The following is a 178,608-nucleotide window of genomic DNA, read 5'->3' as shown; positions in this document are numbered from 1 at the left end:
CACTAGGAGGCTGACCGAGAATAGCGTCCGAGCATAAAATTCAGTAGAACGAGTCAGCTTTTTCACTGAATTTGTGCGAATAGTTGACCTATTTAAGCAAATTCAGTGGAAAAGATGGCCGCTCTTTCTGGATTTTAGGCCGGGCTGTCTATTCTCGGTCAGCCTCCTAGTATTTAATTGTCGGGTAAAGCTTCGCCAGCTTTATCCGAGCATCTTCTGTTGTAAACCTCCACTCCATCTTGCTGTTGATGCTGTTGCGCTGTGACGCCCAGGCCGAAACTTCTGTCCTCAAGGTACCCTGATCAGGTATCCGCCGACTCAAGCATTGACGACTGAGTATGCTTAACTCGATCTCTGCCATGTTTAGCCAACTGCCATGCTTGGGCGTGTAATGAATCTCCAGTTTATTGGCAATACGGTGCGCTTCTTCTGGTGGAAATGCTTGTACAAAGACGCTGGTGTGTGAGTATTCAGGTTATCCATTACCAGGTAGATGACGTATGCATTGGGGTAGAGGACATCAACCAACTGTTTGATTTGGTGAGCCCAGTCACAGGCTGTTCGGGTGTCAGTGACTTCAACGTGTCGCCAGCCATCCAGAGGGGCAAAAAACATAAATAGGGCGCTGACACCGTTACGTTCATATTCATTGTCAAATTTCTCGGGCTGCCCCGGCTTCATAGGGATTGGGGTTCTGACTTCCTTAACCTGCTGCTTGCTGCTCTCATCCATACAAACCAGAGGGCGAAGTGGATCGTAAGGCTGTTTGTAAACATCCAGCACTCGCTCCATAGCGTAAACAAACTCTGCATTCTCTTTCTTGGGAATACACCATTCCTTTTTCTGCCAGGGTTTCAATTCGTTTTTTTTAACTCTCGCCCGATTGTTTGGCTTGAAATGGTGTCGACGTAATTCAGTTCAATCATACGATCGGCAAGAAGCTTTAACGTCCAACGGGAGCAGCCTTCAGGAGGTTCAGAACAAGTCAGGGCTACAAGCTGTGCTTGCTGGACTCCCTGGAGCTTTCGAGGGCGGGCTATACCATTGCGTTTGCTGTTTACAGCAACTTCCAGCCCCTCAAGCACACAGCGCTTTCGAGTTCTTTGCACGGTTTTTGTTGTGACACCACTGGTTTGACTGACTTGCAGCTCTGTAAGTTTTGGTCCATTTTCGTCCAAAGCCAAAATGACTTGGGCGTGAATGCGTTTGTGTTTTGCAATGTTGTTTTGAAGAATGATGTCCTTGAGCTGTTGTTGCTCAGCGGGGGATAAGAATATGCGATAACGAGCTGGCATGGATAAAGTCCTGAACTGTGTCAGGAAAGAATGCCAGAATGGGAAATTCTGGCATTGTCATAAGACAAGTAATTTGTTTTTTTTGTACTAGGCGACAAGTGAGCAAAGCCCTGTGAGCCTACAACCTGTGAGCCTACAACCTGTGAGCCTACAAGTAGTAGGTGATCTAGTAGGTGATCAGGGTGAGCGAACGCTGGCAACAACGTAGCATCTTGAAAGGCGATGGGTATACAAGGCGCGGTTTGCCTGCCAGGGTACCATAGGACTTATTCGCACCTTCCCTTGGTTTTATTGTCTCAGGCACGTCACTTTCTGTCTTTGCCAGACTATGATCACTCTCGCAATACATAAAAAATAAGTAAATTTAAATCAATTATTTTTTATCCTTTTTTTTCAACAAGTTAAGAGACTTTACCATCGAAGTAATAGGAGTTGATGCCATTTTTTACAGCCGATAGATTATTAAACATCATCCAGATCGGATGATTGTTAACCCAACGTCAGACAAGAATAACAAGGTAGACGACTATGGCTAACGCATCGACATTGGAGCTTTCCTATCTGGAAAAGCCCACCAACAACGATCTCAAACACATCGATGGCGATCTTGGCCTGCCGGTCATTGGTAAAACCATTCCTCTGGTCAATGATTTTTATAACGTTGTGGATGAGCATTATAAAAAATATGGCCCCGTCTCAAAACTGGGGCAGATCGGCCAAAACGTTCTGCTTTGCGTCGGTGCCGATATCAATAAACAGATATTACTGGATACCGACAAGAATTTTTCCAATGCCAAAGGCTATGAAGACACCCTGGGGCAGTTCTACGACGGCGGACTACTTCTTCAGGATTTTGACCAGCATAAATCTCAGCGACGCATGTTTCAGACTGCATTCAAATTCGACACGATGCAGCATTATGCTGGCACTCTGAATCAAACTATCAGGGAAAGCATAGAAAAATGGGACACAATAGACGACTTCCGTTTCTTTCCTAATATCAAGGAAACCCTGTTAGATGTTGGTGCTCAATTGTTTCTTGGCATCACCGACTTCAAGGGGGATGAAGCCAAACGGATGTCTAATATCTTCATCGAGATTACCGACGGTCTGATTGGCGTGGTTCGAGTCGACTCTCCTCTGCTTCCTTTCACTAAGTGGCGAAAAGGCAAACAGGCCAAACGTTACATGCAGCGCTATCTGATTGGCAAAATAGAAGAACGCCGTAACGGAGATGGCAAGGATATGTTCAGCCTGATCTGCCGGGAAAAAGATGAAGACGGCCACTATTTCAGTGACGAAGTCATTGCCCGCCACATTAACTTTTTGCTGTTTGGCGCCCACGATACAACAACCTCAAACCTGAGCTATATCATGCAACACCTGGCTCAGAATAAAGACATTCTGGACAGGGCTCGTCAGCAGTCACTGGAAACAGGCAAAGAAGAGCTGGACTTCAAGGATCTGAAAGGCATGACTGAGCTGGACAATATCCAGAACGAAGCACTCAGATTACACCCTGCCGTAATGATGTATACCCGCAGGACCATCAGGGATTGTGAAATCGGCGGTGTACACGTACCTGCCAATACCGTTCTGAATATCCCCCCCCAGTACACTCACATGATGGCAGAACACTGGGACAACCCTGAGAAATTCGACCCCGACCGTTTCTCTCCTGAACGGGCAGAACACAAACGACACTCACATCAGTTTGTACCTTTTGGTGGCGGTGCTCACAAATGTATAGGCATGAACTTTGCCCAGATGCTGGTGAAGTGTTTCATGCATCAGATTCTGCTGAAATACGACTGGGATGTGCCTGCTGCCTATAACCCGGAACACCAGGCCTTTCCATTACCTAAACAGCAGGATGATCTGCCACTGACTCTAAAAAGAAGAAAATAAATCATCGATTACCACTGTCTTGTAAGTCAACGTTTTCAAACCTGGCTTATAAGGCAAACTGTGACACCTTTCCTACCCTATACTGCCCTCATAGTGTCAACTACTGCGTACTGGTTCTGTCTAGGAGGCTGACCGAGAATAGACAGTCCGGCCTAAAATCCAGAAAGAACGGCCATCTTTCCCACTGAATTTGCTTAAATAGGTCAACTATTCGCACAAATTCAGTGAAAAAGCTGACTCGTTCTACTGAATTTTATGCTCGGACGCTATTCTCGGTCAGCCTCCTAGGGCACGCTCACAATAAGTAGTTTCCCCCCTGAATATGCAGAAAGGCAGATATCATAATAGAAAACCACCTAGCAATAAGAATCAGGCCAATGTCATCAAAAAGAGAACCCGTATTTTACCTGGATCTATTACGCGTTCTGGCGGCAATCGCTGTGATCGTTATCCATGTAATGGGACCCTATCGTGACCTTTATGGGCAAATCCCCATGTCGGACTGGCTCACGGCGGTTACTTTTAACAGCTTTTCACGATGGTGTGTGCCCATTTTCATCATGATCACCGGGATGCTGTTTCTATCGGACAAACGCCCTTTTGATCTGGATTACTTTCTGAAACGCAGAGTGATGAAAGTTCTGGTGCCCTTTCTTTTCTGGGCCGTTTTTTATTCGTTTCTGACTGGGCTGACTCCCACTTTTGATTATGAATGGACAAAAGCCTTCGAAACCCTGAGAACACTGCCCTATGAAAGTACCTGGTATCACCTGGGCTTTTACTACTATTTTATTCCCTTGTACTTTGTCATTCCTTTTTTAAGACTTGCTGTCCACACGACATCAGATGATCTGATTAAATTTATGGCCGGGATCTGGTTGTGGCTGACATTCAGTTTCTTAATCAAGATTCAAACCTTCTGGCATATCAACACACTACTGTACGGCGGCTATTTGATCTGGGGCTATTGCCTTGCCAAATACGACACACGTCGATATCAATCATGGATTATATTGGGTGGTGTTATTGGATTGGCGCTCACTTTAGGAGGCACTCTCTGGCTCAGTACCGATAAAGGAATGTATTCTTCAGGCCGGTTCAACTCCTATAAAACGATTAATACCGTTCTTGTTGCCACTATGATCTTTTGCATGGCTAAACACTATGGCGACAAGATTCAGGGAAAAAGTAAACAGATTGTCTCAATATTAAGCCGTTACAGTCTGGGGATATACCTCGTCCACCCTCTTATTCTGTGGCCTGTAAGAGCCTATGACCTCTACCCGGCAAGCGCCATTATCATGATTCCATTCTGGACAATACTGGCCTTGCTGGGAAGTACCATACTGGTCTGGCTACTCAGTCGAAATCGACTGACACACTGGATGGTGCCTTAACTTACTGACAGGTGCCGTAAGGCACCTATTCCTCTTCCTATCCTTTTATTCTCAAACGCCAACAACTCACAACAAGACTTACGTACATGTACATATATCTAAAACAAAAAAAAGCGAACCCTATGATTTAATCACAAGCGATTAAGACGAGCTTTAAAACTTCTTTCACTTTGTCGCTGTAAATTAATAAGAATAAACCAGGAAATAACTGTAGTGTCCAAACTATAAAAAATAACAAAACCATTATTAAACAATAAAAAGAAACTGTTCTATCTACCCTGGGTGACAGATCCGGTCTGGAATACTACAAATACGAGGGTTCAAACAGGAAATAAAAGAGCACGCAACTTAATGTGATCGGGATAGGGCGTAGCCTCACGGCTACGCTCCTCCCACAACACCACAGCATACGGGTCCGTACTGGGCGTTTCGGCCAGTTAAGCGACCAACAACCTGATCAAACCTTCTTCAGGTTATTGGGATGAGCGATGCGTGCCATCAGGCTTGCATCGCTTGCCGGGCTTTCGTAATCCTGTGATGCCGACACAACCTCAGCCCTCATAACGTCGCAGCCTCCGGTTCCGCCGTGACCACTTGGCATGAGTTCCAGTGTTTGCTGGATTTGTCTGCGTCCGGTGTATCGAATAACAGAAACTATTCACCACTCTGTACCGTTCAGGCCTTCACTGACATTCGCCAGCTACTATGCCGTCTGCTGACTTCTGTATGGCGATCAGACCACCTTACGATAGCCTCAGTCCGAAATATCAGACACCACACAGACCTCCCGAGGTAAGTCACACCGCCTTCGCCGCACAACCGCCAGATCTACTGCCTGAGTGTCCGGATGAGTATGGACTTCGTCATCATACGCTGACTCGTCCTCACACAGACAGCCTCATATCTGGTTTCTGTTCGTCGGCTCGCGGTTTTGCTCCACACTGCCTTCAGCCTGCACCTCACGATACAAACCTTGTGCTTCGCTAGTCCTTCGCCCTCATCTGGCTGGACAGGGGACTTTCACCCCCAAGCTGTGTGACATGCTCGGCACACATTTAAACCGCCTGTTTTGATCAGGCGGTTTTTTTAATGAGAACAGATATTCACCACAACAGACTTATTAGATCCGGAGCAAACAGGGCAATCATCATGACGAAGCCTGAAACAAGGTTTGCAGGGCCCGAATTGGCTTCTTTCGTCTCCGGTGTGGGTGAAGGAACGGGTGTATCTGAAGGAACGGGTGTATCTGAAGGAACAGGTGTATCTGAAGGAACAGGTGTATCTGAAGGAACAGGTGTATCTGAAGGCAACACAGTCATACTGGACGAGGTCGTGAATGTCGTTGGCTCAATATAGGTGGCTTTGCTGCACTCGATACCATCATTGAATTCCAGCGGTGCACCACTTGATGAAGGATAACCGACACATCGCAAGCCTTCAGGATGAATACTTCCCCATACATTTTTATTACTGGATGATCTCAGGATAAAATCCGGATGAAAAGCAAACCCGCTTTTGAAACCACCAGTAAGAGAAACAGCCTGAATTTGAGGATAATGAATCGTTTTGCGTGTGCTTTTAACTTTATTAGCAAACGCCAACTTCATTCCAGTGAATGCTCCCTCATCAGGAACTGCTACCTTAATATTCTTGAATTGATAGCTAAAGGGTGAGCCTGCTTCCCCCAGATATCCACTGTTCCACTGAATAACCGTGCCCTGCCCACCCGTGTTCACTAAAGACTCATTTAACATGCAAACATAGCGGGTGGTATTAAACTCAAACTGTCGTGACCCTGCTTGCCCATGCTCAAACTCATACTGGTTATAAAAAGTCCGCATGCCAGAGAAATTCCCCGCAATTTTGACCAAATGATTAGCTTTTCCTGAGTGATCAATAATCCTGCTATAAGTTGAAAACAGGAACCCCCAACCGGGACTGCACATAGGCTCACTATCATCACACCCTATAGTTATAAGACCTTTCTGACTCTTATTCGATTCACCCCGTCGAACAGTCAGCCGTCTCAAGTACGAATTTCCTGAAATAACCAGCGAGTGTTGATTCGCCTCTCCCCCTTCAAGAATGATCTCTGTGGTCGTTCTTCCCTCTCCCAGATAAAAGCGCTCGCCAAAAGGTTGAGTCGACTCATTACCGTCAAGAATGTCAGCAGAGCCAGAGCCATATACTGGAATGAAAATGTCCGGGTCCTTGGAATAAACCTCTTCGAGCAAAGGTCTGATGCTGCATATTCTCGCATCTTTAAGTTTCAGTGATTTATTGATGACATACTCATCATCAAACAACATGATCTGACCGTGCCATTGACTGTTTTCATCCAAGTGTCTTATCAGATCATTAGTATCAGCGGGTATAAACAGTGGTGGCGAACTTCCCAGATTACAAGAACGCCAGATTTCAGACCGGTATTTTTCCAGAAACCCAATTATTTCCTGATAATAGGGGAGCGATGTATTCAACTTCCAGACCCAATGTTGCCGTTTTACCCGAGCGCCCTTTTGTAATCCAAGCTCCTGTTTTTTTCTTTCCAGCTGCTCGACCAGCTCAGGAGCATTATTGGTCTGCTGAACACCCAGCTGCAATGCCTCCAGGCTCAAAGCTACGTCATCTTCAGGAATCTCCACTGAATAACCATTGCGTAAGCAACACATACCCAGTAACAATATGAAAACACAGGGGATTACTGACCGACTCAAAACACCCCGAAAAGAACAAATGCCCCTTGCCTTTTGGCAGCCTCTCAACACACTAAAATTAATCATCATTAATACTTATTTTTTAATCGTGAGATTTACTATAGTGACCTCTATCCACTTTGCAGGAAAAATCAATCGATAAAAGTCGAGCCAGCCTGGGGAAGGTAAAAAGGAGAAGATATGAAAGGTTCTGTAAAAGCGCAGAAAAGTGAACAATATACCCATTGGATTTCAAGATGCTACTAGGCGACAAGTGAGCGAAGCCCTGTGAGCCTACAAGCAGCAGGTGATCTAGGAGGCTGACCGAGACTAGCGTCCGAGCATAAAATTCAGTAGAACGAGTCAGCTTTTTCACTGAATTTGTGCGAATAGTTGACCTATTTAAGCAAATTCAGTGGAAAAGATGGCCGTTCTTTCTGGATTTTAGGCCGGGCTGTCTATTCTCGGTCAGCCTCCTAAGTAGGTGATCAGGGTGAGCGAACGCTGGCAACAACGTAGCATCTTGAAAGGCGATGGGTATAGCCGCCTGAAAATCAGGCGGCCATACCCATCAGTTTACTGCTTGCAACTGTTTCTCCCGGGCCTGAGTCATCTGATCCAGATAAGCCAGAATTTCCTGGGTATTAGACCTTGGGTCTTTGATTCTTTCTCTATAAACGTCAATGACCAGTTTCTGAACTTTAGGATTTTCAGGATCAGCCATCCAGGCCCAGTCGGCAACATGACTGGCCAGGATTATATCGGTAGCAATCAGTGTATTCCCCCGATCCACCAGGGCATTTATCCCACCGGCAAGATTAGCTATCTCGGAACTCTGACTGGACAGAGAAGCCGGCGTCCAGTTGGAAGGAACATCATCCCACCAGCCGGTGTACTGTTTGAGCAGCATTTTTGAAACGTCTTTCGGACTGACGTATTTAACCGCTAATGTCGGATGGCTGGACAAGCCTTCAGGTAGCTCAATGCTATCGACAATCAGATCTTTGCGAATCCCTTTATTCAAACCATCCAGGGTCTGTTCGGTGATGCTTTCAAAAGCTTCAGCCAGCACCGTAAAGTTTTCCTGAATCTGAGCTTGGTTGACGATAGGAGCACCGTGCGCAGGCAAAAGGTATTCAGGGTTCAAATCTGCCATTTCTCTCATGGCAAAAGCCCATTCTTCTACATACCGCTGAGCCCGCTTACCGTTTCCGACGTTGGGTAAAAAGCCCTGATAGTAATCGGCACTGGCCAGTGCTTTACGGCCTGGAACCCAGACATAAAGCTGATCGTCTGTTTCTCCTTTACGATGCTGCAGCACAAACTTCTCTCCACCTACTTCAATTTCCAGACGATCCCTGAAAGTCTTGGTAGGCCAGACAATGTCTTCTTTCTTTTTGGGCAGTTCATCATAAGGCTGACTCATGTACTTAGAGAAGGAGCCGGGCAATTTCAGGTAGCGTTCAAAACGGGGAATGATATTTTCCTGAGCAATGATCTGGGCATTGGGACTGTCTTCCACCAGAGGACGGGTACCATAAGCATGATCAACATGTCCGTGGGTAAGAATAATGGTGTGAATCGGTTTATCACTGACACTGCGAATCACTTTCAGAATGGCAGGACCCGCAGGGGCCATGCCTGTATCCACGACCACCAGCCCTTCATCCGTTTCAAATAACGCAGCATTAACAATCGGCATGCGAATCAACCACATTTTACCCCCTGCCCTGTCCCCTACCGGCTCAATGGTTGTCATCTCGATAGCGTCATCAATGGCAGGCTGAAAATCTTCTCCAAACATGTGCTGGGCAACGTTTCTGGAGAAAGAACCGCCAAACCCGCCTCCTTCCATAACACGTTTGATCAGCTCCGGATTTTCTATCAACAGCTGGGTACGGACATCACCATCCGCTGCTTTTTCTGCCACGGTGGTAAGAACACTTTTCCTGGCGCTGTCCGCTGCCTGATTCACTGTGTTGGCAGCATCCGTTTCTGACAGCAGCATACCTGCTCCCGTGAACACAACTGCTGTAGCTGCATAGCCCAGCAGAGACTTGAACTTGGCCATATCACTTAACTCTCGGTTAATTCATGAATACGTTTTAACCAGTTCACAACAATGAGTGACTCACTGATGACAGCTGAACCTTCCGGGGTTTGATTAATTCTTTTCAGTTGAACATACACAGACAAATCAGCCATGGTGAGATGGTCTGCTACCAGAAATGGCTGCTTTCCCAGCATGGACTCCAGAGCATTGACGTGGGACTTCAGGTCTTTTTGCAGTTGCTCTGTGGACCTTCGGCTGGTTCCCTGACGATTGAGAATACCTTTCACCCCATTCACAACCAGCGGCCCCACCAGCCAGCGCAGCCAGACGGGATCATGAGCGAGCAGTAAAGGCAGCATCGCTTTGCTATTTGTTTTAATCGCAAAACGAAAATACATCTCCATGAAATAGAGACTTTCATCCGCCCAGTCTTCCAACACATGGATAAGTGCTGACTCATCGGCAGAGTCAGAGTAAACGGGCTTGTCAGGATATTGTTGCTCAATGAAACGGCAGATATCGGTCGAGTCCGTGACGGTTTGCTTTCCAGACACCAGGACAGGAACTTTACCGGCCGAATTAATTCGACGAATACGGGTTATGGTTGAAGCACCATAATTCACCGACTCATAGGGAACATTTTTATAGTGCAGCAAAAGACGAATTTTCTCGCAAAAAGGAGAATCTTCCATCTGGTGTAGGTGCATCATGGTTTATGGCTCAATGTATTTATCATTATGGTTACAGCCATTTTTCTCTCTCAGAGCAGAGAGAATCGGGCAGCTTCTGACAAGCTGCCCTTTACCGGATCAGCCCTGGAACATACTCAGGAAACCCAGTACAGATGGAATCGATAAACGACCACCGTCCAATTCAATATCAGCAGTGGCCAAAGCACCTGGCAGGCTGCGATCACCGGCCATGATTTCCAGCCAGACTTCAGAGGTTGTGGTCATGCTGTTATCAGGACTGGCAATCGCTTTATCCTTGATAATGGCCACGCCTTTTCTAACATGAATGGTGTAGGACTCATTGGTGTCAGTGAAATTAATCACCATGGTTTCATCGGTTTCCAGGCTCTTCTCAGGATTCAGATTCACCGCCAGAGATTCGATAAAGCCACGAACTGGCATAGCTTTGATCAGCTTGTTGGCAGACTTTTCCATCTGCTCAACAGGCATTTCTACACCCCGGAGTTCAGCCGCTTCAGTCAGGTAAATATCTCGTGCATTCGAGTTATGCATTGCGTAGCCCAGCTGGGTAGCGGACTCGGCACGCAACTCTTTCACCACTTTGTCGTCAGGCTTCAAACGCAGCAAATGGTCGGTCAGCTTCAGTACCCAGTTGTAGTTTTTCTGGTCAAATGCTTCCTGGGCTTTTGCCAGCAACGCATCTTCACCTCCAGCCAGGTCTGCCATCTGCTGTGCGGTTTTATCCGGTGAGGCTGGCAACAGGGTCGATACATTGGAGTCATACCAGCCAAGGTAGCCAGAAAAGATATTACGAACAGCCCATTCCACTTTTCCGTAGTACTCAAACAGATAAGGGTGGTTGGCAAGATGCTCAGGCAGCTTCACCTGTTCCACGAGTTCGTCAGGCGTCAGTCCCTTATTGATCAAACGGATGGTCTGATCATGAACGAACTGAATACCGTCACGGTAAGCCGTCAGAATTTCCTTAACATTTTCTTTGCCTTCTACCGGCAGGGTGTGGCTGGGTGCCAGGAACTCAGGCTCAAACTCCAGCATGGTGTCTACCGACTCGTACCATTTTTTGATATCACGGTAGCTGGTGCCACGCAGGGTATAAAGGTTAGGGAATGACTTGTAGACATTGTCACCGGGCATGATGACTTTCTGGTCCGGCAGCCAGACAATAATCTGGTCGTTGGTTTCACCAGCAACGTGCACCAGCTCCAGATTAACACCGGCAATGTTCAGTTCTGCCTTATCTGAGAAAGTATGGGTAGGCGGAATAACGTCGGCATGATTACCTGGCTCAATGGTTTCCATCTCGGTAGCCAGACCATAGTGAACAAAACCTTTGTCGCCTTTCTCCAGCAGCGCACCAATCATACGATTACTGCGAGAACCAATGGCAGGAGCCAGAACGTTAACTACACGGTTGATATAGTACTGCGTTGTATCATGAGCCCAGATCTGGATATCTTCCGGGTTTTCTTCCCCTTCAACAAAACCGGGACCACCAAAGACATGGTCACCGTGGTTGTGGGTATAAACAATTGCCTTGATCGGTTTATCGGTAATTTCACGAAAAGCCGCTTTAACCTTACGGGCAGACTCAACCGATGCCATAGCATCGACAATTATGATGCCATCCTCTCCTTCCACCATAATGGAATTGGCACCACCGAAACCAACAGCCTGATAAACGCCATCGGTTACTTTGTAAACTTTTTCCTGCATCTCAGGAAGAACGGCTTTCATAGCCGGGTGAACCGTTTCTGAAGAAGAAGTGTTCGCGGAAGCAGCTGAAGCACTACTGCTGGTCTCGGCTGAATCATTACAACCTGTCAGCAAACCTGTTGCTAAAAGCGCTGCGGCCAATGATGTAGGGATAAGAAAACGACGCATGTACAAACCCTGTAATACTTATTATTTTGAACACTTTTCATCCCGTTAGAGATGAAAATCGGTGTTTTGACCCTGATCAAAAAATAAACCAATCGGCTTAATTCTTGTCGCCAAGGATGACACGGCATCGTCCTTGCGACATAGTCCATTTGTTCCATTCTTCGGGCAGAGTTAATCACCCTTCTTAACTCTTTCCAACCCTTTACATTGTCTGTGGCTAAAAAGCCGGGCTTTTCAATACAACAGTCATAGGCTTGGACCATGTTTGCTGTACCAAAATCAAAAGGCAGTCCTTTCGATCGTTCAATACTGGCTTTAAAGTCCTCTGCATTGTTGCCAGCTAAACCTGCTGGCGACATCAGAATAAGAGCATCATGTTGAATATTGTGAAGGGGGTTCATCAGCAGCACAAAGCCACCACCAAGAGAGTGCCCCATGAGGTAGAGCGGTGGCTGGAAAACCTCTTTTTTGATGTCGAGATTCTAACCCTGAGTGCAGGTAGTTACGGTATACATAGAGCAAGGGCTCCTGCAGCCAGATGACTGCATTAGCCACCCAACCAGATTCCTTATCTCCAAAACGCCTCTCCAGCATACCGTGAGCAGAGGAGACAATAAAAAGCCCCAACGTCAGGGAACAAACAGCAACACCCAACCTTAACTGCGCCATTACTTCTTCTGTATTGTTGTGGGTACTTATTTATCTAGATTAGTTTGTTACTGGAAAGATTTGACTGTGACACTTGAAAACAGCCCGTCAACTGGCCATTCAAATTGCAGCGAAGCTAACTGGAATAGATGAGTTCACCCGTATGCAGGAAGCTTACGGGTGAATCAGCTTAGGGCTAAGTACCGTAAACCTTCTGAGCAGGTACCGCTTCTTCAATCAGAGAAGCAACCGCTTCACCCATCTCAGCAGCTTCCCAACGTGCACCCTTGTCCTTCTGTGGACCCTGGCGCCAGCCATCGGCTAAGGAAATCTTGCCACCTTCCACTTCGAACAGTTTGCCAGAAACATGCTTAGACTCTTCAGAACCCAACCACACCACCAGTGGTGCAACGTTTTCAGGGGCATAGAAGTCAAAACCGTCTTCCGGCTTTTTCATCATGTCGGCAAACACGTCTTCAGTCATACCCGTACGAGCCGCTGGAGCCAAACCATTAGCTGTGATGCCATAACGAGCCAGTTCAGCAGCCTGTACCAGAGTCAGAGACGCGATACCGCCTTTAGCAGCGGCATAGTTAGACTGGCCAATAGAGCCCTGCAGGCCTGCACCGGAGCTGGTATTAATAATACGAGCACTGACTTCTTTGCCACCTTTAGACTGTTCACGCCAATATTTAACGGCATTGCTGGCAATGCAGAAATGACCTTTCAGGTGAACAGACATCACCCTATCCCAGTCTGACTCAGACAGACTGGCAAACATTCTGTCACGACACACACCGGCATTGTTGACGACAACATGCAGATCACCAAAGCTGTCGATAGCCTGCTTAACAATCTGGGCAGACTCTTCATAGTCGGTAATGTCATTAGTGTTAGCCACGGCAGTACCACCAGCAGCGACAATAGCATTTACAACCTCATTGGCTGCTTTCTCATTGATGTCATTGACGATGACCTTGGCACCTTCAGCAGCAAAGGCTTCTGCATAGGCTTTACCCAGACCACCGCCTGCACCGGTGATTATCACTACGCGATCTTTTACAAGCCCTTCTTTAGAAAGTGCCATTTTATTCTCCCAGTCTTTCAATAATCGTTACGTTGGCCTGACCACCACCCTCACACATAGTCTGCAAACCATAGCGGCCACCGGTACGCTCCAGTTCATGCAACAATGTTGTCATTAACTTGGTTCCGGTTGCGCCAAGAGGATGACCCAGAGCAATGGCACCACCATTCACATTGGTCTTCTCATGGGGATAGCCGGTTTCTTTCAACCAGGCCATGACGACGGATGCAAAAGCTTCGTTAATTTCTACCAGATCAATCTCATCCAGCGTCATACCCGCCTTGTTCAGCGCGTATTCAGTAGCACTGATAGGAGCGGTCAACATCCAGATTGGGTCTTCCGCACGAACACTGATGTGATGAACACGAGCACGGGGCTTGAGGTTGTATTTTTTCAGAGCCGCTTCAGACACCACCAGAACAGCAGAAGCTGCATCACAGGTTTGGCTGGAAACCGCAGCAGTCACCTTGTCACAACCAAACAGGTAATCCAGCTCGGCCATTTTTTCCAGAGAAGATTCTCTGGGTGTCTCATCCACTTCAACACCGTTAAGAGGAATAATTTCTTTGTTAAAACGACCTTCTTTGATGGCTGAGATCGCACGACGATGAGATTCCAGTGAGTATTCTTCCAGCTCTTTACGCGACAGATCCCATTTATCAGCAATCATCTGGGCCGATTTGAACTGTGTAGGTGGCTCTTCACCGTAACGCTCTACCCAGCCTTTTGATCCGGTGAACGGATCTTTAAAGCCCAGAGGCTCTGCGGCCATCATAGCGGAAGAGATAGGAATCTGGGTCATGGTCTGGACACCGCCCGCCACCACAACATCCATAGTGCCACTCATAACGGCCTGGGCAGCAAAGTGCACAGCCTGCTGAGAGGAACCGCATTGACGATCTATCGTAGTACCAGGCACTTCCTGGGACAGGCCGGCGGCCAGCCAGCAGGTGCGGGCAATATCACCGGCCAGAGGGCCAATGGTATCAACACAGCCAAAGACTACATCATCATATTCGTTATCAGGAATACCATTACGCTCAACAATGGCCTTCAGTACATGAGCACCCAGATCGGCACCATGGACATCAGCCAGACCACCTTTACGACGGCCGGTGGGAGTACGAATGGCATCAACTATATAAGCTTCTGGCATTGTTATTATTCCTTGAACAGCCATGAGCAGAAAGTGCAGCTCAACCCAACGCGGAATATAGCTACAGAGCCCAAAAAAGCTGCATTTTCATAGTAAAAGCTGCCGGAAAAAATTCCGGCAGGCTTATCAATTTACAAAGCTGTTACCGGCTCCCAGCAGAGCACCTTCTGCCAGAAGGCTGTCCTTGACCCGTTTCTTGTGGAAACCCTGGCTGCCATAGCTGGCATCCAGTGCCCAGGCACGCTTCATGAAAATATGCAGATCCACTTCCCAGGTATAACCCATGGCACCGTGTACCTGAATACCATTTTTGGCACCCAGCAGTGCTGCTTCAGAAGTGGCCAGCTTGGCATGAGAAACACTTCTGCCTGCTGTTGAGAGACCTTCGGCAATATCATAAGCAGCACGATAAAGAGGCGCTTTGGCGAATTCGATCTTCACCGCTACGTTGGCCATATGATGCTTAACCGCCTGGAAAGAGCCTACTGGCTTACCGAACTGCTTTCTCTCGTAGGTATAATCTACAGACAGGTCCACAATTCTGCGTGCCAGTCCAAGCTGCTGAGCTGCAGCAGCAAGAGCGCCGCGATTCAGCGTTGCTTCCCAGAGCTTTTTACCCTCTTCTTCATTCGCCACCAGAGTTTCAGCAGACGGCGTCCAGGTCACTTTATAAAGCTTACGACTGGGGTCTACTGACTCATTAAGTAGCAGTTCTACCTGCTCAGATGGAACGGCATGCACTTCATTTCCATTAGGCAGTAGCAGCAAGTCTGCAATATGAGCGTCTGCCACCAGAGGGTTATTCTGATGACCTACAGCCACAGTGGCTTTGCCTTCAGCGATACGTGGCAACCAGCTCTCTTTGAAATGCTTTTGCTCATTACCCAACGAGTTGATCAGAGGTACTGCTACCAGAACCGTATCAACCAGAGGCTCGGCCAGAGCGACATAACCACACTCTTCTGCCAGAAGAATAAAGTCCAGCTCATTCATGCCCAGCCCCCCGAACGCCTCCGGGACTGTCATGGCGGTTAAGCCCAGTTCAGCCAGCTGATCCCAGAGATCACTGGAACGACCAGACTCTGTCGTCCATTGCTCACGAATGCGTTCTGGCGTTACTTCATTGGTAAGAAAGCTTTTGACACTGTCATGGAAGACCAGCTGGTCTTCATTAAAGGTAAAATCCATTGACTGAGCCTCCCTTATGCCCTGGGCATGCCCAGCATACGCTCGGCAATAATGTTACGTTGAATTTCGTTGGTTCCTGCATAAATAGGACCCGCCTGGGAGAACAGGAAGCCATCCAGCCACTTACCTACCTCACCCGCTTGAGGGGCATGAGGCCAGAGCTCGGCACGGGCATTAAGGATGCTCATGGCAGTTTCGTGCATTTTCTGGTCCAACTCAGACCAGAAGATCTTGTTAGTAGACGACTCAGGTCCAATCTTCCCACCTTTAACCAAACGGGAAGCCGTCATATAGGTCGTCTGGGTATAGGCTTCTGCATCCAGATAAGCTTTGATCACGGCATCACCAATGACCGGATCAATATCTGCCTCTTCCTGATTCGCTTTATAAAGTTCAACCAGACGACGGGCAGTTTCCTGAAAGCGTGCTGGCGAGCGAAGCATCAGGCCCCGCTCAAATCCAGCGGTCGACATAGCTACATGCCAACCCATGCCTTCTCCACCCAGAACGTTCTCGGCTGGCACCTTGACGTTATCAAAAAAGATTTCTGCAAAACCCGGCAGACCGTCCAATTGCTCAATAGGTCTGACCGTCACACCTTCAGCATCCAGCGGCACCAGAATAAAGGTCAGGCCTTTATGGCGGCTGGAATCAGGATCGGTACGGAAGATACCAAAGGTCCAGTCGGCCCAGACAGCACGTGTTGACCACGTTTTCTGACCATTAATCACGTAGTGATCACCGACTTTCTCAGCCTTGGATCGAATCGCAGCCATATCGGAACCGGCACCAGGCTCGGACCAGCCCTGTGCCCAGACTTCTTCACCGGTCGCCATCATAGGCAAAAAGCGAGCTTTCTGTTCTTCGGTACCGTACTCCATCAAGGTAGGCCCAAGCAGGAAGATTCCGTTCTGGTTTACCCTGGCCGGAGCATTGGCACGATAATATTCTTCTTCAAAGATCAGCCATTCGATCAGGTCACAACCACGACCACCGAGCTCTTCAGGCCAGGTCACCATACCCCATCGACCGTCGTTTAGCTTGGCTTCCCACTCGCGGTGTTGGCGAAAACCTTCGGAGGTATCAAACGATTTCAGAGGTTCAGAAGGCACATTGGCTTGCAGCCAACTGCGTACTTCTTCCCGAAAGGCTTTCTGGCTGTCCGTATAATTCAGGTCCATGTAATTCTCCTGCCTTAGCCCTGCTCTTTTTCGGTAGCAAAGGAAGCATCACGTTTTTCAACAAAGGAATCACGGGCTTCCTGGGAGTCCGGGGAGGTATAAGCCTCCAGGGTAAAGCCCTGCTCCGAGCGATACTTGTTTTCCAGATTACCGTCTTCAATACCCGTAAGGGCTTCTTTGGCAATCCTGATCATACGAGGGCTTTTGTCTGCGATCTTGGCCGCTATTTCCCTGGCGGTAATGCGAAGCTCATCCCTTGGCACCACTCTTTCAACGGCACCCAGGCGATGAGCTTCCTGAGCATCAATCATGTCACCGGTAAAGTACATGTAGCGAACTTTCTGAACCGGGAACATACGTTGCAGGTGAGCACCACCGCCCATGGCACCACGATCCACTTCAGGAACACCAAAACGGGCGCACTCAGAAGCCACAATAATGTCTGCAGCGCCAGAAATCCCGATACCCCCACCCAGCACGAAACCATGCACGGCCACAATAACCGGCTTGGGATTCAGGTGAATGGCTTTAAAAGTGTCGTAGTTGCCTTTGTTCACTTTTACAATAAGATTGTCGTCTTCTGCCAGTTCTTTGATGTCTACACCGGCACAGAAGCCACGACCTTCGGCAGCAACAATGATGACACGGACATCATCGTTCTCACCCAGGCCTTCAATTTCTGCCGCTATGTCTGCCCAGCCTTTACTGCTGAATGCATTAACAGGAGGGTGGTCAAATACCAGCTCAGCGATACCGCCTTCGATGGTCACTTTGTATGGTTTTGTCATTATTCTTTTTTTCCCCAGATGCTTCCTGATTCTTGGCTCTCTATGGGCTAAAGGCTTCTCAGGATACAAATTGACTCAATTTATTCAAACGTTCGTCGGCTTCCTGGACTATTTCCCGGATGAGCTCATCACAACTCACTAAACTGTTGATCACTCCAGCCACCTGTCCAGCAGGCAATACACCCTCAGCAGGCTTGCCGTCAACCATGGCTTTCTGAATAACCATGGGCGCATTGGCTGACATAATCGCCTGAGCAGCCGTTACATCGCCGGAGCCACGCATTTGGACAGCACTTTTCAAAAGCTGAAAAACACTCATGCCCGTATATTTTCGATAAGCCAGACCACTGGTCAGAGCCATAACAAGACGTTTGGCCCCTCCCGCACTTTCCAGCTTGCCCAGAAGTTCGTTGGTGATCATTCGCTGAGGCATGCCATCTATAGCTTTACTGATGATGACATTGGCAGGGTTGGTGGTGTTAACGTAACGATCCAGAGTTTTGGGCGGTACCGGACTGTCGCTGGTCATAAGAAAGCGAGTGCCCATGGCAATGCCTTCTGCACCCAGCGCCATGGCAGATACAAGACCACGACCATCTTTAAAACCACCGGCAGCCACAACTGGAACATCCAGAGCATCCACTACTTGAGGTAATAGAATGGATGTGGGTACAGAACCTGTGTGCCCTCCTCCTTCTCCACCCTGAACAGTAACGGCATCAGCCCCCATTTCGACGGCTTTGATCGCATGCTTGAGTGCCCCCACCGTCGGGATACAAACGACACCGGCTTCTTTAAGCCGGGCTATCATTTGTTTGCCCGGAGAGCGGCTGTAACTGACCGCTCTGACACCGTGGCGCACAACCATATCAACAATCTCACCCGCATTAGGCTGGTACATGTGAAAGTTGACACCAAAAGGCTTGTCAGTGAGCTTTTTGGTTTGGATGATGGCCTGTTCCATCTCCTGAGGTGGTATCGTAGCACCCGCCAGGAAGCCAAAGCCTCCGGCATTGCATGTTGCGGCCACCAGCTTTGGATCAGCTACCCAGCCCATAGCGGTCTGAATAATCGGGTATTCACACCCCAGTAATTCGGTCAGACGGGTCTTCAATTTCGACATCTCAGGCCTCCGTCTTCTCTTTATCTTTCTCCTGCTGCTTTTTATCAGCTGTGGGCCTCTGGGATTCCGCCATTGCTTTACCATCAAAGCCTGCCAGACGGTCACCAGAGACCATTTCATTATGTGTGTGAGCAAAATGGTGGAGACCGAATGCCATATCCATGGTAGTGCGTTTACCCATCAGGTCTTCTGCATTATTAATGACCTGCTTGGTCAACTGCAGCCCCAGGCGTGGCATTTTAGCGATACGATTGGCGACATCCAGCGTATCTTCTTCCAGAGTTTCACGGGTCACAACCTTGTTCAGCATACCCATCTGATAGGCACGATCGGCCGGCATCCGCTCTCCCAGAAACAGGAATTCCTTAGCAATACGTGGATTCAGTTCGTGTACGTGGGCAAAGTATTCCACACCGGGAATGCCCATGCGAACGACAGGGTCAGCATAAAAAGAATCGTCAGTGGCGATAATCATATCGCAGACCCAGGCCAGCATCAGACCACCGGCAACACAGGCTCCCTGCACCATGGCAATGGTCGGCTTGGGAATATCACGCCAGCGACGGCACATACCCAGATAAACTTCCTGTTCACGGGCATAAAGAAACTCGCCACCCGGTTTGTTTACATGGTCATACCAGAGATGCTTGCGATCGAAGGTTTGATCTACATCCCGCCCGGGCGTGCCAATATCATGACCGGCAGAAAAGTGCTTGCCCTTGCCAGCCAGAACAATGACCTTAACATTATCGTCATCCACCGCCTGCTTAAATGCAGCATCCAGTGCATAAGTCATGGCGGAGTTCTGGGCATTGTTGTACTCAGGACGGTTCATGGTAACGATAGCCACCTGATCACGTACTTCGTAGAGAACCACTGCTGGGCTATCGTTAGTCTTTTCTGTCATCGTCTGGATCTCCCGGAAATGACCTTTCATCTGCGAGGCTGGAACTGCTGGAGTCAGCCTGACTCCCCAGGTCATACCGCCTGATTGTTATTCTGATGGTTCAGTTCGGGCCTGAAATCATGATGTTTGCCTGAAATAACCCGAACAGAATGCAACAGGACTAAAAAATAACTGGAACAGTGACCGATTAAACCGGTTGAGGGAAGTGCCATCATCGTCCATCAAGACTAACGGACTCGGGGGGGTTGGGGAAGAAACAAACGAAAGTCAGATGACTTAAAAGCACTACTTTCAGGCCAGTGAACAGAGGTCACTGGCCCAAAAAGATACGGTCAGACCGTTGCAGGAGAGAGCGCTTCTGTCTTGTCCCACTCATCGGCCTGGTTGATCATTTTCTTGATCAACAGAGAAGCGGCCAGAGCCACTGCAACCATGATGACGGCCGCTACGGTTAGCATCATGAAGTAATTACCATAAACATTCTGAACAAAGGACTGAGTAATTTCCTGCCCTTTGTCCATCGCGATGGACCCCGAGATGACGGCACCTACGATTCCGCTGAGCGCAATAGCGACGGAATAGAGGGAAACAGAAAAACCTTCAATCTCTTTTGGCGTTACAGAAATTATAAAGGCCACCACCAGAGAACCGACAATCACCTCAGCAAAAGCCTGAAAGCCATGAATGACCAGAAATACATTCGGTGAAATGCTGACATCCGGACCGACGCTTCTGACTGCATGGGTCAGAATGCCGAAAGCCACAGCCGTCATCACAAAGGCAAAAGAGATTTTAGTAGCCGTAGTGAACTGAATACCACGCTTTTCAAGATTGGCAAACAACAGGGTAATCACAGGCCCCATGACAATACACCACAGTGGGTTCAGAGCCATAGCGGCTTCAGGTGCCAGTGGAATAAAGCCCAACAAATCACCCTTTAAGGTATTGATGGCCACAATGTTCATAGACGTCATCATCTGGCCATAGTATACAAAGAATGCCGTGGTCAGGACTGCCGTCATGACCAGAATAGCCACCATTCGCATCCCATCGGCCCTGCCTGTTTTGAAAATCAGGGAGACGTAGTACAACAATGCTGCACCGCCAATGGCATACACAATGTACTGCCCGGTATCCATATCGGAGAACATGAAGAACACCATACCCAGCATCGCCGCTGACAGAACCAGGAAGATTCCCATGTTTTTCGCACTGACAGGTTCCCTGTCAATGTCTTCACCCACACTCACCAGAGGTTTATGGAAGATCACCAGGGCACCTACAGCCAACGCAGCCATTACGGCTGAAAGTGTAAATCCACCGGCAAACCCGACCGTCAAAACAAAAATGGGGTACAGGTACTGCCCCAGCAAGGCACCTACATTATTGACGGAGTAATTAATCGGGTAGCAATTTTCAAAATCTTCCTGAGATTTGAAAGTCCGCTTATAAAGACTTGGATAAGAAGGAGACATCAGACCCCGGGCATAACTGGCAAGAGCAATACCCAACAAACTCAGCGGTACATTCAAAGAAGACGAACCCAACACCAGCAAAACATAACCTGCTGCAAAACAAATATAGGCAACAGTCAGGGCACGCTTCGACCCCAAAAACTTGTCGCAGATAATTCCGCCGGCAATGGCAAAAAGAGGGCCAATGGAAGAGAAGGCACCTACCACCATCATAGTATCGGCTTCGCTGTAACTCAGTTCTTCCAGAAAGAACCGGGTTAAAATGACCATCACGCCATAAAATGACAAGCCAAACATCATTTGGCAGAACATCATTGATTTGTTGAGTTTATTCCACATACCACTTCCAGAACTCTAAATAGCCAACCTATTGTTCATATATTCACCATCCAATACATTGACTCAGAGCACGGAATTCTGGATTCAGCTCATTCAAGGAAAAGATCCATACGCTTGTTGTGGATAATTGTGCGTACTTGCCTGTGGATAAATACATGCGACTAAGGAATAGTCCGTAAATAACTTCCTTATCTGACCAGCCCGGTGAGTTAGCACCTGCTGACAAACGTATTTACAGTATTCGGGATGTCACCGCTACGGTTGAATCCATAGACATGATTACGGTATTTATTCTCGCCAAGAAACTGGCAGAAGGACTGGACGCGCTGGTGATGGATATCAAGGTTGGCAGCGGTGCGTTCATGCCTACCTACGAAAAAAAGGCTCGAAGGTTTAAACCCAACTCAGTTTGAAACAACAGACTTTACTCCATTTCATACTTGCATGACATAACCGCAGGGATGCGGCCAGCAACAGTTATTTCTTTGGAATTAAACCGTGTCAGGCTCGGTTTCATATCTTCTTCTAGCCTTCTAGCCTTCTAACCTTCCCCCCCCTTATAATGCCATTCTCACAATCCAACCTGATCAGGTAGCAGTATGTCTAAAAGCGTGATTTGTGACATTGATGGCGTGATTCTGCATGACAATACCCTTATTCCGGGAGCTGATGAATTCATTCACAGTTTGCTGGACCGGGAAATTTCCCTGATCATGCTGACCAATTTCCCTTCCCAGACCGAAAAAGATCTGCAAAACCGCTTTGCTTCTGCTGGCATCAATATACCGGAAAGCTGCTTTTTTACTTCTGCCATGGCTACCGCTGAATTCCTGAAACGGCAGGAAGGCCAGAAGGCGTATGTTATTGGCGAAGGCGCTCTTGTTCACGAGCTCTATAAGGCAGGCTTTACCATTACCGATATCAACCCGGATTTTGTAGTAGTGGGCGAAACCAAAAACTACAACTGGAATATGATCCACACCGGTGCGAGGTTTGTCTCAGAAGGTGCGCGCTTTATTGCTACCAACCCCGATACTCATGGCCCCAATATGTCTCCCGCCTGTGGCGCACTGTGCGCGCCTATTGAACGCATTACGGGTAAGCAGCCATTTTATGTAGGTAAGCCCAGCGCCTGGATTATTCGTGCTGCTTTAAACAAAATGGGATCACATTCAGACAACACCATCATCGTGGGTGACAACCTGCGTACTGATATTCTTGCCGGTTTCCAGGCTGGACTCGAAACCGTTCTGGTTTTATCCGGAGTATCCAACCGGGCTGATATAGAACAAGTGCCTTTCAATCCCAACCATATTTTCGACTGTGTAGCGGATATTGATATTATCTGAGTTACTTTTCCTACACAGGAATAGTCCCGAAATAATTTCCTTATATGACCAACGCCCGTTCGGACTGAAGCTTGTCGAAGTTCAATGCCACCCCTTCGACAAGCTCAGGATGAACGGAGACCCAGTTTCAATAGGAAATTTATTTCGAAACCAATCCATAAAGCCCAGGCCACCGAATGTCCATATCTTATGAATCCATCATTATTCAGCTGATTCAACAGGACTCTGTGAGGATGAAGGCTCTGGACAGTATCCGCCTGCTGAACCTGCCCCAATGTTATCTGGCCGCCGGTTTTATTCGTAACCTGGTTTGTATATCGTTCAAATCAACTGGCCTCATGCACTCAACACACCAGAATCCAGATATCTCGGCAAAAGTGTTGTACTTTCTCCAGAAGGGAAAACTTTATTGAAACTCCCTGCCAACGAAGCAGGACTCGCTGCTTTTCAACTCGGCAGTTCAGAATATAAATGGTTTAGCTTAGGATAGGCAGCACTATAACAACGACAAATTGAGCCCTGACGATGAATTACCACGAAAAAATCAGCTATGTTGAGTTCCCCTCCAAAGATCTGAAAGTCACTGAACAGTTCTTCTCCACCGTCTTTGGCTGGTCTTTTGAGAGTTATGGGCCGGACTACATGGCTATTCACAACGCCGGGCTCGATGGAGGTTTTTTCAAGTCAAACCAGAGCTGTTCATCTGAGAATGGCAGTACTCTGGTGGTACTGTACAGTCATGCTCTGGAAGAAACTCAGTCAAAGATAGAAGCAGCGGGTGGCAAGATCATTCAGCCCACTTTCTCATTTCCGGGTGGGCGACGTTTTCACTTTTCTGACCCTAATGGTAATGAGTATGCTGTTTGGTCAAATGTCGATCTATAAAACTCAAAGATAACGGTCTATCTTCCTTTTCTTAGTCCTTTTGACATTATGTCTAACTCCGGAGCCTGTGATCGACATGGCTCTGGATATGGACTTTTCCAATGCGGTTCTCAGCTCAGGAAACGACGCCCATAGATCGAAGCCTTTCATGTAATCTCTGGCTGTATCCGCCATCTCTTCGAGCCGTCTGGATGGATTTTTGACTCCGATGTTTTTTCCAAATCTCACCAGCTTGTCTTGATCCGGGAATTCGCGGCTCTGTTCCATTTTCAGAGCCAGGTCGTGGGAATCGTTTTCGTACACTGTCGTATTGACGACATCATAAAGAGGAGAGAGCCTTAACCCTGTTAACGGATTAATACTGTCATAAAGTAATGAAAAGTTTTTTAAATGGGCGTCGCCATTACCCAATAAACAGCTGATGGCTACATAATCAAAAATATGATCACTCTGCTGCGTATCCCGGGTATAAAGCTGAACCACTTTAGCGACATGTTCATAGCTACCCAGATACTTGTCATCACCCGATCTTTTCATCAATACAGCAAAGTCTTCCATGCCTAATGTCTGCCCCTTTAAAAGATCAAAGCGCTTCATGATGAACAGCTCTTTATTCTGTGACAGCCAAAACTCAGGAACACTGATACCGCACTCACGGGCAATACTCATACAGACGAATTCATTCAGTGCCAGATTTTCATACTCATCCCCTCCGGTTTTAACGATCAATTCGGGTTCAACCAAAGTCCCTCTTTCTGTGGACTTCTGAGTATTGACCAGAAGCTTTGGCTGAACACCCGAGATCGCTGCCGTGTTCAAAAGGTATTTGTCCAGAAGGTATTCAAAGGCACTTTCACGACTATCCCAGCTGACAAGAGCATCAAGACTTTCATGCCCGACGGACTCCAGCACAAGATCACTTTCATAACTGAGCTGGCCAATTCCGCGATTCTGCTGCAGCGCCAGAAACAACATATCGTTGACCTTGATGTACCTCCTCAGTCGTTCTGTCAGCTTTTCCCTGACATAACCTTCAGGGATATTCATCTGGAAAACAGGATGAAGACCTCCACTGTTATAAGAAGCAACCCTTTGTGGCATCGTCAGAGAAACGTCTTCAGCCAATTCTCCGTAAGAGAAGGAATAGGAACCCTGATCAAAGCCTAATACTCCCGCTTTTCCTGCCGGAGTATGTACCCGGACCCGATTCATTTTTTCAGGCCAATCTTCAAAGCGACTCACTCGTGATCTCCAGTCATGACCAGACTTTTAATGGCTACTTAAATAACTCATCAAGATCATCCCAGGTCGGTCTCTCAGCATCTTTTACCGTTAACTCAAGACCCAGTAATCCAAGGTAATTATCAAGCGCCCACAGAGCACCCTGATATCGATCGTTTTCAATGGCCGAGATAACACTTCGGGTGGTTTTAGCCTGCCTGGCAGCCTCGGTCTGATTCCAGCCTCTGGCTTTTCTGCGAGCTCGACACTGTTGCCCAATGCTGTCCATTTCTTTTCACATATGACTATATATAGATTCAATATAGCAATTATTCCACATATGAACATATATACATTCATTTCCAGTCAAAAATAGCCACTTCCTTAATGGTATCTATGGGGTATAACATCTCGTTGATGAATCTTACTAAAAGACTGTCAGTGGAGTTCTAATGCCTCAAAAGAAAATTTCAGTAATCACCGGAGCCGGCCGAGGTATTGGCGCAGCTGCAGCAAGGCTTTTTGCTCAGCAGGGCTATGGCAGTCTGTATCAATTACAGAGCCAATACTGACGCAGCTGAAAGTCTTGCCCGTGAAATTCAAACGGCAGGCGGTCACTGTATTACTGTTCAGGCAGATATTTCTACTGAAGTCGGTGTCAGCAAACTGTTTACTGCTGTCGATCAAGAATTGGGAACGCTGGATGTTCTGGTCAACAACGCTGGCATTCTGCAACCACAATCCCGACTGGATGAGCTGACTGCGGAGCGGATTAACCAGCTACTGACAACTAATGTCACCAGTTACTTTCTCTGCAGCCGGGAAGCAGTGAAAAGAATGTCGACGCTATACGGTGGAAAAGGTGGCAGCATTGTCAATGTTTCATCGGCAGCAGCCAGAACCGGCTCTCCCAATGAGTACATTGATTATGCTGCTACCAAAGGGGCTATTGATACGTTGACCAAAGGTTTGTCTCTGGAAGTGGCAGCTGAAAACATTCGGGTTAACTGTGTACGACCCGGCTGCATATATACCGATATGCATGCTGATGGTGGAGAACCCGGCCGGGTCGATCGGCTGGCGGATGTGTTACCTATGAAACGTGGAGGTCACCCTGAAGAGGTAGCCGAAGCGATTTACTGGCTGGCTTCTGAGAAAGCCTCTTTCTCAACAGGTAACTTTTTGGATCTGGCGGGAGGGGTTTAAGAACCGCTCTTTTTGCTCAAAATAGCTGACAATTGAGTCAGCTTTACTGACTGATTGCTATTCCTGACTGAACAAATTCCCCCCTGAACACTCTAACCCCCTTCGAACACGAGACTATTAATACTTCAGGGCAGGAAGAGGAATGAACTCAGGAACCCCAATATCACCTCAATCAGACGAATATCAACTGCTACAGGAGATAGGTATTTGCCTGCAAGAACCTCCCTGCAACGAAAGTGCGCCAGTTTCTGCTGTAACTCCCCCCCCTGCCCTAAGCACTTTGTCAACTGATCAAACTGGCTCCCTGTCTCTATCAGAATTTCAAACCGTTACTGCAGTCAGTATGGCGTCAAGTCTCCAGACGTATTTAAATCCTGACAACCTTCTGAATACCCCTCATTCACCTCACCAATCTGCTACCCCCCTTAGAGTTCAGCGCAAACGCCCATTATCAGAACCTGACTCCTCTCCGAATCCTCTCGAAAAAGCCATGAGGTTAACTGAACCGGAATTACTATTGCCTGAGCCAATACAGCCTGAGCCAATACAGCCTGAGCCAATACAGCCTGAGCCAATACAGCCTGGCAATTCGGACCAATATTCGACACCCATGGAGAGCCCTTTTCACGGGATCAGCCAAAGCGACTGGAATAATCTCGAAAAAGAAGAAGCCATTAGATTGATTAAACAGGATTTACTATTGGCTCAGCCTGAGCCAATACCGTCTGGTAATTCGGGCCAATATTCGACACCCATGGAGAGCCCTTTTCACGGGATCAGCCAAAGCGACTGGAATAATCTCGAAAAAGAAGAAGCCATTAGATTGATTAAACAGGATTTACTATTGGCTCAGCCTGAGCCAATACCGTCTGGTAATTCGGGCCAATATTCGACACCCATGGAGAGCCCTTTTCACGGGATCAGCCAAAGCGACTGGAATAATCTCGAAAAAGAAGAAGCCATTAGATTGATTAAACAGGATTTACTATTGGCTCAGCCTGAGCCAATACCGTCTGGCTATTCGGACCAATATTCGACACCCATGGAGAACCCTTTTCACGGGATGAGCCAAAGCGACTGGAGTAATCTCGATGAAGAAGAAGCCATGAGGTTGACTGAAGACGAATTACTATCGGCTCTGGCTCAGCCTCAGCCAATACAGCCTGAGCCAATACAGCCTGAGCCAATACAGCCTGGCAATTCGGGCCAATATTCGACAACCATGAAGACCTCTTCCCACGGGATGAGCCAAATCGACCGGAGTAATCTCGAAAAAGAAGAAGCCATGAGGTTGACTGAAAAGGAATTACTATTGTCTCAGACTCTGGCTCAGGCTCAGGCTCAGGCTCAAGCTCAGGCTCAGGCTCAGGCTCAGGCTCAGGCTCAGGCTCAGGCTCAGGCTCAGGCTCAGGCTCTGGCTCAGGCTCAGGCTCAGGCTCTGGCTCTGGCTCAGGCAATACAGTCTGGCAGTTCGGGTCAATGCTCGACATCCATGGAGACCCCTTTTCAGGGGATAAACAAAATCTTCTGGAATAAGTGGCGTTTTATGGTGAGTGACCAAGAAGCTGCCAAGAGGATAAGCGAATTTTCTTCCAGCCCCCAAAAAAAAGACGTCACAAACAATCTCCCTTATTTCATAACAAACGCGAAAATAAAGTCTGAGAGAACAAACGCGAAAAAAACAGAGTCCAAGGTTCTGGAAAAAGAACTTCAACGTCTTGCGTTAACTGAGAACATTACGGTTGACCTGGAGTCACTGAAACCCAAGCTTGATATATTCACTGTTGAAAAAATCCGGGAACAGTTGGATCGGCATCCGAGTTGGGCTTCCGAGAAACTGGTAGAGCGCCTGGGAGACGATCTATCTAATTTCATTTATGACATCTATGAGTGGAAAGAAGTAGCCAATAGTCTGGAAGAACTGATTAATACCAAAATGCGAGAAAGAGGCCTTGAAGCTTCCCTGTCACCAAATATCAAATCGTTAAGAGTCAATATACGCGAAAGCCTATTAAAAAATCACAGGCAGGCATCAGAGGCTGCTTATACCAAGAATCTGAAGTATGAAATAGCCAAATTAAAGAAGAGTAAAGACAGTGATCAGAATGCAGTTATGGAGAATCCAGACTCACAAGCTGAAGGTTCTTCTACTGAACAGCAATGATAAGGCTGAGCATCAACTAGCTTGATGACTAGGAGGCTGTCCGAGAATAGACAGCCCGGCCTAAAATCCAGAAAGAACGGCCATCTTTTCCACTGAATTTGCTTAAATAGGTCAACTATTCGCACAAATTCAGTGAAAAAGCTGACTCGTTCTACTGAATTTTATGCTCGGACGCTATTCTCGGTCAGCCTCCCAGGAGGCTGAATTTTTAAAGCAAACAGTAAAAAGCCGGAAAAATCCGGCTTTTTTATATGCTCAAATCAGGAACGATCTCCGGGTGGGTTATCTTTCAACTGCTTCGAACGAAGATTATGAGGGTCCAGTGCCCGTATCACTTCCAGCTGTTCGGCAGTCGGTGCCACAGTTACACCCACACTGTCTGGTACATGGATGTCAAAACCCGTGTTCTCCAGAACCTGTTCCACAGTAATGCCAGGGTGCAGGCTGATCAGCTGAAGCTGGTGATCCGGACCGTTCCAGTCCATCACACACAGATCGGTAATCACCAGACGAATATCCACATCATCCAGGCTGTAACCTTTTGGCAAGCGAGCCGGGTTATAACCGATGGAGGCCACCATATCGCACTCGCCATCTACAAACACACGTTTGTTGTGGCTTGGGACAAAGAAGCTGTTGGCATGGCTAATGGAGTTTCCAGGAAAACCTCTGACCCCCAACATCTGAACCTTGGGCTGCTCGTAAGTGCCACCCAGTGCCGAGATATTAGCTTGTCCGTATTGATCAATCTGAGTGGGACCCACCATGGCGTGTCGCTTACCACTCCAAACGTTATCAAAGATTCGTGAAAAGCCCATCCAGGTTTCATTCTTCTGAACGTAGTCATCACCACGATTACCTACCGGATTGGGCTCAGACAACAGAAACGCTTCCGAATCGGTCATCATCAGATCGGTATTAGAGGTTTTCATCGCCAGACTGGCAGCCAGACGAGGAATCAGGCCAATGCCTGTGGCCAGTACTTCACCATCGTTTTTAAAAGCTTCGGAACCGGCACAGATCATCAATTCTGCGAGAGAATAATCATTACTCACTCTTTCTTGAGCTATAGACATCAATATCCCCTCTTAATAAACTGGCATTGGCAGTTGCTTGATAGCGTCCAGACCGCCAACCTTGGCCTGATACTCTTCTTCCGTAGAGCTCTGAATATACTTCTCGTAGTAAGCTTCAAAACCTCCTTCTTTAGCGGACGCGTTGTACTCCTTGAAGTGTTTAACATCAAAGCCGTACAAAGGACCACACGACGAAGGATGAGCACCACCCGGTACCAGGCTGACACCTGAAGTCATGGAGCGTTCCCAGTATACGTAGCGAGATTCTTCAGGGTTGTTGAAGTAATTGCTGTCCACCAGCTCATCACAGGTGACAAAGGTTTTGTCTGCAGCACGGGCAAACCAGTCATCCATGTAATGGTCATTACCCTTGATCTGACAGACTCCACGCTCATCCGCACGATCAACGTGCAACAAGGAAACATCCAGTTTCAGAGCAGGCATGGCCACCCACTCTTTCTCGTCGTAAGGACTGTCGATCACTTTCAGCTCAGGATTCACTTTGACGACATCGGTACCCAGACCGATCTGGGTAGGAATGTAAGGACAACCCCAGGCCGCAGCACGCAGACCCAATAACATCATGCCTTCATCGATCTCCAGAGTTTCGATTTCACCTTTCTGGCGAGCCTGACGGAAGTAAGGCTCCAGAGGAATAAAGTCGAGAGAGACGAAAGCAAAAATAACTTTTTTTACCTTTCCGGCTGCACAAAGCATACCGACATCCGCACCACCATAAGCAACGATGGTCAAATCTTTTACATCAGAGCGTAGAATTTCTCTGATCAAAGCCATGGGCTTGCGGCGCGGCCCCCAGCCACCAATACCGATGGTCATGCCATCGCGCAATTCGCCGACGATGTCCGCCGTGGTCATGCGTTTATCCATTGCTACACCTTTCTTATTGTATTCATTGCCCACCATGCTCAAAAACAGTCATATGTTTTAACTTTCTGCAGGCGGGAAAGAGACAGGTATTCCCACGCACTCACCATTGAGGCACATGGGAATAAACAGAAACAGCTATGAGCCAGCAAAGTTTTACTGACGGCCAACACTGAAGTCATGTCCCCACAGGCTGACGGAGCTGCTTTCAAAAACAGTATGACGATCCCAGTCAACTACCAGACCACCACAGCCGTATTCCATGTCGAAACCAGACGGTGTTTGCATGTAGAAAGACACCATTTCATCGTTGGTATGCTTACCCAATGTGGCAGACAATTTGACACCATGAGCTTCCATTCTATCCAGAGCTCGTCCTACGTCGTCCATCTCTTCTACTTCCAGCATCATGTGGACACAACCGCTCGGGATTGGGCACTCAAAAATGGCCAGAGAGTGATGACGACCATTATTACAATGCAGGAAATGCAAACGTTTCTTGGGCTCAGCAGGGTCATCTGTGAAGGTCACCTGCATAAGATCGGACAGACCGAAGCCTAGTACGTCGGTATAAAATTCACGACAGGTTTCGAAAGAGGGCGCAGGAATAACGACATGCCCCAGACCCAGATCGGTGGTGACAAACCTGGAAACACCAACCGGTGATACAAAATGCGTGAAGTCCTGAACGGGTCCCCAGAACAATTCATGGCGGTTGCCATCAGGGTCAGAGAATTTGATCAGCTGCTGAACCATTCGGGCAGCCGCTTCTTCTTCTGTACCCGAAGTCACTTGTACGTCAGCGGCTTCCAATTCTGTAATGGCCTGCTCGAAAGCCTCTTTATTGGCAACTTCCCAACCGGAAGCTCCGTAGCCATCCCGATCAGACTTTTCGACAGCAATTCGGTAATTACGCTCATCCATTTTCAGAAGCAGAGTATTTTCATCGGACGCTTCATGTTCCATTAAGCCCAGCACCTGGGTTCCGTACTCCTGCCATTTAGCCAGATCGGTTGACTCTACCGTTACGTAGCCTAATCCACGAATATCCATGCTGACTCTGCCTCACCTTATTTTTTATTGGAAATGTTCTTCAAAAAAACATTTCTCTCGCTCATGGCTGTTTTCTTTCCAATGGCTGCTTTTCTGCTGAGGTTCCTGTTCCACAGACACGCCTCACAGCCTTACAGGAGCCTGACCGAGAATGGCGCCCGAGCATAAAACTCAGTAGAACGGGGCAGCTTTTTCACTGAATTTGTGCGAATAGTTGACCTATTTAAGCAAGTTCAGTGGAAAAGATGGCCGTTCTTTCTGGGTTTTAGGCCGGACTGTCTATTGTCGGTCAGGCTCCTATGGACTGAGCATGATTAAATCCGTAGAGGCAAGAGTCATCATCGTCTAATGGGACTACTGAGCAGTGTGTGAGTTTGTCTTTCCCAACCTTGAACCGAGGAGCCAGGCGTTATTAACAGTAACGATAATGATGAGCCTGTCGAAGGGTGATGGCACTGGGCTCCGACAAGCTCAGCCCGAACGGGTGTTGGTCATATAAGGAAATTATTTCAAGACTATTCCTTGGCTTCTCAGATTTCCTTCTATTCTTGTCGTTTTAGCATCAGAATCGGGGCTACGATGAGACTTCAAAAAAACCTCTCTTTGATCTTTTTGCTACTGTTCACGGCCAACAGTCATCCCAATGAACTCAGTTGTCAGGCTGACCCCACCTTTCTGCCCGAATACACAATCACTGACTCCTGGTGGAATCTGAACCCAGTTTTGTCATCACTTCAATATGTTTCTGATACCGTTTCAGCCGCCAAAACAGCTATAGATATTTATTCTGATCTCTCCAGTTTCTCAGAGACACTGAAACAGGAGTCAGAACATTTCTGCCCAGAGCTTCCGGAGAATATGCCAAAACACGTAGCCATGATCATGGATGGCAACAGAAGGTATGCCAAAGGCAGATCTCTTGACCAGCCCAGCTACGGCCATTTTTTTGGTGCAGCCCGTCTTTTACAGGTGACCCGGATAGCAGAAAAAATGGGCATCAAACAGCTCACTGTTTATGCACTGTCGACCGAAAACCTTGCCCGCCCTGAAGAAGAAATAGCCGTATTGATGGCGATGGTAAGGAGTGTTCTGGAGCACTGGGAAAAAGAATTGGTTGACTCCACCATCAGGGTTCAACACTTGGGCTTCAGAACAAAACTAAGCCAAGAGGTTCTTCAGACTATTGACTCCATTGTGGAGAAAACCCGAGAACATACCGGCCTGACTCTTAATATTGCCTTTGTCTACGGCGGGCAGGCTGAATTAGTCCATGCAGTGACCGCTATTCTGAACCAGAGCCAACCCGAGACTAAATTGGACTTCCGATTAATTGAACAGAACCTGCTCACCGGAGGGCTTCCTGACTGGGTTGACCCTGACTTGGTGATCAGAACAGGAGGAAGAAAAAGACTGAGCAACTTTCTATCTTTGCAAACCCGATACAGTGAACTCCACTTTACCGATGCACTATGGCCAGATTTTACACCCCAGTTACTTCTTGAAGCACTTGAGGATTACTCTCAGCAACAGAGGAATTTTGGGCTATGAAGCGGCTGATTTTGTAGACCTCTTGGTATAATACCAATCGCACTTTCAAAATCCCCTATTGTGCAGCCATTTGAGTCCAATATTCTGCGCTGGGGATCGTCGCCTTGCCTATTGAACTCAAATGGCTTGCTCATAACGGGGTTTGAAAGTTTGATTGGTATAACAAGTGAACCATTGATTTAAATCGCCCTCTTAAACCGATAGGATTAACTCCCTTAATGATAAAAACGAAAAGGGGAAGGACGCTATGAGATCCGCAACAGCACTCTATCAGCTAAAAAACATGACGGAGTCCTTTCTTGGTAGCAATGTTCTCAGGCTGGCTGGAAAATCCACCTCGGGGGTCTACGATTTCAAGTTTGGCAAGTACAGCCCGGTACTGTTAAGTGTTCCCCATGGTACTCAACGCCCTAATGAGTATTTTTCTTTTGATCCCAATGGCTACACATTAACTGAAACTATGAATGTCCGGGTTCATAATGTACGCATGGTTCCTAAATCTGAAAAGGGATTCTCGGTAGAGACGCTGGAAAGCTACAGCCTTGGGGGAAACGGCGCTGACATCATGGTGACCGGGATGCTCAGCGACTGTGCTTTCTGTATCAAGGGTCAGGATACTTCGCCTGTCGTTGCACATGTACAACCCCGCCCTTCGGAACAGTTAGGTGCGGTAGATATGCATCGGGCCCTCATTCGTAATGGCCGCTTCAAATATCACGATGGCAGTATTGACCGCTCTTTGGGACGTGTACAGAACGGTCATAATCATATGCGCTATCAGAACTACTGTTATGTGGTAGGTGTTAAGAACGGCGGTCGCTGGCGCATCTATGCCCAGCACGTCATGGGCAGTGCCGGCCCTGTTCTGGGAGTTACTCGCCTGCTTTAAGTCAGATAATAGCTGCATTTCCAGTTACTGATTTCCCTTTCCATCGGCCATTTGGATGATAATAGTCCTGATGGCCTTCGCTATAGTCATACACTGGCACCTAATAGAAGAATAATTATATGCCCTCACAAACTCCTCTGACCGAAGCGCCTGACCTGGGTAAAATTCTGGTCACTGGCGGCTCAGGCTTTCTGGGTCAGAACCTGACACAAACCTTGCTGGACAAAGGCTACTCTGTAAGAGTTTTTGATCTGGCAGAATGCCCTCTGGAGCACCCCAACCTGGAAAAGCTGCAAGGCAATATTGCTGATCAGGCGGTAGTTACTCAAGCCTGTGAAGGGATCAGTACCGTCTTCCATACAGCTGCCATTATAGAAATTCGATCCAGCCGGGTTGTATCCACTGAAGTCAGAAACCTGTCGTACAATGTCAATTTGGAAGGCACTCGCAATATCATCAATGCCTGTCAGTCTGCTGGCACCAAGAGGCTGATTTATACCAGTTCAAACAGTGTGGTAGTGGGTGGCAAGCCCATCATCAATGGCAACGAAACCCTGCCCTATGTCTCAGAGTTCAGAGATCTTTATACCGAAACCAAGTGCAAAGCAGAACAACTGGTACTGGCCGCTAATGGCCAGAAAGGGCTGCTGACCTGTGCCATTCGCCCAAGCGGTATCTGGGGACCCGGCGACCAGACCGTCTTCAAACTATTAATAGAAGAATTAATTGCTGGCACCGTAAAAGCCATTGTGGGTGATGGCAAATCCAGACTCGACAACTCTTATGTCCACAACCTGATACATGGAAAGCTGCTGGCAGCCGCTCAGCTCAAAGAAGGCGGGAAAGCCCCCGGACAAGCTTATTTTATTAACGATGGCGAACCCGCCAACATGATGGAGTTCTCCCGAACTTTAATAGAAAGCCTGGGTTATCCCTACCCTGAAAAACATATTCCTTATGGGTTAGTGAAGCTTATTATCGGTACCTGGGAAAAACTGCATCAGTGGTTCAAAATTCCAGAGCCCCCTCAAACAACTCTGGCTCTGGAAAGAATTGGTATCGACAATTTCTTTAGCATTGAAAAAGCACAAAAAGATTTGGGATACGTCCCACTCTATACCACGGTGAGTGGTATGGAAGAAGCCATGCCTTACTACCGGGAGCTTCATCAGAGAATGGCAACCAGCCAATAAACATCCGACCTTTCTGTTCTGGCCTTTCTCCTGGAGAGGCCATATTACTTCCGATCATTCTATGATTGACAAAACCAGCCTGACGCGATGAACTGCCTGACAGTTATCCACACAGGTGACATCAAGATGAAAACTTATCAAGGCAGCTGCCATTGCGGTTCAATACGCTTTTCCTTCACCAGCCCCCTTATTGATCAGGGCCTACGCTGCAACTGCTCTCTCTGTAAACGCAAGGGAGCCATTATGAGCAGTTTTACACTTGCCCCTGAAGAATTGACTATTGAAGTCACTGGAGATGCCCTTTCTACCTACTCTTTTGGCAAAGACATTGCCGAACATAACTTCTGCAATCAGTGTGGCATTTATACCTTTCACAGTACCTTGAGAAAGCCAGGACACTATCGGGTAAATCTTGGCTGCGTGGACGATATTAACTCTGCACAACTGCCTTTTGAAGTGTTTGATGGCGCATCATTATAAGCTTTCAAGCCTGTCATGCATGACCCCTACAAACGTCTACTATGCTCCATTCGAACCTATCAGAAAGCCTACGACTGAACTGGACAAAAACAGTGATGAGTATCGCCAGAAGCGAGACAGAAACAACGTTGCGGTGGCCAAAAGCCGCCAGAAGAAAAAAGAGCGTGAGCAGGCTATTGAAGCCCGCCTAAATGAACTTGAGAAAGAAAACGGACAGCTGCAGGCAAAGATAACTGAGTTGAATGAAGAGATCAGTATGATGAAAAGACTCATGACAGAAATTCAAGTCCGATATCAGTCCTAATCCCTCCCCCGCTGTACCGGGTTAAAACCTGGTACAGCCCTCCCTTATATAAATTTCCATTCTGGCTATCAAGAAGCTTCAGCCAAAATCATATCCGCGCATTTTTCACCGATCATCATAGTGGGCGCATTGGTATTACCCCCGATCAGGGTAGGAATAATGGAGGCGTCACACACTCTAATCCCTTCCAGACCACGCACTTTTAATGTTTCGTCGACAACGGCCATTTCATCCTGCCCCATCTTGCAGCTGCCTACCGGGTGATAAACAGTCTCTGCTGTTCGACGAATCACATCTCTGAGTACGTCGTCATTAGTGCTTTCAAGATTAGGTGTAATTGGACGAGTAATGTATTTTGACCAGGCTTTGGAGGCGGCCATATCAAAGGTAGTATCCAGAGCCTTTCGCAAAATTTGCCAGTCGTACTCACTGTCCAGCAAATTGAAATCGATTTCCGGATAGTCCAGTGGATTGCTGGATTGCAACTTAACAAATCCACGACTTTCAGGCCGGAGATTACAACCCTGAATAGACAACCCTTTAGTTCTGGGCAATGGGTCCGTCAGACTGATCATATAAGTGGGCACAAAATGGAACTGGATATCAGGTCGGCTCAATTCGGGCGAACTTTTTACAAACGCACCTCCTTCAATCCCACTGTATGCGCCTATTCCATCTTTAGTCAGAAGCCATTCCAACCCAATCTTGGCGTTATGAGGGAAGAAGTCCAGACCGTTCAGACTGAGTTCAGGTTTACACTCATAATTGATATGAAGATCAAGATGCTCCTGCAGGTTGTAACCTACACCGGGTAACTCATGTAAGGTTCTAACCCCGGCTTCGGACAGATCCGCGTCACGCCCTATTCCTGATAACTGAAGAATATGTGGACTCTTGATGGCACCTGCACTGAGTATGACTTCTCTCGATGCATTAACGACTTCGGTCTTTTTACCATTGAGTATCTCAACACCTGTGACCCGCTTTCCTGACAAGATAACACGAGTCACTTCTACCCCTGTACGAACTGTGAGGTTTTTCCGCTTTTCTGCAGGGCGTAGAAATGCGCTTGCACTGCTGCTTCGCAAGCCTTTGCGAATGGTTGTCTGATAAAGGCCTATACCTTCCTGATCAGCACCATTAAAGTCTTCACACTCTTTGATACCAATTTCTCTTCCAGCCTCGACAAAGACATCAAAGGCAGGGAGTCCAGAGCCCGCATTACTGACCTGCAATTCACCCTGATCGCCATGAAAGTCGTTGGCTCCACGCTCGTTGTTCTCACTTTTCTTAAAGTAAGGCAGAACCTCTTTGTAACTCCAACCTTCATTGCCGGCTTCAGCCCAATCATCATAGTCTGATGCATGACCACGAACGTATACCATACCATTAACGGCACTGGAGCCACCCAACGTTTTACCTCTGGGTACAGCCAGCTTACGATTACCCATATTTTTTTGCCGGGTAGATTCCATTTTCCAGTTGAGCTTACTGCTCTTCATGGCTTCAGCTGCACCACCGGGCATATGAGTCACCGGGTTATTATCTCGGGGACCCGCCTCCAGCAGCAGTACTTTGTGTGAGGGGTTGGCTGAGAGGCGGTTGGCCAGTACGCAGCCAGCCGAACCGGCACCGACAATGATAAAGTCATACATAAAAGCATCATCCTGCGTTTTTTAATCGTTATTGGTGGCTTTCCGGTACAGGTAGCTCTGGAACAACCTTTTAAAACAGGTACATCCATTATTGGAAATCGTACATTAAATCGAACGACTTAATGTCGCACAAAAAGACTATGAAGGGTAGAGATAAACCGACGTGTAAAATAAAAAGCCACCTTCACAAGATAATGGTGAGGTGGCTTACATTAAACGATCAATTTTTTAAGTATCAGGTCAACTCTTGCTCAGCTCTGTCGCGAAGCTCAAATTTCATCACTTTGCCCGAAGCATTAAGTGGCAGGTTTTCAACAAAGCGAACATGGCGGGGTACTTTATAATTAGCCATCTCTTCACGACACCAGCTGATCAACTCTTTCTTTTCCAGTTCCTGGCCTGGTTTTTTCACAATCCAGGCCATAGCCACTTCACCCAAACGTTCGTCTGAAACCCCTACAATAGACACCTGAGCTATAGCATTGTGATGGCTCATGAGGTTTTCAATTTCAGCTGGATAAACATTAAAACCACCGGTAATAATCATATCTTTCATGCGATCGGTAATCTTAAGATAACCCAGCGAATCCATGACTCCGATGTCACCCGTATGCAACCAGCCATCGGCATCAATAGTTTCTTTAGTCGCTGCATCGTTATTGAAATAGCCCTGCATCACATTCGGCCCACGCACCACGACCTCACCAGGCGTTCCCCTGCGGACTTCTACACCAAATTCATCGACACAACGAACCTCAACACCAGGCATGGCTCGACCCGAGGTATTGGCAATTAACTCTGGCGAATCTCCCGGGCGACAGATGGTTGCAAAGCCACAAACTTCCGTTAAACCATAGGCTGTTACTATATTGTCAAAGCCCAGTACTTCATCCATGGCCTGAATCATACTAACGGGGATGGCAGCCGCACCTGTTACAGCAACACGCAGAGAACTGATGTCATATTGCTCTCTATCCGGATGCGACAGTATGGATTGATACAGTGTGGGAGGCCCTGGCAAAACTGTTATTTTTTCTTCATCCACTTTCTGCAAGATCGTGGGTACATCAAAAACCTGCAGAGGCAAAATCGTAGCCCCTCTCATAAGTGCCGCCAACCAGCCTGCCTTGTATCCAAAGGAGTGGAAGAAAGGGTTCACAATCAGGTAGCGGTCACCTTCGGTCAGGCCTACCACTTCACTCCAGTCTGCCACGACTTTTATATTCTGAGCGTGCTGGGTAATAACGCCTTTGGGTTTACCCGTCGTACCAGAAGTAAACAACAGGTCCGACATTGTGTCTGTCTTGACACGGCTCTGGCGGATATTCACTTCAGCTTCATTGGAAAAATCAGCCATTCCCAGGAACTCATCCCAGCTCACTCTTTGATAAGAAGCTGTCTGATCAGAGTCTGTTTGGGGTCTGAAAGTGATGATCGTATCCAATTCAGGCAGGTGTTCATCCTTCAGCATTGCCGGATAACTGGAACCCAGAAACTCGTCAATGGTAAACAGAATTTTGGCACCACTGGCTTTCAGCACATATCCAGCTTCGGAGCCTTTCATACGGGTGTTCAAAGGGACTAGCGCAGCACCTACCGCTTGCAACGCTGTAGCGGCCACAATCCACTCCCAGATATTAGGCGCCCAGACCGCAATACGATCCCCTTCTTTGACTCCCATTCCAACCAGTGCAGCGGCGGCCTGCTTTCTGAGCTGGTTCAACTCCTGATAAGTTAGTATCTTACCTTCATCTTCTACAGCATTGCGGTCAGCGTACTGCTCTGCCACATAGTCCATCAATGCTGGAATGGTTTGATACGTGGTCACGTCTGACATGCTCTGGATACCTTTTATTGTTCTTCTCTGTTCGTGATAGTTACAGGATATTGTTTCAGTCAGAATATCACCGACTTAATCCGGGAACTTCACTGTGATGTTGCCACTAATTGGACGACACTGACATGCCAGAGTCCAACCTTCTTCCAGTTCCTCGTCGGTCAGAACTTCATTAATGCCCAGTTGAGACTCACCACCTTCTATTTCACACATGCAGGCACCACACATCCCCTCTTCACAGGAGAATGGCGCATCAATACCCGCCTTCAGCATGGACTTAAGAACAGTGTCGCCTTTTTCATAATCAATCGTATGCTCTTCACCATCCAGCTCAACCTTGAAGGCTGTTACCGTTGAGTCTCCAGCAGCCGCTATGGCTTCAGCCTCAAGTGCAGCTGCTTCATCAGGGTCAGCCGGTGAGACAAAACGCTCGACATGAATACGGGACTTTTCTTCTCCCTCAGACAGCAGGGTATTTTCTACGGTATCCATGAAGGGGCCGGGACCACAGATATAAAACTCTGCCCCCACATGTCCGGTTGTCACTTCTTTAACCATGTCCGGATTGAGGAAACCATGAACAGTGTCGTAAATGTAAACAATATCCAGACGATCACTATGATTCTGCTCAATCTGCTTCAGCTCTTCCCGGAAGATGACTGATTCTTCATCCCGGTTGGCATAAACCAGCTTGACTTTTCGGTCAGTGGTTTTCAAGGCAGATTTCAGAATGGAGATAACAGGAGTAATACCTGAGCCACCGCCAAACAGAATGACATCATTGCTGGCTTCATTCAGATAAAAAAGACCGGCAGGTGGCATCACTTCGATGCTATCACCCACTTTGACTTCATCATTGATCCAGTTGGAAATACGACCACCATCAACACGTTTGATAGTGACCTTATGCACCACCTCTACATGAGGCGAGCTGGCCAGTGAGTAGCAACGCACCAGCTGCTTGCCATCGTAAGGGACTTTCAGCGTCAGAAACTGGCCTGGCAAATACTCAAAAGCGTCCTTCTGATCCTGTGGGATCTTAAAAACCACCGATTTACTGTCGTGGGTTTCTTCGATCACTTCAGCCACTTCCAGGTTGTGATAACGTGTTTTGCTCAGGCTGGTTTCTGCAGTCATGATTACATCTCTCTTTTTATTCTTTTTCGCTAAGGGCATTCAGGCCATGGCTGAACCCTACTCAGCCACCACTAATGCTTTGTGCATTATCTACTTTCAGCTCAGCTCCGTTAATAAAACGGGATTCATCAGAAGCCAGGAAAAGCACCAGATTGGCTATTTCTCTGGGATGACAGATTCGGTTATTGGGATCGTTCATGACCTCTTCCGACAGAGCACCACCGGTATACTTTTGAGTCATGGGCGTATCAACACCGTCAGGATGAACAGAATTACAGCGAATGCCGTAACCCTTTTCCTTACAATGCAGCGCTACGGAGCGGGTCATCGCTGCAACTGCCCCTTTTGAAGCGGAATAGGCACAGGTATAGCTCTGCCCGGCAATAGCGGCAATAGACGACATATTTATAATTGAGCCACCACCACTGGCTTTCATGGCCTCAATGGCATATTTACAACCCAGGAAAATACTGTCGCTGTTTACCCGACTCATCTTCTGAAAAAGCGCAAGATCAGTATCTTCAATAGATGCCAGTTCCAGAATACCCGCATTATTCACCAGTACATCCAAACGTCCGAAGGTGCTCAGGGTTTTATCAATGACGTTCTTCCAACCTTCTTCTGAGGCTACGTCGTGATGAATAAAAAGAGCCTGAGCTCCCATCTCATCTGCCAGTTTCTGACCGGCTTCTTCATTGATATCAGTAATGACTACTCTGGCACCCTGCTCTGCCAGCAGCAGAGCATCTTCACGCCCCATACCGTTGGCAGCGCCAGTCACAATGCAAACTTTATCTTTAACACGGTTCACTGACAGTTTCCTCCTTAACCTGGGACTCAACATTTTGGGTAGACGTCATATGCTGTCCGGCACGTCTTCCGGAGAACACACAATCTGCAATAGATAATCCGCTGACATACAAGTTTGAAGCAACACCAATGGCTGCCCGACCTGCAGCGTATAACCCTTTAATGCTCTTCCCTTGCTCATTGAGTACCAGACCTGTTTCTTCTGATATCTTCAAGCCACCCAGAGAAATCACAGGACAAGGCATCAGTTTACTGTCGATGGAAGCATCCAGCGCGTACCAGGGACCTTCGTCCACCGGTGCAAGAAAGCCTTTGGATTTACCCAGAAAATCTTCTTTCTCACCTCTGGCAGCTGCAGAATAATCGCTGATGGTTTCGGACAGTTTATCTGCAGGTACATTGATTTTGTCAGCCAGTTCTTCAATACTCTTGGCTTTTTTAGCGCCCATAAACATCGCCATCAGGGCTGGCATCATTTGGAAAGACCAGACCTTCCAGGGAGCAACATCCCTTATGGATTTTTTAAACAGGGCTTTGTTGATGATGACATGGGCTTTGCCATCCTGATTCTCACACATTTCATAACCCAGCTTGGCGCCATACACTTCTTCATTACAGAAGCGCTCGCCCTGCTTGTTCACCACAATGCCCTGAGACCAGCCTTTGGGTGGATTGATAAAGCGCCATGCACTCATCTTTTCCATTCGGTCTACAGCACCACCGACACTCTGCCCAAGTCGTATGCCACTGCCATTACAACCCGTAGCTCCTAACTGCAGCCCCTTGCTATAGACAGGTGCATACTGATCAACCATGGCCTTATTGAAAACAAAGCCCCCTGTGGACAGCACGACACCTTTTTTTGCTCTGATAAAACGGGTTTCACCAAACTCATGCTCCACCTTCTCTGCCTGGGCACGCAGAGAAAAGGCTTTTTTACGAGCATAGAGATGAATCTTCGTGGCCAGATTGGAGAGCTTTTTATGTTTCTTGGCTGCCTCAGAACCTTCTGGCAGACATCGAACTTCAACCCCCAGAACTTCTCCCGCCTCATTCACCACCAGCCCCACCGCTTCACTCTGCGACTGAACCTTTACACCCTTGTTCAGCGCAGTCTGCTGCAGAGCTGAATAAAAGTTGTTGCCTGACATTCCCACGCCTGCAGTTCTGTGACCACGAGGAGCTGGCCGGGCTTTTTCTGCATAGCTGCCTACCCCTTCATTCCCGGAATAATAGAGAAAGAATTTTTTACCCGGATATGACGTTTTTTCAGGAGGCACATTCCCTGCAAACTGAACATTGTTGTCCGCCAGCCATTGCAGGTTATCAATACTTTGGTCGCAGAAACGCTTCAGAGTCTCATCCTGAACGGCATCACCCACTTCCATTTTCAGGTACTTGAACATCTCTTCAGGGGTATCATCAAAACCTGCAGCTTTCTGATACTGACTGCCACCACCGGCATAGACAACACCACCACTCAAAGTGGTTGCACCACCGCCAAAGAATCGATCAAGCGCCAACACATCGGCACCATTATCAACAGCTTGAAGAGCGGCACTGACACCCGCCCCTCCAAAACCCACGATGACTACATCATGTTCCTGATGCCATTGAATATCGTCAGGGCTACTGACTTTAACCGGCTGAGGAATATCATTGCTCTGGTCAGAGCGGTGCTGTCGGTTCATGAATGCCCTCTGTCTTCTTGTTTTTATTGTTCTGTGAACATGCTGCAATTGGAGATGCAGTCGTCATTTAATGACTTGTCAGTGCTGGCAACTGTTTCTTACGCTTCTTCGGGTTCTGTCGTCGTGGTGTATCGGCCATCAACATAAATCAAAGGATCAATGGCTTCGCTATTCTGCACATCTTTGACTCGACCGATGAAAATAGTATGAGTACCGTATTCATAACGACCGTCCTGCTCCAGAAAGAGAACAGACTGGGCATCGGCAAGGTAAGGCAGGCCACTGGCAGATTCTTTCCAGTTACCGACCGTAAAGCGCTCCTCACCTCTGAGCTTGCCACCACACGCTGAGGAAACCTCGGCCTGACTCTGGCTGAGTACATTAATACAGAAATCCACCCCTTCATCCAACACTTCATGCATTGCCGTTGATTTGTTCACACAAACCAGTAATGAGGGTGGGTCCATGGAAAGAGAAGTCACAGACGTTGCTGCCATAGCATGTCGTTCACTGCCATTGGTTGAAGAAACCACTGAGACGGAACTGGCCAGTCTTCTCATGGATTGCTTCATCAGGTTTGTGATGGCTTCGGGCTGAAGGCTCTTCTCGGGCTGAGGGCTCTTCTCGGGCTGAGGGCTCTTCTCGGGCTGAAGGCTCTTCAGAGTGTCGAACTGACTCATCTACGGCTTCCTTGGTCTGTTTTTTTATTTTCCGAAGCCATTTTTCATCACCTCTCGCTTATAAAAGCTAACGAAGAATGGCTCCATTCAAGTAATAAGGTTCATCTCATGGCTATTTTTGCCAAACAATTGGATGGTTCAATGAATGGCATTGTCATCTTCACCCCTCAAACCAGCATCGTCCATCAAGACTAAAGCCACACCCAATCATAAATGCTGTAAAAGCCAGTACTGGCGACACCTGCAGGGTTGTTTTTCAACCCAAAAAACTTAAGTCATTCAGCTTACCCCTCTCCCCCTAAACCGATTACGCCACATGGTCCATTTAGAGGATGTGACTGGCCATAGGGCTTGTTTCAATTTATCTATCGGGGAACCCGGAGGTGGTTGAGAATACTCGCCACCCCAAAGCTAATCCGCCTTACAGCTCATCTATTTGTATGTAACCGGCTGTGGGCATGCACTGGAGACAATAATAATGATCGACAAAGAGCAGATCAGAAAGCAGCTGTTTGAGCGTGCCCAGGAGCTGGTGCCGGTTCTGAAAGAAAGAGCAACACAAGCAGAAGAGCTCGGTGTTCTACCTGAAGACACCATCAAGGACTTCCAGGAAGCCGGCTTCTTCAGAATCCTTCAACCTTCCAAATGGGGTGGTTATGAACTCACTCCTTTTGACTTCTTTGAAGTGCAAACGAAAGTGGCCGAAGGCTGCATGTCTTCAGCCTGGGTTCTGGGTGTAGTCGCGATTCACAACTGGCAGCTGGCCCTGTTTGACGACCGTGCAGCTCAGGATGTCTGGGGAGAAGACACCAGTGTTCTTATCTCTTCTTCTTATATGCCTGTCGGTAAAGTTGAGCATGTAGAAGGTGGCTACAAGCTGAGTGGTCGCTGGGGTTTCTCTTCAGGCTCCAAACACTGCGAATGGGCCTTCCTGGGCGCCATGGTTCCTCCCAAGAATCCTGGTGAAGCGCCTGACTACAGAACCTTCCTGGTACCACGCAGTGACTATGACATCATTGATAACTGGGATGTCATGGGCCTCAAAGGCACAGGATCCAACGACGTTGTTGTCAAAGACGCCTTTGTTCCCGAGTATCGTACTCACCGCTCACTGGATGGCTTCATGCAGAACAGCCCGGGTAATGAGGTCAACACGTCTCCCCTGTTCAAACTGCCATTTGGCCAGATCTTTGTTCGGTCAGTATCTTCAGCTGCTATCGGTGCACTGAAAGGTGCGGTGGATGATTACATTGCATTCAACCGTAACCGTATTGCCCTGCACGATGCCAAAAATGTTGCTGAAGACCCTGTTGCTCAACATGCAGCTGCTGATGCCCTGCGGATTTATCATGAACTCAAGGCTGTTATGTACAGAAACTTCGATATCATGACAGAACGTGCAGAAAACGGTGAAGAACTGACCATTGAAGAACGTGTTCAGTGGCGGTATGACTCAGCCATGGTAGCTTCACGTTGCGCCGATGCTGTTACCAAGCTTTATCTGAGCTGTGGTTCTGCTGCGATCCGTCAGGATCATCAGGTAAACCGTGCATTCCGCGACATCCAAACCGGTCGAACTCACGTTGCCAACCAGCCTGAAAAATACGCCAGAAACTATGGCGGTGTAACATTTGGTCGTGAAACAACCGACTTCTTCCTGTAAAGAAATCGAACCTTTATGATGACAATGCCCGACTCTTAAAGTCGGGCATTTTTTATGCTGCTCTCAACTCAAAACAGCCTCTGACAAAGCCTTTCTTAAAATGGTATAAAATATCCAAACAGATCACTAAAAACCAGCAGTGACCTAATCCTTGGTTTCTTTGAGTATCCTGAACTGATATACCTGATCAGCTGCGGTAACAATGACAGACTTTCCTTCCGGCCCACCAAAAGCAATGTTGGTCAGCTGTCTGGCATCAGGAAAATCCAAACGGTATAAAGGCACCCCGGCAGAATTGAAAACGCCTATTGCCCTGGGACCTGTCACCCAAAGATTCTCTTCATTATCAACAGCTATGCCATCCACCCTTGGGGCATGATTCGCCTGAGGCGGCACTTTTGCAAAAAAGCGTTTAGGTCCAGGATGACCCGCATCACCCATAGCAAACTGATAAACAACACCACTGGCACTGTCTGAAACAAACAACTGCTTCCAGTCTTTAGAAAAAGCGATACCGTTAGGATTGATTAAATCATCGATCATTCGCTCTAGACGACCAGTGTCATTATTAAAGCGATACACTCCACGCACAGGCTGCTCTTCTTCAGCTTTTTCCGGCCCGTTTCCGGTGATGCCATATACCGGGTCGGTAAACCAGATATTACCGTATTGATCAAAAGCCAGGTCATTAGGACTGTTTAACTTTCCCTTACCGTAATGAGTCGCCAGATTGATCAATTTCCCTTTCTCGGTAATGCCCATCGTCCGGTTATGGCGGGCACTGATAATCTGTCCGCCCGCATTGATAATATTGCCGTTGGCATAACCGCTGGGAGAAATACTGCCGATTTTCACACCATTATTTGTGTACTTGTAGATAGTGTTGGCAGGAATATCACTGAAAATCCAGTAGCCATCAGGATTCCAGGCTGGCCCTTCAGTGAATTGAAAACCATCGGCCAATACTTCGACTGCTGACACTTTAAAATCTGGAATACCCAATGTAGCTGCGTCAATTCGCAGAACCACCAGCATCAGAAAGAGTGAACATAGCCTCATTTAATCCACCTCAAATATTCGACCATTCTGAATGCCCATAATCGACTTTTTGTAAGCCTGAGCTACGGTACTGGCAGGCACAGGAATAAAGCCAGGAAAAAAATCCCCATAGGTTGCACTGGACTCTTTCAGTACCGTTGGACTGACACAATTGATACGAATCCCTCTGGGCATTTCCAGAGAAGCTGCTTTAACAAAATGATTAACTGCTCCGTTAACCGTGCAGGCACTGATTCCTTTAGGAATAGGCTCTCGGGCAATAATGCCACTGGTCAGAGTAATTGAGCCATTTTCATTCAACGCTTTAAGTGCATAGCGAACCAGATTAATCTGCCCCATCAGCTTACTGTCTACGCCTTTTTGCCACTCAGCCGAAGTCATCGCTTGCAGGCTATTAAAAGCAACATTACCCGCAGTGACAGCCAGAGAATCAAAGTGACCCAACGATCCCATCAGCTCCCTGATAGAGTCTTCCGAAGTCATATCAACCTGATAATCACCCCTGCTATTACCAACAGCAATCACCTCGTGATCATTCTGCAAGGCATAGACCAAGGCTGAACCAATGGTTCCAGTGGCTCCGACAACAACGATTTTCATGACGTACACTCCGGAAGAGATAAAAGTCATTCCAGAGTGTAATGCAGGATTGAAGAATGTGTAGGATTACCGTTTTCTGTTCAGCTTGCGGACTGATAGAAATAAACCCCATCCGCCAGATTACGAATCATTCTGCCCTGATTCATCATGTAATTAAGGTGAGCAATACATTCCCCCATGCCCATCATCATTTCCGCCCCTTTCAAAGGCCGTTTAAATAAAGGCTCAATCAATTCAAGAGCAGGAACAGGCTCTTTACAGAGCTCAGCAAGACGGTCAACATTCTCTTGATGGTGATCGATCATAGCCTGCAACCGGGTATGCAAGCCCAGAAAAGGATCATTATGCGCGGGGAGAGTCAACGTATCTTCGGGCAATTGTTTCAACTGCTCTAACGTTTCAAGAAAGACCTTCAATGCATCTGCTTCTGGCTCAGTACTGTTGACAGAAATATTGGGGGTGATTTTCGGTAATACCTGATCTCCTGAAATCAGTATATTGAGGGACTCACAATACAAGCAGGCATGCTCTGGCGAATGACCATAGCCGACAATGATACGCCACTCCTGCTCGCCGATGACCAGTGTCTGGCCATTTTCCAGACGACGAAAACTACCGGGAAGAGGCTCCACCATCTTACTGATACCACTGGTACCCTTTCTTAAATGCTCCATAGCCGACTCATCCAGTCCGGCCCGCTCAAAGAAAGAAAGATAAGCTTCAGAGTGCCCCGTAGAGCTCATGTATAGACGAGTAGCCAGATATTCTGTTCGGGTCATCCAGAGGTCTGTCTGCCACTTTTCTGTCAGCCAGCCTGCCTGTCCTACATGATCGGGATGAAGGTGAGTCACCAGAACGCCTTTTACCGGCAAACCTTCCAGTTCATGCTCAAAAATGGTTTCCCAATATTCTCGAGTCTTTTCTCCCCTGAGCCCTGTATCAACAATAAACCAGCCATCGTTGTCTTTGATCAGATATAGATTGATATGATCCAGCTTCATGAAGAGCGGCATTCTCAGCCATTTGACACCCGGGACAACTTCGATCGTTTTACCGGGTTCTGGCACCCCATTAATCGGGTAGAGTAATTCAGTCATAGGCTTTTCGCACTTTATTAGTATGAAAGCACAGCTCTGTCAGGTCCTGCAGTCATCTCAATACTTTGAAGTGAGCCGCACTTTTCGCTCATGGCTGTTTGCTTTTAGATTGGCACAGACTAAAGCCTGATGTCTGACCGCAGACAAAAAAGGCTGGTCAGTGTTTCATCTGCCAGCCTTCTTTATCAGACCCTCAAATTAAGCCAGTTTTTCCAGATACTGTCTACGAACTTCGTGCTTCAGCACTTTTTGCATAGCATTACGCGGCAATGGTTCACTGATTATTTTAACGTACGTGGGCACCTTAAACCGGGCCAGATGACGACTGACATGCTCTTTCAAAGTGTCTTCCGATAAATCAGAATCCTGCTTGAGTCGCAGCGTGACGGCCAGTTCTTCACCCCAGCGCTCATGAGGTACACCAAATACTGCACACTCATCCACACAGGTATGAGCATTGATAACTGACTCAACCTCTACGCAGTAGATATTCTCACCACCACGAATCACTACATCTTTTTTCCGGTCGCAGACATAAACCAGACCATTCTCACCGAGATAGCCTATGTCTCCACCATGCAGCCAGCCATCAATAATGGTTTCTGCTGTGGCTTCAGGTTTACCCCAATAGCCATCAACCAGTGTTGGCCCCTTGATGCAAATTTCTCCGACCTCACCTATGGGTAACTCTTTACCTTGTTCGTCTACAATCTTGATTTCTGTCACAGGATAAGGAAGGCCTACACTGTCTTTATTCTCAAGGTAAGTTGGCCCGGTATTGAGCGTGGCAAACATGTTGCACTCCGTCATACCGTAGCCCGTCCCTGTGAAATTATCAGGGAAAGCCGTCAGAATATCTTTCACCAGGGTTTCTGGCTGGGCAGCTCCAACGCCTGTCATATTAAAAATACTACTGGTGTCGTACTGATCAAAATCAGGATGCTCCAGCAAATCCCAGATCATCTTGGCCGCACCAGAAAGAGTACCGACACCTTCCCTTTCGATCAGCTTCAGAGCTTCTGTCGGGTCCCATTTAGGCTGCATAACCACCTTAGTGCCGTTTCTAAGCGCACTGAATATGACTGTCATCAGGCCACTGCCATGAAACAAGGGCAGTGAGAGCATAATAGCGGTAGGCTTGGCACGAGCCATGAGCTTTTCAATCGTTTTAGGATGCTGAGAGGCCACCACCATTCCCGCCATAGAACCGCACATAACGGCCTGACCTGCGGTCCAATGGGAGGTTAACGCCCCCTTGGGACGCCCGGTTGTCCCAGAGGTGTACATGATGAATGCAGAATCATCAGCACTGATATCAACGGTTTGCTCAGCAGCCGGAGAAGCCAGCAGTTGGCTCCAGGACAAAGTATTTGCCGGCAAGTCATTCTCAACTCTAACTGCCACAGCCTTAATACCCAGATCTGAGAGCTTGTCAGACAATAACTCCAGACGACGACCGTCGAGAAATGCCAGTGAAGCACCGGAATCAGTCAGACCATACGCCAGCTCATCCGCTTCACCCCAGCTGTTCAGTGCGACGGCAATGGCTCCGGCAGAAGTCACCGCCATAAAAGCAACTACCCACTCCGGGCAGTTCCGCATGGCAATCGCCACACGATCACCTTTTTTCACACCTTGTTGAACAAGGCGGGCTGACAGCTTCTGAGAAAGCTCAAACACTTCCTTGAAGCTATAGGTTTCATCCTCATAAACCAGAAAGGGAGCATCGCCAAAGGCTGTGCTCGCCTGGTAAATCTCTGTCAAAGTAGCAGGTGCATTCTTATAACTTTTGTACTGGATTCCATTGATCTGTGTGTCTCCCATTTCAAACTGACCCCCTGGTTGGGTCAGCCCACTTACAACTGCTTTCAACGCGGCAATGGATTGGGACATCGGTTGGTTATCCTTTGTTATTCTATTTTTTCGCCATGGGCATTCTTTTGTGCGCTATAGGCATATTTTTTTACTCCAGCTCATTGCCACCTATGATCACTTTCCTGTGGAAACAGGCAATGACAAAACCGGCCATTTTTTACCGTTCAGTTTTCTCTTTTATTTAAAAAGCCCGTACACAAAGGATTAAACAATCGATTTTTCTGAAAATAAGGCTTGTCACCGGACGACTTTCGTTTTTATAGTAGCGCTATAAAAACAACAGCACACAGGATGTCGACAATGATAAAAAAAGGTTTTTTCCTGGTAGGAGCCAGTTTTCTGATTTCAGGCTGCAGCCCCACCCAACAACCTGAATCCTTGCAAACAGCAGAACTGACTGCTCCGGCTTTCATCGGTAGTCCGGCCACCCCCAAACCTTTTGAGGGTAAGCCTGCAGATAATTTATTCATGGCTCCCCACAGCAAAAGTACAATGCACAGTGATGGCTATAACTCAGATGTCCACAGTGCCATGGGGCCTCTGGGTATCGACCCTCAAATGACAACCCGTAGCGGCTCAAAGCTGCCAGGAGGCATGTGCGCCACCATCACGTTTGACCAACAAGGACAACTGGTTGCTCTCTGCGCCTCCATGGTGGGGTTTGAACTTCAGTTATTGTCCCCTCAATCACTCGAACTGCTGGCACGCTACAAACTGCCATCCAGACCGAGCAGTTTTCAGGCTCTGGTTAAAAGAGACAGGGACGTCATCATGTCCGACACATCAGGAGGCGCATATTACTACCTGGACGACAAAGACCGTGTTGTTTTAGCAGACAGTACTCAGACTATTGTCAGAGTGGGTCATTCACAGGATGAGCAAGGTAACTGGTCATTTAATCTGGAGGACAGCTGGGACCTTAGCCAGGATGTGCCCAATGATTGCATGGATTGGGGGAACTGGTTCCCCAGTGGTGAATGCGACCCCATTACCGCGGTAATGCCCGATCACAACGGTTTGATCTGGTGGGTTACCCGATTCGGTCGGGTGGGTACTCTGAACCCGGATAACGGAGAGATCAAAGGCATTCATTTAGCGAATGAAGAAATACAGAATGGATTCTCAGTTGATCAGAATGCTGTTTATATTGTCTCTGACCACGCTACCTACAGCATGAAAGCAGACGCTGACGGGAGCCCTAAAACCATTTGGAGAGAAACTTACGACAGAGGCAGTTCTCGTAAAGTAGGTTCTATAAACCAGGGGTCGGGCACAACCCCCACACTCATCGGTGATAAATACATTACTGTCACCGATAACGCTGATGAAAAAATCAATCTTCTGGTCTATCGTCGTGAAGCTGACTTCAAAGGTGATCGTTTAATCTGCAGCGTACCTCTTTTCACCGCAGGCAAGTCCTCTACCGATAATTCAATGATTGGGTATGGCCGATCCATTATTATTGAGAACAATTTTGGCTATACCAACGCCATGGAACACAAAGATTGGAGTACGGTTACCGGCGGCATCAGCAAAATTGATGTCAGAGAAGACGAATCAGGTTGTGACGTAGCCTGGACTTCTTCAGAAAAAGCACCGTCCGTGGTACCGAAACTATCTTCCGCTAACGGCCTGGCATACTTCTATACATTTGAAGCTCAGGAAGGAACCAATGAAATGGCCTGGTATCTGATGGCTCTGGACGCTGAAACAGGTGAAACTGCATTCAAGATTCGAACAGGCGCCGGTCAGCAGTTTGATAATAACTGGGCCCCCATCTCTATTGGCCCTGATGGCACTGCTTATATAGGCACTCTCAATGGTATTTTAGCTATTTGGGACGGTAATAGACAAAGCCCTAAACTCTAAACCGGGCAATAAAAGTTCTGAATTTCAGGCATAATGAGTCATTCATTGTGCCTGATAAAGAACTCTAACAGTCAAAGGAGTGAGCATGCCCAGACCCAGGGTAAGAAATCAGATCATAGTTGCTGCACGTTCCTTACTGGATTCAGGAGGCATCAAAGCAATCACCACCAAAGCGGTCGCCCAGCATGCAGGTGTAACAGAAGCCAGTGTCTTCAACAACTTTGGTGATAAAAGTGGCCTGATACAAGCCATAGTTCGTGAGGCTATGCCTGAACAAAAAGCCTTGGTAGAGTGTATTGAGTCTGACTTTGATGATCTTGAACACTGGCTTGAAGAGGTCTTCAGACACTCAATTATTTACTTTCGTACCATTCTACCCATGACGGCCCCTTTCCTTTCTTCACCTCAGAAAAAACACGACAATCCTCAAGGGTTTTATCCGCCCCGTCTTGCACTCTTCCATCGTTTTAAGACGCTCAAGTCAGAAGGACAAACTTCTGATCGTTTTAATCCAAAACTGGCCGCCATGATGATGATGGGGGCAGCCATGCATACAGCCACTACCCAGTTGACTCTCGGCTCCAGTGACTTTGATGAATCCGTTGCCGGCAGTGAGTTTATTCATACTCTGGGGATGACTGTAGAAGAAGAGGAATACTGACTTGAACGACAGTGGTTTGAGTCAGTAAAACTGGACACTGCTTCTCTGCAAGAGCTCATTTCACAAGACAGTGAATCTATGGCCAGCCCTGCTTCACAGATGATATTAGAGCACCCACAGCAAAAAATAGTTAACGACTTGTAAAAAGTACCCATAGTCTACTTTTTGTCGTACACTAACCCCGCTATTAAGATATATGACTTAACGATTTACAGTGTCTCAGTGCAAAAACAAGAATAAAAAAAGCAACAGGAGTCTCTCTATGGCCATGCAGGGAAATGTAGTGCTGATTACGGGTGGCGGCAGTGGTATGGGAAGGCTGGCAGCTCAACGCTGGGCCAAGGCTGGTAAACAGGTTGCCATACTGGATATCAATGAAGCCGGTCTTCAGGAAACCGCTGAAGGATTCAATACCATTCACCCCTTTGTCGTCGACATTACCGACTTTCAGTCAGTGAAAAAGTCCGTTGAAGAAGCCGAAGCAAAGCTTGGCCCCATTGATCGTTTGTATAATTGCGCAGCTATCATGCCTCTGGGAAAACTGCTGGAATTCAGCCCTGAACGAACCCAGCAGATGATGAATATAAACTACAATGGATTGGTAAATGTCACACACGCGGTACTACCCGGCATGATTGCCAGAGGCAAAGGTGATTTTATCAGTTTTGCCTCCATGGCCGGATGGGTGCCTATGCTACTGACCGGTGCCTACTCAGCCAGTAAATTTGCAGTGGCCTGCTACACCGAAACACTCTTTCACGAGAATATCAATTCAGGCGTACGATTTGCCTGTGTCTGCCCTCCGGCGGTAGCAACCCCTCTGTTAAAACAGGGTAAAGAAACTGCCTGGCCAAAAATGCTTCAGGAAGGGGATGACCCAATTGCTCCGGAAGAAGTGATTGATGCCATCGAGAAAAGCATCGACAAGAATGAATTCTGGGTATTCCCTAACAGTGCTGCCCGATGGGGCAACCGCGTTCGCAGAATGTTCCCGGGCGCATTATGGAAACATGTTCATAAAGTTGAAGGCTGGTAAGTCTATTAAATAGACTTATGTATAAAACAAATAAGATATTGCCTAACTATTCAGGCAATATCTTATTTAAGTATCTGGTCAGTTACTTGCGCATATTCCGGCGAGTGGATTTTTTCATCCTTCAAAGCGCAACGCCGGGCGCGTAGCCTTAGCTACGTAACCAGAGTTGGAACGCAGAAGGATGAAAAAAGCCGCCGTCCAGATATTCGAAAACAACTGGTCAGGTACTTACTCTTCATAATCAAAAATAATCAGGCATTTTTAAAAGCAAATGCTCTCTGCTTTTAAAAGGCAAAACCATGCAGGTAGTATCGTCATAAGGTTGATTCGCAGTAATTGATTCAAAGCCCAGTTTTCTATAAAACTCTGGATTTATATCTGAGAATAAGAAAATCCCCCGAGCATCCAGTTCTTTGAATTTTTTAGATATTTCTTTCACAAGTTTTGAAGCATAACCCCTTCTATATTGATCTTCATGGGTAGCAACAGACCCTATACCAAAACAAGCTTCTGGCAAATTAAAGAGATTTTCGTAAATAATAAGCGATGAAACCGGCTTACTTTCTTTTTCAAGAACATACCAATGACCCTGTTGGTATTTTTCGCTTTCATGACATTCTTTCAGATAATCTTCTTTTGCCAGCCCATCACCCCAGGTGCTGAACCCCATCAGAAAGATTTCATCCCATTCTGATGGCTTTGCTTTTCGGATATTGATACTCAAAAGCCTTTTTTCAAAAAAGAGCTCACCCGATTTACTGGCAAGCTCATTTTTTATTTAAACGAACACAAACTCTTCTTCTGTCAGGCTCATGGTACTTTCTGCACCAGCCATGATCGCAGCCTTATGAGCCTGAGCTCTGGGCAATAAACGATCGAAATAGAATTGTGCCGTTGCTACCTTCGACTTGTACAGTGGGTCTGTTGAGCCTTCAGCAATCTCTCTCTGGGCAACATTGGCCATTTGCATCCAGAGATAACCCAGAATGACATAGCCAGAGTACATCAGGTAATCTACAGAGGCGGCTCCCAGTTCATCAGGATTCGACATGGTTTTTTCACCTACATGCATAGTGATCTCACCCCACTCCTTGTTCAGAGCTTGCATGGGTTCAATGAATGCCTGAAGACTTTCATTATCACTATTGGCTTTGCAGTATTTGTGAATCCGCTTGGTAACGCTTGCTAAAAGCGCTCCCTGGCTGCCCATTACTTTTCTACCCAGCAGATCGAGCGCCTGAATACCTGTTGTTCCTTCGTATATCGTTGATATACGCCCATCCCTGACTATTTGTTCCATGCCGTGTTCAGAAATGTAGCCATGACCACCCAATACCTGCATACCCAGATTAGTGACTTCCTGAGACACTTCTGTACAGAAGGCTTTGGCAATCGGCGTCAACATACCCAGCAGATCTTCAGCTTCTTTCTTTTGTTCTTCGTTGCCATAGTTTTCATGATCCACCAGCTGAGCCAACCAGTAGACAAAAGCTCGGGAGCCTTCTGTAAAGGCTTTTTGAGTCATCAGCATACGACGAACATCGGGGTGAACAATGATCGGATCTGCAGCACCATCAGGATTTTTTGGGCCTGTCAGCGAACGCATTTGCAAACGCTCTCTGGCATAAGTGATGGACCCCTGCAGAGAAGCTTCTGACATTGAAAGCCCCTGCAAAGCAGTCCCCAGACGAGCGGAGTTCATCAGCTTGAACATTATATCCAGGCCTCGACCTTCTTCTCCCAGGAGAACTGCACGTGCACCGTCGTAGTTCATGACACACGTAGCGGAACCCTTCAGGCCCATTTTTTTCTCAATTGAACCACAGGTGATATGGTTAAAGTCCCCTTTTGACCCATCTTCTTCGATCCAGTATTTAGGGGCAATAAACAGAGAAACACCTTTGGTTCCTTCAGGCGCACCCTCGACTCGGGCAAGAATGGCATGGACAATGTTATCCGTCAGATCCTGCTCACCACCGGATATGAAAATCTTGGTACCTGACAATGTATAGGTACCGTCGCCATTAGGCTTGGCCTTGGTACGTAACAAACCAACATCTGATCCACAGTGCGCTTCTGTCAGACACATGGCTCCGGCCGACTCGCCGGTCAGAATTTTTGGTAAATAGCGCTGTTTTTGTTCTTCAGTACCGCCATTTAACAAACAGGTCACCGGCGCCAGCGCCAGACCTGTATACATATTGAACGCCCAGTTAGCAGAGCCTGCCAACTCTGAAATACAGGCTCCCACTGAATTAGGGAGCCCCTGTCCACCGTCCTTCTCGGGTACGCCAAGCGCTTGCCAACCGCCCTCACCCCACAATTTAAAGGCTTCTTTAAATCCGGTGGGTGTAGTCACCTGACCGTCTTCAAACTGACAGCCTTCCTCATCGCCCACTTTTTGCAGGGGATGCAGGGTATTTTCTGCGAACCTTGCGCCCTCTTCGACGATAGCGTTCAACACATCAGGGGACACCTGTTCACACCCCTCAAGACCTGCGTAGTGCTGCTCGGAATTCAGCAGGTCATTCAAAACAAACTGGATGTCACGCAGTGGCGCTTTATACTCGGGCATGTATCAGTCCTCAGATACTGTCTTCCGTGAATTTCTTATCGCTCATGGCTGATAAGGCTCATGGCTGATAAGGCTCATGGCTGTTTATCTATTCAGAGGCTATTTGAAGTCAGGAATAAAAGTGGCCTGTCTCTGGAGACCTGGCACTGTGTCAGCCTCTGAAATGATGATTTAAGACGATTGTTCGAATCTTTATGAGGTGAACTCTAATAGAAAGGCCCTCCCCGGCAATACTCCATTTGCACTAGGGAAAAGTCCGGGGAAGAGGATGATTTAATCCTAAGAGGTAGAGAGAAACGCTATCCAGCACTTTTAGTAGCCATACCTGTTTCTTTCAGAGGTTATACAACACCTGGCAGGGCATCCTGATCCATACCACCGGCTATAAACTCGATCAAGAATTGAGACTGCTCACCAAGATGCTCCGGTGTCCAGGTCTGTGGATCCAACCTGCACTGCTGATCCCAGCGAGCGACCGTATGTATCACCATCGATCCCATGAATGTCAGTCTGGCATAGAGCTCTTTAATACTCAGTTCTGGCAAAACCGCCTCAAATGCTTCAGTCATACGAACCAGAGAACTACTCCTGGCGGTATCCATGGCAACAATCTGCTGATTGCCACGCTGGAAAAGTTGACTGATAAGACTGGTATAGGAGCTCTCCTCTCTGGACGCTTTCAGGTGTTCCATATAAGGGATCACCAGAACTTTCACCAGATCTCTAGTGGTTGGAGCCTCGTCTCCACTGAGAATTTCATCAAGCATCTCATGACGCTTCTGATTGAGGGGAATCATCCGGTAATCCAGAATGGCGTTTATCAATCCGGCCCGGTCACCAAAATGGTACTGAACGGCAGAATTATTTTTCTGTCCTGCGGCTCTGGCTATTTCACGATCTGAAACAGCATCTAGCCCTCTTTCGGCTATTAGCTTTTCCGCTGCCTTTACCAGTGCTTCCTTAGCGTCTGTCAGCTGTATAATTGCATTCATAATGGTGCCATAAATATTAAGTTAATTAACTTAATTAGATTACTCGCTTTAATTTCATTTAAATAAAAACTGGTCAGTTCAGTTATATAGGCTGCCAGTTGTCAAAAGCCTGTCTATATTATCTCAATTATTTGCATTGAAATGCTGGCCATTAAAACTCTTTGCCCATTCTGGTATTGGTATAATGCCGACATTTTCTGCTCAAAGCTGTTTGAAACAACTGCGAACAACCCCTCAAATAAAACGCCAGCTTAACATCTAAGGCCTTTTGGGACGAACTCCACTTGGAGCTGAAGTTTTAATTCTACTGCACCGGTTAAAAAATGGATTCCAAATTGATAAGTATAAAAAATGGGGCTAACCCTGCACTTTTTAGTGTTTGTCGGTCACTCATTTTATTGTTTGCCTTGCTTTCAGGCTGCACCGAAGCAGCAATTCCGGGTAAGATTCATCAAATCTGGATTGGCGATAAACTACCCGAATACCTGCATATCATCAGCCAGAGTTTTAAAAAGGTCAAAGGCTGGGAGTATAACCTGTGGCGAGCCACTCAGAACAACTTTTTTGAACAGAATGGAAAAATCATCCGACACACCTGGACCGAGTCAGGCTATTCTACGAAAGAATACTACATAGGTGAACTGTTTGATAATGAGTATTCGACCATTCTGGCTATTCTGGAACGACATAAAACATCCAAAGATAATCACCTTGCCAGCCTCGGCGACACACTGCGGTATCGTATTATCTATGACTTTGGTGGATTCTACTTTGACATGAAATTTGAGTTACTCAAACCAGAGGAACTGAGCGATCTGATTACACAGTCCATTTACAATCTGATCACGGCCAACGAGTTTGCATTTTCAAGCTCTCAGAAAGGCTATTTAAGCAACGGTTTTTTTGCTGCGGAGCCTGACCACCCGGCATTATCCAAGATGCTGTCTTCGATCCACAGCCTGGAAGCCAAGATTGCCTACTCAAAAGTTGACATTTTTGGCCCTGGCTTTTTCCTTAAAGAAATTGAGAGCTGGTTCAGATCTGCAGCACCTGATCAACAACTGGGCTGGCTTATGCTCCCTCATTCAAAAATTTACCCCTATATAGACTGGGCACCCAGGGAGGAGGATTTTTCGTCTGACACCACCCTGGCAGAAACCGCTTTGAAATTAAGAGAAGCGGGGTATGACTCTTGTGTTGCCGAAGCCGATCCTCAGTATAAATTCCCCCAGATGTATTTAAAAGAAATGCGATACCTGACAGTCAATGGTACATCAGGTCTCTTCTACCTCTTTCCATGCATTAAATACCCTGATGCCATTGCTATTGATCATTTTGATTATGGCAGCTCATGGAATAGCCATAACCGTTATGCTGGCAAGCACAGATAACGCGTCCCTCTGCTCTGGAAATTCTGCCTTTCGACAATGGGCATTTACGTTTACTCTGAGAAGTGAAACACTATCGCTTGACCGATCTCATATTGTGCAGTTGCTTACCCTGTAACTGCAGGTTCAGGCGTATTCCGGGACAACCTTCTGGATTGCAGCCAACGAATTCACAATGCCTATAGCTAAACACTGCCTATAGCCAAAAATAATATAAGCAAAGAGACGTTCGATGAGTTACCTGACATTCAACTTTAATCTGGGTGAAACCAATGACATGCTGAGAGAGCAGGTCAAACAGTTTTGCGACAATGAAATTGCCCCTCGTGCCCAGGAAGTCGACCGCAGCAACCAATTCCCCATGGATCTCTGGCAGAAGTTCGGAGAAATGGGATTACTGGGCATCACGGTAGAAGAGGAATACGGGGGATCTGGTATGGGGTACCTCGCTCATGCCATTGCCATGGAAGAGATCAGCCGGGCGTCTGCATCGGTAGCTCTCAGTTACGGCGCTCACTCCAATCTGTGTGTCAACCAGATCAAACGAAATGGCAACGAAGCTCAGAAGCAAAAGTACCTTCCCAAATTAATCTCTGGCGAGCATATCGGCGCACTGGCCATGAGTGAGCCCAATGCAGGCTCAGATGTTGTCAGCATGAAGTTGAAAGCCGAGAAGAAAAACGACAGATATATTCTTAATGGCAACAAAATGTGGATCACCAACGGTCCTGATGCCCATACCTATGTTATTTACGCAAAAACTGAACCCGAAAAAGGCTCACGAGGCATAACGGCCTTTATCGTAGAGCGGGACTTCAAAGGTTTCTCTCGTGCCCAAAAGCTCGACAAACTGGGCATGAGAGGTTCAAACACCTGCGAACTGGTTTTTGAGGATTGTGAAGTCCCCGAAGAAAATGTGCTGGGTACCGTTAATGAGGGCGTAGCTGTTCTCATGAGCGGTCTCGATTACGAACGGGTTGTTTTGTCTGGTGGCCCTACCGGTATCATGCAATCCTGCATGGATATCGTGATCCCCTACATTCATGACCGAAAGCAGTTCGGTCAATCTATTGGTGAATTTCAACTGATTCAGGGCAAAGTAGCCGACATGTACAGTCAGATGAACGCCAGTAAAGCCTATCTTTATGCAGTGGCTGCCGCCTGTGACCGTGGAGAAAGCACCCGTAAAGACGCAGCAGGTGTCATTCTTTATTGCGCTGAACGTGCTACCCAGATGGCTCTGGATGCGATTCAAATTCTGGGTGGCAATGGCTATATCAACGACTACCCGACAGGCCGCTTGCTCAGGGATGCCAAACTTTATGAGATTGGTGCCGGAACATCAGAAATCCGTCGTATGCTGATTGGCAGGGAACTGTTTCAGGAATCTCGCTAACAGCGCCTTGCAGCATTGCTGACCTCTTTGGGGGGGTAATGCTGCCAAAACAATAATAAGAAATCTGAAACAGCCATGACCTTGCTATGCGGTATGTGATCTAACCTCTAATCGCAACGCTGCAAGATCATGAGCAAAAGAAACTGTTTCATCACAGGCGATCGATATGCCCGTATTATCTTCAAAAGTGGCACCCGACAGTCCCGAATTTCACAAGAACCGCCGACATATGCAGGCTCTTGTTGATCAAATCAACTCACGCTTTGAGACCATTGCTCAGGGCGGCAGTCCAAGGTCCAGAGAAAACCATATTGCCAGAGGCAAACTGTTAGCCAGGGATCGTATTGCACAACTGCTTGACCCCAACTCCCCCTTTCTTGAAGTCGGTCGTTTTGCAGCCGCTGACATTTACAATAATGATGCACCTTGTGCCGGTGTTGTTGCAGGTATTGGCTTCGTAGCCGGTATCGAGTGCATGATCGTCGCCAACGATGCCACTGTGAAAGGCGGCAGTTACTTTCCACTCACTGTAAAAAAACACCTGCGTGCCCAGACGATTGCCGAACAAAATCATTTGCCCTGCATCTATCTGGTGGATTCCGGAGGCGCCAACCTCCCCTACCAGGATGAAGTCTTTCCAGACCGAGAGCATTTTGGCCGAATTTTCTTTAATCAGGCCAACATGTCTGCCAAAGGTATCCCCCAAATTGCAGCGGTTATGGGATCTTGTACCGCAGGCGGTGCTTATGTACCCGCCATGGCCGATGAAACCATCATTGTCAGAAGCCAGGGCACCATCTTTCTGGCTGGCCCACCGCTGGTAAAAGCAGCCACCGGGGAAGAAGTGACGGCTGAAGAACTGGGCGGCGCCAAGGTTCATTGCGAACAGTCTGGTGTGGCTGATCATATGGCGGAAAATGATGCCCATGCCCTTGAGCTCGTCAGACGCTCCATTGGCAGGTTAAACAAAAAGAAAAACAATTCCATTCCGGTAGAAAAGCCCGTTGCTCCTGTCTATGACCCCAGCGAGCTCTATGGCCTGATTCCTTCTGACCTGAAGCAAAACTACGACGTTCGTGAAGTCATTGCCCGGATCGTCGACGGCTCTGAATTCGATGAATTTAAAGCCAGCTATGGCAATACACTGGTCTGCGGCTTTGCCAGAATACATGGTCATCCGGTTGGCATTCTGGCCAACAACGGTGTTCTTTTCTCTGAGTCTGCCCAAAAAGGTGCTCACTTCATTGAACTGTGTTGTCAGAGACGTATACCTCTGGTTTTCTTGCAAAACATCACGGGCTTTATGGTGGGTTCAATGTATGAAGCAGGGGGTATTGCTAAAGACGGAGCCAAGATGGTTAATGCTGTAGCCTGCGCCGCTGTCCCAAAGTTCACTGTCATTATTGGCGGCAGTTTTGGTGCCGGAAACTATGGCATGTGTGGTCGGGCTTATGATCCAAGATTCCTGTGGACCTGGCCCAATGCAAGAATCTCGGTCATGGGCGGAGAACAAGCTGCTGAAGTATTAGCTCAAGTTAAAAAAGACAGTCTGGCAAGAAAGGGCGAAACACTTTCAGCGGAAGAAGAAGCCGCCATCAAAAACCCCGTTGTTGAGACTTATGACCTCAAGGGTAATCCTATCTACGCCAGTGCCAGACTCTGGGACGATGGCATTATTGACCCCGCCGATACCCGTGATGTTCTGGGCCAGAGTCTTTCTGCAACCCTGAACGCTCCCATTGAAGAGACTCGCTTCGGCATTTTCAGAATGTAAGGCAGGGAAGTAATACCATGAGTAACCCTCTAATTATCGAAACAGCCAGCAATGGCGTTGCCAGCATCACCATGAACCGTCCGGAAGTGGGCAATGCCTTTAATGCAGAGCTGATCAGCGAACTGATTGATGCACTGAAACAACTGTCTGGTGAAGAGACACGACTGCTGCAACTGAGAGGCTCCGGCAAACATTTTTCTGCCGGAGGTGACCTTAACTGGATGAAGAACTCCATTCATCTCAGTGAGCAGGAAAATTACGACGACGCTCGTACGCTATCGGAACTGCTTTACACCTTGAATCACTTCCCTGCGCCTACTATGGCGGTGGTACAGGGCGCCGCCTTTGGTGGTGCTATTGGGTTAATTTCCGCCTGCGATATTGCAGTCGGTGCGGAAAACACCCGGTTCAGCCTCAGCGAAGTCAAGATTGGTCTGATTCCTGCGGTCATCAGCGCCTATGTCGGGCAGGCCATTGGTACACGTCAGGCTCGTCGGTACTTTCTCACGGCGGAAGTATTTTCTGGCGAAAAAGCGCTTGAACTGGAGTTGCTTCATGAACTGGTTCCGCTATCAGAGCTCAATGCCAAAGCCGATGAACTGACACAACAGATTCTTGGTAATGGCCCGTCAGCAACCCGACTGGCAAAAAGCATGTTGCACAAAGTTCATAACAGACCTATTGATGATGAGTTCGTTGAAATGGCTTGCCGGGAAATAGCCCGGGTTCGGGTCTCGCCCGAAGGCCAGGAAGGTCTGGCCTCGTTTCTTGAAAAACGCCACCCATCCTGGAGGCAGCCATGAGTCAGAATACCGTCATGAGCTCGAATAACCGCCTCCAGAACGTGAAACATTTCGATAAGATTCTCATTGCCAACCGGGGTGAAATCGCCTGCCGGGTGATAGCAACCGCCAGAAAACTGGGAATCAAGACAGTAGCCGTTTATTCCGATGCGGATTACCAGGCACTTCATAAAACCCTGGCCGATGAGGCTTATTACATTGGCTCTTCTCCCGCTCAGGAAAGCTACCTTCGCACCGACAAGCTGATTGAAGTAGCCCAACAATCCGGCGCACAGGCAGTACATCCGGGCTATGGCTTTCTGTCTGAGAATGCAGAATTTGCACAGGCCTGCCATGAGGCCGGTATTCACTTCATTGGGCCCGGGCACGAAGCTATCCGAGCCATGGGGTCAAAAAGTGAAGCCAAAGCTTTGATGGAAAAAGCCAGTGTTCCTATTTGTCCCGGCTATCATGGTGACGACCAGTCTGATGAAACCCTGACCCTGGAGGCTGAACGCATTGGCTATCCCCTGATGGTCAAAGCCGCTCTTGGTGGTGGCGGCAAGGGCATGAGAATTATTGAACATGCAGAGCAATTGCAGGAAGGTCTGCAGGCTGCCCGAAGAGAAGCCCGGAAAAGTTTTGGCGATGACCACTTGCTGCTCGAGTCTTACATTTCCAGACCTCGCCATGTAGAAGTACAAATCTTTTTCGATCGACACAATGCCGGCGTTTATCTGTTTGACCGAGACTGCTCATTGCAGCGTCGTCACCAGAAGGTCATTGAGGAAGCCCCCGCCCCTAACCTCCCCGACTCTATGCGGAAAAGCATGGGAGAAGCGGCAGTCGCTGCCGGCAAAGCGATCCAGTATCGGGGAGCAGGAACAGTTGAGTTTCTGGTCGACGGTGAACGTTTTTACTTCATGGAAATGAACACACGACTGCAGGTCGAACACCCTGTGACTGAAGCCATTACCAGACAGGATCTGGTTGAATGGCAGCTGGCCATAGCAGCAGGTGCCCCTTTACCTTTATCTCAAGAGCAGCTCCAGTGTCATGGTCATGCTCTTGAAGCTCGAATTTATGCCGAAAGCCCCGATCACGATTTTTTACCTTCCTCTGGTAAAATTATGGATCTACAGTGGCCTCAGGCTAAGAATTATGTCCGTATCGACACCGGTGTTCAGCAAGGTGATCATATCTCCAGCAACTATGACCCTATGCTGGCAAAACTGGTGGTCTGGGCCGAAAGCCGTGAAGCAGCTATCGATAAAATGTCTCAGGCTTTGTCTGATTATCAACAGGCAGGTTTAAGTGATAATCGAGATTTCCTGCTGCATTTAGTCAATGAGCCTGCCTTCAGAAAGGCTGAGTTATCCACACACTTTATTGATCAATACCCACCAACTGAGCTGACTCCTGATCAGATACGGATTGCATTGGTAACAGCAGGCCTCCTTCAATACGACAGGCTTTCTTACTATGGCACTTTACCAGCCGCTCCATTTTTTTCACAAGTAACCCTGTTTTATGACGGCAAACAACATACGCTAAAAATTAACCAGAGCCGTTCTGGTTATGACATTCAGCTGCCAGATGGAGAATGTTTCGCACAAATCGAATCCATTGAGTGGGAAGCTGATCGTCTAACCGGTAATCTCATTATTGGCCAACAGACGTTTAGATATCGAGCTGTTTACTTACCTGACTCAAAGCTGAAGCTCTTCTTCCCGTCATTCAGCATTGAACTGGACCTCTCAGGACAATGCCTGGCCGCTCACGATGGTTCTGAAGCCATGTCTGCACCCATGAATGGTACCGTCTGCTCTGTCATGGTCTCTGAAGGTCAGCAGGTCAAAGCTGGAACCGCATTGTTGGTCATGGAAGCTATGAAAATGGAGCACACGATCAACGCTCCCTGCGACGGAATTATTGAATCCGTCTTTTACCAGGCCGGCGACAGAGTGGATGCGGGTTCATCCCTCATGGCTTACAAGGAGGAAAGCGACAATGCTGCCTGATTCAGTCCGTATTGTGGAAGTCGGTGCCCGTGATGGACTCCAGAACCTGCCTACACCTGTTTCTCCGGAAATCAGAGCGCAACTGGTCGATTTATTGTCTCAATCCGGTCTTCGACATATTGAAACTGGCAGTTTCGTCTCCCCTAAGTCTGTTCCCCAGATGGCAGAATCAGATCAGGTTTTTCAGACCATTTACAGACAGGACAACGTCGTTTATGCGGCATTAACCCCCAACCTGAGGGGCATGGAAGACGCTCTTAAAGCCGGCGCAAACGAAGCAGCCGTGTTTGCTTCGGCTTCCGAAGGTTTCAGCCAGAAAAACATTAACTGCTCCATTGCCGAAAGCCTCAAGCGTTTCGAACCGGTTATGGAGCTGGCCAAACAGCACAATATCCCTGTCAGAGGCTATGTTTCCTGCATTATCAGTTGCCCGTATGACGGCGAAACAACTCCTCAACAAGTGGCCGAAGTGACCAAAGCGTTGTATCAAATGGGATGCTACGAAGTGTCTCTTGGAGATACGGTAGGTACCGGAACCCCTCTACGAGTTAAAAAAGTACTGGAAGCCTGCAACCGAAATGTTCCCATGGAACACCTTGCTGCTCATTATCACAACACTTATGGGCAGGCCCTGGCCAATATTTATGCTTCTCTGGAGGAAGGTCTGGCTGTCGTAGACTCAGCAGTAGCAGGACTCGGTGGCTGCCCCTATGCACCAGGAGCGTCAGGTAATGTTGCCACTGAAGATGTGCTCTATCTGATGGAAGGCCTTAATATAAAAACCGGTATTCAGATGGACAAGCTTCTGAAAGCAGCTACATTCATCTGCAAACAACTAGGCATCCGTTCTCGCTCAAGCACAGGGCTGGCACTGAAACCACATAGTAGCGGCTAAGTAAAATAGTCTGGATATTAGGTTTTCCTTTCTGGTTACACGAAGTTCTTCTAGCTTAGGAAAGGAAAACCTCAAGCCAAAGACTCAGTTAGATGATACGAATAAATAATAACAAGACTACTATTAAAGCTTTAGTATTTAATCTGTTTCGGATACCTATGTTATTGATGAAAAGCCAGTCAATCCAAGTGTATAAATTGTGGTTTTTCTCATGATTGCTGTAAAATTCTCATACTTTTATGACTAATAATAATATGAGAGAGGAATACTCAGAGCTGATACAATGGATAAAATTCCATATCTGGGGTCTCTGATCATTTTTTATAGGCATTGTGGTGGAAAATAGAAGGAATCTAGAAAAAGTTTGGACGGCAGTTGACCTATATTGTGGGTCTGGGGCAGTCAGCCAAGGTCTTAAGCAAGTAGGATTTAAGGTCTTGGCGGCAGTAGATAATGACCCAGTTGCTTGCAAGACCTACCGTATGAATCACCCTGAAGTCAATCTTGCAGAGGGTGATATCAGAAGCCTCAAAGCAGCTGATGTTTGCCAAAATAAAAGTATCGATTTGCTTGTAGTTTGTGCTCCTTGCCAACCCTTCAGCAGCCAAAATCGTCTACGTGGATCTGATGACCCACGCTCAGATCTAGTATTAGAATGTATTAAGTTCGTTGAACAGCTCACTCCTAATGTGGTTTTTTTTGAGAATGTCCCTGGAATAGCTCTTAGTGGAGTCAGCAAAAAGCTGAGTACAAAACTGTCTGAGTATGGTTACTACCTCGGTGAGCCCAGAACTTTGAACGCTGCTCATTATAACGTGCCACAAAGAAGAGTGAGAAGCATCATGGTGGCGTCAAAAAGCCGAGAGCTGACTGAACAGTTCTATGCATCCTTGAAGCCTTCCTCAAAGGTTACTGTTCGAGATGCAATTTCAGGATTGCGCTCTCTTGCAGCAGGCCAGAAAGACCCCAAAGATAAATTGCACTTTGCCAGAAATCACTCGGAAATTGCTCTAAAAAGGCTTTCTTATATAGAAAAGGATGGTGGTTCAAGGTTTTCGATACCTTATGAGCTTCAGCTTAATTGTCATAAAGACACTAAAGCATATCCCGATGTATATGGCAGAATGAAATGGGATGATGTTGCGCCAACACTCACTACTGGCTGTACAGATATAACCAGAGGTCGCTTTGCTCACCCTGAAGATGATCGAGCTATCTCTCTCAGAGAAGCAGCCTTACTTCAGACGTTTCCTCGTGAATACTCCTTTTATGGTAATTCCGGTCAAATTGCACGCCAGATTGGCAATGCTGTCCCAGTTAATATGATATGCCGCATGGCATCGTCTATTATGGATTGCCTCTCATCATCAAAGTAAGCCACCTCTCTCACAGTGGAAGGATTAACAGCGGGTTTAAAAATGGAAACCTCTGATTCAGCCTCAATAAAAGTCCGTGCCAGAGCGGTCGATTTGCTTGGCAGGCAACAGATCGCAGGGATACCTAACGCACTCCATGAGCTTTTTAAAATTGCTTATGATGCTTTTGCTCGTAAAGTAGAAGTTGACCTCTTGGTAAAGGACCGAGCCTTGATTCTCAGGGATGATGGCTTTGGTATGACTGAAAAAGATTTCAAAGAACGTTGGCTGACGCTTGGCACAGAAAGCAAGGTTGGGCAGCTCAAGCACACTGCGGACTGGCTGGGAGATTATGGCAAAGAACCCCGCTGGACCTTGGGTGAGAAAGGTATTGGACGATTAGCCATAGCCACTATTGGCCCGGCTGTGCTGGTAATCACTCGAGCAAAACGTGAGGATGGTCTACACGATACAGTGGCATGTCTGATTCATTGGGGTATTTTTGAACTGCCTGGACTGAACCTTGAGCAAATTCGTATACCTGTAAAAACTTTCCCAGGCGGAATTCTTCCTAAGCAAGAGGATCTAGCTGTAATGGGTAAGAGCATAATGGAAGGGCTCAATGAATTGGGAGTCATGGTACCCGATGCAACAAAAAAACAAATTGCCAGTGACCTGGAACTGATGACGTTTGAGCCATCAAAGGTTATGGCTAGCTGCGGAGAAATTTCACTGGAGGGGGATTCCCACGGTACTGCTTTCATTGTCAGACCTTATGACGCAGTGCTTGATGAAGACCTTGAGACGGAAGATACAGAAGGCAAAACAGCGTCTCGACTTCAGAAGCTTCTAACTGGCTTCAGCAACACTATGCTACCTGGAAATGAAGCTCCTCCAATCAAAACCTATTTCAGAAAGCATAATCTTAATGGTGAGATTGAAGACTTTATCAGTGAGCGGGCTTTCTTTACTCCAGAAGAGTACCTGAGCGCTGATCAGATTATTGAAGGTAAATTCGATGAGTATGGTCAGTTCCAAGGGTTGGTTAAAGTCTATGATCATGAACCTGTGCCGTACACTCTGAACTGGAGTAGAGGCAAAGGCGAGAAAATCAAATGTGGTCCATTTAGCATCCGATTTGGCTACATGATGGGGTTAAAACATGAAAGCACTCTTCCTGCTGAAGAATGGACTTTGATGGACACAAAACTTTCTAGGATAGGTGGCCTCTATATATTTAGAAACGGGGTGCGTGTTTTACCTTATGGTGATTCAGACTATGACTTCCTTGGGATAGAGAGTCGTCGCACGAAATCTGCAAAAGATTATTTTTTCTCATACCGCCGCATTCTAGGAGCGATAGAGATTTCTTCTGATCAAAATAGCGCTCTCAAAGAGAAGGCGGGCAGGGAGGGATTCATTGAAACCATCCCATATAGACAGTTCAAAGAAATTCTCATTAATTTGTTTATTGCTGTGGCAAGGGATTTTTACAGAAAGAAAGGTATCCAGAGTGATGAGTTCTGGTTGCTGAAAGATGAGTTCAAAGCTCAGAACGAGCTTTTAAAAAAGAGAGAAAAACTTGTCAATACTCAGAAAAGCGCATTTATCAAGTCTTTAGATTCTTTTTTCAAAGCTATTGAGGATGAGCAATATACAAAAGAACTTGATGAGATCATTGCCAAGTTTGACTCTAAATTGGATGCTTTATATAAAGTTGAGAGTGATAGCCTGCCAGAACATTTACACAACCTCGAGCAAAACACTCAAAAAGCTTTAGAAAACTTAAAGAAACAATTTCAAGTCTCCAAACCACAGGGACTTGGTCTCAACAAAAGCTTACAAGATGACTGGCACGCTTATCAGAGAATAAGTTCTGAACTGAAACTAAACAGCCTTGATCCTGCCAATCGACATGTTGAAAGCAAGCTTACTGAGTTTATTGATAAACATCAAAAAGCTGTCGATAAGCGTCAACTTATACACTCAGCGATCAGCGAAAGGAAAGAACAGCTGACAAAGTCTGTTCAGAAAAGCCAGAAGATGGCAAACACTGAGTTGCTAAAAACACAGGATATCATTCGTAAAAGCATCAGAGAGAGTAAGAGTCGGTTAAGCAATGAAATGGCTACCATACTCTCTGACTTTGAGCGTGCAAACTTATCTCAAATGCCAAGTAGCGAGCTAGCCAGCTTTAGATCTTTGTTAGAAGAGCGATTGGAAAGCACAGCTGAAAAAGAGCGAGCCTATCTCGACAGCTTGCACAAGCAGCTCGACAATTGGAGCAGATATTTGTCAGAAGACGTATTACCTGACGATGTAACGTCTGCACTTGAACAAAATAATGAAGCTCTGAAAGAGGAATTGGAAAGCTCACTACAATGGGCCCAAGTTGGTATGGCCCTGGGGATAGTTCAGCATGAGTTCAACAGCACCGTCCGAAAAATAAAGCGAAATATCAGACAGCTCCAAGTCTGGGCAAAAGGCACTCCTCCTCTTCGCCAGTTATACAAGGAGCTCAGTTCCGGCTTTATGCACCTTGAAGAATATCTTCGCCTTTTTGCCCCTATGGACAGAAGGCTCAATAGAAATAAAACGACGCTGGTTGGTGATGAAATCAGGAAGTACCTTCTGGATCTTTTTGGAGAGCGTTTTGAACAGAAAGGCATAAAGTTTGAAGTTACAGATAAATTCCGTGGAACCGTTGTAAACACATACATTTCAAGCATATTGCCAGTATTTGTCAATCTCGTCGACAATGCCTGTCACTGGTTAGAAAATACTGAAAAAGAAAGTCGCATTATCAAACTTGACTATCATCCTGATGGCCTCCTAGTTGAGAACTATGGTCCAGGGATCGATGCCCGCCATGCTGATACTATTTTTGATTTTGGCTTTTCTACTAAGGAGAATGGTAGAGGCATGGGGTTGAGCATCTCTCGTAAAGCATTGCGTCATGAAGGTATGGATTTGGAGCTTTTGCAAGCTGGTAAAAATGTGCACCCAAAATTTTTAGTCCATGTCACCCACGAAATTAATGAATCAGACAACCCTTCACTTGAGCTGGAGTTTTGATCATCGCTATGGAAGCACTTAAAGAGTTCTATAAATCAAGAACTGAGCAGTTTTTGAAAACCGTCGTTTGCTTTGATGATCAGGCCTATGAAGACTCTCTTCTAGGGCCAAATATGGTAGCCAGTTTGCCTGGAAGTGGTTTCGATGATTCAGAAGACAGTTTTTCCGACATATCAGAAGTTGAAGATACCGCTGAGCTGACTGATATACAAAGTCACAGCTTGAATGCACAAGAATTGACAGGTTCATTTGCTGCTAAGGGTATCCAATGTTCTGTCATTAAAACATCAGATGAACCCCTTGATGCAAAACGCCAGATTGTGACTATGTCAATGGCCGCAGACATCATGCTTCTTGACTGGCAACTTGAAAACTTGAGTGATGAATACAAAACCACTCTCATAGGAGATGCAATCGTTGAGATCTTACGAAATGACCAGGAAGGTGGCGGCAGACTAAGGCTTATTGTCATTTTTAGTGGCGAAAAGGAAGAAGGAGTCTTATCAACTTTGACACAGAAGCTTTCTGATTTACACTTCTCTCGTACTCCTGGATCATATGAGTTAAAACATGGATCTACAAAAATAGTTTTCATTGGAAAACCTGAAGGAGTTTCCTGTAGTGAAGTCAAGCTGACAAGTTATGATCAGCTACCTGAAATTGTTATTGGCCATTTTACCAACCTCATTGAAGGTATTTTGCCAATAACAGCCGTCAGTGCGATCTCTACACTAAGGGAGAAGACTCATCATTTGCTTGCAAAGTTTGGCTCTGACCTAGATGGATCAGTTGTAGCCCACAAATGCCTTATTCCTGACCCAAATGACGCTGAAACATACATTACAAATCTGATCTCTGATGAAATATCAGTCCTACTTTCAAACCCTACTGTTTCTGAAGCATTATCGCCCAATAGAGTTGGTCAGTGGCTAGATGACAAGTTCTCATCAGAATCAGAAAGACAACATAAACTTTGGTCTAAAGCGGCTACAAGTCAATACCATTCTGACAAAACTGTTCTGATCAATCAGAATAGTGATCCTGTAATCAAGGTAAAACAGGCAAGAAGAACGGTTTTAGAGACGTTATGTGATGTAGAGAATCATGCAGAAATGAGTATGCTGACAAAGATTCAGTGCTCCAACTCATCAAAAATTCTTCAATCGATTCCGAAATTATCTCTAGGAACGATTATTGCTACGAATGATAATCGTTACTTGCTATGCATACAGCCTTTATGTGACTCAGTAAGAATTTCACCAACGGAAGGAAGAGCCTTTCCATTTATTCCACTTCGTCAAGTTGGGTTCAACATGAATAATATACCTGACTTTTGCTTACCTGATCAGGCTGAAAAAGTATGGTGCAAGGTAGGCAAGAACCCAATGGATATATTGATGTATCCCTTCAAGGGGTCATCACATGGAACAGTGGAAGGAAAAGAGAGCAAGCCGACGGGAGAAAGCAGTCGGGCAAACTACTTTTTTGAATCTGAAATTGAAGAGGGAAAAACTTTATTTTTTCGATGGGTCGCCAATTTGAAGCTACCGTTTGCCCAGAGGGTTTCCAGCAAGATTGCTGAGCGTTTGCATACCCCAGGCGTAGATGATTACGAGCTTCTTAGATAATAGATACAGCGACACTGGTCCTTGATTTCAGGGGCCAGCGCTTGATACTTAAACAATCTCAATTAACCTGAAATAGAACAAAAACAATCAGGATCGAATATGACGCAGCTCTGGACACCTGACGAGAGCCGGGTTCAATCATCAAATCTTCATGCATTCATTCAGTCAGTCAATGACAGCACCGCTCAAATGCCCATAGCGAAAGAAAAATTGACTGACTATCACTCCCTCTATGACTGGAGTGTCAGTGATCGTAATGCTTTCTGGGAAAGTCTCGCAAAGTTTGTCGATATCCAATTTCACAATCAACCTTCTGACACTTGCCGTAATGATGTAATGCCCGGAGCACAGTGGTTCCCGGACTCTACCCTGAACTATGCCGAACATATGCTACGGCATGGTGCAGATACAGTCTTGAGCCAAAAAACAGCTCAGAGTAAAAAGAAAGCACTGATATTTCGAAGAGAAGATGGTCACCGCACAACTTTGACTTACAGTGAGCTGCTGAAAGCGGTCGCTGCTGTACAAGCAGGTCTCAAAGCGGTTGGGGTTGTCAAAGGTGACAGAGTTGCCGCTTTTATGCCTAACTGCCCGGAAACCCTGATCATGATGTTGGCCACTACAGCACTTGGTGCCATCTGGTCGTCCTGCTCCCCTGACTTTGGTATCCAGGGTGTTCTGGACCGCTTTGGGCAGATTGCCCCCAAAGTGCTGTTAAGTATTGACGGCTACTTTTATGGTGGCAAAAAAATTCAGTGCCTTAAAAAGGTTCAGTCAATTCAGGAGCAAATCCCTTCTATTGAGCAAACAGTCATTGTGCCTTTTCTTGAAGGCAAAGCAGATATCAGTGCTTTGACAAAATCCAGCTTATACGACCATTTTATTATTCCGACTAAGAATACACCTGAGTTTGTTCCCGTGTCGTTCAATCATCCCCTGTTCATTATGTACTCTTCCGGCACGACCGGGGTTCCAAAGTGTATTGTACATGGTCATGGTGGAACACTTTTGCAACACTTGAAGGAACTGTCCTTACACACAGACTTAAAACCCGAAGACACTATCTTCTATTTTTCCACCTGTGGTTGGATGATGTGGAACTGGCTGGTTTCATCTTTAGCTCTGGGAGCCACGGTGGTTCTTTATGATGGTTCACCTTTCTACCCTGAACCACGTAGCCTGATAGATATGGCGGAAGAAGAAGCCATCAGTATTTTTGGTACCAGTGCAAAATATATTGCTGCTTTGGAAAAAGCAGGGGTAAAGCCGGCTGAGTCTCACGCTCTGCCAAAGCTGAAAGCCATTCTGTCTACCGGCTCCCCTCTGCTTCACGAAAGCTTTGATTACGTTTACAGGGATATCAAAAAAGATCTGTGCTTGTCTTCTATTTCCGGCGGCACTGACATTGTTTCCTGTTTTGCTTTGGGGTGCCCTATTTTGCCTGTCAACAAAGGGGAGCTGCAATGTCGAGGGTTAGGCATGGATGTTCAATTCGTCAATCCTGAAGGCAAGCCCTTGCATGGAGAAAAAGGAGAGCTGACCTGTCAGACCAGCTTCCCTTCCATGCCCATAGGATTCTGGAATGATCCTGAGGATAAAAAGTATCACAAAGCCTATTTCAGCCAGTTCCCAGGCGTCTGGGCTCATGGTGATTTCGGCGAGCTTACCGAAAATAAGGGCGTTATCATCCATGGTCGGGCTGATGCGGTCCTGAACCCGGGTGGAGTAAGAATCGGTACTGCAGAAATTTACCGACAGGTTGAGAAGGTCGAAGAGGTACTCGAAAGCATTGCCATTGGCCAGGAGTGGGATGGCGATGTCAGGGTTATTCTTTTTGTTAAGTTAAGAGAAGGTGTCTCATTGGCCGACGAACTCATCAACAAAATCAAACAGACCATTCGAGCCAATACGACGCCCCGGCATGTCCCTGCTGTTGTTCTGCAGACACCGGACATTCCGAGAACCATCAGTGGCAAGATTGTGGAGTTGGCCGTCAGGGATGTGGTCCATGACAAACCGGTTGCCAACACCGATGCTCTGGCAAATCCGGAAGCCCTGGATTACTTTCGAAAACGGCCTGAACTCATACATTAACAGCACGGTTTTCGAGTGCTGTGCTGCCGCCTTTTTTGCGGCAGCTTTTTAGTGTGCGTTGGTAGCCAACTGATCGACTGGAGCTCCCACTACAAACTGATACAAGTTTTCATAAGATTCCCAGACATGGGACCCAAACAGTGGGTCTGGTGTATCCTTCAGAGTCTCGTTCACCAGTTTGAAGTCTTCTTCCGTTAAAATGGTTTTCATAGCCGGAATCAACACCCTGTTTTCCTTCTGAATATGAGCCCTTTGCAATTCAACATACTTTTGATAATCCGCCAGCAGTTGATTGATAGGAATAATCTGATCCATGGTCAGTGCACTGAAGCGATCAATCAGACTGGTGGTCAGTTGATGTATTTCTTCATGCTCAGCTTCCACTTCTTCTATAGCTGCTCGCTGGTCAGCATCCGTCAGTCGTGGGCGTAATCGGGATAATAATCGAGATTCCAATGGATGGTGAAAACTGTCTGGATAATTATGCAAGTAGTCCAGCGCATCAAGGATCAGCCAGACTTTTGGCGTATGCTGACTGTCATCTCTGTAACCAGACACTTCGTGATCCAGACAATCGAGCAAGCGCAAAAGTTGCTCATGATCCTTCACAAGTCTATCGATCAACAACGACATGGCACTGTTCCTCTATTGTTCTTTTTATTATGAAATGCCGGCCCTGAAAGAAGTCTTAACAAAACTTCAAATGTCTCCGGCACTTCGGCCCAAGGCTCTTTAGCGTCACAGGAATGAAAACGCTCTCATACTGTAACAACTGAATCTATTCTATTTACAGAATATTTCCAAAAGGCTTCTCCGAGCCTCTAATTACCATTCTTTCTTGTCAGCTTACCTTCATACCGCCTGAATCCAAAAACCCTTGAGTGAGATATATTGATTCATATCAAGATTCTCGGTCATACTCTTATCGTGAGCTATCTTTCGCTCTGTAATGTGTCGAAAAATGACTTGAGTCGCTCATGGCTTTTTTTACTGGACGACTTTTCTGCTGACGAAACATGTCAGCAGATCATTGATCATGAGATTACAAATCTCTTCACTCAGAGAGCCGATACCCGTAATCTCAACAAGATCCTGGTATCACTCTGACAATAAAAATAATGTATTTAAGGAGCCCTGACATGAGTGCTCAAATAAACCATTTTATCGCAGGCCTGCCCTCGGCTCCCAGCGAGCGCCAGCTGCCTGTATTTAACCCTGCTACAGGACAGCAGGAAGCTTCTGTTTCATTGGCCAGTGCTATGGAAGTAGAGGTTGCTATAGCCACAGCCAAACAGACTTTTGAAAAGTGGCGAAATATCACACCTCTGAAGCGCGCCAGAGTCCTTTTCAAGTTCAAGGAATTAGTTGAAAGACACCGTGATGAACTGGCTGAGATGCTGACCAGAGAACACGGAAAAGTACTGGATGACGCCCAGGGTGATATTACCCGGGGGCTCGAAGTCGTTGAATTCGCCTGTGGAATCCCACACCTTTTAAAAGGTGAATTTACCGAAAACGTGGGCACGGATGTTGATGCCTGGTCTGTCAGTCAACCTTTAGGTGTAGTTGCTGGAATTACTCCTTTTAACTTCCCTGCCATGGTGCCCATGTGGATGTTCCCTCTGGCGATTGCCTGCGGTAACACTTTTATTCTGAAGCCTTCAGAAAAGGCACCCTCTGTTCCTTTCCGTCTGGCTGAGTTAATGAAAGAAGCCGGTCTTCCAGACGGAGTACTGAATGTTGTCAATGGTGACAAAGAAGCGGTTGATACCATTCTCAGTTCTCCAGACATTCAGGCCGTGAGCTTTGTGGGTTCAACCCCGGTGGCAGAGTACATTTATCAGAACGGTTGCCACCACGGAAAGCGGGTGCAGGCCCTGGGTGGAGCCAAAAACCATATGGTTATCATGCCTGACGCCGATCTCGATCAGGCCGTTGATGCACTGGTAGGTGCTGCTTATGGTTCTGCCGGTGAACGCTGTATGGCAATTTCTGTTGCTGTAGCCGTGGGTGACGTAGCTGATGCACTGATCGAACGCTTATCACCCAGAGTTGAAGCTTTGAAAGTAGGCAATGGTTTGGAGCCTGGCATTGAACTGGGGCCTCTTATCAGCCAGGAACACCGCAGCAAGGTATCAGGTTATGTTGATGCCGGAATAAGCCAGGGCGCCAAACTGGTTGTCGATGGAAGAAACTATTCTGTTGAAGGCCATGAAGAAGGTTATTTTCTCGGTGGCTGCCTCTTTGACAATGTCACCACAGACATGTCGATTTATCGCGAGGAAATATTCGGCCCAGTGTTATCCGTTGTGCGTGTGCCTGACTATGAGACCGCGGTCAGCATGATCAATGATCATGAATACGGTAACGGCACTTCAATTTTCACCCGCGATGGTGACAGTGCCCGACAATTTGCCCATGACATTCAGATCGGCATGGTGGGTATCAATGTACCCATCCCTGTCCCAATGTCATTCCATAGCTTTGGCGGCTGGAAACGCTCATTGTTTGGACCTTTGCATATGCACGGTATGGAAGGCGTCAAGTTTTATACACGACGTAAAGCCATTACTTCCAGATGGCCTACCGGCATAAGAGCAGGGGCTGAGTTTGTCATTCCCACTATGAAGTGATTTTAATTTTATAGTCACGGGGGTATTCTTCGGTCGCAACACCAGAGTCGGATAAACAGAATGAATACCCTCGACACTTTTATTCCTGGAACACTGTGGAATCGATTATCTGAAGTATCCGATTCAGCCCGATCCAGCGGACACCTGAAGTCCAGCAAAACCGAAGTTAAAATCATTCAAGATGGGCTTGCCTACGAAGTGCGTATTCTTAGCGAGTTAAGAAAAAAGCCCAACCGAAACTCTTCCACATCAGATCATGCCAACCCGTTTCTACCCTTCGACCCTGCTATGCATGTAGCGGACCTGAACACAGGCCATGTCTTGCTACTCAACAAATTCAATGTTGTAGACAATCACTATTTGATCATTACTCAAAAGTACGAGGATCAGGAAGAAGCTTTTGAGTTGAAAGAGTTTGAAGCCGTCGCCCAGGTACTACCCGAATTCCCTCAATTAGTGTTTTACAATTCCGGTAGGGATGCGGGCGCCAGTCAACCGCACCGGCACCTTCAATCACTCCCGATAGATGGGCTACCCATTGACCCAGCTCTGACTGACATTCCAGATAATCCAGCCAGGCTGGAAACCTTACCTTATGAACATTTAATTGTTCGTCTGAATCTGAAGATCAATCATCAGCCTGAAGATTGGCTTCACATCTATCAACAGATGATTGACCACCTGAAGCTACGGAAGGCAGATGGCCGACTAAAGCCTTATAATTTTCTTATGACTGACCAATGGATGATGATCATCCCACGAACAGAGGGTCGGTTCGAATCGATCTCAGTCAATGCCTTGGGCTTTGCAGGTTTATTGTTGGTGAAGAATAGAGAGAGGTTTGAAACGTTACTTCACCAACAACCCAGTAAGGTATTAAGCTACCTCACCAGACCTTCTTAAAAACATGGCAATATGAGGAATACCGTCTTCTTCATAGATTTCACCTTCTGGTTCAAAGCCGTAAGCGCTATAGAATGCCTGAAGGTGAGCCTGACCACTAAGATACAGATCATTTTCAGGAAACATATCCAGAGCCTGTTTTACAGCTACTTCCATCAGCTCTTTACCAAGGCCGCTGCCTCGATAAGCAGAAGTGGTAATAACACGACCAATAGCCACCACATCATTTGTGGGTGAAGGAGGTATCACTCGGAGATAAGCCGCAAGATCACTTCGATCTTTGCCCCAGCCTGACAAGTGCAGAGAAACCTGATCAAGATCATCCGCATCGTGATATGGACAATCCTGCTCAACGATAAAAACATCCTGACGGGCTTTTAAAATACTATAAACTTCTTGCCCGGAAAGCTCTTCAAACCTTGACCACTGCCAATGTATCAAATCCAACTCCAACCCAAAGCCATTAAGTGAGTATATGAATCTCTTTTTCACTTCAAAGTATCCTGCTCACTGAACAATCTCTCAAGGGTTAAAATGAAAAAACTCTGGCTGCCAGGAGCAAACCAGAGTTTTTTAGATTTAGAAGCCTGTTAATCAGATTTCAGACAGCATCTCAGTAGCAGGTCTATAAGCCAGGTTTTGCACCTGCGCTACGCTCTCGCAAGTCACTACGCCCTTACAAACGTTCAGGCCTTCCAGCAGATGTGGATTATCCTGCAGAGCTTTTCGAGTGCCTTTATTGGCGATTTCAACAATATAAGGCAGCGTTGCGTTAGTCAGTGCAACTGTTGATGTTCTCGCTACAGCTCCAGGCATGTTAGCCACACAATAATGCACAACACCATCTACGATAAACGTTGGATCGTCATGAGTGGTAGGCCTGGATGTTTCAACACAACCGCCCTGGTCAATTGCGACATCAACGATAACAGAGCCACGCTTCATTCTGCTGATCAGATCTTTGGTCACCAGCTTTGGAGCGGCTGCACCAGGTAGCAGAACTCCACCCACCAGCAAGTCTGCAGTCAGGGCATGCTCTTCAATAGAATGGTGGGTAGAGAATACTGTTTTGATCCGGTTACCATATCTGGCATCAAGCATCCTCAGGGTATCTACAGAGCGATCCAGAACAACGACATCGGCCCCCATACCCACAGCCATGGCTGCTGCATTCTGGCCAACAACACCGCCACCAATAATGACGACTTTAGCTGGATCAACGCCAGGAACACCGCCCATTAATACACCACGACCAGACTGGGATTTCTCCAGACAGTGAGCACCAGCCTGAATAGACATACGTCCGGCCACTTCTGACATAGGCGCCAATAATGGCAAACGACCATTTGCATCCGTCACAGTTTCATAGGCAATGCAGGTAGCTCCCGACTCAATTAGATCTTGAGTCTGGGGAACATCGGGCGCGAGATGGAGGTAGGTAAAGAGAGTATGATGAGGGCGCAGTCTGGCTCTTTCAACGGCCTGAGGCTCCTTAACCTTGACGATCATCTCAGCCTGTTCAAATACAGCCTCGGCACTGTCTACAATTGTAGCTCCAGCATTTTGATAACAGTCATTGGTGAAACCGATACCTGCTCCGGCATTCATCTCAACAATAACTTCATGTCCCTGCTCCACGAGTTCCTGAACTGCAGCAGGCGTTAGCCCGACTCGATACTCATGATTTTTAATTTCTTTTGGCACACCTACCAGCATATATTCCTCCAGTCTGAGCTTTGCCTAGCAGTTATATTCCAGTATATGGCCTTTGTGGCAGGAGAATATCCTTATTTAATTTTGATTTTGGCAGGTTTCTCTAAAAAGCTCACACCCACAAACAAAATCACCAAAACCCAGAATTTTGTCAACTTTTAACAAATAGAAACAATTCAGGAATCTGTAAAGCTCTGTAAAAAGCTCGAAAAAGCATGCCTCAAGTCAAAAAAACGAAATATGTCAGTGCTATTCTTCCCTCGAATTTCGGGAGTTACTACTCAATCTGACAGCCCGGAATGGACTACCGGGATGGTGGAGACTCACTGTAAGGAGCCAATAGCTGGAGGCTGATGTGCCCGATACAATTTTTATGCTTGAATACCTGAACCGAATTGGCGTAGATATCAATCAGTTTGTTGATCAGAAAGCCCTGTCGGCAGAGTATTACAGAAGAATTTACAGACTGGATGCCAGAGAGAACATTATTAGCCAGGATGGAAAACCTGTTGGTAAAGCCAGTAATCCAAAGCACTTACACTGATTGCCTGACTATGATTCTGGAAATACTCACTGACTTATAAAAAGAAAGCCATGGAATCATAGCTTTTGTAACAGGCTTGGCTATAGAATGCCCTCATGGACATTATCATCTGGATGCTGCTCGGGGCAGCTGTTGCCTGGTACTGGGCAGATACCACAAAAGCGAGAGAAGTCGCGATCATGCACGGCAGGCGTGCCTGCAAAGATATGAACCTGCAACTTCTAGATGGGACTGTTGTACGTTACTCTACTCGCTTCAAGCGGGGTCCTGGTGGCCAGATGTGCCTTGCCAGAGATTTCAGTTTTGAATTTACTCCCAACGGAATTCAGCGCTATCCAGGCCATATCCGTTTACTCGGCAAATATTTGCAGGTGATGGACCTGCAGTACACTGGCCCAGAAGAACAACAAACCTCCAACCTTATTATGTCTACTGAGTATTCAGAAGACACCCAGCCTAAAAACAACAATCCTTCCAACGTAGTGGACCTTGCAAACTATCGGGGCACGCGACACTAACCGCCACTTTGACATATGAGACTTTACTTCGTTTCTTATTCCAGAAGTCTGACTGAGCAAGCGTTCTTAGCGAGGACGGCTGATTATTCTCGGTCAGCCTCCTGGCCATAAATTGTTTCAGTCCCATCAGATGCAAACTATTCACGAATTTATGGCAATTTCTGTCCTGTGATAGAATTTGCCCAGTCCCTTTGAACCGAGGTTGAAATAAATGGCCTACGCCAAAGATCTGAAGAAAGGTCAAATTGTTCAGATTGAAAACCAGTACTACATTGTCCGACAACAGGAAGCGAAGAGCCCGTCAGCTCGTGGAGCCTCAACCCTCTACAAATTTCGATTCAGCTCTGTTCCCGGTGGTCAGAAGCTGGAAATGACCTGTACAGGTGATGACCCGTTTTCTGATGTTGACTTACTCCGTCGCACAGTCTCACTTCTGTATCGTGAAGGAGATGAATTCACCTTTATGGACAGCGAGGACTACAGTCAGTATCTGGTGAACTCAAGCACCATTGAAGAACAGCTTCCTTACATGTCCGATGGCATGGAAGGCCTGATTGCTCTGCTGGTAGATGGTCAATTGCTAGCCATCGAGCTGCCTTCATCCATCGCCCTTGAAATTACTGAAACTTCGCCGGCTATTAAAGGTGCTTCTGCTGCAGCCCGAACCAAAACGGCTCAACTGAGCACCGGCCTGGAAGTTCAGGTTCCGGAATATCTGAGTACTGGAGAAATCATCAAGGTCAATACAGAGACAGGTAAGTTTATGTCCAGAGCCTAACTCTGGATCACCCTGCTTACTGTTTTTCAAAATTTCTGCGATTTAGTCCATAAAACAGTGCACTGCCTGCCAGTGCACTGGTAAAAACATTCAAGAGTAATACCAGTACATTGACATAGTCATCCAATGTCTGAGCATTCAAACCCGATAACAACAGCCATTCATGATTAAGTAACAGAAGTGTCTCTAGCATTTCATCTTTTGATAGAACAATATCCAACGACCCCAGCGTTCCAAATAGAACCAGGAACAGACTAATAGCAATAAAATGCCAGGGCTTAATAGCCTGACTAAGAGCCCATAACAGGTTCAAGATGACTAATCCGTAGCCGATAAAGCCAAATACTGGAAATTTCTTATAAATTTCAAAACTCAGGGAAAAAGCTAATAGAAAGCCGAATAAAACAAGGGAAAAGAACCAGTGAATTATGAATCGATTTTCCTTTTTTATACCGTTCATCCTGACCATCCTGAGCAATTATTTCACAATATTATAATGACAAAAGATACATATATTATGTCGCTATATTAGCCCAGAAATTCAAGGCACATTAGCCTGAGCATGCTTAACTTACTTAACAAGAGTCTTTCTCTTGCCAGCATGGTGTATAGACTGGCAGTATAATTGAATGAAAGCGTTGTTAGCGCTGCGCTAAGGATTAGCACCATGGATGGAAGCAAGTCTTTAAACAGCTGTAATACGTGTTGCAAATGGGGATCATGCTTGATAATTACCCTATTCCCAGTATCGGGATCATGTGATTCGGATAGAAATTATCACTCCGGGATTCCGCATTACAGTACCGCCTACTCTCATGACGTTTCAATTATTGACCCTTTTTCTACCCGAACCATCAACCGGGGAAAGAGTGTCAGTAGAATGCCAGAACTGTCTATTCGAGAAAAATCCAAAGTCAATCAGAAAAAAGTCAGCTCTTTCATATATAAAGCAGTCACTGATCCCAAGAAGTTAGCTGAACAGGCCGCCACCAGTGCTGCCATTTTAGGACTTGACTACATCGGTGTTGCCAGACCTTTAAAAGAAGGCATGGATTTCATCAAAGAGAAAACCCAGTTCGAATTTGGCGATTGTGGAAAGGTTCGATTCAGCAGCAAAGTCAAAGCTGAAACCTGTATGTTTGATAACTCAAAGATTGAACTCAATTCCGATTACAAATTGGACTCCTTTACTGTCAACTTCAAATGGCAACTTTAATAACAGGGCTTTGATGTCTATAGCCCTGCCAACCACCCTCTCTCCTTAAGATTTCCTCTACATCAGTGCCTTCGCGGAATAATCCCGCTAGAATCTCTCTCCAGATATTCTGGTCTGAGGTTTCACCTTGAATACACACAAACAATACGCTCAATTCCTGCGTCAACTCGACAAACTTCCAGCCTGGAAGCTCACTGCGGTCACTACATCCGTTTGTGAGAGAAGCTGGCCCAACTTTGCTCTGTTTGCAGAACTGGCTGAGTTTGGCCAGCCTGAAGACGCTCGACACTGCATGAATATGCTCTGGGATAATGTCGCCGGCCATCAGTCAGCCAAAAATTTCGAGCGCCTTCTTGAGAAGCTGGAACCCAACGTTCCCGATCTGGACGAATTGGATATGTTTGGAGCGATTCCTGCTCATGACGCTGTCGTCAGTATGATCTGTGCTGTTAACTGCGCCATGGAGCCCGATGCCGGTGAAGCAGCCAGCGCCCTGACGCTCTCACTGAGCACTATTGGTAAATTTATCAAATACACAGAAGCGGAAGAACTTAAAGGTACTGAGCTTCAACAATATGTTGAGCAGCATGAACTTTATCAACAGCAAATAGCCTTTATTCAGGAAGTACTTGATCAAATCAGCAGGTGTAAACAAAGCCCTGACACGATGAAACAGATCAGAACTTTGGCAAAAAATGAAGGTATTAGTCACATTGGCATCGGCCTGGATTGAACCATCATTTCACATTATTGATAATATCCCTGAGGAGTGAATAAATTTTGTTCTGTGAGTTAGACATCGCATCAAAGTTCTGATTATAGGTTGCCATCGCCCTCTGCAGCTGAACCGTTTGCAACTGATTGCTCCCTGTCAGGTTCTCTTTTGCTGCATTGAGAGATGTCTTCAGAGAAGCCCATTCCTCTGGTGTCAAATTGCCGGTTCCACTGGCATCAGAGAAATTGATTTTTAACACATTACTGAGAATATCACGCTCTTCCTGTGTCAACGCCGGCATGCCTCCGGTCACCTCATTGGTGAAGCTGTTTTGGAAAGCTACTTTTCGAGCAGCATATCCACTGAGGGTTGCGTTGGGGTCATGAGGATCCTGACGGCTAATCTGATTCGTATTAACACCATCGTATTCCCATGAATGAAGCCCACCCGCTTCCAACAATACGTAACCATCGTTACTGGCTGCATCGAGTGTAGTGCCATCAAGGTTGGGTGTTCCGATAACAGGGTTAGCAGTATTCAAATTGGTTACAGACAAGCCCTGATTCCCCCTGGTAATGGAAATCCCGGTAATGTCTGCCAACCCACCCGACAAATTGGAAGGATCGAAAGGCGTGCCTGATGCAGAAGTCTGGAAGGTTATCTCTGTCCCATCGTCTAACACCATCGTCATATCATTCATCACAGGTATCCCAACCTGATTTGCGTCTGATATAGAGCCCTGAGCAACAGGCACCAAAGTCTGATTCTGATAGTTGAGCTGGTTGCCTTCAGCATCTACCAGGGTAAAGGTGGTATTGCCTTCTGCATCGGGCTGAAGGGCAATTCCATAACCATTATCCAATACAATGTTATTGCCATTAGTAGTCCAGGAGGTCTCTGTGTACTGACTGGTACCATATTGGGCAATGTTGGATTTATTGATTAGATTATTAACATTAACCAGTAATTGGTTAGAGGTTTCTATCTCTCCAACAATCCTGCGGACTTCCGAATCCAGCATATTTCCCCGTTCCAGATAAACGGCCGAAATAAAATCCTGCTGACTGAGCTGGGAAGAATCAACAATATTAATGTTGTTATTATTGTTAACTCCATTAACGGTAGCCATTAAAATCCACCCCTATCATCCATATTAATGTTCAGTAAAAAGCACGAGCTTCTTTTTTATTGACCCACCACTATTTTCAAACGATCAGACAAAACCGGTCCGATGCCGCCTTCCGGAAGATCTTGAACTTGTCTTGGGTTTCAGTAGTCGATTAGCCAGTCGTATCTCTTTGCGTTTCAGTGAGGCTTCATGAGAAAGGTCACTCTTAAGCTCATCATTGAACTTAATCAATTCCTGCCGGGCTTTGTGTTTAAAGTTTGCAGGCCAGGCATCACCGTTAATAAACTCGCGCAGCTTCTTTTTATCCATGCCCACGGAGTCCATAAAACCTTTCTGCCTGTTAATACCTTCTTTGGCGGATTTTACTATAACTTCGGATTCTTGCTGAACAAGCCAGGACGACTTCTTCATCTTGGTGACGTCGATCAATCTGATACGGGAGGCCATGAATTTCTCTCCTGTTGGCGAAGAAACCAGCCATGCACTCCCTTATCAATGGCTATTTCTCACTATGGCACTTTGAATTCTCCCCAGCTCAACGCTACTTCCCGTTTACAACTGCCGGTTCTTCTTATTTCAGTGTAGACATAGAATTCATCGGAGATAGAATGTGCAGGCTTATTCGCTGGAGTACAGGTTATGGATATCGACAATTTTGAAAGCCTGATGATGAAAGTCCTGTTAACAGCTCTGGTGCTGTTTATGGGTTTCATTGTCTATGATCTGGCTAAAAAGTCGAAAGCGGGAAAGTTTGGAACAATGGTTCTTTTTGGAGCTTTATGCTTCGGGGTACTGGGATTTGTCCTGAAAGGTGTCTTAATGAAGACTATTGGCGGTTAAATACTGCACTGAGTACCTAGTTGGAATATCCCATCACGCAGGCAAAAAAAATCCGGGTCAAAAACCCGGATTTAAAAAGAACGAACATGACAAATGAACAGATTGACAGGCAATCTGCCGGAGCAAGTCAACACTCCATGACAAGAGATAAGTTACGGAGCAGCTTATCTGCCGCTTATTTTGCCTCTATCCCTTTAAATCAGAATCCGTAAAAACACCTCAGTGGTCCAGAAAAGGTCAGACTCACTCACCACTTAACACGCACTTATCACTTGAAACGGCGCAATCCTGACGCAGCGCTACTCATTCTCACTGATTCAACCACCTTGAACCTACATACAGTGGCCAGGATCCCTCATATTTATTGTGTTATGAAACACATTCACATTAATTAGAGGTAGCCAAGCCAGGACAACCAAGAAGTCCCTATGGTCAGCCAGATGGTCAGATAGACAATGCTCATGATGAAGCCGGCTTTCCACCAAATTTTCAGCGGTACGTAACCTGAACCGAATAAAATGGGGGCTGGACCATTGCCATAATGAGTCACTACGGCACAGATATTACTGAGATAAGCCAACAGCAAGGCTGCACCCAGGGGCGGTATGCCTGTAGCCAGTAATATCACCAGAAAGCTGGCATACATTGCACTGATTTGAGCCGTTGTAGCAGCAAAGAAATAATGTGCGAAATAATAAATGATACAGATAGCCACAACACTGACTGCCGCAGGCATGCCGTCAAACCAGAGCCCAATGTACTGACTCATATAGGACACAACACCATAGGCACTGAGATAATGAGCCATGGTGACAAAGGCTCCAAACCAGATCATGGTATCCCAGGCACCTTTATTACCTTTGATCTCATCCCAGTTCAGCACACCACAGAGCAAGAGGATGCAAACCCCCACCATAGCAACCAATGTAGGTGCCAGTCCCAAATATCGGCCGCCTACCCAAAGGGTCAGCAACCCCACAAAAGTGGCACCCATAATCCACTCATCGCGCTTCAAATCCCCCAGCGCTTTGAGCTTCTCATCGGCAAGTGAAACCGCTTTAGGCGTTTCACGAATAGTGGGTGGAGCAATACGAGAAAGTAATAAAGGCATAACCAGCAAGCAGAGCAAACTGGGCACTAATGCCCCAAGAGCCCAGCCTCCCCAGGTAATGTCGATATCCTGATCTGCGGCTAGCTTAACCACCAGAGGGTTGCCTGCCATCGCAGTGAGAAACATACCACTGGAAATAGCATTCGCATGGAAAACCACCAAAGTCAGAAAGGTTCCCATTCGCTTTGCAGTCTCGCCCGGATAGCTTTCATAAACTTCTGCAATCGATTTCATAATGGGAGAAACTACGGCCCCTGCTCTTGCCGTGATGCTAGGCATAGCCGGTGCCAGCATTACATCCGTCAAAGTAAGACCATAACCCAGGGTCACCGTTTTTTTGCCCAGAAGACGCATAAAGCAGTAGGCCATTCGCAAACCCAAGCCTGTTTTTATAAAACCATGGGAGATAAAGAAAGCCAGCATGATTAGCCAGGTAATAGGCTCTGAATAACCAGCCAGAGCCTGCTTGAGTGTCAATGTCTGCGTCACTCCCAAGGCAGCAACCCCCATAAAAGTCACTGCAGACATGGGTAGAGGCATGACCATTACGCCTAATAGCGTACTGAAGAAAATGATCATGACCTGCCAGCCTTTTACATCCATACCTTCAGGCACCTGGCAGTGCCAGAGAACAATACCCAGCAGGAAAGGAGCTATAAAGCGCATTAGCCTGACAGGCTGAAACAGACTGAATTGCTGTAATGAAGAAGATGTAGCAGACAAAGCATACCTCTATAATTTTTAAAGTTTTTTAGGTCATCCTTTAACCAAAACAAACGTTCCACATCATTATCTGACAGGCTCTTTGAGTTGCATCCCTATGCCTGTGAACTCTGACTTAGCGATCAGAGTCCAGACTCAAGCACACAGATCTCTCACTTTTAACAATGTCAAAGTGGCTCTTACATGAGATTAAACATTTAGAGTTTAGTTCAGGGCTTTTGTTCTGTTTCAATAAATTTATAATGCCTGCCAACGTAAATGAGACTGCGCCAAATGTCAGTTCGACCCGACCCAAAACCTCGCCCCAAAAGGTATAAAACAGAACCCTCTTCTATTCCAAGGCTGATTCTGTTTAACAAGCCCTACGACGTCCTGACTCAATTCACTGACTCACAAGGGCGTCAAACGCTCAAGGAATACATTCCTATACCTGCTGTTTACCCTGCAGGACGTCTGGACAGAGACAGCGAGGGTCTACTGCTGTTAACAAACAACGGGCAAATTCAGCACAAGGTCAGCTCTCCTCTTCACAAGATGGAAAAAACCTATTGGGTTCAGGTAGAAGGCATACCCGATGAACAGGCACTGAATAAACTGAGGCAAGGAATAGAGCTCAAGGACGGAGTAACATTACCGGCAAGAGCAAGAATCATAGAGGCCCCGGCAATATGGCCCAGAACCCCACCCATCAGGGAGCGAAAGTCCATCCCTGACTGCTGGCTCGAGCTCACTATCCGTGAAGGCCGTAACCGGCAAGTTCGTCGAATGACTGCTGCTGTTGGCTACCCCACGCTGAGGCTGATTCGTTATCGCATAGGTGAATGGACGTTGGATGGGCTTGAATCCGGACATTGGCGAGAAATAGATGTACCAGACACTTTAAAGATACAATTATCAAACAGTAGCATGGCCAAAAAACAAACCAACGTCCGTAAACAGGCTCGAAAGGGGACTTTCAAGCACCCTGCTAAAAAGCCTGACAGACGTTAAAAACAAATCCTAGGTCATCAACAGGAAGGATCACTTGATAGTATTTATCAGGACACATTACACAACCCTTGCCCGGCTTGGCCTTATTACGGCCATGATTTCTATCGTGGTTTTAGCCTTACTGCCTCTGGATAAAGCCCCTCTTCCAGAAGTCAGCGATAAGCTTCAACATATTACTGCCTTTCTGGTACTGGCTTTCCTGATCGACGCCAGTACCCCTGAAAAATCTTTTAATGTCTGGAAGGTAGGCTGCCTGATGCTCTATGGCCTCTTGATTGAATGGCTGCAGTTACAAACTGACTATCGCTTTTTCTCTTTGGCAGACCTTTTTGCAGATCTGGCAGGAATAGCTCTGTATATCTTCACTATTCCTGTTTGGAAGCGCCTGCCACCGCTCAGTTGGCGCTGGTCTTTGTCGCAGGAGCTGAACACCTGAAAAGCCTCAATGTAATTCAACAAGGCAGGTGACACTCAGTTCAAACCGGCTTCCACCTTCAGAACGGCTATTGTAAGAAACCGTTCCTCCTATCATATGCATAAGCTGTCGGCAGATGGTCAGCCCTAAGCCAGGCCCTGCCGATTGACTGTCTCCGGTATTCTCCAGCTTCTGGAACGCCTGAAATATATCTCTGCTTGAGGAAGGATCAATACCAACACCGGTATCATCAACAATGATCTGCAACCTTATTTTGCCTGGCTGCTCATGCGGTCGAGTGCTCGCACTCAGGGAAACCCCCCCCTCATCCGTAAACTTGATGGCATTTTCAAGCACCAGAGATAAAGCTTTAAATAACTTCTGGGAATCTCCATAAAGCGTTTCCGGCATTTCCTTAACCGACGTATCAAAGCTCAACCCTTTTTTTACACAGAGTGAACTGAACTGATCTTCCATAATCTTGAGTTGCCTTCGAATATTAAAAGGCGAGTTTTTCACTGACACAGAGCCCGATTGAATTTCACTCAGCGACAGCAAGTTACTGATAATCCCACTCATATCTCTTACAGAATGCCTTGCAGACTGAATCATTTCTTTCTGACTGTCTGATTCCATCTGATCAAGCGTCTTTTTTAATGTATTTAAAGGCGTTTTCAGCTCCCTGGATACCGCACTGAGAAATTCATCTTTCAAGCGTCCTGCCTCCAGTAATCTTTGATTGGTCTTATCCTGCTCCTGCCTTGCTCTTTGCTCCACCAACACTCTGTCTTCTCTAACCCCCCGAATCCGGCTCGCCAATGCCAAAGAAAGAAGAGTTACTTCAATGGACAGACCAATGGGAATAATATTTCTTGTCAAAGCATTACTGGGAAGTAATCCCAAAAGCATCAAACTATAGATACCCGCCCCGGTCAAAAACGTAGCAAATGCAAAAAAGAAGAAACGAGCAGACCGGTCACCTTTGAAAAGCCAGAAGTACAAGCCAGTCAGCATCATCACCGGTAATGTAGGTAAGACCTGAATCATAACCAGTCTGGAAGCCAGGCCGTTATGGGTAATCAGAGTAAATGGAACGATCAGTAAACCGGCCATCAGCATAGCTGTATAAAAACGATTCATAACAGCTGACTTTTCTGCCAGTTTCAAAAACGACTGAGCGAAGAGCACACCACTCACACCAGCAATACTCATAAAGAAAGGCGCACCGCTATTAATCATGGGATAGTCCGGCCAGAAATGCGCCATTCCCGTGCCATTGATTGATAATAAGTAAAGTAAAAAACCTGCTATATAGATGACATAATAGAAATAACTTTGCTCCCTGATACGAATAAACAGCATCAGGTTATAAAATAACATCACCAATAAAATACCGTAGATAGCACCGTAAAGCGTATCCGCTCGGTTTGACTGCTCCAGATAGGCCAGTGGCGACCAGAGTTTTACAGGAATCTGCATAGATCCCGTTGTTTCCACCCTTAAGTAGAAGTGAGTGGTATCGCCGTTATAGATTTCAATAGGAAAAATGAAGCTGGGGTGAGCCACGGTACGAATATCGAAAGGATACTTATCTCCGCTGTTGTATTCCTGAAAAACCCCTTCAAAGCCCATAAGATAAAGTGTCACCAGATCAAGCGCAGGATAAGCTACTTCAATCAACCACTCTCCAGATTCCTCTCCGACATAAGAAATGTATTTCAAATCAAAACGAAGCCAGATAACGGCCTGAGAGATCCCTGAGTCCAAAGCTCCATGATCAACAGGCTTGAACTGCCGTGAATATTCTGGCTTTTCAAGCTCCTCAACCCTTAAAACACCCTGAGTATCTTCCAGATACTCAGCAATCATGACCAGATTTAACTTCTCGGTGTTTTCAGTTATGACGGTAGGCTCAAGTGATGGATGAGCCATGACCTGAGGAGAGAGTCCAAGTGCCAGAAGAAAGAATCCTACCAGCCACTTTCCAGACTGAAAAAAATGCGATCCATGCATGAACTTATTTGTTTCCCGGTGTTATCTACCTGCCTGACCGGAACCACCGGCTATTCAGGACAGTACTATTTTTCAGAATCAGCAGGTGAAACAACCCATTTTCCTTTCTCAACCCCGGTTGAGTATTCGCCCTGCGCTAAAGCCTGATAAAGATCAGTTCCCTCTTTCAAGGGTATTATCGGCAACGTCAGCAACTCTTCTGACAAAACTTTTTGGAATTGCTCAATCACCAACGCCTGAATCATGGCCAACTCAAGATCAACACGTGCTTCTTTCAGTTTCAGATCAGTCAGATAGAAAGTATGGTCATTGCCGTCATACCTGAGCAGGGCTTCACCGGTCACCTGTATAGGAATGGGTTCAGAAACGGTATTACCCAGTAAGTCTGCATCCACTGTTCCATCAAAAGAAAAAGACAGAGGCTCACCATCACCATTAATACGCAGAACAGGTGTATCCAGATAAACCTGAACATTAACCAGCGGCATTAATTCCATGACACGAATCTGGGGAGAGAGGTAGTTTTGACTAATCAGTTCATTTAACTGTTGTTGATCAAAGGTGTGATATTTATTTTGGCTACAACCTGCAAGAAATAACAGCAAAGACATGACAACAAAGTTATAAAGGGATTTTCTCAATCTGCTTTCTGGCTTTCTCAAGTGCTTTTCCCCGGTTTGAAGAGGGTGTCTTAAAAGCCAAAATTCAAACCCAGTGAGGCGCTTTGCTCGGTGTAGAATGACACTTCATTGGGACTCTTTCCCAGCTGTCCATTTTTTCTATAAATGGGTGACACTTCTCAAACAACGCCCAGAGAAGCCAGTTGTACCATAAAATAGCGTAAATATTGGCCTTTACAGCCCTACTCAGGTTGTAAGCCAGCAAGTGCAAACCAAATTCCAGTTTAACCTTTTCCAGCCCCTTGCGACGGAAGCGGTTTAATCCCTGTACATCCCGTAAATAGGCAAACACAGGTTCAACCATCGCCTTCCTTTTGCTGAAAGACTTTTTGGCTTTCGGATGCTGCATAACCTGCCTCAGTGCATCTTTAGCATCATCCATTGCATAGCGCTTTATGCGCCGCCCCTTCTTATTGCTCGTGCATTTATCTTTGAGAAGGCAGCCTTCGCAAGGCCCATTGCCATATATCTTCTGCTCCTTTGTGCGAGCGCTCCCTTTTATCTTACCAATGGGAGTCAACTCTTTTCCTGCAGGGCAACGATAAACGTCATTGGTTTCATCGTAATAAAAATGTCCCTTCTGGAACTTTTTGGATTCTTTGGGTTTGCCTGGTTCTTTACCCTCAGGGCATAGCAGGCTGATATCGTGCTCCAGACTGGTTGCAATGACTTCATCATTAAAATAACCAGCATCCAATAGCATTTCATCGACTGGTTTACCCGTGATCTGCATTGACTGATCAAGCATTGGATTTACGACAGTAGTTTCATTGGTAGGGTCTACAGCCTGAGCCAGTACCACCCGCTTGTTATTAGCTAATACGGATGGCTTGTAACTCGTTGTGTACCCTCGCCCCCGTTTCATCTTTTGGACAACAGCTTCAGGCTCTGTAGGGCTTACGACAGCACTTTCTGACTTACCGTTCTTCTTTCGCTTCGCGTTGCGTTCAACGACTGCTTCGAGAGCACTGCTGGCCATCTCCAGATTCTTTTGGCTTTCAGGGCAATCTGGATGGTTGTCAGCTTGCGTTTGTGCTGCTTCATGCACCTGTTGCGCAGCTTCCTGCTTCATCAGGTTGTAATTTGAGCAAGCGGCTTCTATAACGGTCCCATCACCAGCCAGACAACTTCCATCGGAGTCTGTTTTTTTGAGAACGGCTCGTGTCAGGCTTTCAAAGAAAGCACCGGTCATGGACTCGCTGTGCATATTGATGAAGCGACCAATAATGGCATGGTCTGGAAAAATCCCTCCGGTAACCCACATACAGCCAAGATCGACACGGGCTAATCGTTCCAGAGTTCTCAACGAGGTAATGCCTTGCATAATGCCATAGAGAATCAAACCCATCATATTACGGGGTGAATAAGGAGGACGTCCTTCTAATGCATACCTTTGCTCAAAATCAGACCAGTCCTGTTCATCAAGAAGGGATGCAACGGTAAAAGGTGTTTTTTGACCGGTTAGTTCAAGGTGCTCTTTCAGGTTAGTGTTGCCAAGAGTGATTGCGTTGGGGTCAGGAGCAACAAAACGTCGTTTGCCTGTTTTGTTGGCTGATCTTTTGGATTCATCCTGTTTTTTGTGATCAGAACTACTGGCTGTACCTGAAAAAATATCGAGCTGTGGAGCAGTATTAATTTTTATTTGAGTTCTTGTCGTCATGCTGAAGCCGGTAAAGCTACTTGAATATACAGATTACCGGCTTGTAGTAGGTTTTGCGACACCCTCTAAAGCCAGGGCATCAGCCCAGCGAGTTGTTTCCGGTAATCGGTATTGGGTAAGGCAAGCGAGAACATAATCAACAGCCGTTGTCAGTGAAACTTTGTGCCCGATACTAACATAAAGTGGACGCACACCTTTTCTGCTACGGATGACCCGACCAATCACTTCACCTTTATCAACCAAATCAACCTGACTGCCCTTTGCTTCTGCAAGGGCATCATGCTGACCACACAACCGACTTTTGGCAACGCCAATGGCAGGCAAACCTGTCAATACTCCCAGATGACAAGCCACACCGAGTCTGCGAGGGTGAGCTATGCCCTGGCCATCACAAAGGATCAGATCTGGCGCAGTATTCAACTGTCCCAGAGCCTCAATAATAGCTGGACATTCACGAAAAGAGAGGAGACCCGGAATATAAGGCATTCGGGTAGGTTCACGATGTATTACGAAACCTTTCAGCGCCAGACTGGGGAAGTCTAGCAATGCTACGGCTGCACGAGTCACCGAACCTTGTTGCTCAAAGCCCACATCAACACCAGCAACCCATCTGACTTCAGACAGATTATCTTTCTGGATAACCTGTCTGGACAACTCCAACTGAGACTTTCTGGCCTCAACCGGAGTGAGGTCCCAGTTATACATTAAGCTTGTTATCCAGTGGTATTTTTATAGTCACTTCAAGACCTGGATGGGCATTCCTGGCCGATATAAGACCATCATGATTAGCAATAGCCCCCATTGCTATAGCAGTACCCAACCCAAATCCATCGTTCTCTTTCCCTCGTGTTTCATCCACTCTGAAAAAAGGTTCGAACATGGATTCCAGTACCTCTTCAGGAACACCGGGACCTTTATCACGCACCTTGATGATCACATTCCGCCGATACTGCTCCAGTGACACCTCAACATTGCTACCTTCCGGGGTAAACCGGATAGCATTACGAATGATATTTTCAGCGGCACTGCTCAGCCAGTCACGCACACCACAAATCTCAAGCGGCTGGCTTTTAATCAGATCAACCCCTTTGTTCTGGGCCTGAGCTTCAAAATCACCATCCTCGACCAGCTGTTTCAGCAACTGCTCCAGGTTGACCTGCTCGCAAGCAACTTCACTCAAACCATGCTGTATTCGGGAAAAGCGAATAATTTCACCGATCAGTTCATCAAGGCGTTCAATTTCTCTTTCTATACGCGCATGTTCAGCATCTGCCTCAGGGCTTTTTCTGCGAGCAAGTGCCAAAGAAATCTGCAGTCGTGTCAGAGGAGAACGCAGCTCATGAGAAACATTCCTCAGCAAAATTTCCTTATTGTTGACCAGAGTTTCAAGCTGCTCCGCCATATGATCGAAGTCACGGGCGAAATCTCCCAGCTCATCACCTCTCTGCCGGACAGAAGCATCCACTCGGGTAGAAAGCTCGCCTTTCGCCAGTTTTCTAGAGGTTCCCTGCAATCTCCTGATCGGTACGACCAGGTAACGAGCCAACAAAATGCAAAGCAGGAAACTGACCGCCAGTGCAATAATAACCAGATGCCACTGTTGAGAAAGTACTTTGGTCACTCGCCAATGAACCAGCCTGGGCATTTCTTTAGTCAGAAATAGGTCATATGGAACTCGTCCGATCCAGACTTTTCTGGGACCAACCACCACTACACCACTTCTGAATGTAATCGTGGGCTCACTCCGATCATGGGTTCGATCATAAGCTGACATCAGCTCATCCGGTACAGCTCGCCTGCCCACCACTTCACCAGCAGGGTCAAAGAGATAGAAATAGCTACCAGTAAACTGTGGGAAAGGTGTATGAGATGCCCAGCCAGAGGCCATGCGCTCAACTTTTCTGGAAACAATCTCCAGTTCTCGAAACAGCTCTCTTCGCTCAGACAAAAAATCGGAGGGATCCACTGTTATGGCCACCGTTACAACCATGGCGGCCATCATCGATACCATAGTCAGCCAAAACCATAGAAACAGTTTCCAGAACAAACTCTGGAATGGCCATGCCAGCATTCTCCGGACTTGATTCATCATGGTCGTATATAGAAATAGCCAGCACCACGCACAGTTTTGATTCTGGGTGAGCCATCTGGTCGTATGCCAATTTTCTTGCGTACATTACTCACGTGCATGTCGATCGCACGATCATACAGTGTCAGACGACGATTCAATGCTATCTGAGTCAGTTCATCTCTGGAAATCAGCTCACCGGCTTTTTCAATCAAAGCTTTAAGCACCATAAATTCAGTGGCTGTCAGCTCAAGCAGAACATCACCTATCTTGGCTTCACGGTTTGCCAGATTCAAAGTGATATCATCAATAGACAGGACTTTATTACTGGCTTCGGCACCAGGTGTTCGACCTCGCCTCAGGATCGCCTTGATTCTGGCCACCAGCTCACGATGGTTGTAGGGCTTGGGCAGATAATCATCCGCTCCGATTTCCAATCCGATGATACGATCAACATCGTCACCACGAGCAGTCAGCATCAATACCGGGATATCCGACGTTTGACGGATTTTTTTCAGAACATCAAACCCATTCAGTTTCGGCAAGGTAACATCCAGCAGAACCAGCTGATACTCTCCTGACAGGGCCGCATGCACACCTGACTCACCATCATGAACAGCCTTTACAGAGTAGCCTTCTGTAGCAAGGTACTCGATCAATAATTCACAGAGCTCAATATCATCGTCTATTAACAGAAGCTCTAGATTTTCATTACTCATTGGCAGCTCCGCAATAAAAAAAGACCCCGCGGGGGCAATGGCGGGGTTAAAGGTACAGCACAGGGTACAAAATTTACAGAGAGTCTGTCAGCAGACAATTCATTCATGAACCAATAAATCATTTTGAAGCAAAAAACAGTACTCAAAATTCAGGAAGACTTTCGTTTCATTTGATCCATTCTTTTTTGAAAACCTTCATCATCTAAACAATGGCTACAGTGTATTGAAGCCCGTATATACCTTGGGGTTAGAGTCAGTAAGCACCGTGTAAACAACCAGCCAAAAGTTTTATTCGCATTCGAAGTAAACATCCTGTAAAACAAATGCTGCATTTTAATATTATGGTATGAATCGGCCTTTAGCTGAGTACAATACCCATCACTTTTCCGGCATGAGTATGCCCAGCTCTGCACAACACTGCTCCAACTACAGAAGAACTGATGATTTTGGATGTAAACGCTCCCATAAGTAATGTTTGCATTCACCTTCCTCAGTACTCAATGGTGGTGGTCACGCTGAATTAAAGACAGGTAAATACTGACCCTTTAATGTCAGTATTCATACCTGAATAAAGTCTGTGCAGACAGTCAAGACAATTTACAGGCTAGAATTGCTTGTGTATTGCTTTCCGGAGAAAACTCCGTATCGGCACACTCTTACCAATGGGCTCTGACCTTGGGCCGGAAATCTGAACTTGAGACTCTTTCTCTCGGAGCCATCGATGAAATCAATCATCATAAACAGACAACGATCCCTGCTCCCTTTCGGCTTGCTTGTCGCATCCGTATTGGCACTGTCTGGCTGTAATCAAAAGCAGGAACAAAGACAAATGCCTCCGCCCGCCGTTTCTGTGATTAGTGTGACAGAACAACCCGTTGGCGATTACCAAGAATATGTTGCTCGTACTGAAGCGGTTAACACTGTCGACCTGAGAGCAAGAGTTGAAGGTTTCTTAGCCCAGAGAGACTTCACGGAAGGACAGACCGTTGAAAAAGACCAACTGCTTTTCGAAATTGATCCTAAACCCTATGTCGCCAATCTGAAAAAGGCAGAAGCTGACCTGGCCAGTACCAAGGCAGAGCTGAATAAATCTAAAAAAGATCTTCAGCGTAGCAAAGACCTATACAAGAAAGGCCACATTAGTCAAGCTGACCTGGATACTCAGACCAGTAAAGAAGCTCAGGCTGAAGCGTCTGTTCAAGCAGCAGAAGCTCAGATCGATACAGCAAAACTGGATCTCAGCTACACCAATATCAAGGCGCCTTTCAAAGGTCAGATAGGCCGCGCTAAATACAGCGTAGGCAATCTGGTGGGCCCTACCAGTGAGCCTCTGGCCACACTGACCTCTATTGATCCCATTTATGTCAACTTCCAGGTCAATGAGAAGCAAATCATCAGCCATTTGCAGGAAAGTTCGGGCAACCGGATACCAGAAGAGCAAGAGTTTGAAATGCGTCTTCGCCTGCCCAATGGCAGTGATTACGACCACAAAGGCCTCTTCAACTTCGCAGACACCAAGGTTGATGAAACGACTGGAACCTTGACCCTACGTGCTGAATTCCCTAACCCCCAGGGCATTATTGTTCCAGGTCTGTATGTTAGCTTAATCATGGAAAGCAAGAACAAAACTGTCCACCCTGTCATTCCTCAGTCTTCCGTACAGGAAAACCAGTCGGGTCGGTTCGTACTGGTTGTCAAACAAGACAACTCAGTAGAAACCCGCCAGGTCGACCTTGGCCGACGCATGGGTCCTATGTGGGTCGTTAACTCAGGTCTTAAAACGGGTGAGCACATTATTGTTGAGGGACTTCAGAAAGTCCGTCCCGGTGTTAAAGTCACCCCCAGCATGGTCACTATCAACCCCGAAACCGGTGGCATAGAGGCTCAGCCGCCCAGCCCTCATCAAGACCCAGGTCAACAGCAAGGCAGCCAGGCTAACAAGCAAGGGTAACTGAGATGATCAGTCAGTTTTTTATTCACAGGCCCAAGTTTGCCTTTGTCATATCGATAGTCATAACCCTGGTGGGTATGATTTCCATGCTGACCCTGCCTGTGGCTCAGTTTCCGGAAATCACCCCTCCTCAGGTCAATATTAATGCTGTATTCCCGGGGGCTGATGCTGAAACAATCGAAGAGTCGGTGATACGACCTATCGAAGAGCAGGTCAATGGCGTAGAGGATATGCTCTACATCAATTCCTCTGCAGGTAATGATGGCAGTGCCAGTATCACGATTACCTTCGAGTCGGGGATTGATCAGGATCTTGCTCTGGTCAATGTGCAGAACCGTGTTGCGGTTGCTGAGTCTTCGCTACCAGAAGAAGTGAGGCGGACAGGAGTCACGGTCAGTAAAAAATCTTCCAGCATGTTATTGGGTATCAACCTGATTTCTCACGGAGGTGAATACGATGGTATCTACCTGAATAACTATGCCAATAATTATCTTAAAGAGCCTATGGCCCGTATCAACGGTGTGGCCTCTGCAGATATTCTTGGCTCTCTGGTTTACAGCATGCGTGTCTGGCTTGACCCGGAACATATGGCTTCACTGGAGCTCACCACTTCTGATGTATCCAATGCACTGAATGAACAAAACGTTATTGTTGCTGCCGGTAAGCTAGGGCAGGCTCCCAATCAGGCAGACCAGCAGTTCACCTATACCATCAAAACCAAAGGCCGGCTGAGTGATCCGGATCAGTTTGAAAACATCATTATCAAGGCCAATCCTGACGGCTCTTATGTTCGCCTCAAAGACATAGCCCGGGTAGAAATGGGTTCCCAGAGCTATGATGGCGAAGCCAAGTTCAACAATGATGATACTGCCTTCCTGGTTATCTACCAGCAGCCTGATGCCAACGCCATGGAAGTGGCCAAGGGTGTCAAAGACACTATGGCTGAACTGGCCACTCGCATGCCAGAAGGTATCGATTACGAGATCAAGTTCGACACCACCAAGTTTATCGATCAGTCCATCCAGGAAGTGGTCATCACCCTTCTTCAGGCCGTAGCCCTGGTGGTGCTGGTAGTATTCCTGTTCCTGCAAAACTGGCGCGCCACCCTGATTCCGGCTATTGCTATTCCGGTTTCTCTGATTGGCACCTTTGCGGTCATGAAAATCCTTGGGTTCTCAATCAACACCATAACCCTGTTTGGCCTGGTACTGGCTATAGGGGTCGTAGTGGATGATGCCATTGTGGTCATCGAGAACGTGGAACGGCTGATGTCCAAAGAAGGACTGGGGCCGGTCGAAGCCACCAGCAAGGCCATGAAGGAAGTCTCGGGGCCCATAGTTGCAACCACACTGGTATTACTCGCGGTTTTCGTCCCGGTAGCCTTCATGCCGGGTATAACGGGGGGACTTTACTCCCAGTTTGCGGTCACTATTTCTGTCGCCGTATTAATCTCTTCTATTAACGCTCTGACGTTGAGCCCAGCCCTGTGCGCTACTTTGCTGAAACAAGGCAAAATGGGACACATCAAATGGCTGCTTCCTGTTGATAACTTTATCAACAGGCTCACTGGAGGCTACAAGAGCTGGGTAACCCTGCTGCTAAGAAGAGGCATTCTGGGCATCGGACTATTTGCCATCATGATGGCTTCTACCGGTTTCCTGTTTAACAGCACTCCATCAGGCTTCGTACCCGATGAAGACCAGGGCTTTTTTGTTGTCGACGTTCAACTTCCTGATGCGGCGTCCCTGAACAGAACTCAGGCGGCAATGAAGAATATCACCAACATCATTCGCACAGAGCCCGACGTTGATAGTGTTATTACCGTCTCCGGCTTCAGCATCATTGGTGGCTCCAACTCCAATAATGCCATGGCTATTGTTGTACTCAAGGACTGGATAGACCGTCCTGATATTATGCAACACCAGCAAGTGGTCATGAGAAAGCTGCAGGGTAAACTCTGGACTCTGCCTGAAGCTCAGGTCAGAGCTTTTGCCTTTCCTCCTATACCAGGCCTTGGGTCTTCCGGAGGCTTTGATTTCCGCCTGCAAGACACCTTGGGGCGCTCGCCACAAGAACTCGGTCAGATCATGAACGGTCTGGTTTATGAGGCTAACCAGAAGCCTGAACTGAGTCAGGTATTCAGTACTTATCGTGCCAATGTACCGCAATACTTTCTGGAAGTTGATCGAAACAAAGCCAAGGCTCAGGGCATTCCTTTATCTGAAATTTTCATGACTCTGCAGACCCAACTGGGCTCACTGTATGTCAATGACTTCAGTAAATTTGGTCGCACCTATCAGGTAAAGCTGCAGGCTGAGAGTGAATACCGGGCCAACCCTTCTGATTTGAGCAAGTTCTATGTCCGAAACCTGGACAATCAGATGGTTCCCCTGACCACCGTTGCATCGCTGAAACCGATCCTTGGCCCCAGCAGTATTGATCACTACAACCTGTATCGCTCTGTCAGCATCAGCGGCAAGGCAAACCAGGGATTCAGCTCAGGTGATGCCATTGGAGCCATGGAGCAGCTGGCTAAAACACTGCCAGATGGATATACCTTCGAGTGGTCCGGGCAATCGCTACAGGAAATTCAGGCAGGTAGCGTAGCACCACTGCTGTTTGCACTGGCCTTCCTGTTCGTTTACCTGTTCCTCGTGGCACAGTACGAGAGCTGGACCATGCCCCTGGCTATTATTGTGGCCGTTCCCATTGCCACGTTCGGAGCCTTTGCCGGAATTAATCTGCTCCGGCTACTGATACCTTCGATAGCTAATGATATCTATGCTCAGATAGGCATGGTCTTACTGATTGGTATTGCAGCCAAGACAGCGATTCTGATCGTAGAGTTTGCCATGGTGCAGAGGCAAGCGGGCAAAAGCATCTTTGATGCGGCAGCCGATGCTGCTGAGCTGCGCTTCCGTGCTGTAATGATGACAGCCCTTTCTTTCGTACTGGGTGTGTTACCTCTGGTATTTGCCAGTGGTGCCGGTGCCGCAAGCCGCCGGATTATTGGTACGACAGTAATGTCGGGGATGCTGGCCGCCACTATATTCGGCACCCTTCTGATTCCACTGTTTTACTATCTACTGCAAAAAATGCGTGAGCACTTCAACCCTGATAAAGCCAACAGCTGATCCGCTTCAAGCCCCTGTCTTCAGGGGCTTTTTTATATCCCGCCTATTATTGAAAGGATCGCAAACAAGCACGCGCCAGAGATTACAGCACTTCCAAAATAAATGACGGGTTCTCATGTTTACACCGTTCTTTCTGCGCCGCCCCCGATTGGCTCAGGTCATCGCACTGGTGATTCTAATCAGCGGTTTACTTTGTCTGCCTTTAATTCCAACGCTGGAATACCCTCAGGTCACCCTATTTCCATGGTCGGAGCCTTACTGGGACTGCACTTTTCAGGATTGGACTGTCCTTTATCATGAGTGTTATGCCCTACTCTATACACACGGCGCTGGCATGCAGGCACGTAAATCTCTGGGAACTCCGATATTCTGGGGCATGCTCGCAGTGATTGTCATAGCCACATTAATGACACCTGCTTTCTACCTGATACTGAGAAACACTAAGCGAAGGTTTCAAAGCCATTGAGCTGATGTAATAATTAATAAAATAAATAGCACTGGTATGAGATTCTCTTAAGAGAAGTGGATGCCAGTGATAAATAAAACAAGGAGCTTCAAATTTGAAACGCTCTGCTTATTACAAAAAAACTTTTTGTCTCGGGGCATGGATACTGCCCCCCCTGATACTCACAGGCTGTGTCAGTCCTCTGGAGTCACTCAGCTGCCACTATCAGCCCATTAGAGGAACGCTTGTTTTTACTGAGGTCGATGGTGACTTTGCTGAACTGATCTTCCAACCGGATGTAAAGCAGGATCTAGCATGGTTCAATCAATACGACATTGAACCCGATGATCTTGAAATGTCTATCAGCAACAATAGACGAACATCTACTGTTAATACCCGTTATAACGCAATCATTAATATAAGGACATCAGGCAACTGCTCACCTTATATTGTGTATCAGGGAGATCCTGTTCTCACTCACTAAGAACAGGATCTGACTCCCATCAATGCTTGCTTAGCCGTTTACCAGAAAGTGTGTTGCAATACTGGCGGCATATCCCAGGGCAATAGCCCAACTCCAACGCAAATGACTCAGGAAGGTATACCTGCCTTTCGCCGTTCCCATCAGAGCCACCCCCGCAGCAGAACCGACTGACAGCAAACTGCCACCAACCCCTGCGGTCAGGGTAATCAACAACCACTGGAATACATCCATCTCGGGGCTCATACCCAGGATGGCAAACATAACAGGAATGTTATCCACAACGGCGGAGAAGACACCTGCTGCAATATTGGTCCAGGTTGGCCCCACTCCGGTGTACATGGTTTCGGATATCACTTCCAGATAGCCCAAATATCTCAGACCACCGACAGAGAAGATTACGCCAAAGAAGAACAATAAAGTATCCCACTCTGCATGGGCCACCCGCTTAAATATATCCAGATCTTCTTCTTTTTTACCCTCCCCCATTACAGGAATGGGACGACTGCTGGTCAGCCCTCTCAATTGCAGGAAGTAGGTATAAAACATCAGCAGAGACAGACCCGTCATCATCCCCATAAAAGGAGGTAATCCGAAAAAGTTCTCAAAAGATACGGCCAGCACGATAGTGACCAGGAACAGTATACAAATGCCGATTCCCCCCCGACGGATACCGGAATGATCATCCAGAGCAGCAGGGCGTCCTTTTTCAATAAAGAAATTCATAATGGTTGCCGGAACAATAAAGTTCACGACAGAAGGCAAAAACAGTGAAAAGAATTGAAAAAACTCAACCTTGTCAGCCTGCCACACCATCAGTGTCGTGATATCGCCAAAGGGACTGAAGGCTCCCCCGGCATTGGCTGCCACAACTACATTGATCATCGCCATAGTGACGAACGCAGGACGTCCCTGCCCTACAGACATGATCACAGCCCCCATCAACAAGGCAGTGGTCAGGTTATCTGCAATAGGTGAAATAAAGAAGGCCAGCACACCTGTTACCCAGAAAAGCTGTCGATAGCTAAAGCCTTTTCGAATCAGCCAGCTACGCAGTGAATCAAATACCTGCCGCTCTTCCATGGCATTGATATAGGTCATCGCCACCAGCAAAAACAGGAACATAGCCGAGTATTCTTCCAGATCATGCATGACTGCAATGGATAAACTTTCGTGAGATACGCCCTGCCCTGTGGCCAGCCAGGCAATCAGAGCCCAGATGATACCTGCAGCCAGAATAACCGGTTTAGACTTCTTGAGATGCAATTTCTCTTCCGCCATTACGGCGATATAGGCCAGGGTGAAAACAACAATACACAGCCAGGCGATAGGGTGAGTTGTCATTCTCAACAATTCTTCTGCCGCAAAAGAGGTTTGCGGCAGAGCGAACAGTCCCGTTCCAGCGAGCAGGGAGGATCGCCTCAATCCAGAGAAATTCACAATGATTTCCTTTAATTATTTAATCAGTCAGAAGCCTAGAAAGCCGCAAAAGGATACTGATTCAATGCCAATAAGCCAACCGCTACTATTACCAATTTTTGAGCTAATCGACTGATTTCAAAATACTTGTCTGCTAGAAATTGAAAATCTTCAATCAATATTAAAACTTATGACGGGACTCTGAAATAGACAACCATCCTTGCGCTCAAGACAAAAAATACACTCATTAAAGAGTAGAAACGGATTACAACTGACTTTTATATACAATTTTCATCTTACTATTTAAGCCTACGGGCACAGCACTCTGAAATATTCCATATAAACTTGGACGTAGACTTTTTTAATTCCTATTTCTCTAACCTTCGTACGGGGACTTGAAGATGAACATCGCCCGGAAACTACACATGTTTCTGAACGAACATAATGCTGAATATGAACTTGTTTCCCATCCATACTCGGAAAGAGCAATGAATACGGCTCATTCCGCCTGCATTCCCGTCAAAAACATGACAAAGGCGGTTGTTCTAAGAGATCCCCAAGGCTATGTCATTGCTGTCATGCCTTCCATGAATAAACTCATGCTGCGCTGGATCAATACCAAACTGGATCGGCATCTGAATCTGGTCTCGGAACAGGAGCTCAAACATCTGTTTCCGGATTGCGAAGACGGAGCCGTTCCTCCCATCGGAACGGCCTATGGAATGACTACCTGCTGGGATGATGAGCTGAACTCAGTACAGGACCTTTACCTGGAAGCAGGTAATCATCGTGAATTGATTCATATGAATCGCAGTCAGTTCAAAGAGCTATTGCATGGAGAGGAGCATGCAGCTATCAGTTGTGACCCGGACGAAATGGACGCCTACAACACCTGAAAGGAATGACTGAAACCGCTATACCCATCACCATTGAAGATGTGAGGTCACTGACTGCACTCACATTTCCAATGGCGGGGACATATGACCGCAGAAAGCTGACTTCAACGGGTCATTTTCTTCACAAAAACCACAACAAAAAGCGCCAGGGTAAAACTGCCAATAAAGGCCTCTATGGCGGCAACAAGTCTTGAAAGACCAATAGGGGTTAAGTCTCCATAGCCCAGCGTCGTGAATGTCACCACACTAAAGTACAAGGTTTCCAACCAGTTAATCAGATTATTATAAAAGGGTTGGCCTGCCTGATAGTGAACCGGAACATCACCATCCTCAATGCCAAGAAAAAAGTAAAAAAGGGAGCAGAAGACGATGAAAGAGGCAGAAAACAAGACAACCCTTTCTGGCTTTTCACCATAGCCACTGAGCAAGTCCACCACCTTGGATACCATTCTATGCCAAGAGAGACAGGGAAACCGATATCGGTGAAAGGTCATTTCCCGGTGAAAAAACTCTCCTGCATTATGAAACAGTCCCTGAGCTTCACAATGTTTACGAATATTTCGAGCCACCTCTTCAGCTTCTTCAAACAGCTCTCTGGCTTTAAGTTCATCGCCATTCTGTCTTTCCTGACGCGCTTTCTCTTCCTGTAAAAAAGCATCTCCAAAATTAACATGTTCAATTCGGGCCGCCTTAAAATTCACGCCAAGAAGGTTTGCTCCTATCAAGCTGGTTCTATGAAGATTGGCCCGACTTAAATCAGCTTTCAATAAATTATTGCCTGAAAGGTCAGCCCGATAGAGGTGAGCCCTGACCAGACTGCATCGGCTCAAATCACTGTTGATAAGTTGATACGCTTTACCCTCAGGACTCACAAGGTCGAGATTATCGAGGTTGGCACCTTTAAGACAAAACCCCTCCATTGGGGGGCCTTTATGAGCCCGCTCTTCTAATAATACCCTGACATTATCACCGGATTTATCCGCTTTAATGTCGTGCCAAAAACAATAATGACTGCCTTCGGAAGCAGCCTCTTTGCAGGGTCCTGATCGCTCACCGATATAACCACATTCATGGTCATTTTTAACCAGCATGACAAAATAGCCCAAAGTTTTTGAATAAGTACTCCTACACTGTATCGGCATAAGAATCAGAAGTATTGATGGCATGAGTCAAATTAAGCTACACGTCTACCTTCCCTTAGAAAGGAACGTGGCCCTACTTAATAAATATTTGCTTACATTTATTCTCTTTGTATTCCCTGCATTTTCTTTTGGCTCAGAAATCTACGAGGTCTACAGGGGGTTCTTCAGAAGTGAAACCGAGCTGGCAGGCAGCGCCTACCTGGACAGAATGGATACCCCCTCACACTCGAAATACACACTGAAAGCCAGCCTGAACAACCAGCACTGCCAATATGAAACCCCCAGCGCAGAAGAACTCCTGCAAATCACCATGCTCAGCGACCTGATCTCGGCACTCAATTACTCAACGCTTCAGCTGGAAGAAGTTTCAAAATACATATTTATACCTTTCAAACTGACATCCATCATCAGCTTGAATTGGTTCGATTGCCAGCACCATCCACACTTTCTGAAATTGACATTCTCTACGGGCAAAAAGCTATCCATTGACCTTTACGAATTGGAGCTGGAAGCCACCAGCAACATCCATGAACGCAAAAGCAGTTTTTCTACAACCGCCAACATAGTCATACCATTCAGCAGTTCATCCAATAATATTTTTTTCAGCTTTACCGAACTCCTCTGGGGAACCGAGGCTTCTGCCTTCAGAAACATCACGCCTTCGGTCATGGCACCCGCCTCTCACTCCTTGAGCATGATTACAGAAGCATCAACCCGTAGTATTTATACCATGGACCCACAGGTTCAACCCCAGACATGTAATCAAACTTCTCTCCATTACCAACTGACCGCTGAAACCTTCATGCCTGTTTCAGGACATCCTTTAGGAATCCTGGAGCTTTTAAGAGGACAAAGAGGGACTGAGCATCAAGGAAAATTCCTGGGATGGAGACTAAGTTCCAGCAATACCTACAACTCGCTTTTATTTATTCGTTCTTACTTTGACTTAAAGCAAAAGCAGAGAAAAGCTACTAAATCAACAGCCAGCAACTCTCACCAAAGCATGCACAAGCGAGAAAAATCCAACTCTGATTCAGAATTGGATACAGTCAATAAAAGAGAGCCCGAATTCAGAAGACAAAGAAGTCAAAGAAGTCAGAGCGTGACACCAGGCGCTGTTTATGTACCCATACTGGTTTATTTCTGTCAGGCAGCCCTCACAATTTATAGTCGAGACGCTGAAAAGCCTGAAACCGTCTACTCAAACCAGGCTACAGCACAAATAGCTTGCCAGATAATCGTTAACGGTATACACCTTCTGTCCTGGTGAAATGGCAGCACTGCTCATGCAATTTAAAACCCAGAAGTGTATCCTAAGCCGCTTGACTACTATTACCGTGAACTAGCTTCGATCTCCCAGGGAGATAAAGCCAGTTTTTATTGTTCATGGCTGTTTACAGCAGAAAAGACAGGTTAGCCCCCGTGATTACCCTTTACGGAATCAGCAACTGCGACACTATTCGAAAGGCCCGAAAGTGGCTTACTGCTGCCGGTATTGATTACCGCTTTCATGACTACCGTAAAGACGGGCTCGACGAGGCTTCACTTCAGAGTTGGTCAGATGAACTCGGTTGGGAAGCACTGTTGAACCGTCGTGGTACGACCTGGAGACAGCTGCCAGAAGAACAAAAAGCGTCTGTCGATGGGACATCCGCCATCGAATTGATGCTGGCGCAGCCCGCTATGATCAAGCGACCACTGCTTGATACCGGCTCCATAAGAGTCCTTGGCTTTTCAGAAAAGCAGTACCAAGAACTCTTCCAGTAAACGCCTGACTAACAGGCAAAAGAATAAAGCCTTTTGCACCAATAGCACTGGGCTACTTCCATATTGACTTGCGAATCAGGGGAACCTATTAATGAGCCAAACTCTTTTCAGTCTTGCCATCGGCGTAGGCAGCAAAAACACTAAAGGTGACTGGCTGGAAGTATTCTACCCAATGCCTCTGCTCAGTCCGTCTGAAAAGCTGGTTGCAGCAATTACTGAAATCGTTGACTACAAAGACGGTAACACCTGTGTTGAGCTGGACAGCACAACCTGTCACGCGCTGGAAGAATCTTTCGTCAACCTGGGCGAAGAAGCTCTGGCAAAAATGATGCTCAGTCTCGAAGAAAGTGATCAGCCTCGTGTTATTACTTTTCTGGAAACAGACGATACACTGAACAGCACACCTGAAGCTTACCTGAAGCTACACCTGCTCTCACACCGTATGGTTAAACCTCATGGCGTTAACCTGCAGGGTATTTTCCCTCTGCTGCCTAACGTTGCCTGGACCAATGAAGGCGCAATCGATCTGGCAGAACTGCCTGAGCGCCAGCTGAAAGCCCGTGCTGAAGGCCGCTACATCAGCGTTGACTCTGTGGATAAGTTTCCGAAAATGACGGACTACGTTGTACCTGCCGGCGTACGTATTGCCGATGCAGCCCGTGTTCGTCTGGGAGCTTACGTTGGAGAAGGCACTACCATCATGCACGAAGGTTTCATCAACTTTAATGCCGGTACCGAAGGCAAGAGTATGATTGAAGGTCGTATCTCTGCCGGCATCATGATTGGTGAAGGTTCTGATCTGGGCGGTGGCTGCAGCACTATGGGCACACTGTCCGGCGGTAACGACATTGTCGTTTCACTGGGTGAAAACTGTCTGATTGGCGCTAATGCCGGCATCAACATTCCACTGGGCGATCGTTGCACCATTGAAGCGGGTCTTTACCTGACTGCAGGCAGCAAGGTGAATGTGCTAGACGACCAGAAAAACGTTGTGGAATCGGTCAAAGCCAGTCAACTCAGTGGACAATCTGACTTGCTGTTCCGCCGCAATTCAATCTCCGGTGCGATTGAATGCCTGACCAACAAGTCTGCCATTACTCTTAACGAAGAACTGCACGCTCATAACTGATGTGCCAGAGGCAGGGCTCATCCGTCCTGCCTCTCTATTACTTCAGTGCTCAACCAGTAAATAGTCAACTCCAGAATACGCTTGCGACTCTTCCCGGCACTCCTTTGTAACGATCAGGATGACCTTGATCTGGGCAAAAGGCTGTCATTTTCTGAGATGCGGTACAACACCTATATCCTTTCTCGCATGGGTATAGAAAGGCATCAAAGTCAATTGACCCGCCGCCTGGCTGAACCATGCCAGCCTTTCATCCTACTCAATTTGACTATTAAAACCTCGGGTAAGCACTTCTGAAGACACCCCGTGATTTACCGGAAACTGCTGTACCAAATCATTAAACGCTTTTTCACCCAGTACACTCTTGATTTGATTAATACCAATCAAACTTTCAAACCCCGTTATGAGCAAGCCATTTGAGTCCAATAGGCAATACCCACAGGGCATAAAGGCGGGGTGAGGAGTCATAGCCTTAGCTATGGGGACGATCCCCAACGCAGAATATTGGACTCAAATGGCTGCACAGTAGGGGATTTTGAAAGTGCGATTGGTATAAGCCTGGCCATCGCCTTTTTTTGCACCTTAATGTCGCCGTGGTATTGATAAAGGATATTCGTAAACGTTCGACTCAGGTTGCGTACTGATCAGACCAGTCCATTTCTGGCCAAAGCCTTATGAACTTTCTTAGAGGTTTTGGCCAGTCGACTGATCTCGCCAAGCTTGGGTGTCTCTTCATCCTTAAGTCGGATTTCCCAGTCAGTCAGTTCCTGATCAAGAAACTCCAGTAATTTTTTTGGACAACCAACACATTTTCCTGTGCAGATTTCTGCTTCGGGCCTATCAAACGGAACGGCTCCCCTGACCTGTTCGATAAGTTCCTGCATGACTGTCTGGGTATTGGGTTTCATCTTCTTTCTTCAGACTTAATTTTTAATCGCTTATTACCGTTTCAGTTTACTCTTGCCGGGAGCTCTGAGAATGCGTAGTTGTATGGATATAAGCGACGTTGATCTCTGAATTCCAACCCTTCATCGGCTACTGATAACGAACAAAATTAAGCACAACTTCAACCCGGGCAGAGAGCGTCAGAGAGACACATTAAGAAAGTGACCACTCTTCAGTGAAAAAGCACCTTTGGCTCCTGAATTTGTCAAAAAAGCATCCTTGTTATTTGCTGCCTTCGTGATTGAAACCAAATCACTAAAAAACAGTCATCAAGAAGACAACCTATCCCTCCCTATAATCAACTGGAAATGGCTTGAGATCTTTCGACCTGATAGATCAACAGGCCAAGTTGTAAAAACCATGGATAGGAGTTGTACCATGTCTGCAAGGATGCTGAGCACATTCGCTCTCGTTTTTTCTCTGCTGTTCACAGCAGGTTGTTCTACCACCTCTTCCCAGACCCAACCTCAGAAGTCTCATTGGACTACCTGTATGGCCAAAGGCGGTGCAGTGATGGGTATCCCCGGAGCGGCTTACAATATGGCAACCGGTGGCGTGGCTTTTGTAGCCGGTGCCCTGATCGGTGGTACAGCCTGCGCCATGCTGGACCCTGTTGCCAAGCCTGATACCCCTATGGGGATTCCTGGCGTAGAAGGGATGTCTACCGTTAACTTTGACTTTGATTCTTCGAAACTGAAATCGGACGATCTGGAAAAGCTCAACAAGTTAATTGGTCAGCTGGATCAGGACAGTCAAATTGAAATTGTTGGTCATGCCTGTGAAATTGGCTCCAGAACCTATAACCAGAAACTCTCAGAAAGAAGAGCTGAGGCTGTCAGAGACTACCTGATGGACAGGGGAATTCCTGAAGAGAATATTTCCGTGAAAGGCGAAGGTGAAGATCGCCCGGTTCGCGGCAATGAAACCGATGAGATGAGACAAGAAAACCGTCGCGCTGAAATCATGTTGAAATGATATCAGCCTGACTGCCTAAACCCCGGCCTGCCCGGGGTTTATTTTTGCGTAATGAAAACTAATCCGTCATCACTTTCAGAAGATCCAGTGCACTGATAATCCCCTTCAGCTGATGATGTTCAGTGACCAGCACCCGATGAATTCGGCCTCTCACCATAGCTTCAGCCACATTGAGTAAAGGCGTTTTCGGAGACACTTCAAACACCATAGGTGTCATGATGTCATCCACCAGAACAGCCTGATCTATCGCTTCATGAAAAGCACTCAGATCTTCATCAGACAGATTAGTATCCGTCATTGTCTGGTAAAAATGGTCGTCGCGGCGGTTTATATCAGCCGTACCAGACCCCGCATGACGGACAATATCAGAGAGTGTCACCACCCCCATTAATCGCCCTGACTGATCCACCACCGGAGCTCCTGAAATACTCTTATCGGTGAGAAACCTTGCCAGTCTCTCAACACTCCAGTCACAGGGAATCGTCATTACCCCGGGTGTCATGATCTGCTCAGCAGTTACTGTCTGCAATGGATTATCCTGAGCCATGATCTTCTCTCCTTAACAACCTGGTCACAGTATGTACCAACTCAACGAGCCAGTATGCTGACGCAGGTCAAGACCCTCATGCAGACAATAAACAAGTTAAGGAGTATGCTGAACGCGGTCTTTATTGATCCTCAGCAATACGGCTGGCCACAGCACTGTTTTGCTCTTTGTACTTGGCATTTTTTTGTTTGTTATAAGGGCGTGCAGCAGAACTGCTCATGGTTTCAAAATTTATAGCACCAATCCCCATGCCCGGTCTCAGAGCCAAAGGCAGTTTTCCGCCGTTAAAAAACTCCAGCACGATCTGACCGCTCCAGCCAGGATCAATCCTGTGAGCCGTCACATGGACCATCAGTCCTAGCCGCGCCAAAGAAGAACGTCCGTCCAGCCAACCAACAATATCATCCGGCAGGGTTATGGACTCTCGGGTAACAGCCAAAGCCAGTTCACCCGGATGAAGAAAGAAGGCCTCTCCATCTGCCAGAGCAATTTCCTTACTCATAATGGAGTCCAACACCCGGTTGATCTCTTCTCTGGGGCCACTGATATCAACAAAAGGCGCTGCATGATCATTGAAAACCCTGAAACTGTTTCCCAGAGTCAGGTCGACACTGACCCCATTGATCTTGTCCGTACCAGGACGAGGCTCAATAATGATTTGTCCACTGTCCAGGCAAGCTTCTATATCCCGATCACAAAGTCTCATGGTCTATTTTTCCAGCAGCAGGAAGGAGGTGACTGAACCAGATGCCACACCCTTCAGAAGGTTATTAAGGGACATTATACGTGCCTGACAATCACACACGGTAGTCCCCTCCTCGTTTTCTCTACTTTGTCTGCTTTAATTGCCAGAACCATTGCTTTATGATCCCTGACACAAAGAAAATCAGAAACGCAATTAAGCATCTATCGTCGCCCCATCCCGAGGACATTGTTTAGCATGAACGTTCTAGTTGTTTATGCCCACCCCAACCCGGAAAGCTACAACGCAGCTCTGTTCAAGCAGACTTGTGAACAGCTCACCCGGGCTGGACACAATATACACCCTCTGGATCTTTATGAGATTGACTTCGAAGCACGGATGTCCTGTGAAGAAAGAGTTAATTATATGACCAAGGACAACACTAACGGGATAGAAGATCATGTTGCCAAACTCAGATGGGCAGAAGCGGTGGTTTTTGTTTATCCCACCTGGTGGATGGGGCCACCGGCTATTTTGAAAGGCTGGCTTGACCGTGTCTGGCTGCCCGGAGTTGTAGCAACCTTTGGCCCCAACGGGGTTCAACCCGGTCTGACGAACATTAAAAAGTTTATGATCATTACCACTCAGGGGTCATCTCACTGGCGGATGGCTCTGGTTGGCAACCCTCCCAGAAAGATGTTCAAGCTCTCCCTGAAGGCGATATCCAAGTGCAAAGATATAAAGTGGCTGGCGCTTTACAGCATGGATAAGAATACCGAGGAAGACCGGAAGCAGTTTATGGAAAAAGTCGGTAAGCATCTGCAACGCTTTTGAAGGACAGGGGAGTTTGACTCCCCTGGCTCATTCAGTCATCACTGAACGAGATAGTTGGCGCTTTGGATTGCTCAGCATTTTTCAATGCCAGTTCAGCAGCCACTCTTTTGGCCATATCTCTGTAGATCATGGCGATCTGCGAGTCTGACTCAGAAACCACCGTTGGCACACCCTCATCAGACTGTTCACGAATCATCATGGACAAGGGTAGCGCTCCCAGAAGATCGACACCGAACTGATCAGCAATTCGCGTTCCGCCTCCTTCACCAAACAGATGCTCGGTATGACCGCATTCTGAGCAAATATGAATGGCCATATTTTCCACAACACCCAATACAGGGATATTCACCTTGTTGAACATCTCGATGCCTTTTTTCGCATCAATCAAGGCCAGATCCTGTGGCGTGGTGACAATTACACTGCCCGTAACAGGGACTTTCTGAGCCAGTGTCAGCTGGATATCTCCAGTACCAGGAGGCATATCGATAAACAGGTAATCGAGATCATTCCACAGAGTCTGGGTCAGCAGTTGCTGCAAAGCACCACTCACCATTGGGCCACGCCAAACAACAGGTGTATCTTCTGTCACCAGAAAAGCCATGGACATTGCCTGTATGCCATGAGCCTCAATGGGCATGAAAAACTTTTCATTCTTTACTTCAGGACGGGTGCCATCTGGCAGACCCAGCATCATGCCGATACTGGGTCCATAAATATCAGCATCCAGAATACCAACCCTGGCCCCTTCTGCTGCCATGGCTAAAGCCAGATTAACGGTGGTTGTGGACTTACCCACACCGCCTTTTCCGGACGCTACTGCAATAATGTTTTTAACCCCGGACATCGCTTCCAGCTCACCCTGAACCGGTGCACTGGCAACGCTCCAGTTCACCGAAACTTTGGCACTTTCAACACCCGGAAGATTTTCAATCTTGGCAGACAAGAGTTGCTCTATGCCTCCCTTAAAACCATCAGCAGGATACCCCAGCTCAACCTTCAGGGTGACTTTACCAGACTCGATGGAAAGCGCTTGGATACAACCTGCAGAGATCAGGTCCTGCTTAAGAAAGGGATCGTGATAGCCTTGAACAGCGGCTTCAACCGCAGCACGATCTAAGACACTCATGGGCGTCAGACTCCAACCAATAGAATGGCGGATAGACTAATGATTTCGTTGTTATTCTTCCAGTAAAAACCGAATTTACTGACTACCGGTTAACGATTGCTTCAACTTCTCAAACGCAGTGCGTCCGGAATCAGGATCAATTCCCTGTTTTTCCATCTCTTTTCGTAAAGATTGCTCTGCTTGTTCATCGGCTACTCGGACAGCCTCTTTCGAGCGGCTGTCTTCAATACCTTTCATGATCGAAGCTTCAAGGTCTTCACCGTCAAGAACCCGGTTACAGACAATGTTATAGTTTCTTTCAAAGATGGGAAAAGCCACTCTTTGCTCTTCGCTTCTCAGAGTGATCCAGCCCGTCTCACGGGCAGCCAGATAGACGGCAATGTGAGACCAACGATATTCACGTGTCTGCTGCGGTGCAAAACAGGCTTCATAATAGGCCTGCAATGGTTCTTTCAACCCCATTTCATCATAACGGAGTTTACAGAGCTCACGAATTTCACTTAGGTCAGGGAAAAATTTAGTGGTATCCAGTGCCTTTTGGCCAGCCTGGATAATACGACGAGGGCTGAACTCTCGAAGGGATTGATACCAGACCCTTTTGGCCCGACTGAGGTCTTCATCGGTAGGGAAGGCCCGTCGGAACTTCAGGGGATAGGCATCTTCCAGTAAGGTAAACAGACCATTGATGGCATACCGGTACTGCTGCTTCAGTTCAGCACTGTTTGCACCCGAGTGATCACCTTCAGGATTATCCTGACGGTGGCCCTTTACCGGCTCATGGCTGCTCGTCTGAGTCGTCGAAGTCGACTTGGAGGCCGTCTGCCCAGCTGGTGTCTGTAAGCTTTTCAGCTGTTGATCGATTAGCTCGCTGCCCTGTTTCACTTTGGCTCCGCTTCCACTGATAGATCACATGGTTCTTGAACTTGTTCTGCCAGGCCTTACGGGCCTCTCCCGTTTCCAGCCAATAAAGCTTGAATTCAGGCAACTGCGCCAGAGCGTAGTCTGCAGGAATACCATGGTGCTCTTCAAGAAACTCGATATAGACCGGATCAGGTACAAAATCTTGTGGCAATGGCTGTACCCGGGCACCTTCCACCAGCGTATTCGACTGAGTCGTTTGCTGGCCGAATACCGGATGTTCCTCTGCCTTCTGATGGGAAGCATCTTCCAGTTCCCAAGGCAAGGCTCCAGCATTTCTTTGCCGGATATACCGCTTCTGATCCTCGTCAGTCATGAAATTAACAATACCTGCCTTCCCGGTTCCGGTCTACCGGTTGTAATAATGAAACAGCCTTGAGCTGTTAGGTAAAAAGGCCATAGGCGGAGACGCCAGCCAGAGAAAAGTCCGTCTATTCAGTTAAAAACAGGGACCTGATCAAAATATTTTTTCAGGGAATTGAAACCCGCCGGGAGCCTGAAACCAGACCGGACAGAACTCACTTGCCCCCGACACCTCTCCATATTTTCAACGGAGAGCCGTGTATTTTAACGTCAGTAAACCAGAATTGAACAGCGGTATTTTTACTTTCTTTAGCCCTCCGCCTCCAAGCGAGACTTACCTAGGAGCCTGTCGGATTTAAGACAATTTCGGCCTGAAATCCAGCAAGAGCGGCCATCTTTTCCGTTGAATTCGCTTAAATAGGTCAACTATTCGCACAAATCCAACGAAAAAGCTGACTCGCTCTACTGAATTTCATGCTCGAAAGCTTAAGTCCGACAGGCTCCTAGCTCCTGCGACAAACCCTGCGCTTATTTCAGGTCAGCTGACTTTTTCAGGCCTCTATTATCCTTTCACTCTATTCGCCGATAGCTCTCTCATTATCCACCCTTAATCCAAAGAGCATCCCACATGGCCACCGGTTACGACCCCGTCTCAGGCTCGATTCACTTTCCACGACTCAGTGTCTTGAAGAATACAGTTGCCGACCTAGAAGCCAGCAACCCGGAAAATACGCCTGTAGGTCTGACCCGGGATGGTCGGATACTGACCAAAGCCCAGTTTGATAACGACAACAGCGCCTTGAGTAGCTGGACATGGGGGCTGGTTAATGTAGGCACCATCAAAGACAAGAAAACGGACGAAACATTTGAGAACTGTCAGAACAACATGCAAAAGGCTCTGGAGCATTACCGCCCCCAAGGAACATTGGGCGATAGAACTATCAGGAAAATCAGTGTCTCTAACACCCCCACTCTCTCAGAAGTTCACTCCGCCTCTAGTGTACTTTCACAAATGCCACAGTTTTCCAGCATTTCGGACAGTATTCCCAGCCTGACTCTGGCCCAGGTGGATGAACTCAGTATTTTTCTTCAGGAACAGGGAAAGAATCTCAGTTCCGGAGATGCCCGAAGACTGGCCATTGAAATGTATAATCTGGACTCTGATAAAACCAATGAATTATCCGGACGCATCAATGGTAAAGCGGATATAAACAGTTCTGAAATCCGGAGCCTATACAGAGATCTGACTGAAGCCTGCAAGACTGCAAACTATTCACTACCAAAATCAACACCTGACGTTGTGTCAGAGGAACTTCGCGGAGAAGTGGTCGTTTCTACAGCCTCTGCAACAGGACAAACAATCACAACACTGGCCACGCCGCTAAAGCCCAGATACGACCTGAAGAACCCCAAGCTGACGACAGAGCAATGGAACGCACTCGAATATCAGGTTGAAACCCAGCCAGAGGCCCTGATTCAAATGCTGGATGCTAACCGTCAGAGAGCACTCACTGCCCAGGCCACTGACCCTGGAAAAAGCATTCCGGATCAGGAGAAAAAATTCAGAGAGCTGCTAGATAAAGACTGCCCCCAGTCTCGTCATATGAAAGATGTAGGCTTCAACTCAGCCAGTTTTAAGGACAACCCGGGCGTTGTTTTTGCTGAAACACTGGGTGGCGGCATGAGTATGGAAGATGTTTGCACCAGTCCTCTTGTTTTCTGTAGAGCAGGATCCCATTGGTTACCCGTTCGTTTTACAGCGGTCCTGGATGGACATGGCAGCGAAGTGGCCGCCAGACATTGCGCCAAGGCTTTTTCCGAAAGACTGAAAATCCGATTGGAAGAGACCTGCCCGGTCAAACTGACCGATACCGGCATTCATTGCGCTATTGTTGCAGCTACAACGGATCTCGACCGGATCGAGCACTTCGATGAAACAGGTACCACCTTCAATGCCGCGATGATCATTGGAAATCGCATCTATATACCCAATGTTGGAGACAGCAGAGCCCTTCTGGTAACACCGGAAGGTGAGTGCGTTCAGATTTCAGAAGATGCAAAACTGCTGCCAGAAGATGAAGGGTCATCACAACAACGGGAAGATGCGAAAAACAGCCACTTTAACCAACTAGTTCATGAAAGAGGTGGCCGAATGAAAACTCAGAGAGACCCTAAATCCGGGGCTTTTGAGCTGGTCAGGGTCGCTGGACCGGGTATTGATCGAGGCACCTCTACAGCGACATCCCTTGGGGACCATCAACATAATGGTGTGCTGTCTGCCAAGCCTACCGTCGTCAGCATTCCCCTTGAAGAGATCCCTGAAGGCAGCCTGGTGCTACAAATGAGTGATGGCGTCACAGACGCACTCACTACAAAACAGATAGGAGAAGTAGCCAACAAGTACTTCCATAAGGGACAACGGGTCATAGTAGAAAAGATCCGGGATCTGGCGTGTAATCTTTACCCCAAAGATAACATTGTTATCACAGGCTCCCCGATCAGCAGCCTGAAAAAACTCTAGGAGGCTGACCGAGGATAGTGGTCGAGCATAGTGGCCGAGCATAAAATTCAGTAGAGCGACAGGCTCCTGGCCGCAGGGCGTCATCAAAGTAATGGTATGCGACCCATTGCCATTACTTTCCTGCGCCTTCCCCATCATCTTTATCTTTGTCTTAGCCTAAATGATGGGAATTATCGTATACTCTCCCTTTACCCTCTTCCACTTTTCCAGCAACACAGTACTCGAATGAGCCAACGTAAAATACTTGTCACCAGCGCCCTGCCTTATGCCAATGGTCCTCTGCACATGGGGCATCTGGTGGAATACATTCAAACCGATATCTGGGTTCGTTTTCAGAAGCTGTTCGGCAACCAATGCACTTACGTCTGCGCCGACGATGCTCATGGCACGGCCATCAGTCTGCACGCTGAAAAGCAGGGCATTACACCAGAAGAATCTGTAGCCCTGATCAATAAAGAGCGCATCCGTGATTTCGGTGACTTTCTGGTGGAGTTCGACAACTACCACTCCACTCATTCTGAAGAAAACCGCAAGCTCTCCGAAGCCATTTACCTGAAACTCAAGGAAAATGGTCACATCGCCAGCCGTAACATCACTCAGGCTTTCGACCCTGAAAAGCAGATGTTTCTGGCAGATCGTTACATCAAGGGTGAATGCCCCAAGTGTGGAGCAGATGACCAGTACGGTGATAACTGTGAGCAGTGTGGTGCCACCTACTCACCAACAGATCTGAAAAATCCGAGATCAGCCATTTCCGGAGCCGTTCCGATAGAGAAGGAAAGCGAGCACTTCTTCTTCAAACTGTCAGACTTCGATGGGTTCCTGAAAGAATGGACCCGCTCCGGCACCATTTCTGATGAAATTGCCAACAAACTGGCCGAATGGCTGGATTCTGGCCTGCAGGACTGGGATATTTCCCGTGACGCCCCCTATTTCGGTTTTGAAATTCCCGGCGAACCCGGCAAGTTCTTCTATGTCTGGCTGGATGCGCCTATCGGTTACATGGCTTCTTTTGAAAACCTGTGTCAAAGAAGAGATGACCTGAACTTTGACGACTACTGGAAAAAAGACAGTGACTGCGAAGTGCATCACTTCATCGGTAAGGACATTGTTAATTTCCACTGCCTGTTCTGGCCAGCCATGCTCAATGGCACCGACTACCGCACACCAACCTCCGTTAATGTTCACGGCTACCTGACGGTAAACGGTGAAAAAATGTCCAAGTCCCGTGGTACCTTCATCACGGCCCGGACATATCTGGAACATCTGGATCCGGAGTATTTGCGTTATTACTACGCTGCTAAACTGTCCAGCCGGATTGATGATCTGGATCTGAACACCGAAGACCTGGTTCAACGTGTTAATTCTGATCTGGTCGGAAAAGTAGTCAACATCGCCAGCCGTAACGCTGGCTTTATCAAGAAGCGCTATGGTGGAAAGCTTTCTGCCAGCAATATGATCCCTGATCTGACGGCTGACTTTCAGGCAACTGGCAAGCACATTGCCGAGCTTTATGAAGGTCGTGAGTTCGGCAAAGCCATGCGCGAAATCATGGCTCTGGCCGACAAGGCCAATGCCTGGATTGACGAGGTTAAACCCTGGGTCGTTGCCAAAGAAGAAGGCAAAGATCAGGAACTGCACGACATCTGTTCTGCAGGCATCAACCTGTTCCGTCTTCTGATGATTTATCTGAAACCGGTTCTGCCAGCCATGGCAACCAAAGCAGAAGCATTCATGAATGTTGAACCTATGATCTGGACGGACAGCCAGACCCTGCTTCTGGATCACGAGGTGAACAAGTTCAAACCTCTGATGACCCGTGTTGAGTCTGATAAAGTCGAGGCCATGATCGAAGCCAGCAAAGAGGTGCTTGCTAAACTGTCAGAACCAATACAGCCTGAGCAAAAACCCGCTAAAACTGCTGCCAGCAATGAGTGGCTGGAAAAAGAGCCCGTTGCTGAACAGATTAACTTCGATGACTTTGCCAAAGTCGATCTACGCATTGCCAAAATCGTCAATGCCGAGCACATAGAAGGGGCAGGCAAACTGCTACGCCTGACGCTGGATATCGGCGAAGCAGAACCACGCAATATATTTGCCGGTATCAAGTCAGCTTATTCCCCTGAAGCCCTGACCGGTAAGTACACAGTCATGGTCGCTAACCTGGCACCTCGCAAAATGAAGTTTGGCGTCAGTGAAGGCATGGTTCTGGCGGCTGGCCCTGGGGGTAAAGACTTGTGGATTCTTGAGCCTCATGAAGGTGCACAGCCAGGAATGCGTGTGATGTAACCCCACCGACTGACTCTTCTCATTCTCAAAATGGGAAGCGTCAGTTTCCTATCAACCTTTTATCACGCTCACTACCTTTCGATAGCACTGAGTCAAAAAAAGTCTCGGCATATCCTGACTTAAATTTTCTTTTTCAAAATATCTGAAAATTTCAGGCTTGATAACAAGTCAATGAGTTTGACCAATACGTCTGCTTTCCAACCGACTCTTTACTGTTGCTGCTGAAGGGCGTTTGGAAGGATCAAAACGTAAAAGCCCTGCCACCAGCTCTAAACACACGGGGTCCAAATAGCCCCGCATTTCTCGATTCATATAAGAGAAAATGATCGCTTTCTTATCTTGATCACTCAGTTCTGCAAAATTCTTTGCGTTGTGACTGGGATACATAGGTCTATTTTCCTCTCCTTCCTTTAGGGATCTTGGAGCATCCAGGCAACGGGTTCGCGAATTAAAGTTCTCAATAGGTCTTTTGGTCAGACAAAAAAACATAACGCATCCCATCTCCCATAAATCCAGTGCCATTGCGTTATGAGGCTTTGGCTTAAACAATGGGCTATAGCCTTCTGACTCTAATAACTGCGACGCCCCCACATAGGACTCTGAGCGTTGCAATGTGGTTTTAGCGCTACCCATATCAATCAATTTCAGCTCATACGTTTCGGGATTCACCACAATATTGAGAACGGAAATATCCCTATGGGCACACTGGTAACTGTGAAGATGAGAGAGCGCTTCGGCCAACTGATAAAATACCCTCTCCACACAGTGAGCGGTTATGCAGTATCCCAAACGATAAAGGGACTCGCCTTTGGCCACCTCAGTCCGCACACCTGCGATGAAATAGTCTTCTAAATTCAGTGTACGCAGCTGGCTGGGGTCAGAGATCACCTTGTAGTCGTGCGTCTTCCTGTGTCCAATCATGAAAGACTCAACTTTCATAACATTGGGATGTGGAGGCAGCCCAAGCGCTAGCACCTCGGCACGGTTTGGGTCAACTCGCAGCTCTGCCTCTAATCCAGGTGCCCGGTTAACTTTCAAGGCCGACTCACTTCCTGCTTGAGTGGTCACCTTGTAAACAGTCCCCCAACTTCCTTGTCCTAATCTCTGCATTTTCTGGGAAGGAAGATTGACTTCACGAGCAAATATTTCCAGATGTTTTCGTTGTTGCTGAAAAGGGTCTTCAAAAGCTGCACCAGCAACCCCAGTCTTTAGGCCTGTTGTAGCTACCGTCGAGGCCTGAGTAACTGTATTTTGCCCTGTACTTGTACTCTTCACATGAACAGAACCTTGTTCAGGCATGTTGGAATGGACAGAGAGGGGTTTGCTTGTGACATCCATATTATTTGCTTCCCTGAATGAATTTGCTATTTAGTGCCCGAACGGAAAATGCTCTTTTCTGTTCGAAGTTCAGCCTTCATAAGCCAGATATTTGAATAATCGATCAATAGACTTTCTGATTTGCCAGTTTCATCGTAATTTTCTTACCAAACTCGTCATTTCTGCAATTTCAAGACAAGCGACGACCTCAGTCTTTACTGATTTTATTCTTTTTTCGAATTAACCGTCAGTGCTTTCAGCCACAGAGTCGAAGTTGTCGTTTTTTTGCGCTCTTTCGTTCTATTTTCTGAAGCTCTGCCCCCATCTTCTGAAAATTCCTGGCAAGAACTCCGAGAGCAACATAGCGTTTCAGTCCATCTATTCCGTGATCCGCGCATTTATCCAACCCGTGAGACTCAAGTGCATTGATCGCTGATTCTACCGCCGAGTGCTTTCTTTTAGCCGCTTTGAATTCCGGGTCGTTTTCCCGCTCCTGCTCGGCCCGGGTTCGTCGTCCCTTTTTTGGTAATACGACCATAGTCAGGTATTTCAGCAAATCTTTTTGGTTGGATGGTGAGTGAAACCCTTTATCAAAACTGCAAACGCTCAAAGATGGAAAGGCGGCTTTGGTTGCCCGGATGATCGGAACGGCAGCCTTTTCATCGGTTTCTTTNCATTCAGGTAGTTCTGACAGGCTTGTCGGATTTCCTTGTCCCTTTGAAGTTTTTTGGCAGGATCTTTCGAAGTAGAGTGTCGTAATATCTGTACACGACGATACATTTTTTTCAACTGATTCAGGTTGTATTGCCACTGTCGCCAACCACTTACCTCAGCCCTGGCTGCAAAGCGTGCAGTAAGAACAACGACAGTTCTGACTGCATCAAACAAAAGGTTGAGATCTGTCGGGAAATGAACATCGGTTTCTAAAACATAAGAGTCACAGCGACCTCTCAGCGGATCTTCTTTTTTTTTCCAACTATTTTATGGCCTTCAGCCACAACGACTTCATTAATCTGATTGAGCAGTTCGGGGGTTAAAAGTGAGACGTTATCCTTAATCGTCTGGAGCTTATATTCATACAGGTCATACATCCCGTGACCGAGCATTGCCCGGATGGTGGCGTGTTGGTTGGCCATTTCCCGAAGCCGGTCATAGTTCCAATCAAGATTTAACCGGAGTACACCCAGAACAAGGATCTTCCACAGCTGCATTCCTGGTCGCCCCCTGTCAGGGCTGATATTTTCAGGGACAGCCTGCTCCAGAAGAGAAAAGACTAAATCCCGGGCTTCGGCATTCAAATAGAGGTGTTGTAAGCCAAGCAGGATCTGGGGAATATCATCACGGGACCGATGATCGAGTTCAATGCTACCAATATCCACTTCACCGATCTGAAGTTGTCTGGATTGTACCTGTCGCATGATTATTTTTGAGCCGAAGAATGAAGGAAATAGACATGATTAGGGCTATTCTAGCGTTAAAAGCCAAGCTTTAGGAAAAACTTCATACGGTAAATATGACGTAGACGTCTTGATCTATAAGCTATTCGAGGATTTTCGTTCAGGCACTATTTAGACAGTGCTGATGAAGAAATGTTCTATAACCATCTGGTCAGTGATAGTAACGACCCAATAATGTGACTTTTATGGTCTTTTCCATAATAGAGGCATAGAATGCCAGCCCCCTCATGAAGACACCGAAACCAAGGAGTATCACTTGCTTTTTTCTGACCTGGCACTGCATGAACGACTGCAAAAAGCCCTGACTGAAAGAGATTTCAGCGAGGCCACCCCTGTCCAGGCGGCAGTGATCCCAAAAGCACTGGATGGGAAAGACCTGATGGTGAGTTCTGAAACCGGCAGTGGCAAGACTGCAGCGTTCCTGCTGCCTGCCCTGAATCATTTCCAGAATAATCCAGCCCCCCGTTCCAGCACTCGCATGCTGATTCTGGTTCCCACCCGCGAGCTGGCCAGACAAGTCATGGAAGAAACAGAAAGTCTGGCTCAGTTTACTCATCTCACAGCAGGGCTGATTACAGGTGGCGACCAGTTTCGTCATCAAGTCAACACACTAAGAAAAAACCCTGAAGTGTTAATTGCCACACCTGGCCGCCTGCTTGAGCATATGGAGAACAACAATACTGACTTCAGTGATCTGGAATACCTGATTCTGGACGAAGCTGATCGCATGCTTGATTTTGGGTTTAGCCCAGACATGCTTAAAATTGCTTCTGAATGCCGTCAGGAGCGCCAAACCATGCTATTTTCTGCCACTCTGCAACAGAAAGGCATGGGTGAGTTGATCAGCCTGGTTCTGAACCAGCCAGAATCTCTGACTTTAAATACCGCCAGAGACAAACATGAAAACATTCACCAGCAAATCATGCTTGCTGATGACCAAAAGCATAAAGAAAAACTGACCCGCTGGTTGCTTGAAAACGAGAGCTTCGACAAAGCTATTGTGTTCTCCAACACCCGAAACTATGCCGACCAGCTGTGCGCTTTTCTTCGCTACAGTGATCTGAAAGCCGGGGTGCTCCACGGTGAAATGGATCATAAGGAACGGAAGAAGATGATGGCCATGCTGGCCTCAGGTCAGATCAATATTCTTGTCGCGACCGATGTAGCTGCCAGAGGCCTCGATATCAAAGGCATTGATCTGGTTATTAACTTTGACATGGCGCGCAACGGTGACGATTACGTGCATCGTATTGGCCGTACCGGACGAGCCGGTGAAAAAGGCCTGGCCATCTCCCTCATTGGCCCCAACGAATGGAATCTGATGTCAGGGATTGAGCGTTATCTGAAAACACGCTTCGAGAAACGCTCTATAAAAGAACTGAGAGGCAGCTGGAAAGGCCCTAAAAAGCTGAAAGCTTCCGGAAAAGCCGCTGGCAGCAAGAAAAAGAAAGTCACCGCGAAAGAAAAAGCAGCGGCAGGAAAAACACGGCAACGCGTTAAAAAGAACGTAGGTAAGCGCCGTAAGCCCGCCAGCGAGGGAGTTACAGAATCTGTTGATGCAGGCTTTGAACCTATGAAGCGTAAGAAGAACTAAATAGAGCTGAGCCTGCATGAGGCTGGCTTTCTTAGACTTTGCTGTAAGAAAACCAGCCCAGCCTGAACTAGACACTCCCCGCTCGAAACTCACCTCATCATCAAGAATGAGTACTTCACATTGAATGGTTGCAGCTCTGATTCCACGTTCAAACTGAAAGGCCCTGAGCTAGGAGCCTGACCGAGAATAGGCAGGTCGGCCTAAAATCCAGAAAGAACGGCCCATTTTTCCGATAAATTTGATTGAATAGGCCCACTATTCGCACAAATTTATCGAAAAAATGGCCTCGTTCTACTGAATTTTATTCTCGACCACTATTCTCGACCACTATTCTCGACCACTATTCTCGGTCAGGCTCATAGACGGTGTTGTAGAGTCATGAATGTCAATCAGAGCCTTGGAGAGATCACCCTGACGGGCGTCATCAATACCTATGAAGAAGGTCTTTATGGCATGGCTCAATGGCTTTATGACACTGCCTGGTGGATGGTGGGATCAGAGGGGTATTATGAGATGGAATTCCGGAAACTGCCCATTCGACTGCGCAAGCAGTTCTAATCCACCCATCAGACTACCCCGGGGGCTGGGTAAACCCCAATGCAGAACTTTACAGACTGCTGTACAATCCCCAGCCCATTTCATGTCTTAGAGGTCTACAGATCAAAATGACTGATTTCTCATCCCTTGGTTTGTGTGAACCTCTACTCCAGGCAGTCACTGAACAAGGTTATAAAAAAGCCTCACCGATTCAGGCCAAAGCCATTCCTATGGTTTTGACAGGCCGTGATGTCATGGCTTCAGCTCAGACCGGTACCGGTAAAACAGCAGGCTTTACCCTGCCGCTTCTGCACCGTCTCTCTGAAATGAGGTCTCTGAAAAATCACCCTGTCAGGGCTTTGATTCTGGTACCTACCCGAGAGCTGGCTGTCCAGGTGGGTGAAAGCGTAGTGCGCTATGGCCAAAACCTTTCCCTCCGTTCAACAGTCGCCTACGGAGGTGTAGACATTGAGCCCCAGATTACTGCACTGAAGGCTGGAGCGGATGTTTTAACTGCGACACCAGGTCGACTGCTGGACCTGATTCGAAAAAAACACCTGACACTCGATCACCTGAAGATTCTGGTTCTGGATGAAGCCGACAGAATGCTGGACCTTGGTTTTAAAACCGAACTGGATCAAATTCTTGAGGCTCTGCCCGCAAAACGCCAGAACCTGCTTTTCTCAGCTACGTTCTCCAAAGAGATCAAGGCACTGGCCCATGAGTTCCAGCGCCACCCGGTAAAAATCGAAATTGAGAACCCCAACTCAGCGGCCAACACGGTCAAACAGTCAATCTACCCCGTCGACCAGCAGGACAAGCCAGAAATTCTCAGCTACATCATTGAAGGTGGCAAATGGGAGCAAGTACTGGTTTTTGTTCGAACCAAAAAAGCAGCTGACAAAATAGCCGACCTGCTGGACGATGAAGGCATCAGCGCAACGGCTCTGCACAGTGATAAAAGCCAGTATCTTCGCAGCAGAACTCTGATTGAATTTCAGGCTGGTGCATACCGGGTTCTGGTAGCAACCGATGTAGCATCCCGTGGTTTGGACATGGATCAGCTGCCTTTAGTGATCAACTATGACCTGCCAAAAGTCCCACAAGACTACGTCCACCGTATCGGTCGAACAGGTCGTGCCGGCAGCCCGGGGCGAGCTATTTCCCTGATGAATCCGGAAGAGAAAAAACTGCTGGAAGCCATTCGCAAACTGATTAAAAAGCCTTTGGAGGTTGAGCCAGTCCCTTACTTCGAAGAAGGTGTTAATGTCATCCTTACCGACCAGGCTCCCGCAAAAAAAACCCGCAAAACCCGCTCATCCGCAGGCCAACCCGGTAAAAAACCTGCCGGGGACAAAAAAAAGCCTGCTTTTAAACCTCGTTCAAGCAGTACCCATAAAAAGCCTTCCCAGGCTGGCAGATCAGGCAAAGGTCGCAGATAATCAGAATATCTGGCTCCAATGAGCCACTTGATAGCCTCTGTGTTCTTCAGAGGCTTTTCTCCAATTACTGCGTCATTACAGGTTATTGCTATGGAAGATGTCATTGATGAACTCAGGGAAAGTGCCGTCGAGGTGCCCACGCCGCTAGAGCTTCCTGATGAAGATGAGATTATCGAAGCCGAAGAGCAATTATTGATCCCCATCCCTTCTGACTTCAGGGAGTTTCTGCTACAGGTCAGTGATGTAGTTTATGGCTCTATGGAACCTGTCACCATAAAAGACTCCCTGTCTCATACTTATCTACCCGAAGTTGCTGCTATAGCCTGGGATCAGGGTGTGCCACGAGACTTACTGCCTCTTTGTGAACACAACGGGGACTTCTACTGCGTCTCCGCCGAAGGCGAAGTAGGTCTTTGGACTCAAGGAAACATCTCCGAAGTCACCTGGCCCTCAGTCTGGCATTGGGCCAAGGATATCTGGCTTCAAAGCTGAATCAGCCATCCTCAGTTTACCCCTATAGCCTTGTGTAGCGCCTCTTTGCTATCCTTTCCTGCTGGTCTTCCTCCAGGCCAGCATACTGGTTTTCTCGCTTCCCAATAGAGAAGGCTTTTGAAACACTGCACCGGATTTACGCTCCGGCCAGCAACAGGACCCTTTATGTCAATCGTCGTTTGTGCGCTCTATAAGTTTGTTTCCCTGGATAACTTTGAATCCATTAAACCCAATCTTCTAAAAGTGATGGAAGATAACGGAGTTCATGGAACCCTGCTGTTAGCTCAGGAAGGTATTAATGGCACCGTTGCCGGCACCCGGGAAGCTATAGACAAACTGTTAGACTGGCTAAAAAGCGACCCCCGCCTCACCGACCTTGGATACAAAGAATCCTATACAGAGGCGATGCCGTTCAAGCGCACTAAAGTCAAATTAAAGAAAGAAATTGTCACCATGGGGGTAGAGGGTATTGACCCCAATCACCTGGTCGGCACCTATGTTGACGCCCAATCATGGAATGAGCTTGTTAATGACCCTGAAGTTCTGGTTGTCGATACCCGGAATGATTATGAAGTTCAGGTTGGCACGTTCAAGAATGCCATTAACCCCAGCACTGAAACGTTCAGAGAGTTCCCTCAATACGTCAAGGATCATCTGAATCCAGAGCAACACAAAAAAGTGGCCATGTTCTGTACCGGAGGCATTCGCTGCGAGAAGTCAACGGCCTACCTGAAAGAACAAGGCTTTGAAGAGGTCTTTCACCTGAAAGGTGGAATTCTGAAATACCTTGAAGAGGTCCCTCAGGAAGAATCCACCTGGGAAGGTGAATGCTTTGTCTTCGATGATCGGGTAACTGTCAACCATCAGCTGGAGAAGGGGCAATACGATCAGTGTAATGCTTGTCGCCTGCCCATCACTGAGCAGGAGCAGCTCAGTGAACATTTTGAGCAAGGCGTCAGCTGCCCTCATTGTTTTGATAAACATACTCCAGACCAGAAGCAGCGATTCCGTGAGCGCGAACACCAGATTCAGCTCGCCAGAAAACGGGGTGAAGTACACCTGGGGGGAGGCGTAGGCAATACAGTGCAAAATCGTAGAGAAGCCAAGCAGGCAATGCGTGAACAACAGCGAGCACTGGCAGCAGGAAAGCAATAAGCTCTTGGCGCACTCTTTCAAGAAAGCGAGTGCGCCACTATTCCTCAAGCAAAGTATTGAATAACAATCTCAACACTCAACTGGCCACTTCGGTATTGGTGCACCAGTAACAGGCTGAATGCCAGAGTCATCAATGGGAAAAGCCGTTTTTTTTCCTCATTCAGAAAATACCAGCCCCCCCCTGTCAGCATCACTGCCAAAATAGCCCACCGCCCCGTCTCATGTTCCTGTGGCAAGGTATGAAACAGCACTACAAAGCAGCCCACAATATTCAATAAAATCCAGAGTGGTGAAAACATTCCGATACTGCCCAGAATAGGGAATTTGATCAATGCCCCTCCTGACCATGACTTGGGCTGAATATCCGATGACAAGTGCAGAGCAATGCCCAGAGCTAAACCTCCCGCAATAAAAGGTAAATTAAACATCAATGGCAATACGGCCAGAAGACACGAATGGGTAATCCCTGAGCGGTGACTAAAGCCTGGAAGAGCCAGGTCAATATCAGGTAGCCGAATGCCTGCAATCAGCCCGGCCAGAAAAAGCAGCGCTGATTCAAACCGGGCGATAACTTGAAAGTACTCTGGAAAATAATGACGCCCTGCCAGAACAGAAGCCGCCAGCAAACAACCAGCTAACGGAGAAGTGATATGTCGCATACAACCGGAATCAAAAGACATCAAGGATGAAACTATTCTAGCTCCTGAAAGCTGAAAGGTTTCACAAAAAGAGCGTCACTATACTCTCTCACTTGATAGGCGGGAAGGAAAAACCTCTACACTAAACGATCAGTTGATTCTTGATATTGAATTTGATGAAAGCCATGAAATCATCAATAGAACAAACCAGGACTCATCAAACCCGGACTCCTTTTTCAGTTTTTCTGAACCAAACCATTTACCTCCTCCTTTGAACAGTCCACTGATATCTCTGGGCCAGATACTGAATAGCCCTCCATTCGGAGTATCCTGCTGTGGATTGCTCTCTTCATCAGTTTCTTCCTTGAGATTAATCTGAGCCACTCTTGGTCGAATCTTCTGCCTTAACTGTAAGTACGTTAAAGGTCTTAGAGTGACCTGATAGAGGTTTCTTGTTAATCCAGCTTGGTAAGCTAATCGGAAATAAACATCTGGCAAGACACAAGGTTGGCATACGACCAACCTGTGTAAGGGCTACGATTAATTTGGGGTCTTGCGCAATCCTTGGATCAGAACTCTGGCAATAGGCCTGGCTTCCTCCACCAGCAATGGATCACAGCCACTGTTTAACCAGTTACCGGCTACTCCCTCAATAAAACCATAGTACGTCAGAGAAGCACCCTTTACCGAAAGATCGGTTCTCAAAATACCTTTATCTCGAGCTTGGGTCATCAGACTACTGAGCGACTCCATCTCTTCTCTGCAGAGTTGCTGACACCGTTCTGCCAACAAGGGGTCGCTCTGAGATTGCATGGTGATTTTGAGCACTTGCTGAAAGTCTTCATTAGATGCTGCCAGCAGAAAAAAGCTCTCGGCTATCTGCTCCAACACCAGAAGTGGATCACCACTGACATCTCCACGCAGCTTTTCATACACCAGTTCCATCGGCTGCATGATTTTATCCCAGAGCGCCTCCAACATGTCGGCCTTATCTTTGAAATGCCAGTAGATAGCTCCCCGGGTAACACCCGCCTCTCTGGCTACAGCGGCCAGTGTCGTAGTCTGAATACCCTGATCGCTGAACAGTCTTAACGCTGTTTTCATAAGAAGCTGACGAGTCTCTTCAGCCTCTTCTTTGGTTCTTCGAGCCATAACTCAGCTCACACCTTCATTTACCATTAAACACAATTTCTGAGTCACTCATTGCTACTAATATTTTTCCGCCCCCCCTTGAAGGGAACGGAAAAATATTTCATTCACTGATAGCCATTCATGCCTGAGCTGACAGAGCATGATTTTGATTCACTGCGGCGTTCACTGGCTTGGTCAACAACAGATACAGTGCTGGCACGATAAACATTGCTACCACTGTAGATGCCATCAGACCAAAGATGATCGCCAGACAGAGTGAGTACCACTGAGGATCGCTTAATGCCAAAGGAATCAGACCCAGAATAGTTGTCAGACTGGTACTGATAACCGGCCGCAGTCGATCAGCTGCACCTCTTGCTGCAGATTCCCGAACACTCATACCACTGGCCAGATGGTTATTCATGGTTTCCACCAAAACAATCCCGTTGTTGACAGCAATACCTGCCAGCGAGATACAACCCACCAAAGCAGAGAACGTAATGGGTACATTAAAGTACAAGTAACCAATAAAGGTTCCCATAATCGCCAGAGGCACGATGAAAAGTATGATCACAGGCTGCAACATGGAGTTAAACATCAGAGTCAGCAAGATAAAAATCATTACGACGGCGATGATAAAGGCGGCGCCCATACTGCCAAAGCTTTCTGCTGACTGAGCGTTTTCTCCTCCAATGGTATAGCTGTAGCCTTCTGGCCAACCTGTCTGCATTTTCTCCAGTTCTGGCATAATGCCGGCTACGATATCAGCAGCGGTTCGCCCCTCAGCTCTGGATTGAACCGTCACAGCCCTCAAACTGGCACTGTGAACAAATACTCTGGGGGTTTCGATAATCTCAAAGTCCGCAATATCAGACAGCGCTATTGAACGCCCATCGTCTGCTATAACCCTCAGCAAACGAATTTCCGAGATATGCTGAGGCCCACCCATTTCATTACCACGGCTTGGCCACTGCATACTGATACGAATATCCGGATCGTCCTGAATACCTTCCATCTTGAAACTACCGAACTCATCTTCTTCCATGGCTATGCGAATCTGCTGAGCAACCGTTGACTCACTGATACCATAAAAGTTGAGCTTTTCTGTTTTCAAATGGAAACGAATCTCCCTGAGAGATGCGCCAAGATTATCCCTCACACCAACTGCACCTGCCTGTTCACTCAACGCCTGACGGACTTCGGCAGAAATAGCCATCAGCTCATCGTAGTCAGAGCCTGTCAGTTCGATCTGTATAGGATCTTCACCACTCGGCTTTCCGCCAACGTGAGTCAGGTGAACCTGCAAGCCAGCTTCATCAGCAATGACTTTATCAATACCGGCACGCATCTCATCCAGGTATTCAAAAGAAAGCTGATCCCGCTCACTCTTTGGCACCAGAATGACGGTAAAGCCTACCTGATTCCAGGCCTCATTAGGCAACAGGGCTTCCTTCAAGGTGCCTGTTGCAACAGGTGTTTTTGCCCCAATGTAAGCGATGTTTTTCTCAACCCAATCCTGCTCACGCAGGTAAGTACCGACTTTCTTCGCCACTGCATGAGCCTGATCCAATGTCGCCTGAGGTGGCAGTTCAATGGAAACACCAATCTTTCTATCATCGGTTTCCTGATACATCATCACCGGAAGTTTACCCGCAATGACCATACTCAACATGAACATACCAAAAGCACCCACAATATAAGCTGTCGCATGTTTCTTGCTTTTCAGGGGTGAATTCAGCAACCAGTCAGTGAGCTGTCCTCGATAGCGCTGACTGATCTTGTCCATCATCAGTTCCTTGCCACCATCTGCTGCTTTTTCCAGCATGTAACGAGACAGAGGAATACAGATCACAAAAGCAATCAGCAGACTGACCAGCAGAGCAACGGTAATGGTAATAGGCAGGATACGAATAAATTTACCATCGATACCGCCCACCATCATCATGGGCACCATGGCCAGAATCGTGGTCAGCTGTCCGGCAAAAGCGGGCAGAGCAAATGTTTTAACCGTGTTGATAGCTGCTTTGTTAAACGACTCTTTTCTGACAAAAAGCCCCTCATGCATGCCTTCCATTACCAGGATGAAAACATCCACCAGCATACCTAGAGCCAGTACCATGCCAATCATGATCATGGAGTTAAAGCTGTAACCCATGCCTGCCATGATGGCCAGAGTCGCCAGCATAGTCACAGGTAAAGCCAGACCGGCAATCAGCGCTTCTCGCCAGGACAGCAGTATCATCAGAATAATGAATACCAGCAACGTAGCTTGAAGCATAGAGCTGTAGATATCGTCAAACGACTGTTCTATCAACTCACGATCATCTGTCACACTGATCAATTCCAGTGCACGAGGCCAGGTTTTGGAGCCTACCAGTTCAGCGACCAGCCTTTCGGTTTCAGCAATAACGGCAATGGTATCTGCACCCGGACGCTTGACCACATCCAGAGTCACACCCCGGGTATATTCACTGCCTTTAAGACTGAAGAATGTTCGACTTTTCTCTTTATCCAGTCGCAGACTGACTTCAGCAATTTCGCCCAGTCTTACCGGGCGGTTATCATCCAGCCGAACAATGGGTAGCTGTCGTATTTTATCCGGACTGTCAAAGCGACCTTCCAGGTAAAGGTTAAAAGTACTCTCTTCCCCTTCAAACTGCCCCCAGGCCATATCCTGGTTGGCTGCCTGTAAACGGTCTCTGACCGTTAAAGGTGAAATCCCCAACGCTCTGAGCTTATTGGGTTTCAGTCGAATATGAAGACTTTTTTCCCTCAGTCCCCCCAGATTAACCTTTTTAACGGAAGGGATAGACTCAAGTTTGGCCTCGACCTGCTTGGCCATATCGGTCAGGATCAGGTCATCCACATCTCCGTGCAGCACCCAACTAATGACCGGAGATTCGGAAACACTCATTTCCTCAATTTCCGGTTTTTCTATATCGGTACTGGGAAACTGGCTTTCTGCGGTATCAATTTTGGCCCTCAGTCTCTGCATAGCATCTGACATGGGCATATCCGCATCAAACTCTACGGCAATGACTGAGTAAGAGTTATAGGACCCACTGCTATAGGCTTTCAGCCCTTTGAGGTTACGAATCTCATCCTCAAGTGGCTTGGTCACTTCTTTCTCCACCTGCTCGGGTGAAGCACCAGGCCAGGAAGTGGTCACCAAAGCCTGAGGGATTTCCAGATCTGGATAGTTCTCCCTCACCATGGTGTTGTATGACATCACCCCGACCAACAAAAACAGTCCCAGTAATAATCGGCCAAGCAAGGTTTCCAGAAACAGCTTATTCTTAAACCAGTTCATTGCTTGGCTCCCAGCACTTCAACCTTGGTTCCCGGGGTGAGAAGATGCTGTCCACGAATGACGACTTTTTCGCCTTCATAAACCCCTTCCAGCACTTCAGCCCGATCCAGACCCTGAAGCCCCAGATCCACCCAACGCAATTCCACAGTATTTTCCGGTGTCACAACATAGACAAAAGGCACACCGTTGCGGAAAGAAAGGGTCTGCCAGGGCAGAGTCAGAACATCCTGCTTTTCTTCCGTCGCAATCCAGGCCTGTACAAACATACCGTCACGAATGGCACTGGCATCTCCCTCGGTTCTTACCTTGACCTGCAGGGAACGAGTTTGAAGACTGATAGAAGGACTGACAGACCAGACTTTGCCTTTAACAAAGGCACCTTGGGTAAAGCCATTTTTCTCAGCCTGATACAGAGCCTGGTCATCATGCGCTAAATAAACAGTCTGACCTTCTTCGATGCCTGAGAACGACAACTCCGGCACTTCCAGTCTGACTTCATAAGAACTGTCGTCTACAACCACAATGGCACTGGATACTTCTCTCTCTTTGCTGGAAGTCGCACCGGCAGGAGGATAATAATAATTATCCTCAAGAATATTCATGGAAGTGATCACCCCGTCAAAAGGGGCAAAAAGGCTGGTTTTTTCCAGACTGACCGTAGCCCGGTTGAGATCAGCCGCAATACTTTTGCTCTCGGCAATAGCGGCTTGCAGGGAGCTTTCTGCAGAGGACAAACCGGCTTCAGCATTTTTCAGATCAGTATTGGCACGCTCAAACTCTTCTCTGGAAACGACACCTTTCTGATAGATTTTTGACGTTCTCTCATAATCAGATCGAGCCTGAGACAGATCATTCTCTGCTCTTGCCTTGCCCGCTTCTGCTTCTTTCTTTCTTTCTCTGGCAGACTGAAGACGAGCTTCCAAAGAGCGAACGTCGGCAACGCTTTCACGGTTGTCTATTTGTGCCAGCAACTGTCCTTTACGCACATCTTCAGAAGGCCCGAACACACGGACACCTTCACGAAGCTGACTGTCATCGGCCATCTCACCGATATAAACGACCTTGCCTGACTGCTCGAAGTTGAGGAATGATTTACGGAGAGCTTCAGCAGTACCTTCTGCGAAAGCCCAGCTGGATACGGAGGCAGGTTTCATCACCTGAACTTCGACTCGGGCAGGCGGTGATTCCATCACTCCAATATCTGGCGTGGTGAGCTGTGCAAAACGGTATACACCAAATGCAATCACCAGTGCGCCTATCCCTGTCAGCAGATATTTCTTATTCATGACTTGCTTGATTCCAGAAGGCTAACTCATATTTCTTATAGTGCCGGATTTTACATACATTCCTGTATGTTTGTAAGAGGTTATTAGATTTATTATCTTTTTTTCCCTAAGCAAGGGAAGTGCCAGAATCATTGCAGCTCTAGGCGACAAAATTATGAATCTATGCTCTGAAAGTGAACATCAAGCCCTATTAGAGGTCATGAATCTAAATTCACCGTCAGATAATTGTCTGGGTTTGGAGTGAGGGGGGGTACAAAGGAAATGAGTGGCATAGAGTATTGCGAGACTTAAACTCCAGAAGAGAGGGCTCTGAAACGTAATATTGGAACACAAAGCCCTTGTTGAAAACAGATCACTCCAAAGGCAGATAAGTCGTATTTTTGAGCTTCTCCATGGCAAAGGAAGAAGTGACATCGCTCAGACCGGTCACACTGTTTACCAACCGCTTATAGAACACATCAAAAGCCGCCATATCCCTGACCAGCACTTTCATCATGTAGTCGTATTCACCGGCCATTCGGTAGAACTCAACCACTTCCACAAAATCACTCACCTGTGAAACAAAAGTCTCATACCAGTCATTACTGTGATTCTGGGTTTTGATATTAACAAAAGCAGTAAGATTTAGTCCCAGTTTGTCACTGTCCAGCAGCGCCACCTTCTGAGTAATAAATCCCGCTTCTTCCAACCTTTTTAACCGCTTCCAGCAGGGAGACACCGTTAACCCTACTTTATCGGCAATATCAGCCACAGGAATGGAAGCATCTCGCTGAATACAGTCGAGAATCAATTTATCCTTTTTATCAATCATAATGGAGAATAATTTTTCACAAAATAAACTAAATCATGACAAATATGAAAACATTTTTCCAGCCTAAACATGTAAACTTTCTCATCATAAATAGCCATTTAATGTTTTACGAGGATGTTGGCATGAACACAAAGACCCAGGTCAGCCTTTTATTTATTACTGTCTGCTTCATTTGGGGCACGACATGGCTGGCTATGGAACTGGCTGTTGCTACCATCCCCCCCATTACCGCTACAGGCATTCGCTTTGCAGTGGCCGCCCCCCTGATTATTCTCCTGGCCAGAATGAAAGGTGTCACAATCTGGTTTCCAAAGGGTAAAGGGCTGGAGTTTATTCTGATCAGTCTGTTTTATTTCGCTATTCCTTTCACCCTGATGATTTTTGGCGAGCAGTTTATTTCTTCAGGACTGGCATCCATCATATTCGCCAACATGCCTGTGGCCGTTTTGATCCTGTCGGTGTTTCTTCAGAAGCAAAAGGTCGCTATTCATCAATTGCTGGGGCTGGTCATTGCTCTGGGTAGTCTGATCACTATTATTGGCAATGAAATGTCGGTCAACAGTCATGGTAGCCTGATTGGTGTGGCAGCACTGGTCGTTGCCGTACTTATGCATGCCCTGATTTACACCAATGTTCAGACTCGCTGTCAGGGTATTCATGTTTTGACGTATAACGCCCTGCCCTGCCTGGTCGCTGCCGTATTTCTGATGATTACGGGTTATTTCATGGAAACGCCAGATCTGTCGAGTTTTTCTGTTCTTTCTCTTAGTGCAGTAATCTATCTTGGCTCTATTGCGGGGATTGGTGGCATTATGGCTTATTTCCAGCTGAACAAGCTGGCCAGCCCATTCCAGGCTTCTATCTGTTTCCTGATTTTTCCGGTGATTGCACTGTGTTTAGACAGTCTGTTGAATGGCAGAATGCTCAGCCACGAATCTCTCTTTCTTACGCTGTTTCTAATGCTGGGTGTTCTGCTGACCAAGCTGCCTGAAGGAACTTTCAGAAACAAACTCTCCTTTAAGCGAAGCTGACACCTATCAGTAGTTATAAAAAAACCGGGCAGTAGTTATAAAAAAACCGGGATGACAACCCGGCTTTTTTATAACTCATCAGTGCTCGTGACCACCCGGTCCATGAACATGGCCATGGTCCAGCTCTTCTTCAGAAGCATCACGCACCTCAACCACTTCAACCGAGAAGTTCAGGTCTTCACCAGCCAGTTGATGATTGGCATCAATAACCACTTCATCGCCGTCGATAGCTGTAATAGTGACAACACGAGGACCTACAGCGGTATCAGCATGGAACTGCATACCCACTTCTACATCATGCTCGCCAAACTGAGACCGGGGAATGGGTTGAACCAGACTTTCATCATATTCACCATAGGCTTCAGCAGCCTCTACAGAGACTTCCAATTTATCACCAGCCGACTTTCCTTCCAGTGCACTTTCCAGTCCGGCAATGATATTGCCTTCACCATGAAGGTATGCCAGAGGATCATGACCTTCAGAACTGTCCAGTACTTCTCCCCCGGCATTTTTCAGGGTGTAATGGATCAGTGCGACTTTTTTGTCAGTAATTTTCATGGATTGAAAATCTCTGGAATGAATGAACTAACAGAATACCTGTCCGCTTTAAAAACCGACAGCTCTTTTTCCTGATCAGAAGCCCAGGAGCCCCCAGTTAAGTACATCTCCTGCTACATGTCATCTTTGCTCCTCCCTTAGACTGAAAACAAGAACAACAGTCCAAGGATAATCCTTCCATGCCCTTCAAGTGGTTGCACACACTACTGCTATTTAGCCTGTTTGCCATGAACGCTCAGGCGGCCAAAATTGATTTCTGGGATGAACAGAAACGAGGCACTAACTTCTTCAACAGCCAGCCCACAGAACAAAACTATAAGGCGGCCAGCGACGCGGGTATTGAGTGGGTCCGTGTCACATTCAGCAAATGGAACAGTCAGGAAAAAGACTTTCTTGCGGGTAATCTCGACAATTATCAACAACTGGTTCAAGAAGACCTGGATACCCTGAAACAAGCTCTTGGCTGGGCACGCAAGTATGGTTTAAAAGTGGTTATAGCACCGCTGGGTTTGCCCGGTGGTCGCTGGACACAGAATAACGGCGGAAAACCGGACCCCAGGATCTGGCAAGATAAAAAATGGTGGGATCAGTCAGCACAATATTGGCAGGATATTGCCCGGGCTCTAAAAGGTTTCGACAACATCGTTGCTTACAATCTCATCAACGAACCGATTCCGGAAATGTCTACCGGTATGGGAGAGCACGGTGATCTGGCTCGTTATGACATCTGGTACAAAAAATATCAGGGAACGTCCCACGATCTGCCTGCTTTTTATAATCAGGTAATAAAGGCTATTCGAACCGTCGATACTGAAACCCCCATCATGGTCGACAGCGGCTGGTATGCTCAGCCTACAGCTTTCGTCTACTGGCCAAAACTGGAAGACAACAAAGTGCTCTACGCCTTCCATATGTACGAACCGTTTAACTACACAAACCGCAGCAATAGCCTGAGAATCAAGAGCGGTAAAGAAGCCTACGAATACCCTGGTACGGTCCCCTATGCAGGACTGCCCATCCATTGGGATAAAGAACAGCTGGAAGCTTATCTCTCACCTATGTTTGACTGGGCCAGAGAGAATGTCATCTCAACCAATAGACTGGTTGCTTCAGAGTACGGCGTTTATCGACAAAACCCTGGTGCTGCTGATTTCCTGGAAGATCTGACAGAGCTCTTTAATACACGACAGCTACACTGGGCTTTCTATTCATTCAGGGAAGATGAATGGGATGGCTACGACTACGAATTAGGCAGTAAACCCCTCAACTGGAAATACTGGCAAGCAGTAGAAGCGGGTGAGTCACCGGAGCGCCCCTATAACGACAGAAACCCGATATGGCAGGTTTTGTCTGACGCTATTGAAGCTCCCAGAGGCTAGGTTAATTACCATACAGACTCCTTTCATTCTGAGCCTGTCGAGAATAATGGTATAGATTTCGACAGGCTTAGTGCTAACAAGAAGATCGTTTCCGGGCATACTCAATGATCAATAGCCCCTGACAAGAAGCCGATGATTTGTCGTCTGATTACCGGCTTTCTGTCACTGCTGTTATTCTTTTCTTTCATTTTCCCGGACAGAGTCTTTAATATACGACCTCAGGCAGTACTCATAACAAGACGCAGACTTTCCTCTGACAAGCCTGGAAAAGGATCCATCCCATGCCCACAGATATTCATCTGGACTCAGATCTTCACCTGACCACCTCTGTTACGATCAAGAACCGCTTTTTCAAAGCCGCTATGAGCGAACAATTAGGTGATCGAGACCATAATCCTACCCCAGAGCTTTTCAAACTCTACGAGACATGGGCAAAAGGCGGGACAGGGATCTGTGTGACTGGCAACCTGATGGTAGACAGAAATGCTTTAGGTGAGCCCAAAAATGTGGTTTTAGACCAGAAGAGTGACCTTTCAATATTTCGTGAATGGGTTCGCCACGGTACGGTGAACAACACTCAACTCTGGGCCCAGCTGAATCATCCAGGCAAACAGATCCCTTCATTCATGAGCAGTGAGCCTCTGGCACCTTCCGCTATCGCATTGGAAGGTGAACTGGAAAAAGGCTTTAAAAAACCCAGAGCCATGACTGAACAAGAAATAAACGACGTTATAAAAGCTTTCTCGACGTCCGCTCGTCTGGCTAAAGAAGTGGGCTTTCAGGGGGTACAAATACACTCAGCCCATGGCTACCTGGTCAACCAGTTTCTTTCTCCAAGGCACAACCAGAGAAATGACCAGTGGGGGGGCTCGCCGGAGAATCGACAAAGGTTTGTGCTCGACGTTTTCAAGGCTATACGACACACCGTAGGTGATTCATTTCCTATTGGCATCAAATTAAATTCTGCAGACTTTATGAAAGACGGCCTTTCAGAAGAAGAATCCATGAAGGTTGTCCAGGCTTTATCAGAAGCCGGAATTGATCTGATCGAAGTGTCTGGTGGCACTTATGAATCCCCTGCCATGATGGGGATAGACCTGAAAGAAAGCACATTGAAGCGGGAAGCTTACTTTCTTGAGTATGCCATCAAGGCCAGACAACACACTGATAAGGTGCTGGTTGTGACGGGTGGATTCCGCTCCGCACCAGCCATGCGTGCGGCACTGCAGGAAAATGCCTGCGATATGATCGGTTTGGGCAGACCCATGGCCATGCAACCAGATCTGCCACAACAAGTTATTAATAACCCTGACTTCAAAACAACCGTTCAGTTCAAGTCTACGGGAATTGAAATACTGGATAAAATAGCCATGCTGGATCTGACCTGGTATGAAGCCCAGCTGTCTTTGATGGGGAAAGGCAAACAGCCCAACACCCAGCTTTCCGGATGGAATGTACTTCTGCAAACACTGGGTAATATGGGGTCTTATGCTTTCAGGAAAAAGCGTTACTAATCGAGAACAATATTTTGCGCCACCCTCAAACAAACATGAAAAATCGCGGCAGCCAAATGCATTTCGCAGTTAACAACTTGGCTTGACAGCATTTAGCGACCACCTAAACTGCTACCTGCTAATGAAAGTTAAGGTAAAAACTCATGCAATACTCTAGCGCCTTAGAACCACGGTTTACCCGCCCATTCAAAGATAAAGACAAGAGACTGGTTCAGCGATCTTTAGGTTTCAAAAGATTCTTGCGTTTTCCTTTCAGCAAAAAATCGGCTGAAGACAGCTGGAAATGGTAGATATTTAAGAGTTACATTCCCTTTGGGGTTATGTGAATTTTATCATCATCTATGGTTTCAAGTCGTAGGGTGTACGAATGATCTGGACGCTTTCTCAAAAACCTGCACATCTTGGCGCAAAATCGGTGTATCCAGCTATCCGTGAATACATAAGAGAATTTCTTGTCCTTGATCACCCTTTCAGAAAGGGAAAAATGTTCCCTTTTGACTTCGATTTAAAAAAACTTTTACAGTTACAAAGGAAAGGAAAGGTTAAATACGTCAAAAGACAGCTAATGATAGGCGCAACCTATAGCATCAACCAATCCCCCAGTATTCACTGTCCTGACTACTACCCCCTTAGAACAGAGACACCCTGTTTAATTGTGAGAGCATTAACTGTTGACGACCTGGTTTTTCTAAACCCAGAGCATTACAGTATTTTCAAAAGGATAACTTTCCTAAAAACCTTCATAGAGATGTTCAAAGATTCAAAGCCGAAAAATATAAAAAAACAAGTTAATTCTGCTAAAAATTTGATCCAGTCTTACAAGAAGCAATTATTAATCAAAAGCATTTTTCTATCTATCTTTCTTGCACTGACATTAACCTTAATGTTCTTTCTGACCAGGCTATGATCACTAATAACAAATACACAATAATCAGTCTTTCTCTTATAACTACCCAACAAGTATCTATTGCTGCTTCTACATGGCTGATAGCAAAAGCGGGGATTTCTGTAGCCGAGCTCAACTTTTATGCAGCAACTCGTTTTGTTGTCTACTTTTTCCTATGCGCCTTGTCAGGTTACCTCATCAGCTCTATCGCCCAAATATTCACAACACTGTCGATCAATCATTCAATCAAAAACTACTATCAATTTGTTTTTAACCGTTTGGACAGTCAACAAAAGTACAATACCCGTGATAACAAAGACAAGACTTTTGCTTGGCTCTCGGGAGAATCGAACCAAACACTAGAAGAATTTATAAAATGTCATCTTGAACTTTACTCGACGTACTTAGGCGTAATTCTAACGCTAATCGTTTTCTGGTTAACCCTTGGGCCAACATATTCGATAGCATGTGCCCTTGGACTAATGCTTTCTTTTCTATCACTGCTCTTATTCAAAGAAAGCTTCAAGAAATCAGGAAAAGAAATACAGAACAGTAAACTCAACATCAATAGTTGTTTAGACGTTTTATGGAACAATCACTACTGCGCACCTGAAAATCAAAAGAACAATGAATCAAAAAAACATTTCAAGCGCCTTCAGCATTTTTTTGATCTCAATGCAAAATACACTTCACTTGAACAACTGGCTACCAGCGCACCTATCACCTTATCAATCATAATCATAGTTTCGACCATTATTCTTACTGGAGAGCAAGAGGCTTCATTTTATGGTGCTCTTGTAGCGGTACTACCAAGATCACTTCAATTCTTCGCTTACGTTCACGACTTAAATATCATGAGCAGTCGAGCGATTCTCCTTCGTTCCAAACACCAAGAATTAATCCACTTTCAGAATAAGCTCACACCATTTGAAGTAGACTTTACCTCCACTCCCTATAACCTGGTTATTGAAGATTTGGAAAGGCGTCAAACAATCCAGCCTGATGATTTTATGGAACGGGTTATTCAAAAAAAAATCAACAAAGGGAGATATAGAATTACAGGGAAAAATGGAAGTGGAAAAACCTCCTACCTGAAACAGATTAAGACACTATTACCAAATGCATGGCTTTATCAGTCCAGTATTGATTTTTTAGGCAAGAAAACACGCTCAAACTCCACTGGAGAGGTTCAACTAAAAAATCTGGAGTATATTCTTGATCGCAACGATGACTTTCTTCTTCTGGATGAATGGGATGCAAACCTTGACCATAGTAATACTCAAAAAATTGATTCGCTCATCAAAAAACACATCCAGACTTCATTGGTCGTTGAAGTATTGCATAAATTGCAATAGTTAATCAGCCACGACCGACTCTGCCAGCTCCAAATGCAGCATAGCTCTGGATTCACCTCGATCTCTGGCCTGTTTCAACAGCTGGATAGCTCTGGCAGGGTTGGAGACTTTTCCTTCTATGCCATAGAGGTACCGTATACCCAGCCTGTACAGTTCGTCAGGCTTGGTGCCATGCACTCCTTTATGTTTAATCCGTTTTTCCAGCTCATGGATACTCTTTTCAACCTTGGCAGTGGGATGAATAAAGATTTTCCGGCTGTTTTCAATTCTGTTGGCCAGAATAGATTTAGCAACCCTCGCCTTAACACTCTCTCCCAGTGCTGCCATTTGCTCTAGTCGACTCAGCGCTTTATAGAAAGCAGATGGTTGATGAACATGGGTCAATAGTGAACCAGCTTCAGCCAGTAATGCATAAGGCTCTTCTTCATTACATAATTGTTTTTGAAGTAACTGCGCTGCGGGATAACCTTTTCTGGCTGCAGCTGACAGCCTGCGGGCAGACTGAATAACCAGATATTCTTTATCATCTTCTCTCATGCTGCCTGGCTTGATCGATTTGACCCAATTTCTTAAAACGATGCATGCATGAAAATTAAGTCGTGGATCGTCGGGCTTCTTCTTTAGCGCTTCGTCCATAACTTCGAGTGCTTCGTTGTACAGACCTAGCTCAGAGACTGAAAGAGCCAGAGCTACAGGATCAATCTCAGTCCGGTAAGGTGGTTTTAACAGAAGTTCAGCAAGAGGCTGGGTAATAGACCACCCAAGACTTCTGAATAACATAAGACCACGACCTGCTGTGCCCGGGTACTCAAATAAAAGCCCTGTTAACGTTTTTAAATAACTGGTGGCGAGCTGATCCCCACCTTTTGATTTTTCAATCCAGGGCTCCAGCTGCAATTTCTTCAATATGCGCTCACCACGGTCAGGCCCTGCACGACGACAATAAGGGATCAGCGTCGACAAAGCTTGCAAATCTCCTGCATTAATCTTATCGATCACTGTCTTGTCATCTTTTGAAGTTTCGCCCCAACAAACTCCCGTGTAGTGATGCAGTAAAACGGGCAAAGATAGCTTTTCGCCTCGAACGGCTTCCGCCGGAACCTTCATGACAGAAATAGGATAACTCACGGGACCAACCCCCATTGAGATAAAGAGCTGTCCATTCACCACACTCATGCCCTTGACCGAAGCCCACTTGGCAGCATTGATAAGACCACTTTTGAACCATTGATTCCAAGATTCCCACTGTGTCCAGGCTGATGTATCCACATCCTCTTCGTTCAGGTCACAGGAAACAAACTCTGCTGTTTTTGGATCGATAAAACCATTCTCTACCTTCACTTTTACTGAGGCTTTCAACTTTCTACCCTTCAGAAAACCTGTGGGTATTTTTTTTCGAGAGGCTTCTGGAAGAAGCTCCAGATCTTTAATGAGGTCATCGCCATCCACAAAAATATCGTTCAGATGAACAAATCCGGAACGCTGCTCATCCAGCTCTGTGGTCAGATTCCCAACCTTGACAGAGCTGGCCTTGACCCCATCAATACTGAGATTACCCGGAGTGACTTCAGTGACCGTTACAGGCTGCTTTAAATCGCCTTCTTTGAACTTCTCTGTCGTGATCTCACAATGACCCAGTGTTACATTGCCGCGAACGGGAACAGACAATTTACTGGTCTGGGTGTTAACAACCACCTGCCCACTACCTGAGAAATGAGTCTTGCCTGCACCCGCCTTTAATTCAGAACTGCTTTTTTGATCAGCTTTGAGGCAAACTGATAGCGCCTGCATCTGCCCACTCAGATTTCCTGGCAGCTCAATTCGAGTATTACCCAGGTGTATGGAAGAGGGATGGCCATGAGTATCAACCGTTAACCGTTCAGCCCCTACATCTGTTGTAAGCTGCCCCTTCTGCAGAGTCCCGGACACTTTGACACCCTGGCCAGTAAAGTCTGAGTGACAATCAATGCGGTTACCGGTGCCAGTCCCCAGTTTCTGATTTAGCTCCAGGCCACCTGAACAAGCTGTTGCATGACCACTAAATTCTGTTTTCTCACCGGTCAGATCACCTTCCAGATGAACCCCATCCAGATCCATATGTACTTTTGCAGCCCCCTTGTTCCGAAGCATTATATGGTCTGAACCGAATTCCACATGAGAATCCCCGACAACCATCTGCCCTTCTGCGTCTTTTGATACATGCACCTTTACTTCAAGGCTAAGTTCCCTGGTTTCAGCCCTGAGTCCGGCGGACTGCTTTTCCAGTTCAGAAATCCAGTCAAAGTTGTTAGCAGTGTCAGATAGCATTAAGCCCATAGGTTTAAGTCTTTTCTCTCGGGCAGCACCATACAGAGCATCAGAAACACCTCCGGTATCAACATCTATCACACCCGCCTTAACCGTCAGTGTTCTTTCCGTCTCTCCTTCTCTCTGATCCAGGGGTTTAAGTTCATAGGCCAGCTTGAGTGCTTCCATTTTTGCCAGTGGCGCTACAACTCCTTTCCGGGCGACTTCAAGTTCGTCCACCGTCAGATCAAATGGATGCCCCAGAACAGAAAACGCCTTGCTAACATCCTCTTTTAACGTAGTCTTCGAGTTCCCTTTGATCGCAATCAGGGTTTTTGGATCAAGCTCATCCAGAGAGGCTTTTATTTTTCCGATGGAGATCCCTGCTCTACTCAGTTGGAAGAATTTTCCTTTCTGTTTACGTATACGATGAAGAGCCTTAAACAGGCCCGTAACGCCCTTCCCACTGATATAGGCATTAATGCCAGGAACCATCCTGCCCTGAATACTGGTTTCCATATCCTTGATCTCAACGTCCATCTTAAGAGGGCGCTGACCAGGCGCATTTACGTCAACAGAACCTTTAATATCCACCGTGATTTTAGGGTAGGTTTCACCTGTATCCGAATCCACCAGCTCCACCTTATGGACTCTTAATTCAACATTTCTTAAGGTGGCTTTGTCGCCTTGCAACGCCAATCCGTCAAGGTGAACGGTATGCTCCTGTATTTGCCCTTTATGCAAAGCTTTTAGCGCTCGAAACAGTTTGAGATAGCTACGAATTTCATAATCTCTTGCGACTCTTGCCTGCTTTTTCTCTTTGCGCAAGCGCATCAACTGCCTTTTCAAGACTCTGCGCTCATCCAGAGTTTTCTTTCCGGGCTTATTACGAATAGCCTTTCTGACCCATTTCAATTGCTTGTTCAGCTGCCTGACAACAACTGCCCTTCGAAAGCTTACTTTTGCTCGTACTTTTTTAAAGTCCAGCACCCAGATAATGACTGAGGCCAACAGCCTTTCAAACAGACTCGATTTGATTTGAGGCCGAGCGGGGTTTGCGATGACAGAGGCTTCCGGAGCTGCTTCAGCAAGAGCAGGTGTCTCATCGATCTGAATCAAGGGTTGCGCGTTGACTATCTGAGGATTTCGGGTGTCCAGGCTCTGAGGCGGGGTGTGCCAGTCTTCATCATCTGAAGAGGTAAGCCCCTTCTCACCTTCAACGACAGAAACATCCCGAAAGCCTGATGAAGCAACAATGTCTGATGAAGCAACAATGTCTGATGGGGACGCATCCGGTAAACGAGGCGATGTTGGTGGCAAAACAGAGCCAGATGATGAAGCTTGGGATGGCATGACTTCGTTCCATGAAGTTGCTACTGTATCAGCTTAGCCAAAGCGACTGAAAACAGCCTGAACCTGCCATTGAGTAGTTAAATACAATGTCACACTACCTGTGAATGAAAACGGGAGTCATTCTTTTGACAAATCAACGTTGTACGTGGTGCACCAATGACCCGGACTACATCCGATACCATGACGAAGAATGGGGAGTTCCTTGTCATGATGATCAAAAACTGTTTGAGTTCCTGATTCTGGAAGGCGCCCAGGCAGGCCTTAGCTGGATCACCATCCTCAAACGCAGATCAGGCTATCACAAGGCCTTTGCTGGCTTTGACCCGAACATGGTTGCTCAATACACCGATCAAGACGTAGAAAGACTCTTGCTGGATGAAGGCATTGTAAGAAACCGGCTGAAAGTGAACAGCGCTATAAAAAACGCAAAAGCCTTTCTGAAAATACAGGAAGAATTTGGCAGCTTCGACCGATACATCTGGTCTTTTGTTAATCACACTCCCGTAGTGAACCAATGGCAATCGTTATCAGAAGTACCGGTTACCACACCCGAGTCCGACGCCATGAGCAAAGACCTTAAGAAAAGAGGTTTTTCATTTGTCGGCAGCACCATCTGTTATGCCTACATGCAAGCCATGGGCATGGTGAACGACCACCTTGTGACCTGCCCCTCATACCCTGCATAAACACCCAGGAGTCTGTCGGACTTATACTTTCGAGTATAAGTCCGACAGACTCCTGGGTTAGCTCAGTGTATCCGTCTGATACAGATACTTCTGAAAGCCCATAAAGGTTTTACCAATCACGGCTGGGGAACCCAGCACCTCAGCCGCATCACTGATCGTGTTGTACTTCAGCTCGACCATGCTGCGCATTTTACTCTTGGACAGTTCATCGACATCATCCTGAACGTACTTATCCAAAACAAAGTTGATAAATTCTTGCTGCTTTTCATCAGTGAATGCGCTGTAGATCAGTGGTTTGGCCTTCTCTGCTCGCTCTTTCCGGGTATGTACCTCAGCGGCATAAGCGACATAAGCCAGAACGTCATACACATCACTGTCCCGGGCATCTATCAGCTCTTTCATGCTGTCGAGCTTTTCATCGTCATAGCCTGCTTCTGTGAGGTCCTGACGCAGCTTCTCGCGGGTATCTGGGTCGCCCCATATCTCACGCAGCTGATCTTCATTGGTGAAGAAGCGAGGCAGGTCTTCAAACATGCGCTCAACAAACTCTTTCGCGGTGATGGGCTTCCCATCCGGCCCCCAGTACATCACGGAAGAGATATGCTTAATCTGCCGGGCCTTGCCATCGTGGAGCTTGATGATGATCTTCTCTGGCGGCGGAGGGGTTTCACAGGAACACGGAGAATCGCCACACACTTCACAGACTTTGGGGCCACACACGCAAGGTCGCTGGCCGCACTCCGGGCAATTCGGCCTGGGGCAGGCACAAGGCTGCTGACCACATTCTGGGCAATTCGGCTCGGGGCAAGCGCAAGGTTGCTGACCACATTCCGGGCAATTCGGCTCGGGGCAGGCGCAAGGGTGAAAACCACATTCGCCACAGGGTTCCGGTACGCAGATACAAGGGCTTTCGCTACACACCTTGCAGGGTTCAGGTGCGATAGGTTCGCCATCCCACTCGGGGTCAGAGAAGTTATGGTGAGCCTTCACAAAATCGTAAATAGTGAAGAACTCTTTGCCTTCAAAAACCCGGGTGCCGCGTCCGATAATCTGCTTAAACTCGATCATGTTGTTACAGGGGCGCATCAACACAATATTTCGTACGTTTCGGGCATCTACGCCAGTCGATAGCTTTTTCGAGGTGGTGAGAATGGTCGGAATGGTCTTCTCATTATCAGAGAATGTCTTGAGGTCATTCTCACCGGCAGTGCCATCGTTGGCCGTAACACGCACACAGTAGCTAGTATTGGTTGTCCAGCCTTTCTTAACGGCATACTGATTGATGAAGTCACGTACCATGCCTGCGTGGGATTGGGTGGCACAGAAGACGATGGTCTTTTGGTGAGGGTTAATCTTGTCCATCCAGTATTTCACCCGCCGCTGTTCACGGGCAGGGATGATAATGGTGCGGTTAAAGTCACCCTCTTTGTAGAGTTTGCCGGGCTCTGGTTTTCCCTGCACCAGCACGCCATCGCCGGGGGTATAAATATACTCATCCATGGTGCCGACAATGGGGTACACTTTGAATGGCGTTAAGAAACCATCGTTAATCCCCTCTTTGAGGGTGTAGCTGTACACAGGCTCACCGAAGTAGCCATAGGTGTCGGCATTCTCGGTGCGTTTCGGTGTTGCTGTTAAACCCAGCTGAACGGCAGGGCTGAAGTAGTTAAGAATCTCCCGCCAGCTGCTTTCATCGTTCGCGCCGCCCCGGTGACACTCATCAATCACGATAAAATCAAAGAAGTCTGCTGGGTAATCACCAAAGTACGGGGCATCGTTGCCGTCTTCATCCTTACCGCTCATAAAGGTCTGGAAGATGGTGAAGAACACGCTGGCATTCTTGGGCACCTTGCCATGTTTCTTTATAGCGTCTGGCGCAATACGCACAATCGCATCGTCACCAAAGGCGGAGAAATCATTAAAGGCCTGATTCGCCAGTACGTTGCGGTCTGCCAGAAACAGAATACGGGGTCGTCGAGTAGAAGCATCCGGCGCTTTCTGTGTGCTCAGGCTCCAGCGCCCCTGAAACAGCGTCCAGGCAATCTGAAAGGCGATACAGGTTTTGCCCGTGCCTGTCGCCAGGGTGAGCAGTATGCGTTGCTTGCCTTCGGCGATGGCCTCCAGCGCATTATTAATGGCGTTTTCCTGGTAGTAACGGGGTTGCCAGTCGCCTTTGATTTCAAAGGGAATAGCACTGAAACGGTTACGCCAGACGGCTTTATAATCGGGAGCGCCGTTATCTTGATCTGCAAAGGTCAGTAACCAGAGCGCCTCAGGTGAGAGGAAGTCATCAACCAGCGCCTCTTCTCCTGTTTGCCTATCAATCTGGTAAATCTCATGGCCATTGGTGGCATAAGCGATACGGCACTGCAACCTTGTCGCATAGTCCTTGGCTTGGCGAACCCCTTCGGTATAACTTAAACCTTCTTTCTTCGCCTCCACCGCAGCCAGCTTACGGCCACGGTAGACCAATACATAATCACTGGTGACTGCAGGGCCACGCTTGCCGCCGGTTAAGATAATGCCGGGACAGATAACCTCACGACGAATGTAACTCTGCTCCACCACACTCCAGCCAGCGGCTTTGAGTTTTGGGTCAATCAGTTCGGCACGGGTATCGGCTTCGTTACGCTTCCCTGCAGTATTCATCAGGCGACTTCCTTACTTGTTGTTAGCTGGCCGGTGAAGGCTTGTTGTAGGATGGATTTTTTGAGTTCGTCGAGAGCTGCCAGTTTCCGTTCATAAACTGGAACTATTCTTTTTATTTCTTTGTCCAGAGAGCATAATTTTTGGCTGATTTTCCTTTGTATATCAATATCTGGAAATGAAATTTGTAACTGACGCTGCTTGGTTATTCCAATATATGATCTAGTGGAACCAACACCTGCGACGATCCTCATTTCTTTCAAAAAAACAGGTGAATTGAAATACCAATATAAATATTCAGCTGCAAGCGAGCTTCCATCAAGAATCCGATAATAGGTTACTTGTGGAGTCAGCATTACGTAATCCAAATCAGTCTTTAATATTGCTGTACGACCGATTGTAGCTTTATGAGAAATTAAAACATCACCATCCTTTGCGAACCCTTTTCTTAAAGTATCTGCTTGCTGTCGGGTGATGAAATTACAACCACCAGTGTCAACTGTCCCATCTACAAGATCAGATGCCATAATGAAAGGCACACCTTTCTCCACAAAGTCAGCTTTTTTGGGGTGTATGTCACCATGATTACCATCAAGTGGCTTATCTAAAATCCCATTACTAACAAGGCTCTCAATATCCGCCTCAACCCACCCCTCACCACGCTGGCTAAACACCTGCTGCAGGTAGCTTTCAAACAGTTCACGGGCGTTGTTGAGGTTCTTCTCGGCAAGGGCGCGGGCTTGCTCAATCTCGGCAAAGGCTTGATCCAGAATGGCGACGATGCGTTTTTGTTCTGGGAGTTCAGGAAACTCAATTTCAAAATTTTGCAGTTGGCTTTTAGTTAAAGCTTCCCGTGTAGACCCTGCTTTATTCCCAGAATGAAGTAATTTTTTCTTGTATTCGTGTGAAACCAGTAAATAAGACAAAAAGTGGCTATCGATTACCTCACTCTTTGGTCGTAGAATCGCAACGTGCTGGTTAACTCTTGCAGGCAAATAAGATTCGTTTACCACTGAGCATCGAGCAACAGATGCGCCAGTAATATTTAGAAGAACATCCAGCTTTTCAACTACAACGTTTGAAAGCTTATCTGCTTGTTGCTCGTCAATGAATGCAAGATCCTTTGGCTTAAAATAGTTATCATGAACATTCATGCTGCGAATTAATGATATTCCTTCAACCTTATAAGCAGCTTTGCCTCCCTTAGGTGTTGCACCGCTACCTATTTTTGTCGTCAGGTTTACGAGCTTATCTTTTGACCATCGAGCCATCACAGTAACCCTCGAATACTAGCCAGAATCCCTTCACTCTCTTTATCCAGGGCAATGATCTCTTCGATAATCTCAGAAGGCGCTCGCAGCTTCACCTCATCATCCACATTGGGGTTTTTCACCGACAAGTCCCAGGTGTTTGCATCAAGGTTATCCACAGCCAGCGACCAGGATTTCTCCGAATCACCAAAGGCCTTTTGCAGGGTGACAAACTCTTTCAGGTCGTTGTCATTCAGCGGATTGGTTTTGCCCAGGCTGCGGCCAGGGTCAAGCTGGTAGAACCAGACATTCTTGGTGGCTTCTCCCTTGGTAAAGAACAGCACCACGGTTTTTACCCCTGCGCCTAAAAAGGTTTTGGCGGGGCAGTCCAGCACCGTATGCAGGTTGCAGTTTTCCAGCAGTTCTTTACGCAGGGCAATGGCGGCGTTATCGGTATTCGAGAGGAAGGTGTTTTTGATAACTATCGCCGCACGGCCACCGGGTTTGAGCATCTTGATAAAGTGCTGCAAAAACAGGAAGGCGGTTTCCCCGGTTTTAATGGGGAAGTTCTGCTGCACCTCTTTGCGCTCTTTGCCACCAAAGGGCGGGTTAGCGAGAATCACATCGTGCTGATGGCTGGGCTGAATATCTTTCAGGCTTTCCGTCAGGGTGTTGGTGTGCAGCACATTGGGCGCTTCAATGCCGTGGAGGATCATATTCATAATCGCAATCACATAGGCGAGGGATTTCTTCTCTTTGGCGTAGAAGGTGCTTTCCTGCAGGGTTGTCAGGTCACTGGTGGAGAGCTTCTTTTTGGCGGCTCCGCCCTGGCGCAAATAGTCGTAGGCTTCGCACAAGAAGCCTGCTGAACCTGCCGCACCGTCGTAGATTGTTTCACCGGTTTTTGGGTGTACCACATCAATCATGGCGCGGATGAGCGGGCGTGGGGTGTAATACTCGCCACCATTGCGCCCGGCATTGCCCATATTCTTGATTTTGGTTTCATACAGGTGGGAGAGTTCGTGCTTTTCTTCCTGGCTCTGGAAGCGCAGTTCATCCACTTTCTCCAGGCAGTCTCGCAGTGAGTAGCCGCTCTGGATTTTGTTTTTGATCTCGCCAAAAATCTCGCCAATTTTGTAGTCGATGGTATTGGGGCTGGCGGCACGCCGTTTAAAACCTTTCAGGTAGGGGAACAGTTCACCATCGACGTATTCCATCAGGTCGGAGCCGGTCATGGCTTCGTTGTGGTCGAAGTTGCCGTCTTTATCTTTTGGCGCTGCCCACTCGCTCCAGCGGTGAGCCTTGTCGATGATGTAGCTGTAGTCATCACCCATCATCTCCGCTTCCTGGGAACGCTGGTATTCCAGGTCGTCCAGGTACTTCAGGAACAGCATCCATGAGGTTTGCTCTGTGTAATCCAGCTCGCTGGAGCACCCTGCGTCTTTATGAAGGATATCGTCTAGATTCTTGAAGGTTTGTTCAAACATGCTGAGCCATAATTCTGTTGATGACTGGCGCGAACAGGGTGTTGCCGCAGTGACTAATATGAAATGATTTTGCCAGATTCAGCGGCATTTAAATACAGACTACTTCCATCGTATAGCTTTTCCGACAAATAGACATCTCTGGCACATATTCTGCTTTTCCTGATTCTGACACAGCCTGTTGAATCCTTTATTGGGCAGGCTGCTCATAAACAGTGCAAAGAGTGAATAATAACAGTGCATATTTCCAGAATACTCCCCGGCTTCCGCCCGTTTTTATGTCGCTTTCGACATCTGGGCTTTGTAATGGTGTATTTGCTGGCGTACTCAGGGACAGGTACAGCCGCCTTAAACGATGCTGAAGCGGTTAATACTTCGGGTTTGCAACGGATGCTTTCTCAGCGAATCGCAAAAAGCTATCTCATGATAGGTGCCGACATTAACTCAGAAGACGCCAAAGAGCAGCGCGATAAAAGCATCGATCTCTTTGAAAGCAACTTTCAGGCATTGTCGGAATACGCCCCCACTGATGAAATTAAAAGTCAACTGACTGATGTTGATATCCATTGGCAGGCTTACAAAAAGATGGCATTGACTGAACCGAATAAACAGGCAGCAACTGGCCTCATTCAACAAGCTTTAACTGTTTTTAACAGCAGTAATGAGCTGGTTACTCTGATTGAAAAGCACTCTGCAACCAGCAAAGCCAGACTGGTGAACATTTCAGGCCGGCAGCGGGCACTCAGCCAGAAAATTGCTATGTATTACCAGGCATTGGCTTGGGAGGTTGAAGGGGGCGACTTTGAGAAAAGCTTTGAAGAATCTCTGAAACTGTTCGAAGACTCATTAGATGAACTCCATCAGTCCCCGATGAATACACCCGAAATCAGGAAACTCCTTTCGAAGGTTAAAGCTCAATGGATGTTTTCCAAATCAGGATTTACTCAGTATAAGGATGGCCGTTTTGTGCCTACGGTTATATCCGTTACCACAGAATCCATTCTCAAGAAAATGCAGGTGCTGACCCAGAAGTATGAACAGGTCATGGCCGATAGCTCCATGGTGGCCAGCAAGTGACTGCTCCCCGCCCTATCGAGGGTGTCGCAAAACCTACTACAAGCCGGTAATCTGTATATTCAAGTAGCTTTACCGGCTTCAGCATGACGACAAGAACTCAAATAAAAATTAATACTGCTCCACAGCTCGATATTTTTTCAGGTACAGCCAGTAGTTCTGATCACAAAAAACAGGATGAATCCAAAAGATCAGCCAACAAAACAGGCAAACGACGTTTTGTTGCTCCTGACCCCAACGCAATCACTCTTGGCAACACTAACCTGAAAGAGCACCTTGAACTAACCGGTCAAAAAACACCTTTTACCGTTGCATCCCTTCTTGATGAACAGGACTGGTCTGATTTTGAGCAAAGGTATGCATTAGAAGGACGTCCTCCTTATTCACCCCGTAATATGATGGGTTTGATTCTCTATGGCATTATGCAAGGCATTACCTCGTTGAGAACTCTGGAACGATTAGCCCGTGTCGATCTTGGCTGTATGTGGGTTACCGGAGGGATTTTTCCAGACCATGCCATTATTGGTCGCTTCATCAATATGCACAGCGAGTCCATGACCGGTGCTTTCTTTGAAAGCCTGACACGAGCCGTTCTCAAAAAAACAGACTCCGATGGAAGTTGTCTGGCTGGTGATGGGACCGTTATAGAAGCCGCTTGCTCAAATTACAACCTGATGAAGCAGGAAGCTGCGCAACAGGTGCATGAAGCAGCACAAACGCAAGCTGACAACCATCCAGATTGCCCTGAAAGCCAAAAGAATCTGGAGATGGCCAGCAGTGCTCTCGAAGCAGTCGTTGAACGCAACGCGAAGCGAAAGAAGAACGGTAAGTCAGAAAGTGCTGTCGTAAGCCCTACAGAGCCTGAAGCTGTTGTCCAAAAGATGAAACGGGGGCGAGGGTACACAACGAGTTACAAGCCATCCGTATTAGCTAATAACAAGCGGGTGGTACTGGCTCAGGCTGTAGACCCTACCAATGAAACTACTGTCGTAAATCCAATGCTTGATCAGTCAATGCAGATCACGGGTAAACCAGTCGATGAAATGCTATTGGATGCTGGTTATTTTAATGATGAAGTCATTGCAACCAGTCTGGAGCACGATATCAGCCTGCTATGCCCTGAGGGTAAAGAACCAGGCAAACCCAAAGAATCCAAAAAGTTCCAGAAGGGACATTTTTATTACGATGAAACCAATGACGTTTATCGTTGCCCTGCAGGAAAAGAGTTGACTCCCATTGGTAAGATAAAAGGGAGCGCTCGCACAAAGGAGCAGAAGATATATGGCAATGGGCCTTGCGAAGGCTGCCTTCTCAAAGATAAATGCACGAGCAATAAGAAGGGGCGGCGCATAAAGCGCTATGCAATGGATGATGCTAAAGATGCACTGAGGCAGGTTATGCAGCATCCGAAAGCCAAAAAGTCTTTCAGCAAAAGGAAGGCGATGGTTGAACCTGTGTTTGCCTATTTACGGGATGTACAGGGATTAAACCGCTTCCGTCGCAAGGGGCTGGAAAAGGTTAAACTGGAATTTGGTTTGCACTTGCTGGCTTACAACCTGAGTAGGGCTGTAAAGGCCAATATTTACGCTATTTTATGGTACAACTGGCTTCTCTGGGCGTTGTTTGAGAAGTGTCACCCATTTATAGAAAAAATGGACAGCTGGGAAAGAGTCCCAATGAAGTGTCATTCTACACCGAGCAAAGCGCCTCACTGGGTTTGAATTTTGGCTTTTAAGACACCCTCTATCGAGCAAGGCTTCTGACTTCTCAGGCAGCAACCGGCAGTGTGCCGGACTTACGCTGGCCTCCATCAGCAGAGACGGACAGCCCTTCCGCCTTTAACTTCAAAATGCCTTGCCGCTTTATGTTGATGGCGGCGTTAATGTCCCGATCATGGACAGCTCCACAATCACACGTCCATGACCGCACATTGAGCGGCATTTCCTCTTGCTTTCGATCACAGCAGGAACAGGTTTTTGACGAGGCAAACCACTGGTCAATTTTCACTAGATGTTTACCGGCCTGTTTCGCTTTATAGTCGAGCTTGATGACGAAGGAATGCCAGCCTGCGTCGGCAATGGATCGGGCAAGGCAATGGTTCTTGAGCATGTTCTTGACCTTCAGCGTCTCCACAACCACCGCTTGGTTTTCGTCAACGAGTTGTCTGGACAGTTTGTGCTGGAAGTCATTACGGGCAAAGGCGACACGCTCATGCGCCTTTGCAACAAGCAGTCTGGCCTTGGCTCTGCCTTTGGAGCCTTTCTTGCAACGGGACAGCACTTTCTGCTTGCGCTTCAGGTTTCTCTGGGCGTTCTTCAGGAATCGTGGATTACTGGTCTTCAGCCCATTGCTGGTAATGGCGATATCGGTCAAACCGGCATCTATGCCCACAACCTTGCTGGCTTGCAGGGCAGCAACCGGTTTACTTTCTGGCCATCTTCGGCAAGAATGGAAGCGTAATACTTGTCGCTGGCCGTTCTGGTCAAGGTGATAGACTTAACCTTCCCGGCTATCTCCCGGTGAACTCTGGCCTTGATGGGTTGGCATTTAGGTACCTTGATCCAGTCATTGCCCACGGAAACGGAGGTGCAGTGGTAGCTACTTTGCTTACCATGCTTTGACTTGAATCGGGGAAACCGGGCTTGCAGTTTAGGGTTAAAGAAGTTCTGGAAAGCCTTGTCCAGATTGATAATGGACTGTTGCAGTGCAATCGAATCAGTCTCTTTCAGCCATGAGTACTTGCGGCTTTTCTTGGCAGTCGCCAGCAATGGCTTCAGGTCTTTTTTCGGGGAGAGGTTCTGTTCCTGTACCCTGTAGTAATGGGTCTTGATAGCCAATGCCTTGTTCCACACAAAGCGCACAGAACCGAACTGGCGATTGAGAAAATCCGCCTGTTTCGGTGTCGGGTAGATGCGTACTTTGGTGGCTTTCAGCATAGCTATTTACAAGTGAGCGTTCATTACTAAAATGCTTGAAATAATATACTTATTACGGGTTATTTCAAGTGAGTGTACACGATAAGGATTTACTACATGACTACCTTCGCAGACGGCATAGTGTTACGAAATTAGTGGTTCATCTGGGCTGGCGATCAGTGTCATGGTGAATAACTTGAAATCAGTATCGTCCAGACGGTTAAGAATGCTGAATACACACCTTATGACGCAGAGCAAATCTGGAAGGTTGTGGTCACGATCTTATTTTGCCTGTAGCGCTGGAGGTGCAACTATTGAGACATTGAAAGAGTACGTGAACAGTCAGAGTACACCCGAATGATTGAACCAACTTGCAGGCGGAACGCTCTGCGCGTTCCCGTCTTATATCCCCGCCCGATTGGGCTAGGGTTTACGACGATTTTGCTAAAAATCTGTAAAATCAGGGAAAGGCAGAGCCCCTTTCCCTTTACACCTTTTACTCTTCGATGCCTACAATCAGCCAAGGCGCATCAGGTTCTACCAGATTGCGCTGCAGGTGCCAGATATCCTTGATATCTTCTTCCACACCTTCAACGGTATCGCGATATTTACCCGTAAAACGCACACTGATTTCTGCCACACTGGCATTGTAATCAGCCCTGCCCAGCTCAGCGTCTACAAACATCACTTCTGTATGCTGCTCAGCCGTCAGGGTGGCTCTTTCCGCTTTTAACTGCAGAAACAGTTCAGGATCCAGATACTCGCGAATGGTTTCCAGATCATTCTTGTTCCAGGCTTCCTGAAGCGTACGGTAATGATCTCTGGCACCATTCATGAACTCGCTCAGATTGAAACCATCGGGCAGATTCATGGGTACATCACTGGCTCCAAAACCCGCTTGAGGCTGGGCTGAGCCAAACCCTGAAGGTTGAGTAGTCTCTCCAATGACATCTTGTTGCTCTTTATTCTGGCCAAACAAGCCACCCAGTGAAGGAGGTTGCTGACTCTGCCCTGGTTGCTCAGGGGTATAATGAGCATGATGACCACCATGACCTGCGGCCATAGCTTTGGCTCGATTCATACTGCGGAATACTTTGAAAAGTACGAAAGCCAACAGGGCAAGAATCAGAATATCCATGATCTGGAGACCACTGAACGCACCTCCAAACAAAGCGGCAATCAGACCTCCTGCCAGCAGGCCGCCCAACAACCCTCCCAACATACCTTTACGGGAGCTTTGAGCAGCTGTTTGCTTGCTACCTTGCTGAGGCGAAGCTGCAGGCTGTTTAGGTGCTGAGGCTGTACTTTGGGAGCGACCAAAACTCTTGCCTCCGCCAAACTTCTTGGCATCTGCCACCGGCACATTTAGGACAAAACTGAACGCCATGAGAATGGCCATAAAAGAAGCAAATCGTTTTATCATCAATCAGAAAGTCTCTTGTATCCAACACCTATGAATCAGCCATCCTATGATCAGCCAGATTTTTTGCAAGCCATTCCATGAAAAAATTACATAAATCAACGAAATATCTCACCAGTGATCATAAACGACCGTGTGGTAGATACAGAACAGAAAGAGGGATGACGGATAAAGCTCAACCGCTGTAACTTTTCGCAATTGCTCCCCATTGGCCGGCTGTCAATTCCAGAAGGTCGGAAGGTTTAAGCTCTATTTCCAAACCTCTTCTTCCCGCACTGACATAAATAGTATCAAAGGATTCCGCGCTTTTATCCAAAACAGTCAGTAGCCGTTTTTTCTGACCCAGTGGACTAATGCCACCAGGAAGGTAGCCTGTTATACGTGCAGCATCGCCCTGGTCAGCCATCATCACCTTTTTGGCACCGCAGGCTACAGCCATTCCTTTAAGATCCAGCTGTGAGGCAACAGGTACAATACCTACCGCAAACTTCCCTGAATCCAGGGATACGATCAAGGTTTTGAATACCTGTAAGGGGTCTTGTCCCATTTTCTCTGCGGCTTCTGCACCGTAGGAATCACAGTTTGGATTATGTTCATATTGATGGACTGAATACTGAACTCTGGCTCGTTTGGCAGCATTAATAGCGGGTGTCATAACTTACTTCTACTCTCTGAAATCAACGCATTATCACCAGCCTTTTACCTGACCTCTCAGCACTTTGGTCTTACCCCGCTGATTTTTCCGATCCATGCGCTTTCTCTGTGAGGACCGGGTAGGCTTGGTTGCTTTTCTTTTTTTAGAAACCACCGTCGCCTTTTGAATTAACCCCAGCAGCCGACTCAGAGCATCTTCACGATTCTTTTCCTGAGTTCTGAATGACTGCGCCTTGATAACAATGACCCCATCAGAAGTAATCCTCTGGTCACTGAAAGCCAGCAGCCTTTCTTTATAAAAATCAGGCAAGGATGATGCTTTGATATCAAACCTTAAATGAACGGCCGAGGAGACTTTATTAACGTTCTGTCCCCCTGCCCCCTGAGCACGGATAAAACTGAGCTCTATCTCATCGACAGGGATCGTAACGGTATTGGAAATCTTCAGCATGGACTGTGCTCAGTTCCTGTCCTGAACCAGCACCCATGGACGCACGACGACAGCCCATAAATCCGCTTTTTGGTCATGCCAGTTTCTTGCCTGATCATCACTGACGGGGCCCAGCTTCTTTTCATTCAACCAGCCTTCCACCACAGCTTTATCATCAATAGAGATACTGTGAGCCACAGTTACAATGTCAAGACCCGGAGCCACTGCCAGAAGATGGCCTGACGCAAAATAACGCTGAAGGTCATCCCAAGCAATTTTGGCGGTTTCCAGATTGAGTTTGGCTTTGTTCAGCTCATTGGGGTCTACAGAGTCACTCATTAACAACCTGTCAGATAAACGGGAATAAAGGCAGAGCCTACCACATTCATGGTTTTTTCAACCAGTCAGCCCTGCTTGATGATCATTTTGGCTGGAAAAAACCTGCTTTTATACCTATTACTAGGAAGTGTTCACAAATAGTTTTGGGCTCAGTTCTTCCAAAAGACGCTTTTTAGGGCGTCCATGACGGTGTTCCAGCAGTTTATGTTCCTTCGCTGTATAGCCTCGCATCGACACGACCTGTCTGAATACTCCGGGAACCTGCCATTTATCTTTTTCTTCCAAAATAAGGGCACCTTTATTTTTTCCTGCGGTCTAAATTTCCATGCAGGCCAGAATACCTAAGTATCTGATAAAAAAGCACAACTTTTAATTTTCAACCCTATCTATGGAGAGCCTATGACTCATACAACAAGACTTCCATCGCTTCTCCAGATCAGCCTGGTGCTGGGTACGTTTCTTTGCCTGGCTTCTTCCTTTACCATCAGCTTTGGACTACCCGTCCAGCTTGCTCTTTTCTCTGGCTGGTTCCTGGTTATAACCCTGGGTCTTTATCTGGGTCATGCCTATGATGAACTGGAAAAAGCTGCATCCAAAGGCATTCACGACGGCATGTCGGCCATCCTTATTCTGTTGTCTGTTGGGGTCTTAACGGGTACGTGGGTATCAGGCGGCGTTGTTCCCTCCATCATTTACTTTGGCCTTAACAGTATCAGTCCATTATTGTTCTTACCGACAACCGTATTAATCTGCTCTATTACCGCTCTGGCTACAGGTACTTCATGGGGCGCAGCAGGTACTGCAGGTATAGCCATGATGGGAATTGGTCAGGGGATGGGAATACCCGCCCCGGTAATCGCAGGCGCTGTTCTGTCAGGCGTCTATTTTGGTGACAAATTATCCCCTTTATCCGACAGTGTCATTCTTGCTTCCAGTATGTCGGGAGTTAAGGTTCCCTCCCACATCAAGAGAATGCTACCCATCAGTGTAACCAGTTATCTGATCACGATCGTTCTGTTTGGCATGACTGGACTTCAATATGGGCAAAGCATAGACCTGAATCAGATTGATCAGATTACCCAGGCGCTGGACTCTCACTTTCATATTTCCTGGGTCTCTCTGATCCCTCCTGTCATTGTGATTACACTATTGGCCAGGAATAAACCGGCGTTTCCAGTTATCTCTTTTGGTGCCTTTCTTGGCTCAGTTTGGGCTTTTGTATTTCAGGGACAAGATCCCATACTGTCACTGAGAAGTGCCTGGATTCTGACCTCTCCCGACACCGGCATCAGCATGCTGGACCAACTATTGAGCAGTGGCGGTATGTATAACATGCTTGGCTCTTTGGCTGTCATCATTTTCGGTCTGGGTTTTGGTGGTTTACTGGACAAAGTCGGCATTATTTCTGCCATTGCCCAAAGGATGGAAAAGAAAATCAAGAGCGAAACCAGCCTGACTGGATTCACTATTGTCACCGCCTTTATGGGCAACCTTCTGGGCAGTGCCATGTATGTATCTTTGATCCTCACTCCGAGACTGCTGGCAAAAACTTATGACCGAATGAAAGCAGACAGACATTTACTGTCTCGTAACAGTGAATTCGGTGGTACCTTGACCTCAGGTATGGTGCCCTGGAGTGATAATGGTATTTTTATGGCAGGTATTTTAGGGGTATCAACAATCGAGTACCTCCCCTACATGTGGTTGTCATATTCATGCATCGTGGTAGCCATTCTCGTGTCTTACCTATCGCCCAGGAACGGGCAAGCCGAAGAAGTCTCGAACAGTGACTTTGTAGAAAACAACAATCAACTGGAAACAGAAGTATAAACAGCCATAAACGGAAGAGGCAGCTTATCCCAAAACCTCACAATTGCTGCAAAGGCTGAGAGCTGTCTTTTCATAATAAATAAAAAGGGCAGGACTATGTACCGACCTGCCCTGAAAGCTTTAAGGCTGTTGACGAGTAGCAGAGACAACGATCTCACGCACACAGACATTCTGTGGTTGGTTGTAAGCAAAGCTCACACAACTGGCAATATCTTCAGGATGAATCACCCCACCCATTCGGTCTTTCCAGGATTCATACCCATCCTTGATGTCATTTGACGCAGTGTGGCTCAACAGTTCAGTTCCCACAACACCGGGCGCAACAGTAATCACTCTCACGTTGTCATCGGCCACTTCTTCACGCAAGGTTTCAGACACACCATGTACGGCAAATTTAGTGCCACAATAAGCCATATGATTTGGAAAGCCCTTAACACCGGCAATGGAGCTCAGGTTAATAACAGTTCCGCCCTTACGCTTTTTCATTTTGCCAATAAACTCTCCAAGACCGTTGAGCACACCATTAATATTAACGCTGATCATTCGGCCCCACTCGGCAGGATCTTGCTGATCGGGATGACTACATGAAAGCCCTTTCCTGGAGTCGAATGGCTTATGATCTGGAATCCAAACGACAGAAAGGAATAATTAATAATCTTCACTTTGGCCTCAGTTCCTACCTGAAACCCCCCAGACTCAGAGCTTTATGGGGCGCTTATTTTGCCGTAGCCAGTGGCAGTGCCATGCTGATCGTTAACACGGCTGTCTATACCCATTGGATTTCAAGATGCTACCAGGCGACAAGTGAGCGAAGCCCTGTGAGCTTACAAGTAGTAGGTGATCAGGGTGAGCGAACGCTGGCAACAACGTAGCATCTTGAAAGGCGATGGGTATATGTTAAAGAGAGCCTGAAAGGCGGTGAGCAGGAAACAACTTTGGCCATGTCGGTTGCAGGTTTAGGTTCAATGCTGATTGCTCTGAAGCTTCCCGGTTGGCTGAAAAAAATGCCTGCCCGATCAGCCATACTTGCAGGGGGCGGTTTCATCGCTCTGGCTCTCATCACCGGATCAACAGAACCGAGTTGGCCTTTATTCCTGCTGACCTGCTTGATGATGGGTATGGAATTGTCGTTTATTCAGACACCTGCCAGAGCCCTGGTGAACCGCTCCTGCCTGCCTAGGAGGCTGCTTACTTTGCGGCTAATTTTTCCTTGTCCCACATCTGCTGGCTTTTAACTTACCTGCTGGCAGGCTGGAGCAGTACAACCTTAGGCTTATCCGCTTCCTACCTGCTCATGGCAACGATCGTCATCGCAGGTATCATATATGCCAGCCTGACTTACCCAAACCCTGACCCTGAGGTGCTGACGCACACTCACGCGCACCGGATCTGAAGCAGCTACCGGTCGAACACAGCCATCATTTCGTCATCGACCATGAGCACAGAAGCTGGCCAACCTGAACAGGTTCGTGCAAAATCCCTGAAACAGCCATAAGCATCAGGAAAGATGAGTGCTGCAGATCACTTTCAGCACTCTCACAACAGAGAACCTCAGTGAACGACAACAATCAGCCTATTCTTTACTCTTTTCGTCGATGCCCTTACGCCATGCGTGCAAGACTGGCTCTGACATATGCTGAGATTTCTCTCGAGCACCGAGAGATAATCCTGAGAAACAAGCCTCAGTCCATGCTTTCAGCCTCTCCAAAAGGCACCGTTCCTGTTCTGATACTTCCTGAAGGCAAGGTCATTGATGAAAGCCTGGACATCATGCTCTGGGCTCTTGCTGTCAATGATCCTCAGCACTGGGTACCTGAGAACTCAGCTGACAAAACTGAAATCATGGCGTTGATCCAAAAAAGTGATTTTGATTTCAAGCCGCAGCTGGATCGTTATAAATACGCGGATCGACACCCTGAGCATCCCATGGAATATTATCGTAGCCAGGGAGAGCTATTCATTGAGTTGCTGAATAGCAAGCTCAGCCATCAGAACTATTTAATGGGGCAAAAAGTGACTCTGGCAGATATGGCTATTGTCCCCTTTATACGACAATTCGCCCATGTAGACCGAGACTGGTTCTATTCAACCTCTTACAAGGGCGTTCAAAAATGGCTGACAAGTTTTATTGAATCTGAGCTGTTTTTACAGATTATGGCCAAACACCCCCTATGGGAATAAATAAACCCGACAACATTGGCAGAGTTAACCTGTACCAGCTTGTGAGACAACAACAATTGATTAAAAGAAGCTTCAGGCACTACTCTCAATCACAAGGAATAATGACATTCTGCTTTTTTGTAATATAAGTGGAGTTGCTGGGTATATCCTTGTTCACAAAGCTCATAGCCCCTAGTTTGACATTGTCTCCAATAGTAATACCTGTTCCAATAATGCATGAATTAGCGCCTATGGAAACATTATTTCCAATGATAATCGGTTCATCACACTTCCCATCCGACCCCACAGTAGAATTCTGTAAAATCGTAAAATTCTTCCCTATTCGAACATTACTGGTAACCACAACGCCACAGGCATGACCTACACTTAAGCCCAAATCTATTTTAGCTCCCAGCATTATTTCTACTGAATACCGGTTCATTAGTCGTTTATTAATTTTCCGAGCTATGGATTTTTTGAAACTGCTATCACTGTTATATAGTTTGTCGGCAATACGAAACCAAAACAGAAAGTTATATCTTCTGCTGCGCAGGGCTCTTCTAACGACAGTGAGCCAAGAAAATTTCTTGTTTGGCTTCTTGATAATCTCAGCTTGAAAATAGTCTTTCAGAGTGTACATCTTGGATCCTGAGAGGGGATTGCCAGCCAGTAGCTGATAGAGTCGCGGATCGCTAACTTAATACTTTTAGTACAAAATGAGAAGTGTCTACTTTGGCATTTAAATCATCAAAAACAGCCAAATCTCACCACTAAAGTGCACACGCACCATTTTATTGCTCAATTATGGGCACTTTCAGTGCCTTTTTCCCCTGCACACATAGTCAATCCAGCCTATCATTGTTATCCTCAGTCGATTAGCCATGAACGAATGCCGGACTCACGAATCTGATCGAGAATAGGACTTAAGCATTAAGTTCACCAGAACGATAGCCTGTTCACATTCTTTTAAAATCCGTAAGGCATCTTCAATAGGCAGCCATGAGCGAAAGGAATGTTCTTTCTTTGCCTGCGGCACTCCAGAAGCCTGCCAGACCAGGAACCTTTTGGACGTAAGCTTTCGAGCATGACATTCAGTAGCGTTAGGCTTCAGCCTTAAACAGCTCTGGATTTCAGCCCGAATCAGCCTTAAGTCCGACAGCCTCCTGGCGAAGGCCTCTGGAATTTTCATATTAAAAATAACGATGAAAAGACAGTCAGGTTGTTATGGCAAAATTCAACCCTTTTATAGCAGGCAAGGCACCTTTTGGCGCCGCGCTGATCTCAGAATCTCCTTTCTCCGACATGCCACCGGCATCCCCGGAATTGGCAGATACACGCCCCTGCCAATATCAGAATCTGCTGCGAAATCTTGACCAGCTCTCCTCGACAGTCACTTCAATCAAAAAAATTATGGCTGAAAAAGTCGGGCTGAGTACTCCACAGCTGAATATTCTTCTGGCACTGGCTGAACCCAATAATACCAGAGGCGTCAACGTCAGAGATGTAGCCTCCATGCTGAATGTCTCTGGTGCCTTCATCACTGTAGAAGTTAACAAGCTGGTTGAAGCCGGCTACATACTGAAAGCCACCAATCCCAAAGACCGCAGAAGCGTTCTGCTCCGCCTGACAAGGAGTGGGAAATGCAAGATCGATGCAACCCTGCTGGAACTGGAGCAATACAATGAGCAAGTATTTGGACGCCTTTCATCCCTGGAATTAGATGACTTGCGAAACCTGATTTCTTCATTGCTGGGTAATGGGCAGGATCTACTGTCCCGCCTCAATAACGAAAGTAACAACGCCTGAATTAGCCGGGATAGTTTTTCCACACTGTCCCCTTTCTTCTCTGACGACCTGATTGCAATAGCTTCTATATTCGAGCTATGGATTTCCACAATGCATCAGCGTTCCAATCCCGCTATAATCCCGCCGTTTTTCGCAATAAATGTGGCCAGAAAAGTCCACCCTGTTTCTCTAGGCTGGTTTTCGTAGCTCAAGTAAGCGCATGAGCAGTTTTATATTTATTCCTTTTAGATCTTTAAAGGCCATTTAACTGTGTTTTTCTGGCATATATACTTGACGGTCATATTCGGGTATTGACACTGCTGATCATTGAACAGGGCATTCAACGGTCAGCCTGCCCTCGAACACACTCTCGGTAGAGTCAAAATGGAACAGATGAGCGAACTGGTACTGATCATGATCAGTGCCATCCTGGTCAACAACTTTGTACTGGTACAGTTTCTGGGCCTCTGTCCGTTTATGGGTGTCTCCAACAAACTGGAGTCGGCCATGGGAATGTCTCTGGCTACCACGTTTGTACTCACTCTTGCTTCTATATGCAGTTACCTGACCTACCAGTACCTGCTCATTCCACTGGGCCTGGAGTTCCTGAAAACAATTGCCTTCATTCTTGTTATCGCAGTTGTGGTTCAGTTTACCGAAATGGTGGTCAGGAAAGTCAGCCCCCTGCTCCACCGAGTCCTCGGCGTATTCCTTCCGCTGATTACCAGTAATTGTGCTGTGTTGGGTGTTGCTCTCTTGAACAGCAACCGACTGAACAGCTCTCTGGTCGATTCTGCCACCTATGGTTTTGGGGCTGCTGCCGGTTTCTCACTGGTACTTGTTTTATTTTCTGCCATGCGTGAACGCATTGCTGCTGCCGATGTTCCTACTCCTTTCAGAGGAGCTGCCATCGGCATGATCAGTGCTGGCCTGATGTCACTGGCCTTTATGGGCTTCACCGGTCTGATCAAACTGTAAGGGAGACCTGATAAGGATTATGGAAATCGTCTTCTTCGCCATTGTTGCCCTGCTGATACTGGCCCTGGCCTTTGGTGCAATACTGGGCTTTGCCAGCGTCCGCTTTAAGGTCGAGGGCAACCCTATCATTGATCAGGTAAATGAATTATTGCCCCAGACCCAGTGTGGTCAGTGTGGTTTTCCGGGCTGTCGTCCTTATGCAGAAGCCATTGTCAGCGGAGAGTCTATTAACCGCTGCCCGCCCGGAGGCCAGTCAACCATTAATGAGCTGGCTGATTTACTGGACGTGGAGCCAGAACCTCTGGACGAAGAGCACGGCGCTGAAAAGCCTCCCATGGTCGCTTATATTCGTGAAGATGAATGCATCGGCTGTACCAAGTGTCTTCAGGCTTGCCCGGTCGATGCCATTCTCGGCGCTGCCAAACAGATGCACACGGTCATGAAAGATGAGTGCACAGGCTGTGATCTTTGTGTTGAACCCTGTCCTGTTGACTGTATTGACATGATTGCCATAGAAAGAACAACCCGTACCTGGAGCTGGACCTTGCCCTCCAAGGAAGAAGCACCCGGCCTGATCGCCACTGATATGAGAGGGCAAACAGTTTGAACGCATCAGATCGTATGAACCTGCCTCTCAAGGACATCACTGAATCCAGACAGCGAGTCTGGCCACTGACCGGTGGTGTTCACCCAGAAGAAAACAAACATCAATCGACTGGCACGCCGATCAAACCGGCCCCCATGCCAGAGAAATTAATTCTTCCTCTGTCGCAACATGCAGGCTCGCCTGCTGAACCTGTCGTCACTGTTGGCCAACAAGTATTAAAAGGACAGATGATTGCCAGAGCTACCGGTTTCGTCAGTGTGCCTGTTCATGCCCCTACCTCTGGTAGCATTGCAGCAATCCGTTCTGAAGCGATACCTCACCCTTCTGGCATGCACGACGAGTGCATTACAATAATCCCTGATGGAAAAGACCAGTGGTGCGATCTTAAACCAATAAGAGATTACACCTCTGTAGAACCTTCAACACTGATTGAACATATTCGCCAATCGGGTATTGCCGGCATGGGCGGTGCAGGTTTTCCTACCGCCGTGAAACTGTCTCCAAGAAGCCCAATACACACCTTGATACTGAATGGCACCGAGTGTGAGCCCTATATCACTGCAGACGATATGCTCATGAGAGAACGTGCCGACAGTATGGTGGCCGGTGCCAGAATCTTACAATACCTCCTGAATGCCGAACGCTGCCTGATAGGTATTGAAGATAACAAGCCAGAAGCCATAGCTGCTGTTAAGAAAGCCGTTGCCCAAAACAGCCACAGTCATCAGATGAAAGTGGTTGTTTTCCCAACCAAATACCCTTCAGGTGGTGAAAAACAGCTGATTCAGATACTCACAGGGCTCGAAGTACCTTCTGGCAAACTCCCTTCGGACCTCGGCATTGCAGTTCAAAACGTGGGCACAACTGTCGCTGTTTATGATGCTGTTCAACATGGCAAACCCCTGATTTCAAGAATCACAACCATGACGGGTGAAGCACTGGCTCGCCCGGGTAATCTTGAAGTGCTATTAGGCACCCCTACGCAACACCTGCTGTCTTCTGCTGGCGCAAACGATCAGCAGCTGGCAACACTCATTATGGGTGGGCCTATGATGGGTTTCACATTGAATGAACTCGATGTCCCCGTCACTAAAACCACCAACTGTCTGATAGCAGGTACACAGGAAGAATTTCCTTCCGCCATGCCTGCCCAAGCCTGTATTCGATGCGGTATGTGTGCAGAAGTCTGTCCGTCGTCTTTGCTACCTCAGCAGCTCTACTGGCATGCAAAGTCTGAAAACCATGAACAACTGAAACACCACAATCTGTTTGACTGTATTGAATGCGGTGCATGCTCCTTCGTCTGCCCCAGCAGTATTCCACTGGTCCAATACTACCGGGCTTCCAAAGGTGAAATCCGGACTCAGGAAGCCAAACACGCCAAAGCTGAACGCTCTAAAGTCCGTTACGAAAACCGACAAGCCCGCCTGGAAAAAGAGCAAGCTGAAAAAGAAGCCAAGCGCCGGGCGAATGCTGAACGCGCTGCCAAGCTAAAGGCAGAGAAAGAATCTTCGGCCGGTAAAATGTCTTCAGGTAATAAAGGAACAACAATAGACCCCGTTCAAGCGGCTATTGAAAGAGCCAAGGCAAAAAAAGCTGCTGCAGGTTCAGCCGGTAACAAGTCCACTAAAGCAGCACTGTCTGCAGATCAGAAAGAGCTTAAAATCCAGCTGTCTCTGGCCAACGCCCAGCTGAAGAAAACCCGCAGAGCCTTGAGTCAGGCTCAGGAATCGGGAGAAGGCGATGCTGACAAGTTAAGTGCTGATGTCAGCATGCTGGAAAACCAGGTTGCCAAATTACAGAAAGAATTTGAAACAGCGTCCGCAGCCCCCCCTAAAACAGAAACGGCCCAGGACGCTGAAGCCATCAAAAAACTGAAAATAGAATCAGCGATGGCGAAAGCAGCATTGAAAAAAGCGGAACGGGCTTTGGCATCCGCACTTGAAGAAGGCAGTTCAGAAACTGAAGCACTGAAGGAAGCGGTGGAAGAGTGCCGTAAGAAAGCAGACTCATTGGCCAATGCATTAGCTAGCACCACCACAGAAAAACCTGCCAAACCTTCCGTTGATGAGAAAAAGCTTAAAGTAGAGCAGGCAATGGCCAAGGCTGCTTTAAAGAAAGCAGAACGAGCCTTGAATAAAGCCAGAGAGGAAGGCAGCCCAGAAACATCTGCACTGGAAAAGGCAGTGGAAGAGAGCCAAAAGAAAGTTGACTCTCTGATATCTGCAAAACCGGATATATCTTCTGCTGATACCCAACAGACGAAGCAACCTGAGCCTGCCGACGATAAAAAACTCAAGATCGAACAGGCAATAGCCAAAGCTGCACTGAAGAAAGCTCAGCGCGAACGGGTCAAAGCTCAGGAATCGGGTTCAGATGACACCGCATCACTTCAGGAAAAAGTAGACGAATGTCGTGGCAAGCTTGAAAAACTGGAACAAGGTAAACCATCAGTCTCAGTGACAGAGCCTGAAGCGACTAAACCTTCGTCTCCAGCCAAAATTCAAGTCGGCGATGATCTCAAAAAACTGAAAATCGAGAACGCCATGGCCAGAGCAGCGGTCAAGAAAGCACAACGGGCACTGGAGAACGCAGAAGGCGATACCAGTGCTCTGGAAGCAGCTCTGATTGAAGCACAAACCAAAGCAGCCGAAGCCGAAAAAGCGCTGGCCGCTCAGGCAGGTTGATTCTCATTTGATAAACAGTCGGAATTCACGATGACTCTGGTAAGGCAGACATCCCCTCATGCTCGCGGCCCTAACCGCACGCAGCAGGTAATGAAACTGGTTCTCCTGGCCACAGTGCCAGGCTTGGCCATGCAGACAGTTTTCTTTGGCTGGGGGACTTTGATCAATCTCGCCTGGTGCGTGTTGATTGCCCTGGGCTCTGAAGCCCTGATACTTAATATACGACGTCGCCCCATCAGCTTTTATTTATCTGATGGCTCGGCTATTGTCACTGCCGTTTTACTGGCTCTGGCACTGCCGCCCCTCGCCCCATGGTGGCTGACTCTGGTAGGAGTTTCTTTTGCGATTATTATTGGCAAACAGCTCTATGGGGGTCTGGGTAACAATCCGTTTAACCCCGCTATGCTGGGATATGTACTGTTATTGATTTCCTTCCCCCAGGAAATGACTCAATGGCTGCCACCTCTTGGCTCAGAAACAGGTGCTGATGGGCACACGGCTGTGAAAAGTTTCAGCGATGCACTTTTCACAATATTTCCCCTGCTGGGTCAACCTATCAACATTGACGCCATCAGCATGGCAACTCCGCTGGATGTTGTTCGCGAGAACTCATCATTAACCATGAAAGAACTCTGGTCAGTAGATCCTGCACTGCAGTATTTTGCCGGACGTGGCTGGCTGTGGATTAACATGGCGTATCTGGCAGGCGGCCTTTTCCTGATTTACAAAAAGGTCTTCACCTGGCATGCCCCTGTTGGCATGCTGGGAGCAATACTGGTGATGTCTACCTTGTTCTGGGGTGGAACCGGATCAGGCAGCCATGGCTCTCCTTTATTCCACTTATTCAGTGGTGCCACCATGCTGGGAGCCTTTTTTATTATTACCGACCCGGTTAGCAGTGCAACCAGTAACAAAGGTAAGCTTATCTTTGGTGCTGGCATCGGGATACTTGTCTATCTTATTCGCGCCTGGGGTGGATATCCGGACGGTGTCGCCTTTGCCACCCTGCTAATGAACATGGCTGCACCCATGATTGATTATTACACCCAACCCAGAACCTATGGCCATAAAAAACCTAACAAGGGTCTGCCAAAGCAGCCTTGAGCTAAATAGAACGCCCCTGAGTGAATGAATTCGAAATGAGTGACTGACGAATGCCCATAGCGAAAGAAAGTCAAAATGAGCCAGAGCAGCCTTCTTCTGAAGAAAAGAAGCGTTCTTCCGGTCTGGCCAGCAGCATAGTCCGCAACAGTCTGACACTGGGTTTGTTTGCCATTCTCACCGTAGGTCTTATTGCCCTGACATTTGTTTTCACAGAAGAGAAGATTCATGCCCAGATTCGTGCTTTTGAAGCCCGGGCGCTGAAAGAAATTCTTCCGGATGAAACACACGACAATAGTATTCTGGATACCCGAATCAGTCTGCCTGCCAATGATTTGCTGGCAACAACTTCCGAAAAGTATGGCTACGTAGCGTTCAAGGAGGGTAAACCCGTTGCGGTCATTCTCCCCGCCATTGCACCGGATGGCTACGCTGGAAAAATCGAACTGCTGGTTGGCATCTACACGGATGGAACTCTCGCAGGTGTAAGAGCAACCCAACATAAGGAAACGCCGGGACTGGGTGATAAAATAGACACCAAAGTTTCTGACTGGATTTTACAATTCCGGGGTAAATCGCTTCTGGACCCGGCACCTGAAGACTGGGGCGTAAAGCGAGATGGCGGCCAGTTTGATCAATTTACGGGAGCCACTATCACACCCAGGGCCGTTGTGGCATCTGTTTATCGAACCCTGAGCTATTTTGACTCTCACAGGGAAGCACTCTTTAAACAGGGAGAAACAGCCATGAAAGCCATGGCAAGGGAGCAGAAAGATGACTGATGACGTTGCTACTGATTCAGAGCTGCAGAAAAAATCATTATTCGCTGATCAATCTGCCGCCAAAATTGCCTGGGACGGGCTCTGGAACAACAACCCGGCGTTGGTTCAACTTCTGGGTCTTTGTCCTCTGCTTGGGGTATCGAACAGTGTTGTAAATGCACTGGGACTCGGAATAGCCACCATGCTGGTTGTCATGGGCTCCAATATCGTTGTCTCTTTGATTCGACATCAGATTACTGACGCTATTCGTCTGCCTGTTTTTGTCATGGTGATCGCCTCCTTTACTACCTGTATTGAGTTACTGATGCAGGCCTATACCTACGAGCTCTACAAGATTCTGGGTATTTTCATTCCTCTGATTGTCACTAACTGCATCATACTTGGACGCGCAGACGCCTACGCTTCCAAGCAGCCTGTTGTGCCTGCCGCATTCGATGGTTTCATGATGGGGGCCGGCTTTGCTGCGATATTGGTTCTGTTGGGAGCTCTGCGAGAACTGATCGGCCAGGGAACCCTGTTCTCAGGTATGGATCTATTGCTGGGCCCTGTTGCTCAAAACTGGACGATTGTCGTTTTTCAAGATTACAAACAGTTCCTGTTCGCCATTCTTCCACCCGGAGCCTTTGTCTTTATGGGCTTTCTGATTGCCATCAAAAATGTCATCGACAAAAGGCAGGAAGATGCCAGAAAAGCTCAGGAACCTTTATCAGAAGCGGGAAGCAAGCGCGTTCGTGTGACTGGAAACATCAGCTAACCGAGCTATTTAGTAAAGCAGACTTATGGGAGAGCATACCCATAAGTCTGCAAGCAACCAGATACTGTCACTCTTCATAAATCCGTTTCTAAAGCACCTCTTCTCCACCGCTCTCGATAACGTCTGAACCGACTAGCTGCCTCCAGGAACTGAGCATTTTCCTCAGCAAACTTTTATTTAGGCTAAATAAAAGACACATTACACAGGATTAATTTGGCATACTCCCCAAGCCTGGCCACTTTTTCGGTGAAGGAATAATGACATAAGCCGGAGTAAAGAAAGCATTATGGGCCCAACCTACTCGCCGGCCCTGATCATCCAACACAGAATTTTTGATCAGCCACCGAACATTTTCACTGGTTAGCTGTTCCACCAATACCGACCCTACCCGGGAAAGACTGCATACCTCTTTCTGGATACGAAATTGCAGTACTTGAGCACTCTTTTTGTGCTTCATTGAGAGGGTGAAGTCAATCGGGTTGGCAGACCAGTAAATATTAGCCATGGAGACATATCCGGTCAGCTGCCTGATTTGCAGTAAATTGGTACTGTAGCCATTAGGCCGAAAAATACTCCGATCAATCCGGCTTTGTTTAAACTGGAACTGGTTTTGTATGGAACCATTGGTGACTTTGACACTTGTTATTTCCCAGCCTTCCACCAGCATCACATTCACCGAACCGCAGAAATAATCATTGGCAGAGTAATAGCCCGTAAATGTCTCAGCTGCATTCGTTACCAGACTGCTGATTTTCCCTCGGGAGAAAATACTTTCTGAATCGGATGCGAAGGCAAACTGCAGGAAAAAAATGAGAATAAAAACAATAATCTTGAATTCATGCATCCATGCCTGAAAAGTTTCATTAAATATAGAAAATATTGCCTTCTTTCATGAGCTATCTGGCCTTCATGCTAGAATCGCCCTCATATTTTTTTGACCTGAGTCACGATTTGCCAGCCCACTCCTCAGAAAGAGCTCTGGCAATCGATATTTCTCACCCCACAGGCTTTGCAGGAAAACCGGATGAACAAGGAAAAAAGGACCCAGATATTTACCCGGTTGCGGGACCAGAACCCCAACCCGACTACGGAGTTGAATTATTCTTCACCATTTGAACTTCTGATCGCCGTAATTCTGTCAGCTCAGGCAACAGATGTTGGTGTCAACAAGGCCACTGACAAGTTATTCCCAATCGCCAATACACCTAAAGCTATTTTTGATTTGGGTGTGGATGGCCTTAAGGAATACATAAAAACCATTGGACTGTTCAATGCCAAGGCTGAGAATGTCATCAAAACCTGCAAAATGCTGATCGATCTGCATGATTCCGAAGTACCCGATACTCGTGATGCTTTGGAGGCTTTACCCGGCGTTGGCAGAAAGACCGCTAATGTTGTTCTGAACACCGCTTTTAAGCAACCTGCCATGGCGGTAGACACCCACATATTCAGGGTATCTAACCGTACCGGGATTGCCCCGGGCAAGAATGTTCTGGAAGTGGAAAAAAGGCTGGTCCGACTGATCCCTAAAGATTTTCTGCTGGATGCTCATCACTGGCTGATACTCCATGGACGCTATGTTTGCAAAGCCAGAAAGCCGCAATGCGGGAGCTGTATCATTGAAGATCTGTGTGAATTTAAGGAAAAGACTTCCTGACAAAACGCCAATGACCGGCCATAGCTGGTCATTGGCGTTTTGGATAGGCGCAAGCGCCTGATTTTCTGTTAATGATTCTGGTTCCTGAGCAGAGAGAAGATCGAAAAATACCAGTCTTAATTCTGCCTTTGAGGCTATTGATCCTGCGATCCTTCTGGGAAGACGGGTATGATGCCCCAGGCTTCACCTGTCGCAATTGGATCAAAAGATTCAGGATGATTGGTTACAAGTCCGTTGAGCCTTTTTTCGCCTACCAGAAATACTATCTCTGCTCTTTTCTTTTCAGAAGGCACAAGTGATATGGAAAGATTGATATTGAAATCAAGCTCATCTCTATTACCAGTTCTTGCAGCCTCCTCAATATCCTGCATCATTTCCTCAGCCATAAGCATTCGATCACAAAAGTAAGAGTTCCTGATGCCAAGCCATACGATTACTTTCTTTTGAGTCTCTACATCCTGCTGCCTTAACCAATGGGATTCAGGAATATTTAACACTCCAACTCGGCATTCTGCAGCAATTGATAATCTAGGAATCAGAATAAATAAAGCCAAGGTCAGGATTATTCTAACGTGTTGCATTGGCTACGCACTTCCAGAATTTAATATTATTGTAATTATGAGAAAGAGTTTGCGTCCCTTCTTCCTGAGAAATATTCCATATCGCTGTTCTCTTTCTGCGATCTATAGATTTAAGGCTTTTCTCAAACTCAAGCCAGTCATAGGTAAGTGCATCAAAAGTTGTTTTACCTTTAGGGCTGGGCTCAACAAATATCTTATACAGTGGTACAGAACTAACTAGCGCCTTAAGCGTATTGGATAACTTTGTTTGCCTTTCGATTTCCTCGAGTGCTTTCAGTGTTTGTTCATCGGGCTCAAAGCTTCGTATATCGCAATACTTCTTCACATCCAATGTTGTATTCCTTCCAATGCTTATTGCTGGCAGCTCGTAAAACTACCCATTTGAAGAGGCACTTTAACGCACATCCAGCCGAAGACCAATCCAATACTACTCGAAAATCATGCACCTAGGAGGCTGACCGAGAATAGCGTCCGAGCGTAAAATTCAGTAGAACGAGTCAGCTTTTTCACTGAATTTGTGCGAATAGTTGACCTATTTAAGCAAATTCAGTGGAAAAGATGGCCGTTCTTTCTGGATTTTAGGCCGGGCTGTCTATTCTCGGTCAGCCTCCTAGTACTCATTTCAGTCCTTCAAGCAGATTCTTGTTCATAACCTTAATCCTATTCACACAGTGATGTGGCAAGGATCAGCTTGCTGATTCTATATTAAGGAATAGTCCGTAAATAACTTCCTTATTTGACCACCCCCCGTTCGGGCTGAGCCTGTCGAAGCCCAGAGCCACCACCCTTCGACAGGCTCAGGGTGAACGGAGTTCATGTTTTAATCGGGAAGTTATTTCAAGACAAATCCTAAGCCACGCAAGACTCTACACCAAAAGCTTGTACTTTCTATATTGGCGCGGTTTAAGTGGTACAATCATCTTTCAAAGTGAAAAACTTTAAACGAAAGAACAGATAAGCCGCACATGACCCCTACAATTGAACTTGCCCTGGATCTGATACAGCGTCCTTCCGTCACACCTGAAGACGAAGGTTGTCAGGATCTGATGATCAGTAGACTAGAGCCTTTGGGCTTCAAAGTGGAGAAGCTGCGGTTTGGCGAAGTGGAAAACATCTGGCTACGCAGAGGAGACTCTGCCCCTTTACTGGCCTTTGCCGGCCATACCGATGTTGTACCCACAGGTCCCGTAGAAAAATGGGACAACCCGCCCTTCTCTCCCTGTGTTGATGAAAATGGAATGCTTCAGGGACGCGGAGCTGCAGATATGAAAGGCAGCCTCGCTGCCATGATTACAGCCTGTGAAGCGTTCGTTGCTGAACATCCGGATCACAAAGGCTCTATCGCGTTTCTTATCACCAGTGATGAAGAAGGCCCCGCTCAGAATGGCACAGTGAAAGTCATTGAACATCTGGAAGCCCGCAACGAAAAAATCGACTGGTGTATCGTAGGTGAACCTTCCAGCACCCATCAGGTGGGTGACATTATCAAGAATGGACGTCGTGGCTCCATGCACGGACATCTTGTTATTCGTGGTATTCAGGGACACGTTGCATACCCTCACCTGGCCAGAAACCCGGTTCATGAAGTCGCATTAGCTCTGACAGAGCTGACAGGTGAAGAGTGGGACCAGGGCAATGACTTCTTTCCTCCCACCAGCTTCCAGATCTGGCATATCCATGCCGGGGAAGGTGCGAGCAATGTTATTCCTGGAAAATGCGAAGTTAACTTTAACTTCCGATTCTCTCCTGAAGTCACAGATAAGGAATTGCAGAGCAGAGTTCTAACCATTCTTGACCGCCATAATCTCGAATATGATATTGAATGGCATGTTAGCGGCCAGCCTTTCCTGACTCGACCGGGGGCTCTGGTTAATGCTGCCAAAGAGTCCATCAAGGCAGAAACCGGCATTGAATCTGAGCTGTCCACTTCAGGTGGTACTTCCGACGGCCGATTTATAGCACCTACAGGTGCACAGGTCGTTGAGCTGGGCCCGGTAAATGCTACCATCCATAAAGTGAATGAATGCGTTAAAGCCAGTGATCTTGATGACCTTGGCCGAATTTATCAGGGCATTCTGAAGCGACTGCTTGCGTGATCACATACGCGTTTCTTCCGTTCATGACTGCTCTCTAACGCTATAGGCCTTATGAATAACGTTGAAGATCTAGAAATTTATGTTAAAGATCTGAGCCTTGAGATGATCCAGAAATGGTTCACGGCTCATTTTGACACCGTTGAATCCCTGAGCAGTGGCAAGAAAGTTCATGACTTTCTCCTCCATAGTCAGGGCGGGTCAACGCCTGTAATGATTGTCGAGGGTGCCGTTGGCAAAGCCTGGACCAGCATCTGGTTCAAAGCCAATAAAACCCCATGGAATGATGATATGGCCTGCGCCAGAAGTCTGAACAATTTCGCCAAATGCAGAGTGAGAGCTAATGCGGCTCCCTGGTCTGATGGTGAAGATATGGATGAATGGTGGCAGATGACAGAATCCGGTGAAGAAAGTACTGTTTCATGGCCTAACGCGCTCTGAAATATTTGGACATCCAGAGGGGCAATACCGCTTCTCTGGCTAGTTGTCTAAATGGCCAGAAGACTCAAAGCCTCACGTTCGTTCTACTCTATCTTGCAAGATAAACACTTTCTTCTTTGCGCCACCGCCTATATTCAAGCTAGAATCCTCCGATTAAGCCAGCTTTGTCCTGGAAATGTCGTCCAGCCTGATCATTCACACTAAAGGCTCACGGATACAACGATATTTTCTCTAAGGCGGCTAGGAGCCTGACAGAGAATAGACTGCCCGGCTTCTATCTAATTGATCATACATGCTTGGACTTCGTTTCTCTTGAGTTGCGAGTAAAGCCGTATTTTCATGATAAAATTGTCATTTACCCTCTTGATTTCAGGCCGCGGCCCGCTCCATGCACAAACCCAATACTCTCAGTCGCTTTTTGTTTCACAGCTTGAGAAAGCTGTTGTTCACATGGGTTAGAACTACTGTTCATAACAACACCGCAGAAAGCCTTGGGATTCAGCCAGACAAACCTGTCTGCTATGTTCTTCGCAACCGCTCACTGTCTGATCTTATGGTGGTTGAGCAGGAGTGCCGAAAAGCTGGCCTTCCAAGACCCTATGCGTTTATTCACAAGGATCGTAAGAGCGGTGATCAAGCCTATTTTTATCTGACCCAGCAAAGAGGTGTTCTGCTTCAGAGAGAACACCCGGAAGCTGCAGACACCCTTGAGAACCTACTCAAGGAAACCGAGGAACATCCGGGTCAGGATGTGCAACTGGTACCTGTCAGTATTTTTTGGGGACGTGCTCCGGATAAAGAGCAGTCTGCCCTCAAGCTTCTGTTTGATTGGAACTTCAGCCTTGGTGGTCGGTTCAGTAAATTCATGGCTATTCTGCTACACGGTAGACAGACCATGGTTCACTTCAACCCGTCCATGTCCCTTAGAGACATGGTGGACGAAGGTCAGGAGCATTCCAGAACACTGCGAAAAGTGGGCCGTATTCTCAGAGTACACTTTCGCCAACTCAGGGAGTCGGTCATTGGTCCCGACCTTTCTCATCGAAGAATACTGGTCAACGGTCTGATTCATACTCCCCAGCTTCGTAAAGCCATTGAAGCTGAAGCCGCCGCCCAGGAAGTCACCCTGGTTGAAGCAGAAACGAAAGCACGACAATATGCGAACGAAATAGCTTCAGACTACTCTTACCCGGTGCTCAGGTTTATGGACATCCTGCTGACCTGGTTCTGGAATAAACTGTACGACGGCGTATCAATCAATAATGTCGAGCCCATCAAAGAGCTCTCCCAGAAACACAGTATTGTTTATGTGCCTTGCCACCGAAGCCATATCGACTATTTGTTGCTTTCATACGCCTTGTATTACGAAGGCCTTACGCCTCCCCATATTGCGGCCGGTATCAATCTGAACATGCCCGTCGTTGGCACCATTCTTCGTAAGGGCGGTGCTTTCTTCATGAGAAGAACATTCAGAGGTAACCCTCTGTACAGCGCAGTCTTTCATGAATACATGCATACTCTCTCGAGTCGTGGCTTTCCGATTGAATACTTTGTTGAAGGTGGCCGTTCCAGAACAGGACGGACTCTGAACCCAAAAACCGGCATGCTCTCAATCAGTTTGAGAAGCTATTTGAGAGACAACCGCAAGCCGGTGCTTTTTGTACCGGTATACATCGGCTATGAAAAGTTACTGGAAGTCAGCACCTATATGGGTGAACTGAGAGGCAAGAGTAAGAAAAAAGAGTCTCCTCTGGACGTTGTCCGTACTCTGGCCGCCTTGAAAGATCAGTTTGGTAAAGCCTGGATCAACTTCGGAAACCCCATCAGCATGGGTGATTTTCTGGATAAAGAAGTACCACAGTGGCAGGAAGAGCTATCAGACAGTTTTAAGCCGGAGTGGCTGAAAAAAACCACCAATACACTCGCTTTCAATATTGCCAGTGAGATTAACTCAGCCGCAGTCATCAACCCGGTTAACCTGGTTTCCATGGCCCTGCTTTCAACTCCTCGTCACGCTCTGGGTGAACAAGAGCTGGTATTGCTGATAGAAATCTACCTGCGGCTGCTCAAAAAATCCCCATACAGTGACAAAACGGTTATTACCGACATGGATGGTCACAGTGTTATCCGATATGTCGAAAAGCTGGATGTTCTCAACAAGTTCAGTGATTCTCTGGGTGATGTTTACACTCTTGATGAAAAAACAGCGGTAATGATGACCTATTACCGGAATAACGTTCTGCATATGTTTGCAGTTCCTTCCCTACTGAGTTGTTTGTTTATCAATAACAGTGCCATGACACAGAGAGAAATATTCCGGGTTTGCTCCATTTTATACCCTTATCTAAAGTCCGAACTCTTCCTTAAATGGAGTGAGAGGGGCTTTCTGAAAGTAGTCGCAAAATGGCTGGATACGTTGGAAAGTGAAGGGCTGATTATCAGTGATCACGAAGGTTACTACCGACAGCCTGAGCACAGTTCTGCTCAGTATGTCACCTTGACGGTTCTTTCCCGTGCCATCGCGCAGACTCTTGAGCGCTTTTTCATGGTCATAAGCCTGCTGATCAGTAATGGCAGCGGCAGCATTGAGCAGGAAATACTGGAAAACCAGAGTCGCGATCTGGCTCAGAGGCTGTCAATTATTCACGGGTTGAACGCCCCCGAGTTCTTTGACAAGGCATTGTTCAAAAACTTTATCGAGCAACTACGACTGAATAATGTGGTCGAGATTACTCAAACCAATAAGCTTAATTTTGGCAATGAAGTCAAAATGGTTGCCGATGAAGCCTTTAAGGTTCTGACCAGCGAAGTGCGTCACAGCATTCTGCAGACAACCAAGACACAGCCTGCACCCATCGAAGAGCATTAATCCACTTCCGGACCTCGACCTTCAAGGGCACGCCTCATCTTTCACCGTCTCACTATGGGATGGTGAAAGATGAATCAGAAGAACAATAAATCTTTTACTCAAAAGCCTTCAGAGCATGGATATCGTATCTGCATGCCTTGCCCTCGAGTTTATACGTCGGCGCAACATTACCCAGTTCCGGAGATAGCCGGGGTCTTTTAACCACCACCCGGAATCGAGCCAGTTGCAGAGCAGGCGCAAGAAGTTCGTCAGCATCCGGATCTCCTGATAAAAGATCCTGAAAAACTTTCATTTCTTTTTTTACTTCAGCTGACTTCTCTTTATGCGGAAACATGGGATCCAGATAGACAACATCAAACTGCTCCCCTGAAGCCAGCTCAGACTCCATTGCACGACGGCTGTCATTTTTAATCAACTGCATACGTGTAGCGATCTCTGAAATTTCCGGATCCTCCATAGCGCGTCTAATGCCGTCTTCAAGCAGTGCAGCAATAACCGGAGAGCGCTCGATCACAGTGACCTGACAACCAAGACTGGCAAGAACGAAAGCATCTCGCCCCAGTCCTCCCGTTGCATCCAGAACACGGGGTTTAGCACCTTTATTCAACCCTACAGCTTTGGCGATGTCTTGCCCTTTCCCGCCACCATACTTGCGTCGATGACCCGCTTTACCACCAACAAAATCAACACTGATGGGCTTCTCTTTGCCGCTGACACGTTTCAACGAAAGTCGCTCATCTTCAAACCCAAGAATAAGAGTGCCTTCCGGACAGCTATCTGCATCCGATATCAAACAAGCTCCATCCATTGCTTGAAGCAGTGTATCCAGATAGGCCTGCTTAACAGGATCTTGATGATTTTGTACAACGACAGAACGGGCCATTCGCCTTCAGCTCACAAATTTTCGAGATGAGCAGGATTTTAACACTGCTTGGGTGTTTAAAAACTTGAAATCATCACTCATTGAACAACGCGGTCATTTAGAATAACTCAAGCCATAAATCAATCATCAGCACCTGAAACCATTTTTCGCCACCCTCAGGAATGCAGAATTGTTTCACGGTAAAAAAAAAACAGCAGGCTGTGCCTGCTGCTGTATACAAATAAGGAAAGAACCAGAGACTAATCTGGCTGTGCGACCACTCTGAGATAAGGTTTTAGGGTCTTCCACCCTTCCGGAAATTTCTTTTTGGCTTCTTCTTCTGTGACCGCAGGGGGAATAATCACATCTTCACCAGGCTGCCAGTTCAC

General features: G+C 47.1%; 156 protein-coding genes and 4 pseudogenes (1 of these 160 running past the window's edge). 77 read left to right on the top strand and 83 right to left on the bottom strand.

Annotated features, from left to right (window positions below):
- Positions 1-166: 166 nt before the first annotated feature.
- Positions 167-1,295, bottom strand: a pseudogene (locus GZ78_RS28790) (IS630 family transposase).
- Between the two features lie 528 nt (positions 1,296-1,823).
- Here GZ78_RS28790 and GZ78_RS06535 point away from each other — a divergent pair.
- Positions 1,824-3,203 (top strand): cytochrome P450, encoded by a 1,380-nt coding sequence (locus GZ78_RS06535; protein WP_034833614.1) that lies wholly within the window; start codon positions 1,824-1,826, stop codon positions 3,201-3,203.
- A gap of 377 nt (positions 3,204-3,580) precedes the next feature.
- The gene (locus GZ78_RS06530) at positions 3,581-4,600 is read left to right on the top strand and encodes an acyltransferase (protein ID WP_034833613.1); all 1,020 of its coding nucleotides are present in this window, start codon (positions 3,581-3,583) and stop codon (positions 4,598-4,600) included.
- Positions 4,601-5,057: 457 nt separating this feature from the next.
- On the opposite strand, the gene GZ78_RS29330 is transcribed toward GZ78_RS06530, so the two are convergent.
- The 14 genes from GZ78_RS29330 to GZ78_RS06465 all read right to left on the bottom strand — a co-directional run bounded on the left by GZ78_RS29330 (position 5,058) and on the right by GZ78_RS06465 (position 21,835).
- On the bottom strand, positions 5,058-5,201 hold the full coding sequence (locus tag GZ78_RS29330) for a hypothetical protein (RefSeq protein ID WP_161787320.1): 144 nt from the start codon (positions 5,199-5,201) through the stop codon (positions 5,058-5,060).
- Between the two features lie 502 nt (positions 5,202-5,703).
- Positions 5,704-7,245 carry a hypothetical protein gene (locus tag GZ78_RS06525; protein WP_034833611.1) on the bottom strand — a complete coding sequence of 514 codons (1,542 nt, stop codon included), beginning with the start codon at positions 7,243-7,245 and terminating at the stop codon, positions 5,704-5,706.
- 622 nt (positions 7,246-7,867) lie between these two features.
- Entirely contained in the window at positions 7,868-9,367 is a 1,500-nt protein-coding gene (locus GZ78_RS06520; protein WP_034833609.1) for an MBL fold metallo-hydrolase, read from the bottom strand.
- Between the two features lie 5 nt (positions 9,368-9,372).
- Positions 9,373-10,059 carry a glutathione S-transferase family protein gene (locus GZ78_RS06515; RefSeq protein WP_081869696.1) on the bottom strand — a complete coding sequence of 229 codons (687 nt, stop codon included), beginning with the start codon at positions 10,057-10,059 and terminating at the stop codon, positions 9,373-9,375.
- 99 nt (positions 10,060-10,158) lie between these two features.
- Positions 10,159-11,943: an alkyl sulfatase dimerization domain-containing protein gene (locus GZ78_RS06510; RefSeq protein WP_034833606.1), complete on the bottom strand. Its 1,785-nt coding sequence runs from the start codon at positions 11,941-11,943 to the stop codon at positions 10,159-10,161.
- The gene (locus GZ78_RS28785; protein ID WP_152558575.1) at positions 11,898-12,380 is read right to left on the bottom strand and encodes a hypothetical protein; all 483 of its coding nucleotides are present in this window, start codon (positions 12,378-12,380) and stop codon (positions 11,898-11,900) included. The genes GZ78_RS06510 and GZ78_RS28785 overlap by 46 nt, the downstream gene beginning before the upstream one ends.
- Before the next feature lie 407 nt (positions 12,381-12,787).
- Positions 12,788-13,678: an SDR family oxidoreductase gene (locus tag GZ78_RS06500; RefSeq protein WP_034833599.1), complete on the bottom strand. Its 891-nt coding sequence runs from the start codon at positions 13,676-13,678 to the stop codon at positions 12,788-12,790.
- Between the two features lies 1 nt (position 13,679).
- Positions 13,680-14,834, bottom strand: coding sequence for an acetyl-CoA C-acetyltransferase (locus GZ78_RS06495; RefSeq protein ID WP_034833597.1), 1,155 nt, complete (start codon positions 14,832-14,834; stop codon positions 13,680-13,682).
- A gap of 126 nt (positions 14,835-14,960) precedes the next feature.
- Entirely contained in the window at positions 14,961-16,022 is a 1,062-nt protein-coding gene (locus GZ78_RS06490) for an acyl-CoA dehydrogenase family protein (RefSeq protein ID WP_034833596.1), read from the bottom strand.
- Positions 16,023-16,036: 14 nt separating this feature from the next.
- Positions 16,037-17,203: an acyl-CoA dehydrogenase gene (locus GZ78_RS06485; protein WP_034833585.1), complete on the bottom strand. Its 1,167-nt coding sequence runs from the start codon at positions 17,201-17,203 to the stop codon at positions 16,037-16,039.
- Positions 17,204-17,217: 14 nt separating this feature from the next.
- Positions 17,218-17,991 (bottom strand): enoyl-CoA hydratase family protein, encoded by a 774-nt coding sequence (locus GZ78_RS06480; RefSeq protein WP_034833583.1) that lies wholly within the window; start codon positions 17,989-17,991, stop codon positions 17,218-17,220.
- Between the two features lie 58 nt (positions 17,992-18,049).
- Positions 18,050-19,114 (bottom strand): NAD(P)H-dependent flavin oxidoreductase, encoded by a 1,065-nt coding sequence (locus GZ78_RS06475; RefSeq protein WP_034833582.1) that lies wholly within the window; start codon positions 19,112-19,114, stop codon positions 18,050-18,052.
- A gap of 1 nt (position 19,115) precedes the next feature.
- Positions 19,116-20,021: an enoyl-CoA hydratase gene (locus GZ78_RS06470; RefSeq protein WP_034834390.1), complete on the bottom strand. Its 906-nt coding sequence runs from the start codon at positions 20,019-20,021 to the stop codon at positions 19,116-19,118.
- Positions 20,022-20,353: 332 nt separating this feature from the next.
- Positions 20,354-21,835 carry a peptide MFS transporter gene (locus tag GZ78_RS06465; RefSeq protein WP_034833581.1) on the bottom strand — a complete coding sequence of 494 codons (1,482 nt, stop codon included), beginning with the start codon at positions 21,833-21,835 and terminating at the stop codon, positions 20,354-20,356.
- A 197-nt stretch (positions 21,836-22,032) separates the two neighbouring features.
- Between GZ78_RS06465 and GZ78_RS28170 the strand changes: the two are divergent.
- The 4 genes and pseudogenes from GZ78_RS28170 to GZ78_RS06450 all read left to right on the top strand — a co-directional run.
- Positions 22,033-22,215: pseudogene (locus GZ78_RS28170) on the top strand (thymidine phosphorylase); the annotation flags it as partial.
- 219 nt (positions 22,216-22,434) lie between these two features.
- Positions 22,435-23,184: an HAD-IIA family hydrolase gene (locus GZ78_RS06460; protein WP_034833580.1), complete on the top strand. Its 750-nt coding sequence runs from the start codon at positions 22,435-22,437 to the stop codon at positions 23,182-23,184.
- A gap of 176 nt (positions 23,185-23,360) precedes the next feature.
- Positions 23,361-23,597 (top strand): hypothetical protein, encoded by a 237-nt coding sequence (locus GZ78_RS30205; protein WP_034833579.1) that lies wholly within the window; start codon positions 23,361-23,363, stop codon positions 23,595-23,597.
- 112 nt (positions 23,598-23,709) lie between these two features.
- Positions 23,710-24,069: a VOC family protein gene (locus GZ78_RS06450; protein ID WP_034833577.1), complete on the top strand. Its 360-nt coding sequence runs from the start codon at positions 23,710-23,712 to the stop codon at positions 24,067-24,069.
- Positions 24,070-24,072: 3 nt separating this feature from the next.
- Here GZ78_RS06450 and GZ78_RS06445 read toward each other — a convergent pair whose 3' ends face one another.
- Positions 24,073-25,311 carry a type II toxin-antitoxin system HipA family toxin gene (locus tag GZ78_RS06445; RefSeq protein WP_201772660.1) on the bottom strand — a complete coding sequence of 413 codons (1,239 nt, stop codon included), beginning with the start codon at positions 25,309-25,311 and terminating at the stop codon, positions 24,073-24,075.
- A gap of 34 nt (positions 25,312-25,345) precedes the next feature.
- Positions 25,346-25,579, bottom strand: a complete 234-nt coding sequence (locus tag GZ78_RS06440) for a helix-turn-helix domain-containing protein (RefSeq protein WP_034833575.1) — start codon at positions 25,577-25,579, stop codon at positions 25,346-25,348.
- Positions 25,580-25,788: 209 nt separating this feature from the next.
- Here GZ78_RS06440 and GZ78_RS06435 point away from each other — a divergent pair, with 209 nt between their 5' ends.
- Together GZ78_RS06435 and GZ78_RS29325 are read left to right on the top strand one after the other, a co-directional pair.
- The gene (locus GZ78_RS06435; RefSeq protein WP_456236224.1) at positions 25,789-26,496 is read left to right on the top strand and encodes an SDR family oxidoreductase; all 708 of its coding nucleotides are present in this window, start codon (positions 25,789-25,791) and stop codon (positions 26,494-26,496) included.
- A gap of 343 nt (positions 26,497-26,839) precedes the next feature.
- Positions 26,840-28,660, top strand: a complete 1,821-nt coding sequence (locus GZ78_RS29325) for a V-type ATP synthase subunit I domain-containing protein (RefSeq protein WP_161787319.1) — start codon at positions 26,840-26,842, stop codon at positions 28,658-28,660.
- Between the two features lie 260 nt (positions 28,661-28,920).
- On the opposite strand, the gene GZ78_RS06415 is transcribed toward GZ78_RS29325, so the two are convergent.
- The 3 genes from GZ78_RS06415 to GZ78_RS06405 all read right to left on the bottom strand — a co-directional run bounded on the left by GZ78_RS06415 (position 28,921) and on the right by GZ78_RS06405 (position 31,674).
- On the bottom strand, positions 28,921-29,736 hold the full coding sequence (locus GZ78_RS06415; RefSeq protein WP_034833567.1) for a CoA-transferase subunit beta: 816 nt from the start codon (positions 29,734-29,736) through the stop codon (positions 28,921-28,923).
- Positions 29,737-29,748: 12 nt separating this feature from the next.
- Positions 29,749-30,624, bottom strand: coding sequence for a CoA transferase subunit A (locus GZ78_RS06410; protein ID WP_034834386.1), 876 nt, complete (start codon positions 30,622-30,624; stop codon positions 29,749-29,751).
- Positions 30,625-30,777: 153 nt separating this feature from the next.
- Entirely contained in the window at positions 30,778-31,674 is an 897-nt protein-coding gene (locus tag GZ78_RS06405) for a VOC family protein (RefSeq protein WP_034833565.1), read from the bottom strand.
- Between the two features lie 579 nt (positions 31,675-32,253).
- On the opposite strand from GZ78_RS06405, the gene uppS reads away from it, so the two are divergent.
- The 5 genes from uppS to GZ78_RS06380 all read left to right on the top strand — a co-directional run bounded on the left by uppS (position 32,254) and on the right by GZ78_RS06380 (position 36,088).
- Positions 32,254-33,222: a polyprenyl diphosphate synthase gene (gene uppS, locus GZ78_RS06400; protein ID WP_051785885.1), complete on the top strand. Its 969-nt coding sequence runs from the start codon at positions 32,254-32,256 to the stop codon at positions 33,220-33,222.
- A 247-nt stretch (positions 33,223-33,469) separates the two neighbouring features.
- Positions 33,470-34,111, top strand: a complete 642-nt coding sequence (locus GZ78_RS06395) for a hypothetical protein (RefSeq protein ID WP_152558573.1) — start codon at positions 33,470-33,472, stop codon at positions 34,109-34,111.
- 119 nt (positions 34,112-34,230) lie between these two features.
- Positions 34,231-35,304, top strand: coding sequence for an NAD-dependent epimerase/dehydratase family protein (locus GZ78_RS06390; RefSeq protein ID WP_034833562.1), 1,074 nt, complete (start codon positions 34,231-34,233; stop codon positions 35,302-35,304).
- Between the two features lie 87 nt (positions 35,305-35,391).
- A complete protein-coding gene (locus GZ78_RS06385; RefSeq protein ID WP_330217600.1) occupies positions 35,392-35,784 on the top strand; it encodes a GFA family protein in 393 nt (130 codons plus the stop codon).
- 19 nt (positions 35,785-35,803) lie between these two features.
- Positions 35,804-36,088, top strand: a complete 285-nt coding sequence (locus GZ78_RS06380) for a hypothetical protein (RefSeq protein ID WP_034833560.1) — start codon at positions 35,804-35,806, stop codon at positions 36,086-36,088.
- Between the two features lie 68 nt (positions 36,089-36,156).
- Here the strand turns inward: GZ78_RS06380 and GZ78_RS06375 are convergent, their stop codons facing one another.
- From GZ78_RS06375 to GZ78_RS06350, 6 genes are all read right to left on the bottom strand, one after another.
- A complete protein-coding gene (locus GZ78_RS06375) occupies positions 36,157-37,743 on the bottom strand; it encodes a GMC family oxidoreductase (RefSeq protein ID WP_034833558.1) in 1,587 nt (528 codons plus the stop codon).
- Between the two features lie 235 nt (positions 37,744-37,978).
- Positions 37,979-39,580 carry a FadD3 family acyl-CoA ligase gene (locus GZ78_RS06370; RefSeq protein WP_034833556.1) on the bottom strand — a complete coding sequence of 534 codons (1,602 nt, stop codon included), beginning with the start codon at positions 39,578-39,580 and terminating at the stop codon, positions 37,979-37,981.
- A gap of 75 nt (positions 39,581-39,655) precedes the next feature.
- Positions 39,656-40,717: a ferredoxin--NADP reductase gene (locus GZ78_RS06365; protein WP_051785930.1), complete on the bottom strand. Its 1,062-nt coding sequence runs from the start codon at positions 40,715-40,717 to the stop codon at positions 39,656-39,658.
- Between the two features lie 61 nt (positions 40,718-40,778).
- Entirely contained in the window at positions 40,779-41,528 is a 750-nt protein-coding gene (locus tag GZ78_RS06360) for a glucose 1-dehydrogenase (RefSeq protein WP_034833554.1), read from the bottom strand.
- Positions 41,515-43,218: an FAD-binding protein gene (locus GZ78_RS06355; protein ID WP_051785884.1), complete on the bottom strand. Its 1,704-nt coding sequence runs from the start codon at positions 43,216-43,218 to the stop codon at positions 41,515-41,517. Before GZ78_RS06355 ends, GZ78_RS06360 begins: the two co-directional genes overlap by 14 nt.
- A 98-nt stretch (positions 43,219-43,316) precedes the next feature.
- Positions 43,317-43,898 (bottom strand): flavin reductase family protein, encoded by a 582-nt coding sequence (locus GZ78_RS06350; RefSeq protein ID WP_236631487.1) that lies wholly within the window; start codon positions 43,896-43,898, stop codon positions 43,317-43,319.
- Between the two features lie 478 nt (positions 43,899-44,376).
- Here GZ78_RS06350 and GZ78_RS06345 point away from each other — a divergent pair, with 478 nt between their 5' ends.
- Positions 44,377-45,561: a flavin-dependent monooxygenase gene (locus tag GZ78_RS06345; RefSeq protein WP_034833552.1), complete on the top strand. Its 1,185-nt coding sequence runs from the start codon at positions 44,377-44,379 to the stop codon at positions 45,559-45,561.
- 144 nt (positions 45,562-45,705) lie between these two features.
- Here the strand turns inward: GZ78_RS06345 and GZ78_RS06340 are convergent, their stop codons facing one another.
- The 4 genes from GZ78_RS06340 to GZ78_RS06325 all read right to left on the bottom strand — a co-directional run bounded on the left by GZ78_RS06340 (position 45,706) and on the right by GZ78_RS06325 (position 50,210).
- Positions 45,706-46,620 (bottom strand): SMP-30/gluconolactonase/LRE family protein, encoded by a 915-nt coding sequence (locus GZ78_RS06340; protein ID WP_051785883.1) that lies wholly within the window; start codon positions 46,618-46,620, stop codon positions 45,706-45,708.
- Entirely contained in the window at positions 46,621-47,220 is a 600-nt protein-coding gene (locus GZ78_RS06335; RefSeq protein ID WP_034833550.1) for a short chain dehydrogenase, read from the bottom strand.
- Between the two features lie 80 nt (positions 47,221-47,300).
- Complete coding sequence (locus tag GZ78_RS06330; RefSeq protein WP_051785882.1) at positions 47,301-48,317, bottom strand: MBL fold metallo-hydrolase; 1,017 nt, start codon at positions 48,315-48,317, stop codon at positions 47,301-47,303.
- 198 nt (positions 48,318-48,515) lie between these two features.
- Positions 48,516-50,210, bottom strand: coding sequence for a class I adenylate-forming enzyme family protein (locus GZ78_RS06325; RefSeq protein ID WP_034833549.1), 1,695 nt, complete (start codon positions 50,208-50,210; stop codon positions 48,516-48,518).
- Between the two features lie 282 nt (positions 50,211-50,492).
- Between GZ78_RS06325 and GZ78_RS06315 the strand changes: the two genes are divergently transcribed.
- The 3 genes from GZ78_RS06315 (at position 50,493) to GZ78_RS06305 (ending at position 53,758) form a co-directional block, all read left to right on the top strand.
- The gene (locus tag GZ78_RS06315) at positions 50,493-52,061 is read left to right on the top strand and encodes a hypothetical protein (RefSeq protein ID WP_236631486.1); all 1,569 of its coding nucleotides are present in this window, start codon (positions 50,493-50,495) and stop codon (positions 52,059-52,061) included.
- A gap of 85 nt (positions 52,062-52,146) precedes the next feature.
- Positions 52,147-52,722 carry a TetR/AcrR family transcriptional regulator gene (locus GZ78_RS27220; RefSeq protein ID WP_051785881.1) on the top strand — a complete coding sequence of 192 codons (576 nt, stop codon included), beginning with the start codon at positions 52,147-52,149 and terminating at the stop codon, positions 52,720-52,722.
- A gap of 262 nt (positions 52,723-52,984) precedes the next feature.
- Positions 52,985-53,758, top strand: coding sequence for an SDR family NAD(P)-dependent oxidoreductase (locus tag GZ78_RS06305; RefSeq protein ID WP_034833545.1), 774 nt, complete (start codon positions 52,985-52,987; stop codon positions 53,756-53,758).
- 241 nt (positions 53,759-53,999) lie between these two features.
- Here the strand turns inward: GZ78_RS06305 and GZ78_RS06300 are convergent, their stop codons facing one another.
- The 3 genes from GZ78_RS06300 to GZ78_RS27215 form a co-directional block, all read right to left on the bottom strand.
- Positions 54,000-54,482: a GNAT family N-acetyltransferase gene (locus GZ78_RS06300; protein ID WP_051785880.1), complete on the bottom strand. Its 483-nt coding sequence runs from the start codon at positions 54,480-54,482 to the stop codon at positions 54,000-54,002.
- Between the two features lie 54 nt (positions 54,483-54,536).
- Positions 54,537-56,333 (bottom strand): acyl-CoA dehydrogenase C-terminal domain-containing protein, encoded by a 1,797-nt coding sequence (locus GZ78_RS06295; protein WP_034833543.1) that lies wholly within the window; start codon positions 56,331-56,333, stop codon positions 54,537-54,539.
- Positions 56,334-56,674: 341 nt separating this feature from the next.
- A complete protein-coding gene (locus GZ78_RS27215; protein WP_051785879.1) occupies positions 56,675-57,325 on the bottom strand; it encodes a TetR/AcrR family transcriptional regulator in 651 nt (216 codons plus the stop codon).
- Between the two features lie 335 nt (positions 57,326-57,660).
- Between GZ78_RS27215 and GZ78_RS06285 the strand changes: the two genes are divergently transcribed.
- The 10 genes from GZ78_RS06285 to GZ78_RS06240 all read left to right on the top strand — a co-directional run bounded on the left by GZ78_RS06285 (position 57,661) and on the right by GZ78_RS06240 (position 73,733).
- Entirely contained in the window at positions 57,661-58,716 is a 1,056-nt protein-coding gene (locus GZ78_RS06285) for a glycosyltransferase family 32 protein (protein ID WP_152558572.1), read from the top strand.
- Positions 58,717-58,945: 229 nt separating this feature from the next.
- On the top strand, positions 58,946-60,109 hold the full coding sequence (locus tag GZ78_RS06280; protein ID WP_034833540.1) for an isovaleryl-CoA dehydrogenase: 1,164 nt from the start codon (positions 58,946-58,948) through the stop codon (positions 60,107-60,109).
- 166 nt (positions 60,110-60,275) lie between these two features.
- A complete protein-coding gene (locus tag GZ78_RS06275) occupies positions 60,276-61,883 on the top strand; it encodes a carboxyl transferase domain-containing protein (protein ID WP_034833538.1) in 1,608 nt (535 codons plus the stop codon).
- A 17-nt stretch (positions 61,884-61,900) separates the two neighbouring features.
- Complete coding sequence (locus GZ78_RS06270; RefSeq protein ID WP_034833536.1) at positions 61,901-62,686, top strand: enoyl-CoA hydratase-related protein; 786 nt, start codon at positions 61,901-61,903, stop codon at positions 62,684-62,686.
- On the top strand, positions 62,683-64,686 hold the full coding sequence (locus tag GZ78_RS06265; RefSeq protein WP_236631485.1) for an acetyl/propionyl/methylcrotonyl-CoA carboxylase subunit alpha: 2,004 nt from the start codon (positions 62,683-62,685) through the stop codon (positions 64,684-64,686). Before GZ78_RS06270 ends, GZ78_RS06265 begins: the two co-directional genes overlap by 4 nt.
- Positions 64,676-65,581, top strand: a complete 906-nt coding sequence (locus GZ78_RS06260; RefSeq protein ID WP_034833535.1) for a hydroxymethylglutaryl-CoA lyase — start codon at positions 64,676-64,678, stop codon at positions 65,579-65,581. The genes GZ78_RS06265 and GZ78_RS06260 overlap by 11 nt, the downstream gene beginning before the upstream one ends.
- A 335-nt stretch (positions 65,582-65,916) precedes the next feature.
- Entirely contained in the window at positions 65,917-66,957 is a 1,041-nt protein-coding gene (locus GZ78_RS06255) for a DNA cytosine methyltransferase (protein WP_034834355.1), read from the top strand.
- Positions 66,958-66,999: 42 nt separating this feature from the next.
- On the top strand, positions 67,000-70,011 hold the full coding sequence (locus tag GZ78_RS06250) for an ATP-binding protein (RefSeq protein ID WP_034833534.1): 3,012 nt from the start codon (positions 67,000-67,002) through the stop codon (positions 70,009-70,011).
- Between the two features lie 8 nt (positions 70,012-70,019).
- On the top strand, positions 70,020-71,639 hold the full coding sequence (locus GZ78_RS06245; RefSeq protein WP_034833532.1) for a response regulator receiver domain: 1,620 nt from the start codon (positions 70,020-70,022) through the stop codon (positions 71,637-71,639).
- Positions 71,640-71,738: 99 nt separating this feature from the next.
- A complete protein-coding gene (locus GZ78_RS06240; protein WP_034833530.1) occupies positions 71,739-73,733 on the top strand; it encodes an acetoacetate--CoA ligase in 1,995 nt (664 codons plus the stop codon).
- A 48-nt stretch (positions 73,734-73,781) separates the two neighbouring features.
- Here GZ78_RS06240 and GZ78_RS06235 read toward each other — a convergent pair whose 3' ends face one another.
- The gene (locus tag GZ78_RS06235) at positions 73,782-74,366 is read right to left on the bottom strand and encodes a hemerythrin domain-containing protein (protein ID WP_034833528.1); all 585 of its coding nucleotides are present in this window, start codon (positions 74,364-74,366) and stop codon (positions 73,782-73,784) included.
- A 506-nt stretch (positions 74,367-74,872) separates the two neighbouring features.
- On the opposite strand from GZ78_RS06235, the gene GZ78_RS06225 reads away from it, so the two are divergent.
- Both GZ78_RS06225 and GZ78_RS06220 read left to right on the top strand, forming a co-directional pair.
- Positions 74,873-76,366, top strand: coding sequence for a CoA-acylating methylmalonate-semialdehyde dehydrogenase (locus GZ78_RS06225; RefSeq protein WP_034833525.1), 1,494 nt, complete (start codon positions 74,873-74,875; stop codon positions 76,364-76,366).
- 60 nt (positions 76,367-76,426) lie between these two features.
- A complete protein-coding gene (locus GZ78_RS06220; RefSeq protein WP_034833523.1) occupies positions 76,427-77,269 on the top strand; it encodes a DUF4922 domain-containing protein in 843 nt (280 codons plus the stop codon).
- On the opposite strand, the gene GZ78_RS06215 is transcribed toward GZ78_RS06220, so the two are convergent.
- Together GZ78_RS06215 and ald are read right to left on the bottom strand one after the other, a co-directional pair.
- Complete coding sequence (locus GZ78_RS06215) at positions 77,243-77,761, bottom strand: GNAT family N-acetyltransferase (RefSeq protein ID WP_051785877.1); 519 nt, start codon at positions 77,759-77,761, stop codon at positions 77,243-77,245. The genes GZ78_RS06220 and GZ78_RS06215 overlap by 27 nt on opposite strands.
- A 102-nt stretch (positions 77,762-77,863) precedes the next feature.
- A complete protein-coding gene (ald, locus tag GZ78_RS06210) occupies positions 77,864-78,985 on the bottom strand; it encodes an alanine dehydrogenase (protein ID WP_034833521.1) in 1,122 nt (373 codons plus the stop codon).
- A 352-nt stretch (positions 78,986-79,337) separates the two neighbouring features.
- On the opposite strand from ald, the gene GZ78_RS28775 reads away from it, so the two are divergent.
- The 3 genes from GZ78_RS28775 to efpL all read left to right on the top strand — a co-directional run bounded on the left by GZ78_RS28775 (position 79,338) and on the right by efpL (position 80,822).
- Positions 79,338-79,526, top strand: a complete 189-nt coding sequence (locus GZ78_RS28775) for a hypothetical protein (protein ID WP_152558571.1) — start codon at positions 79,338-79,340, stop codon at positions 79,524-79,526.
- 95 nt (positions 79,527-79,621) lie between these two features.
- Positions 79,622-80,044 (top strand): DUF3301 domain-containing protein, encoded by a 423-nt coding sequence (locus GZ78_RS06205; protein WP_051785876.1) that lies wholly within the window; start codon positions 79,622-79,624, stop codon positions 80,042-80,044.
- Between the two features lie 211 nt (positions 80,045-80,255).
- On the top strand, positions 80,256-80,822 hold the full coding sequence (gene efpL, locus GZ78_RS06200) for an elongation factor P-like protein EfpL (RefSeq protein ID WP_034833519.1): 567 nt from the start codon (positions 80,256-80,258) through the stop codon (positions 80,820-80,822).
- Positions 80,823-80,838: 16 nt separating this feature from the next.
- On the opposite strand, the gene GZ78_RS06195 is transcribed toward efpL, so the two are convergent.
- Entirely contained in the window at positions 80,839-81,282 is a 444-nt protein-coding gene (locus tag GZ78_RS06195; protein WP_034833517.1) for a hypothetical protein, read from the bottom strand.
- A 264-nt stretch (positions 81,283-81,546) separates the two neighbouring features.
- Here GZ78_RS06195 and GZ78_RS06190 point away from each other — a divergent pair, with 264 nt between their 5' ends.
- Both GZ78_RS06190 and GZ78_RS06185 read left to right on the top strand, forming a co-directional pair.
- Positions 81,547-82,038: a hypothetical protein gene (locus tag GZ78_RS06190; protein ID WP_152558570.1), complete on the top strand. Its 492-nt coding sequence runs from the start codon at positions 81,547-81,549 to the stop codon at positions 82,036-82,038.
- Positions 82,039-82,165: 127 nt separating this feature from the next.
- Positions 82,166-82,771 carry a DUF416 family protein gene (locus tag GZ78_RS06185; protein WP_034833513.1) on the top strand — a complete coding sequence of 202 codons (606 nt, stop codon included), beginning with the start codon at positions 82,166-82,168 and terminating at the stop codon, positions 82,769-82,771.
- 4 nt (positions 82,772-82,775) lie between these two features.
- Here the strand turns inward: GZ78_RS06185 and GZ78_RS06180 are convergent, their stop codons facing one another.
- Positions 82,776-83,882: a hypothetical protein gene (locus GZ78_RS06180; protein WP_034833511.1), complete on the bottom strand. Its 1,107-nt coding sequence runs from the start codon at positions 83,880-83,882 to the stop codon at positions 82,776-82,778.
- 84 nt (positions 83,883-83,966) lie between these two features.
- Complete coding sequence (locus GZ78_RS06175) at positions 83,967-84,329, bottom strand: hypothetical protein (protein WP_034833509.1); 363 nt, start codon at positions 84,327-84,329, stop codon at positions 83,967-83,969.
- A gap of 192 nt (positions 84,330-84,521) precedes the next feature.
- Between GZ78_RS06175 and GZ78_RS06170 the strand changes: the two genes are divergently transcribed.
- Positions 84,522-84,722: a DUF2788 domain-containing protein gene (locus GZ78_RS06170; protein WP_034833507.1), complete on the top strand. Its 201-nt coding sequence runs from the start codon at positions 84,522-84,524 to the stop codon at positions 84,720-84,722.
- Positions 84,723-85,113: 391 nt separating this feature from the next.
- On the opposite strand, the gene GZ78_RS06165 is transcribed toward GZ78_RS06170, so the two are convergent.
- A complete protein-coding gene (locus GZ78_RS06165; protein ID WP_034833506.1) occupies positions 85,114-86,556 on the bottom strand; it encodes a DASS family sodium-coupled anion symporter in 1,443 nt (480 codons plus the stop codon).
- Between the two features lie 333 nt (positions 86,557-86,889).
- Between GZ78_RS06165 and GZ78_RS06160 the strand changes: the two genes are divergently transcribed.
- Positions 86,890-87,546: a pseudouridine synthase gene (locus tag GZ78_RS06160; protein WP_201772685.1), complete on the top strand. Its 657-nt coding sequence runs from the start codon at positions 86,890-86,892 to the stop codon at positions 87,544-87,546.
- A gap of 34 nt (positions 87,547-87,580) precedes the next feature.
- Positions 87,581-87,982 carry a VanZ family protein gene (locus tag GZ78_RS06155; protein WP_051785873.1) on the top strand — a complete coding sequence of 134 codons (402 nt, stop codon included), beginning with the start codon at positions 87,581-87,583 and terminating at the stop codon, positions 87,980-87,982.
- Between the two features lie 6 nt (positions 87,983-87,988).
- Here GZ78_RS06155 and GZ78_RS06150 read toward each other — a convergent pair whose 3' ends face one another.
- The 7 genes from GZ78_RS06150 to GZ78_RS30620 all read right to left on the bottom strand — a co-directional run bounded on the left by GZ78_RS06150 (position 87,989) and on the right by GZ78_RS30620 (position 95,582).
- Positions 87,989-89,974 carry a sensor histidine kinase gene (locus GZ78_RS06150; protein WP_034833504.1) on the bottom strand — a complete coding sequence of 662 codons (1,986 nt, stop codon included), beginning with the start codon at positions 89,972-89,974 and terminating at the stop codon, positions 87,989-87,991.
- 65 nt (positions 89,975-90,039) lie between these two features.
- Positions 90,040-90,615 carry a DUF1439 domain-containing protein gene (locus GZ78_RS06145; protein WP_236631484.1) on the bottom strand — a complete coding sequence of 192 codons (576 nt, stop codon included), beginning with the start codon at positions 90,613-90,615 and terminating at the stop codon, positions 90,040-90,042.
- Between the two features lie 64 nt (positions 90,616-90,679).
- Positions 90,680-92,314 carry an IS1182 family transposase gene (locus GZ78_RS06140; RefSeq protein WP_051785764.1) on the bottom strand — a complete coding sequence of 545 codons (1,635 nt, stop codon included), beginning with the start codon at positions 92,312-92,314 and terminating at the stop codon, positions 90,680-90,682.
- A gap of 33 nt (positions 92,315-92,347) precedes the next feature.
- Positions 92,348-93,019, bottom strand: coding sequence for a deoxyribonuclease V (gene nfi, locus GZ78_RS06135; protein ID WP_034833499.1), 672 nt, complete (start codon positions 93,017-93,019; stop codon positions 92,348-92,350).
- The gene (locus GZ78_RS06130; protein ID WP_161787318.1) at positions 93,012-94,280 is read right to left on the bottom strand and encodes an ATP-binding protein; all 1,269 of its coding nucleotides are present in this window, start codon (positions 94,278-94,280) and stop codon (positions 93,012-93,014) included. The genes nfi and GZ78_RS06130 overlap by 8 nt, the downstream gene beginning before the upstream one ends.
- Before the next feature lie 122 nt (positions 94,281-94,402).
- Entirely contained in the window at positions 94,403-95,101 is a 699-nt protein-coding gene (locus GZ78_RS06125; RefSeq protein ID WP_034833496.1) for a response regulator, read from the bottom strand.
- Positions 95,102-95,459: 358 nt separating this feature from the next.
- The gene (locus GZ78_RS30620; protein ID WP_269078739.1) at positions 95,460-95,582 is read right to left on the bottom strand and encodes a hypothetical protein; all 123 of its coding nucleotides are present in this window, start codon (positions 95,580-95,582) and stop codon (positions 95,460-95,462) included.
- Positions 95,583-95,822: 240 nt separating this feature from the next.
- Here GZ78_RS30620 and GZ78_RS06120 point away from each other — a divergent pair, with 240 nt between their 5' ends.
- From GZ78_RS06120 to GZ78_RS06110, 3 genes are all read left to right on the top strand, one after another.
- The gene (locus GZ78_RS06120; RefSeq protein WP_081869693.1) at positions 95,823-97,052 is read left to right on the top strand and encodes an efflux RND transporter periplasmic adaptor subunit; all 1,230 of its coding nucleotides are present in this window, start codon (positions 95,823-95,825) and stop codon (positions 97,050-97,052) included.
- A gap of 5 nt (positions 97,053-97,057) precedes the next feature.
- Positions 97,058-100,186: an efflux RND transporter permease subunit gene (locus GZ78_RS06115; RefSeq protein WP_034833494.1), complete on the top strand. Its 3,129-nt coding sequence runs from the start codon at positions 97,058-97,060 to the stop codon at positions 100,184-100,186.
- Between the two features lie 115 nt (positions 100,187-100,301).
- On the top strand, positions 100,302-100,652 hold the full coding sequence (locus GZ78_RS06110; protein WP_034833491.1) for an efflux RND transporter permease subunit: 351 nt from the start codon (positions 100,302-100,304) through the stop codon (positions 100,650-100,652).
- On the opposite strand, the gene GZ78_RS30925 is transcribed toward GZ78_RS06110, so the two are convergent.
- On the bottom strand, positions 100,640-100,684 hold the full coding sequence (locus GZ78_RS30925) for a hypothetical protein (RefSeq protein ID WP_407919760.1): 45 nt from the start codon (positions 100,682-100,684) through the stop codon (positions 100,640-100,642). The genes GZ78_RS06110 and GZ78_RS30925 overlap by 13 nt on opposite strands.
- A 62-nt stretch (positions 100,685-100,746) precedes the next feature.
- Between GZ78_RS30925 and GZ78_RS06105 the strand changes: the two genes are divergently transcribed.
- Positions 100,747-101,115: a hypothetical protein gene (locus GZ78_RS06105; protein ID WP_034833489.1), complete on the top strand. Its 369-nt coding sequence runs from the start codon at positions 100,747-100,749 to the stop codon at positions 101,113-101,115.
- 30 nt (positions 101,116-101,145) lie between these two features.
- Here GZ78_RS06105 and nhaD read toward each other — a convergent pair whose 3' ends face one another.
- On the bottom strand, positions 101,146-102,552 hold the full coding sequence (gene nhaD / locus GZ78_RS06100; protein WP_330217599.1) for a sodium:proton antiporter NhaD: 1,407 nt from the start codon (positions 102,550-102,552) through the stop codon (positions 101,146-101,148).
- 404 nt (positions 102,553-102,956) lie between these two features.
- Between nhaD and GZ78_RS06095 the strand changes: the two genes are divergently transcribed.
- On the top strand, positions 102,957-103,427 hold the full coding sequence (locus GZ78_RS06095; RefSeq protein WP_051785871.1) for an aminoacyl-tRNA deacylase: 471 nt from the start codon (positions 102,957-102,959) through the stop codon (positions 103,425-103,427).
- Positions 103,428-103,531: 104 nt separating this feature from the next.
- On the opposite strand, the gene GZ78_RS06090 is transcribed toward GZ78_RS06095, so the two are convergent.
- Positions 103,532-104,518, bottom strand: a complete 987-nt coding sequence (locus tag GZ78_RS06090; RefSeq protein WP_081869723.1) for a pentapeptide repeat-containing protein — start codon at positions 104,516-104,518, stop codon at positions 103,532-103,534.
- A gap of 73 nt (positions 104,519-104,591) precedes the next feature.
- Between GZ78_RS06090 and GZ78_RS06085 the strand changes: the two genes are divergently transcribed.
- From GZ78_RS06085 to dapD, 3 genes are all read left to right on the top strand, one after another.
- The gene (locus GZ78_RS06085; protein ID WP_034833486.1) at positions 104,592-105,839 is read left to right on the top strand and encodes a hypothetical protein; all 1,248 of its coding nucleotides are present in this window, start codon (positions 104,592-104,594) and stop codon (positions 105,837-105,839) included.
- Positions 105,840-105,991: 152 nt separating this feature from the next.
- Positions 105,992-106,336 carry an ArsC family reductase gene (locus GZ78_RS06080; protein WP_034834334.1) on the top strand — a complete coding sequence of 115 codons (345 nt, stop codon included), beginning with the start codon at positions 105,992-105,994 and terminating at the stop codon, positions 106,334-106,336.
- Between the two features lie 91 nt (positions 106,337-106,427).
- Complete coding sequence (dapD, locus tag GZ78_RS06075; RefSeq protein WP_034833483.1) at positions 106,428-107,465, top strand: 2,3,4,5-tetrahydropyridine-2,6-dicarboxylate N-succinyltransferase; 1,038 nt, start codon at positions 106,428-106,430, stop codon at positions 107,463-107,465.
- A 641-nt stretch (positions 107,466-108,106) separates the two neighbouring features.
- Here dapD and GZ78_RS06065 read toward each other — a convergent pair.
- Positions 108,107-108,370 carry a hypothetical protein gene (locus GZ78_RS06065; RefSeq protein ID WP_034833481.1) on the bottom strand — a complete coding sequence of 88 codons (264 nt, stop codon included), beginning with the start codon at positions 108,368-108,370 and terminating at the stop codon, positions 108,107-108,109.
- A 415-nt stretch (positions 108,371-108,785) separates the two neighbouring features.
- Here GZ78_RS06065 and GZ78_RS27210 point away from each other — a divergent pair, with 415 nt between their 5' ends.
- Positions 108,786-109,382 carry an OmpA family protein gene (locus GZ78_RS27210; protein WP_161787317.1) on the top strand — a complete coding sequence of 199 codons (597 nt, stop codon included), beginning with the start codon at positions 108,786-108,788 and terminating at the stop codon, positions 109,380-109,382.
- A 58-nt stretch (positions 109,383-109,440) separates the two neighbouring features.
- Here the strand turns inward: GZ78_RS27210 and GZ78_RS06055 are convergent, their stop codons facing one another.
- Both GZ78_RS06055 and dcd read right to left on the bottom strand, forming a co-directional pair.
- Positions 109,441-109,929, bottom strand: a complete 489-nt coding sequence (locus tag GZ78_RS06055; protein ID WP_034833480.1) for a CBS domain-containing protein — start codon at positions 109,927-109,929, stop codon at positions 109,441-109,443.
- Positions 109,930-110,050: 121 nt separating this feature from the next.
- Positions 110,051-110,635, bottom strand: a complete 585-nt coding sequence (gene dcd, locus GZ78_RS06050) for a dCTP deaminase (protein WP_034833479.1) — start codon at positions 110,633-110,635, stop codon at positions 110,051-110,053.
- 234 nt (positions 110,636-110,869) lie between these two features.
- Here dcd and GZ78_RS06045 point away from each other — a divergent pair, with 234 nt between their 5' ends.
- Positions 110,870-111,445 (top strand): NAD(P)H-dependent oxidoreductase, encoded by a 576-nt coding sequence (locus GZ78_RS06045; protein ID WP_034833478.1) that lies wholly within the window; start codon positions 110,870-110,872, stop codon positions 111,443-111,445.
- 31 nt (positions 111,446-111,476) lie between these two features.
- Here GZ78_RS06045 and apbC read toward each other — a convergent pair whose 3' ends face one another.
- From apbC to GZ78_RS06030, 3 genes are all read right to left on the bottom strand, one after another.
- Positions 111,477-112,571: an iron-sulfur cluster carrier protein ApbC gene (gene apbC, locus GZ78_RS06040; protein ID WP_034833477.1), complete on the bottom strand. Its 1,095-nt coding sequence runs from the start codon at positions 112,569-112,571 to the stop codon at positions 111,477-111,479.
- A 75-nt stretch (positions 112,572-112,646) separates the two neighbouring features.
- Positions 112,647-113,453, bottom strand: a complete 807-nt coding sequence (locus tag GZ78_RS27205) for a replication protein P (protein WP_051785868.1) — start codon at positions 113,451-113,453, stop codon at positions 112,647-112,649.
- Positions 113,347-113,805, bottom strand: coding sequence for a DnaT-like ssDNA-binding domain-containing protein (locus tag GZ78_RS06030; protein ID WP_034833475.1), 459 nt, complete (start codon positions 113,803-113,805; stop codon positions 113,347-113,349). The genes GZ78_RS27205 and GZ78_RS06030 overlap by 107 nt, the downstream gene beginning before the upstream one ends.
- 615 nt (positions 113,806-114,420) lie before the next feature.
- On the opposite strand from GZ78_RS06030, the gene GZ78_RS06025 reads away from it, so the two are divergent.
- Positions 114,421-116,313 carry a PP2C family serine/threonine-protein phosphatase gene (locus GZ78_RS06025; RefSeq protein ID WP_034833473.1) on the top strand — a complete coding sequence of 631 codons (1,893 nt, stop codon included), beginning with the start codon at positions 114,421-114,423 and terminating at the stop codon, positions 116,311-116,313.
- Between the two features lie 225 nt (positions 116,314-116,538).
- Positions 116,539-118,602: a methionine--tRNA ligase gene (metG, locus tag GZ78_RS06020; RefSeq protein WP_034833472.1), complete on the top strand. Its 2,064-nt coding sequence runs from the start codon at positions 116,539-116,541 to the stop codon at positions 118,600-118,602.
- A gap of 168 nt (positions 118,603-118,770) precedes the next feature.
- Here metG and GZ78_RS06015 read toward each other — a convergent pair whose 3' ends face one another.
- Positions 118,771-119,940: a protein kinase domain-containing protein gene (locus GZ78_RS06015; RefSeq protein WP_034833470.1), complete on the bottom strand. Its 1,170-nt coding sequence runs from the start codon at positions 119,938-119,940 to the stop codon at positions 118,771-118,773.
- Positions 119,941-120,175: 235 nt separating this feature from the next.
- Positions 120,176-121,337 (bottom strand): annotated as a pseudogene (locus GZ78_RS28150) (ISNCY family transposase).
- A 295-nt stretch (positions 121,338-121,632) separates the two neighbouring features.
- Here GZ78_RS28150 and GZ78_RS06000 point away from each other — a divergent pair.
- The 5 genes from GZ78_RS06000 (at position 121,633) to trhO (ending at position 126,596) form a co-directional block, all read left to right on the top strand.
- On the top strand, positions 121,633-122,970 hold the full coding sequence (locus GZ78_RS06000) for a DEAD/DEAH box helicase (RefSeq protein WP_034833464.1): 1,338 nt from the start codon (positions 121,633-121,635) through the stop codon (positions 122,968-122,970).
- 378 nt (positions 122,971-123,348) lie between these two features.
- Entirely contained in the window at positions 123,349-123,528 is a 180-nt protein-coding gene (locus GZ78_RS05995) for a hypothetical protein (protein WP_034833463.1), read from the top strand.
- Between the two features lie 107 nt (positions 123,529-123,635).
- The gene (locus GZ78_RS05990) at positions 123,636-124,949 is read left to right on the top strand and encodes a DEAD/DEAH box helicase (protein WP_034833461.1); all 1,314 of its coding nucleotides are present in this window, start codon (positions 123,636-123,638) and stop codon (positions 124,947-124,949) included.
- Positions 124,950-124,967: 18 nt separating this feature from the next.
- Positions 124,968-125,441: an SMI1/KNR4 family protein gene (locus GZ78_RS05985; protein WP_236631483.1), complete on the top strand. Its 474-nt coding sequence runs from the start codon at positions 124,968-124,970 to the stop codon at positions 125,439-125,441.
- Between the two features lie 165 nt (positions 125,442-125,606).
- Complete coding sequence (trhO, locus tag GZ78_RS05980) at positions 125,607-126,596, top strand: oxygen-dependent tRNA uridine(34) hydroxylase TrhO (protein WP_034833460.1); 990 nt, start codon at positions 125,607-125,609, stop codon at positions 126,594-126,596.
- 44 nt (positions 126,597-126,640) lie between these two features.
- On the opposite strand, the gene GZ78_RS05975 is transcribed toward trhO, so the two are convergent.
- The 6 genes from GZ78_RS05975 to GZ78_RS05950 all read right to left on the bottom strand — a co-directional run bounded on the left by GZ78_RS05975 (position 126,641) and on the right by GZ78_RS05950 (position 133,772).
- Positions 126,641-127,276, bottom strand: coding sequence for a hypothetical protein (locus GZ78_RS05975; protein WP_034833458.1), 636 nt, complete (start codon positions 127,274-127,276; stop codon positions 126,641-126,643).
- Between the two features lie 108 nt (positions 127,277-127,384).
- A complete protein-coding gene (locus tag GZ78_RS05970) occupies positions 127,385-127,618 on the bottom strand; it encodes a hypothetical protein (RefSeq protein ID WP_034833456.1) in 234 nt (77 codons plus the stop codon).
- A 156-nt stretch (positions 127,619-127,774) separates the two neighbouring features.
- Positions 127,775-128,386 carry a TetR family transcriptional regulator gene (locus GZ78_RS05965; RefSeq protein WP_034833455.1) on the bottom strand — a complete coding sequence of 204 codons (612 nt, stop codon included), beginning with the start codon at positions 128,384-128,386 and terminating at the stop codon, positions 127,775-127,777.
- Positions 128,387-128,504: 118 nt separating this feature from the next.
- Positions 128,505-131,675: an efflux RND transporter permease subunit gene (locus GZ78_RS05960; protein WP_051785867.1), complete on the bottom strand. Its 3,171-nt coding sequence runs from the start codon at positions 131,673-131,675 to the stop codon at positions 128,505-128,507.
- Complete coding sequence (locus GZ78_RS05955) at positions 131,672-132,961, bottom strand: efflux RND transporter periplasmic adaptor subunit (RefSeq protein ID WP_034833453.1); 1,290 nt, start codon at positions 132,959-132,961, stop codon at positions 131,672-131,674. The genes GZ78_RS05960 and GZ78_RS05955 overlap by 4 nt, the downstream gene beginning before the upstream one ends.
- A 352-nt stretch (positions 132,962-133,313) precedes the next feature.
- A complete protein-coding gene (locus GZ78_RS05950; protein WP_034833451.1) occupies positions 133,314-133,772 on the bottom strand; it encodes an Lrp/AsnC family transcriptional regulator in 459 nt (152 codons plus the stop codon).
- Positions 133,773-133,894: 122 nt separating this feature from the next.
- On the opposite strand from GZ78_RS05950, the gene GZ78_RS05945 reads away from it, so the two are divergent.
- The gene (locus GZ78_RS05945; RefSeq protein ID WP_034834325.1) at positions 133,895-134,803 is read left to right on the top strand and encodes a DMT family transporter; all 909 of its coding nucleotides are present in this window, start codon (positions 133,895-133,897) and stop codon (positions 134,801-134,803) included.
- Positions 134,804-134,881: 78 nt separating this feature from the next.
- Here the strand turns inward: GZ78_RS05945 and GZ78_RS05940 are convergent, their stop codons facing one another.
- Positions 134,882-135,361, bottom strand: coding sequence for an FKBP-type peptidyl-prolyl cis-trans isomerase (locus tag GZ78_RS05940; RefSeq protein ID WP_034833450.1), 480 nt, complete (start codon positions 135,359-135,361; stop codon positions 134,882-134,884).
- Between the two features lie 179 nt (positions 135,362-135,540).
- Here GZ78_RS05940 and GZ78_RS05935 point away from each other — a divergent pair, with 179 nt between their 5' ends.
- From GZ78_RS05935 to GZ78_RS05920, 4 genes are all read left to right on the top strand, one after another.
- Positions 135,541-136,740, top strand: a complete 1,200-nt coding sequence (locus GZ78_RS05935) for a glycoside hydrolase family 5 protein (protein ID WP_201772659.1) — start codon at positions 135,541-135,543, stop codon at positions 136,738-136,740.
- A 281-nt stretch (positions 136,741-137,021) separates the two neighbouring features.
- The gene (locus GZ78_RS05930; protein WP_051785865.1) at positions 137,022-138,254 is read left to right on the top strand and encodes an NADH:flavin oxidoreductase/NADH oxidase family protein; all 1,233 of its coding nucleotides are present in this window, start codon (positions 137,022-137,024) and stop codon (positions 138,252-138,254) included.
- A gap of 367 nt (positions 138,255-138,621) precedes the next feature.
- Complete coding sequence (locus GZ78_RS05925) at positions 138,622-139,161, top strand: DUF6875 domain-containing protein (protein WP_051785864.1); 540 nt, start codon at positions 138,622-138,624, stop codon at positions 139,159-139,161.
- Positions 139,158-140,495 (top strand): ATP-binding cassette domain-containing protein, encoded by a 1,338-nt coding sequence (locus GZ78_RS05920; RefSeq protein ID WP_034833448.1) that lies wholly within the window; start codon positions 139,158-139,160, stop codon positions 140,493-140,495. Before GZ78_RS05925 ends, GZ78_RS05920 begins: the two co-directional genes overlap by 4 nt.
- Here GZ78_RS05920 and GZ78_RS05915 read toward each other — a convergent pair whose 3' ends face one another.
- A complete protein-coding gene (locus GZ78_RS05915) occupies positions 140,496-144,134 on the bottom strand; it encodes a hypothetical protein (RefSeq protein WP_034833447.1) in 3,639 nt (1,212 codons plus the stop codon).
- Between the two features lie 125 nt (positions 144,135-144,259).
- On the opposite strand from GZ78_RS05915, the gene GZ78_RS05910 reads away from it, so the two are divergent.
- A complete protein-coding gene (locus GZ78_RS05910) occupies positions 144,260-144,820 on the top strand; it encodes a DNA-3-methyladenine glycosylase I (RefSeq protein WP_236631482.1) in 561 nt (186 codons plus the stop codon).
- 57 nt (positions 144,821-144,877) lie between these two features.
- Here the strand turns inward: GZ78_RS05910 and hsdR are convergent, their stop codons facing one another.
- From hsdR to GZ78_RS05890, 3 genes are read right to left on the bottom strand one after another with little or no spacing between them, the layout of a single operon-like run.
- The gene (gene hsdR / locus GZ78_RS05905; protein WP_034833444.1) at positions 144,878-147,469 is read right to left on the bottom strand and encodes an EcoAI/FtnUII family type I restriction enzme subunit R; all 2,592 of its coding nucleotides are present in this window, start codon (positions 147,467-147,469) and stop codon (positions 144,878-144,880) included.
- Positions 147,469-148,737: a restriction endonuclease subunit S gene (locus tag GZ78_RS27200; RefSeq protein ID WP_051785863.1), complete on the bottom strand. Its 1,269-nt coding sequence runs from the start codon at positions 148,735-148,737 to the stop codon at positions 147,469-147,471. Before GZ78_RS27200 ends, hsdR begins: the two co-directional genes overlap by 1 nt.
- Positions 148,737-150,203, bottom strand: coding sequence for a class I SAM-dependent DNA methyltransferase (locus GZ78_RS05890; RefSeq protein WP_034833442.1), 1,467 nt, complete (start codon positions 150,201-150,203; stop codon positions 148,737-148,739). Before GZ78_RS05890 ends, GZ78_RS27200 begins: the two co-directional genes overlap by 1 nt.
- Positions 150,204-150,506: 303 nt before the next feature.
- Here GZ78_RS05890 and GZ78_RS05885 point away from each other — a divergent pair, with 303 nt between their 5' ends.
- Both GZ78_RS05885 and GZ78_RS05880 read left to right on the top strand, forming a co-directional pair.
- A complete protein-coding gene (locus GZ78_RS05885) occupies positions 150,507-151,277 on the top strand; it encodes a type IV pili methyl-accepting chemotaxis transducer N-terminal domain-containing protein (protein WP_034833440.1) in 771 nt (256 codons plus the stop codon).
- Positions 151,278-151,360: 83 nt separating this feature from the next.
- Complete coding sequence (locus GZ78_RS05880) at positions 151,361-152,995, top strand: IS1182 family transposase (RefSeq protein ID WP_051785764.1); 1,635 nt, start codon at positions 151,361-151,363, stop codon at positions 152,993-152,995.
- Between the two features lie 46 nt (positions 152,996-153,041).
- On the opposite strand, the gene GZ78_RS30615 is transcribed toward GZ78_RS05880, so the two are convergent.
- The gene (locus tag GZ78_RS30615; protein ID WP_269078737.1) at positions 153,042-153,665 is read right to left on the bottom strand and encodes a transposase; all 624 of its coding nucleotides are present in this window, start codon (positions 153,663-153,665) and stop codon (positions 153,042-153,044) included.
- Complete coding sequence (locus GZ78_RS30610) at positions 153,656-154,210, bottom strand: transposase (protein ID WP_269078736.1); 555 nt, start codon at positions 154,208-154,210, stop codon at positions 153,656-153,658. Before GZ78_RS30610 ends, GZ78_RS30615 begins: the two co-directional genes overlap by 10 nt.
- 148 nt (positions 154,211-154,358) lie before the next feature.
- On the opposite strand from GZ78_RS30610, the pseudogene GZ78_RS28145 reads away from it, so the two are divergent.
- Positions 154,359-154,550, top strand: a pseudogene (locus tag GZ78_RS28145) (transposase); the annotation flags it as partial.
- Between the two features lie 135 nt (positions 154,551-154,685).
- Here GZ78_RS28145 and GZ78_RS05870 read toward each other — a convergent pair.
- From GZ78_RS05870 to GZ78_RS29320, 5 genes are all read right to left on the bottom strand, one after another.
- Positions 154,686-155,612, bottom strand: a complete 927-nt coding sequence (locus tag GZ78_RS05870) for a Tim44 domain-containing protein (RefSeq protein WP_201772658.1) — start codon at positions 155,610-155,612, stop codon at positions 154,686-154,688.
- A 172-nt stretch (positions 155,613-155,784) separates the two neighbouring features.
- Positions 155,785-156,264, bottom strand: a complete 480-nt coding sequence (gene ybaK / locus GZ78_RS05865) for a Cys-tRNA(Pro) deacylase (RefSeq protein ID WP_034833437.1) — start codon at positions 156,262-156,264, stop codon at positions 155,785-155,787.
- A gap of 33 nt (positions 156,265-156,297) precedes the next feature.
- Complete coding sequence (arfB, locus tag GZ78_RS05860; protein WP_034833435.1) at positions 156,298-156,714, bottom strand: alternative ribosome rescue aminoacyl-tRNA hydrolase ArfB; 417 nt, start codon at positions 156,712-156,714, stop codon at positions 156,298-156,300.
- 9 nt (positions 156,715-156,723) lie between these two features.
- Entirely contained in the window at positions 156,724-157,032 is a 309-nt protein-coding gene (locus GZ78_RS05855) for a DUF2288 domain-containing protein (RefSeq protein ID WP_034833434.1), read from the bottom strand.
- 120 nt (positions 157,033-157,152) lie between these two features.
- The gene (locus tag GZ78_RS29320; RefSeq protein ID WP_161787316.1) at positions 157,153-157,317 is read right to left on the bottom strand and encodes a hypothetical protein; all 165 of its coding nucleotides are present in this window, start codon (positions 157,315-157,317) and stop codon (positions 157,153-157,155) included.
- 114 nt (positions 157,318-157,431) lie between these two features.
- On the opposite strand from GZ78_RS29320, the gene nhaC reads away from it, so the two are divergent.
- A complete protein-coding gene (gene nhaC / locus GZ78_RS05850) occupies positions 157,432-158,862 on the top strand; it encodes a Na+/H+ antiporter NhaC (RefSeq protein ID WP_034833433.1) in 1,431 nt (476 codons plus the stop codon).
- Positions 158,863-158,982: 120 nt separating this feature from the next.
- Here nhaC and GZ78_RS05845 read toward each other — a convergent pair whose 3' ends face one another.
- On the bottom strand, positions 158,983-159,489 hold the full coding sequence (locus tag GZ78_RS05845) for an SDR family oxidoreductase (RefSeq protein ID WP_269078750.1): 507 nt from the start codon (positions 159,487-159,489) through the stop codon (positions 158,983-158,985).
- Between GZ78_RS05845 and GZ78_RS05840 the strand changes: the two genes are divergently transcribed.
- On the top strand, positions 159,447-159,734 hold the full coding sequence (locus tag GZ78_RS05840; RefSeq protein WP_034833431.1) for a hypothetical protein: 288 nt from the start codon (positions 159,447-159,449) through the stop codon (positions 159,732-159,734). The two genes, GZ78_RS05845 and GZ78_RS05840, sit on opposite strands and share 43 nt — an antisense overlap.
- A gap of 682 nt (positions 159,735-160,416) precedes the next feature.
- On the top strand, positions 160,417-161,043 hold the full coding sequence (locus tag GZ78_RS05830; protein WP_236631481.1) for a glutathione S-transferase: 627 nt from the start codon (positions 160,417-160,419) through the stop codon (positions 161,041-161,043).
- 85 nt (positions 161,044-161,128) lie between these two features.
- Here the strand turns inward: GZ78_RS05830 and GZ78_RS05825 are convergent, their stop codons facing one another.
- Positions 161,129-161,662: a serine acetyltransferase gene (locus tag GZ78_RS05825; protein ID WP_034833428.1), complete on the bottom strand. Its 534-nt coding sequence runs from the start codon at positions 161,660-161,662 to the stop codon at positions 161,129-161,131.
- Positions 161,663-162,246: 584 nt separating this feature from the next.
- Between GZ78_RS05825 and GZ78_RS05815 the strand changes: the two genes are divergently transcribed.
- From GZ78_RS05815 to GZ78_RS05785, 7 genes are all read left to right on the top strand, one after another.
- Positions 162,247-162,828, top strand: coding sequence for a MarR family winged helix-turn-helix transcriptional regulator (locus GZ78_RS05815; protein WP_034833425.1), 582 nt, complete (start codon positions 162,247-162,249; stop codon positions 162,826-162,828).
- A gap of 372 nt (positions 162,829-163,200) precedes the next feature.
- The gene (gene rsxA / locus GZ78_RS05810; protein WP_034834307.1) at positions 163,201-163,785 is read left to right on the top strand and encodes an electron transport complex subunit RsxA; all 585 of its coding nucleotides are present in this window, start codon (positions 163,201-163,203) and stop codon (positions 163,783-163,785) included.
- Between the two features lie 19 nt (positions 163,786-163,804).
- Positions 163,805-164,392, top strand: a complete 588-nt coding sequence (gene rsxB, locus GZ78_RS05805) for an electron transport complex subunit RsxB (RefSeq protein ID WP_034833423.1) — start codon at positions 163,805-163,807, stop codon at positions 164,390-164,392.
- Positions 164,389-167,079 carry an electron transport complex subunit RsxC gene (rsxC, locus tag GZ78_RS05800; RefSeq protein ID WP_236631480.1) on the top strand — a complete coding sequence of 897 codons (2,691 nt, stop codon included), beginning with the start codon at positions 164,389-164,391 and terminating at the stop codon, positions 167,077-167,079. Before rsxB ends, rsxC begins: the two co-directional genes overlap by 4 nt.
- A gap of 30 nt (positions 167,080-167,109) precedes the next feature.
- Positions 167,110-168,183: an electron transport complex subunit RsxD gene (rsxD, locus tag GZ78_RS05795; RefSeq protein WP_034833422.1), complete on the top strand. Its 1,074-nt coding sequence runs from the start codon at positions 167,110-167,112 to the stop codon at positions 168,181-168,183.
- Between the two features lie 50 nt (positions 168,184-168,233).
- Positions 168,234-168,962 carry an electron transport complex subunit RsxG gene (rsxG, locus tag GZ78_RS05790; RefSeq protein ID WP_081869689.1) on the top strand — a complete coding sequence of 243 codons (729 nt, stop codon included), beginning with the start codon at positions 168,234-168,236 and terminating at the stop codon, positions 168,960-168,962.
- A complete protein-coding gene (locus tag GZ78_RS05785) occupies positions 168,955-169,716 on the top strand; it encodes an electron transport complex subunit E (protein WP_051785861.1) in 762 nt (253 codons plus the stop codon). The genes rsxG and GZ78_RS05785 overlap by 8 nt, the downstream gene beginning before the upstream one ends.
- Positions 169,717-169,924: 208 nt before the next feature.
- Here GZ78_RS05785 and GZ78_RS05780 read toward each other — a convergent pair whose 3' ends face one another.
- Positions 169,925-170,560, bottom strand: a complete 636-nt coding sequence (locus GZ78_RS05780; protein ID WP_034833420.1) for a hypothetical protein — start codon at positions 170,558-170,560, stop codon at positions 169,925-169,927.
- A gap of 180 nt (positions 170,561-170,740) precedes the next feature.
- On the opposite strand from GZ78_RS05780, the gene nth reads away from it, so the two are divergent.
- On the top strand, positions 170,741-171,373 hold the full coding sequence (nth, locus tag GZ78_RS05775) for an endonuclease III (protein WP_034833418.1): 633 nt from the start codon (positions 170,741-170,743) through the stop codon (positions 171,371-171,373).
- 134 nt (positions 171,374-171,507) lie between these two features.
- On the opposite strand, the gene GZ78_RS05770 is transcribed toward nth, so the two are convergent.
- Positions 171,508-171,954, bottom strand: coding sequence for a hypothetical protein (locus tag GZ78_RS05770; protein ID WP_034833417.1), 447 nt, complete (start codon positions 171,952-171,954; stop codon positions 171,508-171,510).
- Positions 171,941-172,285 carry a hypothetical protein gene (locus GZ78_RS05765; RefSeq protein ID WP_034833416.1) on the bottom strand — a complete coding sequence of 115 codons (345 nt, stop codon included), beginning with the start codon at positions 172,283-172,285 and terminating at the stop codon, positions 171,941-171,943. The genes GZ78_RS05770 and GZ78_RS05765 overlap by 14 nt, the downstream gene beginning before the upstream one ends.
- Positions 172,286-172,919: 634 nt before the next feature.
- Between GZ78_RS05765 and dapE the strand changes: the two genes are divergently transcribed.
- The 3 genes from dapE (at position 172,920) to plsB (ending at position 177,357) form a co-directional block, all read left to right on the top strand.
- On the top strand, positions 172,920-174,050 hold the full coding sequence (dapE, locus tag GZ78_RS05760) for a succinyl-diaminopimelate desuccinylase (protein WP_034833415.1): 1,131 nt from the start codon (positions 172,920-172,922) through the stop codon (positions 174,048-174,050).
- A gap of 51 nt (positions 174,051-174,101) precedes the next feature.
- Positions 174,102-174,488 carry a hypothetical protein gene (locus tag GZ78_RS27195; RefSeq protein WP_051785860.1) on the top strand — a complete coding sequence of 129 codons (387 nt, stop codon included), beginning with the start codon at positions 174,102-174,104 and terminating at the stop codon, positions 174,486-174,488.
- A gap of 388 nt (positions 174,489-174,876) precedes the next feature.
- Positions 174,877-177,357: a glycerol-3-phosphate 1-O-acyltransferase PlsB gene (gene plsB / locus GZ78_RS05750; protein WP_034833414.1), complete on the top strand. Its 2,481-nt coding sequence runs from the start codon at positions 174,877-174,879 to the stop codon at positions 177,355-177,357.
- A 94-nt stretch (positions 177,358-177,451) separates the two neighbouring features.
- On the opposite strand, the gene GZ78_RS05745 is transcribed toward plsB, so the two are convergent.
- Together GZ78_RS05745 and GZ78_RS05740 are read right to left on the bottom strand one after the other, a co-directional pair.
- Positions 177,452-178,240: a class I SAM-dependent methyltransferase gene (locus GZ78_RS05745; RefSeq protein WP_034833412.1), complete on the bottom strand. Its 789-nt coding sequence runs from the start codon at positions 178,238-178,240 to the stop codon at positions 177,452-177,454.
- A 239-nt stretch (positions 178,241-178,479) separates the two neighbouring features.
- A protein-coding gene (locus tag GZ78_RS05740) for a peroxiredoxin (protein ID WP_034833410.1) crosses the window boundary here: on the bottom strand, positions 178,480-178,608 show its 3' end. Its footprint extends 531 nt past the window's final position; 129 of the gene's 660 nt are visible here — the last part of the coding sequence; the start codon falls outside the window, past its right edge; the stop codon is at positions 178,480-178,482.

The sequence above is a fragment of the Endozoicomonas numazuensis genome (genome assembly GCF_000722635.1).
In the GTDB taxonomy this organism is placed as follows: Bacteria; Pseudomonadota; Gammaproteobacteria; order Pseudomonadales; family Endozoicomonadaceae; genus Endozoicomonas_A; species Endozoicomonas_A numazuensis.
The sequence above is the reverse complement of the archived record's forward strand: the minus strand, read 5'-3'. Positions and strand labels throughout refer to the sequence as shown.

Bases quoted from the DNA above. Each gene is read 5' to 3' on its own strand.
- GZ78_RS06535 (WP_034833614.1), top strand. From the start codon at position 1,824: ATGGCTAACGCATCGACATTGGAGCTTTCCTATCTGGAAAAGCCCACC.
- GZ78_RS06530 (WP_034833613.1), top strand. From the start codon at position 3,581: ATGTCATCAAAAAGAGAACCCGTATTTTACCTGGATCTATTACGCGTT.
- GZ78_RS29330 (WP_161787320.1), bottom strand. From the start codon at position 5,201: ATGCCAAGTGGTCACGGCGGAACCGGAGGCTGCGACGTTATGAGGGCT.
- GZ78_RS06520 (WP_034833609.1), bottom strand. From the start codon at position 9,367: ATGGCCAAGTTCAAGTCTCTGCTGGGCTATGCAGCTACAGCAGTTGTG.
- GZ78_RS06515 (WP_081869696.1), bottom strand. From the start codon at position 10,059: ATGATGCACCTACACCAGATGGAAGATTCTCCTTTTTGCGAGAAAATT.
- GZ78_RS06510 (WP_034833606.1), bottom strand. From the start codon at position 11,943: ATGCGTCGTTTTCTTATCCCTACATCATTGGCCGCAGCGCTTTTAGCA.
- GZ78_RS28785 (WP_152558575.1), bottom strand. From the start codon at position 12,380: ATGGGGCACTCTCTTGGTGGTGGCTTTGTGCTGCTGATGAACCCCCTT.
- GZ78_RS06500 (WP_034833599.1), bottom strand. From the start codon at position 13,678: ATGGCACTTTCTAAAGAAGGGCTTGTAAAAGATCGCGTAGTGATAATC.
- GZ78_RS06495 (WP_034833597.1), bottom strand. From the start codon at position 14,834: ATGCCAGAAGCTTATATAGTTGATGCCATTCGTACTCCCACCGGCCGT.
- GZ78_RS06490 (WP_034833596.1), bottom strand. From the start codon at position 16,022: ATGGATTTTACCTTTAATGAAGACCAGCTGGTCTTCCATGACAGTGTC.
- GZ78_RS06485 (WP_034833585.1), bottom strand. From the start codon at position 17,203: ATGGACCTGAATTATACGGACAGCCAGAAAGCCTTTCGGGAAGAAGTA.
- GZ78_RS06480 (WP_034833583.1), bottom strand. From the start codon at position 17,991: ATGACAAAACCATACAAAGTGACCATCGAAGGCGGTATCGCTGAGCTG.
- GZ78_RS06475 (WP_034833582.1), bottom strand. From the start codon at position 19,114: ATGTCGAAATTGAAGACCCGTCTGACCGAATTACTGGGGTGTGAATAC.
- GZ78_RS06470 (WP_034834390.1), bottom strand. From the start codon at position 20,021: ATGACAGAAAAGACTAACGATAGCCCAGCAGTGGTTCTCTACGAAGTA.
- GZ78_RS06465 (WP_034833581.1), bottom strand. From the start codon at position 21,835: ATGTGGAATAAACTCAACAAATCAATGATGTTCTGCCAAATGATGTTT.
- GZ78_RS06460 (WP_034833580.1), top strand. From the start codon at position 22,435: ATGTCTAAAAGCGTGATTTGTGACATTGATGGCGTGATTCTGCATGAC.
- GZ78_RS30205 (WP_034833579.1), top strand. From the start codon at position 23,361: ATGTCCATATCTTATGAATCCATCATTATTCAGCTGATTCAACAGGAC.
- GZ78_RS06450 (WP_034833577.1), top strand. From the start codon at position 23,710: ATGAATTACCACGAAAAAATCAGCTATGTTGAGTTCCCCTCCAAAGAT.
- GZ78_RS06440 (WP_034833575.1), bottom strand. From the start codon at position 25,579: ATGGACAGCATTGGGCAACAGTGTCGAGCTCGCAGAAAAGCCAGAGGC.
- GZ78_RS29325 (WP_161787319.1), top strand. From the start codon at position 26,840: ATGGCGTCAAGTCTCCAGACGTATTTAAATCCTGACAACCTTCTGAAT.
- GZ78_RS06415 (WP_034833567.1), bottom strand. From the start codon at position 29,736: ATGTCTATAGCTCAAGAAAGAGTGAGTAATGATTATTCTCTCGCAGAA.
- GZ78_RS06410 (WP_034834386.1), bottom strand. From the start codon at position 30,624: ATGGATAAACGCATGACCACGGCGGACATCGTCGGCGAATTGCGCGAT.
- GZ78_RS06405 (WP_034833565.1), bottom strand. From the start codon at position 31,674: ATGGATATTCGTGGATTAGGCTACGTAACGGTAGAGTCAACCGATCTG.
- uppS (WP_051785885.1), top strand. From the start codon at position 32,254: ATGAGACTTCAAAAAAACCTCTCTTTGATCTTTTTGCTACTGTTCACG.
- GZ78_RS06395 (WP_152558573.1), top strand. From the start codon at position 33,470: ATGAGATCCGCAACAGCACTCTATCAGCTAAAAAACATGACGGAGTCC.
- GZ78_RS06390 (WP_034833562.1), top strand. From the start codon at position 34,231: ATGCCCTCACAAACTCCTCTGACCGAAGCGCCTGACCTGGGTAAAATT.
- GZ78_RS06385 (WP_330217600.1), top strand. From the start codon at position 35,392: ATGAACTGCCTGACAGTTATCCACACAGGTGACATCAAGATGAAAACT.
- GZ78_RS06380 (WP_034833560.1), top strand. From the start codon at position 35,804: ATGACCCCTACAAACGTCTACTATGCTCCATTCGAACCTATCAGAAAG.
- GZ78_RS06375 (WP_034833558.1), bottom strand. From the start codon at position 37,743: ATGTATGACTTTATCATTGTCGGTGCCGGTTCGGCTGGCTGCGTACTG.
- GZ78_RS06370 (WP_034833556.1), bottom strand. From the start codon at position 39,580: ATGTCAGACGTGACCACGTATCAAACCATTCCAGCATTGATGGACTAT.
- GZ78_RS06365 (WP_051785930.1), bottom strand. From the start codon at position 40,717: ATGACTGCAGAAACCAGCCTGAGCAAAACACGTTATCACAACCTGGAA.
- GZ78_RS06355 (WP_051785884.1), bottom strand. From the start codon at position 43,218: ATGAACCGACAGCACCGCTCTGACCAGAGCAATGATATTCCTCAGCCG.
- GZ78_RS06350 (WP_236631487.1), bottom strand. From the start codon at position 43,898: ATGAGTCAGTTCGACACTCTGAAGAGCCTTCAGCCCGAGAAGAGCCCT.
- GZ78_RS06345 (WP_034833552.1), top strand. From the start codon at position 44,377: ATGATCGACAAAGAGCAGATCAGAAAGCAGCTGTTTGAGCGTGCCCAG.
- GZ78_RS06340 (WP_051785883.1), bottom strand. From the start codon at position 46,620: ATGAGGCTATGTTCACTCTTTCTGATGCTGGTGGTTCTGCGAATTGAC.
- GZ78_RS06335 (WP_034833550.1), bottom strand. From the start codon at position 47,220: ATGAAAATCGTTGTTGTCGGAGCCACTGGAACCATTGGTTCAGCCTTG.
- GZ78_RS06330 (WP_051785882.1), bottom strand. From the start codon at position 48,317: ATGACTGAATTACTCTACCCGATTAATGGGGTGCCAGAACCCGGTAAA.
- GZ78_RS06325 (WP_034833549.1), bottom strand. From the start codon at position 50,210: ATGTCCCAATCCATTGCCGCGTTGAAAGCAGTTGTAAGTGGGCTGACC.
- GZ78_RS06315 (WP_236631486.1), top strand. From the start codon at position 50,493: ATGATAAAAAAAGGTTTTTTCCTGGTAGGAGCCAGTTTTCTGATTTCA.
- GZ78_RS27220 (WP_051785881.1), top strand. From the start codon at position 52,147: ATGCCCAGACCCAGGGTAAGAAATCAGATCATAGTTGCTGCACGTTCC.
- GZ78_RS06305 (WP_034833545.1), top strand. From the start codon at position 52,985: ATGGCCATGCAGGGAAATGTAGTGCTGATTACGGGTGGCGGCAGTGGT.
- GZ78_RS06295 (WP_034833543.1), bottom strand. From the start codon at position 56,333: ATGCCCGAGTATAAAGCGCCACTGCGTGACATCCAGTTTGTTTTGAAT.
- GZ78_RS27215 (WP_051785879.1), bottom strand. From the start codon at position 57,325: ATGAATGCAATTATACAGCTGACAGACGCTAAGGAAGCACTGGTAAAG.
- GZ78_RS06280 (WP_034833540.1), top strand. From the start codon at position 58,946: ATGAGTTACCTGACATTCAACTTTAATCTGGGTGAAACCAATGACATG.
- GZ78_RS06275 (WP_034833538.1), top strand. From the start codon at position 60,276: ATGCCCGTATTATCTTCAAAAGTGGCACCCGACAGTCCCGAATTTCAC.
- GZ78_RS06270 (WP_034833536.1), top strand. From the start codon at position 61,901: ATGAGTAACCCTCTAATTATCGAAACAGCCAGCAATGGCGTTGCCAGC.
- GZ78_RS06265 (WP_236631485.1), top strand. From the start codon at position 62,683: ATGAGTCAGAATACCGTCATGAGCTCGAATAACCGCCTCCAGAACGTG.
- GZ78_RS06260 (WP_034833535.1), top strand. From the start codon at position 64,676: ATGCTGCCTGATTCAGTCCGTATTGTGGAAGTCGGTGCCCGTGATGGA.
- GZ78_RS06250 (WP_034833534.1), top strand. From the start codon at position 67,000: ATGGAAACCTCTGATTCAGCCTCAATAAAAGTCCGTGCCAGAGCGGTC.
- GZ78_RS06245 (WP_034833532.1), top strand. From the start codon at position 70,020: ATGGAAGCACTTAAAGAGTTCTATAAATCAAGAACTGAGCAGTTTTTG.
- GZ78_RS06240 (WP_034833530.1), top strand. From the start codon at position 71,739: ATGACGCAGCTCTGGACACCTGACGAGAGCCGGGTTCAATCATCAAAT.
- GZ78_RS06235 (WP_034833528.1), bottom strand. From the start codon at position 74,366: ATGTCGTTGTTGATCGATAGACTTGTGAAGGATCATGAGCAACTTTTG.
- GZ78_RS06225 (WP_034833525.1), top strand. From the start codon at position 74,873: ATGAGTGCTCAAATAAACCATTTTATCGCAGGCCTGCCCTCGGCTCCC.
- GZ78_RS06220 (WP_034833523.1), top strand. From the start codon at position 76,427: ATGAATACCCTCGACACTTTTATTCCTGGAACACTGTGGAATCGATTA.
- ald (WP_034833521.1), bottom strand. From the start codon at position 78,985: ATGCTGGTAGGTGTGCCAAAAGAAATTAAAAATCATGAGTATCGAGTC.
- GZ78_RS06205 (WP_051785876.1), top strand. From the start codon at position 79,622: ATGGACATTATCATCTGGATGCTGCTCGGGGCAGCTGTTGCCTGGTAC.
- efpL (WP_034833519.1), top strand. From the start codon at position 80,256: ATGGCCTACGCCAAAGATCTGAAGAAAGGTCAAATTGTTCAGATTGAA.
- GZ78_RS06195 (WP_034833517.1), bottom strand. From the start codon at position 81,282: ATGAACGGTATAAAAAAGGAAAATCGATTCATAATTCACTGGTTCTTT.
- GZ78_RS06180 (WP_034833511.1), bottom strand. From the start codon at position 83,882: ATGGCTACCGTTAATGGAGTTAACAATAATAACAACATTAATATTGTT.
- GZ78_RS06175 (WP_034833509.1), bottom strand. From the start codon at position 84,329: ATGGCCTCCCGTATCAGATTGATCGACGTCACCAAGATGAAGAAGTCG.
- GZ78_RS06170 (WP_034833507.1), top strand. From the start codon at position 84,522: ATGGATATCGACAATTTTGAAAGCCTGATGATGAAAGTCCTGTTAACA.
- GZ78_RS06150 (WP_034833504.1), bottom strand. From the start codon at position 89,974: ATGCATGGATCGCATTTTTTTCAGTCTGGAAAGTGGCTGGTAGGATTC.
- GZ78_RS06140 (WP_051785764.1), bottom strand. From the start codon at position 92,314: ATGACGACAAGAACTCAAATAAAAATTAATACTGCTCCACAGCTCGAT.
- nfi (WP_034833499.1), bottom strand. From the start codon at position 93,019: ATGTATAACTGGGACCTCACTCCGGTTGAGGCCAGAAAGTCTCAGTTG.
- GZ78_RS06125 (WP_034833496.1), bottom strand. From the start codon at position 95,101: ATGAGTAATGAAAATCTAGAGCTTCTGTTAATAGACGATGATATTGAG.
- GZ78_RS30620 (WP_269078739.1), bottom strand. From the start codon at position 95,582: ATGCAAACATTACTTATGGGAGCGTTTACATCCAAAATCATCAGTTCT.
- GZ78_RS06120 (WP_081869693.1), top strand. From the start codon at position 95,823: ATGAAATCAATCATCATAAACAGACAACGATCCCTGCTCCCTTTCGGC.
- GZ78_RS06115 (WP_034833494.1), top strand. From the start codon at position 97,058: ATGATCAGTCAGTTTTTTATTCACAGGCCCAAGTTTGCCTTTGTCATA.
- GZ78_RS06110 (WP_034833491.1), top strand. From the start codon at position 100,302: ATGTTTACACCGTTCTTTCTGCGCCGCCCCCGATTGGCTCAGGTCATC.
- GZ78_RS06095 (WP_051785871.1), top strand. From the start codon at position 102,957: ATGTTTCTGAACGAACATAATGCTGAATATGAACTTGTTTCCCATCCA.
- GZ78_RS06090 (WP_081869723.1), bottom strand. From the start codon at position 104,518: ATGCTGGTTAAAAATGACCATGAATGTGGTTATATCGGTGAGCGATCA.
- GZ78_RS06085 (WP_034833486.1), top strand. From the start codon at position 104,592: ATGAGTCAAATTAAGCTACACGTCTACCTTCCCTTAGAAAGGAACGTG.
- dapD (WP_034833483.1), top strand. From the start codon at position 106,428: ATGAGCCAAACTCTTTTCAGTCTTGCCATCGGCGTAGGCAGCAAAAAC.
- GZ78_RS06065 (WP_034833481.1), bottom strand. From the start codon at position 108,370: ATGAAACCCAATACCCAGACAGTCATGCAGGAACTTATCGAACAGGTC.
- GZ78_RS27210 (WP_161787317.1), top strand. From the start codon at position 108,786: ATGTCTGCAAGGATGCTGAGCACATTCGCTCTCGTTTTTTCTCTGCTG.
- GZ78_RS06055 (WP_034833480.1), bottom strand. From the start codon at position 109,929: ATGGCTCAGGATAATCCATTGCAGACAGTAACTGCTGAGCAGATCATG.
- dcd (WP_034833479.1), bottom strand. From the start codon at position 110,635: ATGAGACTTTGTGATCGGGATATAGAAGCTTGCCTGGACAGTGGACAA.
- GZ78_RS06045 (WP_034833478.1), top strand. From the start codon at position 110,870: ATGAACGTTCTAGTTGTTTATGCCCACCCCAACCCGGAAAGCTACAAC.
- apbC (WP_034833477.1), bottom strand. From the start codon at position 112,571: ATGAGTGTCTTAGATCGTGCTGCGGTTGAAGCCGCTGTTCAAGGCTAT.
- GZ78_RS06030 (WP_034833475.1), bottom strand. From the start codon at position 113,805: ATGACTGACGAGGATCAGAAGCGGTATATCCGGCAAAGAAATGCTGGA.
- GZ78_RS06025 (WP_034833473.1), top strand. From the start codon at position 114,421: ATGGCCACCGGTTACGACCCCGTCTCAGGCTCGATTCACTTTCCACGA.
- metG (WP_034833472.1), top strand. From the start codon at position 116,539: ATGAGCCAACGTAAAATACTTGTCACCAGCGCCCTGCCTTATGCCAAT.
- GZ78_RS06015 (WP_034833470.1), bottom strand. From the start codon at position 119,940: ATGGATGTCACAAGCAAACCCCTCTCTGTCCATTCCAACATGCCTGAA.
- GZ78_RS05995 (WP_034833463.1), top strand. From the start codon at position 123,349: ATGAATGTCAATCAGAGCCTTGGAGAGATCACCCTGACGGGCGTCATC.
- GZ78_RS05990 (WP_034833461.1), top strand. From the start codon at position 123,636: ATGACTGATTTCTCATCCCTTGGTTTGTGTGAACCTCTACTCCAGGCA.
- GZ78_RS05985 (WP_236631483.1), top strand. From the start codon at position 124,968: ATGAGCCACTTGATAGCCTCTGTGTTCTTCAGAGGCTTTTCTCCAATT.
- trhO (WP_034833460.1), top strand. From the start codon at position 125,607: ATGTCAATCGTCGTTTGTGCGCTCTATAAGTTTGTTTCCCTGGATAAC.
- GZ78_RS05975 (WP_034833458.1), bottom strand. From the start codon at position 127,276: ATGTCTTTTGATTCCGGTTGTATGCGACATATCACTTCTCCGTTAGCT.
- GZ78_RS05965 (WP_034833455.1), bottom strand. From the start codon at position 128,386: ATGGCTCGAAGAACCAAAGAAGAGGCTGAAGAGACTCGTCAGCTTCTT.
- GZ78_RS05960 (WP_051785867.1), bottom strand. From the start codon at position 131,675: ATGAACTGGTTTAAGAATAAGCTGTTTCTGGAAACCTTGCTTGGCCGA.
- GZ78_RS05955 (WP_034833453.1), bottom strand. From the start codon at position 132,961: ATGAATAAGAAATATCTGCTGACAGGGATAGGCGCACTGGTGATTGCA.
- GZ78_RS05950 (WP_034833451.1), bottom strand. From the start codon at position 133,772: ATGATTGATAAAAAGGATAAATTGATTCTCGACTGTATTCAGCGAGAT.
- GZ78_RS05945 (WP_034834325.1), top strand. From the start codon at position 133,895: ATGAACACAAAGACCCAGGTCAGCCTTTTATTTATTACTGTCTGCTTC.
- GZ78_RS05940 (WP_034833450.1), bottom strand. From the start codon at position 135,361: ATGAAAATTACTGACAAAAAAGTCGCACTGATCCATTACACCCTGAAA.
- GZ78_RS05935 (WP_201772659.1), top strand. From the start codon at position 135,541: ATGCCCTTCAAGTGGTTGCACACACTACTGCTATTTAGCCTGTTTGCC.
- GZ78_RS05930 (WP_051785865.1), top strand. From the start codon at position 137,022: ATGCCCACAGATATTCATCTGGACTCAGATCTTCACCTGACCACCTCT.
- GZ78_RS05925 (WP_051785864.1), top strand. From the start codon at position 138,622: ATGATCTGGACGCTTTCTCAAAAACCTGCACATCTTGGCGCAAAATCG.
- GZ78_RS05920 (WP_034833448.1), top strand. From the start codon at position 139,158: ATGATCACTAATAACAAATACACAATAATCAGTCTTTCTCTTATAACT.
- GZ78_RS05915 (WP_034833447.1), bottom strand. From the start codon at position 144,134: ATGCCATCCCAAGCTTCATCATCTGGCTCTGTTTTGCCACCAACATCG.
- hsdR (WP_034833444.1), bottom strand. From the start codon at position 147,469: ATGAATACTGCAGGGAAGCGTAACGAAGCCGATACCCGTGCCGAACTG.
- GZ78_RS27200 (WP_051785863.1), bottom strand. From the start codon at position 148,737: ATGGCTCGATGGTCAAAAGATAAGCTCGTAAACCTGACGACAAAAATA.
- GZ78_RS05890 (WP_034833442.1), bottom strand. From the start codon at position 150,203: ATGTTTGAACAAACCTTCAAGAATCTAGACGATATCCTTCATAAAGAC.
- GZ78_RS05885 (WP_034833440.1), top strand. From the start codon at position 150,507: ATGGTGTATTTGCTGGCGTACTCAGGGACAGGTACAGCCGCCTTAAAC.
- GZ78_RS05880 (WP_051785764.1), top strand. From the start codon at position 151,361: ATGACGACAAGAACTCAAATAAAAATTAATACTGCTCCACAGCTCGAT.
- GZ78_RS30610 (WP_269078736.1), bottom strand. From the start codon at position 154,210: ATGCTGAAAGCCACCAAAGTACGCATCTACCCGACACCGAAACAGGCG.
- GZ78_RS05870 (WP_201772658.1), bottom strand. From the start codon at position 155,612: ATGATAAAACGATTTGCTTCTTTTATGGCCATTCTCATGGCGTTCAGT.
- ybaK (WP_034833437.1), bottom strand. From the start codon at position 156,264: ATGACACCCGCTATTAATGCTGCCAAACGAGCCAGAGTTCAGTATTCA.
- arfB (WP_034833435.1), bottom strand. From the start codon at position 156,714: ATGCTGAAGATTTCCAATACCGTTACGATCCCTGTCGATGAGATAGAG.
- GZ78_RS05855 (WP_034833434.1), bottom strand. From the start codon at position 157,032: ATGAGTGACTCTGTAGACCCCAATGAGCTGAACAAAGCCAAACTCAAT.
- nhaC (WP_034833433.1), top strand. From the start codon at position 157,432: ATGACTCATACAACAAGACTTCCATCGCTTCTCCAGATCAGCCTGGTG.
- GZ78_RS05840 (WP_034833431.1), top strand. From the start codon at position 159,447: ATGAAAGCCCTTTCCTGGAGTCGAATGGCTTATGATCTGGAATCCAAA.
- GZ78_RS05825 (WP_034833428.1), bottom strand. From the start codon at position 161,662: ATGTACACTCTGAAAGACTATTTTCAAGCTGAGATTATCAAGAAGCCA.
- GZ78_RS05815 (WP_034833425.1), top strand. From the start codon at position 162,247: ATGGCAAAATTCAACCCTTTTATAGCAGGCAAGGCACCTTTTGGCGCC.
- rsxA (WP_034834307.1), top strand. From the start codon at position 163,201: ATGAGCGAACTGGTACTGATCATGATCAGTGCCATCCTGGTCAACAAC.
- rsxB (WP_034833423.1), top strand. From the start codon at position 163,805: ATGGAAATCGTCTTCTTCGCCATTGTTGCCCTGCTGATACTGGCCCTG.
- rsxD (WP_034833422.1), top strand. From the start codon at position 167,110: ATGACTCTGGTAAGGCAGACATCCCCTCATGCTCGCGGCCCTAACCGC.
- rsxG (WP_081869689.1), top strand. From the start codon at position 168,234: ATGCCCATAGCGAAAGAAAGTCAAAATGAGCCAGAGCAGCCTTCTTCT.
- GZ78_RS05785 (WP_051785861.1), top strand. From the start codon at position 168,955: ATGACTGATGACGTTGCTACTGATTCAGAGCTGCAGAAAAAATCATTA.
- GZ78_RS05780 (WP_034833420.1), bottom strand. From the start codon at position 170,560: ATGCATGAATTCAAGATTATTGTTTTTATTCTCATTTTTTTCCTGCAG.
- nth (WP_034833418.1), top strand. From the start codon at position 170,741: ATGAACAAGGAAAAAAGGACCCAGATATTTACCCGGTTGCGGGACCAG.
- GZ78_RS05770 (WP_034833417.1), bottom strand. From the start codon at position 171,954: ATGCAACACGTTAGAATAATCCTGACCTTGGCTTTATTTATTCTGATT.
- dapE (WP_034833415.1), top strand. From the start codon at position 172,920: ATGACCCCTACAATTGAACTTGCCCTGGATCTGATACAGCGTCCTTCC.
- GZ78_RS27195 (WP_051785860.1), top strand. From the start codon at position 174,102: ATGAATAACGTTGAAGATCTAGAAATTTATGTTAAAGATCTGAGCCTT.
- plsB (WP_034833414.1), top strand. From the start codon at position 174,877: ATGCACAAACCCAATACTCTCAGTCGCTTTTTGTTTCACAGCTTGAGA.
- GZ78_RS05745 (WP_034833412.1), bottom strand. From the start codon at position 178,240: ATGGCCCGTTCTGTCGTTGTACAAAATCATCAAGATCCTGTTAAGCAG.